Genomic DNA, 230,686 nt, shown 5'->3' with positions numbered 1-230,686 from the left:
TAAAGTTTCTCTTCCATACGATCTTGAACCGGTTAAAAGACCGGATAAGATCATATATCCGTCAGAAAAAAATAGCTCCAATTTAAAAGTATGCTTCCATTGTGTTGAAGAAGAATGGAATGACGCAAACTGATTCTTATCATTTTTTAATAAGATAAATGCGTTATCCTCCACAGGGATTTCCCAAAATGAATTTGTTATGAAACTCTTTACTTCACTAAATCCTTCAAAAAATAGGTTTAGTAAATCAAGCATATGAATACCTTGATCTAATAATATCCCTCCACCCGATATATCAACCTTACTTCTCCATTCGTCTTTGAAATTTAATCCTCCGGATTTACCATAAAGCCCACGTCCCCACATTAATTTTCCCATCCTGCCGCTTCTAATTATTCTTTTTGCTTCTATTACACTATTGTGAGCCCGATGATTAAAACCGAATTTTAATTTTAATCCGTTACAATTATTGAAACATTTTTGGATCATAAGAACATCATCTAGATTACGACCAGGAGGTTTTTCACAAAATATATGCTTTCCAGCAGATAAGCCTTCCATAACAGCTTTAGCCGTAATATTATTTGGTGTGGCTATGACTAAACAATCTAATTTCCTATTTAACAAATCATGATAATCCCTTGTCAGGAAATAATCACCTTTTAAATCTGAAAATTCTGCAAAAGGATCTGCTATAGCCTCTACAATTCCAATATTTAATTTTTCTATTAATTCTTTACGGAGTCGGCCTATTTTTCCAAAACCGATTATTCCAAATTTTAATTTTTCATTAATCAATATATTTTATCCTTAAGGTTCAGAATGAAATAAATACCTATCATCTATAATACATTACCTCAAGTAGGGAAAAACTTCTAAATTGTATTTTAGCTTTGATTTTCGTTCCCCAATTATTTTTGCTGGAACACCACCAACAATTGCCATTGGTGGGACGTCTTTTGTCACAACAGCATTGGAAGCAACTATAGCACCCCGTCCAATTTTGACACCTGGTAAAATTGTTGCTCTCGATGAAATCCAAACATAATCTTCAATTATTACATCTCCAGAAATTGTCTGATAGTAATCAGAATTAGGATCGTGTTCTAATGTAAATATCGCTGCTTCCCGTGCAATATCTACATTATTACCAATAATAATGCGACCAGTTCTTCCATCTAAAATGCAATATGAATTTATTATTGAATTATTACCAATTACTATTTGTGTCTTTTTGAATGATTGATTTAATATTTCTACATGTGTTAGTATATTAGTATTTTTTCCAAAAACTAAATAATATTTTAAAAAAAATAATCTAATTGAAGAAAATGGAAATTTTAAAACAATTCTGTTAAAAAAAAACCAACGTAATGCTTTAATGAATAATTTAATTTTTTTCATCTATAATGAAACATTTTGAAATTAGACTTAAGTATTCTAACAAAAAATTTGGAATACTTCATTGCTAAGTGAAAATAGCCAAAGGGCATGTTTATGTGCCTTTTATAAAATTTGTAATCTATTAATAGATTGTATCTAGATTTAATCATACTTAATTCGTGAAATGCATCTCTAAAACTTTCTATTGTATTTTTTGCAGTATATTCCCGATCATTCCATACTTTTAAATTTGGATAAACAACTATTGAGAATCCTTTTTCTTTTGCTCTAAGATAAAAATCGCAATCCCCATAGTAGTGGGGAAAATCATTTTCATCAAAATATCCAATTTGATTGAATACTTCTTTATGAATTAAAACTCCCATTCCGCCTGTCCAATCGACTTCAATTTCTTTCTCATACTCGCTTGAATCTATTTTATCTTTGCCAATCAAAGTAGTTTTACCTGTTGCTTTGTTTATTGTAGCCCCCATGTTAAAAATAACATTAGGTTTATCCTGATAATAGACTTTTGAAGCAATGATAATTTTATTATTACCTAGTTTAGTAATATTTTGTAATAAATTTTGAAAATAATCCGTTGTTGTTGTGCAATCATTATTCCAGAGGAGGACATAATCGACTTTCAATTCTGATAACGCAAATTTTACACCCAAATTTACACTTCCACTCCACCATAGATTACCATCACCGTGTTTAATAAATATTTCAGGGTAATTGGATGATATCCATTCAGAAGTTCCATCCAAAGAGCCATCATCAACTACTACGACTGTAATTTGCTTATTTAATTTATGATCAGAAATTTGTGTAGTAAGTTCAATTATTGCTTTTTTTGTAAAGAAAAGAGCATTGTGAACCGGCATAATAATAGAGATATTGGATTCAGTATTCAAATCACCGTTATCCTATTGTAGAGAGTCAATTAAATTATTAACGGCATCAATTTCCATTTGTAGTTTTGCTTCGGCTGCATATGATCCTAAATGAGGAGTAAGAACCACATTAGTTAACTCGGTTAGTTTTCCAGAATATGGCTCATTTTTAAAAACATCAATTGCGGCTCCAGCAATTTTGCCGTCTTTTAGATATTCATACAAAATTTCTTCGTCAACCACGCCGCCTCGCGATATATTTATTAAAAACGAATTGGGGTTCATTAAATCCAGCTCACCTTTGCCTATAACCGGCGATTTATCTGCATTGCCCGGAACGTGTAAGGTTACGATATCGGAAAATTTAAACAATGTATCCTTATCAACAATCGTGAGATTATTTTTTCCAGCCCATGCTTTGTCGGGGAATAAATCATATCCCATCAGTTCGGTACCAAATGCTCCGAACATTCCTGCCACCATTTTACCAATTCTGCCGAGTCCGATTATGCCGATTTTCTTTTTGAAAATTAAATTCCCAATCTCCTTTTTCCAGACATGATTCTTCAGATTTTTATCTGCGATGCTAATTTTTTTTAACAACGCAAAGGTCAATCCAATAGTTAACTCAGCAACAGGTCGTGTTGGACCATCCGGAGTGTTTCTGACAACTATTCCTTTTGATTTTGCGTATTCTATATCAACATTGTCCATACCAACCCCGACACGACTAATACACTTAAGTAAAGAGAGATTATCCAACACTTTTTTATTCAAAGGCTCAACTCCTGCTACAATACCGACACAATCCCGGGCAATTTCTATAACTTCTGTTTCTGTAAGCTTTCTTCCATGAGGATTTTGTATAATTTCATAATTATTTCTTTTAAGAATGTTTAATGGCTCATTGCCGCATTCTCCAAATGAGGAAGGAGAGACTAGTATTTTCATAAAAAGTTTCCTTCTATTTAAAGTTTAGTAAAAATTTATTTTCTTCTTTAATTTTTTCTGCAAGAAAAACCATATCATCTCCATAGGCTATAAATTTGTATCCATCATCAATTTTAGACTTCAGCAATTTATGATCAGAATGAACAATGTGAAAACCACCTGGTTTATTTGATTTTTTTACAAATTTAGTAACCTCTTCCATTAACTCTACTACATTAGGATTGTTAAAATCACCGGGGATCCCTATTGAACCTGATAAATCATAGGGACCAACAATAAATCCATCAACACCCTCAACTGATAAAATATCATTTAGATTTTCTACACCTTTAAAATGTTCGATCTGGACAATACATATGCTTTCTTCTTCCACCCACTTTTGATATCCCCCAAAATCCATACCATATGCTTGCGCACGGAATAAACCAACACCTCTTTTCCCAAATGGGGGGTATTTTATGTAACTAACAGCCCTCTCAGCATCTTCTTTGGTATTTACCATTGGTACAATAACTCCATGAGCTCCTGAATCCATAACACGTTTTATGAGTAACTCGTCATTTGCCCCAACACGAACCAACGGTATGCAATTACAAATATTTATTACTTGAATCATCTGAAGCGCATTATAATAATCAGTCGCAGTATGTTCCATGTCAATAACAAGCCATTCAAATCCTGATTTTGCCATCATTTCACAAATAGGAGTGTATCCAAAAGATAACCAGGAGCCTATTGTTAACTCTTTATTTAATAACTTTTGTTTTAACGATTTCATACTCTCTCTTTATTAAATGTTATTTTTTCTTTTAAAAAAATAATATTTTCCATTATAAGGCCCTCTCGGTATATGCGTGAAAATGACTTTATTCATAAGTTTTATACCGGCATCCTGATTTATAGAAATAATTTCAGCTTCTTCATTCCAAGCGCTAATGTTATCCATCTCTAAGACATTATTAAAAGCTTTTTGAAAATTATTAACATCTTTAGAAATACCACATGATTCCAAAAATAATCTACTTTTTTGCTCTTCCGAATAAGAAAATAAATCTAAAAAATTTTACTCTCGGAAAAGCCTCAAGTTTTCCACCCATACCGGCATTAAAAACTTCAACGCCTAAGTTATCGAAAAATATTTTTGCTTGCTCAAATCTTAAGAAAGTTTCTTCCATACGGGGTTGATGGTAAGCTCTTCCGGCTCCAAAATATCTTGGATCAAAGTGGTTTGGATCGTCATCTTGTGTTGAAGTTAAATTTCTTTTTGTTTCTTTCTTAACAGATGACTGCTGGCTGTATTCTAAATCAACACCGATAATATATATTGGTGAAAATCCTAAAAAAGATAAAATTTGCAAACCAACATTAGTTACACTTTTATTTATTCCGGCATATGGAAGGTTGTTCGAAAATTCCAGTTTATCAAGATAGAGCCAGAACATTTTTTCTGATTCGATAAATTTTTTCTTAAAATTCACATTATACGGATGCAAGTCGGGCAAAAAGATATACTGAAAATTCTGTATGTTTTCTTTAATCTCGTCTATTGAATCAAGAAGGACTCGGTCATCTATAGTTGTATAAAAAGACGGAAGCCAATCTAAACGTTCTTTTAAAAGAAATATCCGGTTAAAACCAATCGAATATTCATTTCTTAATAAATAGAGAGGTAATTTATTTAAACTTGGCCCGTTACCTATTAGAAAAGCCCTTTGTCCTTGATATTTATTCTTTAGCCCAAGCCATCGTGAATAATCTACACTTTTATCAGATAGTTTTCTTTTTCCTCTAACAATAACATTTCTAATCGCCCTATCTACGAAGGTTAATACTCCCTCTTCTTGAATGATATATTTAGATTTTTGCAAAATCTGCTGCATTGTAAAATTACTATTTCCTATGTTATATTAGCTTAACTTCTTTTCTTAAAAACATATTTATTTTCATAAGGTCCAAATGGAATATGTGTGAAAATTTTCTTTTTAATCATTCCTTGCGCAATAGTTTGATCAACTAAAAGATATTCACTTTCGTCATTCCAATCAGTTTCTTTAATAACTTCTGTTAAACTGGGCAATGCTTCTTGCAACGATTCGAAGTCTTCGTTGATTCCTAAGGACTCCAAAAATAAATTCAGCTTATCTTTATAATTATAGTTAAATAAAGAAGTAAATTCTTTGACCGGGAAACAAGTAAGAGCGCTATCATAACCCGCATTAATAATTTTCACACCATTTTGTTTTGAATAAATTGAAGCTATTTCAAATGCATTGAACATACTTGTTAAAGCTAATTTATCAGGTTGATGATAAGAGCGATTTGATCCAAAGTATCTTGGGTCAAAATGATTTGGATCATCATCATATTTTGCTTTTATAGCCGTCCCTTTTTTAGTTTCAACAGTTGAATGGATCTGGTAATTCATATCAACACCAATCAGAATAATCTCTTTGAAGCCCAGAAAAGTTAATATTTGTATAGCTGCGAATGAAACCGTCCCGCCAAGCACTATTTTAGGAAGTTCACTTAAAAAATTACCAAATCCAGGTTTTACCCAGAGGACATTTTCTCTTTTTTTAATAAATTTTTTGAAAATAGTCCCATCGGTATGAACGTCAGGGAAAAAAGAATAATCAACTAAAGCGGTAATTTCATTAATTTCATTTGCCATATCTTTTGCAACCACTGAATCTATCAAAACATAAAAATTTGGTTTCCAGCTAAGTCTTTCGAACATAATATTAAATCGGTTAAATGCGACTGTATATTCATTTTTGAGCAAATATAATGGAGTAATATTAAGACTTGGACCATTGCCTATTAAGAAGACTCTTTCACCTTTAAATTTATTTTTTAAGTTAATAATTTTTTTTTTATTTGAAATATCAAAGTATAATGCTCTTTTTATGATATTGATAATATTGCGATAGGCTTTATTAAAAAAATTCAAAAGACCATCTTCTTTAATGACAATAAGAATTTTATTTATAATGTTTTTCATTGACAATGTCTAGTTTTGCAAAATTTCTACTAGGATTTAAACTATATTTAGACACCTGCTAAAACTAATACCCCATGTACGATAGTATCATAATCTAATAAAATATTTTTGAACCCTGCTCTCTTTAATATGCTCATAATTTCTTGTTCAGATAAATTGGTAAATCCTCTATCTCTTGAAATTCTGGATTCATTACATGGTAGATGAACTAAAATTTTTCCATTATTATTCATAATTCTTTCAAATTCAATAAAATATTTTTTAATATATTTTTTCTTGACCCTCACTAAAGTGTCCATAGAAAAAATAAAATCAACAGACTTATTGGCTATTCCTTTTAATTCAAATCCTTTTGTTTCATAAAATATGTAATTTTTATTTTTGAGTCTTTTGTCTAATAAGGGAATAATGGACTTATCTAAATCAACAAGAATTGCTTCTCTTGAATGTGGCATAATATACTGAGACCATTTCCCATCCAAACAGCCCAATTCAAGAACAACTTTATCTTTTATATTTGGTAAGAGAAAATCATCTTTAATTTTTAAATAATTTCCGAAAGTATCCTCGTTTTTTTCTGGATTACCCCAGATGTAGGAATAGTCAAGCGAATTCCTTTTTAACGTTCGTTTAGTCCATTTTTTTTGGAACCAATGAGAGTTATACAATATTTTAAAAATCTTCAAGCAGATTATTCCTTTCACTAACTATGTAAAATAATTATTTTTGTCTATGAACTAATTGGTGTAAATAACATCATAATTGGATACCACTATATATATAATCGTCACAAAAGAGAATATATAAACATTAAAAATGCAATTGGATATTATACTTACAGTTACAATATTAAATAACAATAATATTCCAAAATATTTCTGTAACACATTTTTCTTCCAAAAATATTTCAAAAAGCTAAATAGAAAAGCGATCAAAGCGGTAAAGCCAAATATTCCGGTTAAAAATAATTTGGAGAAAAATTCGCTTTCAAAGGAGTTATTATTACCGCTAATTTGAAAAGCTAAATTGCTACCTTCTTTTGTTCCAACTCCTATGATAAAACTTTGGAGATTCATGAATCTAAGCTTCTCAGAAAAATAATTATATAAATTAAATCTAGTGGTTAATGTATCCGATCCTCCGATATATAAGTACCATCCAACTGAAATTGATTCCCAGTTTATATAAATTATTCCCAGAAAAATGATCATTCCTATAGCTAATACCCATTTAGATTTATTCCCGAATTTCAGATACAGAATTAAATCTGTTATTATTATTGCGATAAGACCAAACCTTGAAGTATTTAATATAGAAGAAATGAGCGTTAAAATTAAAAATAGAGCAACTATTTTTTTCTTATAAACAAGAAATAAAAACCAAAATATCAAATTATAAATTGGTAATTGTGTACCCCAATAATTCCACTGACCCAATAAACCAGAAAAAGGTAACGTAAAATATTGGCCAATAAATAAGTTTTTCGTAACAATTGAAAAGATTAGTCTAGATTCAATTTTTAGCCCTATATAAAGTTGATTGACCCAATCATTATCCCCGAAAATATAAACACCTTTATGAGACTCCCAAGATGAAAGAGCCAATTGAATTATAAATAGTGGAACAACAGCCAATAAAATATATTTTATTCCAATTTTTTTTTTCTCTATTGAATAAGTAGAAAAATACAAAAGGAGTGCAAGAGAAAATAAATAGCTTTTTATAATACTCAATGTCGCCAAAACCTGGCTTAATGAAAAAACAATTTGTAATGAATAAATTACTACTAGAACAATATTAAAAATTAAAAGTGGCCTGAGCCTGGTAAAAAAATAATTGTTATTAGATTTATAATTTAGAATGAATATAATCAAGAAAAAAACTAAACAGGTATAAGTAACAGCAAGGTTACCCAAAGTAGCATCTTCATTACCTATTAATTTTATATTCATCGCTTCCCAAAAAAATGGAATTACTATTAATAATATTGGGGGCAAAGTTTTTAATAATTTCATGGAGATTGGGGTGCTAAACGATTGTTTTAAAAGAAAATTTTAGAATTATGTAATACATCCAAACCAGAAGACTATAAATATGAGTTGATTTTCGTCTCGATGGAAGAAAAAGAGTCGGCAATATTTTGTAAACTACTTTTATAATTAGTAATTCCTTTTTGAATATATAGTTTGCGCTTCGATTCATTGTTGTAAAGTTCTTTTATTCCGTTTGCAATTGATTCGATTATGTAAGGATTTACCAAAACTCCGCAGTTATTTATTTGTTCTTTGATACCTGGTATATCGGAGCCAATTATAGGACAACCTAACCCCATGCATTCTATGAATGGAATACAAGGTTCGGGAATTAATTGCGGCATTATCATTGCCAATGCATTCTTGTAAAAAGTAAAAATCTCTTCCGCATTTAAATAACCGGTTATGATAATATTATCCTCCATACTTGAATCTCTTGCAATTCTTTTTAATCTATATTCGATATCGTATTTTTTTCTTATTGATTGACTAGATGCAGTAAATACCAATTGGATATCGATTCCTTTTCTTTGCAGATATTTAATCGCTTCAAATATTCTGATGTGGTTCTTGTGAGGCCAAAATTGTGCTGGGTAAAATAAAAACGGCTTTGTCACATTAAATTTTTTAAGAATCTTCTTCTGTTTTTTTTCGTCCACGGCTACATTGAGCTCATCAGGAACGTCATGTGGGATGACAATAATTTCGCCCTTGGGTTCGTAATAAAATTTTAAGTAATCACTCCCAATCTCAGAATCTATAAAAATCAGATCGGCATTTTTACATACAATTGATGAGACATCCTCTCTCGATTTCCATAGCCCATCTCCTGTAGTCTCAGGAAGCTCAGGGTTTAACCTATGACCTAGTGATTGAAAAGCTGCGGCGTATGGAATACTGCATCTTATTATTTCTTTATTCGGTGTCGGAAATATTCCAAATTTAATATGATATTTTTTTATTGCCAGCTCAAAGTCCGGCTGTATAGGCATATTCAATATGGAAAATGCTTTTTTTATATATTTATTTAAAAATATCGATCTATTAAATCTATTAAATCCATATACATCTAATTGTATATGTTGAATGTGAGAGTTAATTAATTCCATGTTTTCTTTATATACAAATGCGATAGCCCTCCCAACATACTCAGGCTTGTCAAAAGCTTTAACAAGCTTTACTGCATATTTAATTTTACTTACATCAAGGGCAACTGGGGGTAGGAAAATTCCGATCATATAAATTCTACTTTGAATTCCAAATTTTTCTTATTTTCTCTGAAATATATTCAATTTCATCTCTCTTCAAATTCGAGCTTGATGGAAGATACATTCCATTTTCTGACAAATAATTTGAGACAGGGAAATCTCCATTATTATAATCCTTATAATTCTGAAGACAAGGTTGTTTGTGCATAGGAAAGAAGAATTTACGTGTTTGAATTCCTGAATCTAGTAATTGTTCTATTAAATTATTACGAGCAAATCCAAATTTATCTTTATCTATTGTAATTGCATTCATCCAATAAATATTTTTACAACCTGGATTCTCCGGTTGAAATTGTATACCCTCAACATCGTGTAATAATTCTTGGTATAATTTATTATTGTTACGCCTCATGGTTATGTACTCGTCAATCTTTTCCATTTGGGCAACGCCAATAGCAGCTTGCATGTTTGATAATCTGTATTGAAATCCTATATCTTCATGGAAATATGTTCGTTCTCCGGAAAGAGGAAAACATAAATCTTTATAGTAACGTGATTTTTCGAAATACGTTTCGTTAGATGTAGTAACCATTCCTCCCTCACCAGTAGTTACAACTTTATTCGAGAAGAAACTAAATGCCGCTATATCGCCTAAATTCCCACACTTTTTCCCAAAATATTCCGCACCATGCGCTTCGGCAGCATCTTCAATTATCCGAAGATTATACTTATTTGCTATCTCTCTGATGGGATTCATATCACACGGATGACCATATATATGAACCACCATTATTGCTTTTGTCTTTCCTGAAATTTTATCTTCGATTTTTTGTGGATCGATATTCCATGTTTCAGGTTCGGCATCTACAAAAACAGGGATAGCTTCCAAATAAACGACCGGCAGAACACTGCAAATCATTGTAAAATCGGGAATAATAATTTCGTCACCAGTTGAAATCCCTAAAGCTTTTAACGCTAAATGTATTGCATTCGTACCGTTGGATACAGTTACGGCATAATTTACTTCACAGTATTTTGCAAAAATATTTTCAAATTGGTCAACAAATTTACCTCTGGAAGAAATCCAATTAGTATCAATGGCTTCATTAATATATTTTTTTTCGTTACCATTTAAAAATGGCTCACATACTGAAATATTTCGTTTCTCCATTAATTTCCTTAAAATTTAATTTTATCTAATTCTTGATTATAAGGCCCTTGTCTTATCTCTATCAATTCACTTCGATCAATATTCTTGAGACTATGCCCCCCATCCATGAAAAGGATGAGATCCCCTGCAGTAATAATATGTGAAATGATAAATTCTTGATGGTTATCATAAAATGAAACTTCCACTTTACCTTTTTTAACAATTAGACATTCCAATGTTCTGGAGATTATTCGATCATATTTAGGATGGTAATGTTTACTAACTACATGTCCAGCAGGGTTGTCAATAAAGGCTAGTTGCAACTCGTGATTACTATCAGTAATAAAACTTAATCCACTTTTACTAAAATCATTTCTTAAAATGATAGCTATAAGACAACTATCCGTACTGAATATTTTATCAGTTTCCATTTTAAATTAAATATATTTATTTGGATTTAATATTTTTTCTAACTCAATATTAATATTTTCGTCTTTTCTATCACAAACCCGACACTTCATTTCTTTATCGACATCCATTTTAAGGATATTCTCGCGAATGTTGGATGTCCATATCTCCCAAATATTTTGATTTTTAATATTTCCATAACTAATATGATTATATACTGAAGTGGCTACTTGAGGGCATGGGTAAACGTTACCAGCTTTGTCTATCGTGATATTAAACCTTTGTGCCCAACAAGTGTTAAAACTTTTATCATGATCAGAATAATCAAATTTTAGGACTATTATATTCTTTTTTTCATACTTTTTTAACATCTCAAGCACTTCAGATATTTCTTGGTTTGACAGGTATCCAATTGGTTGAGCCTGATTAGGCACTTGAGGTATTGAAAATCTCAAAACATCTGCATATGCTTCGAATGTATTTATAAACTCTTGTATATGTTCTTCTTTTGAATTTTCCTTAAACAATAAGTACCCTAAATTTATCCTTAACTTTGAATTCATAATCTCTTTTTCATGTTTTAATATTTTGATCTGCTTTTTAACATATTCAAAAACTTCTTCGCCTTTTTTCACACCATGTAATAAGTTATATATTTCACTATTTGCAGAATCGAGACTGAACGTAATAAAATTACCTTCAGTCATTCCAGAATTTAATAAACGACTAAGTTTTTGATCGAGTTTGAAACCCTTTGTATGAATTCCAAAATGTATATTTCTCTGCTTTAATAATTCAATTAGCTCATAAATATAGGGATAGCTAATAGGATCAGTAGTTATACCAGAAATATCTATTAAATTTGTTCGACCTTTTAAGTCATCTAATAACTTTGAATAATCTTCTATTGTAAGCAATCCTTCATTAGCTTTTTGCAATTTACCATAACAATATCTACAATGAATAAAACCGCAGTCAGGGCCCGGATGAAACTCTACTTGCATTGGATAATCAACATTTTTGACTAATCTATCAATCAGATCTGCTACATAATTGTACTTAAACATACTGTATTTCCTTTCGATTAATATCAGGCACCATAATTTGTCCCTGATAAAAAACTAAAATTACCTTAATGATTCGAATATATATTATTAATTACATTAAAAACAATACTAGTTTGTGTAAAATAAAATGAATTCTATTAAAATTGTTTTTAAATATCCCGAGGTAAAAGTGAGTAAAAAGATTAAAAGGACATAGTAACAATCATTTGAATAGTTGAAAAATATTGGATGCAATATTATAGGGTGTTACTTCTTTAGTTCCATAAAACTGAGAATTAATCATATTGTTCATAGTAAAAATTATTATACTAGCTATATTCGTGTTTCTGTTAGAAAAGTTAATAAATTGTATATTACTTGGTACTATTACAATGGCCAACAGGTTTATCCAATTCTGTCATAAGGATTTAATCGCCGAAGAATATTTCTAATACTAGCTTTTCTTCAATAAATTTATGGTTTCTATGTTAGCTTCTTCTAATTAGGTGTGGCAAAAAAATCTTTTTCTGTTTCATAAATTTTTTCTAGCCTTTTGAGGCTAAATATCTTAGTGTATTCCCGGTTTGGTAGAATACATAATTATATTTCTGAGAAAAGTTAAGTAACTATTTTTCATTTTCAGTTGCTGACAATTTTAGATTATCAATGTAAAAAACAGTTTTGTATTCAGCTGTACTACCAAAACCAAGCCATGTAAGGTCACTGAAATTCTTGTTCTGACATAATATATTTTTAAAAACTTTTTTATCATTACCAGGAAGAACAATAATTAAATCCCAATTACCTTGGAAAGATTTTCCTATGTTTGCGGACATTTCAATGTGGATCCATTTGGTCAAGGGAAGTGTCAAATTTTCATTATTGCCGAATTTAATAATTCCATCAGCAATTGAAATAGATGGGCCGGAAATATATGAAGAGTTTCGCCAATCTCTCCATTCACAAAACAGTTTTGAATTACTTACGATTTTAATATCATAAGATAAAGTTATTTTACCGTGAGTATAATGAGGTGAATAATAAAAATGTGGATCATAGGTATGTTGTAGCCCAAAGGCATCTACAATTTTAAGACTATTTTTCCCTTTGGCTGAAGTTTCATCTGTTACATAAATGCTATCCCCTTTGTTCTCAACCATGCAAATAGCATGATCAGGCAATCTTCCTAACGGTGTTGATTCAAAACCTTCATCAAGTTGAAGTAGTGGAGCTTGCTGTGGAACAGCAATAGAGTCGAATGGAATGTATTTTTTAATAGAGGCAAGTTTTGTCCAAGTAATATCGCCATAAACGCCAGCTATGTTAATATCAAATGGTAAGAATCCAATTTGTCGTATATTCTTTTCATCTTTGAATTTAAAATTATAATTACTTGGGTCAACAAATGATGGATCGTTTATTACAGAACCAGTGTCACGTCCCAGTGACTGCCATTCCTTAAAAGATAGACCTACAAAGTCAATTTTTCCATCTCTTGACCAATAGAGATTATTATTGAATTTAGAATTTAATGCTTTCCATGGTCCATCCATGATATTACCGTGAGCCGAATAAACAATATTATTTTCAAATGTAAATGATAGATGATTTTCAGGTAAAACACATAGCAGCTCTTGTTCTTTGCCGAAAGCAAATATATTATTCCGTATGATATTTTTTTCTCCATAGTGTTGAAAAAAACCTCCTGTTTTTGTATTGTAAACAAGGTTGTTTTCAACTATAATATTGCTACTTCCTTCATCTAAATAGATTCCGTATCCACCATAACTATATGAAAATACATCATGTATAACATTATTGCTAATTATTGTGCCATTCGATTCTCCAAGTGTATATATTCCACCCATATCGCTCAATACACCCCAACCTATATTATGAATATGATTAAAATTTATAATATTGTTTTTTGCTAAACTAATACCATAACCCCAAGTCCAACCTACAGAGATGCCACTATAATAGAAATTTCCAATATCGTTGTGAGTAACTTCGTTATTGCTACTCTGCCCAACCCAAATGCCAACAGCATTAGGAAAAATTTGACCGCCTGTTTGAATAATATTATTATTAACTACAATATTTCCTGTTTTTTCATTTTCTTTATCTGTTAGATATTCAGATCCTATACGTATTCCCCCAGCACCTAGATCATGCAAAATGCATTTGTCAACTACGCAATTTTTACAGCCATTACGGAACCAGATTCCATATTTTCCAATATGCTTTATTTCACAATTTTCAATTTTAATATCGACTGCACCATCGGCCATTATCATTGCATCTATAGAATGAGCAGCCTGGTTTGGCTCTAAACCATTTTCGGGTAAATTGTATTGACCATATTGAAATGTCAAACCTCTAAGAAAAATATTTTTTACCAACTTATTTTCGTTGATATTGCCCCTAAAAACGACAAACTGATCAGTGAAAGGTGCGGTGATTTGTGCATTATTTATATCTTCCCCTGGTAGAGGTTTATAAAACAAGTATCCATTAAAATCAAGGAACCATTCACCTGCACTATCTAGGGCCGGCATGTAATTTTCTAATTGATACCTAGTGCCATATCCCCATTTACAAAGATTTTTACTAATTGTATTTAAACTATTCTTTTGGAAATCTATTGATTCCAGATGCAATTTCGTAATTTCCCATTTATCGTACACAACCATTATGATATTTCTAATTTCCTTCATTGTTAAGTGATTCAGTAATTTTATTGCTTCAGGTGATACACTTATAGTTTGTCTAAACTTATAAATAGAATTACTGCTTTGTTTAATTGTGTCTTCGTTTACATTAAGCATAAAATAATACCCACTATTAGGAGAATGGGCTCTTTTAACTCTTTGTCCCTTGGTAAAGAGTTGTTCAAAATTCCATCCGCCTTCATGTACTACTGGAATCTGGGTTTTCCATAATCCATTTGATTCTTGCTTAAAATCTTTAATTATTCTTCCCCCATTAAAAATTGGTTCTTCTCCTGGATAGGCTGAATAAATAATATGAAAATCTCCTGGACCCGAATCTTCGGGATCAAAAAAGATTGAGTGACTAAGCTCATAAGTACCCCCTCGAATCCAAATATTTAAATCAGATGTTAATCTTTTAGAAATTAAAAGACGAACTTCTTTTTGAGCACGAAAAATAGTTGCAAAAGGTTTCTCTTTTGTACCTAAATTATTATCATTTCCTGTTGTTGATACATAAACACTCTGTGATTGAGCGAATAAACTCAGACTAATAAGAATAAATAAATTGGTAAAGACCCTGAAAGTATTAATTTTGAGTTTATGTTCAATTGTCTTCAAAATGTTTAGTAACAATTTCATGTTTACACTCCTTCAGCTTTAATTGTAACTAGCATACTTGAGTCCAAATTTTTGTTCTATTAATTTTTTTCAAGTTTTTAGTCCTAAAATAAAAAATAAGATTATAATATTTTTTAGTGTAGAGAAAAAGTAATGTTTCAAAAAAAATGGTCTAAAAGATATTAATTGTTGTCTTAAGATTTAATATACAATTTCATGTATCTGATTATTTCTATTATCAAAGAATCTCAGAAAATAAATTATTATAATCCATTTATTGCAAAAATGCACGACATAATTTAAAGTATTCTATTTGTTCCATATACCAGAAGCTTTATTATTTATGATTTTGAAGTACTGTATTGGCATCCAAATGCTGCCAATTAAAGGCGAAAAGGAAGAGGCTATTATTATTCCTGCTACACCAAATTTCAAATATTTTGCAAAAATTATGGCTATGGGGATAAATAAAATTGCTTCAAGTATTGCACTATAAAGGGAAAGTCGAATTTTGCCAACCCCATTTAAAAATGAAGTAAATATATTTCCAAAAGTGTTCATTATGAAAAAAATACAAACAATTAATGATAAATTGAAGGGGATTGTCACAATCTGGCCAATCCATATTTTGTAGAATGTTTGTGAGAATACAAGCATTATTAGTGCAACTATTGACAAAAGTATCCAAAATAATACTAATTTTTTCATTACAGATCGAATCCATTTAAAATCTTTTTTATGATGAGCATCAGTAAATGCTGACCAGAAAGGTGTTAATGCCATAGTAAAAATCATTGAAATCGTTGAAAAATATTTATATGCAATATTATATGGTGTTACTTCTTTAGGCCCATAGAGTTGGGAAATAATCATATTTGTTGATGTGAAAATTATTATACCTGCAATACCCATTATAAAAAACTGAATACCTAAATTAAATAGATTTCTTGCATAATGAAATTGTACATATTTAAAAGAGGGTGAGATCAATTTATATTTCTTCTTAAAAAAGAAACAACTCATGATGAATAAAACTATCACCGGAACAACACTTAATGTAGTACCTAATAATATTAAGGATCCTTCTGTTGTTTTTGTGATTAAATAGATGATAAACAAAGAAACAATATTGGCAATTAGACTACTTGCATTACTTAATGCTGGTTTTTGATGAGCATATAGTATTGGAGTGAACAACTGAATCACAAATTTTATACAAAAAAAAATAAATACAATAAACATTAAGGTAGTAAGTTCATGATTCATCTCTAGTGGTGTATTAAAAATCGTTACCCAGTTTATGAAAGGATTAACAATAACAAAAATTAACATTACAGGCATAATGATAATTAACATTATAGCGTACGTTGTACTTATATATATTTTAGCCAAATTCAAATCATTTTCAGCTAGTGCTTCTGCTAATCTATTTCTTAATCCATTTCCAAGCCCGATATCAAAAAAACTAAAAAACCCCAAGAATGAACTTATTGTAAGCCAAATTCCGTATTTCGTTGGATTAACATAATGAATGGTTAAGGGAACAAGTAAGAAACCTACTACCATGCTTACTCCTTTTATTAAGAAAGCAGCAATAATATTTTTTTTAGCTTCTAAACTACGTGAGTGTCCTTTTGTAAAGTAATTTCTTCCTTTTATAGTTATGACATTAATTAAATTAAACATTTTTATAAAATTATTTTATTGATAGAATCTTATTAATAAATTACTCACTATGAACCCAAAATATGTATCGTTATTTTTTATAATTACTTAGCAAAGTATTCTTTGAAATTTTCCAGTTTATTAAATATGCCAGATATTAGTTTGACTATCTCATTTTATTTACACTTTTGTTTAGACTTATTTTCGAGTAACGATTATCAAATGCTTAATATCCAATGCTGAAATTTAATTTTTATTCCAACGGTTAAAAAATGTATAATTATTTAGCCATATGAGAATTCCATTCTCTATTAAAGAACTACTCTTTTGTGGCTCTCATTACCCTCAGAACCATTCTATAATAGTAATTAGTGCTTTTCTCATATTCCTATTAAAATGTCATTATAGGAATCATAAAGTGATTTAATGTTTTTCAAATGAAAAGTCACTTGTATAGATAAAGCTATTTGTATAAGAATATATATTGAATTAATGTTTCACAATATTATAGATTAGGATTGTAAGTGATGTTAATACACTAATCACCGACATCCAGATGCTGAAGTAATCCCTGTCGTATAACCTCGGTTCACCTGGAACGAGGAGTATATCCCCTGCCTCAAGTTTAGGGACTTTGCCGTATTTAGATTTCAGATTAGACTCGTACACAACATCATTATAACTGAACAAGATCAAAGATTCCGTTGAATCCGGGGCTACCCTATAGATTCTTAGATCTTCCAGTCTTGCCGCATCAGACGGTCCTCCGGAAAATGAAAGAAGGTCACCCACAGTTGAGGAAATCGGGACTTTATATCTGCCGGGAAACCGGACCCAGCCCCAGACAGAGACACTAATGTTAATGGTTTCAGGGTTCGAGTAATCATAATATCCCCCATATATATTACCCCTATAAGCTAACGGATCGAGCCCTAATTCGTAATCTTTTACCTGCGCATGAATTGATATGATGCTTATAAGAAAGAATAAAAGAAACTTTGATGCGTAATTCATAATGCAGCCTTAAATTTTCTTTGTTACTATTTGCAATATACTATTTGGATTCATTTCTTTTTACTTCCGCTTCAAAATATTTGATCTTTACCCCAAAAGGTAGACAGTTTTTTAACCGGCTTTGAATACTTGAGTGCGATTAATAATTGATAATAGCTAATTGAGAATTTAGTAGTTAGTATTCAGCATTCAGCTTTCAGCACTCAGAAGTCAGCAAGTAAGATTGTGTAAGATAAAGGTAAAGTGAGTCGAAGAATCATTTAAGTGCTAAAATAATCTTATTTATATCGTTATATAAAATGGTAAAACTTCTAATTGAGGTAACGAGGTAGTCAGTCACTCAGCTACTCTGTCACTTACTTACTCATTCCCTCTGCCTTTTCCTCTACTTACTACAACTATCCCCTTTCCCCCTCTTGACAACGTGTTTCAACTTCACTACAGCCAAGTTAAGTTCTACCGATGTTTCGGTATCAGATATAAAGCTATGAATTAAAAATTCGAAATGATAAATTAAAAAATTATTGAAATTCAATTAAATGTTTAAGTTATTTGTTTGATTTGGAACTTATAGCCCCCAGAATTTTCTTTAGTTCTTCAGATTCTTTCAATAAGAAGTCCAATTCATTTTCGGTTTCTTTAATACTTATAATAATTCTAATCCAGTAGTTTGATTCTCTCATTTCTTTCAATGCAATTTTAATTTTATTTACGAAATCTGCTTTTGAACTTGCACCTTGAGCTTCCTCATAGTTCGCACCAGATGAAGTTGCTGATTTTATTAATTGATTCTTTATAATGTCATATTCTTTTGATTTCGGAAGCTGCCTGCAAAATTTAATTACTCTTACAGCAAAATCGAACAACCGCCTTCCTAATCCAATGTCCATACCATTATAGTAATTTTTAATTTGTACTTTATAATTAGTCCCTTTTACTCCCGCCTCTCTTCACAACGTGTTTTAACTTCACTACAGCAAAGTTGAACTCCACGGAAGTTTCAGTATTGGTTATCCGCAGATCGTCCTCAATGATTCCGGAGATTAGCTCACCGCTCTTTTTAATAAGTCCCTTTTTCTCTTTGCCTTCTTCTATTTCGGAGAGAATCTTTATGTTCCTCGAAAGTTCTCTTATCCTTGCGAACGTTTCGATAATTGCCAGAGTGGTATTAGTAGCTGTTTTGCTTCTCAGTATTGTAGCCAGCATATAGAGTCCTTTCTCTGTAAAAGCCGAAGGGAGAGACCTGGTTTTAGATAACTTTGCGGACGAAAATTTCGACCTCAAAAGATTGAGTTCATCCCGGGTTAATTCAACTATATATCCGTTAGGAAACTTATCCGGATTATTTTTAACCGCCTCATTAATTCTTTTAGTTTCGACGGCATAGATATCTGCAACATCGCTGTCGAGAAGGACATCAAGCCCGCGTATCTTCAAGAGCAGAGGAAGAATCTTCTCGGTTAAAATAGCTGAGTTCATCTCACGTACAGATATAGATCAGAATTATTGCATGGTTGAATGAGTGTATGGATGAATAGGAACATGATTGTATGGTTGTATGTTTGCATTAATTTTTAACCTTCTTCGCCTTTTGTTGATGCAACGGTATATGATGCGACTAACTCTCTAACGATATAATCGTCCTTCCATTCAGACTTATTCTGCAATTTCTCTACATATGCTTTATTCAGTCTAATCAGTTTGTTTTCAAGTGAATAATGATTTTTATCAAAATTATCGAACCATTCTGAATCTATGTCGCCTGCATTTAATAAAGTTATTATCTGAGAATAATTTTCACCTAATGATGCAAGAGCAATATTAATGAACTGAATGTTTTCTTTTAGAGATCTCCGGCAGTACCCTTCCGCAATATTTGAGGAGACAGAAAATATAGAATCTTCAATTTGAGCTTTCACTTTATACGGTAATTTTTTCAAGATTCTAATTTTATTTTTTACGATCTTATAAAGTTCGACTGCCTCCTGCCAGACCTCGAGTTCTCTAAAACCTCGATTTATATTTTTGTTCCTATTAAGAATTTCCCGATTCATTCGAAACTCTTCTATTATTCTTGTTCATACATTCATACATTTTTTTATTCATACAAATTTCCGTTAACACATTCATTCATACATCCCAGCAATCATACATCTATACTATTCATTTTATTAAATCCTTTCAATCCTTCAGGTTATTAATCGGATTTATTTTTTTTGCCTCATTAATTCTTTTTGTAGCCACTCCGTATAATTTGGCAACATCGCTGTCGAGAATTACCTTTTCTCCTCTTATCTCTAGGATCCGTTCTTGAATATTTTCAAATTTTATAATATCACTCATAAAACGCTGAAGCAATTGTGATGTTTAATTGTTGTGCTCATGATGATTTATGAATTTTGAATTCAAGGATGAGCCGAGAGTAAAGTACAAAGAGCATAGAGCAAAGAGATAATTGCAGTGAATGCATTTCATATTAATGATTTTTGAAAATTCGATAGCCTTCTGCAAAGAATATCAAGTTGTTCTAATAACAGATCCAATTCCTTTTGACTTATTAGTAATTTTCTGCTTAATAAAATTAAAATGTTTGCATTTTCAAAAGTAGATCTTCTAGCGATATTCAGGAACTGAATAAATTCTTTTTTTGAATTTGACCCTGAACCTTCCTGCCCTATTAAATAAATAATTACTTTTTCTCCAAGTCTCGTTTCAATCGACTGCTAATATATCTTTTGCCATATGTGGTTTTAAGATACTTTTCACGATGAAGCGCGTCATTCCTATCTCTGCAACCTTCAAAATAAATCAACTCAAATGGACGACGAAATCTGGTTGAATCAACCTTACCTGCATTATGTTCATTTAATCTATTTTTAAGATTTTCGCTAAATCCGGTGTAAAACTTACCATCTTTTTTGCTAATCAAAACATAAGTATAAAAAAATTCCATTATTCCCTCTTATTTCATAGGGCAAGCAATATTATTACTCATAGACATTGATGCACCCCTCAATTGCTCTGCAAATCTGTAAAGTTTTTTCTTTTCAAGATCATCGGCAATATTCAGAAGTTTATCAGCAATTTCGATTGCCTCTTGCCAGATAATCAAATCTTGAAATCTAAACTTTGCCAAGCGCACTATGCTCTATGCCATTACTTTGCCACACTCTTCCTATCCCCTTCATTCCAAGTCTTCTTCTAATTCTTTTTTTAGTGTTCTCCACAAATGAAATTTCCACACCTAAACTTTCCGCGGTTTCCTTATTGCTTCTCCCCTCCATCAATTCGAGAAAAACAAGAAGAGCATCATCATCTCCTTCCAGTAATTTCATGCATCTTGATTCAAGCTCCAGCGCATCCTGACTGTTTAAGATTTCTTCAAGACTTAGATTTCGATTCCGGTCAATAAATAACTCAACACTATCTTCCGGTTCTTCTTCGTCCTCCTCAATTTCAATAAACTTCTCTTCAAACTTAGCAAGATTGCTGACTTCGCTTTTTATTAATAGGCAGAAATATTTTCCGAAGTCGGGGTACTTTTGATAATCCCATTTTCTTTTTTCAACTAAGAGTTTAAGGATTATTGAATGCACAATATCGTCCGCCTGATATTTTAATTTCGTCCTCCCGGCTAAAAAGATGTGTAATAATTTATCAGCATGAGCAATCCATCTTTTATAAGTACCGTCATTTGCTTCAATAAGTCTCTCAAGATTTTGGGCTATTAAATTTAAATCGGCGATCAACCAAATCCCCCGATTCGGTTTAATATTAAATATCTTCTTTTCTAATAATACTATTTAAATTGAAGATTTTGCCACAGATCTTAGATGGAAAAATTCCTTTTCTAATTAGTATTTAAATAAAAACGGTTTTAATCAGTATGACAGTTCTTTTATTATACATAATACTTATTAATGATCCTCTCATCTGCAGGCTAATTTCGGTGCTATTTCCGGTTTACTTTCATATCCACTCTGCCCGCCTTTTAGTATTCATCCGGTCATCCAACAGTTCATCAGTCCAAAAGATCTCTCTAATCGTAACACCGCTTCATTTCCCCCGCTCTCCTCCGCTACCTGACCACTCACAACTAATAACTGATAACTGATAACTAATAACTGATAACTAAAATCTAATAACTAAAAACTGAGGTTCCTCATGGCAAAAGTAATAAGCAGAGTACTTGGTAAATTTTCGGGATCGCTCGGCGATATGAGTCTACGCAACCGCAAAGGAGTAAACTATATCGCGATGAAACCCGGATCATTTAACGCGCCTACAGATGAATATTCTATTTCGCGCCGTCTCAGATTTGCTCTAACGGTAAAATTTTCTTCCGTCATATATTCCGATTTACTTTTAAGAAGCATTTGGGAATCCGTTGCTCCTTCCAATATGTCGGTGACAAATTACATCACGCAGAATAATTACAAGATGACGGATCAAAACGGACTTACCGCCTTAAATCTTATAGTTCCGTTCGGCGGATTTCCGCTCACTACTAAATCTTTCTCAATTGCCGAGGGGATAGTTAGCGTAGTTACAAATCCATTAAATAACGCTACAAGATTTGACCCGGCGATTGAAAAGGGAATTAATTTATCATGTATTATCACTTTATCCTCACCGTCAGTTGAATCGCTTCCTAAAACTCTTTTTGTCCCTTGTGAATTTCCGGCTGTGGATCTTGACCTGGAACAGGAAATTACTTTCATTCATGATTTGACTAAACTTGAGAGTGAAATGCTTGAAAAGTATTCAGTTCGAAAAACATATTTAGCAATGGTTACAAAAGATCAATCCGATCAAGTGATTCACTATTCACAGACTGTTGCAATTTAATTTCGCGGGGGTGGTTCCAAAAGTTTCCGCGTATTTAACGCTCTATACGTAAAAATTCGTTAGATAGTTTTGGAGCTACCCTCTTTATTTTCCTTATACCGCTGTAATTCCACACGTATACCGCCCGGTTTCGCAATAATTCTCACTCTTTCTTTTTCCTTAACTTTACCTCTCGCTTTTTACTTCTAACCTCTCCACCATTTAAAGCTCCGCCACGTAAGTCACATATAATAGAAAAAGAAATACAGCGCTGCCGTTCTCGCAACATTTATTATAATTAAGCTAAACGAAATATATTACTCGATTGAAGTTGACAGATCTACTTAAAATACCTTTTTTACCTACCCTCACTTTCTAATAAAAGTATCCACTAGTTCTGTATTTACACAGATGAGATTATTTTTTCAGATTGTCTGAATCCCGGAAAAAATATAAGATTTATTTAGGGATAAGTAAAGAGGTTTGCACTTTCTAAAGAATAAATATGCAGAGTCGATTTTTTTTATTCATATTTAAGATAATTAACTCATTTTAATCCCACTTAAAAAATTATTCCATTATTTTAGAGGAGAGTTGTTATTTTTAAAAACGAGATTGAACAATGCTTACTTACAGAGTATAAAATGACATTAGAAGAAAAACGAATAAAGACACTTCACAAATTAGATTCGCTTCATAAACTGGGATCAATTCCAAAAATTATTTTTGATGTTTCTCAATTGATAAAATCCGATCCCGGCAATTCATATAAGCTTGCAAGTACAATCAGCAAAGATCAGGGTTTGACAACCAAAGTCCTTTCGATCGCCAATTCGCCTATGTACGGACTTCCTAGAAAAGTTTCTTCGCTGGAATTCGCGATAATGTTGATGGGGACCGAAGAGATCCACCAGATGGTTACAGCCATTTCATTATCGGATTCATTCAAGTTCCGTTCTACGGGCAGATTCAATTTCATGGAATACTGGAAGCATTCAATGTTAGTCGGCACCGCCTCCAAAGATATTGCCCGGCGGCTTGGATTTGGTGATCTATCGGGCGAAGCATTTCTAGCCGGCATGCTTCACGATATCGGCATGCAAATTATTGCGACTACTTTTCCGGACGAATTTGATTCTATATTAAAATCAGTCGGTTCCGATCTGATTTTTTTAAAGGCAGAAAGAGAGATACTCGGTTTAACACATCAGGAAATCGGGAAGTACTTGATACAAAAATGGAAACTGCCCGAGAATCTTGCCGATGTAATTGAATTTCATCATACGCCCTCTCAAAGCGAAAAGAACTCTGTCCTTGCTTCTATAGTTCATATGGCTGATTCGATGACTCAGGAATTCAAGATTGGACAAATGAATTGGGATAACGATATTACTTTTGATCTTGGAATAATTGAGATTCTCGGAATCGGTTCGGCTGAAAAAGCGGTCTCTTTTATTGCCGATTATAAAGATATCTTTGTTGACGCCGCAGCCACAATAAAATTATAATCAGTTTTGCGAAATGCCAGTCAACTCTTAAACTTTTCTATCTATAGTAAATAAGGCAAAATGATTTGATTGACACTTGAATGATTAGATTAAAGTTTGAATGATCTACCCACTTCTTTAGACCCAAAACAAAACCAGACTTCTGTTCTTACATGTAACCATTACCATATTATACTTTATACTTAAATCATCTATTTAAAAGATAACCGCTCTTTTAGCATTTTGAAAAATCGAGCACATTTTAAAAAAGTGTCTCAATTATTGCCACATGTCCAAAATTAGCCAACACTTATAAGTCTGGAATAGTAAAATATTGATTTAACGGAGGATTTTTCAGTAACCCAACGCAATGTCTTATTTATTCAAACTGAAAATTCTTACTAAATTGGTATTATCTGAATTTGTCCGATTAAAAATAAGAAGTTGAAAAGTTCTTTCTTTTATTTGGCACAATAGATGAAACAATTTTACCAACAACAAACTGGGAGGTTTTATGAAACGCTTAATGGCACTTTTTGCAATCGGTCTTCTTTTCTACGCATGCTCTGAGAATACCAATCTTGTTGATCCTCTAGATCAACACAACAGTACAATTTCACCCCGTCAATCAAAATCAAGTGTTGCATGGTTGACAAACCCTTCTTCCAAATCCAATAAATTTATCGGTCTTGACCAAGCTAACGGTTTGCAAGTTATTGATCTTACTACTGGCGGCGATGTTACAGCTAACTTTGTCAGCGCTGACGGACAGAAAACAATTTCCGCAACTCTACACGTTCCAGCTGGCGCATTAAAGAATAGACCTTCACTCCAATTCCATATGGTGGTTGATAATGACCAACTTACAATCCAGTTTCAGCCGCATCCGACAATTTTTGATATTCCTTTAACCATGGACCTAGAATACACAGGTGTTGATCTAACCGGAATAGACGCTCAAACAGTTTACTTTGCTTATTTGGATAATGATATGACAAGCTGGGTTATTCCAAATGAAAAGATTTTCGTAGACAAGAATACCGGCACACTAAGAATCACAGGCGGAGAGATTCCTCACTTCTCCGAATACGGATTTGTTAGAAGAACCGACGACAGTACTTCTAATCCTTAATAGTAGCAGTTAATAGAAAAGAGAGATAAAGAATTAATAAAAATCAACAAAAATATACCACAACAAAACAAAAGGAGTTAATATGAAACGGTTACTAGCACTTTTCGCAATTGGAATTCTTTTCTACGCATGCTCTGAGAATTCTAATTTAGTTGATCCTCAACAAAACAGTACAATTTCACCCCGTCAATCCAAATCAAGTGTTGCATGGTTGACAAATGCTTCTTCTAAATCCGGTAAATTTATCGGTCTTGACCAAGCAACCGGCGAACAAGTTATTGATCTTACGGTTGGCGGTGATGTTACGGCTAACTTTGTTAGCGAAGACGGCCTGAAAACAATTTCCGCTACACTTCATGTTCCGGCTGGCGCATTGGCAAATACTCCGTCACTTCATTTCTATATGACGGCTGATAACGATAAACTGAGCATCCAGTTTCTACCGCATCCGACAATTTTTGATATTCCTATAACCATGGACCTGGAATACACAGGTGTTGATTTAACCGGAATAGACGCTCAAACAGTTTACTTTGCTTATTTGGATAATGATATGACAAGCTGGGTTATTCCAAATGAAAAGATTTTCGTAGACAAGAATACCGGCACATTAAGAATTACAGGCGGAGAGATTCCTCACTTCTCCGAATACGGATTTGTTAGAAGAACCGACGACAGTACAGGTACACCATAGTTAATTATCATGGTTAATGTTTATGAGAAATAAGATTAATAATGAATTAATTAACAATGGGAGGTTAAAGTGATTACCGATAACAATTTTGCTTCAAATCTAAATACGCTTTTGACGAGGTTTCTGACAGCAGAAGAAGTATTGGAGTATCTAGAGAATATCGCTATGAAGTTTATTCCACCTGACTTCAGACGTTATCCAAAAGAAGATCTTCTTAATAAATTCTTTACTGACAGTGTCCTATCAAAAGATATCCGCCTTGTATCGGATACATTAATAACATTTGCCGGTTCTAAACTGGAGCAGGGGAAATATATCTCCTTCTTATTAGAGTTCAGTAAATTGGCATTGGTGCAGGGTGAGAATGATCTTTCGTACGATGTGACAATGCTCCTTATACAAAAGATTATTACAACAAATGAATACAAAAAAGAATTGGCTTCCGCATATTTGATGCTTGCGGAATTTTATCTGAATCAAGCCAATTGGGATCAAGCCACAAAAAATCTATATGATGCAAAAGAGATCTTTACAGTTATTGACGATAAATACGGTATGGCCCGCTCCGAATTCCTTCTCGGCTCGATGTATGTTGAGAAAGGAGATCTGGAATCAGGTCATTACAGATTGGCAAGCAGTCTTAAAATACTCGGCGAAGGCGGAGATAAACGCCTGGTTGCCATGATTGAAACAAATTTTGCAATCATCTATTCAATGAACAGAGATTACGAAAAAGCAATCCAATCTTACAATAAAGCATTAACAAAATTCGAAGAACTTAAAGACGAAAGAAGAAAAGCCGAAGTGCTTGTTAATATCGGAATGTCTTACAGAAAACTTGGCCAATCTTCTAATGCCATCGAGTTCTTTGAAAAGAGCCATGATATTGCTAAGAGATACTCCTACTTCCCGATTCTAAAATTATGTTATTTCAATAAAGCTGAATTATTATTCCAGATTGGGAAATTACACGAAGCTACAGAATATTCACAGAAGGCACTTGATCTTAGCTATCAATTGAATGATAAAGCTGCAATCGCCGACATACACAGAATTAACGGAACCATAGCCCGTTACCAGAAAAATTATATTCTGGCTGAAAGTTATCTCTTAACGAGTTTAAGGTTAAATGAAACTCTTAATGATGAGATCAACGCAGCAGAAACAAATTACGAACTCGGTCTTCTCTTCTCCGATATGGGCGATGTTCCAAAAGCGACAACTCATTTGATGAAGTCAGTAAAGTATTATCAGAGAAATAAAAACGTCAATTCGCTTCCGGTGAATTAATAAAGATAAAAAACGTAAATAAAATTAGATATTAATAGGAGTTTATATGAAAAAGTTAATAGCATCATTCGCAATAAGTATTATTTTCTTTGCTTGTACCGAGAATAATAATATTGTTGATCCATTGGATCAACACTCCGGAAGCTCATCCCAAACCATTCAACAATTACCAAAAAATGTTACTTGGTTGAGTATGCCTTCTACAAAAGGTGATATTTTTATAGGCAACGAACAGGCAGAAGGACAACAGAAAATTGATCTTAAAAAGGGCGGCACAGTCACTGCATCCTGGCATAAGCGGGGAGGAAAAGAAATCAATGCGGAATTGATTGTCCCCGTTGGTGCAAAAAAAGATCTTAATTCTCTTGATTTTTATATGCTGGTTGACAACGACAATCTCAGTATTAAATTCGAACCGCACCCGACTTTTTTTGATATTCCATTGACACTTAATCTTGAATTCAAAGGAATCGATCTGACTGGCATTGACCCGAAAGAGATTTGTTTTGCATACCTCGATGATCCTGCTACCGGATTTGTAATCACCAACGACCAGATTACAATTGATGTAAAAGATGTAAAAAAAGCAACTATCTCTATCTCTAACATACAAATCCCTCACTTCTCAGAATACGGATTTGTAAGAAGAACTGGTGATTAATAATAGCAGGCTTTTATGATAGAAATTTAGTCATCACTAATTTATTGAAAACATAATTAATATAATAAAAATACAGGAGTCCTTATGAAAAAGTTACTAGCACTATTCGCACTAGGTTTTCTTTTCTACGCATGTTCTGAGAATTCTAATTTAGTTGACCCACAACAAAACAGTACAATTTCACCAAAACAATCCAAATCAAGTGTTGCATGGTTGACAAACACTTCTTCCAAATCCGGTAAATTTATCGGTCTTGACCAAGCTAACGGCGAACAAGTTATTGATCTTACGGTTGGCGGCGATGTTACTGCTAACTTTGTTAGCGCTGATGGCCAGAAAACAATTTCCGCAACTCTTCATGTTCCAGCAGGTGCAGTAGCAAATAGACCTTCACTTCACTTTCAAATGGCGGTTGATAACGACAAACTGACAGTCGAGTTTCTGCCGCATCCGACAGTTTTTGATATTCCGTTAACAATGGACCTGGAATACACAGGTGTTGATTTAAGCGGAATTAACCCCAGCACAATTTACTTTGCTTATTTGGATAATGATATGACAAGCTGGGTAATCCCAAATGAAAAGATATACGTAAACAAGAGTACCGGCACACTCAGAATTACAGGCGGAGAGATTCCTCATTTCTCCGAATACGGATTTGTTAGAAAAACCGACGACAGTACAGGTACACCTTAATATTAGAAACAAATAAAAATGATAGTTATTGATACTTTTAAGTAGCTAAAAAATTAGAACAGATTTTAGTAATAGTTGATAAGTAAAATTGAAGCTAAACGGCGCAAGGCAAAGATGAGAACTTTGGCACTCGCCGCTTAGCTTTTTTATTTTATAATCGACTTGCCTAGCCGTACATGAATAACCGATACAAAACAGAGAGCGAGATAAGTTATTCCAGATTGACTATACCGGAAGTCCACTAGTAAATTTCCGCCGGAAGCATGCGGAAATAACACATCAAACATTAGAAGATTTACATGAATAGTTTTTACTAATTAATAATAAATTCTACTCTTCAGGGTGGTTGCAAAAAACAATATGATTTTCAATTTCAATTCTTTTGAGTACGCTTAGACAATCTTCTTTTTTCTGCGCGCACCGGTTGTAGTAGTTGCAAAAAGAAGAATTGTTCTCCTCATCAAGAACAATATTTTTACGCTCCAACAGATACTTCCCGGATTCGAGCAAAAATTTTGAGTACGGATGCCGCGGCGATACAAAGAATTTATCAGCTGGTGCAATTTCAACAATTCTGCCGCCGTACATAACGGCAATCCGGTCAACAAGGTTTTCAAGTAAATCCAGCTCATGCGTGATAATTATTGTAGTAAGTTTTCCATCCGAATTTAATCTGCCGATCAATTCCTTAAATTTATTTTTTGACGGAAAATCCTGCGCGGAAAATGGCTCATCCAGAATTAGAAGTTCGGGATCCGCTAATAGGATTCTTGCGAGACCGACTCTTTGCCTTTCGCCGCCGCTTAATTGATATCCCAGTTTAGTAAGCAGATTCTTATCAACTCCCGTTTCAGCTAGAATAGTTTCAAAACTTTTATCAGACGAGGTTCCGTCTTCGAGCGAATCATTAATCTTTCTAAAAGGATTGATAAGTTCTTCCGAGTTTTGAAATAAGATTTGCGCAGGCTTTGCTTCTCTTTTTATCGATGAATCATAATAATAGTTTATCCGGCCCGAACTGCATTTAAGGATTGAGGCAATAAGTTTAGCCAGAGTAGTCTTACCGCAGCCGCTCTCGCCCACTATTCCTAAGATTTCTCCTTTGTAAATATCGAGAGAGATATCCTCAACAATTTTAATTTTCTTTTTACCGGAGTGATCATCTACTGCATATGAAATATTTTCTATTTTTATAAGTTCATTCATCATAACATTCATAAAAAATTTACTTTAGTAAATTTATTTTTAGACGGTTTAGACTTTCATCATCATTATCATATTCTTCAATTCCGTCCGGTTTAAGAAGACCGATTTTGCCTCCCGTACTGAAAGCAAATTTCAAATCTTGAGTTACCACGAGAATTGATAGATCATTCAGTATTGAAATCTCCGCCAGTTTTTTACTCAAGAGTACGGATAATGGCTGATCGAGCGCGCTGTTCGGTTCATCAATAATTAATAATTTAGGTTTGGAAATTATTCCCCAAATAAGCGCAATTCTTTGCGCGATGCCGCCGCTCAGTTCGTACGGATAATAGTTTAATATGATTTCTTTCGGCGGAAGTAGAAAGTAATCGAGCAGTTCATCTAGAATGCCGCTTTCAAATTTCAACTGGTCAAAATAGTAACCGATCTTTTTAAGCGGATCGAAACAATTGACCGCATCTTGAAAAATAAAGCGTACCGAATTTTTTCTTAAAAATTGTAATTCTTCAGCCGAAGAATTTAATAGATCGCAACCGAGCAAATTAATTTTCCCTTCAACCCGGTAGAACTTCAGGTCAAGCAGATTTAATAAAGTATTCAGAAAGGTAGTCTTGCCGACTCCGTTATTACCGAGAAGTGTGTATATCGAATTCTCCTCGAGTTTGAAGTTCACATTTCTGAATAAAACTTTACTTGTACCGTTAAGCTTCAATTCAACAAAATCGATATTTGCTTCGATAATAATCTGGCTAGTTCCCAAAACTGTATGCTATGCTTTTATATATCATATTCTTATTTTATTGACATAAAAGTTAAGGCAAAAGTTATGGGATTGCAATTTTTGGAATGCCAATAACAAATGAGGGAAAAGAGATGAGACCGCACTTAAAAAGAAGCTTCGTTTTTGTCATAGCATTAATTTTTACCTTAAGCTGCACAGGCACAAAAGATAAAAACGCCGATAGAATTATAATCGGCTTGGAATCCGATGTGCAAACCTTAAACCCGCTCTTCGCAATGAGCGCCTCGGAATCGGACATAACCGAATTGATCTACCTCAGTATTGTGGGACATGGGTGGGACGATCAAACTGGTTTTGTAACCACCTCACCTGTACTGGCTAAATCGATCGAGTGGAATAATGATTCAACTTCGGTTTTAGTTACAATAAGAGACGACGCTAAATGGAGCGACGGAGTAAATGTGACCGCCGATGATGTAGTTTTTTCGTTTGATCTTTACTCCGACGCAAAAGTTCAAAGCCGGTTCTTCGGTACATTTAAACATTATTATACAAAACCAGATCTGAGCATTGATCTCGCGAAAACATTTCAAGTAATTAGCCCTTCGCAAATCAGAATTAATTTTACTGCCAGCGGCAGAGCTTCCTATTTCGATTTTGATCTTCCAATTATGCCGAAACATCTATTTGAAAAATTAGACCGGAGCGGACTTGCGACTTCCGATATGAGTTTCAAACCGGTTGGAAGCGGACCGTATAAACTGGAATCATGGGAGAAAAGTCAAAATTTGAAACTCGTTAAGAACGAAAATTCATTTCTATCCTCCGGCGATGAGATAAAAGAGATCGTTTTCAAAATCATTCCGGATTATAATTCCAGGATCAATCAACTTAAAAAAGGAGAAATTGATTTAACGGAAAATATAAGACCGGAGGATATTGAATCGCTAAGTTCTGAAAAAGATTTATCTATCGTTCCTAGAAAGGGACGCGAATATGATTACCTCGGTTTAAATAATATTGAACCCGCCCAGCAGAAAGGAAAAAAGATTGTGCCGAATAATCTATTTGGAAGTCCAAGTATCAGAAAAGCAATCGCATACGCACTTAACCGTCAGACAATAATTGACGAATATCTGATGGGACACGGCGAGCTGATGGTCGGTCCGATAGCGCCGATTTATAAATCCGACCTCGATCCAACTCTAAAACCGATGGAGTTCAATATCGATGAAGCTAAAAAAATCCTTAAGAGCGAGGGGTGGAATGACTCCGACGGTGATGGTATTCTTGATAAGAACGGCAGAAAATTTTCATTTACTATAAGTGTTCCATCGGGCAATCCATTGCGAACATTTACTTCGAATATTGTTCAGAATAATTTAAAGGCAGTCGGTATAGATGCAAAGATTGAGTTCTTAGAACCTGCGGTTATTTTTCCAAAAATGTTTAAAGGTGAATTAAATGCCTGGGTTGCGGGATGGGGCGTACCGATACCTCTTAACCTAAAACCGTACTGGTATTCGGATAAAAAAATTGCCGGCGCAAATGTATGTAATTTCCGCAATCCGGAAATTGATAAAATACTTGAGAAATTGGAGACAAAAATTACCGATACTGAACGGCACGAACTTTTAAAGAGATTCCAGAAAATTGTCAGTGATGAACAGCCTGTCGTATTTTTATTTTGGATAGATAATATGGTCGGGTTCAATAATAGGATTAAAAATATCCCGATTAATCCGTTAGGCGTTGTTCAGAAATGCTGGACATGGTCAATTAATAAATAAGTTATGAAGACGAACGGAATAAAATTTATAAAGAGGTTAGCTTCCTACATCTTTACATTATTCTTATTAGTCAGTTTAATTTTCATACTTCTTAGACTCGCGCCTGGAGATCCGACGTTAAAGTTTATCTCTCCGGTGATGAGCCCGTTGTTATCGCAAGAAGTAAAGCATTCGTTTGCCCTGGACCGTCCACTTACGGAACAATATTTTTATTTTCTGAAAAATATTTTAAGCGGTGATTTCGGAATTTCATATAATTACCGCATTCCTGTAACCGAAGTAATATCGGGACCGTTAACATTCACACTCATTTTCGCTTCTATCAGTTTTATTCTTCAAGTCTCTCTTTCTTTTTTATTGGCATTATTTATAAATAAAGTACGCGGAGGATTTCTTGACAGACTACTGAACCGTCTTAATTTTTTTATTTATTCGGTACCGACAATGATAATTGGATTATTACTTGTTTACATTTTCTCGATCAAGCTGAATATTCTCCCCTCATCGGATTTACATTCCATGGATTTTAGCGACATGAGTTTAATAGAAAAGATTTTCGATTATTTCGCACATTTAATTTTGCCTCTTATAACTCTTTCAATTCCGGGGATAGTTCTTTTTTATAGTTATTTAAGAAGCGGCATAGAGACTACTTACCAGAAAAATTACATACTCTTTTTACGCGCTAATGGAACCAATGAAAAAACAATTTTTAGAAAACATGTTATTCCAAATTCCATAGGACCGCTTATTTCAATATTAGGGACAGAGCTTGGAATACTTTTGAGCGGAGCGCTGATAACAGAAATGATCTTTAGTCTTCCCGGTATGGGAAGGTTAACCATCACAGCAATATTAACAAGAGATTATCCGCTTGTAGTCGGTTCTGTCTTCATTTCCGGAATTTTTGTTCTTCTAGCAAATTTTCTTGCCGATACTGTTAAGACAAAATTTGATAAAAGATTAAACTCGGAACTGGCATGATGAAGAAAATTCAAATTTGGCATTTTCTTCTATCGCTCACTCTATTGGTAATCATTATGAGGTTTTCGGAATTAACCGGCTCATTAAGATTATTTTACAGTTTTGTCATGCTAGCTTTTAATAAGACTAATATTGTCAATCAATTTACTTTTGAAATAGCCGACCAGTTTATTTCGGCAATCGGGATAATCCTTTTATTGGTTATTTTACTTTTATTAAAAGAAAGATTAGGTTTTTTCAAAACCAAGCTAAAGCCAAGCAATGCTATAGCAACAGCTATCTGTTTTATTTTTATTTTCGCTCCATTAATTGCTGTCTATAATCCGAATCTTCAATTCGACCTCTCAGTCGCAAAAAGTCTTTCTCCCCTTTCATCTAAAGTGCTGGTTCAAATTGATGAGAACAAAACATCAATAGATAATAAACTTACACGGTATTATAACCAGAGAATGAATTTGCTTCGCGACGTTGTTGATGATAAATATTTTTTATGCGACAGTATAAAATCTAACGGTAAGATTAAAATATTTCAGAAGACTAAAGAATTTGAATTGCAGAATGTATCCGGCAGTAAGATAGACGCCGGCACTATTATATTTTTATTTGGTACAGATGAGTACGGACGCGATCTGTTTTCAAGAATTATTTACGCAACACGGCTTTCTACTTTAATCGGTATTTCGGCAGTTATAGTTACACTTCTTATCGGCGGGCTGCTGGGATTTATCTCCGGGTATTTTTCCCGGAATGTTGATATTCTTCTCAATCGTTTTACAGAGATGCTTCTCGCATTCCCGACAATATTTTTAGTCATTCTATTTTTAGCTTATTTCGGTAATTCTCTTCTTAATGTAATTATCATACTCGGCATTTCCGGCTGGAAAACTTTGTTTAAAATCGTAAGAGGTGAAGTTATTTCTCTAAAGCACAAAAATTACATTATCACTTCTCAATTGTTAGGGATGAGTAAATTAAAACTCCTTAGAAAAGATTTTCTTCCTCTCCTCCTTCCTTCATTATTGGTAAACCTTGTATTTCAATTTGCCAATGTTGTCATTGCAGAATCTTCACTCAGTTATTTAGGATTAACCGGTAATCACTTTTATCCAACATGGGGCGCCATGATATTGGAAGGTCAGTATTATCTTAATCAAGCGTGGTGGATAGCCGCATTCCCTTCCTTCTTCCTTGTGATAACTTTGCTTAGCGTTTATAGTTTAGGAAAAGAATTACAGTTAAAAGTAAATCCTTTCATTACAGATTAATAAATAATTTTCTCGAATTTTAAAATCTTAAAGCCGGGACTTGACATCGAGACCCGACCTTTAAGAATAAGTTATCATAAACCATTATCATACTGAATCGCTTTCTCTTTTGATTTCTTAGAAGGCTTACCTAAATGATATGTAACTCCAAGATACATTATTTGTGAATCCCTGCTGTTTTTTGTGTTCTGCTTTAGCCAGGAAGTATCAAGATTCATCTCACGGTTTAATGATTTGAAAAGATCGGAGATAGTAAAGACCAAAGAAAGTTTATCGTCAAATAGATCCTGCCGCAATCCAAGATTGACTACAAAACTCGGTTTGTATTCTCCCTGTGGTGTTAACCTGGATGATCTATAATTGGAATTGAATTGGATCATTGTTGTTGATGAAAGATTTGCGTTACAGCTCATATTAGCGCTCCAAGTAACAGTGGATTTATTATTGCTGAATCCAAGATTGGAAGCGTCGATCTGTTCATAAAAAGCATTGCCGCTCAAATTTGCCGTTATGAAGTTTCCATAACCGCCGGAGAAAACAACTTCAAAGCCTGCCGATTGATCTGAAGATAAATTTTCGCGTGTGGTCAAGAGAGTTGTATCGTTCAATGCTTTTGTAACCGTTGTCATTCCGTTATAACAATTTCTATAAAAGAAGCTTGGTACAACAGTTAAAAAGTCAGATTGCCATTGAAATCCGAATTCCACAGAATGAATAAATTCCGGTTTAAGATTTGGATTTCCCGCTCTAATATTTCTCGGGTCCTGATATTCAGGGAACGGATTGAGATCATCACCTTCGGGCCTGTTTGCACGCTTGCTGTAATTCAATTGAAGTTGTATCAGATCGCTTAATTTGTAACTAAGATGAAGAGTTGGGTACACGTTGAAGTAATTATTTGTAAGAATGGTATTCGTTGAAACCAAATTAGCTTTAATGAAAGACTGCTCAGCACGTAAGCCGCCTAAAACACCAAACATGCCGAAAGAATTTGAATAAGTACCATATACTGCATGTATGTTTTCGTTATATACGAAATGATTCGTTCTATCATTGTCCGGAATAAATTTTTGTTTCAGCGGATCAAAAATTTCGCTCATGTAATCGAGATCAGTTTTACTCAACTCGCCGTTGTAACCGGCTTCAATTGTGGCATCGCGGTTAATCGGATTTGAATATTCAGCCAGAAGTTCGACTTTATTCTCATTCTGTGTCAACTTGGTGTTATCATATGTACTCGAAAGAAGTGGCGTACGATAAATGTTTGTGTAATGGTTATCTTCAACTTCCGGTGAAAATGAATCGGTGATTTCAAATCGAATTTTGTGATCATCGCCGGAAAAATTATGCTGGAAGTATGCCGTTACATCTCCTTCTTTTTCATATTCCGGGTCATATCTTAATCGGTCATAATCCGTGGTTACTATTTGGTTTTGATCTCTCAATACTCTTGATGAAATATCATTGCGTGAGAATCCTCTGTAAAAATAATTGCCTGTTATACCCATACTGTTCGCTTCGTCTGCGGTAATATCTAAACCTAGCATTCCTCCACGTGAAAGCGGACGTGAATACGAACTGCTCTGATCATTATAAAAACCGGATAAATTTTTACCGTCGTTAAATTCTGTTCTAATATCGGATGAATTTTGATTGCGGTCGTCGTGCCTTAAGCTCAAACTTCCAAAGTAATTTATTGTCCCCGGTTTAATATTGAACGTAGTATTTCCGTTATATCTATTTTGGTTACCAATACTCGCGGTAATATTTCCGTTTAGCCCGGTTCCGGTTTCTTTTTTCATTACGATGTTTATAATACCGCTCGTTCCATCGGGTTTATATTTTGCCGATGGATTTGTGATTACTTCAATTCTATCAATTGAGTTTGCAGGCATCTGCTGCAAAACATCAGCTCTCGTCTTTCCCATCAGCGGTGAATTTTTACCGTTTATCAGGATCAGAACATTTGTTGATCCGCGCAGGCTTACATTGTCGTCAATATCTACTTGAACGGAAGGAATATTCTGCAGAAGTTCACTTGCCGTCCCGGTTTTACTCATAACGTCCATTTGCACATTATAAATTTTACGATCGATGGAATTATTAAGCATAATTTTATTTGATGTAACCGTAATCTCATCAAGATTAACTTCGGCAGCTGAAAGAAAAATGTCTCCCCCGCTAATTTCTTTGATTTTAGAAGAGAATGAAACCGCTTTCAAATTTTTAGTACGATAGCCAACTGAACTTACTCTTATAAAATAATTTCCAAACGGTATATCGCTAATTTCAAATTTTCCTTTACTATCTGTCATGCCTCCTGTAACAGCTGTGTTGTCAGAGACTTTCATTAAACTAATGCTCGCAAATTCGATAGGCTGATGATTAGCGGAATCTAATACTGTTCCGGTCAAAGTTCCGGCGTTTTGAGCCATAATGTTTTTAGTTGTTAATAGAATGATTGCTAATAAGATGAAAAGCACTTTGTTCTTCATTTACATCTCCATAGATAGAAAAATTTTCAATCCATATATAAAGAGGAATTTTGAAGAAACTCTGAAGAGATTAGAAGAATTATAATTTGCGAGAAGAACTAATTAACAAGATTGAAATTCACTCTAACGATATGGAACGGTTTTTCAAATAAGTATTCTATTTTGATTTTGTAGAGGTCGCATATCTTCTTGGCAATTGCCAATCCTAACCCTAAAGAGCTTTGAGATTTCTCATCATATGAAAACCTTTTGAAGTAGTTCTCTGGATTTTGCTTCGGCTCTTTCCCATTATTCTTGATTGTCAAAAGAGAACCCGTCAATTCAATAATTAATTCTCCACCGGTTATGTTATGTTTGATTGCATTTGAGATCAAATTGCTTAGGAGTATGTCAATCAAATTCTCATTGAATTCCAATTCAAAACTTGATTGTGTATTGAGGTGAACAACAATTTCTTTTGAATTTGCTATATCAGAGTAATTCTCTGCAACTTTTTCAAGTTTTTCACATAAACGTATTTTACTAGAAGGGAAAAGTTCGGCAGTTTCAAGTCTAGCTAAAAGTATGAGGGAACGGTTAAGTTTGTCAAGCCTGTCTGTATTAGTAATGATAACTTGAAGATTTTCGGTAGTTTCATTATCCATAAATTCCTTTTGAAGCAGCATCTCAGTCTTCGCCTTAATCACTGCAACAGGAGTTTGTAACTCGTGCGCCAAATCTTCCGAGAATTCTTTTAATGATCGGTACTCCTTCAAAGCTTTTCCGGATAAGCCCATAAGGGATTTTTTTAATTCGTTAAACTCGTCAATATTTGAATCATCGAGAACAGGTGGTCTGTTTTTTTGCAGTGAGAATTTTTCTAGATTTTTAAGATTATTGTAAAACGGTTTAAATATTTTTCCTGCCGTGTATCTGTTGATTATTGTAAGTACGATTAGAAGTAGTATAAGAATTGCCGATAAAATTAGGAGTATAGCAGAGAATAGATCTTCCTTTTCTATTAAAGATGCGCGTACGGTTATCTTATAATTTTTATCATTTACTTCTTTATAGACAGTATATTGCCTGTATTCTTCGGTTTCCTTTTTACCTTGGAAATAAATAAGTGTATCCTTATAAGTAGAGCTAAGATGAAGATCGTTAGGAACTGATTCTATTTCAATTAATGGGGAATATTCAATTTTGATTCCCTGGCTCAATTTATACCGCACTTCTTTACTTGTATCCTTCAGCTGTTTATCTGCTCTATCCGCTATAATCCAATCAACCGAAAAATAAATAGCAAACAATCCAGCAATAAAAAGGATTGCCGTATTCATAATGTAGTAAATCGATATTTTATTAAGGAGTTTCATTTCAATGTAAATTTATATCCAATACCGTAAACCGATTTAAGATAATCTTCGGCATTATTTTCTTTTAACTTCTTCCTCAAATTTTTAACATGAGTGTAAACAAAATCGTAGTTATCAAACGCGTTCGCGTTTTCTCCCCATACATGCTCAACTATTGCTTCTTTATTCAATACTCTTTCTTTATTACTTATAAAAAATAAAAGGAGATCAAATTCCCGTCGCGTAAGTTCTACTTGCGTTTGATTGATCAGCAGTTCCCTCTTGTCGATGTCTATAGTCAGTTCGTTTATTTCAATTCTATTCCCGCCGTCGAATTGTTTTCGTCTGATCAGAGATTTAATCCTAGCATTCAACTCTGCAAGATGAAACGGCTTGGTAATATAATCATCCGCACCTGTGTTAAGCCCGTAAATCTTGTCGTCTAGAGATTCCTTTGCTGAAATTATTATAATTCCGCATTGCCGATTCACCTCTTTAATAATTTTTATTAGGTCGAGACCGTTTCCATCGGGCAGCATCAGATCAACCAGTGCGCAGTCATATTCATAAATATTTATAAGACTTAATGCTTCTTCGTATGTAAATGCGTTATCAATATTGTACTGTTCCTCTTTTAGATAAGAGGAGATTGTTTTGGCTAAATCCTTTTCATCTTCTATTAGAATAAGTTTCATAATGAAATATAAGGAATCAATTCTGAAGAAATTTTGGAGAGGACCGATTTATTTTTTAAGACATGATCTAATTCGAAAGGTATATTAGTTAAGAATTTAAGTGATATTTTCGATTACCAAAGATTATATCAACACATTCACTATCAAAAAGAAAGGATATTCAATTCGTTTGATCACTATGAGTAAGGATAATAAAATATTACTTCCGGCATATATGAATGCTTTGGAAAATTAATATTTTCAGAAAAGAAATGAATTTGAACTATTAACCGGAAAAAGAATAATATGTAAATGTTTTTCTATGTACCGTTCCGCTTAACAATCAAAAATTTATCGCCGTATCGGATTGGCATACTGAATTCATGAGTATTTAGGCTTTTTAATTCTTTCTGTAGATAATCCGGATAAATATGAATATCCACACTCTCAACTTTGCCTCTATTTATTCTGGATGGATTAATAGAATATTTCAGAGCTAGATCCCCGAAATCCTGACCTTTCTTCAGCGCTTCATACACCTCATTTGCCTGGACAATATTCTCACATAATATCTCTGAGAATGAGAGATAAAGCGGTTCTCCAATTTCAATTCTGATATTCTGCTGGATCCAAATACTGCGGGGATGATTATTAACCAACGGAGGCGCATATTTCCATTTTTTGAGTGACTCAATCAACTTCATATCCCATGAATGATCTCCACTGGATCTTAGCAATTTAACTTCAATAACTGAACCATTTTGATTGATCAACATCAATGCCGATATTCTAAAATTCGGTTTGTAAATTTCTTGCAGTACGGTAGGCAACGGATACTTTTCTAATAGTTCCAGCCTGGTAGAGTTAGTTTCATTTTGCGGTATCGAACTGCAGCTTATTGTAATGATTGAACAAAATAAGAAAACAATATTTTTCATTTTACACCTCTTTATAAAAGGTATTAAATAATATTGTCTCTGATTAATGATAGGGACAGACAGTAACCGGATAAAATATAACAAAATTCTATCTCAAGTACAGTCCCATTGGGATGTATCCAAGATCAATGAGGTTGTTAACGATAAATTATCAATTGGAGAGGTCAATTCATCTTCGGTCTAAATTATTTTATCAGAATCATTTTTTTAGCTTCTGTATATTCATTAACCTGAATTCTATAAAAATAAATTCCGCTCGGAATATTTTCCCCGTCAAAATCTACCGTATAACTGCCGGGCGATCTAAAGTCATTTACTAAAGTCGCAATTTTGTTTCCAAGCAGATCAAATACATTTAATGAAACTTTCCCTGAAGTAGAAATTTGATATTTTATTTTTGTACTTGGATTAAATGGATTAGGATAATTTTGCGAAATTGAATAGTTGGTAGGAATTTCTTTTTTGTTTAGATCATCCGAGACAGAAGTGATGCCGTCTCCCTTAAGACAACGTACGCTAAAAGCTGCTTCCTTACCATTTAAATAGAGAAGAATATTGCTATCACTATATCCCAACTCAAGAACATTAGTATAAGTTGAATTGTAATCAGTTGAACTCCAGAGCCAGATATAAACTCTCAAATGACTGAAGTAATATGATTGACCGTTAAAGCCGCGACTGCCTGAAAGCAGTGCCGAAAAACCGCTTGTATTAGTTCCGGCACCGATACCAATTCCTTGACCCTGACCGATTTCTTTTAATGAGTTGCCGTCATTATTAACCGCAGATCTCAATTCCGTTAATTCATCCAAAGTCGGTAAATGCCATCCGCCAGGACAAATGCCCTGTACTTTGTTTCCGCTTGATGTATACTTCATTGCTTCATTCCAAGAATATAACCCGCCATACTTCTCACAATTTGAAAGATCATCTTGATAACAATATTTTTCTATTACATTGTTGTTAGCCTGGCTTTGATTGCCGTTTATCATGTTACCAATATCTATATTTTCTTTCAACCAGCATTGATTCCCTACTTGTATTGTATTGTAAGTCTTACCAGCATATGTTATTGTGGGTGTGCCGGAACAAGGACTTTGTGCATAGTAAATTGTTGCCGAGACAAATAAGAAGAAAAACGAAAGTATTTTTTTCATTAAAATCCTATATAATCAAGGTCGCTCTTGAGTTCATATTGATTGGTCGATATGACCGAAATTGTTTTGGTAAAAATAATCGATAAGCGAGTCAATTTCAAGAGTTTTCAGTCCGATTAAGATCACATCATTATTGCACATAGACAAAGACCGGATGGTTTATCCTCTTAATAAATAATTTTTCATTTAAGAAATAAAATAATTTATTTTCAGTTCGATAATACATCGTCATATTCTATCCGAGGATTATTTGGTCAAAAATCTGAAAACACTTTTATTAGTTGAGGACGACGAACTACTTGCTATGACTGAGACTCGGTGGCTAAGTAAAGCGGGTTACAAAATCATCCACACCTCTACCGGTGAAAAAGCGATCGAATTTATTAATGCACAAAAAGACGAGATTGATCTTATCCTAATGGATATCAACCTTGGCAGTGGAATCGATGGAACCGAAGCCGCCCGTGAAATTTTACGCATGAATGATATTCCTCTACTATTTCTTTCTTCCCATACAGAAAAAGAAGTTGTTGAAAAAACCGAGAAGATAACATCGTATGGATACGTTGTAAAAGATTCAAAAGACGTTGTACTGTTAGCTTCCATTAATATGGCATTTAAACTTTTCAACGCGAATAAAGCGCTAAAAGCAAAAGAAGAAGATCTTTTGAAAAGCCAGACCAGATTGAAACGTGCCGAATTTATTTCGCAAGCTGGTAATTGGGAACTGCACTTAAAAAGCGGAACAGTCATCGCTTCCGAAGGTGCGTTAAGAGTCTATGGCTTTGGTAATCTGAAATTGAAAATATCTGATATTCAAAAATTGGTTCTGCCAGAATACCGGGAAGAGCTTAATACCGCTCTCCAAAATTTGATCGATCACGATGTGCAATACAATGTTAAATTTAAAATCAAGAAAGCAGACAGCGGTGAAATTGTTGACATCCATTCAACTGCTGAATATGATAAAAAAGAAAATGTTGTTTTCGGAGTTATAAAAGATATTACCCTTCATAAAATTGCGGAAGATGCCGTTAAATACGAACGCAACCTTTTAAGATTATTGATAGATAACATTCCCGACCAGATATTTTTCAAAGATTCTGGAAGCTTATACTTGCTTAATAATGCAGCGCACCTCCGCTCTATGGGCGCTCTCACACAATCAGAAGTAATTGGGAAAAATCCATTTGATTTCTTCCCAGAAGAATTAGCACAAGAATTTTGGAATGAAGAACTTGAGCTTCTTAAAACCGGAAAAGCAATTTATAACAAAGAAGAAGTAAGAGTAAACCAAGAAACATTAGAGAATGAATTCTACATTACAAATAAGATTCCGGTTTTAGGTCACGAAGGAAAAGTGAACGGAATTATAGGGATAAGCAGAAATATCACCAACATTAAAAAACATGAATTGGTTATTCAAGAAAATGAAGAGAAGTATAGACAGCTCTTTGAATCAGATTTGGATGCACTCTTTTTAATTGAAACCGAAACCGGAAAAATACTTGAAGCAAATAAAGCAGCATCTGCTCTTTACGGATATAGCCATGATGAATTGCTTATGCTTTCGGATATCGATCTTTCCGCTGAGCCTAGAAATACTAAAATGTTTAACGCCAGTAATGATTCAAAAAGACATTTAGAAATTCGAATAAATAAGAGAAAAGATGGTACCGCTTTTCCCGCCGAAATTGCCCGCAGTTCTTTTGATTTTGTGAACCGCAAAGTACATCTGGCCTCTGTTAGAGATATAACCGAGCGCAAAAAGGTTGAACAATTATTACTTGAAAGTGAACAGCGATGGAAATCAGCTATTGAAGGAAATAACCAAGGACTGTGGGATTGGAATTTGGTTTCAGACGAAGTTTATTACTCCCCTCTTTGGAAACAGATGCTTGGATATGAAGAGAAAGAAATTGAGAATAATTTAAATGCTTGGACTAATTTAGTTCATCCGGATGATCTACCTTATGTAATGAAGGAAGTAGAAAAACATGTCAGCGGTATTAGCCAAGTCTATATCTCTGAACATAGAGTAAAATGTAAGGACGGATCTTATAAATGGATCCTCGACCAAGGTAAAATCTTAAGCTATAACGAAAGCGGCAAACCGCTAAGAATGATCGGCACACACACGGATATATCAAACCGCAAAAAAACTGAAGAGCAATTATTCGAGATAAATGAAATATTCAGATTGTTCATTAAATATAATCCTCTCTATGTATTTATAAAAGATAGCGACATCAAACCGAATTATTTAAGCGACAATTATGAAAAAATGCTGAACCGTCCTTTGGATGAGATATTAGGAAAAACTATGGATGAGTTGTTCCCCTCCGAACTCTCTAAAAAAATGATAGAGGATGATAAACGAATTTTAAGCGAAGGAAATTATCGAGAGTTTATTGAAGAATTAGACGGTCGAACATATTCTTCAATTAAGTTTCCAATCTTTATTGATGGAGAACCAAAATATTTGGCTGGTTATACGATTGATATAACCGAACGCACAAAAATTGAAATGGAACTTGAGAATCAAAAAAGATTTTTTGAACAAATGTATCTGCAATCCGCCACAAGTACTCAGATATTAGATAAAGACGGCTGGTGCCTACGCATTAATCCTAAACTTACAGAACTATTCGGGGTTGAACCGGAACATATCGAAGGTCACATTTATAACATCTTTGAAGATGCCGAGATAAAAAGGAACGGGATTGATAAAATTTTGCGCAGAGTTTTTGATGAGCACAGAATTGAACAATGGGAAATCTATTTTGATATTGGTATAGCTGCAGATTCTCAAAATATAGAAGTGAAAGAAAGAAAAAAGAAATGGTATTCCAATACCGCAGCGCCGATAGTAGATGGTGAAGGGAATCTTCTCTACGTAGTTATTCAACATGAAGATATTACAAAACGTAAACTGGCAGAGGAACAATTAAAAGAATCTGAACAAATTTTTGCCGCAGCTTTTCATAACAGTTCGTCTTTGATTTCCCTCACAACTATGAAAGATGGAATTTATATCGATGTTAATGATACATTTTTAAAAATCTCGGGTTACTCGCGCGATGAAGTAATCGGCAATAGTTCCAAAAAATTAGGACTGTTTGAAAATCCTCAAGAACGAGACAGCATAACAGAAGAATTAATGAGAGACGGAAACATATCGGGGCGAGAATGTCGGTTCAGAATAAAATCCGGGAAAATCATAACAACAATCATTTCAAGTGCAATTATTAATATAAAAGGTGAAGCATGTTTACTTTCGACCGTAATTGATATATCGGAACGAAAAATGATGGAAGAAGGATTAAGAAAATTCAAGATGAGCATTGAGCGTTCTGAAGATGCAATATTTATCACCAATGAAAAAGGAGAAATTGAGTACGCCAACAGTTCATTCGAGAAAGTTTATGGTTTTAGTCCCAACGAAATAATTGGAAAAACACCAAGCATTTTAAAATCTGGACTTATACCACCAAGCGTTTATGAAGAATTCTGGTCGAGGTTATTATCAAACCAAGCGGTAATAGGAGAAATAAAGAACAAAAGAAAGGACGGGCGGGTAATAACGGTTGAGGGTTCGAATAATCCGATAATGAATGATAAGGGCGAGATCATTGGTTTTCTAGGAATTCACCGGGATATATCGGAGCGGAAACGCGATGAAGCAATACAAAAAGTTATTTACAACGTTACGGCAGCAGTTACAACTACAAAAAATGTTGAAGAGTTAATAAGTATCACCAGAGATCAATTAGGAACTCTGATGGATACAACTAATTTTTATATTGCTTTCTATGATGAAGCGACTGATATGCTTTGGACACCTTATGCTAAAGATGAGAAGGATGAGATAGCTACGTGGCCCGCAGAAAAATCTGTAACCGGTCTTGTTACGAAAAATAAGAGATCAATTATTGCGACCAGAGACGACGTATTAGCAATGGTCAAGGCTGGGCTCATAGAGATGATTGGGACTCCATCGGAAATATGGATCGGAGTTCCATTAAAGGTAGACGGGAAAGTAATAGGTGCAATTGTACTGCAAGATTATTATGACCCGAATGCATTCGACTCCAAAAGCATTGAAATTTTAGAATTTATTTCGGGACAGATTGGAATTTCTCTTCAACGAAAGCAAATTGAAAAGACTTTACAAGAGAAGCAGAACATTCTTTCCGAGGCACAGAGAATAGCACATATTGGGAGCTGGAATGCCGTTATAGAAAATGATAAGGTCTCCTGGTCAGATGAGACGTACAATGTTTTCGATGTTACTCCAGGGGTATTTGAACCATCTTTGAATTCAATATTAGAACTGATCCACCAAGATGATAGAAATCGTTTCAAAGAATCGATTGAAAAACAATTCAACGGAGAGAAGGAAAAAGGAGTTGAGTTCCGGGTCAAAGTTCGTGACAACTCAATGCGTTATTTAAGCCTTACCGGGGCACCTACTTTTGATGAAATAGGAGTTGTAAACGGAGCTATCGGTGCAGTTCAGGATATAACTGAACGAAAAGAATCCGAGGCACAGCTCCAAAGATATATGGAAGAACTTAAAGCCATCAGCGCAACTAAAGATAAATTCTTCTCGATTATTTCACATGACCTTAAAAATCCGTTTCATTCAATAAATAGTGCTCTAAAGATCATGATGAGTGAGCGTGAAAATATGCCTGAAGAAGAAAGAATAACATTCTTACAGGGGATTCTGAATACATCAAATAGAGCTTATCTTCTCCTTGAGAATTTATTGCTCTGGTCCAGAAATCAGATGGGTCAAATAGAATTTATGCCAGAGAAAATTCAGCTCTCCGAGATTATACTTGCTACAATCGGGTTAACTAAGAACAGTTCGTCTCTAAAGAATATTACACTTTGCCACAATGTAAGCGATGAGATATTTATCATAGCTGATAGGAATATGCTCGAAACTGTGCTTAGAAATTTATTGACCAATGCCATTAAATTTACAAATGAAAACGGTAAAATTGATATTTCAGCTAATGCGGTTGATAATCAATTTGTAGAAATCAGTATAGTTGATAATGGTATTGGCATTGAACCGGGAAACATTGAAAAACTTTTCAAAATTGATAAGCCATTTTCAACACAAGGGACGAAGAGCGAATCCGGTACCGGGTTGGGATTAATTCTCTGCAAAGATTTTATTGAAAGAAACGGCGGAAAAATTTGGGTTGAAAGTGAATTTGGAAAAGGAAGTAAATTTTCTTTTACCTTGCCAATCTTCACAGAAAATTAATTATTAATAAAACCGCCCCGAAATCACAAGGGCGGTTTTCAAAAGAGGAGTAAAATTTATAAACAATTTTACTTAAGAAGATTCATTTTTATTGTCTGAATATATTGTCCGGCTTGCATCCTTGCAAAGTAAACACCACTGGCAACTCTGCTGCCAAGTTCATTTGTACCATCCCATACTGCTTGAAAGGTACCATTATTAAATGATTCATGATCTACGATTGTTTTAATAACACTTCCTTTTATATCATAGATAGCCAAATGAACTTTATCATTCTGCGGAAGAGAAAATCGGAGAGTTGTACTAGGGTTAAACGGATTCGGATAGTTCTGGGATAATTGATAATTAGCAGGAATTTGCGATTCATGTGTAACAGAAGTTATTGCCCCATGCTCATTTCCGTGGCATTGTACGCAATTCATTTGTGTATTAACATCGTTAAAAAGAGCTGCGCCGTGACATGATTGGCACTGTGCAACTTTAGGATCGGTTACAAAAGTTGAAACAAATGTCTTAGCAAGTTTAGCATTTAAAAGTTCGGCAGTTTTTGCTGTAATATCGCCTGCAAGTCGCGCACATCTTTCTTTTCTTTCCGTATCACCAACTTTTTTCTTTGCAATTGTACACCATTGACTTACGGATGCATGGCACAGAACGCTACCGCTGACAGTTCCGACTAAAGCGTTATTATATTTTTTGTCCTGATATTTACCGTCAATTGCTGTTTGATTCGCTTTTTGAGTAGGCATTTCCGCAGCAGCAGCCCATCCCCAAATTTCATTTATCAATGCACCCGAATCAGCTTTTGATGTTACAAGACTGATTATTGCAGCAGCTCCATTGACAGCACCACATAATGTACCCCAACCATTTCCGCCGCCCCGTCCAAAAAGCATCACTTCCATCGGCATATTAGCCCATGGATCAGGCATTTTCTCTTTCAGCGCTTCCGTAAAAGCACCGAATACACCTGCGCAACAATCTTTATCAGAATAATATAAGTGATGCGCTTTTAGTCTTACATATTCCGGATCTAAAGCCAAATATGGCCAAGGCCATGTTGTTGCTTTATCATTTGCTAAAATTTTTCCGCCGGCTAAAATATCTAAGCCGGCAACTCCGATTACTGCACCAACAGCGTACTTTGACGAATTCGTCAAAAAATCTTTTCTTGTAATTTCATTTGCCATTTCTCTCTCCTTGATGTTGTTCGTTTATTTTTGAAGTTAGTATTTGAATGATTTGTTCTAAACGCATTTCATTTTGATTTACTTGATAGGCTTTTGTAAAATAGCTTAGAGATTGGTTAATATCGCAGTAGAGCCAGAGTATACCTAATTCAATAAATAATTCATATTGATTATATCTTTCAGCTTTCCCGCTTTCAATTTTAACTACAAGATCAGCACATGGGCAGTCTTCTTCTTCCGGTTTAGTATCAATAATGCAGTCAATATTTTCTTTGATCAAAGAAGTAAAAAGATCAAGAGCTTTGTCAATATTCTTGGTTTGCGTATAACAAATAATCAATCTCTTTTTTGCGCATAGGTTATTTGGGAATTTCTTGTAAGAATTTTCCAATTCTTGAAGTGCAAAAGAATAATTGCCGTTAAGAAAATGATAATTACCTAGCATTTCGCTCATACTTTTAGAAAGGCAAATTACTTGCCACGAATCACTTGGTAATAACCAATTATTGAGTTGATAAACGAAAGGTTTATAGTGTTCATAGAATTATGTGTTGCACTGGATGCAACACTTTCTCGTAAGGTATTATAATCAAATGATTTGAAGACTTAAAACATATTGTTGCAATGCAACACTTTAGTTATTGTTCGGGCCATCATTCTTAAGGTAACGCCAGAGAGTTGATCGATCTACACCAAGAATTTTTGCAACTGCAGTTTTATTCCATCTATTATCTTTTAAAAGTTGGATTAAGTCATCGTTGTCAATTTTACTGAGTGATCTCTTTGTTTTACCACCACAGTTAGTATCATTACTTTGTCTAACTGTCGGAGGCAAACAACAACGACAGATAGCATTTTCTTTTTTTGCCCTAATTACTCCGTACTCAATAATACTCTCAAGTTCGCGCACATTCCCCGGATATTCATAATTCATTATTGAGTCTAATGCCTCTTCTTCTATTTCGTGAATTTTTTTATTATAAATAATATTGTACTTTTTAATGAAGTGCTTTACTAAAAACAAAATATCATCTTTTCTTTCTCTCAATGGGGGAATTTCTACAGGTATTACATTTAGTCTAAAAAAAAGATCTTCTCTAAATTTCCCACTACTGATTGCATTTTTTATGTTGGAATTTGTTGCGGCAATAATTCTTACATCAACTTTCTTTGTAACGGATTCTCCCAATCTTTCAAATGTTCCTTCTTGAATGACTCTAAGCAATTGTGTCTGCATCTGAAGAGGCATTTCAGCTATTTCATCTAAAAAAATTGTCCCCTTATCGGCCAATTCAAATCTCCCAATTCGATCTTTTACAGCATCTGTGAAAGCACCTTTTACATGCCCGAATAATTCACTTGCCAGCATGTTGTGAGGAATAACAGCACAATTAACCTTTATGAATTTCTCATTCTTGCGGCGGCTGGTACTTTGAATTGCATTTGCAATCATTTCTTTGCCCGTTCCGGTTTCTCCTTGAATCAATACACTTACATCAGTATCCGCAATCTCATTAATCAGATTAAATATATCTATCATGCTTTTACTATGACCAACAATTCCATAAAAATTTGTAGTAGCAAGAAATTTTTCTATATCAATCAGTAAAGATGCGTCAAGAAATGAAACCACACCGCCTACCGGCTCATCTAAATTATTTTTTAGGACTGCAGCGTTCATCTTAAGAGGAATTGTTTTTCCATTAACACATGAAAATTTTGTCTCAAGATTAAATACGCTTTTTCCGGATTGTAAAGTTTTGGCTATAGGGCAGTCAGTGGAACAGAGTAACGTATTAAAAACAGTCTTACATGTTTTACCTATTACATTTTCTTTCTCAATTCCTAATATCCTTTCGGCAGCTCGATTGAAGAAATTAATTTTGAAATTTTTGTCAACGGTGAAAATTCCTTCAGCCAATGAATCTAATATTTCATTCTGAGTATTAGCTTCCATACTTTCCTTTATATTCAGACACTAATATCGATTGCTCTTAATTTGCTGCCTTAATTTACTAAATCTTATCATTTTTTCTACGAATAATTAATTTTTACATGAGGTCAATTAATGATTTTTCAGCAACATGTTATTTTTCCCTCTGGAAACAGGGAAGGACGGAATGTATCACATAATTATTATTTATAAAATAAAAAACCCTTGCAACTTATGTAGTTACAAGGGTTTGTATTGTGGGGGCTGATGGGTTCGAACCACCGACCCTCTGCTTGTAAGGGGGATGGATACTTTTCAAAAATATCTTTTACGAGCATTTTCGAATAACTACTATGGAAAGTACATAGGATTCTGGAGTCTAACATGTACCTTGTTAAACAACCAGAGAGATCACCCTACTATCAATTAATCTACCTGAGAGATGGAAAGTTATCTTCTAAATCAACAAAGTGTACAAAAAAAAAAGATGCTTTGAAATTCTTGAATAACTTCAAAGCAGATCCTGCAGAAGATATTCTAAGGGCTCCAATACTATTTTCTAAATTCAAAACTGAATACGAACAGTTTGTTCAGACTTCTTTTTCTAAAAGTTATCTGAGAAATGTTCGTTCATCACTTGCTCAATTCTTAAAGTATGCTGGTGATAAGCAGCTAGATGAAATTAGTTTACGTGTATTAGAAGCTTTCCTTCTCTTCATATTCAGCAGATCAAAGCACTCTGCATTTTTGTGTTATAGAAATCTAAGGGCTGCATTTAACAAAGCGATTGAATGGGATTACCTCGTTGATAATCCTTTCCGGAAATTTCGTTTTCCCAAACTACCAAAGGTTTACCCGGCTTTCATTTCTGATGTTGAGTTTGTAAAGATCCTAGAGAAGGTAAGAACAAATTTGTTGAAAGATGTATATGTAACTTTATTTCATACTGGCATGAGAGCTGGTGAATTAACAAATCTGAGATGGAATGATGTAGATCTTGAGAATAGAATAATCACGATTCGAAATACACTCGAGTTTTCAACTAAGGGAAAGAAAGACAGAATCATTCCGATAAACGATAAGTTGCTGGGGGTTCTACAGAAACATTTTCCAAAGATGATCAATTTGAATAAACCTCATTTTGTATTCGAAAGAATACCCGGCTTCAAACTTACGATCGATTACTTGAGCAAGCATTTCAAAAAAGCCGTACGCGCTGCAGAGATGAATGATCAGATCCACCTTCATACCTTGAGGCATTCTTTCGCAAGTAACTTAATTCAGAAAGGCGTTAGCTTGTATGTGATTAAGGAATTGCTGGGTCACGAGGATTTTAAAACAACACAAATATACAGTCACCTGCAGCATCAGAATCTAGCGGATGCTGTAAATTTATTAAATTAACTTAAGGAAGCTTATCCCCATTCTTTCGAAATCATTTATCAATAAATCTGGAGGAGTAATTATATGGACGAATTGATTCTAGTCGGTAAACGCAAAAGAGAATTTACACCCAGGATGAAGGAGATTATGAATCTATCCAGACCTGGTGTTAAAAACAAAGAGATAGCCGAACAGCTAGGTGTTTCGGTAAACAATATTAATGTAATGAAAACAAAAATTAACAAGAGATTGAGATTGCAGAAAGGACTTGCCAAATTGAAGTAGTAAACTGATAACGAAATTCAATAGTTCGATCTGATAGTTCATCGAATATGATCCGCCAATCAGTATAAGAAGAAACAATTATGTACATTACTTCCAACAAAATAATAGGGGTAGTTATGAAAAAGTATTTACTTTTAATTTTTCTTTCTGGATTACTGTCATTATCGTTCGCTCAACAACAACCCATATCAAAAGAAGAACCGAAAACAAAACTTGAAAAATTTATAAGTAAAGAAGGAAATCTAATAATCAAAGAAGTTCTAGAATCACAAACACTTAAAGGAAATTTGTCAACACAAATAACATTTAAAAGCATGAAAATTTCTCAACCAGGGCAAGAGACTAATACAATAAAAGGGATAAAAATTGGGATTGCAGAGCTTTCCAGGTCTCGTAGTGAAACGATCGCTTTTTTAGATATAGATGAAATAGAAAGTTTAATTAAAGCAGTTGATTATATAATTGAATCGGGTATAAAATTAAAAGCTGAAAAGAAATATATTGAAGTAATTTTCAAAACACGCGGAGATTTCGAACTTGGCATCTTCATAAAAGAAGATGGAGAGACAACGCTTTTCGCAAATATCAATAAATATCCTTATCCATCATACTATGCGGATCTAGAAGATATTAATCAAATCAAAACGATTCTTTCTTCTTTGTCAAAAACTTTATTATAAAAAGAAACAGTTATAGAATTATTCGGTTTATCTTGAAAAGATTGATTAAACGTAACTTCTACTTGTCACACCCTCAGCCTAAAGATTTTTCTTGAATGAAATCGTTCTTATTGCTATGTTGTGAGTGACAGAATTCCAAAAGCGGGCCCCTTCACGTAAGAAAGGATTTTTTATTTTAAATGATACATCAAAACAGAAATATAATATGTCTCGAGATCCCGGTATCCGTGAGGACCGGAAGGCTTCTTTTGGAGCCTTGTCAATCTCGAGACTTTTTTATTGACTAAATCCAAAAGGAGTAAGTATGGCAACTCAAAAATCTAAACCAGTCGCAGATCTATTCAGAATAAGATTTCAAAACAATGTTGGTGATAGCGATTCAGAAACTATCGAGAAAAAAGTTGAAGGGACTGTCTCTTCATTCGATTTAGCACATATCAATGAGTACCTAGGAAAAATTATCGACATTACACCGTTAAGACCAGGTAGTGGATGGACAATATTTGGATGCATTCATAAAGCACAATTTATTTTACAAATACTTGAGGAACATTTTTCTTTCGATCTGCATAAGGAACTAGAAGTCGAGGAAGATAATCATGAATTGTATGATGCGATTAACACACTCGATAGTGTTATTGATCAGTTGAATATTGCTAAGGAAGAATTACAAATGCATTTGAGCTATACTGAAGCAAAGGAAAATGAACCAGATTAGATTAATTTAATACACCCTCAGCAATGGTGATAATTGCTGAGGGTGAATATTTGAATCATTTAATAAACGGCGACTTAGATGGATTCTAAACAAGATATTTATGAATTCTTTTTTGGTATTCGAGAAGCAAACACAAAGCGTATCAAGGGCTATCGAAATACTACAATTGAACTGGAAAATAAAATTTTTGATTTAGTATTCGAAAAGCTTTACCTCCACTTGGTCTATTTTTTTAAAAATAATCCTTCATTAAAATGCGATTTTGATAATGAGACAATTGAAGAGGGTAGCTATAAATTCAGAATATATTTATCAATAAGAGATAGAATAATTTCCTTTATTGAATCGAAAATGCCACCACAAATTGAAAGCTCTACTATCTACACAATTAATTATTATTCGCTGAATCCAGAAAACGGCTTCGGTATACAAAAACAAAAACATGCTGAGATTAAACCTGCCAGTAAATCACTTTACAACAAATCAATTGATATCTATTTGATTGATGTTAAAGAATTACTAAATGAAATTGATTTAAAACATCTTTCCTTTATTGAAGATATCTCAAATCATTTGGATAGTGTTGCTAAGATGAAAAACATTCCAAAAGTAAATGAACATATAATAATTAAAAAAGCTCGTGATCTGTACAAGCAAAAAACGAAGAGTAAGAAAAAGAAGGACAATAAATATTCTAGAAGAGAAGCATTGATTGAAGCGAATGAAATTGAAGGGTATCTATTTAAGGAGATTGAAATTTCTACAATAAAACATCGTAAAGAAGAAAAACTATTGTACCTGGAGAGTAAAAAGTTTACAAAATCGTTAGAGGATAAATGGGATATTCGTTTTGAAGTTGAAGAGAAAAACAAGATGAAAGAAAGAAGCGATAAAAAGAAAGGGGGTACAAATAGGTTTTAATTTACTCTGAATTGCCATACAAGCAAATTGCCGACGTAATAAATGGTTGAATGTTAGAAGAAATAGTATAACAACCATTTGAATTATTTATCTCGGCGACACAATAAGATTTTGATTTACTTAATGGAAAGCCGTTCTCATGAATTCGCGGAGTCGCCGCCGCGAAGAATGAAGCGGCTTTCCCTTTATAAGGAGTTCCATCATGATCAACAAGGCAAATGTTGCGAAACCTCCAAAGCTCACAAAATCAGAAATGCTGTGGGCAAATCTATTCCAAACAAAACTCAAAAATTCAATTACAGTTGGAGGACTAATCACTCAATTACAATCCTATCCAGCTGATGTAAAGATTTATTTCAGCGGTTTGGATTACTCCCGAATGAAGCAACGCGGGGAATTCGTGCAGATGGAATTTGGACAGCAAGTATATCTGAACAAAAGACGCAAAATAGTTATCGAAGAGATCCGTGAGGGACAATCATGAAAAATATAACCGAACTTGGAGAACCATTAAGATCCGCAATAGTGATTTTGAATGACCTCCAAATACAGATTGCAGAAATGCCCAAGCCAGAGAACCGGAAAGAAGACCTCCTAAGAGAAATGGCCCACCTAAACGTTTGTGCAGCTACTAATGCCCTCCTTGGTGTGAACATGCTTCTAGTTAATCTGGATACCACTGATGAAGCAATCCTTCAGTTTGCAGTTGATTCGACGAAGGAAGTACTTAATAAACTTAAACAACAATCTTGAGGTACAAATGGCACGCGAGTTAAAAATGACCGATCAGAACAAAATTATTGTGTTTGATAAACTGACCGGCACCCGGCTGGAAATATACTACAGCACAATAACCTCTACCGATCGAATAAAGTATAAGAGTGAAATTCTAAATGTGTTGACAAAATCACACGACCTGGAAGAATCAATTAACCTTCAGCTTATATGGGCTGAGAAGAAAATTACTGGCTTCAGGAAAGGCGATTTTACTCTTGATGGGAAACAGATCTCATCGAACTCTGAAGATGTTGATTATTACCAAGGTTGGTTTGCTGTTCTGAAGGAAACCGCAACGGATATTCTATTGAGCATTATAGACACAATCCTTGGTGAGCCAAGCTATGTATTGAGGAGTGATCCATCCCCTTTTCTTTCAGAAAAGAGCTGATTCACTTTTACGGGAATCAATATCCGGAGACCTGGGAAGAGTGCCTTAAACGTCATGGTAATAATGAAAGTGAAGCCAAGGCAATTTGGAAAAGTTATGAAAGAAATTTCGATAAAGATTATAAACCCGATGCAAGATTATTATTTGCGTTCGAAATGTTGGAACTCCAGCAAGCTGGATTTCCCTTTGATAAAAACGATATCACACTAGAGCAATGGAAATACATTGCAGAGTTAAAATCAGCTATGAATGAATATACTTACAAACAATCACAAAAAAATTAGCATGAATGATTCTTCCCAAATAATGCTAAGCAACAAGAAAGCTGAAGGTGATCTGCTACGGCTTATTCAACGAATTGTTGAGCAAGCTATTAAGGAACAGTATACAATCAATTACGATAACGATAAATTGCTTTGCACCCTTTGCTCTGATTTTAAAAAATATCTAAATGATTTCGGCTACTCATCCAAATATCAATCATCCGTAAAAGCAACCCTCAACAAAGCTGAGTTTCTTTTTGGTCCCGAGAAAAAGATCCACGAAATAACATCCAAGGAAATTGAAGAATTCATTCAGTTTTGTAGACGTAAAGCACCGGCCGGTTATAAAGTTGATTTCAGAAATATAAGAACTCTTTTTTCAAAGGCGATAAGCTGGAACTTAATTAAGGAAAATCCATGTAAACTAGTGAAGCTACCCAAAGAGCAGCAGCAACGCCGTGAGTATCTAACCCTCAGCGAACTTCAAACCGTTCTAACATTCATTCGATTGCAAGTACTCAAAGATATTTATCTGTTCGCCTTCCAAACTGCATTGCGATTAAGTGAACTTCTAAATCTAAGATGGAGTGATGTTTCAATTAACGATGGAATTATCACGGTTGGGAGTGAGAGCTTCCGGACAAAATCAAGAAAAATTAGAACTATCCCTTTAAGCAGCGAAGCAATCGAAATACTAAAGAGAAGATTCCCCAAATACATTAATCCAGTGGATGATTTTGTTTTCACAAAGAAAGAAGGAAAACAATACTCGGCTAATTTTGTTAGTAAAAATTTTAAGCGTGCTCTCCGGAGTGCCGGTATATCAGAGAATGTATGCTTTCACAGTTTGCGTCATTCTTCCATAAGTCATGCTTTGAATAATGGAGCTCCCCTGTCAGCAGTAAAAGACTTTGCCGGGCATTCAAGTATTCAGACCACTCAGAATTATTTGCACACAAACATGGATGATCTGAGAAAGGTATCTCAAACATTCAATAAAGCATCTCAGACGTTAAGTATTGCCGTGGGTGATAAATGAATCGAGCAAGTGAAAGAAACAGCGTGGGATCTAGCTTACAACGCAAAATAGGATATAAATTTATTATAGCTGAGGGTAATCATGCCTGATGTTAGTTGGATAATAATTAAAGCAGATTTTACAGATAACCGTAAATTCATTTTACTCGAGTACGAGAATCCTAAACATCGTGATCTAGCAATAGCCGTATGGGTAAAACTTTTAACAATGGCAGCGCGTTTAAATGGATTCATTTGTTATGATGAGGACACACCTTACACACTTCAGAAGCTCTCAGTGTTGTTAAAAAGGAAACCAAAGCAGATAGAAATTGCATTAGATCTTCTAAAAAAATACAATTTGATTGAGGTAGATGAAAAGTTTTTAATAAAAATACACGGATGGGATAAACATCAGAACACTGAAGGCATTGAAAAGATTAGAGAAGCAGTACGCGAGCGTGTAAGAAAATGCAGATTAGGAAAGAAAAACAAAGAATTGGATGTTACTTGCGATGTTACTGTAACACCCGGTAACGCTCAAAATATATTAAAGACTAAAGAAAATAAAATAGAAGAAGAGATTAAAGAAAAAGAGAACAAAGAACTGCGGCTGTTTAACAAGAAAATGAAAATCTTATCTCAATGCAAAGATGAGATCTCTAGCAAAGATTACACCGAACTTAAAAAGCTTTTAGATAGAGGGAGCTTCAAAGAATTTGATAAGATGTATATGAAGCTGGCCGCAAAGATAGAGAACAAAAAAAAGAAATGATTTAGGAAACACTGATATGATTTCAATTCAACATAACATAAATGATGCGATCAAAGAGTTCAAGAGATTGCAGCAGAATACAATTAAGGCTGAGGTATCTGCAAACAAAAAGATTGCACAGCAGGCGCGAACTGAAATTGTTAAGAATGCGCGCGCTCGTTATAACATTAAGGCAAGTGATGCAAAGGACGGTGTTGAAGTAAAGCATGGATCCAGTAACAATCCAACTTCACGAATTGAATTCTCAACTAAACCAATTCCTTTATTTCAATTCGGGGCACGACAAACGAAACCTGGTGCATCGGTTATGATCATCAAAGGTAGACGTGCTGTCATTAGGAGATCATTCATTCCTACACTAAGCAGCACTTATGAGAATGTTTTTGTTCGTCAATCAATTGGTGGAAAACTTGTACCTCGTTTGCCGATTAGAAAACTTTACGGTCCTTCACCAGCAAAGATGATGTTCAATCATAATGCTATGACCTCAGCATTGGCATTCATTACCTCTAAGTGGGAAAATATTTATCTCCACGAACTTGAGTACTACAATGGGAAATAAAGGTTACATCCCTATAGAATTTCGGGTCCTTTGTCGACCTTTTCCACATACGGTTGCCACGGACGCCTCGAATTTGCACTCTGACCGGAGTCGGGAAAAACGAGTTTCCATTTCCACTAACATAATAATTTCAGATGAATGTAAACACAACACACTTAGCGAAAATACTTGGAATAACAAGGCAATATGTTAATCAGCTTGTTGCAAAGGAAGGGTTTCCAAAAGCCGCTCGTGGAAAGTACGAGCTTGAAAAAGCTGTTAAGTGGTATATAAATTTTATTAAAAGTGAAACTGTAGATAAATACAAAGAGAAACTTCAGAGATATGAGAATGATGATTCACAACAACGGCTCAGTAGTTATCGCGCTGATGGTGCTTTATTGGATCTGCTCGAACGCCAGGATAAACTCGTTCCAACTGATGAGGTGCTCAATACTTGGAAGAATGAAATCACAATTCTTAAACAAAAGCTGTTCAGCATTCCGAGCAAAGTTTCTCATAAATGTTTATCTGCTCAATCCAAAAATGAGATCAACGAAATACTTAATCAGTCTTTAAATGAAGCTTTAGAATATTATGCAAATGGATCAATCAACATACCCTCAGCCAGTACCGTTAGAAACAATTCAGAGAAATCTGTTTTGGCTGGTAAGCGAACTGAGAACATTCATCAGACCAAAGCCCCGGCAAAACGTAAGTGAGTGGGCTTTAAAGAATCGCTATCTCTCTCCGGAAGATTGTGAGAAACCCGGACCGTGGAAAGATGAAGGGTTTGAATATCTTAATGGATTTATGGATGCTTTTAATGATCCCCTAGTTCAGTATATCAGTGTAATGAAATCTGCTCAAACTGCATTCACACAAGGTGCATTAAATTTGATCGGTTACATTATTGATGTTCAACCTGGCCCGATCTTAGTCGCATATCCAACAGAAAGCGGTGTTAAAAAATTCTCAAAGAGGAAGTTATACCCGATGCTGAGGGATACAGCAACACTTCACCATAAAGTTTCTGATTCTCGAAAACGTGAAGGTGATAATGCAATTTTAGAGAAATCTTTCCCGGGTGGATTTATTTCCATGATCGGGACCAACTCACCAAATGCACTTTCATCTCAAAGCGTACAATACCTTTTCCTAGATGAACTTGATAGAATTCCTTTTGAAGCTGGATTCGAAGGCGATACGGTGAAAGTATTACAGAAACGTCAACAAGGTTTTTCTAATTTCAAATGCATTCAGATCTCAACGCCCACCTTCAAAGGTATCAGCAGAATTGAAGATGCATTTATCAACTCTGATCAGAGATATTATTTCGCTCCATGTCCACAATGTAATCACTTCCAGACATTACGTTTTGAAAACTTGAAGGGATGGCGAATAGAGAAAGGTGTTTATGAAATTGAAAAAACTTTCTATGAGTGTGAAAATTGCAAAGCGGAACTTCATGAACGTGATAAGTATTACATGGTCTCTCATGGTGAATGGAGAAAAACAAAACCAGAGATTATTTCTCATGCTGGTTTTTTTATGAATGAACTTTACTCATCACTCTCAACCTGGGAAAATGTTGTTAAACAATTCATCGATTCAAAAGAGAATCAACTCAAATTGAGAAGCTTTAAAAATCTTGTACTTGGTGAAGTTTGGGAAGATCAAACAACAAAGGACATGGATTCAAATTACTTAATGAAGCGTTGTGAGAATTATGGTCCGGAACTTCCGGAAGATGTTATAATATTAACGGCCGGTGTTGATGTTCAAGATGACCGCTTAGAAATGATCGTGAAAGGATGGGGCTTACACGAAGAGAGCTGGTTGATTGATTATAAAATACTTCGCGGAGATCCTTCAACAAGTAAACTTTGGAACGATTTAGATATTGCGTTGGGCAAAACTTACCAACATGCCTTTGGTGTTCCTCTGCTACTTGCAGCTGTATGTATCGATGCAATGGGACACTTCACGCAACAAGTTTACAATTTCACTAGTGCAGCTTCACGTAAGAACAGAAGAATCTATGCTGTATACGGTCGATCGGGTGATAATATGCCGATCATTAATTTCCATCCTTCGAAAACTAGAAAAGGTGATTCATTCGCTGTGGGTGTTGATACTGCAAAAGAATTAATTTTTTCGCGTTTATCGATTACTGAGTTTGGCCCGGGTTACATGCACTTCCCTTTTGAAATTGGAATTGATAAACAAACTGAAAAAGGTATTTCACTTGATAAAGAATATTTCGAACAATTGACGAGTGAAAAACTGGTCACTGTTTATGATAAAGGATTACCTAAAAGAACCTGGAAGAAATTACGTGCACGCAATGAAGCACTTGATATTGAAGTCTATTCGACAGCAGCTTTTTATACACTTCAATATGATGAGAATCTATTAATCAAAATACGCCATAGGATAAAAGAAATTGCTGAAGAGTCAAAAAATCCTACTCAGCCGGTTCAAAAAACTGATGAATCAATTGTTAGAAAAAAGAATTGGGCGAATGACTGGCGATGAATCATTTATCGTAACCCTCAGCATTTGAAGTGTAAGAAAGAATTGAAACATAAATCAGAGGTAAATCATGAACTCAAGTAATGTTGTAACTCTAATCATCGATGGCAAAAATAAAGCCGTCACTGCTGTGAAGGACGCAATTGGAAACCTTACAGAACTTGATAATGCTGCTAAAAAAAGCAATTCAAATATGGGTTCCATTTTTGACTCGGTCTCTTCTATAGCTGCTATCGCTGGTATTGGTTTAACAGCTGGTGCACTTTTTTCATTTGGAAAAGATGCTGTAATTGCATCTGCAAGGTTAGGTGTATTGCGTGATAATTTTAAGGGGACTACACAAGATATTGAATTGTTCCAAAGAGCTACAGCTGGAACAGTAACTGAAGCAAACCTACTCAAACTATCCAATCAAGCAACTGATCTCGGTTTAACAATGAAAGAGCAAGCTATTCTAATGAGTCTTGCAGAAGATGCTGCTGATAAATATGGCGGCGGTGTTGAAGAAAATTTTCAAAGAGTTCTTAAAGCATCTGAAGGTGGAACGAAAGGTTTGAAGGATCTCGGTATTCAGAAAGCCATATATGATGAAATAGTAAAAAGCTATTTAAATGATTATGGAGTTAAGAATTTAAATCAGCTTGATGCTGAAACTCAGAAGTGGCTTCAAGTCGAAGCAATGATTAAAGCAACTGGCGTTACACTAGATGACGTTGCAAAGAAATTGCCAGATGCAGCTGATAAAATTGAAGCTATAGGAGTAAAATGGGATAAATTTAAAAACAAATCCGGCGAAGTTCTTTTACCAGTTCTTGGATCTATAATCGGCACAATAATAGATCTAGATGACTGGGCTATAAAAGCAGGTAACGATTTGGACCGTATATTGGGAATCAAAGGATTTTTAGGAAATGGTGATCAGACTAAGCCGCAGGATAATACACAAAACCAAGCCGATTTAGAAAATGCATTAAGCTATCACACCTATGTTGATAAGAATGGAAAACTTATTCGTGACGAAATTAAGAAAGTTGCCAATTTTAGTGCAGATGAAATTGAGGCTCAATCTAAAAAAGTTCAAGATGCACTTGATAAAGTAAAAAAGAAAGCAGAGGATATTAAGAAAGCTTCAGATCTGATAACATTTGAAAATAGTTTGATTGGTTTAGATGATGTTGATCGCGAACTCATGCAGCTATTAAAGCAAGCAGAAGATTGGAAGAATCAAGGCATTGATATATCACTTGTTAATGAAACTACCCTCTTAAGAAGTGATGATCTTATAAGAAAAGCTTTGGCAGCAAAACTAAAGGCACGCGAGGATTCAGACGTTCAAGAACAGAGATTGCGTGATAAGGAATATGATGCTGAATTGGATCAGGCTAATCGGCTGGTTGATCTTTACATTGATAGTGAGGACAAAAAATATTGGGCCGCTAAAGCAAGAGTAGAAAAAGAAAAATCGGAAAGAGCTGAACAATTTAATTTGGTCGCTGAAATGTTTGGGAATATGGCTGGTGTAGCTCAAATGTTCTATGATCAGAGTGGGCAACAAAGCCAGGCCGCTTTTAATGCATATAAACTTTTCGCAATTGCACAGGGTACAACTGCTGGAATTTTAGCAACAATAGAAACTTTTGAATCGGTTACAAAATATTTCGGACCGGTAGCCGGTTATATTGCTGCCGCTGCCGCTGGTGCATTTGCACTTTCAAACATTAATAGAATTGCAAACATGAAACTTGGTGGTGGCGCTGCGGGTGGTGGTGGTGGTTATTCTTCTCCCTCAGCTGCTCAGAGTTATTCAAATTCCAGCTCAACAACAAATAACAATAGCAACATTAAAAACATACATATAACGATTCATTCTGTAGGTGGTTTTGGAAGCAGTACCGATAAGCTAGTTCGTGATGAATTAGCACCTGCAATTCAAAAAGCTATCAACGATGGAATAATTGATTTTAATTAGGAGTTATAAAATGCCACAAGAGGAAATAATAAATCTTCAGATCCCGGGTGATAAGATTAATGAATTTATCGCCTCTAAACTGTTAGAGTTAGAAGCACAATTGCTGCTTTCGAATTATCAACAAAAAATAATACTTGCTGAATTGAGAAAAGATGATCCAACTTTCGAAATAGAAAAATATTCTAAAGGTGTTGAGGATGAACTTAGAACATTGCGCCTAAAATTGAGTGCCAATTTTATTAAACAATATTCATAAACATTTCATTCGAACTGTTTTTAGTGGTTGATTCTTTTCTAACAGTAGATTAATTTCATGCCACCAAAAGCAGAAAGTTCAATAGAGGCAAAAGTTTAATTTGAAAATTGCCGTGTTGGTTTTATAGGGCTTGAACTCCCTTGCTTTTCCAATATGGCATTTTTCATTTTAAAGAATTCTTAGTACATAGGATTTTACATAGTAGAGATTGGAAATAATCAGAGGGCTATTCGAATTTATCAACTTCGCAAAAAGAATAAAGCTTCGAAATCTTTCAATTCCGAAGCTTTATTGTGGGGGCTGATGGGTTCGAACCACCGACCCTCTGCTTGTAAGGCAGATGCTCTGAACCAACTGAGCTAAGCCCCCATGGCATTAAAATTTACAAGAACAATAAATTTTGCGCACCAATTATAGAATATTTAATTGAGAGTTTCAACAATCAAAAAATATATTTTGAGCGGGCGACGGGACTCGAACCCGCGACAACCGGCTTGGGAAGCCGATACTCTACCAACTGAGTTACGCCCGCAATTATTTTAAGATTTTTCCTCTCACAATTCGAAAACAAAATTGAAAGCAACATACTATTGCAAAGGTAAAATTATAACCACAACAACACTTAATCAAGATTTATTTATTTTGCGAAGCACTTTTTTGGATTTTAAATGGCTAAACAGCAGAATAGAAAAGATAAAGTTTCAGAACTGATCATTTTGCTTATATTGTTAATAATAAGTTTCTTCCTATGGGATATGTATTTTATCTATCCGATCAAATTGTTTGTTGTTTTACTACATGAATTAAGTCATTCATTAGCAGCAATCCTAAGCGGCGGCAAGATTACGACTTTAGATATCGGTTTTGACTTAAGCGGCAAATGTGAAACTGTAGGCGGAAACACTATTATTATAGCATCATCCGGTTACATCGGAAGTTTGATCTGGGGTTTATTATTCTTCGTTTCGCCAAATAATAAAAAAATTGGGAAATGGCTGATCATTTCACTATCAACTATCATTTTTCTTCTTTCAATTACTTTTTCGGCCGACAGTATTTTTATATTGTTAGCTTTCATTTTATCCGGACTTTTAATTACAGCTGCATTCTTTCTTGGAATTCCAATAGTTACTATTATTGTTCGTTCTTTTGGGTTGATAAGCTGCGTTTATGTTTTATTCGACATCAAAGAAGATCTTCTTTCAAATTCTTCTGTAATTTCAGATGCATCAATTCTATCGAGTCTAATAAACGTGCAGGTGATATGGATTGGTCTCTCGTGGGCTTTAGTTTCAATTATCGGAATTTATTTTGCAATAAAATACAGCTACAGAAAAGTGTCAGATTGATTCCGGTTTTTCTTCATACTCATTTTTATCTTCTACCAAACTCAATACTCCAAGACCGATAACAAAAAAGATACAAATTGTTAGTATGGCAAATTTTTGCTGACCCGTAACATAGCTTACATAGCCAAAGACTAAGGGTCCTAAAATTGCGGAACTCTTTCCAAACAGTGAATAGAATCCGAAAAATTCGGTTTTTCTTTCGAATGGAGTTAATCTGGACATTAGACTTCGGCTTGTCGATTGAGTTGCCCCCATTACACTACCAGCAAGCAATCCAACAACATAAAAACTCATTCTAGAAGTTTTTTCCGCATCGTACTTAAGATATTCGCTTAAATGCTGAATCACAAAACCATGCTTGTCACTAGTGAAAAAAGCGAATAGTATTGTGAAAACCCAAATTACCAAAGAAACAACAAGAGCTTTTTTTTGTCCAAAAGAATCTGCAAAAAAACCGAATACAAGAGAGCCAAGAATTGCTGTTGTTTGGACTATTAGGAAAAATATAATTAATTCTTCGAGTGTAAAATGGAGCGTTGTACTTGCATAATTTCCGGAGAAATAGATAACTGTATTAACCCCTTCTATGTAAAAGAAAAATGCAAGCAAGAACAAGGATAAGTTTTTATAATTTTTTAAATGAGAAATTGTACCTAAGACTCGCGTTATTCCAATTCTGATAAAGGACTGATCTCTAGCAACTATTTTTCTGTTATCTTTTATAAAAATAAAAAGTGGTATGGCAAAGATAAAAAACACCAGTGCCGATAATGGAAATGTCTCTTTAATCATATTTGATTTGATGAATGGATAAACCAATGCGAGAGTTGTTAAAGAGCCTAAATAACCCATCGCGAATCCATAACCGCTTACTCGTCCAAAATTTTTAGGTGCAGTTATTTCCGGAAGGAATGAATCATAAAACACTAATCCGGCTTCGAAGCCTACATTTGCGATAATAAAAAGTAGAAGCCCAAGAAATACATCTCCACTATTTACGAAGTAAAGCAGCGAGGTTGAAATAATACAAGCGAGAGTAAAGAAAAGCAGAAATCTTTTTTTACCGGCAGAATAATCCGCGATAGCACCGAGCACCGGAGAGATTAACGCAGTAATCAGCATTGAAATGCTTGTTCCAATACTCCAATAAAAATCGCCGACAGCCCGCCCGCCAACAACTGTCTGTTTGAAATAGACCGCATAAAGAAATGTTACAACTACAATTGAATAAGAAGTGTTCGCAAAATCGAAGAGAGTCCAGATAAATACCCTGAACTTTTCGCCGGATCTATTCGTCATTGGATTTTTTTGGTAAGGATTCTTCAATAAGTCCTCTACCGCTTTTATTCAGTGTTCCCTCTTTTTTGAGGTCTGATAAAATTGCATCGAGAATACCATTAATAAATTTACCGCTGTTTGCAGTTGAATAATCTTTCGCAATATCAATTACTTCGTTAATCGAAACTTTGGGCGGTATCTCCTGAAAATAAAATAATTCGGCAATTCCAATTCTTAATAGTATCCGATCAATAAGAGCAATTCTCTCCATTTCCCAATTTTCAACTCTCGCACGAATTTGAATATCAAGTTCATTTCTATTGGCAACTACCCGGTTAATTAGTTGCTTGGCAAATGCAATATCACTTTCACTGTTCACATCTGAAAGAATTTCATTAGTCAGCAGTGTAAGTCCCTCACCGTTAAACTCATAAGCATAAAGAACTTGCAGAACTTTTTCCCTTATTTCTCTTCTATTCGATTTTTTCATCGTATCCGCATAATTTCAAAAATTTGATGCACAATCTACATGCTTAATTTCATAAAACAAAAGAGAAGTTAAGCACAAAATTTATGTGATTCCTCGTCTATAACTAATTAAGATGGTGGTGCAAAACAAATATCAACTAAACTGTCAATACAATAAATTTTTCATAACGATTAATTTTAATTCAATTCGACACTGGAATTCATTTTCAAAAAATTATATCGCAAATATCCAGAATAAAAGTAATGCTATACTTTCCCGCGTTCTATAATAAATAGTTTTATCAAACGATAAAGTATACCCGGAAGCAACTCCGACAACGTTCACATTAAAATATTTAGCAATCTGAGTGATTCTTGTCAAATGGAACCCATCTGAGACTATGAGAATTGGTTTTAGTTTTTGTGAAGTAAAATATTTTTTATACAAATATTTAATTTGTAAAGTTGTAGTTGATGATTCAGTTTCAAGCTTCAGATTTTTGTCCGGTACATTCAGGTTCCGCAAAAATTTATAGGCAGCTTGGGATTCGCTGATTTCACCGGGCGCGTTCCCACCGGTTAGAATAATTTGTTTTATTATACCTTTTTTATAAAGATCAAATGCTTTGCGTATTCTTCCTTCAAATATGGGGCTCGGTTTACCATGGCTCCACACGGCTGCACCCGGAATACATCCATATTCAAAGACTTCGTTTGCAATTTTTTTTTCGTCATAAGTACGAACATTCCAAACATAAAAAAGAGAAATTACCAATAGGATAAATATTACTACAATCATTCTTACAAATGTTCTTATTTCGAAAAGATTTTCTGAGCCGAAGATCAATCCCCAGACATATAGCAAAGAATAAAGCTCGAATAATTCACCAACAATAAATAAGAAACCAGAATAGACTTTCTTAACCGGGAAATTGAATAAATAACCGGACTGATTTAATAAATCGTGACTTGCTATCAAATAAATTAATCCCATAGAAAGTGTAATAAAGAATTGAAGTGCTATCAAGAATACTAATTTTTTCTTATCAAGTTTATCTTTTCGGAAATAATGGATAATAATTCCCACGAATAGAAGAAATGAAAATATCAGGTTAAGTATATTCCCAAAATAATCCACTCGGAATTCATTTAGTGGAATTCCATTTAGATGATATTTCAAGTAAAGGAGGATGAACAGATTCACAATTACTGTAACTAGAACCGAAATGAACAAACCGGTATTTTGAAAGCGTAGTTTCAATTCATATCCGAAAATCTATTGAGTGAATTATGGTTTTTAATTCATATTAAGAATGAAGATTGTTCATGATTCTGTGATTAATAAGAATATTTTAATCTCTTACTTATGAATCTGCCGAATCATAGCTGATCAAATATTAATTGAATTAGAACTTGTTGTTAATATGCATTCAAAGTGTACCAGTATAAAAAAAAACTTTACTTAGTTACTACTTTGTCTTTTATTTTTAACTGACTTCTCAAGAATAGATAAACCATTCCAATGCCTATTGAACCACCAATTGAATCGGCAAGCCAATCTAATAAATCGCAATCCCTTCCAGGTACGAATAATTGGTGAAGTTCATCAACTGCACCGTAAGATAAAATAAATATAAAAGTAAATAAGAACGCTTTAGATGATATCAGCTTTGATTTTTTTTGGAAAGAGAGCGCAAGTGTTAGCAAAAATGCCAATGCGCCATAAGCAACAAAATGTTCAATCTTATCCTGGTTATTAAATATTTGAGGCACAGCATCAACCGGAATAGTTGTCAATACAAAAAGTGTTATCCAATAAATAATCAACGGAAGATAAACGCAATAGAGTGTATTGGTACTGATATATTTATATAAAAGATTTGAGAATGAATTTGATTGCATTTGGAATTTCTTCAATTAAGTCCTCTGATGTATAACCGTACTCAGTCTTTTCTTCAAATAAAAGATCTGCGGCTAAACTGTGAATGTAAACTGCGCTAATTAGTGCTTCTTCTATTTCGTCTGACTGAGCAAGAAATCCGGCGATCATTCCGGTCAATACATCCCCGCTTCCAAATTTTGCCAGACCGGGATTACCAGTTGTGTTTATAAATGCTTCTCCTGCAGAATTGAAAATTATCGTTGGCGCGCCTTTCAATACTAAGTAACAGCCATTTTCAATCGAAAAGTTTTTACCATATTTCAGCAAATTATTTTCCAGATCATCCAAACCGATTCTAAGCATATCAGCAAATTCTTTATGATGCGGAGTAAGAATCTTCCCTTTTAAGTTCAGTTTAGAAAATTCTTCACCACCAATAGCATGAATAGCATCGGCGTCAATTACAATTTTTTTTGTTTTGTGGGTTTTAAGAATTTCAAGGACGGCATTTTTTGTCCCTTCTTCCCTACCTAGTCCGGGACCAAGCGCAATAACATTAGCCCAATTAATTTTTTCTTCGAGCTCATCAAGATTAGCATCGGATAAATATTCTTTTGCTTCGTCTTCATATGCAAGCACAATGGCACTATCGAGCATTTGCTGAGCAAGTGATTTAATTGATTTTGGAAATGCAAGTATAGAAGAGCCGGCACCACTTCTGAGAACAGCATTTGTTGTAAGAAAAGAAGCTCCCGGCAATTTACCGCTTCCGGCTATAACAAATACTTTTCCGGCAGAATACTTATTCTGATCTAATGCTTTATCAGGTAATCCATAATATGCATCTTCCGGTTCAATCAAGTAATCGGTAATAGTTAGTTTGTCGTAATATTCGTTTCCAATCCCGATAGTTCCCTTTTTGATTGTTCCACAATTAACATAACCATTACTATAGAACAGTCCCGTTTTATATTCAGAAAGAGTAACTGTTAGATCCGCAATAAAAATTATCTCACCTCCGGCATTCTCTAAATCCAACCCGGATGGGAGATCAACAGCAACCTTATAACTGTTCAATTGATTTAGCTTTTCAACTATTTCTCTGTAAGGTTCAGCTAAATCACCTCGACTCCCCGTTCCTAACATAGCATCAATAATTAAAGAACAATCATCAAATGAAGAAAGGTCTTTCACGCTCTCATAGACAGAAATTTTTGATGACGGGTATTCTGAAATCAAATTTTTTGTTATTCTGAAATTTGTGAGAGCGTCTCCTTTCAACTCTTCTTCAGCTCCAAGAGCAATAATTTTTACAGTGTAATCATTAATGATAAAATGACGAGCCAACGCAAATCCGTCTCCACCATTATTTCCCTTACCACATACTATTCCTACATTATTATTATCCACTGAACCGTTTGTATTCGAGATTATCTCTGCGTAAAGACTTCTCGCAGCATTTTCCATTAAGACAATACTCGGAATGCCGAGAGTATTAATTGCATAGCTATCGGCATCGCGTACTTGCTGTGAAGTATAAAGTGGTATCATATATTACTCTTTACATATTTACTATTGCAAAATAAGAAAGAATTGTGATAAATATTAGATTCAACATCTTCACACGGTGCCAATAATTTTACAATTTATAATTGTTTTAAAATCGATAAATTGCCATCCGAAATTAATTGATATGGTAAATGGTGAGAAAATGATTGACAAAAAGGAATTGAAGAAGCAATACAAACAAACTTTGCCGCCAATGGGCGTTTATCAAATAAGAAATTTGGTTAACGGCAAAATATTTATCGGAAGCAGTAAGAATTTACACGGAAAATCGAACAGTTTCAGATTCCAATTGAATGCCGGTTTGCATGTGAACACGCAACTTCAATCTGAATACACTCAGTTAGGTGAGGAAAATTTTGTATTTGAAGTGTTAGATCATGTTGAACCGAAGGAAGATCTTGCCCACGACTTTACAAATGATTTACTAACTCTTGAAGAATTATGGATCGAAAAACTTCAACCTTTCGGCGACAAAGGATACAATAAATTAAAGAATTGAATTGGACCTGGATTGTCTTCTAAAATAGAAATGGCAAATCATAAACAATCATAAAAATCCGCGTTCTATTTTTGATATTAATGAATCACCGAAGTAATAACATTCATCAACGTATCCGGCAGAATACCAAAAACAAGTATCAACAATGCAGTAATGATAACTGCTGTGAGGCTGTACGGTGAGATCTGTATCTTAAAATCTTCAATTGAGTCTTTGAAATACATGAAGACTACAACACGAATGTAGAAGTAAACGCTAATAACGCTAGATAACACGCCGATAATTGCTAACCAGGTTAAATTACTTTGAATAGCAGCGATGAAGACATAATATTTACCGAAGAAACCAGCAAGCGGCGGAATACCGGCAAGTGCGAACATGAATAACGCCATTGATGCTGCGAGTATTGGACTCTTAGCATTCAAACCGGCAAAAGAATTTAAATCAGTTTTTGAATCGTTCTCACCTTCAACAATTGAAATAATTGTGAAAGCACCGATATTCATAAACGTATACGCGGCTAAATAAAAAATTATTCCGGCTACACTAAATAAATTACCGGCAGCCAGTCCAATTGCCATGTACCCGGCATGAGCAATTGATGAGTAAGCAAGCATTCTTTTTAGATTAGTTTGAGAAATAGCAACAATACTGCCGAACAACATTGAAAGCGCTGAGATTGTTGCGAAGTAAGGACGGAAAACATTTGACGCACCGGAAAATACAGCTGAAAGCATTATCAAAAGGACACTGAACGCTGCTGCTTTACCAGTTGTAGACATTAATGAAGTAACGGAAGTGGCGGATCCTTGGTAAACATCCGGTACCCACATGTGGAACGGAACAGCCGCAATCTTAAAACTAAATCCGATCAAGAAGAAAACAAAACCGAGTATAAAGATTATATTCGAGGAATAAGTAGCAAAATTTTCAACCAAGTTTTGTATGCTGGTCGTTCCAGTTGCACCGTAAATTAAAGCAATTCCGTAAACAATAAATCCGGTCGCGAATGCACCGAGTAAAAAATATTTCATCGAAGCTTCATTAGCCGAAAGTTTCTTTCGATTGATTCCGGCGAGAACATAGAAACAGATCGACATCAATTCTAAACCCATGAAGATCATTAATATATCTCTTGCCCCGGACATAACCATCATACCGAGCACGGATGATTGAACCAAAATATAATACTCGCCGTAATACGTGCCGTATTTTTTCAAATAATCTATTGAAGAAAGAACAACTAATGCCGCACCGATATTAAAGATAAAATTGAAGATTGCCGGTTTACCACCGACTTCAATCATTCCGCCGAACAGAACAAAGTTCTGATTTATATTGAATACCGAATCAAAGGCAGCCGCAATAAAAAGAGCAATAGAAAGCCACGGAAGAATCTGTTCGCTTTTCTTTGTGGTAATCTCGATCAAAACAGAGAGAACAATTCCAACCGCAATTATCAATTGAGGCATCAATAAAAAATATTCGTAATTGTTTTGTGGCATATTTAAGTCATTTTTAATTTGTCCCGATTCCTTTTTCAAATAAAGAAGCGGGGTTATTCATAAATTTTTATTTCAGAATACTTCCGGTAAATATTCTGACTTGCTGAAGAATTGATTGTGTTGATACTTCAGTAAGTTTTAAGAATGTGCTGGGGTACACTCCAATCCATACAATAAAAATTAAAATCGGAACGATCACAAACATTTCGCGCAGATTCATATCGGTCAATTTATGTTTCAATTCTACATTTTTCACTTCGCCGAAAACAACGCGTTGATACATCCATAACATGTAAACTGCTGCAAAGATTACTCCGCTCGCTGCAAAAATTGTAAACCACCAGCTATTCAATACAGGTGATTTGAAGGAGCCGATCAATATTAAAAACTCTCCAATAAATCCGTTCAAGCCCGGTAAACCGATTGATGAAAGCATAGCTATCATTAGCACAGTAGAATACAATGGTACTAGTTTAGCAATGCCGCCATAGAACGCAATATCGCGTTTGTGAGTCCTTTCATATAAAACACCGACTAACAGGAATAACGCGCCGGTTGATAAGCCGTGGTTGACCATTTGGATCACAGCGCCTTGAACAGATTCGACAGTCATTGCAAAAATTCCGAGCACAACAAATCCAAGGTGAGATACTGAAGAATATGCAACTAATTTTTTCATATCAGTCTGAGCCATAGAAACAAGCGCGCCGTAAATAATCCCAATAACAGCAAGAACTGAAATTACCGGTGCAAATTGCACAGCCGATTGCGGGAAAAGAGGAAGACAAAATCTGATCAAACCGTAGGTTCCCATTTTCAGAAGAACACCAGCAAGTATAACCGAGCCGGCAGTCGGCGCCTCAACGTGAGCATCGGGCAGCCATGTGTGAAATGGAAAGATCGGAACTTTTATAGCAAAACTTAGAAAGAATGCACCGAACATCCACCCTTGAATATCATGTGGAATCGTTGGACCAACTTTATAAAGATCAAGTAAATTCGTTGTGAAATAACCGAGAGTATTAGAAGCATAAACTGCGAGCCATATGATGGCAACAAGCATAAGCAGGCTACCAAACATTGTAAAGATGAAAAATTTTACGGCAGCATAAATTCTTCTTTCACCGCCCCATATTCCAATGATGAAATACATCGGGATAAGCATCGCTTCCCAGAAGATGTAGAACAAGAAGATATCCAGTGAGATGAAAACGCCGAGCATTCCGATTTCAAGAAAAAGCATTGAGAATGTAAACATCTTAACATTTTTTTCAATTGCTTTCCAAGTTGAAAGAAGCGTGAGCGGAGTTAAAAAAGTTGTAAGAAAAACAAGTATAAGAGAAATTCCGTCTACGCCAACATGATAGCTGATGTTTAAACTCTTGATCCAAATTACTTTGTGAATGAACTGGAACTGCGGATTGGTATGATTGAAACCGAAGTAAACAACCAATGAAATTGCTAACGCAACCAATGAAACAGCTAAACCGAACCAACGGATTAATTCTTTCTGATCTTTCTTGAAAAAAAGAACAAGAATACTCCCGATGATTGGAGTTAGAAGCAAGTATGTTAAGAGTAAGTTTTGTTCCATATTTTTTTTGTTATTGTCATTCTGAGAACTCTGATTTATCGGAGGTCGAAGAATCTCACAACTAATAGTTTAGAGACTCTTCTCCCGACAAGTCGGGATCAGAGTGACAAGATTAACCACAAAAGAGTTAAAGCAATTCCCACCATCATAATAACGGCATAAGATTGCACAATACCTGTTTGAATTTTTCTAATAATACCGGACCCGGATTCAATTAAAGAAGCAATACCATTTACCATTCCGTCTATAATTTTAACATCAAAAAATTTCCACAAAAACTTTTCACTTCCTTTTTGGATCGGCTGAACAACTGCCGCTTCGTATGCCTCATCAACAAAATATTTGTTGAGCAGAAGATTGTATATCCCTTTGAATTTATTTGAAACATTTTCGGCAATCTGAGGATTCTTTCTATAAACATGAAGTGCAAAGTAGATGGCACTCAAAACTGCCGCAACAGAAACAGTCATCAATAAAATTTCTTCAAGATGGGTATGCGACCCAAATGTTGCCAGCTTTGCTTGAGCCGGTGCGTAAATCGGTTCAAGCCATCCTTCGAACAGATTGCCATGTTCTCCCGCGAATACTTTTGGAAGACCAATGTATCCGCCAACAACAGAAAAGAATGCAAGAATCATCAATGGAACAGTCATCCATGCGGAAGATTCGTGTGGATGAACGTGATGCTGATCGAATCTTTCTTTGCCATAGAATGTTAGAGAAACTAATCTGAACATGTAGAATGCTGTAAGCATAGCTGTGATTGCGCCGATAAGCCAAAATACAAAGCCGCCGTTCGCGTATGCGCTCCATAAGATTTCATCTTTACTAAAGAAACCGGATAAACCGGGCACTCCAGAAATTGCAAGTGTCGCGATAAAAAATGTGACATAAGTTTTCGGCATATATTTTTTTAAGCCGCCGTACCTCTGAATATTCTGTTCGTCATGCATTCCGTGGATAACAGAACCGGCGCCAAGGAATAGAAGCGCTTTGAAAAAAGCGTGTGTCATAACATGAAAAATGGAAGCGCTAAACGCTCCGACACCCGCAGCCAAAAACATATAGCCTAATTGGCTTACAGTTGAGTAAGCTAAAACTTTTTTAATATCATTCTGAACTAATCCTATCGTTGCCGCCATAACTGCTGTTAACAAACCAATCACAGCAACAATAGTCATAACCACTGGAGCCGAGGCGAAAATGATTGACGCTCGTGAAACCATATAAACACCGGCTGTCACCATTGTAGCGGCATGTATGAGCGCAGAAACAGGTGTTGGACCAGCCATTGCATCGGGCAGCCATACAAACAATGGTATCTGTGCCGATTTACCTGTTGCGCCGATAAATAAGAAGAGTGCAATCAAACCGAAAGTTGATTCCGCAATTGGGAATGATGCCGCTCTTGAAAAAACCTCTTTGAAATTGAGCGAATCAAAAGTCATATAGATCAAAAACATGCCGAGCAAAAAACCAAAGTCGCCTATTCTGTTAACAACAAATGCTTTTTTAGCTGCTTGAGAAGTTGTCCCCTTTTCAAATTTTCTATCATACCAAAAACCAATCAGAAGATAAGAACAAAGACCAACGCCTTCCCATCCAAGAAAAAGAACGACAAAGTTATCACCAAGAACTAGATTCATCATCGCGAAGATGAAAAGATTCATGTAGGAAAAAAATCTCCAGAATCCTTTGTCGCCATGCATGTAACCAATTGAATAAACGTGAATCAAGAATCCTACACCGGTAACAATTAGAGACATTGTGAGCGAAAGCTGATCAACGAGATATGCAAACTTAATATGTAACCCGCCAACATTTAACCAAGAAAATAATTCAACAGTATTTGATCTTTCTTCAGTGGGAAGTCCAAGCGTTTGAATAAATGCACCGAGAACAACAAGAAAAGAAATTCCGACAGCAGCGCTGCCGATAATTCCAATTATCTTTTCGTTCTTGATTTTTCTTCCGAACAATCCGTTGATGAGAAAACCAGCCAACGGCATTAGGGTTGTTAGGTATATTAAATTTATCATTACCATTTAAAAATATTTATCTCGTCAATGTTTACAGTCTTTTTATTTCTGAAGATGGCAATAATAATTGCCAGACCAACTGCGGCTTCCGCTGCAGCTACCGTCATCACAAAGAATACAAATACCTGGCCGATCGAATTTCCCAAGTAAGATGAAAAAGTTACGAGCGTTAAATTTGCAGAGTTTAGCATCAACTCTATACACATAAATACAACTATCGCATTTCTTCTTATAAGGACACCGGCAACACCAACACTGAACATAAATGCGCTGAGTATTAAATAGTATTCCATTGGTATTGATGACATATCTTTTACTCGAATTTTTTCTTTGCTAAAACTAACGCGCCGATTGTAGTTGCAAGAAGTAAAAATCCCGCGACTTCAAAAGGAATAATATAATTAGTATAAAGTTGCTGACCGATTGCCTGAATAGTTCCTGCTTTAACACTCGCGGCTTCATCCGGTGTTAAGGTTCTTGACGGATGTCCGAAAAAGATTAGATACGCGAGTTGTACAAATACGAATGCGCTTACAAGAATTGAAAAGAATTTTATTGCCCGTTTATCAACAAATAATTTGTGTTCTGTTTCGGTATTTAATAACATCAAAACAAAAAGGAATAGAACCATAATTGCTCCGGCATAAACAATCACCTGCACAACGGCAATGAACTGAGCATTGAGAAGTAGATACAATCCGGCGAGAGCAAAGAAGTTGAGAATTAAAAATACTGCGCTAATTACAGCGTGTTTTCTTGTTATCATTACTACAGAAGAAACCGCAGCAATCGTAGCCAGAACGATGAAAAGAATTATCTGAATATTCATGATTAAGGTGTATTCCTATAAATCATTCTTGGGAACGGGATTGCTTCGCGTAAATGATCCAATCCGCAAATCCAGCTTACAGTTCTTTCTAAACCAAGACCAAAACCGGCGTGCGGTACAGATCCGAATCTTCTTAAGTCCAAATACCATTCAAAGAAAGATTGCGGCAATTTATGTTCCTTAATTCTTTCCAACAGAAAATCCAAATTATCTTCTCGCTGGCTTCCACCGATAATTTCTCCGTAACCTTCAGGTGCAATTACATCAACAGCTAATGCAACCTTAGGGTTTTCAGGATCGCGTTTCATATAAAATGCTTTTACCTCAGATGGATACCGGTGAATCATAACAGGCCGATCAAATTCTTCACCTATCAATGTTTCGTCTGTTCCGCCAAGATCGTTGCCCCATTGAAAATCAACACCTTTCTTTTTCAATATCTCAACTGCATCTGTATAAGATATTCTTGGAAAAGGTCTCTTAACAGATTGCAGTTTAGTCAAATCGCGTTCAAGTTCTTTTAATTCTTCAGGCATATCGGTAAGAACTGATTGAACAATATATTCCAAGAATTCTTCTGCAAGATCCATATCGTCATCTAGATCATAAAAAGCCATTTCAGGCTCAACCATCCAGAACTCCGTCAAATGACGGCGGGTTTTCGATTTTTCTGCACGGAAAGTTGGACCGAAAGAATAAACTTTTCCAAGTGCCATTGCCCCGCTCTCTTCATAAAGTTGCCCGGATTGCGTTAGGTATGCCTTGCCAAGATCAAAATATTCCATTTCAAAAAGTGTTGAAGTACCTTCGCATGCATTCGGCGTTATAATCGGAGGATCGAAAAGGATAAATCCGCGCGAGTCAAAAAAATCTCTAATTGCTTTTACTACTCTTGCGCGAATTTTTAGAATTGCAACTTGCTTTTTAGAACGAACCCAGAGATGTCGATTATCAATTAAAAATTCGATTCCATGTTCTTTTGGAGTGATGGGATACTCACTTGCAACAGAAATAATTTTTACATCTGTGGCATCAAGCTCGTAACCGCCGACCGAACGGGGCTCAGTTTTTACCTTGCCGGTAACCTCAAATGAAGATTCTTGAGTTAGTTTATCTGCATTTTCGAATATTTCATCTGTAACATTTCCTTTGAAAACAACACACTGAACATAGCCGCTTCCGTCACGCATTATCAAAAATTTAATTTTACCGCTTGATCTCTTGTTATAGAGCCATCCTTTCAGTGTAACTTCTCTGCCAACATGGTCTTTCAGATCTTTAATGTAAACTTCAGGTTTCATAGATTTTTTGATTTTAAATTTTGATTGGCAAATATAATTAACGGCTTGTTACAAAAGCAAAAAATCTCTTAAGTATCGGTTTAGATAATTCTGCTTATTATTGCAATTCAAAAAAAGTTATCTCAATATTGAGATGAGAATACTCAAGAATGCTTAATATTTGAAGAAGAGAGTATGTCTTTGTAACCTTAGAGATATGGATAGAAATAATTTCCAATATTGATCTCAATTTTCTAGATTTTTATTCGACAATTAGATTATGGTGGGATGTCTATTCGAACAAATTCAAATTACAAATATTAATAACGTTATCTGATAAAGAGATTATTGCTCATGGAATTATTTATCGTACTTCCGTTTTCAAATAGTTTTAAGAGAATTCTATGAAGACTGATTGTAGAGTAATTTAAGGAATATGTTAGGATATCAAATAAGATGCATGAAAGATTAGTTAAAATAAATGAGTGCCTTTTAGACTTTGGAGTTGACGCCGGCCAAAACATAAAAAGCGTATTGGAGCTTTGCTTATTTGAGTTCAATGCTACCGCCGTCCTTTTTAATTCAATCAATAAAGGGAAATATTTTTCTATTAGTAATCTAGGAACTCAATTCGAGAATGAAGATTTACCGGGACTTTGGGACCAAATTTGCAGCGATTTTGAGAAAGAAGAAAAATCTTTTGTACAGATAATTCGGAATCTTCGCAAAACAAAATATGCTGTAAACAATCCAACTTTTAATCAGTATAATTTAAAAACATTAATTGGGTCACCTATTTTCTGGGAAGAAACAATAATAGGATCACTATGCATAGTCTTTCAGGAAGACAAAATATTAGCAGATGATGAAAAACAATTTCTAAGCAGCATCAGTACTGCAGTTGCAATCGAGGAGGAACGCCGTTCCTCTCAAGAAGTGATTCAAAATTCACTTCAGGAAAAAGAGATACTTCTTAAAGAACTTTTTCACAGAGTAAAAAATAATTTGCAGGTGATTTCTTCCCTGCTTTATCTCCAATCCATTGAGATTGAGGACGAAAAAATATTATCGTTGTTTCAAGACAGCACCAGCCGCGTCAGATCAATGTCGTTAGTTTATGAAAAATTATTCCAGTCAACCGATTTCACAAATCTTAATTTTGCAGATTATGTTAATAACTTGGTTAGTTATCTAATCGATACGTTTTCCACGAAAATTAAGATCACAAAAAAATTGGAAATAGATGATATTCTTTTACCGATTGACACTGTAATACCATGTGGTTTGATCATAAATGAATTAGTGACAAACTCTATCAAATATGCTTTCCCTGTTGATTTTACAAAAACTCCGGAGATCAGAATTTCTATTAAGTTGAATGAGAATAAATTCGTGCTTACAGTTGCTGATAACGGGATAGGGTTGAGTGACGATATCAGCTTTGAAACCGAACAAAAAACATTAGGACTAAAATTAATAAATATGCTTACATCGCAACTTTACGGAGAGATTAAGTTAGACAGAAATAATGGAACAGAATTTCAAATCACATTTGGTTAAAGAGTTGATATATAGGAATGATGACATTTTTTTTCAGAAAAGTTGATGACGCCGGATTCATTATTTGAGTAAAGATAGATTCGGTTAATTATAATGAGTTTCTAACAATATTTTTTTTGAAAAGACCTCTTCAAATAATCCTTTTCTTCTCTCGAGGTTCCACAATTCAATTTCTGCATTTTTTGTCTTATCAACATTCAATTCTAATATTACTTTCTGCCTCGTAACGGATAAATTGACATTTCGAATTACTTTAGAATGAGTCCGGTCTAAAGCATCCACCAAACGCAAAATTGCGGCAAGTTTTTTAATTACCATCTGAGTTTTTTCGGTCAGCTGGGAGAAATCATCATGACTTAATTTCGGATGACTTTTTCTATGATAACGTGATACATAAGCAATTATACTTATCTCCGTTTCATTAAATCCTAATAGATCACTATTCTTAATTATGTAATAGCTATGATGATGATGATTTGTGTGCGAAATGTGGTAGCCAATATCGTGAAGAATTGCTGCGGCATAAAGATATTCCCGGCAATCATCATCAAGTTCGTGCAGAGTTTTGAGCTGATCAAATACTTGAAGCGCGAGTTGTGCTACATGTTTGCAATGATCATGGTCATAATGGCAAGATTCTGATAAATGCTTTATGCTGTCATTTCTTATATCTGCAAAGCTTGGCTTAGTCTCAGTCGGATGTTCTTTCTGCAGTGTATCGATAATAATGCCTTCACGAAGAGCGTATGCCGAGATTGTCATTTTGTTCAATTCGAACAACTTAAAAATTTCATCAAGAATTATTATTCCTGCCGGAATTATATCGGCGCGTTTATCATCTAAGCCCGGTATCCTCCTTCTTTTTTCCTCGGTCTTCCTCTTCAAAATCTCATCACGGACTTGCGAAAATTCTGATTTAGTAAATTCATAATTGTTGAGAATATTATTCTGAGATCTTTTCCCTTTGACCAAAGCTTCAACCATTAATCCGGTTGCCATAATGGTCCCGGAAGAACCAACACAAAGATCGAAACCAATCCGCTTTGCTGTTTCAGCTACGTTAAACAATTCACCATGAACCCAATTGCGGCATTCTTTAATTGAACTGGAAGTAATTTCATAACCATTGAAAAATTTCTGAGCAAGACGCACTGCACCTAACTTTAGACTGACAGAAAAATGCGTCTTCCCTTTTTGACCTATTAAAAATTCTGTACTGCCTCCGCCAATATCAATCACCAAAGTTTTTTTATTGAAAACAGGAACAGATTTTAAAATTCCGAGATAAATCAAACGTGCTTCTTCATATCCGCTGATTACTTCTATTTCAACTCCAGTCTTTATAAATACATTTCTTATCAATTCATTTTTATTGAAAGATTCCCTTACCGCACTTGTAGCAACTGCTCTTAATGAAGCATTGTGAGAATCAGCGATTAACTTGAATCGTTTAAGTGCTTTTACTGCCCGCCCCATAGCTTCCGGAATAATTATTTTTATATCACCGGTGCTTCCTTCGCCAAGCCGTATTACTTCCCGTTCCCGATCAATTATTTCAAAGTTTCCGTCGGGTTTGGCGCGGACAACTATAAGATGGAAGGAGTTAGTGCCAACGTCGACTGCAGCTATATTATTAATATCTTTTCCCATCATCAGATTATTTCTTTTTCAAAATGAGTTCGAATAAATTGTATACATCTTCAACCGAAACATCATCAATCAATTCGGATTTACGAATAAAATATTTTTCATCACCAATCGGCGCCCAATTAAATGGATTTGTAGGACCAAAAATGGAAATTTGCGGAGTGGTTGTTGCGCCGGCAACGTGCATAACGCCTGTATCGTTTGTAATAAAATAATCACTTTTCGAAATTAACGCGGCAAGTTGAGGTATCGATTTATTCAGGTAATATCCGCATGAATCATCAAAATGTTTTTTCATATAACTAAGCTCTTCGGAATCTGCGCTACTGCCTGTGAAATAAAATTTGAGTTTATGATTCGACTGAATTAGCTTAATTAATTCAACATATTTTTTTAATGACCATCTATTTTGTTCTTTTCCTGCACCGACATGAAAACCGATTAATATGTTATGTTCTTCAGGTAAAAATGAATTCAGAAATTTATCAGATTCATTTCGATCAAAATCATCGAACGAAATGCTCGAATTATAATTTTTAGTTTTGATTCCAAACGGACGCACTAAGTCAAGAATAAAATCCGAGACATGAGCATCTGGGCATTTACTCCAGTCCATATCAATTTTGTAGTTAAATACGAACGCAAGATTATTTTTGTCACCATTTAAAGAATTTGGACCAATTTTTATTTTTGCTTTAGAAAAACCGGCAAGGATGCAGCTCGTTATAGAAACCGCAACAGTTACCGGTACCAATGCAAGATCATAATTATTGTGAAGAATATTTTTAACTTTTGAGATATAGGATGGGTTGATGAATTTCTTCCTATCATAAATAAAAAGTTCATCAATAAATTCATTCTTAACGACGGCATAATAATTTTCGGGACTGGCAATTAAGGTTAAATGAGAATCTGGAAAAGTTTCTTTGATTGCTCTGAAAAGAGAAACGCTAGCAAGCAAATCTCCAAATTGATTATGCTGACGAATAATCAAAATCCTTTGCGGATCACCAATTGATTTATTGGAAAGTTCAGGGACGGCTAAAAATTTTTCAAGTATCTGAGAGACAATTTTTCTAAAATGATCTTTTAAGGACATTAAGAATTTTCTTTTTGTTTATCCGACTTATCCGAATCAATGTCTTCAAAATGTGCATCAATTACATCTTCTTTTTCAATTTTATATTTGCCTTGCTTCTTCTGTTTAACCTCATTAGGATCTTTTTGAGGTTTATTCGATGATAGAAATCTTAGAACATTTCTCGCCGTGTTAAAAACGAGATAAAATATTGTAGCCCATAGAATTAGTCTCAGCAAACTCATCGTCTATCCTTTCGATTCGGGATTAAAGTATTCAATGAATCCCCTATCTTCTCTGAATACTTGAGCGTAGAGTTCTTCAAAATCTTCTTCACGGTTCACAAAATCTATTTCCGATGTATTCACGATTAAGAGCGGTGTGTTGTTATATTTAAAGAAAAAGTTATTGTACGCTTCCGATAGTTCCGTTAAATAAGCACGAGTTAGATTGCGTTCATACTTTCTCCCTCGAGTCTTAATGTTTTCTCCCAAACGGTCAATGCTCGATTGGAGAAAGATTACAAGATCCGGTTTTGGAATATCTCTTTCCAGAAGCGGGAAAATAGTTTCATAAAGTTTTAATTCTTCGCCGGTTAGATTAAGGTAAGCAAAGATTTTATCTTTCTGGAAGATGTAATCCGAAACCATATATTTTGTAAAAAGATCTTGCTGATTAAGCTGCTGCTGCTGTTTAAAACGATTAATCAGAAAAAACATCTGAGTTTGAAATGCATAACGTTTTCTATCATCATAAAATTTTTCAAGGAATGGGTTTTCCTCAAACTCTTCCATGATCAAGTTAGCGCTAAGTTTATCGGCTAGTTTTCTTGCAAGCGATGATTTACCGGCACCGATCACACCTTCAATTGCTATGTACCTGAGTTCGGCCAATTTGATTTATATATTAATTGCGAAATCTGATTTACGAATAATATGGTTCTCGATTGAAGAAAGATCTAACTCCATTATTTTTTTCTGCATACCCGGAAAGATGAAATCCGGTGCGATTTCTAATAATGGAATAATAACAAAATCACGTTTCAAAGATTCCGGATGCGGAATAACGAGCATATCTCCGGTATAAATTACGTCATTATAGAAAATAATATCAACATCAATTTCACGTTCTCCCCATTTTTCTAACGATTCAGTTCTACCGATATTTTTTTCCAAATGCTTTACAAACTGAAGCAGTTCAATAATATTAAAATCGGAACTAATTGCAATCACAGCATTTAGAAAATTCGGTTGATCAACAATTCCGTAAGGCGTGGTTTCATAAATTGAAGAACATTTAAGAACCTTACAAGAATCATTTTCATTTATTTTACGAACAGCACTATAAATGAATTCCAGTCTGTTCCCTTTATTAGAACCGAGTGCTAAGAAAATATTATTTACCATTTTCCTTTATCACTTCTGCTTCAACACAATCGAGTACACCACCTACAGGAACGCTATGTTTGCGAACCCGAACTGCAATTTTTTTAATATTCGGATATTTTTTTAATAACTCGTCTGCTATGGTTAATGAAAGTGTTTCAATCAAATAATATTTTTTTTCATGAACCAGTTGGTGAATAAATTTATAAACATCATGGTAATTGATAGTCAGTCTCAAGTCATCTTTTACAGCTGCATCTGAAAAATCAGTATATATATCAACATCGGCTTCGAACTTACCACCCATACTTTGTTCTTCCTGCAAAGCACCATGATATGCATAAAATGATGCGTTCTTTATACGAATTATATTTGTCATTTGATCACTAAAGTTTTTGTGTTGTAGTATTTTAAGAGCCCACGAAAGTTAGCAAATAATATTCCTATTAACACGAATGCACTTCCGGTCAGAGTTTGAAGTGAAAAATTTTCGTTTAATATAAGCCACCCTAGAATAACAGCAACAATTGGAGTTATAAATGAAGAAAGCGAAAGTATAACTATATTCATTCTTTTTAATAGCCAGTAGTATGTAGTAAAAGCAACCAGCGTTCCAAAAATAGCAAGATAAATAATTGATGATACTGCTGTAAAGTTAAAATCCCATGAAGAACGATTTTCAAAAAGTAATGCCGCAATTATTAAAATTAGTCCCGCAAAAAAGAGCGGAACCAGGTGCATTGATAATGGATTAAGATGCTGCCCGTATTTTTTTATAACAACTGCAATTGATGCCTGCATAGCGGCACTTATCAATACAGCCAATATTCCTAAAAACTGCTGGGATAGATCAAGCGATAAATTTTCGGAAAAAATTATTACTATGCCGCTGAATCCAATTATGACACCTAAGAACTGGTTAATTCCAATCTTCTCCTTTGAGAATGCAATTTTTGAAAAAATAATAATGCAAAACGGCATTACTGCAAATACAATTGAAGTAAGCCCCGAAGGAATAAATTGCTCTGCCCAGTAGACCAAAGAAAACGGAATTACAAACGAAAATAGAGATGTAATAGCATAAAGCTGTATCGAGCGGCGGTCAGTTTGAAGAGATATTTTACTATACCGCATAAATACAAATACAAAAAATGATGCAAGCGAAAATCTTAGTCCGGATGAAATCAACGGTGTTAGCGAATCCAAGCCGAGCCGTATTGCAAGCCAGGTTGAGCCCCAAATAAAACTTATTAAAACATATCCCGCAGCTATTTTAAATTTTTCCGAACCCAATTAAATTTCCCTCATTGCAATCACACCAAATGAACGACCGGATAATTTACCGTCTCTTCGATATGAGTGAAGTAATTCTTTCTCCTCAAAGGAACAAAACGGAGATATTTCAATATTTTTTTTTGGTATTCCGAAATTGTAAATCATATCTAGATTAGTTCGTGAAACGTCGAGAAATATTTTTCCGTTTTTCATACACGAATATTTTTTATCAAATTGCAAAGCAACATCTTCTCCAACTTCATAATTATTTTGAGATATTGAAGGACCTATGTACGTAAAAAGATATTCCGATTTTGAATTAAAGCTTTCCGACAAGAATTTCAATGTTTTTTGTAATATTTGTTTTTGCGTTCCTCGCCATCCGGAATGAATACCGGCAATTATTTTATTCATTCTATCGTAAACAAAAATAGGAACGCAATCTGCTGTTGATATTGCAAGTCCTATATTAGGTTTGGTCGTGATCATTGCATCGCTCTCACCAATTAGTCCAGGTTTTTCCACAACTGTAATTATATCGGAATGAATCTGTTTTTGAATTGCAATTTGTTCGGTCTTCAAACCTAATTTATTATAAAACGCTTCACGATTCTCATTAACAATATCTGAATTATCACCTACTGTAAGAGACAAATTAAAAGAGAACGGTAAATTGCGGTCCATGCCGTTTTTGGTACTTAAGCCAAAAATAATTTCCGGAAATTTTTGAAAAAGATGAGATTTAATTATTTGCATAGTGTAGCCGGTAGATCCGATCTCCTTCCACTTTGTAAAGCGGAAGGATAATTGGGAATATCAAATTGCTTTTAATGACTCATCTAAGTCCAACAAAATATCATCTGTGTTTTCAAGACCAATTGCCAGACGAACACCGCCAGCATCGATTCCGCGCTCCCTTAATTTATCCGGAGGAACAACAGAGTGTGTCATAGAAGCGGGATGCTCAATTAAAGTGCGTGTATGACCTAAGGATACCGCAAGTGTCATTGTATAAGCGTTATCGGCAACATAATCCATAAATCTGCCACCGACTTCTTTTGTTTCTGCCGGCGTATTTCCTTTTAAAACAAAATAGAGAAGACTTCCCGGTGCAAAATTTCCGTTGAAGTCAACCATCTGTTTTTTTGCAATTTCATAACCTTTGAAATTTGGAAGACCAGGATAATTTACGAATTCAACTTTTGGATGAGCATTAAGAAATTCCGCAATTCTCATGGCTGATTTAATCTGGTGTCTCTGTCTTAATGCAAGAGTCGGTAAGCCGTATGTCAGAATTGCCCACGCACTTTTTGTATTCAATACAGCTCCAAAATCTTTTCTATATAAAAGAAGTAAATCACGATACTTCTTCTTACCTATCACAACTCCACCCATATCAGTTCCAAATCCACCGATTCCTTTTGTGAGTGAGTGGACAACAAAATCAGCTCCTAATTCAATTGGTCTTTGACAAAAAGGAGTTGCAAAAGTATTGTCAACAACAATCTTTATCTGATCAATTTCATTTCTTGTCTTGTTGACCTCTTTGACAATCTCCGCAACCGCTCTTACATCAACTATTTGAATATTTGGATTAGCCGGCGTTTCAAAATAAATTACTTTTGTTTTCTCTGTTAAAGTATTTAGAATACTATTGTGAGTTGTCAAATCAATTGGTGAAACTTTGATATTGTACTTCGGATACCAGTTATTGAACAATGATATTGTGCAGCCGTATAAAGTATTATGAGTGATTATTTGATCACCGCTCTTGGTTAAACTTCCAAGCACTCCGGAAATTGCGCCCATTCCGCTTGCAAAGCTGACTGCCGTTTCTCCTTTTTCAACATAAGCTAAATTTTCTTCCAGCATATCTTTATTTGGTTCGCCAAGACGATCATAAATAAAAATTGGCGCTTTGTCTCCAAATTCTTCCGTATTAGCGAATTGCATAAAACCTTGCGCTCCACGCTCAACAGAATCAAGCCGGAACGTAGTTGATGATGAAATCGGTGCCGTTACATGATGAGAATAATCCCATTTATCGGAAACATCTTTACCATAAATTAAATGAGTATCCATCGAGTATTTAGAATCATCCTGAACATTTTTTTTCTTTTCAACTTTTTCGTCTAACATCTTAAACTCCTGATAAATTGCTAAACAAAATTACTGAAATTAAACGAGGGATTCTATTCTGACATAATTTAATAATCGGAAGGAAGTATTATCATTTTAAACTTCGAGTCGTCTAGTAAAATGATTTTTGCTAATCATTCCCCTATCGAAAACCTAAAATAGATCATCTCTCATGATGACGACCATGAAATGAATCAAATAACTGATGTTACGCAAGAAATGATTTTTTTTTGCCACTAAGGCACTAAGGCACCAAGTATAAATTTGATATTTATTCGTTTTTTGATATTTCTTTGTGCCTTAGTGTCTTTGTGGCTAAGGTTTTTAAAAGTATGCATGACATTAGTTAAATAATATAAAATTTTATCCAGCTCACAAGAGATTATTCTTGGCTAACCATTCATCATTATAAATTGTACTAAAATATTTGTAGCCGGAATCGCAAATAAGAGTAACAATATTTGCTTCGCGGTCAATTTCACGTGCAAGATGAACCGCGCCGTAAACGTTAGCACCGCTCGATCCTCCGGCAAGAATTCCCTCTTCGAATGCAATCTTCTTTGCCCATCCAAATGCTTTTTTATCTTCTACCTTCATCATATCATCCAAAATATCTAATTGCGCAGTATCTATCAGAAATTCATCTCCCATTCCTTCAACCAAATAATGTTCCGGTTTAATCATTTTTTTGTATTTGAACCAATCATAAAAAACAGATCCTACAGGATCAAGACCGATCAATTTAATATTTGGATTTTTTTCTTTAAGATATTTTCCGGCGCCGCATATTGTACCTCCGGTTCCAACCGCAGCAATAAAATAATCGATCTTCCCTTCCATCTGTTCCCAAATTTCAGGCCCGGTCGTCATGTAATGCGATTCGTTATTATCAAGATTGTTGTGTTGATCTATGTAATAAAGTGAAGGATCTTTTTTTGTGAGATTCAATGCATATTGATTGTAGGAATCGGGATGTTCGGGCGGAAGTGATGCATCTACTTTAACAACATCAACGCCAAGAACTTCCAGCATTTTAATTTTCTCTTTACTTGTTGTATTACGAATAACAATTTTCAGTTTGTAACCTTTTTGCCGGCATATAATTGCCAGACCCATTGCAGTATTACCAGAAGAGTTTTCAAGAATGGTATCACCGGGTTTGATCTTACCTTCCCTCTCAGCTTTTTCAATCATGTATTTTGCAATACGGTCTTTAATACTTCCGCCGGGATTCATGAATTCCATCTTTGCCCAAATTGTGGCTTTCAATCCTTTAGAGATATTTCCAAGTTTAACAATCGGTGTTCTGCCGATTGCATCAATAATACTTTCATAACGATTATTTCTCATTAGCATTCCATTAGTCGGTTAAAGAGTATCCTCTCAAAAATTCTTCTGCAGTCATTCGTTTACGTCCCTCGGGTTGAAGTTCAAGAATCTGCAGATAGCTGTTATTTGTTTTGACAAATATTTCTTTTTTAGATTCTAAAATTTTTATTGTATTCTGTGATTGGCTGTCATCAATCGACAATTTTTGTTTGAACTGATCTCTGATGGCTTCAAAACTATCACCAATTATTTTAGTTTTAAAAACCTTATAACTCTTTCCGTTCCTTTCAAAATAGGCGCCCGGATGAGGCGATAATCCCCGTACCAAATTATGAATTTCAATATCTCTTCTTGCCCAATCAATCTTACAAATTTCTTTTGTGATTTTTGGAGCCGGAGAAGCGATAGAATCATTTTGTTTTGAAGAAACAACTTTTCCATTTTCAATCAATTCAACAGTCTTAGAGACAACGTTTGCACCAATTATCATCATTTTATCATGAAGAGTACCGAAATCATCATCATCATCAATTTTGATTTTTTCTTGGATGATAACATTTCCTGTATCCACTTTATCTGCTAAGGAAAATGTTGTCACTCCCGTTTCGGTTTCTCCATTTATGATTGCCCACTGAATAGGTGCGGCCCCTCTGTATTTCGGCAATAAAGAGCCATGCAGATTGAACGATCCTTCTTTTGGAATCGAATAAACTTCTTTCGGTAGAATTTTAAATGCAACAACAATGATCAGATCCGGTTCAAGTTCTTTAAGGCGCTGGATAAATTTTTCATCTTTCAGAGAAATTGGAGTCAGAACTTCCAAATTATTTTCCGATGAAAAAATCTTAACCGATGTAGAGGAGATTTGTTTTCCTCTTCCGCGTTCTTTATCTGGTGCAGAAACAACAGCAGCAATTTTGTGTTTGGATTGAAGAAGTATTTTGAGCGAAGGAATCGCAAATTCTGGCGTTCCCATAAAAACAATTTTCATTTTTTAACTCCGCTCAATAGTTCCGGCAGGAATTCTTCGGTGTGAATTATCCTTCAGTGATCGGATATTCAATCTCAACTTCCCTATTCATAATGTTCGATAATTCAGCAGAAAGCTTTTGTTTTATATCTTCGGCAACGCGGTCCGGGATCATCTTCCCAATTAAGTGATCATACTCATGCAGAATTACGCGAGCCAGCATAGCATCTGCTTCCATTTCAACTTCTTTTTCATCCGTATCCATAAATTGGATTTTAATTTGGTCTGAACGAAGAACATTAGCATGTAAATTAGGAAGACTCAGGCACCCTTCTTCTTTAAAAGATTTTTCATCAGATTGAAGAAGTATTTTGGGGTTAATCATCACAATCGGTTTAAATTTTTCATAACCGTCTGCTCCATCGAGATCTAAAACAAATATAGATTCTCTATAACCCACTTGGTTTGCTGCAAGTCCAATTCCATTGGCATTGCGCATCGTATCAAACATGTTCTTAATTTTTCTGATAATGTCATCGGTGACTTCTTTTACCGGCTGGGCTTTCTGCCGTAAAATCTTATCACCATAAATTGATATTGGTACAATTGCCATATATTTTTCACGAAAATTATTGCGCTTCAGCTCTAACGACATCCGCGCTTAGATCATTAAATAAATTAACTTCTGTTGAATAGAACAACATTCTCACAAGCAATCGAAAGATAATTAACATTTGTTGAAGAATAAAGGAGACGAATAAAAAATAGAATGGTGTCCGCGGAATGAATCTTCCTATAACATTATAAATGATAGAACCGAGGGCACCAATTATTGCAACAATCAAAAATGTAATAAATACTTTGCTGAAATTATTACTTATGAACCGTATCGCATTTAAACATTCTTTGAATATCTCGTTTTTGTCTTTAACAGCAAGCGAAATTTTGGAATAATCAGAGACCATCGTAACTATCCCGATAAAAAATACAAGCAGAAGATAACGCAAAGCTTTTAGAATAAAGTCGGCATAAACGTTTTCGGAATTTTTAAACATAATGGAAATTAGATCGCCTGAGTAATCATTAATTTTAAATGCAGCGGCAAAGAAGAGAAGAGAAATTAGAAGTACTTTTGTAAATCGTAAAAAATATTTTACTCCGCCGTAGAAAAAATCAACCGTATGATTTTTATCCGGATTCTGAAAAATCGAAATCAAACCACCTAGGAAAAAAGTTTGAATTAGGGCGTAGATACCTACAACAAAATAGATACTTAATGGAAGGTGATTTAGCTGGATATTATAGAGATTTCTAAACTGAATATACCACATGTAATCAAAACTTAGCGCTAACCGGTCACTTGTTAATGAGGTACCTAAATTATCAATAAGAATATTATAGATTGGAACAGCAAGCACTAATGCTGCCATAGCATTAAATGCCCACATAATAATTACAAATTTATCGTTATGGAAAACTGATCTGATACCATGAAGCAATATTTGTTTTATGCTTATATTCATCCTATGCTTCCCAACAGTACAAGTGCATTTTGAATCCAAAAGAATAAACGGATTACGAGCGATAACGAAGCCCACACACGCGGCTCAACAGTAAATGAATTATTTGCGAAATTTATATCAAGTAAATTCTTTCTTTGAGGATCAATTTCTGCGGCAATAACTTTATTTTTCGTTCTAAATTTTAAAAGTTTCCATCGCTCTGTTCCATCCCATTTCTGGTACAATGTGTCCTTATCCGTATAGAGCGCAATATCATTTTTAAATGATCCATCGCCAAGACGTTCAGCCAATACTTCATATTCGTCTGATGAATTCTGCTTGATAGAAGTTATTTTATAATCGAAATATTTAGGAGATTTATAAAATTCATCGAAGAACCAACTCATATCTTCATTGCAGTTATTCTGGACAATCGAAATGAAATCTGCCGCATTCGGATGCTTGTATTTAAACTCATTGTAATATTCTTTCAAGATTGCCATCATCTTTTCATGACCAACATATCTTTCAAGAGTAAGAAGAACAAGTTCCGGTTTATTATAAGAATTTACAACGTAGGATAACCTTGTTGGAAGTTTGTAAGAAGTATCGGCAAGTGTACCGATAGATAAATTTTTGTAGTAGGAGTTTGCGCTTCTTGAACCTTCAGGCATTTGAATATCTACAAGAGTATAGATCAATGGTATGTCATTGAAAGAAAGAAAATTTAATCCAAAAACTGGAATGTAAGAAGCGAATTTAAAATTCTCTAAGATTTCCGGCTGATAATGATACATTATTTTTGTTGCTATATACGATGTGAAACCTTCATCTAGCCAGGCTTCATAAACTTCGTTGCTGGCAATTAGACCTTGGAAAAACTGATGAGAAAATTCATGTGTGACAAGATACTCCGGTCCGCCCGTTTCTTTAGGGGAAAATAATTCGGCACTAACGGTGAAAAGAGTTGGATACTCCATTCCTCCGGAGGCGGAAGTGCGCGGAACATCAACCAGAGTTACATTTTGATACGGATAAATTCCAATATTATCTTCAAAATAAGTAAGACAATTTTTTACGGTTTGAAAATATCGGTCAAAATATTTTTCACGCTCCGGCTGTACATATGCTTGAATTGTTACCTGAGTTCCATCTTTACGTTTGTATGTTTCATTCCGATGTAGAATTTTATCTGAAGCCAGCCAAACAAAATCATGAACACCCGATTGAACAAATTTAAATACTGAGGAGTTTATATCAGTAGATTTTTCAGTTTCAACACCGGTGGCGGCAACAATATAATTTTTCGGCACTTTTATTTTAACAGAGTAATCGCCGAAGTCTGAATAATAATTCAAGTAAGGATGATATTGGCTGCATACCCATCTCCCATTTTCAAAGACTCCGACTTTTGGAAACCACTGTGAGACAAAGAAAAAATTTCTTCCTGTAGCATAACCCATTCTTTTAACCGAACGGGGAATCTTCATTGAATAATCAAAAAATATATTTACGCTATCGCCCGGTAGAACCGGTTTGTCTAAAATTACTTTTGCAACAGTGCTGTCGTGTGGATTTTCTATTTCTGGTTGGAAATAAATCAATTCAGCTAATTTTCCATTCACCAAAAATGTCTTAACATTCGTTTGAGTTTGAGTTTCGGAATTGATTGGAAACGCTTTAGCAAAGAGTGTTTTATTGCTTTTATATCCGTTTGCATAAAAATGGAATTGTATTTCCGTTGTAGGTGAGTTTGTTTTGTTTATCCAAGTAATGTTCTCTTTAACAAAGATCTTTTTGGCGTTAGCATCGAATTCAACATCCAGATTATAATTTGCGCGTTTATCAACTTTAGCTAGCTCTGATTTGAGTATCCCGTCAGTATAATTGTTAATTGAGACCGAATTATTTGACTCTGTGGCGTTGGGTTCATTGTCCGCTAGATAAAGCAAGCCGGTAAATAAAATTAACAGTATAAATGCAGTAAGTTTTTTCATCACATAACCAAATTAAAGAGAAGTGATGTTTAATTCAATCAAAAGGTTTTAAAAATAATAATCCCGCCTAAGCGGGATTATTAATAACACTGAAAGCTTCAAACGGTTTACTTTATTTCAATCGTTTTTGGTTTCATTCTTTCATGTTTAGGAAGTTTCACATTGAGCACGCCGTTATCAAGCTTTGCATCAATTTTAGATTCGTCAATATTTTCAGAAATTTTGAATCTACGATAAAAGTTGCCTGTCTCTGTTTCCTTCAGAACATATTTACGGTTTATAACTTCGTCGAAAGTGATTCTTCCCATAATTATGAGGTGTCCCTCTTCAAGTTTAATTTTAACATCTTCCTTGGAAACCCCGGGCATCTGAGCCATTAGAAAATAATCTTCTGAAGTTTCGTAGATATCAATTAAAGGAGCTACCCAGGATTCAACTTCGAGAGCTTCATCCCAACTTCTTTTATTTTTTACTTCTACCATTTCTTTTTGTTCAGTCATACTGACCTCCGATTTATTTTTTTTATTACATGAATTTATTTTTTATCATCATCAACGACTTCATAAGATGCGTCTTCAACATTCTTTTCATCTTTTTTATCTGAAGTCGACTTCTGCTGCGGTTCACCTTGTGGCTGACCTTCAGATGGTTCTCCGCCTTGCGCTCCGGGTGTTGGACCTTGCTGAGCATATAACTTTTGCGAAATTTCATTCCATACTTTGGTCAATCCATCAGTTGCAGTTTTTATTCTATCCGTATCGTTTGATGCAATTGCTTCTTCAACTTTCTTTATTTCACTTTCAAGCTGGTTTTTCTGTTCCGATGTAATTTTGTCTTTCATCTCTTCGATTTGTTTCTTTGTTTGGAAGATCAGATTATCCGCTTGATTCTTTACTTCAACAGCTTCTTTCTTCTTTTTATCTTCCGCCGCATGTTCTTTTGCAGTCTGCCTCATCTTCTCAACTTCATCTTTAGATAGTCCGCTTGAAGAAGTGATTCTAATACTTTGTTCTTTGCTTGTGGCTTTATCTTTAGCCGCTACATGAAGAATTCCGTTAGCATCAATATCGAAAGTTACTTCAACTTGAGGAATACCACGTGGTGCCGGCGGAATTCCATCCAAATGAAATTTCCCTAAGGTTCTATTATCAACTGCCATCGGACGTTCACCCTGAAGAATATGGATTTCCACAGACGGCTGATTATCTGATGCTGTTGAAAATACTTCACTCTTCTTAGTCGGAATAGTCGTATTCGCTTCAATTAATTTTGTAAAGACGCCGCCAAGAGTTTCAATACCAAGTGAAAGAGGTGTAACATCGAGCAGAAGAACATCTTTAACATCACCTGCAAGAACACCACCCTGTATTGCTGCACCGATTGCTACTACTTCATCCGGGTTTACACCTTTATGCGGTTCTCTTCCAAAAAGACTTTTAACAAGTTCTTGAACTTTTGGGACTCTTGTTGAACCGCCCACTAAGATAACTTCATCAATCTGAGAAGTTGAAACGCCTGCATCTTTAATTGCACGTTCACATGGTCCAACTGTTCTCTGAATCAGATCATCAATCAGCTGCTCAAATTTTGCTCTTGAGAGATTAATATTTAAATGCTTTGGTCCATCTTGTGTAGCAGTAATAAACGGTAAATTAACATCCGTCTGAACTGATGACGAGAGTTCAATCTTTGCTTTTTCAGAAGCTTCCTTTAAACGCTGAAGAGCCATTGGATCTTTTCGCAGATCAATTCCTTCCTGTTTCTGAAATTCATCAGCGAGATAGTCAATTAATCTTTGATCAAAATCATCACCGCCAAGATGTGTATCTCCATTTGTTGATTTAACTTCAAATACACCTTCGCCTAACTGCAAAATCGAAATATCAAATGTTCCGCCGCCAAGATCATAAACTGCAACAAGTTCTTCCTTATGTTTTTTGTCTAATCCATATGCAAGAGCCGCTGCTGTCGGTTCATTTATAATTCTCTTCACTTTCAATCCGGCAATCTCACCGGCGTCTTTTGTTGCCTGGCGCTGTGCATCATTAAAATATGCCGGTACAGTAATTACAGCTTCAGTAACTTCCTGACCAAGATAATCCTCCGCGGTTTTTTTCATTTTTTGCAAAACCATTGCACTAATTTCCGGTGGCGAATATAATCTGTCGCCAATCTCAACTCTTGCGGATCCGTTATCACCAGCAACAACTTTGTATGGAACTTCCTTTGCTTCAACATCAACTTCTTCTCTTTTTCTTCCCATAAATCGTTTGATCGAAAAGATTGTGTTTTGTGGATTAGTAACAGCCTGACGTTTTCCCGGCTGCCCGATCAATCTTTCACCGGATTTTGTAAATGCAATAACAGATGGAGTCGTTCTTCCACCTTCCGAATTTGGAATTACTACCGGTTCGTTTCCTTCCATAACCGCAACGCACGAATTCGTTGTTCCAAGATCAATTCCTATAATTTTTCCCATTTCAGTATCCTTTAGATTTGATTTTTGAATGAGCTGAAGTGGTTACTTCAGCTCGATTAATTTCTCGTTTTTTACTCTTGCTTCCGTTTTTTTCAATTGTATTTGAAGCATGCCATTTTCAAACTTGGCATCAACCTTCTCGGAATCAACTTCTTCCGGAAGTGTGAAAGAGCGTTTAAATGAACCGAACATTCTTTCACTTCTATAAAAGTTCTTATCTTTTTGTTCAGATTCTTTTTTCTTTTCCCCTTCTATTGTTAAAATGTTATCTTGCAAAGTGATTTTGATATTTTCTTTTTTTACTCCGGGGATTTCTGCGGTTACACTAATATTGTTCTTATCCTCCGAAATATCGATTCTCGGGTAAAAAGTTTCATTCATGTTGAATCCAAAGCTTGAGAAATCATCAAAGTATCTTTGAATTCTGTCATGAATAGTTTCAAAATCTCGCATGGGTTCGAATTTAATAAGTGTCATTTTATCCTCCTTTAATTTTGATGATACTATTATACAATGTATGTGCCAAGAGCCATATGTTTCGTAATTATATATTTTTTAATGATTTAGAGGATCGCACACGATTTTTGAGCTATCGGAATTTTTGACAGAGATTCAAATATAATTTCTAGTGTGTCTTAACTTCTGACCGAAATTAAAATTTTTTTTCATGAAATTTATTTTTAGGAGATTACAATTTTGTTCAAGATCGAAGAGTTTGATATCAAGCTTGATACCGATTACATTGGTAGAAATTTTATTTACAGTGACGAGGTTGAATCTACGAATGCAATGTTATTAGCGAGTAAGGAATCAAACCAGAACGGAACAGTTCTTCTTGCAGAATTTCAAAGCAAAGGGCGCGGTAGAAAAGAAAGAGAATGGATTAGCAGCAGCGGGCAAAATCTTACATTCTCCATTTTGCTAAAAGGTGAATTCAAGGAGCAGAAAATTCATTTGATAAACTTAAGCGCTGCGATTGCAGTTGCTCAATCCATAGAAAATCTTTTTCAACTCAACGTTGAACTTAAATGGCCAAATGATGTTTTAATCCATAAGAAAAAAATTGCCGGAATTCTGCTCGAATCAATTTCTAAAGGAAATAAAATAAGCAGAATTGTTGTGGGAATTGGAATAAACGTGAATCAGCCGAACTTCCCGGGTCAGTTTGAAATTCCACCAACTTCCGTGAGAAAGGAATTTCATTCAATTGTAAGCAGAGAAAAATTACTTAGTGAAGTACTTAACAATTTTGAAGAAATGCTTGAAGTATCTAAACGATCCGGCAAAAAAGTTTTAACCGATTGGCGCAATCGTTGTAAAATGATTGGTGAAAAAATCAAAATTGTTGATGGCGACAAAACTAAAGTCGGCATTTTTGATGACATTGATGAAAATGGATTCTTAGTTCTTCGAATCGGCGACAAATTGGAAAAAATCCATTACGGCGATGTGAGTCTTAGATAGAAAGGAATTAATGCGAGTATATTTCGATAACGCCGCTACAACACCGGTCCATCCAAAAGTATTTGAAGCCATGAAGCCTTACCTGATGGGTGAGTTTGGAAATCCATCTTCAATTCATTCGTATGGCAGAACAGTAAGAGTAGCAATTGAAGATGCACGCGAGACTGTTGCTGACTTTATAAATGCGAATCCGAGTGAAATTTATTTTACCAGCGGAGGTACTGAGGCAAACAATTTTGCAATCTTCGGAATAACGAAAACAGAATTTGAGGAGAGCAAACGTAATAAAATTATTACCTCAAAGGTTGAACATCATTGTGTGCTCGATACTTTTCAAGAATTAGAGAGAAATGGTTTCAATGTTCATTGGCTGAATGTTGATTCTGAATCAAGAATTAATTTGTCTTCATTAACTGACAATATTGATAAAAACACTTCCTTAGTTTCATTGATGCACGTTAATAATGAAACCGGAATAATTAATCCAATAGAAGAGATTGCGGTTTCAATCAGATCAAAAAATATTTTCTTTCATACTGACGCTGTTCAAAGTTTTGGAAAAATCCCAATAGATGTAAAAAATCTGGGAGTAGATTCTCTCTGCGGTTCGGCTCATAAAATTAATGGTCCTAAAGGAACCGGTTTTGCATTTGTAAAAAGCGGAACACCCCTTTCGCCATTGTTGTTAGGCGGTTCACAAGAACGTAACCGGCGAGGTGGAACTGAGAATGTTGCCGGAATAGTTGGATTTACGCAAGCAATTAAAATCGCTAAAGATTCAATGCCTTCAAATTATGATCATGCAAAAAAACTTAAAGAAAAATTTATTGCCGGACTTGCAACAATCGATAATAACGGGATACTAATTAACAGCACTCCGCTTACATCCCCATTCATTTTAAGTATTACATTCAAATCTGAATTTTATAATAATGATTCCGAATCTTTGTTAATGTATCTTGATATTAACGGAGTTGCCGCATCAAACGGATCGGCTTGTACTAGCGGGACGATAAAAGCTTCTCATGTAATACTCGGGATGGGATATAATCCGGAAGATGCTGCCGGTACTTTAAGGTTATCTTTTAACTCGATGAATAAAGTAGAAGAAGTTGACTTTACACTTGATGTTTTAAGTAGACTAGTAAAAAAATTCAGAAAATAGATTTACACTCTCTAGATATTTTAATTATTCTTAACTCGTTGAATAGATTAGTTTTTGACATTACGATAAGTAATCTATCAACTGTGATAGTTTTTCCTTCATCTGTTTTCTGTTTACAATAAAATCTACAAATCCATTCTCAAGCTGAAATTCTGTCTTCTGAAAACCTTCGGGTAAATCTTTGCCTATCGTTTGCTTGATAACGCGTGGTCCGGCAAAACCAATTAATGCTTTCGGTTCTGCGACAATTATATCTCCGAGCATTGCATAACTGGCTGTAACTCCACCTGTAGTTGGATCGGTTAATATTGATATGTAAGGTAATTTTGCTTCAGCATTACGCGCCAGTCTTGAACTTGTTTTAGCCATTTGCATAAGTGAGAATGCACCTTCCATCATTCTTGCACCGCCGCTTTGACTTATTATTATCATAGGGATTTTTTCTTCATAGGCTGCGTCAATTGCACGCGCAATTTTTTCACCAACAACGGAACCCATGCTTCCGCCTATAAAATTAAAATCCATGCAGGCAAATGAAGTTTTTTTTCCGTCAATTTTGCCAACACCGGTTTTTACCGCATCATTCAATCCGCTTTTTTTAATTGTAGCAACAATCCTTTCAGAATATTTTTTTGTATCGGTGAATTCAAGCGGATCTCCGGATTTCATTTTTTTATCAAGCTCTTTAAAAGAACCTTTATCAAACAGAAGTGAGATGTATTGGTCACTTCCGATTCTAAAATGATAATTGCATTTTGGGCAACACCATAAATTTACTTCAAGCTGTTTTGTATGAATTATTTCTCCGCAATCTTCACATTTAGACCATTGACCGTCCGGTATATCTGTCTTTTTGCTATCGCGGGAAATATTTTCTTTTTTTCTTGTAAACCAACCCATTAAGATTTTCTCTTTTCAATGTTCACAAATAAAGTGATTGTTTGATTCGGATTTTGAGGATCGTTTGAGTAAAGAGTGACGGTACGAGTCAACTTTCCTTCACGGTTCGCAGTGTCTAATTCGATTCTAATAGTTCCGGATTCATCCGGTTTTAGTGATTTACTGCTTAACAAGGCGGCGGTACATCCGCATGATGTTTTTACATCATTAATTAAAAGTACACTTTTGCCTTCGTTCTTAAATCCTAATTTGACATTTACAATTTTTCCTTCTTCAACATTTCCGAAATCATAAGTTGATTTATTAAGAGTAAGTTTAGGATTTACACCATTTTTGGAGGCTAAGTTTTTATCAACCACTACTCCGGTAAATGAAAGTTTGTATTCCGGATTTACGGGATCATTAGAAGAGACATAAACAAATTTTTCTTGAGGTCCCAAACGGTTTTCGGAATTGAACTCAACCTTTACAAAAGTTTTTTCTCCCGGTTTCAGTTTCATTTTACCCGGTTTTGCCGCAGTACAGCCGCATGAGGCTCTAACTTGACTAATCACAAGCTCAGCTGTTCCGGTATTTTGAATTTCAAAATTGTGCGTAACCACTTCGGATTCAGTGATTGTGCCAAAATCGTGGCGATCTGTCTTTACACTGATTCTCGGAGCGACTATCTGTGCAAATAAGGTTGCTGTAAAACTTAAAAGGAAAAAAAAAGTAATTCTTTTCATTTCTTTGCCCTAACTATAAATTTCTTAAAATAATTTGGTTCGAGATAATCCTGATCAAAAGTTAATAAATCCTGACCATATAAATAAGCCCATTCACCAATTGCTTTTGCAGTTGGACCATCCGGTACATTTAATTTTGTAGATTTTCCAAAGTTTCCATAAACCATTTCATCCGAAGCGACCAGATTTTCTAAATTAATTTTCTCAATTAATTTAAGTTCTTCTAGTATTTCAACTTTAATTCCTTTTTTAAAATATCGAGCAAAATAAGCTTCTTCAATATTTGCACCGACGGCAATTGCAAATCTCGATTGATCCGGAAGATATTCTGCAATTTGGTGAGCGAATGCATCGAATGTTGGTACAGGTATAATAGGCAATGCTGCCCCAAATGCAATTCCTTTAGCAGCAGAAAGCCCAATTCTTAATCCGGTAAACGACCCGGGTCCCATCGAAACTGCAATTGATTTGATTTTATTTAGTTCAATATCAGAAATTTTTAGAACGGTATCGATCATACCAATTAATTTTTGTGAATGAACATGTTTTTCCAAATAGTTCAATTCAATAAATTTATTTATGTCCAGATATAAAGCTACACTGCACAGTGTACCAGAAGTCTCTAAAGCCAATATTGGAAATAATTCATTCATGCTTTAATATCGATATTTCTCTTTCAGTATTATTGTCAATCTTCAATTCGATCTCATAATTCTTCTTAGGCAAAATTTCAGTGAACATATCCGCCCACTCAATAAATACAATCGTTTCATTGTTCATGATGTAATCTTCAAATCCTATATCGTAAAGCTCTTCAATCTTCTTTACGCGGTAAAAATCAAAATGAATAATATCTTTTCCGTTGTGGTATTCGTTTACAATAGAGAAGCTTGGACTAGAAACATTTTCAATACCGAATTGACGGCAAACATTCTTAACAAAAAATGTTTTACCTGAACCAAGATCGCCATTTAAGAGAACAATTTCACCTGGAACAAGAAGTTTGGAAAATTCCTTTGCGATCTCTATTGTTTCACTTTCCGTTTTAATTTTTTTACTAAAAGGAAATTCCATCAAACCTTTGTCTCCAAAGTAACTACCGGAAGAAGCATTTCTTCCATAGAAATACCGCCGTGCTGAAAACTATCTTTGTAGTAACTCAAATATTTGTGATAGTCTGTTGGATAAACAAAATAAAAATCTTCTTTTGAAATAATATAACTAACTGTTAAACCGCGCTTAGGTAATTTATAATCAAGTGGATTTTTTATAAAGATTGCATGCTTATCATCAACTTTAAGATTGCGACCGAACTTAAACCGCAAATTAGGAGACGCTTCTTTATCGCCTAACACTTTTGCCCCGCGCAATGTTCGTATGCTGCCGTGATCGGTAGTCACAATTATTTTTGCATGAGGAATTGTCGCAATCGCCCGGAATGTGTTAAGTAATGATGAATGCTGAAACCAGCTATTTGTAAGAGACCGGTAAGCGGCTTCATCCGGTGCGATTTCTTTTAGAATCGCAGAATCGGATCGACCGTGCGCGATCATATCCAAGAAATTTACCACTACAGCCATAAAATGAGTTTTCTTATGTGAAAGGACATTTTGCTCAAATGAGCGACCGACATCGGGATCAATTATTTTTATGTACTTCAATTCATTCTTTAAAGAAATTTTTCTTCTGTTCAATAGATTTTGCAGCAGTTCTTTCTCATATTTATTCATACTATTTTCATCATCGTTCATCGTTCCCCAAAGATCAGGATAATTTTTTTCAATCTCTGAAGGGAATAATCCGGCAAATAATGAATTACGCGCGTAAGGTGTTGCAGTTGGAAGAATTGAATAATAATAATCTTTATGAATATTGAACAAATCCGTCAAATGTTTTTCCATCACCAACCATTGATCGAGACGTAAGCAATCAATCACGAAGAAAAAAACCGGTCCTTCTGTTTTTGATAATTGCGGAATTACATATTTATCAACAATCTGTGTAGTTAAGGTTGGAACATCCTCCCCGCCGACATTATCAATCCAATTTTTATATTTTTTTTCTACATATTTACTAAACTCTTGGTTGCATTCTTTCCGCTGTTCAACAAGAGTCTGACGAAGATCAACTTCCGGATGAGTATCAAGTTCCATATCCCAGTTGGTCAGTTTCAAATAGATGTCGATCCAATCATCATAATCCGGGTCGAGTAAAAGCCTGCGTGAGATTTCATTAAAATCGTGGAGATAATCTTTTGCAACGTACTCGCCGGAAATTTTTTTCTGCTCAAGAATTTTTTTGCAGACCATAAGAACTTGCGAAGGAAGGACCGGTTTTATCAAGTAATCACTTATCTTACTTCCGATTGCGTCATGCATCAACGATTCTTCTTCGCTTTTAGTAACCATTACAACCGGAATGTTTGGATTGATCTCTTTTATTTGAGCCAGTGTTTCGAGTCCGCCGATACCTGCCATCATTTCATCAAGAAAGATCAAATCGAATTGATTTTCTCTTACCTCGGAAATTGCGTCCTGACCATTTGTGACGGTGGAAACTTCATAACCTTTTTCATTAAGAAAAATAATGTGAGATCGAAGTAATTCAATCTCATCATCAACCCATAAAATTTTATTTTTTTTCATAGCTTATAAATTACCTTGGTGCAATTGTTATACGAACATCAACACCGGCCTCATTTGTAGTCGTGGGAGGAATTCTTGAAGCGCCTTCCGGTTCGATAGTCGTCCTTCTGTAGAAAATTGTAAGAGACACACTTTGGCTCATTACATATCTGATCTTCGGTTCAATTACCGTGTTCGTCTTTCCGTCCTGTGGAGTACCGCTCTCTATAAATTTCATCATGTCATAAATAATGCTTGAAGTTTTGCCGCTTGTATATGAAAAAGAAATTTCCAAATCGTTCTTTAAAGAGATTCCGAAGAGCGGAAGTTCGAACCCGGATTTGGTATAACTAGCTGAAATATTAATATCTCTCGAATAAGCTTCTGTAATATTCTGTGTTGATACACCAAGGCTGAAGGATGATTTTGTGGAGAACCGTACACTACCTTGAAAACTCCCACCGAAAAATTGATCGAAATTCATGCTGATTCCGACTAGAGGTGCAAATGCGTAATCTACTCTTTGCGTTTGCGTTTCTTGAACTCCATCAGGATTTATTCTCCATCCTTCACTATAATTAGATGTATAAACATGAGTTATTTGAACCCGTTTTGCAAAACTAAATATTGAATATTTCTCAAGACCGCTCCACGTAAAACTCCAGTTTGGACGGGGAATATATTTTGCGAATTTTCCAAGAATTGGAATTTTAGAAAGAACAGAAAAAGTCTCGAATCCGTTCAAGAAAGCATCCGAAAGATTTTGTCCCGGATTAGCGGCGGTCGGGTTGTAAAGTTCACTTACTTTTTTAATTCCATTACCTAGAAATGAAAATAGTAATGTTGGCGGTAAACTTAAAAATGATCTATCAAGTTGCCCCGTAGATAATAAATTTGTGATATTAATATTTCCGAGCGAATCGGTTTGTATCGTCGCAGTTTTATTGATATTCCAACCAACCGACCAGCTAAGATCCAATTGGGCGCCTTCCCAAAGTGGCCGAGATGTTTTAAAACTCAGATCATTTTTCTGTGTATAGGTATCCTGCAGATTTCCAAGCGGTGCACGCGTGCCTAAATCATTTGATAGACCAAGCATGAACATTCGTGAAGGTCCTTTGGAATTACTCTGAGCAACACCCCAGAAATTATTAAATCCCGTTCCCTCGCCTGCAATTCCTCCGCCTGTATAAGAGCTGGATTGCGAAAAGTTGACAGAAACATTATCATAATCCAACAGCAGCCATTTAACTCCAAGTTTCAAAAATTCTAAAGATTTCTGAATTGAATTTGGTCCCGTTACACTGTCCTGTTTTACTATATCAGTTGAATCCGTTTTTATATTTGTTGAATCTTTAGTAATTGGTTTCGATTCATCGACATGGGCCTGAACATTTTGTTGTGTTGATGATCTAGGTCTTCCTCTTCCACCTATTTTGCCGCTTTCAGCAGCAGGCAATGACGCAGGAATTGAACTTTCCTCTTTAAATAAAGGAGCAAAAATTGATTTTACGCGAACGGTGAATCCAAGTGCAATTCTATTTGTATAGCCAGCGCTTCTTCCCAAATCTTTCTGAGTAAAATTATTTTGCCATGCATAGTTGGCGGAATAACCGGCGCTAAGTGTTATAAACCGGTTCAAATCCCAAATTGACGGGAGTTTAGGATTCGATTTAAGATCTAGTGATTGTTTGTAATTAAAATCTTTTCCAAAAAGATTTCCGCCAAAGATATCTCGCCAAATTTCACTTTCCGACCTTTCAATATCAGTTCCGGTTGTTAACAGATATGCAAGAGTAGAAGATACATCAAAATTATAATTTAGAGATAGATTTAAGAATCCGCCTTCAGTCATGGCCCAATTAAAACCTGCGCCGCGTGTGGCTGTGAAGTCTCTTAAAATATTTGGCGCAGTAACAGTTTTCAAATTCCTACTTTGTGAGAATGACCATTTTCTATTGGCTGTAACCTGCGATGTAATTGACTGCGGTAAAAAATAAATTTTCATATCGCGGTAATCTGAAAAAAGACCAAACAAACTTCCGAGAATCGGAATATCGACCGGTTTGAAATAAAGGTCCCGGCTAAGGTTCACTGCATAACTTGCGCTTGCATTCCAAACCCAATTTTCATTTTGAACAACTGTTGGAGAACTGCCTGTAGATTTATTGTAATTAAATGAAAAACTTAGATTGTTAAATGTATCTCTTATGTACCAAAGCTCCGTTGGAATTTTGATTTTTATGTTGGCAAGATTCCAGCTCTCTGAAACACTTTGAGTTCGAGCATCCTCAACCAATGCGGCTACTTGTCTGTCAATTTCTACCGGATCAACATTTTTTTCTGTAAGTAGATTTCTCAATTGAGTTTGAGCTTCCGAAATTTTAATGTCGGTACCCGGAGTATACAACGGATTATTTTTTAATTCCGTTCTTGAGTAAGAAACTCTCAGATTACTACCCGGAAGGTTGACTGGTAAAAGTTTTAGAACATCAAGATCAGCTGCAATTCCCCATTGAGTATGATCTTCGCGGCTTCCAAACCGGTCCACAAGCGAATGAAAATACGGATCAGTCCGACTTATATTTCCACTTACATTTAGAAGGTCTGCAAATTTTAAGGAAGCATTGGCGCTGTATGCACCACCTTTTGTAGCATCTGCATCCAGTACACGAAGTTCATTTATCCAAACACTGCCGGAAACCGTTGCATTTGGTGTTCCTTTATCGCGTGGATTGATTATACCAATTGTAAAAAACGATATTCTAGTAAGCGTCGGTTCTCCCCTAACACCGTAAGTATGCCCCTTCTTACCAGGAACATCAACAGTATAAAGATTTTTTGAGGCTAATGAATCTCGCTTTTGTTTGATCGCCGTCAATTCTGAAAATACCATACTAACTTCATCCCAACCGTTATTCGCTGGATCCGAGTTATATCTTACCGGCTGTCGGTATTCATAATAATTAGTTGAATCGGAACCGAAACGAAGATAAACCTCCGATCCATAATTATTCGGTTTAGTAGAGTCGTAGTAAGAAACCGATCCAGGCATTTCGTTCTTATCCGAATGGATGAACAACTTCATCTCTTTATAATTGAATACGTCGAGCGGCTTGTATAAATAACGAACAACTTCCCTGCTATCCCCATCTTGAAGATTTGTTAGAATTAGGTTTAGGGCCTGTTCGTTTTTATAGATATCATAATTTGGTTGGGTTCTATCTTTTTCACGGAAAACTCCAGGAGGAGAAACATATTCCGGGTTATCTTCAATATTTATTGTTGAGACGGTAAGAACTGTATCGGCTGTAGTAACTTTATTCGGAACCAAAACTTTCTGCCATTGGTTGCCAACAAGATTCATTTCCGCAAAACGTAAATGCACAGGTGAAGTGGAGCCGGAAACCCAGACGCGAATAAATTCAACAACGGAAAAACTCGGACTTCCGAATGTTGCAACAAAATCTTTTAAAGGAATTCTATAAAGATACCAACCGGATGCAGCGTTGCCTCCTTGAACAAATTTATTTGCAATACGACTTGTATCAATTGGTATTTCATAACGGTAATAACTATCTGTACGGTCGAGAGTAAAATTTCTGTTTAAATCTTCGGAGTCAGGCAACCTTCCCTGATCAATAGCAACTGCATTCCCTTCATTGCCGTTTACATGAGAGTAATCCGGATTTTGTGTGAGCTGGAATGAATAGTCATCACCGCTTGGGTCTGGATTTGTAGCTGCATCATATCCGGGTTCATCAACATCTTTCAATCCATCTATACCGATATCTTCCCCTTGATCAACAAGATCGTTTGAATTTTTATCCTCGGTATCAAGTTTGTTGTTTGGTATTACATCTTCGCTAACTTGACCAAGATCGATATTTATTTTCAGATTATTAGGCGCTTCATTCGTCTTTAACCAGAACTCAATAAATTCAATATTTTCTTCAACCAAATTATTAGCAGTTGAAGAAAGTGTTCTCATAAAGCCGCCCCAGTTTTTATTTTTATCTTCCGTAATATGAGAATCCCAATTGTATGTTCCTTTTATGCTCGGATCGAAAACAAGATCGAGAGCCGTAATTAATGATGCATCGGGAGCGGCTGTTTTTCTATTTCCGTAAATATCTTTTATGGTTACGTCGGAAGGAGTTCTGTTGTACCAATAAGTTTTGGCTTTGTAATTCATTTGAACTGATTTTTCTAAATCTCCAATCAGTGGTAATTTGAGCGGAACACTTAGATCGTGCCATTGACCGTAGCCCATACCAAGAGGAATAATTCTCTTAGCACCTTCAAAATCATCCACATAGGCAATACTTCTTCCCCCATCGCTTGCAATTGTACTTTTCTTTGTATTCGGATCGGGATTGATATAAGCATATTCGGCATTTAAAGTCAGATTCGAAGGAGCGCTAGTGGAAATTACATTGTCTAAAGCTTTTGTGATAAACGGAAGATTGATATTTGTTTTAAAGTCCGCTCCGTAGATGGAATTATTCATTGGCTCTTCGCCAATTCTAACTTTATCGCTTAGAGTCTGCTGGTTCAAATTTAAGATAGAAAAACCGAGTGTAGTCTCCCTGTTGAATTCATACAGACCTCGGAATCCAAGCAATGTTTTTGATGCGAGTTGGAAAAGATCATTTTGTTCATAAGTAATTTTAAGATCTGCACCGGGTACAAGTGCTTTATCATCTCTAATAAGAATTTGCCCGAGATTATAATCAACTGTGTAATCAATACCTTCCTTCTCCGCACTTCCATTCAAAAGTACTTTCACGGAATTTTCTACAACATTAAACCCAATATTGTAACTCGAACTAACTGAAGCAGAATATTCACCAGCCATTACAAATTTATCCTTTGACCGGTCCTGCTTTGCAAAAGTTATCAAAGTATCATAAATGGATTGGTATTTTAAAGAATCAGGTAAAATTGCCGGAAAGTCTTTTCCAAACGGTTGAAGAACAGGGAAAACAACTTCGCCTGTACTCGGAAATATTGTACGGGTCGGGAAAAAATCGAATGCGCCATCGGGTTGTGTGCTTGTACCACTCTTATCGGTTTTATCAAGACCAAACGTTTCAAGAAGTTTAATACCATTATAATTATTCTGCAGTTCTTGCCCCTCAACACGGTAATTCATATCAAGCTTAAATCCTTCTTCTTTTACATCGCGACCCCCTACCGGATAAATATTTTTAAGCTGCAACTGCCACGCTTGTCTGAATTGCGGCTGAAGATTTGGCGGTTTGACAAGTTGAAGCACCAAGCGATTTACATTTGCACTTTGAAGATCATTTATAAATTCTCCGTAATATATATCATCATCTGCAGCAGTAGTTGGTCCTTCAAGACGGAAGGCAACTGCAATAGCATCCTGATCTTGTATTTGTGTTTTAAAAGTTATGAATCCGGTTTCAGCATGAAGAACGTAATCAACATCCGGCTGAAGCAAAATAAACCTTCTATCAATTTCTTTTATTCCTGGAACTGATTCTACTGTGCTGTCCCGATACGTAGAAGCATATGTCTTTTGCCCTGGTATTCTTCTTGGTAAATCTATAAATGCATTCCCTTTTCTTTCGTTAGGGTTTGCTAGTCCCGTTATTGTCTTCCAAACTTGAATATCTTTGACACGCAGGGAATCAACAACCCGCGGGATCGCATTTCCAAAATAGTTGTTAAAGATATTCAATTTGGGGTCGGTATATATTGTGTTAATGAAGAAGTGGTTAGGTGAATAATCGTATGCATGAATTTCAAACGTCTGGGCTTTAGCTCCTCCGCTTACAGATACTTCTTGAATTTCACTTTTCTTTTGAGAAGCGAGAGCGGTTAGACTAAAAGGACCTATCTTAAATTGAGCTTTAACGCCAAAGAGAGCTTCGCTGCCGCCTACCAATGGAGAAGTTTGCAATGAAACGTTCCCTGCCTCTATACTCTGAATTATTTCATCTTCGTAACCCGTGTATTTTAACTTGAGCTGATTCTCATATTGAAATTGCCGTTCTGTATTCCAATCCGCGCCGAGAGTTAGCTTGTCTCCGATAGTTCCTGCAAGATTTATAGCGACCGTCTGTTTGAAGTCGGGTTCATTGCGTGTATTGCCTAGCGCTGAAGTAGTTATACCTGTTGTAGTTTCATTTCTCCATGCACCGTGAATATCAACTTGACCATTGATCTTCAAATTTATTTTTGGAGGTCCAAAAATACTTAACAACGGGGTGCTTGGAAGCGGAATATCAATATTTGTTATGTCTGTAATAAATTGGGTTAGATCTTTCTTTTTATCTACCAGTTTATATTCATGAGCTTTTGCTTCCCATAATTCACGCGTTATTGCATCAAGACGGAGTTTGGTGTAAACATCAAGCGGCATCTGAAGCTGCGGTCGAATTGACTTTCCGCCCATCATCTCTTTGATTGTAACTTTTGTAGCCGCTGAATCTAAAGTGGAAATACGGGTTATAGTTCCTTGAGAAGGTTGTACAAAAAAACTGGATGGTTTTTTCTCTCTAAATGGAAGATAGGGGTAATCATCACGATGATAATGGAAATATTTAAGCCGGGCTGTTGAATCTTTGGACATTAAAATTATCCTGTTAAGAGAATCAAGTTTCGTTTTCGCCCGGATAGAATCTGCGATGGAAATTTTTGCTTTAACTGAATCTTTTTCTAAAATTTTTGCAGTATTTAATTTTGTATCGCCTTTCGGAATTGAATCGTTTGCCTTAATCGTTTTTAATCTGGTGGAATCCGGTAATGCTGGCTTTATTAAATTTTTAGTTGAATCAACACTCGAATTTAATTTGGTTTTTAATGTTGAGTCCGGAGAATTATTTAATTTCTTTGTAGAATCCGGCATAGCAACTGTTTTTAAATTTTGGGTTGAATCCGTGATAACTTTTGATTTTAAAGTCGAATCTGGTGAAATTTTTAATTTCCCAGTTGAGTCGGGTATGCCAAATGAAGAACCTCGAAAATCAAAATTATCTTGATTATCGGTTATAGAATTACCCGGCAATGAGCTAGAGTTATAAATTGGAGAAAAATGGTTGATGAAGTCATCAAACAGAAGCGGTTTGCTAATTAGGTTATCTGTATCTCTGAAACCAAAGAAAACAGAAACGGCAATAATAAAAAAGGGAACCAAAATAAGTTTGAATCCCAGATGTAAGTTATTTTTGAGTAGAGAAATAGTAGTCTCGCGAATAATTATTAATAGTAAAATACTTCTATATATAACCTCCTTCCTTTTCCGAGTCAAAATTTATTAAAAAATAATCAATTGGCAATCTTTTTTTTGGGTAAAATTTCCCCGCTTAAATTTAAGGTAATGTCCGTTTATAAAAATATTAGAGCCGACTGTGCCGCATAAAAAATTAATACTTGATTATATCTTCCATATGAGTTTTTTCTTCGAGGGTAGCTATAATATTACTCTCATGCACTATAACCGCACTTAGTTTATTTCCTAGAAAAACTCCAGTATCAATATACACAGTGTTAGAGTCTTCAACCAGTGTTATCTCGTGTTTAGTTGTATGCCCAACAATTTGCAACTTTCCAATATTCAACAATGAATCGCGCGTCCAGAGAATTCCACGGTCGCTGCGCAAATCATTTTTAATATACGAATCAACTATATCAAGATTATCACGGTAATTTGAAGGCAAGTATTTTTCATATTGAGCAGAAATTCCGGCATGTGAAATAAAACAATCTGGAAGATTGTAATAAAGCTGAGCCTGTCTTATCGCTTCCACATGTTGAAACATTTCTTTCTCTCGGTTTTCATAAGATTCCAGAGTTGATTCATTACCGTTAAAAAACCATGAACGCGCAAATACACTTTGAGGTTCTTTGAAAAAATGGTAAAACATATAATCGTGGTTGCCGGGAGTAAAAATAATATTATTCTCAAGAATGAAGTTGAAAACTTCGCAACTGTGATTCCCCCTATCCACCAAATCGCCGACAGTGTAAATTGGAATATTGGGGTAAGAAAAAATAATTTTTTGATAGAGTGATGCTAAAGTATAATAACAACCGTGGATATCACCTATAACTGCAATCATAAATTTTCTGTTTAAATGTGATAAGTTTTTTTGGCGAACTCAGAAAGCTCATCTCTAAATAACGGATGTGAAATATTGATCAAAGCACGGACTCTTTCCTGTATACTCTTTCCGAATAAGTAAGCAGTACCATATTCTGTTACAACATAGTGAACATCTCCGCGAGAAGTAACAACTCCGGCACCGGGTTTTAAAGTTGAAACAATTTTAGAAAATTTTAAATCTTTTGTAGCCGATGGTAACGCTATTATCGGCTTACCACCTTCCGAGTGCGCGGCGCCGCGGACAAAATCTACTTGACCGCCGATACCGCTGAAAAATTTTGTTCCTATAGAGTCCGAACAAACTTGTCCGGTTAGATCTATTTCTATTGCAGAATTAATTGCAACCATCTTATCATTCTTAGAGATTAAGAATGGATCATTAACGTACTCTTGCGGATGGAATTCAAAGACAGGATTGTTATCAATAAAATCGAAAGCGCGTTTTGTACCAAGAACAAAACCGGCAATTATTTTACCAAGATGCAGAGTTTTCTTTTCACCGTTGACAACCCCTTCTTCAACAAGTTTTATCAACCCATCAGAGAACATTTCGGTATGAACACCAAGATCATTTTTGTTATGTAGATATTTAAGAACTGCATCCGGTATTGCACCAATTCCCATTTGAAGAGTTGAACCATCTTCAATCATTTCAGCAACATGCTGACCAATTTTGTCATAAATCTCGAGCGTTTCGGGTGTCGCATCCGGATCAATTTGCGGAAGCTCGCTTAACGGCGCATCAACCTCTACAATGAAATCAATTTTGTTTACATGAATAAAACTATTTCCGAGCGCTCTCGGCATATTTTTATTTACTTGTGCAATTACGCATTTTGCTTTTTCTGCCGGAGTTTTAATATTACCGACATCAATTCCATAACTGCAGAAACCATGCTCATCCGGTGGAGAAACATGTATCAACGCTACATCCGCTTGTATTACCCCGCGTTTAAATAACATTGTAACTTCCGAGAGGAAGATAGGAATGAACTCAGCCCTTCCATCATTAACTGCAGAGCGTGAATTAGCTCCGATAAAAAATGCCTTATGCTTGAAATGTTTTTCCATTCCAGGTTTTGCATATGGGATATCACCAACAACAAGTATGTGATAAATTTCCACATCATTTAATTCATCTTTGCGCCTTACCATTGCATTGATCAATTCAAATGGAGCTGCACAGCCGGGTTGAATAATTAATTTATCTTTCGATTTAATTACTTTGACGGCTTCATCGGCGGATACAAGACGTGAATTATATCTCTTCACCCATGGTGCGTTACCCGGTTTAATTATCTTTATTTCTTCGAGTGTCATTTTAAAATCTCAATTAGTTGAAAATATGTGAAGACGCCTGTATTCGATATTAAACGCTTCAGCAATGTTTTCATTTGAACAAAACCCATTATAAGTACAAACACCTTTTGCCAATCCCGCATCGCCGAGTAATGCATTCGACAAACCGTGATCCGCAATTTCAAGAATATATTCCATCGAAGCATTTGTTAATCCATAACTTGCAGTTCGGGAAACGAGAGCAGGAATATTAGGAACGCAGTAATGAATTACATCATGTTGAACATAAACGGGGTCGGATACTGAAGTTGGTCTGCTTGTTTCAATACATCCGCCTTGATCAATCGATACATCAACAATTACAGCTCCTTTCTTCATCGTTTTAACCATCTCTTCAGTAATTAAGTGCGGTGCTTTTTCCGCTTTCATCTGAACAGCACCGATAAGGAGATCGGCAAATTTAGCTCCGCGTGCAAGAGTATATGGATTTGCGGCGACCGTTGTAATATTTTTCGAAATCTCATTACCGATCCGTCTTAGTCTTCTTAGATCTTTATCCAAGACAATAACATGCGCTCCTCTTGCAAAGGCAGCACGTGCCGCGTTAAAACCAACAACTCCGGCACCAAGGATCACAACTGCGGCAGGTGAAACTCCAGTTATGCCGCCCATAAGAATACCGCGGCTGTTTGGAACATCGCTTCCTAAAAATCTCTCTCCCACTTGTACTGCAAGTTGTCCCGCTATTTCACTCATTGATTGTAAGATCGGAAGGTGTTCATCTTTTTCGATCAATTCATAAGCGATTGCTGTAACTTTTTTCTTAAGAAGTTTTTCGATTATGTTTTTTTTGCCGACCGCCAAATGAAGAAATGAAAAAACCGTCTGTTCATCTTGAAGAAGGTCAACTTCGGCTTCCGAAAGAGGAGCAATTTTAACAATTGTTTCTGCTCGCTGATAAACTTCTTCGGCATTATAAACTATGTTAGCGCCAAGTTTTTGGAAACCCTCATCGGTGAAGTGACTCTCTTTGCCTGCACCAGCTTCAATAAAGACTGAATGACCGGCTTTAACAAGCGTATGAACTCCTGCCGGGGCTAACGCAATTCTCTTTTCGCCGCGAAAAGTCTCTTTCGGTATACCGATTCTCATAAAACTCACGATTTATTTTGAATGCAAAATAGTTATTATGGCAGCTAGATTCAATTTAGATTGACTGGAGTTATTGGCTTATTTCCACCCAATACTGCAATTACATTTTTTATACAAAGTTCTGCAATCGCGCTCCGCGCTTCAATTGTTGCACTTCCGATATGAGGTAACAGAAAGACATTTTCTAATTTGAAAAGTTCCGGATTAACATTCGGTTCGCCTTCATAGACATCGAAACCGGCTGCGAAGATTTTTTTCTTTTTTAACATCTCGATCAAATATCTTTCTTCAATAATCTCGCCTCTTGAAGTGTTTACCAGGATTGCGGTTTTCTTCATCAGTTTCAGATTGGTCTTATTCAGAATATGGAAAGTTTCTTTTAATGAAGGAAGATGAACACTGATTATGTCCGATGATTTTAAAAGAAAATTGAGCGAAACTCTATTTGCCGATAATTCATTTTCAAATTTTTCGTTTCTACTTCTGTTGAAATAAATAATTTTCGTTCCAAATCCTTGTAACCGTTTTGCGGTTGCAAAACCGATTCCTCCCGCGCCAATAATTCCTACAGTTTTACCTTTTAATTCAATTCCTAAAAGAAGATGAGGTTTGTACCCGGTAAATTTTCCGGAACGCATTAACATTTCCCCATCACGCAATCTCCGTGCGCAAGCCAGTACAAGAGCAACCGCAATATCTGCTGTTGAATCTGTTAAAATATTAGGAGTATTAGTAACTATAATTCCTTTGGAGTTTGCATATTCAACATCAATATTGTTATAACCGACCGCATAATTCGATATCACTTTGCATTTATTCATACTATCAATTACTTCTTTATCAATTCTATCTGTTACGTGACAGATCAACGCATCAACATCTTTGACTCTTTTGATAAGTTCTTCTTTTGGTATAGGATGATCTTCCTTGTAAATTTTTACATGCAACTCTTTCTTTTTCAAGTTGAGTTCCGCATTACCAACCATTTTTCTTGTAATGAAAATTCTCTTCATAAAAATAATTCCAAAGTTTAACCGAATAAAAGTTTTACAATGAATAAAGCCCCGAGAATTCCGGCGATGTCTGCAAGAATTCCAACTGCAACCGCGTGCCGAGTTCGTTTTATACTTACTGAACCAAAGTAGAGTGCAAGCACATAAAAAGTTGTTTCGGTACTTCCCATAATTGTCGAAACAAGAATTCCAATAAATGAATCCGGTCCGTGAATCGTCATTATTTCAGACATAATACCGAGCGAACCGCTTCCGGAAAGAGGACGCATCAGAGCCATCGGTATTGCTTCCGGTGGAAAGCCGATCAAATTTGTAGCCGGAGATATAATGATCATCAAAAATTCCATAGCGCCGCCCGCTCTGAAAATTCCCATTGCAACAAGCATGGCAACCAAGTAAGGAATTATTCTCAAAGCCACGTTGAAACCCTCTTTCGCTCCATCCACAAAGACTTCGTAAATTTTTATTTTTTTAAATACACCAAAAAGTACAAATGAAATTATGATGAGCGGAATTGCGAGAGTTGAAATAATTTGAATGAGAGCTTTTAATCCTTCTGCGTTGATAAATCCCAAACTAGAAAATAATTTTGTTAGCAAACCTGTTGCTGCAAGAAGTGCAATTATAAAAGCGATTACGAAAAGCGCTATAAAAAATTTCCACTTGGATTTAAGGTAGTTCATCGAGTCTGAAAAGCTCATCGGAAATTTTTCTAAAATCTTTGCGGATAGGACTCCGACAATCGTTGCGCATGATGCACCGAAAATTGATGTACCGATAATGATTGTTGGATCGCTGCTGCCGGCGGCGGCTCTTACTGCAATTGCAGTTGCCGGTATCAAAGTTAAACCTGCGGTGTTAATCGCGAGAAAAGTACACATTGCATTTGTAGCGGTTCCTTTTTCAGGATTTAATTTTTCCAATTCATCCATTGCTTTGAGTCCGAATGGAGTGGCGGCATTTCCTAAACCAAGCATGTTTGCCGATATGTTCATAATCATCGCACCCATTGCGGGATGATCGTGCGGAACATCCGGAAATAAAAATTTGGTGATTGGCTTTACTGATCTTGCGATAATAGAAATTAGTCCGGATTGCTCGGCTATTTTCATAATTCCAAGCCACAGCGCCATAATTCCAACTAAGCCAATTGCAATGTTAACTGCTTTGCCGGCATAATCGATTGCGGCATCAGTAACCTCTTTCATCTTTGCGAAAGAAATTTTTTCTAGAATTAACCCGCCATTGAATGAATTTATTCCTGCTTTATTTTTCAAAAAAAGTTTTCCACCCAAATCATTTTCTTTACCGGAAACTTTTGCCATCTCTTGCCAAATCGCCGGTGATTTATCATCCACAATCATGTAAACTGCATAACTTTTATCTTTTTCATTGTAGACAAGTTTTACTTTCTGATCTATTTCCTCATTTTGGTATGAGCCGTAAAATTTTCCAATAGTATTGGAAGAAATTTTCAGAGATGCATCAAAAGGTTTAGTACGACCTGTAGAAGTGGAATCGAATGAAACTGTCACATCAATAGGTTCACCGTTCCGGTATCTATTATTTGATTGATTTACAACATCGAGTGTAAGCGCAGTTCCTATACCTAGGAACAGTAATCCTAGCCAGATGTAATTTAGCATGCAATGTTTCTCTGATGTGTGATTGATTCATCTGCAAATTAAAAATTATCATCGTAAAAGACAGATTTTATTTAATTTACACTTGAGAAAATAGAATGGAGAATAAAGATGAAAATCGGCTTGGTTCAGTATTCCCCTCTCTGGGAAAATGTTGAAGAAAATATTTTGAAAATCGAAGATCTTTTAAAGGGATCCAAAACAAAATTTGATATGCTCATTTTTCCGGAAATGACTTTAACCGGTTTTACAATGAAATCCGAAAAGTTTGCCGAAGAAATTGACGGGACCGGAACTAAATATTTTATTCACCTTGCCGAGAGAATTAAGACTGATCTTTTTGCCGGAATCATTGAACGTGACGACAAAAATATTTACAACTCACTAACTCATTTCGATTCATTTGGCCTTATCAAAGCGCGATACAGAAAAATACATCCTTTTAGTAATGCACAAGAAGATAAATGGTATTCAGCAGGGGAAGAAACTGTCGTAACAAAAATTGATCAGATCAAAATTGGCTTGAGTGTCTGTTACGATTTACGATTTCCGGAATTATACCGTCTCTATTCAAAAGAACAAGTTGATATATTAATCAACATTGCAAACTGGCCAATACCTCGGATTGAACATTGGAAAACATTACTCAAAGCCCGCGCAATTGAAAATCAATGTTTTATGATTGGCGTAAATCGAGTTGGTGATGATCCGGGTAATAAATACAACGGCTGCAGCGCAGTTTTCGATCCGATGGGGAATGAAATTGTTATGGTCGAAAACTCAGAAAAAATTATTGAAACGGAAATTGATCTTCAAATGATCGCCGAAACAAGAAATAAATTGCCGTTCTTGAGAGATCAAAAGTTAATTTAGATTTATAAACAGAAGCATCTTTTTTTCATCATTCGAAATACTAAACCAAATTTCACCTAAGTGATAAACCCGCCACTTATTATCATTTTCCGATTGAACTTTTTTCGTGCAAATTTTTGTTATGTAGAAAATAAGAAAGGATAACCATCATGAAAAAAATCGGAGTACTCGGTTCAGGTGTTGTTGGTCAGGCACTGGCAAACGGATTTTTGAAATATGGATACCAAGTAAAAATCGGTACAAGCAATACAGGTAAATTATCAGAATGGAAATCGAAAGCCGGCGCGAATGCAAGCGTTGGAAGTTTTGCCGATGCTGCTTCATTTGGAGAGTTAATTGTTTTAGCTGTGAAAGGAACCGCTGCACTAAAAGCAATTGAATTGGCAAATCCGTCTTCCCTTTCAGGTAAAACTGTAATTGATACAACAAACCCGATTGCCGATGCACCGCCGCAAAACGGTGTATTAAAATTCTTTACCAATCTTGATGAATCTCTAATGGAGAAAATTCAAAATGCTTATCCGACGATTAATTTCGTGAAATCGTTCAGTTGTGTTGGAAATGCATTCATGGTAGATCCGAAATTTCCCGGCGGAAAACCTACTATGTTTATCTGCGGTAATAATGAAAAAGCAAAAGACGAAGTGAAGGAAATTCTAAATCAATTTGGTTGGGAATTGGAAGATATGGGTAAAGCCGAATCAGCAAGAGCAATTGAACCATTGTGCATGTTATGGTGCATACCCGGAATTCAGAGCGGTCAATGGATGCACGCATTTAAACTTTTAAAAATGTAATTGTATAAAATCATAAATCCGTTTTTTGCGTAATTAACCGGATGCCTTGACGGTATGTTAAATAATACCAGATCCACTCGGCTAAAACTTTGTAGCGGTTGCGGAAACCGATCAAATATAGAATGTGAACAAATACCCATGCAATCCAGGCAACAAATCCAGATGCTTTGAATTTTCCAATTTGCATAACCGCTTTAGCGCGCCCTATTGTCGCAAGACTTCCCTTATCGAAATATTTGAATGGTTTTCTTTTTTCTTCGGGAATGTTGTGAAAAATTATTTTTGCCACAAACTTTCCTTGCTGTATTGCGACCGGTGCAATTCCTTGTAATGGCATTTTATCTTTAAGAATCAATGCGGCATCCCCGATTACAAATATTTCCGGATGATCTTTAACGCTGCAATCATTTTCGACAATCACTCTTCCCGCATGATCTAAATTTGTTTTCAAAGTTTTTATTATCCTCGGTATCACATTTCCCGCAGCCCAGATTACGTTTGGTGTTTCTATAAATTCTCCGCCGAGATTTACACCATGCTCATTAATATCTGAAACTTTTGTATTTAACATGACAGTTACACCAAGTGATTCAAGTTCAGTTTTTGCTTTTTCGCTTAGATAAGGATCATAACTTGAAAGGATTCTGCTCTGTGCTTCAACTAAAATTATTTTTGTTTTTGATGAATCAATACTTCGGAAATCTTTAAGCATAGTTTTCTTCGAAATTTCGGCAATGGCTCCGGCAAGTTCAACTCCGGTTGGTCCGCCTCCAACAATTACAAATGTTAAATATTTCTGAATTTCTGTTTCTAAGTGTGCACGCTCTGCCTTCTCGAATGAAAGTAAAATCTTTTCACGGATAAAGAGAGCATCAGAAATTGCTTTTAAACCGGGTGCATATTTTTCCCATTCATCTTTTCCAAAATATGAATGACGCGAACCGACTGCAACAATCAAATAATCATATTCGAACTGATCATCATGTAAAAAAACTTTTTTCTGTTCCGTATCTATATTTATTACTTCGCTCATAATTACGTGCACATTTTTTTGATTGTTCAGAATTGCGCGTATCGGCGCAGCAATGTCTCCCGGAGAAAGAGCTGCAGTGGCAACTTGATAAAGAAGCGGCTGGAATAAATAATGGTTTGTTTTGTCAATCAATGTTATTTCAACATCTGCATGCTTAAGAGACTTGGCCGCCGTTAGTCCGCCAAATCCTCCACCGATTATAACTACCTTCTTCATAAACTCAACTTTCAAATTTATTTAATTGCATGCCGCATAAAAAATAATTGAATAAACCCCTTGTGTGAATTAGAATGTAAACCGTTAAAACGGTTCTAATATTGTGCTTTGTGTTTCTAACCCCGCGATTAATCGCGGGGTTAATCACTGAAACAATGTTTTTTTAACTGTTTCAACAGTATATAAAACTAGATTCTTTAATTCACACAACCCGTTTGAATAAATAAATAGTACTAAGCGAAACTGTAAACAATAATTGAAATTACACAGAGATGGTATAAATTCGTCTAGTATCTCTTACCGGAGTATAACCCGCCCGATTTTGTAATTTTTATATCTTGAAGTTCCGAAGCTTTGATTCGAATCTCGAAATGAAAACCGCTGTAAAGCCCAAGCGGATTCCATGTAAAATTCATTTCCCAGCAGTGAAGATCGCGGTAGATCGTTATTTGAGGAGCAGAAATTTCTTTACGGTCAAAATCATAACTGCCGCGCAAAGTGAATTTCCAATTCTTTGTTAAACTGAATCCCAGATCGGCATTCAAATTCGAAGATGAAAAAGATTGATCGGGAGTAGGTTTGGAAAAATTATAATTGTAACTCAAACTTAAATTCCATGGTATTGATAGATCCGGAGATTGGCTGTCATCATATAATGCAGAATAATCTTTTTTATTGAAGACGCTATTTTCTTCTTTAACAGTTTGATTCTGCTCTATATTTTCTTCTTTACCTTTAACTTTTTCTCCGGTAATACTTGTTGAGACGGAAAAATTGAAATTGGTTAACCGGAACAATCCTTTTTTGTTTGAAGCAAGGAACTGATTGACCTTCTGACCGGCTTTAAAATCATAAAATGTATATGATGATGAACCGGAGAAACTTAATAGATCACCGATTTGAGTTCTGTATCCCAAATTAAAATCGGAAAGTCTCAAACTATCTGCCGCAAAATTATACCCGACGCTTGCGTTCAGATTGAGAAGTTGAATCTTTTTCTGCTCTTTGGTTGTATCGTTAGGACTTTTAGCCATCTTAATTTCAAAAACATTACCGAGAGAAAAATTCAAAGCCTGGCTCTGTCCTGAAGAAACTCCACCGAAAATTTCTCTCCCGAATTTATCATACCTGATAACTTTGCCGTCCGGCAATGTGTACGAATCGTAGTATCCCCATTTATCATCTGAAAAATTTGGGGTGTAAATATAAGATACTGAAGGCATAAGTGTATGTCTGAACGATTCAATCCCTAAAAGATTTGGATTCATAATTCCATAAAGTTTGGTAGAAGCAGAAACACTCATATTAAATGTGCGCACAAAATTTAATTCATTGATATTAGATTCCACCAATGTGTCTCTGGTGGATTTGATTCCGGTTTGAGGATTTGTAACCTCAATGGTTTTATACTCTTGCTTCAAGCGCTTGTTATACCATTTTTCGGTGTAGTTAAAGCTCGGTGAAAAATTAAAATAGCCGATCTTTGGAGACGCGCTTAATGCGATATTATGTTGAAACCCCGCATGAATATCCAAATGATGGTCAACTGTTCTCCGGTTATTAGTGAATTGACCGGAATAACTGTAACCGATCAACTCATACCATTTCTGATCAAGCGTGGATTCAAGATTTTCTCGTTTAAAAGGATAAGTCATTGATTTGGAAAAATTAATATTCGGCAGTGATTCGTTTAAATTCCCGGTAGAAATATTCTGTGTTCTGCTGTAATTGATTGACATACTCGCACCGGATTCATCCCACACTTTACTGAATGTTGCATTTGAAGTTATATCTTGTGATAAGAGATCGTTATAGTTGATACTATTATTTGTCAAATAGCTGGATGAAATAAATTGCAAATTAATATCGAGGCGCATAGTTGGATTAATCTGTTGGTTATGATAAAATGATAGATTCCAATCTTTCTGCCTGCTTTCTATAGAATTAGTTGGATCCACACGAACCACATTTGAATAACCTGCATTGAATGAACCGGAAAAATCATATCGTTTAGCATAACGATATCTTGAGCGGGTGCCCCAACCTCCTTTGAAATAATAATCTCCGTTGAGAGCTAAATCCATATAATCGCTTATCGCAAAGAAGTATCCGAAGTTGCTGAAATATTGCCCCCGATCGTTCGCTTGTCCGTATGTTGGAATTATTAAACCCGATCTCCTTCCGGTCTCATTTGGAAAAACTGCAAAGGGCAGCGGGATTGGAAATGGAACTCCGCCTATGTACATAAAAATCCAGCGTGCAATAATTTTATCTTTCTGTATGACTTTCATTTCACTTGCAGAAAAATATGTATGAGGTGTATCGTTGTCGCAAGTTGTAAATGTTCCGTTCTTTATGAAAAAAGTATTCTGATTAACCTTCTTTACATCCTCGCCCGCGTAATTCTGTCCTTTGTTTTTATTTTTAGCGAGAGCTATAAATCCGCGTTGGCTTTTGAAATTATATCTGATACTTTCACCCTCGTACTTATCAGTTCCTTCAGCAAGCTGCGGAGCTTCTTTGAGTTTTACCTTTGCTGTATCGGATTTGTCCTCAATACCAAATGCTTCAAGGTCGTTCGTTTTGTAATCAACAAATATCTTTCCGCTCTTCAATTCAGTTGTTTTATATTTCAGATCTGCGGAACCATAGAGATACATTTTCTTTTGAGGAATATCGAAAATGAGCGAATCGGATGAGCTGGAAAATACAACTGCATCAACATCATATTTTTTTTGAGATTTGGCTGTATCGGATTGTGAAAGAGAATCTTTTACAGTCGTTAAAAGAGAATCAGTTTTTTTAAATGTGAGAGTATCTTTTTGCTGTGCAAACAGAGAGGTGCAGATCAAAAATAATATTAATGTGGATAGATACTTCATCAATTGGTTTAATTCTTTTTCTATTCACTACAAAATTATGATTTATAAAACACAAGTGCAGATGCACCTTTTATTCCTGCTTCATTCTTCAATTTAGCCGGTTTCACAGTTATTCTATCACGGAATGATTTCATCACTCTTTCTTTTAGAGTAGCTTCAACAGCATCAAACAATAATGTGCCAAATCCGGCAATACCGCCGCCTATAATTATCGTAGCAATATCCAATGTATGAACCGCTGATGCCAGAGCATAACCGAGTTTTGTTCCCGTATCAACAACAACCGATTTCGAAAATTCATCGCCTTGCTCAACAGCCGATTGAATTAATTTCGGAGTAAGTAAATCCAGATTCCCGTTAGTCAAATTAGAAAGGATAGAATCATTCCTCTCAAGAAGTTTAATTCTAGTCCGTTCGATAAGATAATCCTTCCCAATGTATGCTTCTATGCAGCCGATTGATCCGCATTTGCATTTCGCACCCGAACTATCAATTGTTATATGACCAAGTTCCCCACCGATTCCGGTATCGCCGCGGTAAATTTTTCTATCTATTATAATTCCTCCGCCAACTCCGGTGCCTAACGTTATCATAATAAAATTTTTATAATATTTTCCAGCACCGTAAATCAATTCTCCAATTGCCGCAGCATTGGCATCGTTTTCCACATAAACATCAAGATCAAATTCTTTTTTAATGATATTGCCAAGGTGGACTTTTCCCCAGCCATGAAAGTTTGGCGGATTTTCAACAGTTCCTTTTTTCAATTTAACGGCGCCTGGTGCCCCAATTCCAATTCCTAAAATATTATTCTGAGTTCCTTTTATAACTTCTTCAATTTCTTTTTTCATTTGTTTGATAACGACTTCCGGACCTTTTGATGAGTGGCTCTCTGCGGAAACTTTTTTAATTATCTTTCCGTTCACATCAACCAAACCGACTTTGATTGTTGTTCCCCCTAGATCAACGCCTACTGCAAATTTTTTCTTAGCCATTTATTTCACTAATTGAATGATTTATCAACAATTGTAATTTCATCGGGATATTCTAATTTACCGAAAGGAGTGCCTAAAACCGGTTTGGCAACCATCTTTAAGTTTGATGTTGAACCGTGCGCCCCGCCTATCTGCAAAAGGAAAAGAAGAATATCATCCAAACTTTTTTCTTTGAATGATTTCGCGATGTCAAATTCAATTTTAAAAGGGATCATAACGAATTCCCCCTTACCCGGGACGAAAACCGGTTCGGCAATATTTCCTTGAACTATTTCTTTTTCGTTTAAATACAGTTTCCACGGGAACGACGAGATGCTTAGATCTGTTCTATCAAAACCTCCGTTGCCGTCATTCGGGTTTTGCGCTTCAATGTTCAGTAAAAATGTGAGCGGAAGATTCCCCTTCATCAATCCGGCGGTAAGTTTCAACAATTCAAGAGAATTAAAATCCTTTAGTGATTTTTTATCTGCAATCGTTATTCCGATAATCTTGTAATCCGTAGCAGAATAAATTTTATACTTCAAACGGGATACATTGGATATAGTTTTATAAACACTGCAATTGGTAATAATAGAAATTAACAAGAGAGCGTAAAGAATTCGCATAAGAACTTTATGCTTCAACATCATTCATCCAGCTTGAAAAATTTTTTGCGTTCTTAATTGATTCCTCAATTTTAAGGATAATCATTTCCGCAACTCTTAATGCTTTCAATCCGTCTTTACCGCTTACCACCGGAGTACCGCCTTTAATAATTACATCAACAAAAAGTTCCAGTTCAAGTTTGAGTGCATTCACTTCTTTAAATTTCGGCTGTTCGTAAGCCACAATTTTCTTTTTATCGCCGACTCCGATCTCACCGAATGTTTTGAAGAATCCTTTTGGTTTTTGATCCGGCGGCAATAAACGAAATACTTCCGAAACTCCGGTTGTAAAGTCAAGAGAGATATAAGTATCGCGCTGAAACATTCTCATTTTTCTCATTTTCTTTTGAGAAATTCGGCTTGCAGTGACGTTTGCAATTGCCCCGTTTTCAAATTCGATGCGTGCATTTGCTATATCAAGAGTATCTGAAACAACAGGCACACCGCTGGCGCTTACACTTTTTACTTCGCTCTTAATTAGACTTAGAATAATATCAATATCATGTATCATAAGATCTAAAACCACGGCTACATCAGTTCCTCTCGGGTTAAATTGCGCAAGCCGATCAGTTTGAACGAACAAAGGATTTAACTTATATTTTTCGAGAGAGATCAAAGCGGGATTAAATCTTTCAATATGACCGACTTGAAATGTTAATTTTTTTTCATCAGCAATTTTGATAAGCTCTTCAGCTTCCCAGATCTGTGTTGTAATCGGTTTTTCCACAAACACATGTTTATTCTTCGCAAATGATTGCTTTACCAAATCATAATGTGCGCTTGTAGTTGCAACAATATCAACGGCATCAACTTCGGCAAGAAGTTTTTCCAGATCATCAAATGCTTTTACTTTTAATTCGTTGCCCACTTGCTTGGCGCGTTCATAATCTTGATCATAGATTCCAATTAACTCGCAATTTTCAACTTCCTTAAAAAGTTTTGTGTGAATTTTACCCAGATGCCCGGTTCCTACAACACCAACTTTAACTTTCTTCATAACGCTCCGGTTTTTATTTTTTTGTAACCAATAATCTTTTCGTATCCGCCTTTCTCAATAGATGCATAGTAGAGAAAAATATTATACTCATTTTCCGTTTCATAAAAATTACCTTCAAGAATTTCCCAATCAATATTTTCAACTACTCCGTTCACAATCTGTCCGGTTACATATTGATATTCATACACTCCGCGTTTCAACTCGACCGAAATGTTCATCATTCCGTTGTCATCATACATTTCATATTCGGGGAGAACTTTCCAATTGTTAAAAGAACCGACAAGAAAAATTGATGATTTTATTTGCTCGGGCGGACGCATCCTAAAAATAACCTTCAGATAATCGGCATTCACATTTTTAAAATCCATTAGGTAAGTGGCGCCGTTAAAATCTCTTCTCCCTTTTGTGAACAAATTTGAAGTTTCGATATCGCCGAAACGGGCATAGACCGGCGGTGCGTTGTATTTTCCTACGTCACGGATATCGGTCATTCGATATTCATTGCCCGGTTTAACATTACGCGCAATAAATGTAAATTTGTTCGAGCCGTTCCATTCGTAAAAACGGTCCGCTGTATAAGAACTTCTATCAATTACTATTGGATAATTATATTTTCGGTTGGTAATAATTTCAACTCTGGTAACATTGGATGCATAGAGCGAATCTGGCAATACAAAATTTGTTTTTATTGCAAGAACTCTTCCGGACGAGGCAATTTCATTCATATCGCCTTGCAATCCTTCTTTGGCAACCTGAACATTAATTTTGATCTCGGGATACACGACAAAAAATTTACCGGAAGCATAAATGAGATTTCTATTTTGAGAATCAACAATAAAAAACATCCAGTTGCCGGAGAATGGAAATGTTACATTGCTGTTAGGGAATGATCCGTTATAATGATAACGCGCTCCGCGGACACTATTAGGCAATTCTTCAAACCATAATATTGTTTCGGAGTTATACATTTGGTTCGATAGAAACGGGTTGTTATAGGGATTCCAGCCGGCATCGCAAAATTTGAAAATGATATTAAAGTTCGGCATATAGTCCGATCGTACATCGAAATCAATAGTTATCGAACTTTGAGATTTATCTGAATAATCAATTACCGGAAATTCGATTTGATCATTCGAAGAATAAACACGAAGACTTTTAATTTCCGGTCCGCCTGCATAACTAATCGACAATGAGATCAAGTAGAACAGGAAGAAATTAAAAATCAAATTTCTTAGCGGATTCAAAAAATCTCTACGCACTTAATTGAATTGTAAGGGACGTACACTTGAAAAGTTTTCTCTTCCCGGTTCGATTCAATCAGCAATCCGTCATCAAAGGATTGAACGAGTTTACCGGTCTTAAAGACTATTTCGTAGAATGTCGGATGTTCCCCTTTCTCTTTACCATAAACCACACCGTAATTTTCAAACATGGTTATGTTGAGCATCTTACCAACGAATTGATTCCAATCCAATTTCATAATTCACCTTGGAATTTTTAAAAAATTTTGTTCTGATAATTTTCAAATGCAGTCAAAAAGTAGTTAAAAACGAAGTCTTTTCCAATTAGATGTATGGGGCAAAAAAGAAGTGTATTTAAAGAGAGCAAGATTATGATCACGAGCAAGACTAAGAGCATGAAGTTTAGATTATTTCATGCTCTTAATAATAATTATAATCTCATACTATTTTTGGTCAACAATAATATCGCCGCCGGTCGTTTCGAGTTTCAGCATACCGCCGCCGCCGTTGAATTCAGCATCAACTTCACTTCTTCTTACACGTTCCGATTTTGAATTAGTAAAGTTATTAGAGATTTCACCTCCGCTCGTTTCCAGATGCGCTTTGGCTGCAAAATTTGAAGGGAGTTTAACATGAATCGAACCGCCGGATGTAGAAGCATCAATTCCTTTATTTGATCCAGTGTAATTAATCGTAATATCTCCGCCGGAAGTTTCTGCATAAAGTTTTCCGTCTGTCAAATCAATATTAATATCGCCGCCGGATGTTTCAGCATTAAGATCTCCGATAGTTTCTTTGCATTTAATATCACCGCCGGAAGTTGATAATACCGAATTACCTTTATGAGTATTTAATGTTATGTCACCGCCGGATGTTTCGGCTTTCAATTTACCGTTTGTATTTGTTAATGTAATATCACCTCCGGAAGTATCTAATCTGAATTCACCGACTAGATTTTTCACGCTGATATCGCCGCCGGAAGTTTCAATGTGCGGATTATAATTCTTCGGAGTCATTATTTCGATACGGACGCTTATGTTATTGCCGAACCAGTTGAACATGGAGCCTCTCTTTTTGGCAATAACTTTTACAGCATCGTCTTCCTGATAAATATCAAATTGCATCTTACTTTCGGCGCGGCTGTTGCCGAATATCTTAACATAAACTTCCTGTTTATCCCAGCTTTCAACTTTTACGTCTGCCCCGCTTGCATTAACATACACACCCTGCCAATCTTTCATCGGGAAAGATTTTTCTCTGATCAGTCTAAGATTATCCGCAATAGAAAGTGAAGCAAAAAGCATGACTAATAAAATCACAACCGGAATCTTCCTTAGCCAATTGAATTGAACATGACCATTCATGATTACCTCCAAATAGATTTGATTTACTGATTGTTTAGACTCGCACAGTTCCAATTTAGTTACATCTGATATCAAAATATTTTTTCTTATAAGAAAAATCAATTTGTAGTATATTTCCCCAAACGAATGAGGCATTTTTGATAAGATATTTTATTGTTTTTCTAGGCGCCGGGATCGGCGGAGGATTCCGTTACTGGCTCTCGGCCTTTGTACAGAAACAATTTCCACCATATTTTCCTTGGGGAACACTAACCGTTAATTTGATTGGAAGTTTTATTCTCGGTATGATGATCTTTGGGCTTGATGAAAAGGAATTGATTAGCCCTTCATTAAAATTGTTTATCGGTATCGGGTTCTGCGGCGGATTTACAACTTTCTCTTCCTTTTCATTGGAAACTTTTAATTTGATTCGCGATGCGGAATTTCTTTTTGCTGGATTAAATATATTGGCAAATGTTCTACTAACTATTCTTGGAATTTATTTTGCTTATTTAATCACAAGGTGATTTATGAAAATTGAAGGTGAAGCAAAACTGCTCAGAATTTTTTTAGGGGAAGCCGATAAAATTTCCCATTTACCGGTTTATGAAAAAATTGTAACCGAAGCACGTAAGCAGAATCTTGCCGGTGCAACTGTTTATAAAGGTATAATGGGTTTCGGCGGGAATAGCAGAATTCACAGTGCAAAAATTTTACGCCTCTCAGAAGATCTGCCGCTCGTTATTGAAATTGTTGACGAACAGAAGAAAATTGAAGAGTTTATTCCCTCTGTGGAAAGAATTTTTGAAGAAGCAAATTGCGGCGGACTTATCACAATGGAAAAAGCAGAAATAATAATTTATAAATCAACTAAAAAATAAACGACTATTATAAAAGATTGTGATTCACAATATAGTAGCATTTTCATTCCGTGCTCGACGCTGAATCTAATAATTCAGCTTTGTGATGAATTCCTAATCTCAAATAAATTGATTTATGCGAAATAAATTTCTTTTACTCTTTCTAATAATAGTTTTATTCAACTCCGCTCTTCTTTCACAGAACCAGTACGACCTTCCTCAATTCAACGATGAATCATTCCGTTTTATTAAGCAGCCGTTAAAATGGGAAGAAAATGACTGGTTGAAACTCGGACTATTCAGCGCTAGTACTTTTTTATTGATGCAAGCCGATAAGCCGGTACAAGACGCTGTTTTGAAAGATCGAAGTTATAACAACAGTTTTCCAATCAAAGCAGGAAGACTTTGGGGTGATGTTTATCCAACTGCATTTTTTGCGGGTGCTTTTGCTCTTCACGGACTGATTGCGAATGACCAATCCTCAAAAAAAATAAGTTATGAAATTGTGCAGACTACGCTTTACGCCGGTGCAATTACTACTTTTCTAAAATTTGCTATCGGTAGAGCAAGACCATTTACTGATAGAGGTTCGGGAACATTACGACCATTCACAATTTTCGATGACGATTTTCATTCCATGCCCTCCGGACATGCAACACTTGCGTTTTCTCTTTCGACAGTTCTATCAAAAAATGCAAAGTCGGATTTTTTAAAAGTAATTGCTTACCTGCCGGCAGTGCTGACTGCGTTTTCCCGTATTTATCAAAACGATCATTGGACCTCCGATGTTTTTCTCGGCGCTGCAATCGGTTATTTTGTTGGTGATTGGGTTACCCGCCAGCACGAAGAGAACGATTCTCCGGTTCAAACTGCTTCAATCTTTCCGTTAATAATCAGAATTAAATTGTAAAAACATGAAACGTGAAAGGTGAAAGATGAAAGATGAAAGATGAAAAGTAAAACTAAGAGTTCTCCGTTTCTTGTTTTCCGTCTCATGCTTTACTCCAGTTGAATGCAAATATTTTTTCATTTAAGTTACAAACGTAACAATGGTGCACCCGCAATGGGGAAACAATTTTTAAATAGTTTTTCCTTTCCCAATACGAAAATTCTTGATCGTGACATTCCACATATAACAGAACCAAATATTTGAATCCTTGGATGATTCTTAATATACGCTCTACAATTAAGGTGAATTCAGGTTTGCTAGGGAATTACTATGAAATATTAATTCTAGCTAACTAAGAATTAGATTAACAAAGTGCTTACATTTATAGTGTGACAAAACAATAGTCGTGAATAAATAGATTCTTCACAGAAAGTGAGATTCAAAATGTTTGAAAAGATAATACGAACCATTCTGTTCTTAATTTTATCTATTACTTTTTTTTCGCTCGTAAGCAGTGCGGTATTAGAAGCTCAGCAGATGAAAAGCGGCGTAAGATTTCTTTATTTAATAAGGCACGGAGATTACACACCTCAGGATGATAATCTGCCCGATTCTGTAAATGTTCTTACACCTCTTGGAATAGCCCAGGCGCGGCTAGTCTCGGCACGGTTGAAAGGAATGAATATACATTTCAACTTGCTTATAAGCAGTACGATGACACGCGCAAGACAAACCGCTGAAGTAATCAACGAAGATTTCCCGGAATTAAAATTGGAACCATCCGATCTTGTAAGAGAATGCACTCCCCCGTCTTGGAGAAAAGACGTTATGGCGGGAGTAGACACAACAAAAAGACTGGAGTGCGTTAACAATCTTGAAGCGGCTTTTCAAAAATATTTTATTCCATCACCCAATGGTAAAGACCGGAATGACATAATTGTTTGCCATGGAAATGTAATCCGTTATTTAGTTACAAAAGTACTAAGAGTGGATACGCAGTCATGGCTCCAGATGAGTATTACAAACTGCAGTTTAACAATTATTAGAGTTTTGCCGGACGGAACAATGAAGTTGGATGCATTCAGTGATTACGGACATATTCCGGAAAATTTAAGAACCTACACGGGAGGAAAGAATAAACCGAAGGAACTCTTATTAGAATCCGGAAAATAAAATTTAGAATGTATCCCGTTTTAAAAATCGAAATAAAAAAGAAAGTGCAAGAATAATATGCTGAAGAGAAAAAATTTTTTATTTCTTCTGACACTCCTACTCTATTCGGCTGTTTACGGTCAAAACAATTTCCTTCTCAATTTTGAAAAGAAGACTCCTAAAGATTCGATTGGATATTTTCAGATAAATAACGATACTTTATTTCAAAGTAGTCAAAGAATTAATATGCTTCTTTTGAACAAAAGAGCATTGGCTAAATACCGGGTCGAAATCGGATACAGCAAAACCGTATTAGAAAAAACAAGTTCATTCGGCGAAAGTAAACACGGAGTTGCTGCAGTTAACGGCAGTTTTTTTGACATCGACAAAGGAGGAAGCGTTACTTATTTAGAAACAAATGATACTGTTATAAGTAAAACGAGATCATCCAAATTCAAATGGGCTAAACCGAATAAGTTAATTAACGGCGCATTGATAATAACTAAGGAGAATAATATTATCGTAGAGCCCGCCAAACCCGACCGCGATTACGAAGAATCGAAAAAGGAAAAAGGTGTTTTGGTAGCCGGTCCCCTGCTACTGTTAAATTCAAAAAAAATAAAGCTCCCGGAGATGAAATTTGTAACGAGCCGGCATCCTAGAACACTCTTCTGCACAACCGGTAATTCATATCTCTTTATTACAATTGACGGCAGAAGTAAAGAAGCCGAAGGAATGAGTTTGACAGATGTTCAAAAATATTTAATGAATTTAGGAATTGTTGACGCAATTAATCTTGACGGCGGCGGATCCACAACTATGTGGATTAATAATAAAGGCGTGGTCAATAAGCCAAGTGATGCAACAGGTGAAAGACCGGTAGCAAATGTTTTGTTAATAGAAAAATCAAAAAAATAGAATAATTGCCTATGTAAGTACTTTCACTTCGTTCATTATTAACTCCCATTAGGCAATCCACCTCATCTTTCTTACTAACTTTCAAAAAAAACATTTTTAGATAAGTCCGAATTGCATATTTTAGCCGCCGAAGTTAAAAATTAAATAGAACTTTTCGGTTCCATCAAAAGGTGAATAGATGAGCAAAATACTTTTCAAGAAACAACTTTCTAATGATGTATATATGATGCGTCTTCACGCGCCGTTAATTGCAGAAGAAAGAGCGGCCGGACAATTCATCATTTTACAAATAAACGAAGATTACGGTGAAAGAATACCGCTTACTATTGCAGATGCGGATACTAAAGAAGGATCGATCACAATTATCTTTCAGGTAGTTGGTAAAACCACACTTCAACTTTCAGAAAAAAATGTTGGAGATGAAATACCTGCCTTAGTAGGACCTCTGGGCAAACCGACACACATAGAAAATTTTGGTACAGTCGTTTGTGTCGGCGGCGGAATCGGTGTAGCACCGCTTCATCCGATTGCTCAGGCATTGAAGAATGCCGGCAATCATGTTATTACAATTATAGGCGCACGCAATAAAGAATTGATTATTCTTGAAGAAGAGATGAAAGCGATTGCTGATGAATTTATTCTCTGCACGGATGACGGAAGTTACGGACGCAAAGGACTTGTAACTGAACCGCTGAAAGAAATTTGTGAACGCTCTCCTAAACCGAACATGGTTATTGCAATAGGTCCTCCGATAATGATGAAATTCTGTTCATTAACTACCAAACCGTATGAAGTATTCACACAAGTTTCTTTAAATACAATAATGGTAGACGGAACCGGAATGTGCGGCGGATGCCGAGTTAATGTTGGCAAAGAAGTAAAATTTGTCTGCGTTGATGGTCCCGAATTTGACGGACACAAAGTTGATTTCGATAATATGATGTCGAGATTGAATTCATACAAAGAACTTGAAAGAGAGGCGCACAGTTGTTTTCTCGAACAAGAAATTAAGAATAAGGAGGCGCTTCAATGAGTCACATCACGCCTGAACAATTATCCGAAGATGCAAAAAAATTAATAGTGGAATATTTATCAAAGATAGATGAGCTTAAAACCAAAGACCGGATGAAAATTCCTGCTCAGGAAATGCCTGCCCAGGATCCCGAAGTTCGTTCTCATAATTTAGATGAAGTAGCATTAGGATTCACAATTGAGCAAGCGCGTATCGAAGCAATGCGATGTCTCCAATGTGTAAAGAAAAATTGTGTTGAAGATTGTCCGGTAAAAATTGATATACCGCGATTCATAGATCATCTAGCACATGGCGATATGGATAGTGCAGTCGGAGTAATAAAAGAAGCTTCTCTCCTTCCGGCAATTTGCGGAAGAGTTTGTCCGCAGGAAACTCAATGTCAATCCAATTGTACTGTAGGCAAAGCGTTGAAAGATGTTGATAAATCAGTTGCTATTGGACGGCTAGAAAGATTTGTTGCTGATTGGGAACGCGCAACTGGTAAAATTGCAATACCGGAAATTAAATCTGATACGGGTAAAAAAGTCGCTGTTGTTGGAAGCGGTCCTGCCGGTTTAGTTGTTGCTGCTGATTGTAGACGCGAAGGTCATCAAGTAACAATTTTCGAAGCGTTTCATAAACTCGGCGGTGTATTACGTTATGGAATTCCGGAATTCAGATTACCAAATGATATTATTGATAAAGAAATTGAAGTTCTTAAAGCAATGGGAGTTGAGTTTCAAACAAATTTTGTAGTTGGAAGAACCCGCAAACTAACAGACTTGATGGATAAGGACGGTTATCACGCAGTATTTGTTGGCACCGGTGCCGGTCTTCCAATGTTCATGGGAATTGAAGGAGAAAATTTAGTTGGAGTTTTTGCCGCTAATGAATATTTAACACGCGCCAATTTAATGCGAGCATTTGAAAAAGGGAAAGCTGACACACCAATCTATCCTTCCAAAAAAGTTGCAGTACTCGGAGGCGGAAACGTTGCTATGGATTCTGCACGTATGGCAAAACGCCTTGGCGCAGAAAAGGTTTATGTAGTTTACAGAAGAACCGAAGTTGAAATGCCAGCTCGTAAAGAAGAAGTTGATCATGCAAAAGAAGAAGGAATTGAATTTCTCTTTTTACAAAATGCTAAAAGAGTTATCGGCAATGAAAAAGGAAGAGTCAAGGAACTTGAATGTGTCCGTTACGAACTTGGCGAGCCGGATGCATCGGGAAGACGCCGCCCTGTTTTAATTCCTAACAGTGAATTTATTCTTGATGTTGATACAGTAATCGTCGCGATCGGAAACGGAAGTAACCCGTTGATAAGTCAAACTACCCCACAATTAAATGTAAATAAGTGGGGAAATATTTTAGTTGACGAGACTCAAAAAACTTCCGTAGATAGAATTTTTGCCGGAGGTGATATTGTACTTGGCGCTGCGACTGTTATTCTTGCAATGGGTGAAGGAAGGCGCGCCGCAGCTGCGATAAATAAAATGTTATCCGATGAAATTGGGAAAGAAAGAACAACTGTAAATTAAATTTCAGTAGAGACGTTTTTCGGAACGTCTCTACAATATCAATGCCTTTAATTCTTCTAACTTATATTCTGCTTTCTTAGATTTTTCTATTATCCCTTTCAATCTTACTTGATATGTTTTAAATACCTTTGTCTTCTCTTCCAAACATTCTTCTAGAGTTTTTTCCGGATCGCTTTCGCAGTTCATTAATTTTAAACTGGCAAAAGTGAAAATCCAATCGATAAAATCTTCAAAATTTTCTTTGCTGTAATACCAAATCCCCTCATGCTCATTCACCCCGAGATAATTTCGGACAAGATCATTATCCAGAAGAGATAACAATCCTTCTTTCTTTTCTTTGATCAGAGGATTAGTTGCTTCACTTACGATTTGTTTTTTCTCTTTTTGAGTGAATATTTCGAGCATCTCATCAAAACTATTTTGAAAAATGTTCAGTAAATTGATCTCGTGATAAATTTCATACTCGCCGCGTCCCATCTTTTGCAAAATTCTTTTTACAGGTGAATCTAAGAGCAGTACATTTACATAATTTTGTTTGTTGATCGATCCTTGATCTGGGAATAGATCTTTCATATTAGAGACTATTAGCCACAACATGTAGATAATTGAATTATCATGATAATTAGTGTCGCGGGAAACTTGCACCGCACGGTGAATCTCTTTATAAATTGAATTTTTATTGTGATCGAACTGATCATCAAGTAAGCGGTTTAATTTACGGACAGCGACAATCTCGGCTTCAAATTTTTCGATGATCGTTTCCAAATCATAATCAAGATTGAAATAATGCTTAATAGTTGAAAGCAGATGGAAATATTTTTCATCAATAAAACTTATCCGGTCTTCTTTCCTTGCTTTTTCATCTTCAAGAACACATGTTTTAATAAATCCTTCAATCGCCTCTTCGTCAAACATTCTTTCGAATGCATAATGGACTGGTTCGAGTTTCATCTCTTCGAATGCATATTGCATATCCGGAACACCATTATTCCCGAGTTTCCATGCCAACTTTTCCCATTCACCGGATTCATCGTATACTTCGCGCCAATCGAGATAGATTAGCAGTTTGAATGCGCCTAGTTCAATATAAAATCCATTCTGCCCAATATCATTTCCGGTTTTGATATATTGCAGATTAGAAATGTGCTCACGGAAAATGTAAAAATGTTTTGGCGACGGATTAATTTTCAATACTTCCGAAATAGTTTTCGTTTCAATTCCTTGACCGCCGTAGTTGTTCATCAGCTTGCGCGATGAAGAAAATATTTTTCCGGAAGCAAATTCATATTTATTGTTGTAGAAAATAAGTGCGCGTTCACCCCGCTCACTGTTTGTGTATGCAAAAACATTTTCATTGATGCCGCCGTAATTATCAATAAAATCGAATAGCCAAAAATTTGCAACCTGGCTGAATAAGTAACGCCTATTCATCAATGGAAATATTTCGCGTTGATGTCGATCTACCAGCCATTGATTCGGAACTTCATGATAATATGCGCGCTGATATTCCATTCCATATTTCTCTGTAAATCCTTCAATCTGTCCATGGGCAAACATCGGTAAGCCTGGTAATGTTACCATCAAAGCGCATACGCCAAAATATTTATCATCTGTTCCAAATTGTTTTATCGAAGTTTCTTCATCCGGATTACTCATAAAATTTACGTATCGTTTTAAGATTTCCGGTTCGAACTCGAGAGTATTGGAAATTAGATCTCGGTACTTTGAATTTTCCTCTTTCATCATCATATGCATGAAAGCGCTGTTATAAACGCGGTGCATTCCAAGAGTGCGGACAAAGTAACCTTCCATGAGCCAGAATGCTTCTGCAAGTAAAAGAGTATCAGGCATTTCAATATTAATCCGGTCAACAACCTCACGCCAGAATTCTTCCGGAAAAGTTTTATCAAATTCATCCCTCGTCATTGCATAATCTGAACGCGATGGAATATCGCCGCCTCGTCCGGGTTCCGGATACCACAACCGTGCGAAATGTTTTTTCGCTAATGTCATTGCAGCATCAAATCGGATAATTGAAAATTTGCGAGCGACATCTAATATTTTTTGTATCACCGCTTCACGAACATCTTTGCGGATCATGTTGAGCTGAGCTGTATCATTCCACGGCATGTTCGTTCCATCATTGCCGTGATAAATATATCTTACATCTCCATTGCGGATATCAATCCTCTGAAATACAACTGCCGCATCCCGCTTCTCCCAATACCCGTCTTCAATTCTTAATTGAACAGTCGGATCGTCGGAAAGATCTGGTCCGTTAAAACTATAACTTGGGAACGGAGGATATGAAGATTGAATATAATATTCGGGATGTTCAATCACCCATTTTGAAAATATTCCAGTATGGTTGGGAACCATATCGCTTGCAAGACGAATACCGCGGGAGCGTGCACGCTCATTTAAATTATTGTATGCGAATTCGCCGCCGAGATCGTTAGCAATTTGATAATCGTATAATGAATATGCCGACGATACAGCATCAATATTCCCCATGATATGTTTTATTTTTTTTGATGCGCTGCTTCGTTCCCAAATTCCAATTAACCAGAGACCGTTAAAGTTCCATCGTGCAAGTTGATCAAGTTCTTCATCTGGAATCTGATCCAAAGTTCTTATCTGCCGCTGATATTTTTTTGAAAGCTGGTCTAACCATACATAACTGTTCTTTGCAATAACAACTACTCTCGGCATCCAGTTAGTATCCTGTGTAAAATTTTCATGCTCGCTATAATCTTTTGTGCTGTCAAGTGCGTACTTATAACCGGATTTGCCAAGAGTTAAAAAATCCGCATCAAGTCCGCCTTTATATTGAGGAACAACTGTAGGTGCCCCGCCCGGTCCGCCGAATTGTAAAGAGTAATCTTCTTTAATTAAATCTTTACTGCTCAAAATTCTTTTTAAGAATTTTTCATCTAGCAGAATTCCAAATTTTTCGCGGATGAAATCGAGCTGAGCTTCAATATTATCTGGGTTATTTATTATCGGAGTTTTGAAGAGAGTGAATATATCTTGATTCTCGGGTCCAAACTTTTTTTCATTCTTGAAAAAAAGATCGAGCGAGTTAATTACTTTTTTATAGAGCTCTTTTTCCGACAGATAATTTTCGTCAAAGAGTTCAATCAGTTTTTTATTTGCCGGATTGAAATTAGCAACAAAGAGAAGGATCATCTCTTCAAGTGTAATTTCGGCATTTGAACGATCGGCAGTAATTGAATTTAGATAATCGAACGAACTGATTTGACCTTTATAAATATCAATCGACGGAAATTGAGAGACAAAATCGAATAAGACTTTGCGCGTTTTCTCTTCGCCTAAATTTTCATTGAGATGATTGAGTGCTTTTTTGAAAACTCCGGGATTGACTTTCACTTCATACAATCGGAAAAGGTAATGATAAATCTCATCCATCAAACCGGCGGCATTTACATGACCGGCTGCAACATGATCTTTCACTTCCCTTTTCGAATTTAATTTCTGGACGAATAACCTAACAGCATGAAAATCAGCAAGAATTACATTCCCGTTTATCGAAAATAGTTCATCGCTAAAATTGTATTTATTCCTCACTTCTTTAGAAATGTGAAATTCGAATTTGGGAAAAGATTCCAGTATAAATAATTTTTCGTTACCGAGAATGATTTTTGTTTGGATCATTTTGACCAGATTGTTTTCATTTTCATTCTTAATATAAACAATTGGGAAGTATCATTAAACTATGAATGTTATTTCAAGAAGAATGAGGTATAGCATTTACTTGATTGTTGTGCTGTCTAAAATAGAATTTAGTTTTGTCTTTAAAATTCCTTGAGAAGCTCAAGCATTTGACGATCCAATTTGTGTCCTTTATAATTTTCATATTCAACATCTGCTCGCCCGCTGTTAAGAACACCAAAATCACCTTTTAGATTCCACATAGCGTAACCCCATCCAGCATCTTTCCAAAGCGAGAGTATATCTCTCATCCAACTAAGTGTAACATTGTGAGGAGTTTTATTGTAACAACCCCATTCTCCCACATGAACAGAAACTCCCTTATCAACTAACGGCTGCCAAGAGTCAATCAATTTTACTTTCAGTGCATCTTTATCCCAGAGCTTTCCATCGTCTCCTTTGATTGGCCAAGTTGGAAAGTTAAAAGTTTCAAATTCTTCTTTGGGCACCCAGGTGGCTGTATAATGACTCACACTCATCGGATCGTAACCTCGAGTGCTTTGGACTAATCCTAGATCCGCGATACCAAACAGCGGTGTTCGACCGATATCTTTTCCATCCACTACTATTAAACGTTCAGGGTCTTCTTCGCGAATAGCTTCAACAATAGCTTTTACAATTTCTACGTAACGAGTTTCATCTTTCATTTTGGGAGGTTCATTAATTAAATCAAAACTTAATTGAGTACTGGGGATTCCATTATAACGACGGGCAAATACTTTCCAATGATAAATTACAGCGTTCAATGCTTTCTGCATATTCTCAGGAGTGTCGTTGAATAGATCCATTTGCTCAAGATTCCGGCCATTAATGCAATAGCCAGGCACACGATGCATATTAAGATTAACGTGAATCTTGTATTGTCTGCCTAGCTCTACAGCTTCATCAATATCTTTGAAAGCGTCCTCGTTTATATTGAACCAATCTTCTTTAGATGCCCAATTCCAATATGACATTGGAATTCGAACAAAGTCTAAGCCCCAGTCGGCAATTATTTCAAAATCTTCTTCATTAAATTTTCTACTACTTAATCCACCAGCTTTTTCAGTAAGATTAAAACCACGGTAGCGTGGAAATTTTACAACTGATTTTTTCGGTACAGCTAAAGTTGAAGTATTTAATCCTACTCCGGCTATAGAAAGTGAAGAAATAGCTCCGCAAGCTTTAATGAAATCACGTCTTTTCATTTCGTAAAATCCTTTTATTTAGATGAATACAAATTAAAATTTTATGATTCTATTTTACTTTTTTACTCAATCTGTTTATACAATTAATCAATGCTCTTGAAGTGTGATAATTACCTTTCCAAATTGTTCCTTTGGGATAAAATTTATTATCGGGGACTTTATCAATTCCACCCCAATACCAGCCTCCGTATTCATTATCAATAAGATATTTCTTTATGTAATCCCACTGAAGACAGAATTTTTCAAAATAATTTAATGGATCATTAGGAAATAGCTCGGACATCATTAAAAAAGAATTAAGAGCTTCGGCTTGTGCCCACCATTCCTTTGTTTCCTTTATAATGGATATCTCTTTTTGCCCGGCGAAATAGTAACCGCCATCATAAAGTCCTCCAAATTTTTTATCCCATCCGTTTATAAAAGAATGGTCTACCATTTTTTTAGCAATCCTTAATGTTGTGGTGTCATTTTGAATTCCCAATGTGTTCGAAGCTTCTAGCAGCAAATAAGCAGTTTCAATATCATGCCCGAATGAAACATGATCGAACTCATAATTTTTTTGTCTATCTGATGAACTTGAGTCTCTGTATGAAACCGGAGTTAAATCCCGTTTGAAAAATAATTGAAGGTACCCTTTTTTCGTAACCATTCTATCTCTAATTAGATGAAGCAGTGAACTCAAGCGATCTCCTAATAATTTATTAGGCCACACACCATATAGTTCAGTAAAACATTCCAGGAGATGAATTGAACTGTTCTGATCTTTCGGAGGAGTGCCTCGATATCCTTCGTAAAATGGCATTCCCTCTTCAGATAAGAATTGAAAATAGCCGCCGTAATTAGGATCAAAGCTATGCTTATCAATCCAGTTAAAAACTTCTATAGCTAATTTTAATGCTGCTGTATCTTTTGTTGCTTTGAAGTATGCGGCTAATCCGTAAACAGCAAAAGCATTTCCATAAACTTGTTTTATAATTTGCCCGTTTTCTTTATATGGCTCCCCTCTTTGATTAACTAAATTATAGAATCCTCCATGCTCTTTATCCCACATAACATTTCTAAGAAACTTAAGACCATGAGAAGCAACTTGAAATAATTTTATGCTGTCTTTATTAAAGAGAGTAACAGTTGAAACAGTCCAGACATGACGGGCTTGAGTCACAATCATTTTATCCTGTCTACCTTGCAGCTGCCATTTATAGTTTATATCGCTATAAAATCCTCCGTAAATTGTATCTATTGATAAAGGATACCACAATTCAAAATCTTGGTTAAGTAAATTTTTCATTTCTTTTAAGAGAATGCCATTGTCAAACTCTAATTTCTTCCAATTATATTGATTTCCATTGTTGATTTCTTTTGTGCTGAATACAAACAACATCACAAACAAAATTGAAATTAGAATAACGAGACTTTTAATATTCATTTCAATCTCATGAACGTTTTTATTTAACTGTATTATCCAAAGGCAATTTTAGATCTTTATATAATTGTTGTCTTGCTGATTTATCTTTAGTTAAAATCTCACGAGCATATTTAGCAACTTGTTCTGCATTAACTCGTGGGACAACAATCACCCCATCTGCATCGGCTACAACAACATCGCCAGGACAAACCAAAACTCCACCGATTACAACTGGCCGGTTAACTGATTCCAATTCATTTCGACCCGGCCGAATTCCTCTTCCTTTTTTCCGTAAATATAAAGGTACTCCTTCAATAGCTATTTCATCCGTATCTCTTGAACTAGCATCTGTAACCACACCAACCGCACCAAGACTTTTCCAATATAAAATGTTATAAGAACCGATAGACCCTATGTCTTTATCTTCAACATCATCTATTACTACTACAGAACCTGGTTTGATTATTTTCGCATAAGCTTCATGAGAATAAGAGTTATAAAAATTACCTTCCCAGTCTTGAAATTTTTCTCCCGGTTTAGGCCGATCCGGTTTTTGTGTAGGAACATATCTTGCAGTGATTGCAATTCCTCTGAATTGATGAGACAAATTCTTTTGATCGATCCAATCTGCATGAATTGCCGGATCTACTAATCCGGTACCAGGCAATCCTACCATATCCATTCCGTCGGAAACATCGGCGACACGTAATCCTTCAAATAATTTTAATATAGTTGGATTTTCTACATCAGAGTAAACTGTTGTTTCTATAAAATTTATTCCTTTCATTATATCGGTGGTAGTTTTTTCTTGCGGTTTTATATTAGCAGATAAACAAATTAAAATGCATAAGACAAGCTTAATTGGATTTTTCATAGCAGTGCTCCTTATGAAATAGACTTACTAATTATTTATATTTTTATCTGAAGGATTCGATTCTAAATTGAAATGTAGTTTTGCGCAATATTTTCCTTTTTGATATTCCATTGCATAAAAAGAAGCATTTATTGCACCAAGAGGTCTGAGAGCCAAGCCAAATGTATTGCCGTCAATCATACGTTGAAGTACCGGCTTTGAAATAGTAATCAGATTTTTACCATTACGGTTTTCATTTACATCAACATCAATAATCATTTGTGAATTTATTACTCTGTTCATTTTCACTCGTTGACAAAAATTATTATATGTAACTTCGGTTTGATCCCAGTTTTGATTTCCACCAAATATCTCCGAAATACGCACCATTCCGAAATCTTTTTTATAATCAGGCGAACGTTGCAAAGAGTATGTAGTTAATTCCAATAATCCGGAACCATTAACTTTCTTTCCAATAAACTCTTTCAGATCCCACCTCATAATAATTAGTTGAGTACCGCCGACTGAGAGCAGTTCGACATTTTCATTTTTCGCATACCAATTATTAAAATTCATATCAGGATATTCAATATCTACGATTGCATCTTGTGATACAGGAGTATGTTGTGCAAATGATTGCAGATCCGGTATCGAAGGATGATACGGCACTTGACAACCTTGGTCAGGTCCGATAGCATTTACATTCACGATATCAACTTTGAAGTAGTCAATATCCACACGATATTTTTCAAGCCCCCAATCCATTAGAGCGAGTTGCCCAAAAACAGTATCACCGGGCACAGCATTAAAATTTTTTGTGGTCATACTGATCGTGTGCCAATTAGTTGTATCCGGAATATCAAACTCCATAAGGTGAGAGTGAAAATCTGTAGTTCGTTGAGTATTAAGATGAAGATTAACTCGTTTAGGTGCGTCACTTACACGAATTTTCCCTTCAACACGCAACTCATAATTTGGTTTATTTAATAAATGCAAGTCCATATTGGCCGAAACACAGTGTTTAATCAGTGCCCACCAAATTCCACAGCTATCTTTTGTAGCATCAACCATAATTGAAGCATAACCGTTATGCTGTTGGAAATCCATAATAGCATTTCCATCACCGGTAAAAAACGTCCAACCGTTAATACCTTTTCTATCATAATCTAATCGTTCACTATTAAATTGATCGAGAAATTGAGCGGAAGTATTTTCGACTAACAAAATAATCATGAGAAATATTAGTGTTCTCTGAAAAGTGTTGAGGCTCTTATTCATTAGTATATTTTTTTTTGCTAACAATTAAACATTATTGTTTTTTTTGCAGCGGTTCAAAAATAAATTGCATACCGCGAGTATAACCTTCCGGTTTTGACCCTGCGTGGTAGGTATTTTCAAGAATTCGAAATTGATATCTAAATTTTTCATACTTATGAATTTGCAGTGTTTCATTAAAAAGTTTTACACCGTTAATTAAAAATTCTTTTTCACCAACAGTCATATATAAAGAAACCGGTAAATCTGTATTGGCGGAATGAAATTGTTCCTCAAATTTGAAAAGCCAATTATTATCCAAAATACTGCAGGGCTTATAGCGATATATGCATTGAAGAGTTCAGGACGTGCGAACATTGCAAACAATGTAAAAAGCCCTCCTAAAGAGCATCCGCTTAATGCTCTAAATTTTGGATTGACTCTATAATTTTTCTCCATGAAAGGAATAAACTCATTTTCAATAACGCTTAAAAAATCTAGAGCTCCACCCGATTCACCGACTTTAGTAACATCGGTTGGCGTGTAATCATGAGCTCTTAATTTTTCGTAATCCAGATTTTTCCCTTTATACGAAAAACCGACAAGGAAGCATTCATTGATTATCTTATCATAGAATTGATCGCTATAAATCATCGCGTATAGCGGGAAATCATAGAAACCATCACAGAAATAAATTACTGGATAAGTTTTTAGTGTATCTTTATAATAACTATAAGGTAAATTAATAATCAGTTCATATTCTTTATTAGTGATCTTGGAAGTTATCTCCCCTATTGATGCGCTTAATATGCAACGAGTAGTTTCTTTGTTGGGAATCTGGCTATAAGTGTTCATCGAAGCAAACCAAAACAACGAAGCAACAGAAAAAATTTTTGATGCTTTCAATAAGTTTGAACCAAGTATTTCAAGAATATTTGTTCCATTGAATTTATTATTGCACATACACATACCTCCGCCAATAGATCATCATTAAAACTACTATACAGTAACTTGTATTTTTTATGAGTCAATGATTATTAAAAAAATCATTAATTTGATTTTATTTGTTAAATAAGGAATCTGCAGCCATTGCCAATATCATAAAATCCGTTGCACCGCCGCCCATTACATATTCAGTTTGCTGCCAGAAATAGGGCCAGACTTTTAATTCCGGAAAGTCCGGACGAATTAATGCTGTTCCGCTTCCTACACCGCCGGGAATGTAACTCCATTCATCTCTGTTCGTTCCATAAGCAATAATTAATGAATTAACTCCTACACCGGAAGCGAATGAAGCAGTATTTTCACCGGGATGACATCCAAGTATAAAGTTCATTGCACTAAAGAGATATTCTGAAGAAAATATTTCTGGAAATCCCAGATATAAAAATAAATTCTTAACACCGAACGATTGAATTCCCCATCCCGCTCCCCATATATATGGTTTATATGGAACACCATAAGGATTTTCTTTTTGTTGTTCTGTTATCTTATCGAAAGCATTCTTAACAGCAATTTCTACCCTATCAGTAAAATTTTTATCATTTATTTTTCTTACAACTCTTCCAAGTACTTCACTGTATTGTTCAACGTTATTACAAATGATGTCCAAATTTTCTTTGAGTATCTTTTCATATTCCCTACCTGATGTAGTGAGATAAAGTTCTGCAACAGTATTAATCTTATCTCTTATTTTAATCGAACTATTATTTTTATAAAGTTCTTCAGAAATGTCCAAACATTTTTCTGCAAGTTCGGGATTGAAATTTTTTAATACTCTATTAGCTGCTGCCAAAACTTGTGCAACTTCCAGTTCTCTACTAGGATTTTCTTCAGTGAATACTAAACGGTCGTCTTGAGGCAAGGATTGTTTCAATATAGGATCTTTTTCATTTTTATTATAAACAAGATTATCGGTAATTGTTGAAGCATCTCCAAGGTGAACATATTGTTCGAGTGATGATTCTTGAATTCCTCTATATAATCTTCCCATTGATTCATAAGCTCCTACTATACTTAAAACACCGTGTTCAATCTGTTGTAAGAGATCTGGTTTGCCATCCGGATTATGAATCTTGACTAATCTGGAATTTTCATCAATATAGGTTTCATCATAATCATTTTTAAAATATTCATAAGCTTGGGAAAGACGATAAACAGTTTCTGCTTGAGATTCGATTCTAAGATCGTAATCACCAGCATCATGCCATCCGCCTATGTTTAATCCGGGTACGTGTTCTCCGGATTGATATTTAGTTAATGTAGAACCTTTCTGAAAATAACCGTCAAAATGATTATGATTAATCGGAGCCATCAAAGCATCATCCATATGACACAGTCCGTGCCATGTTTTATATCTATCTTTAATTTTCATATGGCACATTTGTACGGGAAGAAAATATTCCAATGTTGGCTGCCATACATTTCTTGCAAAAATATTTTTTTTGATTTCAAATTCATTCGATTCAACATTGCCGTATTTTAATTTATAAATTCCTTGTTCTGTTACATTAGTGAAATCGAAACGCAAATATTTGTATCGTAAAAAACTTCCCCATGCAATTGGATGAAGATCTTCTTTTATTACCTTCTGGGAGTTCTCGTTTATTTTGATAAGCTGAACCGGTTCGAATTCTTCTGTCAATTTATCAAGTTCAATAACAGCAAATTTTATTTGCTTAGGATGATAACCAATCTGTGATACTTGAATTACCGGTTTATATCTCCAATCTGGATTTACTTTTGGAGAGATTATCCATTCGACCGCATTTTTATCAACACCTTGAGGAATTGTTGAACGCAGCACAAACCACCCATTGTTATGCAAACCTCTTCCGTCAATTAACTGAAGATCGCTTTTATTACTTATAAATATTATTTCTCTTCCTTCAACACCTGGTGATACCACTAACTCTTTTCCAACAGCCATTGGTACTATTTGTAAATTTCCATCAGCATCTTTCATCATCGGTCCATTTGCTTGCCGAGGGAATATTCCAGATTCATCATCCATCAAAAAATGTTCTCCAAAATAGTGACCGGGGAATAATTCCAAATTAAATCCGACTTTGTTTGCCCAATTAGCCGGCAAAGGTTTTTCAAGATCTACAATTACTTTAATATTATTTCCTTCAACCAAAGTTTTAATTGTGTATTTAATTTTTAGATCGGGGTAATTAATTGGATTAAACCCTTTTCTGTCTTTGCTGGAATCCGGGTACCATAAACTGACTTCAATAACTTCATTTTGCCTGTCAATTTTTCTTTGACCGACTTTCGGAACCGGAGCCCATTGCCCGGGAGTAGGTTCTAAACGTATATCACCATTGGCCGCTACACGTATTCCATGTTGAATAATTGTTAATCCACCTTGATGGCCTTCGGGATAAAAATCATCAAACAACATTACATTGAGTCCCGGCATTTCGTAATAACCGTTCTCATTTATATGTAAGCTCGAATTCATACGTTTCGGTTGACTGAATGAAATTGAACAAAAAATGATTAAGAAAAGAAGGACTAGTGGATAGCAGAATTTACTAGACATGAATTACCTCGCTCAAAGACTGTTCATTACTATAAATAAATTATAAATGAGTGAACTTCGGGAACATGTTTCATAATTATTAATCAAGGTTTATTATCTGAATCAATATGAACGATAAAAATTTTTCAATTACTATTTTTTGACTTCGGACAATAAATCATAGAGAATAATAGACTAAAATAATAATGCCGTGCTGGCATAAATAACAAGATGCACGGCATCTAATGGAGGCACCATTAAGGAAATATCATTTCTTTTTATGTTTATTCAGAATTGTCAGATTTTTTTCAATCAATTCATTTCTTGTCTTAACACATTCAGAGCTTATAAATCTATCTTCAGGTGTATTAGTTACGTAATCAAGAAGTTTATCTATGGTAGAAACGGCAACGTGCATTCTTGTATCGGAAGATGCATAATAAATTAAAACTTCACCGTTAGGTTTTTTAACCCATCCATTGCTGAAAGTAACATTGGATACATCGCCTACCCTTTCATCACCTTCGGGCGCAATAAAATATCCGGCCGGCTTATGTATAATATTCATTGGGTATTGCTGGTCTGCGAGCATCAGATATAAAACATATCTCAATCCTGCTGCTGTATTTCTAACTCCGTGAGCTAAATGCAACCATCCTTTTTCTGTTTTGATGGGGGCTGGACCCAATCCATTTTTAACTTCGTAAATTGTATGATAAACCTTACGATCGATAATTATTTCTTTTTTTACTTCCGGGTGTTCCATGCTATCTGTTAATCCCCATCCAATTCCGCCGCCGCTTCCAGTTTCAATGAATCCATCCTGGGGTCTTGTGTACAATCCATATTTTCCATTTATAAATTCCTGATGAAGAACAACGTTTCTCTGCTGACCTGTATATGAGATTAGATCAGGTAATCTTTCCCATTCCACAAGATCTTTCGTTCGTGCAATTCCGCATGAAGCAACTGCCGCAGAAGTATCGTCAGGTCTGCTGTCATCGTGTCGTTCAGTACAGAATAATCCATAAATCCATCCGTCTTCATGTTCCACAAGACGCATATCGTACACGTTTGAATCCGGTCTTTCTGTTTGGGGCATTTTAACAGGATAATCCCAGAATTTGAAATTATCAATTCCGTTTAGAGATTCGGCAATAGCAAAGAAAGACTTTCTGTCAACTCCCTCAACTCTCACAGCTAAAACTATCTTGCCTTTAAAAATCATTGCCCCTGAATTGAAAGTACAATTGATTCCTTGCCTTTCCATTAGATAAGGATTACTTATATAATTCAAATCATAACGCCAAAAAAGAGGTGTATGTTCTGAAGTAAGTATAGGATATTTGTAACGGTTATATACACCATTACTTTTTTCAATTTTTATATTTTTCCTTTTGATTAATTTTTCGTGCTCAAGCAACAATTGATTTAATTTTTCATTGAATTGTTTTTCATTCATCTTCTTTAACTCCAATAATTTCATGAATTATTAACGTCAGTAATCGTTACACCATTTTCATCTTTCTCACCGAAAGCTGTTTCAAGTTTATCCCACCAATTGAATTTTAGAAATACCGAAGTAACAACCATAATACCGAGCGTTATCCATAATGGAGTAAATTCCCGCAAGACTAAGTATACAGGAAAAGACATCAATGTAATTTGCCATACAATTCCGACCAAAACATTAACCATATCTCTTTTGAAATCTTTGTTAGGAACAAAGTTCGGATTTTGTTTCAATACTTTTTCCTGGATTGGTTTCCAGAATCCCCATGGTCGAACATGTTTATAAAAATTGATAAGTGTTTCATCGTTTTCCGGAGGCGTTAAGAACGTAGCAATCAAACTGCCAATAATTGAGATCAATAAAATTACTGGGAAAGAATTCATACCGAGATTACTTGCTAATGGCCAATCTCTTAAGAAATTAATCAGATGCAAACTATCTAGTAGTGGAATTAAAAGTGAAGATGCAATCCCGAATACCATTCCCCAGAAATAACCGTGACCATTAAACCTCCACCAATACCATTTAAGTACATTGGAAGCAGTATACCCGCCCCACAATGCACCGGTAATCCAGAGAACAACGTTATTTATAGACTCGACCACAAATCCCACTGCTACTCCAATAACAACAATAGCAATTGAGCTGATGTAACTCATAGTAACATATTTCTTCGGTTCATCATTTGGATTAATGAATCTTTTATAAATATCATTTACTATATAAGCAGGCGCAGCGTTTACTGTTGCAGCAAAATTGCTCATGAATGCGGCAAGAAGTCCCGCCATTAAGAATCCAAGTAATCCAACTGGAATATACTTAGCCATCACTTCAGGCAATATTGTTTCAAAATCGGGAGATGTAATTGAGCTTTTATAAAGTTCATCGAAATTTGTTAATGCAAGAACTGTTAAACCGGCAATCATGAAGTAACGTGCGGGATTAAGAACAACACTAACAAGAGAACTCATTTTTGCGGCTTCTTTGGAATTGCGGGTTGAAAGAACCCTTTGCATATCATAATTAGGAGCCGGTCCGGCAGCAGCAACAAATATTCCTTTAAATAGTACCATACCAAAAAATAAACCGAACATAGAATACCCATCCGTTTTGATCCAATCGCCAAATGCTCTTACTTTTGTTGATGTAGCAGCATTTACAGTCGACCAGTCAAGGTTTAGATCCCAACCAAAAAAAATATTTTTCCACCCTGCGGGTAAAACTGAATTAATCATTTCAGGCGAGACATGGTAAATTGCTATAATTCCGATTGCGATTGAAGATAGAGTTAGAATTGCGTATTGGATTACTTCTGTGATTACTACGCTAAACATTCCACCCTTTACTACATAAATGGTAGTTATTCCCATCAGAATTAGGGCATAAAGATTAGCATTAATTTGTGGATAGTTTAAAAGCGTCTCGGGATTTGTAACAAGAGGCGGAAGAAAAGCTGTAGCAAATTTTCCTATCCCCTTAAATCCATATGAAAGAAATCCAATAACACCTATCAGAGCAAAAGCTACAACCACAATATGGGAAAGATTAGCACCTTTTCCTGTTCCAAAACGTGTTTTTATCCACTCTGCACCGGTCATTACATTTGATCTTCTCAGCCAGGCTGATAGATAAACCATTAAGAAAACTTGATTGAAAACAGGCCATAACCAAGGCAGCCACATACTTTTCATACCATAAACAGCAAGCCAATACACTAATAACATTGTTCCGGCTATGTCAAACATTCCGGAAGCATTGGAAATACCTAGCAACCACCAGGGTAAGGTATTACCACCAAGAAAGTAGTTTTTAATATTCTTAGAAGCTCTTTTTGAAATTAAGAAACCGATTAGAATATTAATTAATATGAAGAGGACAATAATTAAGATATCAATTAAACGTAATTGCATAAAATCTCTTCTAAATTTTATAGATAAACCAGTGAAATAAGTAACCCTTAGAAATGTCACAAATAATGCCAGTAAAAAGCACTTCTCTTTTTATTAATTGAGAGAATTCTTTTCAAATAATTACTTTATCGATTATCATATTGATAAACGATTATGAAATTAATAAATGAATATTGAGAGTGTTTTACTCAAATTTAACTTTTGAACATTTAGAGAGGCACTAAATATTAAGTACAATATTTGCAGAATATTTAACACCAGATTTATGTAATTAGTGTTAAAATTTTTTGATATATGTTTAAATGGATAGACTATTAACATATCTTTTTCTTTTTGTTTTATTAATTCTGCTTACATCTTCAATTAAATACACCCTTGCTCAGAACAATGAAGTTCAGATCGGACTTAAAAAATCACTACTCAGAATTCAAGTTGTTTCACCAACTACAGTCAGAATAACTCAAACGAAGAATAAATCATTCTCTACAAGAAAAAGTCTGTCGGTTCTTGATATCAGACAGGCTCCTAAAGAGAAGAATAAGCTTTTAATAAAAATTAGGAGGAAGCAATTTTGAATAAATTTTTGAATAACATAAAAGTCATATTTGCTATTCTAATATGCAGCCTCTTAATGATGAACCATATTGCTGTTGCCTCAGTAGTATCTTACACAAAAGATTCTGATGGGATTACTTGTAAATTAGATAAAGGGATAATGAAAATTAAAGTTTGCGAAGAAGATGTTGTCGAAGTTAAATATACTGCTCTAGAAGTTTTCTCTTCAAGAACTTCTCTTGTATTGAATAACAAATGGGAAACTCAACCAAAATTTTCTGTTAAGGAAAATTCAAATGAAATTGTTGTTTCCACGGGCAGGCTAAAAATAAAAGTGAACATGTCAACCGGTTCAATTACATACACGGATTTGAAAGATGTTGTTATTCTTGCCGAAGACACTTCGGGCGGGAAAATGATGACGGCCGCTACCATTGCAGGTATTAATACATACAACTGCGAAACCAAATTCCAATCTCCCGCTGATGAAGCCCTGTTTGGTCTGGGCTGTCATCCAGAAGATTCCTTGGCGATGAATTATAAAGGCCGCAACCAAGATTTAGCAATTAAATATATGACCGGAGCGATTCCAGTGCTCTTATCAACCAAAGGTTACGGATTAATGTGGGATAATTATTCAGCATCAAATTTTTACGGTGCAGAAGAAGCTAATACTAAATATAAATACGTATCTGAAAGCGGAACTATGATTGATTACTATTTTTTTTACGGGCCTGAATTCGATCATATTATTAAACTTTATCGCCAAGCTACCGGTCAGGCTCCGATGTTTCCGAAATGGGCTTTTGGACTTTTTCAATCGCAAGATAGATATAAGAGTCAATCAGAAGTATTATCCGTAAAAGACAATTACCGTAACAATAATATTCCTGTTGATTGCATTGTTCAAGATTGGTTTTACTGGGAACCTGATGTTATCGGTTCGCATATTCTATATCCGGAAAGATATCCCAACCCAAAGGAAATGGTTGACGAATTACACCAGGCAAACATTCACGCAATGATTTCCATCTGGCCTGTCTTTGCTAAAGGAACAATAAATTTTGATGAATTAAAAAACAACGGCGGCATGACGGATATATTATGGGATAATGTAATGACTCATACTTTAGATAGTTATTATGATGCCCATGATTCCAAAGCAAGAGATATTTATTGGAGGCAAGCCAACGATGCTTTAATAACTCGATACGGCTGGGACGCATGGTGGGTTGATCAATGCGAACCTGATAATGGTGGATTACTGGATGCGCGAAGACAATCAAATTTTGCAATCGGCAGAGGTATTGATTACTTCAACACTTATTCACTGATGCATACAACTGGTTTATATGAACATTGGAGAAAAGACATACCAGGTAAACGTGCTTTCTTACTTGTTCGTCAAGCGTTCGCAGGACAACAAAGGAATGCAGCAACTTTATGGTCGTCTGATATAACTTGCACATTCAAAGCATATAAAATCCAAGTTCCGCAGGGAATCAATGCATGCGCTTCAGGCATTCCGTATTGGACATCGGATATTGGGGGATATCATTTTAATTGGACACCTCCTGATTGGTCAATCCCTGCCAACAGAGAATTGTTTACAAGGTGGTTTCAGTTTGGTACCTTCAGCCCGATATTCAGAATACACGGAAAAGGTGAAAGAGCATTGTTCTCAAATAATTGGGACACAAATACAAAAGCTATTTTATTAAAGTATGATAATTTGCGTTACCGTCTTATGCCATACATTTATTCCCTTTCATGGAAAATTACTAATGAAGGTTATACAATAATGCGTGCACTCGCATTTGATTTTAGAACAGATACTGCCATAAATAATATTCCGGATCAGTATATGTTTGGACCTGCATTTCTGGTAAATCCAGTTACTGAACGGGCATCTACTGAAAATACAAGAAAAGTCTATCTCCCAATATCAACAGGATGGTTTGATTTTTGGACGGGGAAAACACTTTCTGGTGGACAGAATATTAATGCCGCTGCACCAATTGAAACAATCCCGCTTTACATTAAAGCCGGTTCAATTATTCCAATGGGACCATTTTTACAATATGCAACTGAGAAACCTGCTGATTCGATTGAACTGAGAATCTATCCCGGGGCAAATGGAAATTTTATTCTTTATGAGGACGAGAACGACAATTACAAATATGAAAAAGGAATTTATTCAATCATTCCTATTAAATGGATTGACTCAATAAAACAATTAACAATTGGCAACCGAAAAGGAGGCTATCCTGGAATGGTACAAGAACGGATATTCAATATCGTACTCGTAAAAGAAGACCATGGGATTGGTATAGACTCGAGTACCGGAGTAGATAAGACGGTAAAGTATAAAGGTAAAAAAATAAAAATTAATTTTTAGGAAAAGGATGAATAAAATATAATTGAGAACTATAATTCTCATTTTCTTTTTGCTGACTACTTACATGTTTGCTCAAAGAGTAAATTTTTCTATCAAATTAAAAGGGCAATCACAGCCAATCAGTCCTTACATATATGGTACGAATCAAATTTTGAATTCTGATTATAATTATACTGCAGTACAGCAAGGCGGTAATAGAATGACCGGATACAATTGGGAAAATAATGTATCAAATGCCGGGATGATTGGCAGCATTCAAGCGATAATTATCTAACCTGGTCGCCATATTCCGCATGTAATTAAACGAGTTCCCCAGTCCCAGCCGTAATGAAATTGCGCTTTACGTGAATACACGGCAAGCATGGTATCCGATTGGTCGTTATTAGGAAATGCCTGAAGCCGGAACGGTGCATTTTTCCATTTAGGAAGGTTTTCATCAAATACATTTTTAAAATGGATTTCCAGTTCATTGTTCTTTTCTTTCAATTGATTTTTTCAATCGACTTTCCATTCTCTGAACATGTTATTAGCTGAAAGAATTTTAGTTTTGTTCAGATAAACTTCCGCATAAGTATCCAATCCTTTAAAGACGAGTTCAATATTTTTTCTTTTCAAGATTTCTTGCTGAACATCAAAAGTAGTTTGATAAGTCCAATCTTTTTCCCCAATCCACTGAAGTTTTTGTTCATTCAATCCAAAATATGGATCCTCAATTAACTTATTATCTATCAAATCGGTATGAATGCATCCCGGGATTGTCGCCGGATACCAATTGTTATCATTGGATTGACGAAAGCGCCATCCGTCTTTAATTTCCAACTGGGAAAATGATTTGCTTTCTTCTGATCCGGCGAGCAAAACACTCGATAAGAAAAGACATAGTAATACAGAAAATATTATTCTTTCCATTATAATCACCTGGGAATGATTAAGATTAGGATTAAATATATTCATGATTTAAAATGGGAATGACTAATAAAAACTTCTATGCGATTTATTCTTATTCAGCAATTATTAAACTTATTGGATCTTCGCCATCTGGATTTTATTTCTTAATTTTTCCATTTGTGCAGCATGCGTTGAAATAATTTCTAACGTTGAAAGATCAGTATCGTAAATTGAATTAAGTCCTTGCGACTCTTGTGGCGGATCACCTGTATATGGATCGCCTTCTCGCCATTTATCATCTAAATTCCTACCTCGTCCAACTCCTCCCCATCCCCAAAAATTAGTTCCGGCAATTGGAGCTCCGGCAGCAGCGCTATCATAAATAACTGCAAAAACATTTTTATAATATTTATCGCGAGCTGTTGTTGGAGTACCGGGCTTACTTGCTTCATAGTCTCTTGGAATTCCAAATTCTTCCATTGTTATTGGTTTGTTTAATTGACGCGCATACTTAAGATGCTTGTTTATATATTCGATAGCATTTTTTTCTGTACTTGGATAAGTCTCATCAATATTAGAAGCATCAAACCATCCCCAGTTCTTAGGCCAAATATGCATCGTAGCATAATCAATATATTTACTCTCGTGTGATTTCAAAAATATTTCTTCGGATTGTAAGCTTCCTGCAAGACCTTCATTTCCGGTTGTTACAAGATGATTAGGGTCAAGTGAATGAATATACTGAGCAGTTTCATCAATCCATTTATAATAAATCTCGGCAGATTTTATTATTGATAAATCTCTTCCCGGCCTTGGTTCATTAGCTAGCTGCCATGCCATTATAGTCGGATTATCTCTATAAGCAATACCATTAAATTTATTCACTCTTGTAATTATCATTCTTAAATAATTTCTGAAACATTCTTTGGCTTTGTCATTTAGATAAAATTCGGCCGAGTAATCCATAAATTTTCCGTATCCAACATTCGGATCGTCAGGATCCGGCACTTTACCATCGCCGAACCACGCATTGTATTGAGCCATTCCACCGGTCCACTGCCAATAATTATTCAAGAAAAGGACAGCTTTCATATCACGTTTATGCATTTCAAAAAGAAGAAAATCTAAGCCCTCAAGTAATTCTTCATCGTAATTATTTGGTGATATTTGTATTGCCGGTTTTATCGAACGACCCATTAGAGATTCTTCTGAGGCTGCACAAACGCGCAGATTCATTATCCCGGTGGATTGTAAATTATTGAGTTCTCTAATAAGTCTCTCTCTATTTCCAGTTTTACCAGGTGATCCGAGATAACAACCGTACCACAAATTAGTACCAACAAAAAAATAAGGTTTACCATTTAGAATAAAATGAGTGTCATTTACATTTATAAAACCAGTACTTTCATTTACAACAACACCAGAACATCCGGACATGATGAATAGAAAAACAATGAATGAGAGTGCCAATATTTTTTTCATAAATATTCCGAGGAAAACTTTGATTTCAGAATTGCAAAATACTTTATACAATTAATATTAATTGATACTATTTTATCAAAACAAATTTCTTCGTATCTGTAAATGAATCGGAATGCAGTCTATAGAAATAAACACCGCTTGCTAATCCGCTTCCATCAAATTTCACTTCATATGTGCCCGGTTGTTTTATTTCATTAACAAGGGTTGCAACTTCACGTCCGAGCATATCGTACACTTTTAAAGAAACATGCTGTAGAGATTCGCCGCGGCTAGTCTCTAAATATGGAACAGCAAATGTTATTGTTGTTGTCGGATTAAATGGATTTGGATAGTTCTGTTGTAAAGAAAAATTTTGCGGCAATGATGCAATGGTTTCTACCGCTGTTACTAAGCTCGTAGGTACTGCAAGGTAATCGACATGCATCCAGCCCCACGACATTTGCATTTGGATAGTGTTAATTCCTTGTACAAGATTAACAGTTAATTTTTTTTCCAACCATACATTCATACTACCGTCAAACACTAATTCAGTGACACGTTTTCCGTTTACATTTATATACTGGCTTTTCGGTGTGTTATAAGCTAGACGATAACCGAATGCAATTTCATAACTACCTGCAGCGGGCACATTTTTGAGTTGCCAAGTGATTTTGACAGTGGAATCATTTGTAGCAAAATTTACATAAGCACCGTTGCTAGCTGTCCGGTCACTAACAATCGTCCAACCTGGTCCTGGGATAGCAACTGCCTCTGCTTCAAGTTTAGTAAATGGAGGAATACCAATTTTGATATTCACTATAGTTGATGCCCTTTTGTGATTCTGATTGTCGGTTGCTACGGCCGTTAATTTATAATCTCCCTGCTTAATATTTTTCCAAGTTATTGAGAAAGGGCTGGAAGTAACTACACCAATTTTTAAAGTATCATTTGCAAAGAATTCCACTGAAACTACAGTTCCATCTTTATCCGATGCTTCGGCGACAATATTCACTTCAGCACCCTCCATGAATTGAGTATTGTTAGCAGGATTAGTGATATTGACGGTGGGCCAATCACCACCGATACCATTAACATCAACATCGGACTTGTAGCTATCCCACATAGATTGCATGTTCGCCAGCATATCTGTTGTAGAAGAAAAATTAGGATCCGACCAAGACCAAGCAAGCGCGCCGGCATAATTACCTGCGTAGAGATTTCTATATAGAATGTCTTTTGGAACTCCATTATTAATCTGACAAGCAAACTCACCTATAACAACAGGTTTATCTAATGCCCAATGACTTGCGGAATAAACAAACGGTGAAACATTAATTCCATTTTGAGTATAATAATGTACTGAGTAAAAATCGAGGGTACCTTTAGAATTGCCACCCGCGGCGATTAACCTACTATCCGAATAATAATTATAATTTGCTGCCGTTAGTTTTTGGAAATGTGCTACAATTTCAGCTGCCGTTAGTTTAAAACCATATTTTTTATAAATGAAATCTTCCATATTTTTTTTATCAGCTTGACTCATCGTCTCAATATTTAATTCTGTTTGAGGTGATCTTTTTGCAAGAATGTCTGTAAGTGAAGCAAAAGTTTGTGCACCGCTAGTAACTTTTGCAGTTGGATCAATTTCATGAATAGCTCCCGCACACAAATTAACTACTCTTTGAATTGCTGACATCGGAACATGATAATTTGTGGACCAGCCAAGTTCATTGCTCAATCCTTCCGGCTCGTTAAAAATTTCCCATGTAAGAATTGCGGGATGGCCTTTAAGCGCTTCCACCATCGGTTTTAAACAGTTTTTAATATACGCGTTTGTGTAAGTCGTATCAGTTAGGAGTAATGTATTTCTATTAATAACTGTTGGGCTTTTGGTTTTATTAAGCATATCATGAGACCAGAGACAAAGATTAATTCCAATTTCTCTTTCCCATGCAAGGTCTAATACTCTTTTAATATCAGTAATCGTTGAGTCACCAGGTCCGATTACAAGATTAGTTGAATTAAAAACAGGATTAGTTGTTCCGTCCGTATGCAGCCACCAGCGCATTGCATTAGCACCATGATCATGCATTTGAAGCATCCAATCAGCAATATTATTAGCAATATTTTTACTATTGCTAGTATTAATATCAGAAGCAAAAGTAACCCATGCTAAATTTGAGCCGCTTAAAAATAACTTTTGACCGTTATAGTCAATTCTATTTTGCTGAGCTTGGACTAAAACAGAACAAGTTATAACAAGTAGAGAGATAAAAATTATTTTCCGCATGATATTCATAAAGAATTAGAATTGTTTTTTTTAATTAACCTACTAATCACTCATAAATAGTGCCATTTGAAAAGAGACATTGGTTCATTCAATAACAAGTTAATATATGCGGATAGTGTAATAAAAACATTGATCTGGATTTATAATTCTAATAAAATTTTATCATTATAATAATTGAACATCTTGGAATAATCCGCGGTACTTTCATTTATCTTCCAAAAAAATTTTTCTGAATGTGGGAGTAGTTGTACGATAAAACGATATATAATTTGGATTCATGCTAATGTGTAAACGGAATAAATTTTTTTAATACTTTATCCTCCTACAATTCACCGAACAAGAAAAAGAAAATTTTATTTATCATTCAGCTTATGTATAGCTTTGTATCGAACAAGTGCTTCTAAGAAATAGTAATCGGCGAAGATTGACGGTACATCAATATTACTGTTAATGGGAAGAAACTGCACTGAATGATCCAACAAACAATTTGTGCTAAGATCATTAATAAAATAAGGAGACTGGCAAAGAGCCATCAGCATCGATTCGGCTACAGACTGAAAATGATTCTTCAAACTATCATCCTCAATGTATTTAATCATTTCGAAAAGAGCAGAAGCAACAATGCATGTTGCAGAAACATCACGGTAATTAATGTTGGATTGGAAGTCCCAGGCGGAAACATGATCGTGTGGCAGATTATTAACAAAATAATTCGCGAGACGAATTGCTGTATCCAAGAATTGTTTTTCTTTAGTATAACGGTACATTACTACCATTCCGTATGTTGCCCATGCATGCCCGCGCGACCATGTAGTCTCATCTCCCGCACCTTGTAATGTTCCCTTATTGATAATTTTACCAGAATATTTATCGTAACGGACAATATGATATGTACTTCCATCAGCACGTATAAAATCGCGACAAGTTTTTAATGCATGACTGCGTGCGTACTCAACAAAATCTTTTGAACCGCCGTTTTCTGAAGCCCAGAATAGAAGATCAAGATTCATCATTATGTCCACTATTACCGGGAAAGAATTTTCAGTCTTGTGCAAATCCCAATTGGAGCTGAAGCATCCGACAACAGGGCTGTATCGTTGGGATAAAGTATTAGCCGCCGTTAAAAGAATATTTTTATATTTATCATTATATCTACTATCTCCCAAACGTAATCCGTTACCAAAGGAACACATAAATCTAAATCCAAGATCGTGCGTCTCGGTATTATTTTTCTCCTTCTCGATTGATGATGTCCATTGCAGCGCCCACTTTTTGAATTTTGGATCTTTACTTAATTCATAAGCGTACCACAGACAGCCGGGATAAAAACCGCTTGTCCATTCATCAGACGGTTTAAGTATCCATCTTAATTGTTTTGTACCATACGTTGGGAATAGTTCTGTATCATTAACTTCTTTAACACTGTTTTCCAGATGAATTAGAGAAACTTTGATCGCGCGGTTAACAAGGCTGTCAAGTTTGCTATCTCCTGCGGAGACTTTTTGCGGAGAAATAATCATGAGAAAAAATATAATTACGACAACTGATGAGAACGATTTAAGAGCAATACCTGCATTAAAAAATTTTGAGTAATTCATAGAATTAATTCTCTTTTAATACAAAACTATTTTTATCAATCTTTGCCCAGATATTTTTAAGATCAAAAAATCATGAATTTTAATTTCATCTTCCCACCGTTATTTGAAGATAGTTAGCAAAATTTTTAGGGGAATATCATTTACAAATATTTTACTTTTTTCGGGACTATTTTATCAGAATCATCTTTTTGGTCTGAATATTTTCTCCGACTCTAAGCGTGTATAAATAAACACCGGAGGATAATGTAAAGTGCAGAGTATCGAATGTAGAATTATAAAATCCAGGTATTTGATATTCATCAACTAAAGTTGCTACTTCTCTTCCTAAAACATCTAATACTTTTAATGATACATGACTGCCTGTTGAAAGCCGATAACCGATTACAGTTTCCGGATTAAATGGATTTGGATAATTTTGATCCAGATGAAGTTCGGTTGGAATTTTTTCAAAATCTTTTTTTACATCAACAATTAAAGAGCCATTGTTAAAGTAACCGGCAACAAAAACCAGTGGTGCGTTCCAGTTAATACAAATTTCGTTGGAAGAATAACTTCCTTCATTATCTATATAACACAATGCTGATGGCGTTAAACTTGTTGTATATGCTCTAAGAGAATCATCATCCCGCCCTTTATCCGGACCGCCAGCCATTAAACCTGGTACGGGTTCCACAATGCCATCTGATCCTGATGGTCGATGATGAGGATGCATCACTCTTTTCTCCCCGATGCCGGTGATGTAAGAAATATCATTCGCATTAGCACCGAGAATGTAATTGAATTGACTTAGCGCAGCATCATAATAATCTGCAGATTTGTAAAGCTCGTAACCAGCAATTAAAAGAATTGCTCTGTTCAGTACATCTGAGTTACTCCCCCAATAATATTCACTTGATTGGAGAGTAACATTGAAGCCGTCATTCTTACTTCTTGTTACTAAAGTATTGCAATAATTTTGTAACGCTACTTTATGTTCCGCTAATACAGTTTGATCTTTCTGAGTTGAAGATCCAAACACATATGTAAGCTGCGCCATAGGCGCCATTGATGGCCACGCCATACTTCCAGTAAACAATCCATTCCTCTTATAATTGCTTAAATAGAATGAATGATATTTAGATTCTCCAGCAGAAATAAATAATTCTGCAGATGCCCATAACCTTTCATCTGTATCATTTGCATCGCCATATTCACCTGTAATTGTTCCTGCAGGATTTCTAAATCCACCTGCTGGAAAAATTGAGGGATGAGATTCAAGATAATCCCATGCTTTTTTTGCAGCCGCTAAACATTTTTCTGAATAGGGCTGATCATATTTTTTGAATACTCTGTATGCTCTTGCCATCATAGCCGCAAAATCTGCAGTAGCAGTACTCGCAATCTGATAAATGTATCTTGTTGTATTATCGAATTGCGGCATTATAAAACCTTCAAAGGTTTCATGCGTTACCTTTGTGAAGACCGCACCGTTTGGTCTTTGCATCTTAAAAAGCCAATTCAATTCATAGCGGCATTCATCTAAAATGTCTGGAGTTGTATTTCCTGATTCAGGAATATTTAGATCATCATAAAAAAATCTCTCAGGAAACATTTCATAAGCCATTAAAAGAGTTCCTACTGTAATCCCAGCATTTACAACGTACTTGCCATAATCACCTGCATCATGCCATCCGCCCGTTACGTTTGAGTGACCGGTAGTATCCGCACTAATATGAAATTCTCCATCACCTGAATAAAAAGGAAGTCGTACGGAATGACATGATGTATGTTGATAAACACCTGCATGTTGACTTAATAGTGGAGAACCGCATCTTTGATAGTAAAATCCTTTTAAAGATTTTTTGTAGACAGAATTATAAACCGTGTCCGCGATAAAAAACATCGATGATCTATTTCCTGATTTATCCGTTACATAATAATATCCTGCTTGATTAACGGCAGAGAAATTCCCTTTATATATAGTCATCCCCGTTGAAGGATCGTTCATTCTGCTAATTTCTACTTTGTCCTTCAATATTAATTTATTTGCTGCGTCTTTAACAAAAAAACTATCCGTAAACGTTCTGAAGTAAACAATCTTTGTTGAGTTGAGCAGGTAACCTGCTTTATTCAAATAAATATTTGATGCGTTTAACGAGATGCTGCAAAGCAAAAAGACGATCAAAAAATTTCTTTTTTTATTAAGCATATATTTCCTCGCTGTTATTTAATTTATATCGGTTTGCAGTGGAGATAATTATACTTTCATACAAAATGATAGTTATAAATAAATTTATTGCACAAACTTTTATTTTCTGAAGCGAACGGGATTAGAAAAACTTTTCCCTCTCTGACTAATTTTTTCTGCAGCTCAAATTTATCTTGTTGGATAACCGTTCCTAAACCTACTCCACTTGAAAGTTGGTTTAATTGACCGACTTTCTCGTCAAGAGTCATCAAAGCAAGAACCGAATCAACTTTTTGTTCAATAGTTTTTTGTTGTGCTGTGATGATGGATGCGAGAATTAGAGAATCACAAATAATTTTCATTATTGCTCCACAGAAGTAAATTATGCTTGCAAAGGTGTTTTTAATAATTCTTATTAAGGAAATATATCTATACTATTTTGTTGACTAAATATTACGATCCCATAATTACTTCAACTATATTTTCCGTACCGGCAGTTGCTAAAGGAATTACATTTCCAAATATCTCTTCACCGTTAACAACTAATTTTTTAATTCCTTTAGATATACTCTGGGGATTGGAAATCTTAATTTTGAAATTAGCACCGCGGAATTTTCTGTTGATCTCAAAACCACTCCAATCTTTCGGGATGCATGGATCAACCTTTAAACCGTTGTATTGCGGTTGAATTCCGAGAATGTATTGAGAAATTGTATAGAAAGTCCATGATGCAGTTCCGCTGAGCCATGAGTTCTTTGCTTCACCCGGTTTGAATGCATCTTTGCCTGCGATCATCTGTGCATAAACGTAAGGTTCGGTTTTATGTAAATCGCTTATCTCTTCAAGATAAGAAGGACAAATCTTTTTATAGTATTCGAAAGCTCTATCGCCGTTGTCCACCATTGTTTCCGCTATTATGATCCATGGATTATTATGACAGAAAATTCCGGCATTCTCTTTATATCCGGCAGGATATGTAGAAATCTCTCCCATGTTTATGTGATAATAAGTGAATGCAGGATTGTTCAATACAATTCCGTATTTACAATCAAGATACTTTTTTACTGATTCTAATGTTTGCTTAGCTTTCCCGTCCTCAAGACCAATACCTGCCATTATACAATAACCTTGCGACTCGATAAATATTTTTCCTTCCTCGTTTTCTTTGCTTCCGATCTTCTTGCCATAATAATCGTAAGCGCGCAAGAACCATTCACCATCCCAGCCGTGAGCTTTAACAGCCTCTACCATTGCATCAACATGTTTTTGATACTCAACAGCTTCATCATTCTTATTTAACTGTTTGCAGAGATTCACAAACTCTTGTCCGTATGCTACGAATAAACCAGCAATCATTATTGATTCTGCAACGCCGCCGGTTTTATTTTCAGTCGTCTGGAAGGATTCATCGGGATTAGTCGAAAAGCAGTTGAGGTTTAGGCAGTCGTTCCAATCCGCTCTGCCGATAAGCGGAAGTTTATGCGGTCCTAGATTATTCACAACATGGTAGAATGATCTTTTCAAATGTTCAAACAATGATTTTGCTTTCGAAGGATCGCTGTCAAACGGAACTTGCTCTTTAAGAATTGAAAAGTCTCCGGTTTCTTTTATATAAGACGTCGTTGAGAGGATTAGCCACATCGGATCGTCATTGAAATTTCCTCCGACAGCATGATTTCCTTTTTTAGTGAGCGGCTGATATTGATGATAAGCTCCGCCATCTTCAAATTGTGTTGCGGCAATATCAAGAATTCTTTCCCTTGCCTTTTCCGGAATTTGATGAACGAATCCAATTAGGTCCTGGTTGGAATCTCTAAAACCCATTCCGCGTCCGATGCCAGATTCAAAATATGAAGCGCTGCGTGACATATTGAAGGTAACCATGCACTGATATTGATTCCAAATATTAACGATGTGGTCGAGTTTTTTATGATGACTCTTAACATTAAAAATGGAAAGAAGAGTTTCCCAATAATTCTTTAATTCATTAAATGACTCTTCAACTTTCTGAGGAGTTGAAAACTTCTCAATCATCGAAAGAGCTTTTTCTTTATTGATTACTCCTTTCGATTCCCATTTTTTATCATCATCATTCTCTATATAGCCGAGAAGAAAAATAAATTCTTTCGATTCACCCGGTTTCAAATTAACTTTTAGAAAATGAGATGCAATTGGCGACCAACCATGTGCAACGGATTTGCGGGCTTTACCTTCAAACACCGCATCGGGCCGATCGAATCCGTTATATAAACCGAGAAATGATTCGCGGTCTGTATCAAAGCCGTTTATTTTCTGGTTGACGGAATAGAATGCGAAATGATTTCTTCTTTCTTTGTATTCCGTTTTGTGATAAATAACAGAATCTTTTATCTCAACTTCTCCAGTAGAAAAATTTCTTTGGAAGTTTGTCTGGTCGTCCAGTGCATTCCAAAGGCAAAATTCTACAAATGAAAACAACTTCAATGATTTTTTGTTACGACCTTTATTGGTGAGTTTAACTTTTTGTACTTCACAATTTGTTTTTACAGGAACAAAAAATTGTACTTCCGCTTCAACGGATTTCCTACTCCCTTTGATAATCGTATAGCCCATTCCATGCCGGCATGAATAATCTTGAAGCTCCGCTTTTACAGGTTTCCATCCAGGTGACCAAACTTCACCGCCATCGTTGATATAAAAATATTTCCCGCCATCATCAATTGGAACATTATTGTAACGGTATCTAGTGATTCTACGCAGCAATGCATCTTTATAAAAAGAATAACCTCCGGCAGTATTTGAGATCAAAGAAAAGAAACTATCGCTTCCCAAATAGTTGATCCATGGGTAAGGTGTTCTAACATTTGTTATGACATATTCTTTGCTTTTGTCATCAAAATAACCGTATTTCATTTTGTCCTCATAAATTTATTTCATAAGAAAAAGTAATTCTATTTCAGTTTGCCTAATAATTTTCTTTTCTATTATCATGAGCGCTGGATCTAAGATTAGGTTTAGAAATAAAGTTATACTTAAAAGTCGATAGGTTTTGGTTTGTCGCAAGATAATGTACATGGTATTATCGCCTGCAGGTACAAATGGATAAATTGAGATATACAATGTTTTTTCCATCGTTAATGATCTCAAAAAAAATAATCGTTTTTGAAGCATGCCAATCAATTCGAATATTCTGAAGTCAAACTTCAGCATCTTTCAGAATTGAGTTACCGGATTATTTCAATCCAAGTTCTTTACACATCCTATAAAAATTAGATGGCGCCAAACCAAGTCTTTCAGCAGCAAAGGAATCCGAACTGGAAATACTTCTAACATACTTGATGTATTTGATTCTGAAAATTCTTTCCATTTCTTTTAATGATATTACTTGCCCTTGGTGAATTTCTTCAAAATTGGTTTCTTCTTTCATAATAATATGGTTTCTCAAAATCATCGGATTGCTTACATCAGCTGCAGTTATTTTACCGCTGCTGTTTAATATCAATCTTTGAACAACATTTCTTAATTCACGTACATTACCCGGCCACTTATAATTGAGTAAAATTTCTTTAGCTTGATTTTCAACTTCAGGAATCTCAAAACCAAGGTCTTGGCTGAAATATTTTAGATAATGATCGAAGAGAAGTAAAATATCATCACCTCTCTGCTTGAGTGGTACTATGTCTATTGGTATAACATTTAATCTATAATACAAATCTTCTCTGAATCTATTTGAATTTACTTCATTAGCTAAATTCTTGTTTGTTGCAGTAATTATTCTAACATTGACTGAAATTTTTTCAGTTCTTCCAATCTTTTCAATCTCACCCTCTTGAAGGACTCTTAGCAATTTCACTTGAGCAGAATGAGGAAGTTCCGATACTTCATCGAGAAAAAGAGTTCCATTATTGGCTATTTCAAAAAGTCCCAACTTATGTGCGCTCGCTCCTGTGAAAGCACCTTTCTCATAACCAAAGAGTTCGCTCTCGATTAATTCTCCCGGTATACTTCCGCAATTAATCGGGACGAAATTTTCATATTTCCTTTTGCTCTTCAAATAAATATTCCAGGCAACAAGCTCTTTTCCAGTACCGGAAGCACCACTTATCAATATATTTGCATCGCTCTTGGCATATTTTTCAATATTTTCCTTGAGCTGTTGCATCGGTCTTGATTCGCCGATAATTTTTTTTGATTCAAGCAGTGATTCTATATTCTGTTTTAATTTTTTATCCGATCTTAATTTTTGCTTTTCTAATTTTTTCTTCTCAAAAGCATTGAAAATGCTTAGTATAAAATCCGTAGGTTGATATATATATTCCTCAATGTTTCCGGGATATTTTGTACAATACCAAAACGCACCAGATCTTAAGAGACTATTTGCAAAATCGTAATTTGTAATATTGATCGTCATCTTAGTGATTACAATTATTTGAATAAAAGGATCGTAGTCTTTTATTTTTACTATCAATTCTTCACCGCGCAATCCTCCCGATATCTGATAATCCAGAATTACAACATCGTATTTATCTGGACTCGCCTGAATTAATTCGATTGCCGCCCTGCCATTTGAAACAACATCTACTATTTTAATTCGGGTTTCGTAATAATTGACAGTATTTTTTACTCTTCTTACATCAAAATCTTCATCTTCAACAAGAAGAATATTTATTTGATCGCTTCTAGTCATTAAAATCCTTTAGTTCTTTATTGTGATATTAAATATGCAGCCTGCACCCGATAAATTTTCCGCATCTAAGATCCAGCCGCATTTTTCAACAGCCATTTGATAGGCTATGTAACATCCATAACCGGAATTTGCGCCATATATTTTTTTTGTAGACTGATTTTCTAAAAATATTCTTTTAATGCCGTTGTCACCTACTTCAAGCAAATCAGGTTGAATACCCACTCCGTCATCTTCAATTGATATATGAGAAATGTTTTGTTCCCGGTCATATTTAGTAGCAATCTTTATTGTGACTGAATGTTTGCTGCCGTGATCAATACTATTTTGGATTAGAGGTTCAAGTATTTCCCACACTATGTATTCATTAACTTTAACAATCGGAAGAGTCTCATCCAAATCCAACTTAAAGTCAAACATTTCATTCTTACTTGTAATTCTTAAAAATACATATTGAACAATAAATTTGATTACTCCATTTATATTGGTGTTAAACATTGGATTTATAATAGTATTGATTTCCTGGTCATACCATTTCATATCATAAATAATTCTAGAGATAAAGTTAGAATAAGTAATAACCCGTTTTTGGATATCATCCACATTTTTATTCCCAATATTTCTAATATCTTCTTTTATAAAACCTATAATTTTCTCAGCCTTGTGATGAGTATGATAAATTCTTTTTGTAAATAACGATTCCTTCTCTAACCTAATCTGCTTCTTTATATTTTCTTCGTGTTCATCAAAGAATTTTTTCTGAGCTTCATTCCGTTCTTTAACAGCTCTTGAAGAGATATAAAAGATTGCAATCAATCCAAGTAAGATCAGAGACGAATAGATCATTGCGACTTTATTAAAGTTTGCACTGACTTCTTTTGTTAGAAAAGAAAAGTCGGGAATAATTTTCATATACATCACTCCCAAATATTCCCCATCGGGTACAAATGGTACCAATATATTAAACGTCTGCTGATTTTCGAGCTCGCTATAAATCGTCTCAGATTTTTTTATTTTACCTTTAAGTGACAGGAATAGAGAGATACCTTCTCTATGTTCTTTACTGTCAATAGGAAATGCCGGTAATGTATTAGTTAAATAAGAATATAATTTATGCCCGCTGTCAATAACATAAAGTTCGTGGTTTTTTACAAGGATTAAACAAATATCTTCTACACTTTTCTGCATCAGTTGTTGTTTAAAAATTACATTAAATGAATAAATCATTTTTCTTTCATCAAAATCACGAACAGTTTTATCTATAAATAAATTTTCAAATAATAATTCCAAACTTGTAGAAGTCACGATTGCTAATCTTTCGGTAGAATATTTCTGATACCAGGATTGTGTTTGTACTAGGAAATCATTTAAGGAGGATTTTTGAACAAATGCTAAGATGATTTGGAATATTATTAAAACAATTAAGAAAATAGTGATATGTCGTATCTCAAATCGGTATTTCGATATTTTGCCCTTGATGTTTCGTATTAACATCTTGATTACCGGTTAAATGAATCAGAACTCTTCAAACATCTTTTTCTCAATTTGTATAGCATCTGTAGATTTTTGTAAAGCCTCATCTACAGAGATTTTATTTTTAATTGCCAGATCAAAATAGTAAGACATTATTTTGGAATATTTTGTGTATTCTTCATCCGCCGGACGATGCACACCTATTTTTAACATTTTTTTAATTTCTGAAATTTCGGGATACATTGAAGTATAATAATCACTCTCATAAAATTTATTAACTACTGGATAATAACTACTTTCTTTGTAAAATACTTCCTGTGATTCATCGCTTAGAAGAAATTTAACAAAATCCGCTACTTCTTTTTTCTTATTTGAATATTTAGAGATCATTAAGTCCCAGCCACCGAACACTGATGTCGGTACTCCTTTTTCAAAATATTGAGGAGGAGCTTTTTTTAAATTGCTTTCTTTCAAAATATCAAAAGGGGTTTCTTTAAAATCTTTATCAAAAGTAGGCCATCCAAACATAAAGAGACCGTTATTTTTTATAAAGTATTCATAACAAGTAACTTCTGTAAATTCAGTAACTTCAGGTGGAGATATTTTATATTTGTTAACCAAATCTACCAGCAGTTGTAATGATTTTTTAGCTGCAGGTGATTTAAGATTGAACCCGTATTCTTTAAAATAGTTTGGTTTCATACTAAGAATCAGTTCCATATAACAGCATATGAGACCTTCATAATCAGCGGCGGGGAAAAGATAAAAAGGATTATTCAAGTTAAGTTTCTTATTTAGTTTAATAAAGTCTTCCCATGTAACAGAGTTTTTTATTTTTTTGATTATCTCTTCACCGTTTTTCAGTTTTTTTATTATATCCTCCCTATAATATAAAACACCTTGCACCAGATTCAGCGGTACAGCTACTAATTTGCCGTTGGAATAACATGATTCTAAAGCACATGGCAGAATCCTTTTTTTTTCATCCTCAGAAAAATACTGTCCTAATGGTTCACACCATTTTGCAAACCTTTGTACCCATATCAAATCAACTGCTAATAAATCAATTCCATCTCCTGTTCCTCTCAAAGATCTTGCAAGAACTTCTTTTCTTTCATTTGTACTGAAATCGAAATTTGGAAAATCAATTGGAATTACTTTTACTTTTCCTTCATTTAGCTTATTGTATTTTTCAATCAGTAATTTATGAGCGAATGTAAATCTATCCGCAAAATATATTTTTGTTATTTCATTGCTAGAACCATAATTCTGAACGAATGAAATTGCCACATAAACAATTATCAAAAGGACAAGAAGAGTTGATCCCCATTTTTGTTTAATATGAATCATATAAATTTATTCTCTTATTTAAAAAATTCATTTCTTGGAAGATAGAATTAAAGACTCGCTATATATCTATCACCGAACTCCATCCCTCACTTATAAAATCAAAATTATAAAACGTCCCGCTGGTTTATCAAGAAAAGCCTTGTGTTTTCAATGCCTCAAGTTTGAATATAGCATATTAAAATAAAAAAACGGCAGGAAAGTATATTACTCCCCTGCCTTATTCATTCTGGGAAAACAGAATTTACTTAAGCAACATCATCTTCTTAGTTTGCATGAAATCTCCTGCAGAAATTCTGTAAATATATACACCACTTGCAAATTTCATTGCATTGAAATTCACTTCATAGGATCCAACGCCTTGTTGCATATTAACCAAAGTAGCTACTTCTCTGCCGAGAATATCAAAGATCTTCAAAGTAACTTTTGATTCTTTAGGAATCTGATATCGAATCGTAGTGGATGGATTGAATGGATTCGGATAATTCTGCTGAAGAGCAAAACCTGTAGGAATCTCGTCGAGTTTTTTTACACTCGTTGTTAGATCTTGAATCAGTTGAATATAGTCAACATTTACTCCTGATCCAGTTAAGGCAACTTTATTAGTTCCTTTAACTAATGTAAATGTATTGGATAATTTTACTAGTCCCGTCGAATCTGCTTTGCCATCTAAACTAAAGTCGGAGATAACAGTACTACCCCCTACTTTAATTTGCATTGTTTTAGCAGATCCTCCATTTTGGTAGAATACTTGCAGTCTATACTTTCCTGCATCTGGGGCTGTAACATTCCATTCAATAGTACCATTTGTTCCTAAATCAACTGATTTCAATCCGCTTGGTGTCCATTTAGCGCCTTCTAGCACTAAAGAAGCGATGTCTGAAGCCGTTACATCAGAAGCTCTTAATGATTTTACAATAGTAGTGGTTCCCGGCTGAAGAACATTAAAACCAGCGTACATATTATCACACCAAGAAGCTTTGATTTGAACTTTATTTGAACCAGCTTTTAAATGAAGCGGTAAACTAGCTGATTCTTTTAACTCGGATTCTTTAACTAACCACCAACCCCAAGCATTTGGCGGAAAATCTAAATGAACACTAGAAGCATCGACACCAAATACATATTGACCCCAACCGCGTGTATCGTGAATTTCGAAATCATTTACAAAGAAATTAACACCGTTTGTACGATTGTTAAGATGTGTCCATACATTAAGATCGTATTGCCCCTCAGTAGCTAAATCAAATGTCCATTCAACATAACCGTTGGACAATCTATAATAAGCAAAACCGCTGGCAACTTTAACAGCTGCAGTGCCAGATACTGTACCGACTTCCGCTTCCTGCTTCTCAACTGTATTTAAGACTACTACACTACCGGCCATATTTTCAATATCAGAAATGTCTTTTGCTTTAATTAATTGCCATGCAGTTTTTTTAGCGGGGAACCAATTAAGATCACCCAGCGGCATACTATTGGTACCTGCTGTGAGGAGTGAAGGAGTTGTATATGTAAAGTTCTCAGGTAATGGCCAACTTGGTGTGGTTGGATCAGTCTCTAGTTTCCAGAAATATGGAGTAGCTGGTGTAACACCGGCACGCAGATCTTTGATATTACGATACATGTTGGCAATAATGTCGTAAGGATATGTTTGAATATCTGGCATTGTTGCAAGCCAAGTTGTATCTTTAACTACCATGTGTTCGTACTTTGCTAAGAAGTCCAATTTAGTAACAGGACCTACAAACGGCTGCGCTCTGATGGAATCTGCATAGTAAAGAGCAAACGCTGGATCACGCCATGAGGCTACATTTGCAAACACAACTCTGCGAGCTTCTTCAGTTCCATATTTGGAAGGCAGTGCACCAATGCTGAACATACCTGATGTTGTTGCCCGCGGATCACGGCCGGGATTTCTTACTAAATCATAATCGCCGAAACCTTCTCCATGCCAGAAACCGTTTATGATAAGATTATTAGCGAAATAAGCGTACTTCCACCAATTTCCAGTATTCACAGATCGGCCTACATTAACAAGTGTATTATGGTTGAAGCGAACATAATTGGCAGCGCCACCTTCAATCTGTAGTGCAGTCATGCCAACATTAAAGAATGTACAATTTTCTACTACAACAGAATCTTGATCGGCCCAAATTGAAATACCGCGGCCTTCCCATTGTTGTGTACTCGGTTGACCGATAAGATTACGGAATTTACAATTAGTAAAAAAGATATCATTATTCTTGGCAGTAAAAGCAATCAATGCAAAGTTAGTGCGTTCCAAAATGATATTATCGAAAATAAAACGGGAGTTGCTTGCATCGATCTGAATTGGTTGATAATAAGTTTGAACACCATTATTATCGGCACCTACTATGTAGAGGTTTTTTAATGTAATATCACCGCCTCCGGTTATCATACGACCGTTAACGGTACCATCTGTTCGGGCAACCATTTGGAGAACAGCTGGATTATCATAGAGTGTTGGTCCCGGAGGTTCTCCGACAATTCTTAGTGCCCAGCCATTGTTTGTGATTGTTTCTGTGAGCCAATAGAAACCGCCTCTCTGCAGTTTATAAACACGTCCAGCAGGCCGGTCTAAATCATTGGCGATAGCATCCCTAAGGGCATCTGTTTTTACGGTACCATCTGCTTGTGCCCACGTTACGAGGAGTGTATCTCCCTGCTGTGCTTTAAGTTGCTGTGCCGAGAAGACGAAGATTACTGCAATGAGAGTTAAAAAAATGATTCCATACTTAGACTTCATAGGTAATCCTCCAATCGTTTGTTTGTGTTTGTTTTGTTAATTAGAAACAGTATAAACTTTACAATTTATATCTCACACCTACGTCCATCGTAAAACCGTAATACTCGATGTAGGTAGGACTAACTAATGCTTCCCCTCTAAAATTCTGGTCTGCTCTGTTATTTAAGTTTGTGAAGTTTGCAAATACTTGAATTCCGAAATCCAGCTTCTGTTGAAGTGTAAAATCCCAGCGTGCATAAGTGCCGGAGAAGTTATCCAGTGCTGGAGACCTATCAATATATGTAACCTTGTTTGTCTGATAGAGATAAGACAATCGTGCTGAAAATCCCATATAATCGTAACCAATTGTAACATTTAGAATATGCGCCGGCTGATCTGGCATACGAGCTACTCTCGAACTATCGATTAAAATATTAGCACGACGAGGCGGACGGCTGCCAGGTATGATTGCACCTTGACCGTTAAAGAATAGTTCTTTTTCGATTTCTGAAAATATTCGAGTGTAATTGATATTCAAAACTAATCCGTTAAAGACTGAAGGCAGGTACCAGAAATGTGTCTGCCAATCGAATTCAACCCCCTTGTAAGTAGCAGGTGTTGGATTGTTGATGTATGTATCAACTTGAGGAGCGGCATTCTTTAACCAATTATCAGGAATATTCAAACCGGGAAGAACCGGAACTCCTGGATTGAGGTAATAAGTTGTTTGAAAAATTAAGTCATCTATTTTTTTGTAGAAACCTGAAACGCTGAATAGACCAATAGTGTTCTCAAAAACGGAAATGGCAACATCGTAGTTTGCAGATTTTGCTGGTTTTAAAGTTGAGTTAGCTGCGCGAATATAATTCTGGTATGAATTAATCGATGTAATGGGTGCGTATTGAATGTAGTCCGGACGGGTAAGTGTTTCAGTTCTTGCAAGACGTACTTTCAACCAATCTGTTGGGTTAATAATTAGATGAATCATCGGTAGCCAGAATTCATTATTGCGTTCTATAGTAAGTCTTTGAAGATCTGCTGGTGGTCCTTGAATATTATTAAGCGTTACTTCTCTGAATCTTTGACCATTATATATGGAGTAATCTTTTTCCCAACGAACTCCACCAATGACTGTTGCATATTTTGTTACATTAAATTCACTCATAAAGTAACCGGCCTGATAACGCTCGACACCGTCATAATCGCGACCGATGGATCCGATAGCGTAGTTTCGATTTTCACCGGTTGCAAATAGTGCATCCATTAACTTATTCATCTTCGCTTCATCGACTGCAAATCCCAGCGGATAATCACCCTTCATAAAATCGGAACGGCTATAATTACTCAAGAAGCTGGAGATTGGAAAAACACCATAACGCCTTGCAATTAATGAGTCACTCTTCCAGTTAAATTCATCGGGATAATTTTGAGATAGATATTTTAGTGTAGAAGTTAGAATTGTATTGACTGCTGTCCCACCTCCATACTGCAATCCGTTTCGACCGTTTTGCTCTTGATCATTCAGTCTATTTAACCAACGAAGTTTGCCACCGGTTTTAAGATATCCATTAATCTGATCTGTTAATCGGAAAGGCACTTGAACATTTAATTGTACCGCAGATTCATTCTCATCAAGTCTTGTATCATAAACATATAAATCTGCAATTCCTGTACTGTTAGTATCAATCGTTGCCAAATTGGGAACCATAGTCGGGGGAGTATCAGGATCAATTTGTGTAGTAAGATATGCTGCGTTTTCCTGAGAGAAAGTCCATGTACGTTCACCTGGATTTTTTGATCGCGACGCTGTTCTCGATATATTTGCGTCATATTTAATCCAATCGAAATCCTGTTCCATTCCAATTGCACCAGTAAAAATTGATGTTGTACCACCGCGTTGTTCAAGATCATAATAATGTCTGTTGTTTAAAATGTCGCCTCGGTTAATGCGATAAAGACCATCCCACTTTAGCCGATTATAAAATGAGTTAGCTGTGACTTTTCCATAAGGGATACGATAATCCAGTAAGAAACTTGCACCGGTGCGTCCTCTTTTTACTTTTTCTTCTCTAAGATTTAAGCTCGAAAGTAAAATTTGAGTAATGCCTGTTAATGCTTGAGTTGACTGACGGTAGTTGCCTTGAAATTTATCTGCGCTTCTATCATAATCATCAATGTTAACACTTGCAATAAGACCAAGGTCTCCCTCAAAAAATCTGTTGCTTATATTACCGTTGAAATTATAATTGCCATAATATTTCTGAAGTTGATTGTAACCGCCCTGTAAAGAAACGTTAAGTTCCATTTTATCTGGCGCTTCTTTTAATTTGAGGTCTACTGTACCTCCTAGAGCATCGGCATCCATATCAGGTGTATTCGCTTTTTTGACGGTGATTCCATCCAGTATGTTTGATGAGATGAGTGATAAATCAACACTGCGATCGTCTCCACCGGTAGCGGGTAGCCGTACACCATTAACAGTAACAGTATTGTACTTAGGGGAAAGACCCCGAATTTCTACCTTAGTAGCTTCACCTCCTGATCGTTCAATTGAAACACCAGGTAAACGACCAATTGACTCGGCAGCATTCACATCCGGTAATTCTTTAATACGGGCTGCAGATACTACGTTGGAAATTGTATTAGAAGAAAGTTGCTGATTGATTGCTGATAGCTGTCCTTGCGCCTGTGCGGTTACAACAATCGTCTGACCTACCAGCGACTCGGGTTCTAATTCAAAGTTTCGTTCCAAGATTTGATCTTCCCTGAGATCTATAGAAACTGTTAGCTTCTTATAGCCGATATAAGAAATCACGAGTTCTTGTTTACCTGTAGGTACATTTCGAATAAAAAATTTTCCATTAATGTCGGCTGATTCGCCAATGTTTGTACCACTAATTACAAGACTAGCACCTATAAGAGCCTCTTTTGTTGGTTTATCTAATACACGACCTCTAATAGCCCCGGTATCGGCAGCCATGAGAGTTTGAAATGAAATAAAAATAAGAATGGTGAAAGCAATTAGCACTTTGCTTATAAATTGGTAAAAATTTTTTATCATATGCTTTCTCCTATTTTTTGATACCCCCAATCCACACTTGATTATTAATAGAGAAATTATTGCACATTTATAGGAAATGACTTCAACGCTAATTTATACGACTTTTTCAGTATTGTGGATTTATACTTTGCCTCTCTAGTACATCATTTTAAATAAATAAATTTTCCCTCTGATGAAGTTTTTTAGAAATTCTTTTTTTTGGATTTATAGAGAATAAATTAATATTGAGAAAGGGCACAAATAGTGCCAGAACTTTGGATGATTTAAATTATGATTTAATTATTTATGATGTGTATTATATATTATCCTACATAGAATCTTTTTATCGTAATGATAAATTTTATCAATAAGATAAATTTTCATTTATATATAATTTTCTTTCGCAAGATCATATTTATGGGCTTTAAAAAATTTTTATTAGTGCTGATAGTAAGATTCGATTAATGCTCTTGATGCAATAATTTTGGACAATTATTCACAGAGCAAAATAGGCTGCAGATTGTTATCCAAGTAAAAAAATAAAATTGATTATTTATTAATTCTTCCTTGCATCGCTTCCTTAAAAAATTCTCCACTTTCTGTTAATTTATAAGTTCTCCAAGACTCAAACATTTTAGGGTACCATTGAGGATCAAATACCCATGCAATCCAACTAATACCTTTATTTTCGAGATAATTTATAATTGATTTGCCGTATTCACCGTTATCATTTAATCCTTCTTTACCAAGTGTAAAACCAATTTCAGTTGCAATTATTGGATACCTGTTCGATGCGAAACCAAAATTTTCTTCCCACTTTGGTTCATAAGGAACAGTTCTTTTATGGGGATAGGGATGTGAAACATAACCAATTCCTTCAGCTTCAATCGGTTCTATTAATAACGGAGTGAGATCATAAGCCCAATCTAAACCAGCGACAAGAGGAATTTTTTCTTTATCATATGCACGAATTAAGCTAATCATATCTTCGTTTATTTTTTTCAATTCACTCCATGACATTCTCCCTAGCTCGCCGTTATAAAGCGTTGGTTCATTATATAATTCATAAAACGCAACTGTATTATTCCCTTTGAAATGCCTGGCGATTGTTAACCAAAATTCAAAAGTTTCTTTTAGTGTTGTATAATACATGGGATCTTGGAACAACTCCATTTTTAAATTACCTATAGAATGCCAATCAATTATTATGTACATATCAAGTTCAGTACACCATTCAACAGCTTGATCTAATAGTTCTAGATACTTCTCCGGTGTACGTTCGCGCCAGGCAATCGGATGAACCGGTATACGAACTATCATAGTCCCAAGTTTTTTTACTTCTATAAAGTGATTTTTATTCCAATGACCTTGATGTTCAATTTTATCCGGATCGGAAATAGAAAGACCTCGGAATAAAATTGTACTGTCCTTCCCATCAACAAATCGATTTCCCTTCACATGAATGAGAGAAAGTTTTTTTGCATTTGGACTGTTAAGCGGTTTTCCGATATTCTGATCGTTCCACCATTCATGATATTTCTTCTCTTTTTTTTCTTGCTGAGCATTAATACATGGGAAAATAGATGTAATTGTAAATATCATAATAAAAAGTAGTATCATTTTTTTCATCACTCCTCCAAACATTATGCACCCGATTTGTTTTTTTTCGTTCTATTTATTTTATCTAGATTCAATTCAAGTATTGTTACGGTATTTCTCCTTTTAAAATTTTAGCTTTTCAAGAAAATTGGATTTCATTTAATTGATTACAGAATAATGGAGAAATAATTTTTCCTGAGTTACTTGTACAAAAACCGAATCAATTTTCCCAATTATCAGTTCTAAATGATGATGCAGGTAAACCTTCTTTGTTAAATAACGAAGCATCAACATAATTACTCCAGCCATATCTTACTGCAACAGGAGCTTTCATACCTGGAGAAGAAACAATTAAATTCTTCCCCACTATTTTTAACTCTGCTTCTTTGAATATTTTATCTTCTTCTGCAATTAGAAAATTCTTTTGGCTTTCTTTTTCTTTCAGAATAAATCCTTTACCAATATGATCGAAAGTTAAAATAATTTTATCCTTCTTCACTTTCATTGATTTATAGATTGGACCTGAATAAACGACTCTCTTGTTATAATCTTTAGCGAGAGCCCATAATGCTAACCTTTCACCAACATTTTCTTTGTCGGGAGGATGGATCGTGTTGGGACTGCCGATGTCGAGAGTTACAACCATTCCTGTTTTCGGTACTGATAATGTAACGAGTTGCGCCTCTCTTAATTTTTGTGATTGGGAACCACTATCATAAATCCATGGTGCTATCTGAACATAATAAAATGGAAAGCTTCTTTCCTTCCAATCGTTACGCCAATTTCTAATCATAGTAGGAAAAATAATTTTGTACAATTCCGGATTCGCTACATTCGATTCACCCTGATACCAGATAACTCCTTTAATTTTGTAAGGAATAAGAGGCGAAATCATACCGTTATAAAGTACTGTGGGAGTAGAAGGACCAATGCTTAATGAAAGTTTCGGACGTGACAAATACTCATCTTCTTTTGTGCCAAAAACATAAAAATTATCAGCTATATATTGAGCAACCGGAAGATATTTCCACTCACCAGATAGAGAAATATTTTCTCGCTCTTCTTTTAAAGACAATTTCATTTTTTCTTTCGGTCCCCATATTCCTCCACCACCCTGATTATCAAGAACTCTTACAGCAATCGTAATCAATGTGTCTTTTACAATTTCTGCAGGTACATTATAAACTCTCTCTGTCTGCCAGAATCCGTCTTCTTCATAAGACCCAACTTTCACACCGTTGACAAATGTAATGTCCATATCGTCAACTTTGCCGATCTCAAGTATTAGATCTTTGTTAAGCCAGTTTTTAGAAATATTAATTTGTTTCCTGAACCATATTACTCCGTCAAAATCACCAACTTCGGTACTCTCCCACTGAGTTGGTAAATTCATTGTGTTCCATTTACTATCATCATAATTAGATATTGAGCAAACTGAATCTCCAAAGTCCAATTCCTTCCATTTTTGTTGCGGATTTTTTTTAGAGATATCAATTATCGGATGATTTCTAATCCATCGATTAAGTTTGACAATTTCAGGTTTGCCGTCATCTAATTTTTTAATGATGTCTTTGAATTGTTCAATTTCTGCGAGATATTTTTCTCCTGTCCACGCTTCAGCGGGAGTACCACCCCAGCTTGAATGGATTAATCCAATTGGAATTTTTAATTCTTGCATTAATTTTCTTCCTAAGAAAAAAGCCGTAGCACTGAAACCTTCAGCAGTTGCATGAGTACATTCTGACCAGATCCCAGAACATTTTTGTTCAGGTCTTTCAGAATAAGCACGAACAACTGTAAAAAATCTAAGATTAGGATAGTCTGCGTCTCTTATTGATTGTGCTGAGAATGAAATAGTGTCAGATGGCGGCCATCCTCTTAATGGCATTTCCATATTTGATTGACCAGAACAAAGCCAAACTTCTCCTATCAAAACATTTGAGAAATTTATTGTTGAATCGCCGATTTGAAGATCAATTTTATATGGTCCCCCAGCTTTCGGAGTTTTTATTTTGACGAACCAAGTACTATCATCTTTAACAATTGTCTTAGCAGCTCTGCCCCAACTTGCATCGAAGGATATTCGTAATCCGGGAGTAGCTTTTCCCCAAAATGGGACATCTGATTTCTGCTGCAAAACCATATTATTGGAGAAGAGAGAGGGTATTTCTAAAAAAATCTTCTTTTCACTGCCATAGCTTATATTAATTAACGAAACCATAGATAGGAGAAGTAAGAATACTTTCATTTCTGAATTCCTTTCTTTGAATTTTATTTTCCTTTGTAAGACACTGATACTCTTCCTATTTGAACCGCATCTCCAAAAACTATTTTGATATATCTATAGTTCTCCGGCAATTCTCCACTTGTGTATCTTGCACACGTAAAAAATTTGTACTCATTTTTTTCAGGTATGAAGATTTTTTTTTTCATAATAATTGGAGAATAATTATCATTATTATCTGAACAACTTAATTCAAGATTACCTTCCTCTCCGGTCATATAAAATTCTACATTTACAGAATTAATACTACCGGGAATTTTATAAATTATATAATTGCCTCTCTTTCCGCTCAAGCGGTTTCTATCTTCTTTTGCTTGAACAATCTGTTTATATGTTATGAATTCAAATTCTCCATCTTTCAAAAATATTTTATTATCGTTTTCCATTTCATCAATCAGCATTTTGTAATTGACTTTTATGGGTCCCACCTCATTAGACCAATCTGATTCACCCGACTCATTTTTTGCTTTTATCCGATATGTATAATTATTACCAATCACGACTGAAGTATCGGAGAATTGCGGTTTATAAGGCCATACCGCATCGGTAATATTATCTGTAAGGATTTTCCAATTAGATTCTTTTTCTTCCTTTCTCTCAATTATATACGTTGACGCGCCCGTTGAACCTTGCCACGAGATTTCAAATGGTTTTAATATTGGTAGAAGTATTGGTGCTTCGGGGATAGGCATAGGTGGAATTGGCTCGTTGTTAATTGCATATGCTTTTTCTCTCATTAGTTGCATTACATTTTGTTCATCGAATAATTTGCCGCTCCCAAATCCAGGCCAGCGATAAGCTGTTCCTCCATTATCGCTTGAGTGATAATAAAATCCACCATCTCTATTATGAAATCGCAAACTCCAAAGCATAATGCCGGAAACACTATCTTTTATTACAGTATCAAGAACCGCAGCAATATCTTTCGTTGGCTGAAATCCGAATTCGCCAACATAATACGGTTTTTTCCCTTTTGTATTTTGTTTATTCTCTTTAATATACTTTGCGGCTACATCTCCGGGTGAATAATAATGTGTAGATACAACATCAATGTTAGTATCTTTTATTTCTTCCTCTGCTACAATGTTAACATGTGTATTTTGGATGACAAGATGATTTCTATCAATAGTTTTAATATACTTTGCTATTTCCGCACACCAAGAATAAGGACATTGCAATTCATTACCGGTTTCCCAGCCCAATAATGCTTTATCTTCTTTATAAAGAATGCCGGTATAAGTGTTTTTTCTGTTGATTATGAAATCAATGGTCTTTTTAAAATCGGAAATTAGAAGTGAATCAGTCCAGAATTCCTTTTTATCTTTTCCTCTAAATGCTGCATATTCTTTTGGACCTCCCCACCACCACCAATTATCGACCAACGGAATGATGACTCTAATCCCTTCTTCATTTGCAATCTTCATCACTAAGTCTAATGCTTTAAATGCATCTTCATCAAATTTACCTGGCCCTAAGACATGACGGATTATATTCGAAGACTCCCCTTCTTTGCGGACTGAAAGTACATAACTCCTTGTAGCCTTACCGCCAGTTTGTTTAATCGCTTTTAATGCATCTCTTATTTCAAATTCATTCGGAAGTCGCCACGGATTTGCTGCATCGAATTTCATATAGTCTTCGATGTAATGAAGATTGGGAATATTATAAGAAATGAATCTAAAATTTTTTTCTCCGTCTTTTAATTGATCTTTTTCAGCTGTGATGAAATTACTAAATCCCGCCGCGCAGTGAGTAAATAAAAGCGTAATTAAAAGAAACAAAAGGATTTTAATTATTCTAATCAGTTTCATAACGGCTTGAACATTTTATTTGGTTAATTTTTCTATAAATATTTTTTATAGAGTTTATTAAATCAACAAAAATAATGCCTTTGCAAGATTGTCTTGGTTGTCTAAATCCCGTTCATCCAAGTCCTCCTTTTTTATCAATTCAATAATTCTTTATTATTTTGTTAAAATGGTAGGCGCAAATCAATCGAATATTAGTTCGAAAATAATTTTTTTATTTGAGCACAATTTTTGAAAGTAATAATAAGTAGAAAAACAGATTAGGTGAAAAGATGGATATTGCTTTAGTAGACTCGAAAAAAGATATTGTCCAAAAATTGCACAAAATGCTTACGACGGATTTATTAGAAAAATTTTACCCTTTGACATTGGATAATAAATTCGGCGGTTTCTTAAACAATTTATCTTATGATTGGAAATTTATAGATCCTCAGGATAAAATGATTGTAACTCAGGCGCGCCATACATGGACACCTTCGAAAGCTGCTCTCTTTTTCACTGAAGACCCAAGGTATTTGGAAGCTGCGTGGCATGGTTACAAATTTCTTAAAGATATTATTTGGGATAAGGAATACGGAGGATTTTACACAATGCGTTCTCCGGATGGAGATATTTCGGATTACAGAGGATATTTTGAAGAAAAACGTACTTATGGAATAGCATTCGGCATCTATGCACTTGCGGCATTCTATGAGCTCACAAAAGAAAAGGAAGTTTTAGATTTTGCAATTAAAGCGTTTGATTGGATAGAAAATCATGCTTATGATCGGAATGATGGCGGATATTTTCAATTCCTGACACGTGAAGGTAAACCTTTTGGTCTAGAAGACATTAAAAACACTAAAGCATCGGATGCAAATGAAGCTTACTACAAAGACCAAAATTGTTCCATTCATCTGCTGGAAGCATATACAGAATTATATAAAATCTGGCCGGATGAAAAACTACGGATTAAATTGCACAGATTACTTTTATTAATACGTGATACAATTACAACCGAAAAAGGTTATATGAATTTATTTTTCAAACATAATTGGGCTCCCGTTTCATATAGAGATTCCAGTGATGAAGAAAGAAAGAAAAATTATGGGTTAGACCATGTTTCATTCGGCCATGATTATGAAACCGCATTTTTATTACTGGAAGCTTCTTATGCTTTAAAAATCAAAGATGATGAAAGGACTTTATCAGTTGCTAAAAAGATGTTAGATCATGCATTAGAAAATGGGTGGGATAATAATTTAGGAGGATTTTATGATGGCGGATATTACTTCAAAGATTCTGATAAATGCACAATAATAAATGACAAGAAAAACTGGTGGTCTCAAGCAGAAGGACTAAACTCTTTACTGCTTTTCTCACAAATCTTTCCAGTAGAGAAAAAATATTATAATAATTTCTTAAAGCAAATCGAATATGTTGAAAACTATTGTATTGATCATGAATACGGCGGCTGGTTTGAAGGGGGATTAGATAAAGAACCGCAATTAAAATATGGTCCCAAGGGACATATTTGGAAAGCATGTTATCATGAGGGAAGATCTCTTATGAATTGCATCAAAATCTTAAGTGATGAAAATTATTCTTTGGTTAAGAAAAATGAAAATTTTAGAACTCTCAAAGAAGAAACCGAGGAGTTTTTAAATCACTGGAGAAGTATAGGTAAAACTCTATAGTCTATAAATAATTTCGATTCCATATTAATAAATCATTTCAATATCAGGTAATGAATTTTAGGGTGATGCATTCAGTGTGATAGGTTTAACCGATGCCGATAAAAATGAAAAACTAAATATGCAGCATAAGAAGAATGCATAAAATATTTTTTTTCATATTCACCTCAGACTCTCTATTAAATTATTTATTTAAATAGCTCTTTCTAAAATTCAATACAAAATTATTTTGTAAAGCATTGAACTCTAAAGTTTGTTTAAACGAATCATTAAAACATCATGGCTTTGTAAACTAACATTTAATATCTCACTTGTTGTCCCAAGATTCTTTTTCGCCCATAAATCATAAAGGCTATATTTTGAATTACTGAAATCAGTATCTTTTTTTGAAAGTGTATCAATAACTTTTTCTTTTCCCCAATCAAAGAGAACTTTTTGAGGCCTTGAGTTTCGATTTAATATACACATTGCCCATTGATCTTTAACAAGCGGCTTAAACCAAATTTCAACACCCTCCTTGGAAGAATATTTAAATCCTTGAATCCCAAGAGAGTCTTGATCTACTGATATTACATCTCTATTAATCAATATTTCTTTTGTTTCTTGTTTCATATTTTTTAAATCATTACCGGCAATCAAAGGTGCTGCTAACATGCACCACATTGAAAAATGCGCTCTGTCTTCATTCGTACTCATTCCATTACCGACTTCAAGCATGTCAGGATCGTTCCAATGTCCCGGACCGGCATATTCTCTCAAACCATCTTGCATATCTAGGATATATGTAACACCCCAGGATACCCAGCTTCCGTGATCATTTTTACAATCAAAACATGCATTTATATCTCCCGTTGTTCTCCAAAGATGACCGACATTTTTACCCCACTTCCATGGTTTATTATTTCCCCACTCACACAAGCTAAAAACCACTGGTCTTCCGGCATTGAACAAAGCATCACGCATTGTTTGATAAGCTCCTTCAGCATTTAATCCATCCGTATTACACCAATCATATTTTAAATAATCAATCCCCCATTGCGCATAAGTAATTGCGTCTTGATATTCATATCCCCGGCTTCCAGGTTTTCCGCCGCAAGTTTGGTTGCCTGCATCAGAGTAAATTCCAATCTTTAATCCTTTTGAATGAATATAATCAGCAAGAGCTTTCATTCCGGATGGAAACTTATTCTTGTCTGGATGAATAAATCCAAGACTATCCCTCTTACCATGCCAGCAGTCATCTATATTGATATATTGATATCCGGCGTCTTTCATTCCTGAAGAAACCATCGCATCTACAACATCACGTATAATCTGTTCGTTAACATCACACCCGAATTTGTTCCAGCTATTCCAGCCCATAGGCGGTGTTAATGCAAGTTTGTCAAATTTTTGTCCAGAGATTATTCCAGGAAGAGAAATAAGAAAAAGCATTGACGTTAACTGTATTCTTTTACAAAGCATTCCATTTTTAATGTTTTGCATTTTTCTTCTCCTTATGATAACAGTTTATTCAATTTGATTTTTTATAAAATTTATACAGAAGAACAAATCACTTTTTAATTCCGGCAAGTTCCTCAATATCTTTATTTTCAAGAATTGGTTTGGAATAACCAAGTTTAACTGATTTGAGCATCGCAGTTCCAAGGTCTTCCAGCTTGCAGCCGTGGTTTGGAAGAATAAATTTCATCAAGGGGTAGAAATTTCCAACTACTTTGTATAATGATTTTAAATTTTTCTGTCCTTCAACTGCCTTCATAAATCCGGGTCTGAATAGATAAACAGCTTTAAACGGTAATTTCTTTAAGTGGTTCTCTGTTTTCCCTTTCACTCTTGCCCACATTAAACGTCCTCTTTCTGTACTATCAGTTCCTTCGCCGGATACATAACAGAAAGTCATTTCAGCATTTACTTTAGATAAAGTTGCGGCTGCCTGCATTGTAAGATCAAATGTTAGCCGTGTATAATCTTTTTCATTCATACCGACCGAAGAAACACCGAGACAAAAGAAACATGCATTGTAGCCTACTAAATCTTTTTCAATTGCTGAAAAGTTGAAAAAATCGTTATGAATTATCTCTTTCAACTTTTCATTTTTGATGCCGCATGATCTTCTCCCAATTACTAAGATCGATTCAACATCCGGATCTGAGATTGCCTGAAGAAGAACACCTTCCCCTACCATTCCGCTTGCGCCAAAAATTATTGTTTTGATCGTCATAATTCCCTTATTCTATTTTATAATAGTTGTTAGCTTTTAGCAATTAGCCGTTAGAAAATAATAAAAAAATTATTTATGTGGATGGGCAATATTTTTAAGAGAATTAAAATACTTATAAGAAGAGTTTTGGATATATTTTCAAAATAAGAGACAATTTAATTTCTCAATAAAAGTTGTTACGTGTTAGCGAAGGAAATTAGGGAAAAGAAATGTTTATACTCCTCTGACGGCAAATAGCTAATGGCTAATTGCTAACAGTTAAAAGCTACTTTTGATTCTAATCGCTCATTAAACTATTTTTGACACAAAACTAAAGCAAGCTATGTCGATCACTCCTTTGATGGCACAATATGGAAGGATCAAAGAGAACTATCCGGATACAATTTTGCTTTTCCGAATGGGAGATTTCTTTGAAACATTTGAGGAAGATGCAAAAATCGCATCAAAAGTGCTCGGTATAACACTAACTAAACGAGCTAACGGCGGAGCCGGCGACGTTCCTCTTGCAGGATTCCCGCATCATGCGATTGATACATACTTGCCTAAACTAGTTAGGGCAGGCTATAGAGTTGCCGTCTGCGAGCAGATGGAAAATCCTAAATTTGCAAAAGGTATTGTAAAGCGTGATGTAGTTGAGATTGTAACTCCGGGTGTCGCGATATCCGATAAACTTCTTGATCACAAAAAAAATAATTACCTCCTATCAGTTTATATCGAAAATGAAATTGCGGGAATTGCATTCTGCGATATTTCAACGGGAGAGTTCTCAACATTCGAGGTTATAAGTTCCGAAGCATCACAGCAACTCAGCTCAATAAATCCTTCCGAAATCTTGATTCCCAAAAGACTTAAGCAGGAACTCGAACCTTTGATTCATAAAGCAGTTCCATTGGCTAGAATAACAAAGATTGACGACTGGATTTTCAATTACGAATATTCTTCCGAACTTTTGATGAATCATTTCAACACAAAGACATTAAAAGGATTTGGAATTGAAACATTAAACGCCGGAATATGTGCTGCCGGTGCTGCGTTGAACTACTTACGCGAAACACAGAAAGCAAATCTAACTCACATAAATAAAATTTCGCGTCATAATCCATCCGATTACATGATCCTTGATTATTCGACCAAGCGTAACCTTGAAATTATGTTTACGATGCAGGAAGGCGAGCGTGAAGGTTCGTTGATATCAATTCTTGATAAGACTGCAACTTCTATGGGCGGACGGATGCTGAAGAAATGGATCTCTGCACCGCTGAGAAAATTGGAACCGATATTAAAGAGGCAAGAATCTATTGCCGAACTTCTTCAAAATAAAACTCTTAGAAAAAATTTACAGAATGAATTAAAAGAGATCGGCGATCTTGAGCGGCTGACATCAAAAATTTGTACGGGAAGAGTTAATCCGCGCGAACTTCTTCATTTAAAAACATCGCTTAAAAAAATTCCTCTTATCAAACAACTATTAGATCAGACTTCCGTGGAAACGCTTGTTGCAATTAATCAGCGTTTAAATTCTTTGGATCAGATTGTTGAAAAAATCGAATTAGCAATTGCAGATGATCCGCCGCTTTCTGTTTCCGATGGCGGAGTTATTAGGGACGGATACAGTCCGGAACTTGACGAACTGCGCGGACTATCTACAAATGCGAAAGATTGGATTACAAATCTGCAGAAAACCGAACGTGAAAGGACAAAAATTTCTTCTCTGAAAGTAAGTTACAATAAGGTTTTTGGATATTACATCGATATCAGCAACGCTAACAAAGATAAAGTGCCGGAAAATTATATTCGTAAACAGACCCTGGTAAATAGCGAAAGATTTATCACTCCCGAATTAAAAGAGTATGAAGATAAAATTCTAAATGCGGCAGAGAATATTGGTAATCTTGAATACCAGCTTTTCGATCAAGTTAGAATTGCCTCCGCTTCCGAGACAGAAGCAATCCAGGAGAACGCGCGCTTGATTGCCATGCTCGATTGTTACCAATCATTTTCGGAATGCGCAGACGATTATAAATATGTTTGTCCACAGCTTGATGAATCTGATCAGCTCGAAATTATTGACGGAAGGCATCCAGTTGTTGAAAGAATTCTTCCACCGGGAGAAAAATTTACTCCGAACAACTGCAAACTATCTTCATCCGATGAGCAGATAATATTACTTACCGGACCGAACATGGCGGGTAAATCTGTTTACTTACGCCAAGTTGGATTAATTGTCTTGATGGCACAGATCGGTTCGTTCGTTCCGGCTTCATCTGCAAAGATCGGTTTGATTGATAGAATTTATACACGAGTCGGTGCAAGCGATAATATTTCTGCGGGAGAATCAACTTTTCTTGTTGAGATGCAGGAAGCCGCAAATATTTTGAACAACGCAACCAGCAAGAGTTTAATACTGCTGGATGAACTCGGGCGCGGCACAAGCACGTTTGACGGAATCTCAATTGCTTGGGCAATTACGGAATACTTACATGAAAATCCGAAACTTGCAGCAAAGACTTTATTCGCTACTCACTATCACGAGCTGAATGAGATGGCAACGTTATTCCCCCGCATAAAAAATTTCAAAGTTGAGGTACGTGAGTACGGTGATAAAGTAATTTTCTTACACAAAGTTTCTTCGGGCGGAGCCGATCATAGTTACGGAATTCAAGTTGGACAAATGGCCGGCTTGCCGCTATTCGTAACTAACCGCGCGAAAGAAATTCTTGCTAATTTGGAAAGTAAAGAACTTACTCCTTATGAAATGAAGAAAGCAAAACTTGCAAAGCTAAAAGGTGCTGATGATTTTCAGATCAGTTTATTCGAGATGAAAGATGAAGAATTACGCAAACATATTTCCGATATTTCGATCAACAGTTTAACTCCGCTTGAGGCGTTAAACAAACTTAGCGAACTAAAGAAAAAGATTGATGATGAAAAGAAATAAAAAATATCAAGAACAGGATTACAAGAAAGGGCAAGAAAAGTCATTTCGTTTTTATGATAATGGTCTTGCTCTTATTCTTACTCTCCTTTTGGTTTCATGCGGTAAAAATTATTCTCCAGAACAAAAAATATATATTGATCAAATAGAGAAATTCCGCACAGCAAAAAACGATGAAATGAAAAACGAACCTAATTCCCCTTTTAACAGGAAAGGAAAAATTGAATTTCATGATTTGAAATATTTTGACGTTGATCCTTCATTTGTTTTTACTAGCAAACTTTCTGCGAATAACCCGAAGGATACTGTTACCATCTATGGAACAAAGGGTGAGCCGCGCAAAGCTGTTCGTTACGGTTATATTGATATCAGTTACGAGAACCAACCGTTTAGAATAAATGTTTATCAAGGAAGTACAAGTGCTGGTGATACTTATTATTCAATTTGGTTTACAGATAAGACAACAAATAAAGAGACTTACGGCGTAGGTCGTTATATAGATTTTGAAAAAGTTGATGATCCAAATCATGTTTACACAATCGATTTCAACTTGGCGTATAATCCATACTGCGCATATAATCCAAATTTCTCTTGCGCAATTCCAACAAAAGAAGATTTCATCCCGATTGCAATTAATGCGGGCGAGAAAAAATTTCACGATTAATATTAGGAGTTAACATTGGTAATCATACTCGAAAGAAATGCAACAGAACTTCAGATAGAAAACATAGTTAAACATCTTGAAGGTTTCGGATTTCAGATTCACAGATCGAATGGTGCTGAACGAACTATCATTGGCGCAATCGGGGTAAAACCAAATTTCGACACGCGTAACATTAGCATACTTGACGGCGTTGACGAAGTTTACCGTGTTACTACTCCATATAAATTAGCCGGCAGAAGTTTTCAAGAACACGATACGATTATAAAAATCAAAGATGTTGAACTTGGCGGTAATAAGATTGCGATGATAGCCGGTCCATGTTCGGTTGAAAGTGAAGATCAAATTTTCAGATTAGCTAAAGTCGTTGCTAAATCCGGTGCAAAATTTTTACGCGGCGGCGCATTTAAACCTCGCACATCTCCCTATTCATTTCAAGGAATGGGAGAAGAAGGACTAAAATTGATGCGAGCAGCAGCAGATGAAAACAAATTGTTAGTTGTAACTGAAGTAATGCAGATGGATCAAATCGAATTAATTGATAAATATACGGATGTATTCCAGCTCGGCGCGCGTAATATGCAGAACTTTTCTCTTCTCAAAGAATTAGGAAAAGTTACCAAACCCGTAATGGTGAAGCGCGGCATAGCGGCTACAATTGAAGAATGGCTCATGTCCGCGGAATATATTCTTAACGGCGGTAATAAGAACGTTTTCTTTTGTGAACGAGGCATAAGAACATTTGAGAATTACACACGCAATACATTTGATCTTTCAGCAATTCCGGTTGTTCACAAAAAAAGCCACTTACCGATTATCGCCGACCCGTCGCATGCAACAGGGTTGCGCGATCAGGTTCCGCCGATGGCTCGTGCTGCAGTTGCAGCAGGAGCTGATGGAATAATGATCGAGATTCATGATGATCCGGAAAATGCTCTCTCTGATGGACCGCAAGCTTTGTTGCCGGAGACTTATCTTAAACTAATGGAAGAGCTTCGTTTAATTGCAATTGCAATCGGCAGGACTCTGTAATTGAAAGTCGGGAAGATTGCTATAATAGGTTTGGGATTGATCGGCGGTTCAATTGCAAAATCAATTAGAAGTTTTTCTTCCGACCATAAGATCAGTGCTTTTGATAATCCGGATATTCTCGAGACAGCATTTCAGCAAAAAGTTATCGACCAAAAATTATCTTCATTTGAAGACGCTCTTGATGCGGATCTGATATTTATATGTCTCCCGGTTGATTTGTCAATTACTGTTTTCGAAAAACTAGCCGGCAGAATTAGATCCGGTCAGATTCTTACAGATGTTTGCGGAGTGAAATCCGTCTTCCAAGAAATTTGGGATTCCAAAGAGAGAAACGGATTTTACATCGGCGGACATCCGATGACGGGAAAAGAGAACAGCGGTTTTGAGAATTCCAATCCCCTTTTATTTGAAAACTGTGTTTACATCTTAAATGAAGCAGCGGCGGATTTGCCGGTAATTGATTCATTCACGGAAATAATTCATAAACTTGGCGCGAAGATTACTTTTCTCAACCCGAAGGTGCACGATATAATTGTTGCTTCGGTCAGTCATCTCCCCCAGTTGGTTTCGGTTTCGTTGATCAACTCTGCAAATTTCAAAGAGAGTGCAATAAACTTTTTCGATTTCGCCGCCGGCGGATTTAGAGATATGACTCGGATTGCTTCCAGCGAATTTAGAATCTGGGAACCGATCATTAAACAAAACAAGAAAAATATTATTCAGGCGGTTGATAATTTTATTTTGGATCTGGAACAGATTAAAAAATCTGTAGCAAAAGAAGATTACAAAAAGCTTGCGGAAAAATTTGAGAGTGCGAGAATTAAGCGTGATGAAATTCCAAAATCGAATAAAGGATTCATCAACCAGATCTATGATCTATTCGTATTTGTGAAGGATGAACCGGGAGTTATAAGTAAAATTTCCACAGCGCTTTTTGAAAATAAGATTAACATCAAGAACATAGAACTTCTGAAAATACGGGAAGGGTCCGGCGGTACATTCAGGGTTGCATTTGAAAGCGAAAGTGATGCTGAGAAAGCAAAAGATGTAGTTGAAAAGTTAGGTTTTTCAACTAAACTTTAAAAAAAGCGCATAACAACTGTGCAGTATTAATATACTTCATCATGAGTTCCGAGAGTTATTAATAGAATTGTCTGAACATTATTATCATCTTCAAGAGTAAAAATAATTCTACAATCATATCCGCAAGAACAAGCATAACATCCTAATAGCTCACCAGAAAGTTTATGTGTTTTTAGCCTAACATCATATATATCTATTTCTAAAAGCCGTATAGAAGAATCAATTTGCTCTTGTAAAAGAGGAATTTTTCCAACAATCTTTTTGTATGCTTTCTTAAAATGAGGTGATAAAACTAACTTATTCAATTGTTGTCTGGTTCGGATAGTGAATTATGAAGTTTATCTATAATTTGTTTCGAATCTGAAGGAGTCAGTTTACCTGTATTATAAAGATTTTTAGATTCTCTTACTTCTGCTGCTATCTCTTTTCTTCTTTCTTCTATAGTTTGTTTTTTAAGTATTTCTATCAACATCTCTTTATCGGCGAGCGATAACTGTCTGGCGCTGTCTAGTGCCTGATCCAAGTTTATCATTTTTAGTCCTTTCTTTAACCGAAGTAAATATAACTTTTTATCGTAAAAAATGTTACGTCAAAGAAATTGAACTTCTAAATATCTGGGAAGGGTCCGGCGGTACATTCAGGGTTGCATTTGAAAGCAAGGCTGATACCGACAATGCAAGAAAACTAATTGAACAATTCGGCTTCTTAACAAAAATCTAAAAACCTACAAACCGCCTCGGCACTTCTCTCTCCATCAATTGCGGCAGAAACAATTCCGCCGGCGTAACCGGCTCCCTCACCGCAAGGGAATAATCCTTTAACTTCGACATGCATAAGTGTTTCATTATCGCGCGGAATTCTTATTGGCGAGCTTGTACGTGTCTCAGCAGCAAGTATCTGCGCTTCTTCGGTGAAATATCCTTTCATTTTTTTATCAAAGATGATTAAACTTTTCCTTAATCCATCTGAAATTTTCTTCGGTAGAATTTCATGAATCGGCGAGCTGATTGTCCCGGGAATATATGATGAATCCGGAAGTGTCTGAGACAATTCTCGATTTACGAAATCAGTAATTCTTTGTGCCGGTGCTCGTTGAGTTTTACCACCGGCATCGAATGCAATTCGTTCAATCTCTTTTTGAAATTCCAATCCGGCAAATACATTATACGTTTTATAATCAGTCCAATCTCTTTCATCAACAGAAACTACTAATCCGGAATTTGCAAATGGAGAATCGCGTCTTGAAACACTCATTCCGTTTAGGACAAGCTCATTCGGTCCTGTTGAAGCCGGAATTATTATTCCTCCCGGACACATACAAAAAGAATAAACGCCTCGGTTATCTACTTGACATGTTAAATTGTAATTTGACGCCGGTAAGTTTTGATTCCGCTCAGTTGTATGATACTGAATTTCATCAATCAATTTTTGTGGATGTTCAATACGAACTCCAACTGCAAATGGTTTTGCTTCAATTTTTATATTGTGACGATCCAACAGATAATAAATATCACGCGCGGAATGCCCGGTTGCTACTATCAAGGAATCACCGATGAATTCATCCTCACCATTAACAATAACACCTTTAATTTTTCTCTCTTCTTTAATCAAATCTGTTACTCGAGATTCAAAATGAATTTCACCGCCGCAATCTAGAATTGTTTTCCTTATTGCACTAACAACCTGCGGTAGTATGTTTGATCCGATATGAGGATGTGCATCAATCAAGATTTCTATTGGTGAACCGTGCTGAACCAATATATTTAAAATCCGGTTTACATCCCCGCGTTTGGTAGAACGTGTATAAAGTTTTCCATCGCTATAAGTACCGGCACCTCCTTCACCAAAACAATAATTTGAATCCGGGTTCACTTTACCAAATTGCTGAATTTCTCTCAGATCTCTTCTGCGTGTCTGTACATCTTTCCCACGTTCAAATATGATAGGTTTAATTCCCAACTCGATCAAACGTAAAGCAGCAAACATTCCAGCGGGACCCATTCCAACAATTAAAACTTGCTTACCGTTTTTGATATGTGAAAAATTAATTGGAGAAAATAGTTCAGTTGGTTCTTCGTTTATATAAACAATTGCTTTTGTTCTATAAATAGGATTCTTGCTGCGTGCATCAACAGAGCGGCGTATAATTTGAACAGCGGTAATCTCTTCGATATTAAGTTTGAGCTTTTGAGCTGCGAGATTTTTTTGATAAGAATAATCGTTTATAAAACCGGGTGGAATTACTAATTCAATTTCTTTTTTCATGTTGTCCTCTGTTTTGAGGAAAAAGCTCTATAATTGATAATTGCGAATTGAGAATGGAAAATTATTTTTCTTTCAGTTTCTTAATAAATTGTTTAAATGAATCCTTGATTTAATAATCTTCTTAAACATTGAGTAAACATAATTTAACTATTCTTGTTCCGATCCGAAAACTTTTTTGAAGAATTGGATTTCCATATTGACAATTTTTTTCAAATATTCTCATAGAATTAGCAATTCTAAATTGACAATTCTCAATTAATAAGTTGATTTAATTACTCCGCCGTCTACAGCAATCGTCTGCCCGTTTATATATCCGGCTTGTTCCGAAGCGAGATAAACAATGAGTGATGCAACTTCTTCCGGACTTGCCAAGCGCTTCATCGGGACATCATTAGACATTGATTCTAAAATTTTCTCCGGTGTTGTATTTGCGATTTTTGCGCGGCTCTCAGCTAATTCATGCAGACGGGATGTAAGTGTATACCCGGGTGCAACATTATTAACAGTAATATTGTATTTGCCAACTTGATTGCTTAAAGTTTTTGCGAAACCGGTTACAGCACTTCTTAGAGAATTGGAAAGGATTAAATTATCAACCGGTTGTTTTACAGAGAGCGAAGTGATATTTATTATTCGCCCGGAATTTTTTGCTTTCATACCGGGAAGAACAAGACGGGTAAAACGAATCGTACTCATCAAAACTTGTTCAAATGCATTTTCCCAGCTTTCATCATAGAGGTCCTCGAAAAATCCAGGTACAGGTCCTCCGCAATTATTTACAAGTATATCAATGTCACCTAAATTCTTTCTTACAACACCGACAGTATCTTCAATATCTTGCGGTTCGTTAATATCACAAAGATCCCATAACGGCTCAACGCCATAAGATGATTTAATTTCGAGTGCAGTTTTTAAAAGATTTTCTTTGTTGTGAGAACAGATTGCTACTTTGCATCCTTCTTTAATGAATAACTCAGCAGTCTTTCTGCCGATACCACTGCTTGATGCAGTAACTAAAACTGTTTTTCCTTTTATCTGTAAATCCATCTCCAACCCGCTAAATTATTGTTAGATGCAATTTAAGATTTTTTACAGTTGGAATAAAATTTTTTGATTCTTGTTAAGGCAGGAAGAAATTATAGAAATAATTTTAAAGCCGAGAGAACAAACCCGCAGATTACTCTGCGGGCAAATAGTCTAATTAATGCGCACTTGCGGCTAGTTTAACAGCGAGTTCACCATTTACAATTTCTTCAGTATCAAGGGCTATGACTAACTCTTCATTGGTCGGAATTCTGAGTACACTTACTTTTGAGTCAGCTGTAGAAATTTTGCATTCCCCTTTTACATTTTTGTTTGCTTCTTCATCAAGTTTAATTCCGAGAAATTCTAAATTGGAGCATGAATTTTGTCGAACCATAATTGAGTTCTCGCCAATTCCACCGGTGAAAACAACAGCATCAAGTCCTCCCATTGCTGCCGCGTAAGCGCCAATATATTTTTTGATTCTATAAGTGAAAACATCGAAGGCATATTTTGCTTTTTTATTCCCCTCTCCAACAGCTTCTTCAATCTCACGCATGTCGCTGCTTTCACCGCTAATTCCAATTAATCCACTATGCTTATTAAGAAGAGTGTTGGCCTCAGAAAGTGAAAGTCCTTCTTTAGCCATGATGTAAAGAATTACAGAAGGATCCATATCGCCGCTTCTGGTTCCCATGATCAAGCCTTCAAGAGGAGTAAAACCCATAGTAGTATCAACCGATCTTCCACCGTCTACAGCAGCCATCGAACAACCATTACCAAGATGTGCAGTAATTATTTTCAATTCCTCAATTGGTTTACCCAGCATTTTTGCCGCACGTTCGGAAACAAAACGATGAGATGTACCGTGAAATCCATAACGGCGTATTTTATATTTTTTATATAGTTCATAAGGAATACCATACAAGTAAGCTTGCGGCGGCATCTTAATATGAAATGATGTATCGAAAACTCCGACTTGAGGAGTATTCGGCAGATGACTCTTTGCTGCTTGAATACCTTTAATGTTAGGCGGATTATGAAGCGGTGCAAGTTCTATATTATCTTTTAGAGCTTTCATGACAAGATCGGTAATCAAAACTGATCCGGAGAAAGTCTCGCCGCCGTGCACAACGCGGTGACCGACCGCGTCAATTTCATTTTTATCTTTAATGACTCCATGATTTGGTGAAAGTAGTACTGCGACCACATATTCAATAGCGATTGTATGATCAAGTATTTCACCAACAATTTTAATCTTATCTTTTTCATGCGGCTGATGTGTTAAGATGGCGCTCGTCATACCAATACGTTCAACCATCCCTTTTGCCAATGTAATTTTTGCCGTTGTATCTATAAACTGATATTTGATTGACGAACTTCCGCAATTAAGAACCAAAACTTTCATTTCTTCCTCAGAATAATTAGTTGATTATTTTTCCGTCTGCATCATATTTAAAAAATCCTTCGCCGGTTTTCTTGCCTAGTTTTCTTTCCCTTACAAGTTTGCGAAGAATTGGACAAGGACGATAGCGGGGTTCTCCTAAAGTAGTCCATAAAGTTTCCATCCACGCCAGAACTTCATCAAGTCCCATCGAGTCAGCCATTTCAAGTGGACCTGTATTAAAGTTGTAGCCAAGCCGCATTGCAGTATCAATATCTTTTGCGCTTGCAAGCCCTTCAAGAAGAATATGCATCGCTTCATTGAGAAGAGGAACTATCGCACGCGTTGTTACAAATCCGGGATATTCATAAACTTCAACAGCGGTTTTACCGATGCGTGCTGCAAATTTTTTGCTAACTTCAACTGTTTTATCGGATGTATCTAACGCACGTACTAATTCAACTAACGGAACTTTTGGTACCGGATTTAAGAAATGCATTCCGATAATTTTGTCGCGGCGTTTTGTTACTTCGGCAATTTTGGTCAAACTAAGAGTGGAGGTGTTTGAGACAAAAATTGTTTCGGGTTTTGCAATCGCATCAAGTTCTTTAAATATTTTTTTCTTTAGATCATAATTCTCATCAACAGCTTCAATAACCAGATCGCATTCCGGAATTTCGTTCATGTCGATTGTCCATTTGATTCTGCTAAGAACAGATTTTAATTCACTCTGAGTCATTGCCCAGCGGGCAATCTCTCGTTCCATCGAAACTTTCAGACTTTCCTTTGCTTTCGCAATCTGCTCTTCATCCCGTTCTACTAGAAGAACATCAAGCCCGGCATTAGCAATTGTTTGAGCAATTCCTTGTCCCATCACTCCGGCGCCTATAATGGCTACATAATCGATTCTTCCTGTCCCCTCGATTTTGGATGATTCACCGAGCAAATCTTCTAATTTCAATTTTTCTTCTGCCATTCTTTTTTCTCTGTTTTTTTATTAAGTGCTAAATTTTACATGTAAAGATACCTAAAAACCAAAATAGAAACTTTAATGCGCAACAATTATACCAGAGAATAACTTTGAAAAGAGGTAAGAATGAGACGGGTAAATTAATTTTTATCAAAAATAAAAATTATCCAAGCAACAATGAGAATAACCAGGCGACGTTAAATTTTAAATAATCCCTCTACGGAACCGAATTAGTGCATAGGAATTAATCAAGAATGCAATGGCAAGAAGAATCAAAACGTTCTCGGCAATTCCAGAAAAGTTTGAATGACGCCATAATACTTGTAGAAATCCTTCCATTGACCAGTAAGTTAAAGTCCCTTTGGAGATAACTTGCATCCAGTCCGGTAAAAAAGAAGTTGGAAACCAAGAACCGCCAAGAGCAGACATCACTAAAATAAGAAGTGTTGAAATTCCGTTGGCTTGGCTATAGGTAGTACTGATTGATGTAATCAGCATTCCGAATGAAACGGCAGCCGCAGCCGATGCAATAATCAATATTAATAAGTTTCCAAAATTTGCAAATATTTCCACACCAAAAAGTGCCCATGAAAAGATGAACATTACTAGCAATTGAATTACGCCAAGAATAATTGCGTAGATATATTTACTCCAAAGTATATGCGCACGAGTAACCGGCATACAGAGCAGACGCTTAAGGGTTCCTTCATTTTTTTCTTCAAAGATTGAAGTTGCGGCTCCAGTCAGCGAAAAGAGAAGGAACATCATTGCCCAGCCGCCTACAGAACGGGTTAAACCCGGATTTGTTATTTTTTTACCAACAAGCTGCTCGCTATCAAATTTGATTACATTTGACATGAAATTTACTTCACTGCTTGTATCTTTTGAACTCGAGAATAAAGAAGCCGAATCAATTTGAGTCCATTTCTTCATAAACGAATCCGGTGATTCACCGTAAAATTGATGCACTACATTGCTAATTCCTTTCATGAAACGCGAGGTACTGTCTTTACCAAGATATGAGATTGATCTTCTTTGAAGAAGTATCGGTATCATTTTAGGAATAGCCGTAAAAATTAACTGCTGCATATTTCCTTGAATGATATTGGATTCGATTTCATTTTTGGGATCGTAATAGAATTTAAATTTAATTGCAGTTGAAGTATCCGTGAAGAAATCTTTTGGCATTACAACAGCGGCGGATATTTTTCCTGTACGCACCCACTCTTTTGCTGTTTCTTCATCAAATTTGATCGAGTCTTTTCCGTTTTCAGCAACATAAGTTTTTACCGGCAAGAGTGCTTTGGAAGAATCCAATTTTGTCTCGAACAGTTTTGCAACAATTGAATTGCTTTCATTTACCAATATCAAACTTGCCTTACCGCGTGTTCCTCCATCACCGCCGAAAATATTTCCAAAAATTATTATCAATACCATCGGAACAAGGAAGGTTAGAATTACTGCACGTTTATCGTTTAAAAATCTTGCGGCATCTTTTTGAACTAATCGGATTATCGTTCTCAATCTCTCAAACTCCTTCCGGTTAAATTTAGAAACACGTCTTCAAGAGTAGCGCGGCTGATCTGGATAAAATCGTTCGGTATTCCTATTTCTTCCAGCTTACCAAAAATTTTTGAATTTTTCTCATATCCATCTTTCGGCATCAATTCAAAGTAAAAATCGAATTCATTTACCAGTCCCATCTCGCGGAGTGCCGAAAGTTTGTTTTGCGTTAGAGCAGTTTTTTGAATTTTTATTGTGTCTTTCCTATTGAGAAGGTTGATCAATTCAACCAATGTTCCAATTGCAATAATATTTCCGTGATCAATTATTGCAAGGCGTGAGCAGAGCCGTTCCGCTTCTTCCATGTAATGTGTTGTATAAACTATTGTTTTACCGGATTTATTTAACTCACTGAGCATATCAAAGATTGCATTTCTGGATTGAGGATCTACGCCAACAGTCGGTTCATCGCATAACACAATTTCCGGATCGTGAAGTAAACTTGCAGCAAGATTCAGTCTGCGCTTCATCCCGCCGGAAAATTCCTTTACCTGATCTTTCTTTCTATCTTTTAGCTGAACCAGGTCAAGTACATATTCAATTTTGCTCTCAAGTTTTTTTGAAGTAATACCGTACAATTCGCCGAATATTTTCAAGTTTTTATATGCGCTTAGTTCAAGATAAAGCGAGACTTCTTGCGGAACGTATCCAATCTTTTTACGCAACTGAATATTTTGTGAAGAGATTTTTTCTTCACCGATATAAACTTGCCCGCTATCTGCTTCAAGATAACCGATGATAATATTCATCAAAGTAGATTTGCCGGCACCATTCGGTCCAAGAAGTCCAAAAAACTCACCTTTCGGAATAGTTAGACTAACGTTGTTAAGGGCATTGATGTTTTCAAAGTTTTTTATGATATGATTGATTTTAAGCATATTTAATCAACTATTTTTATTTTGGCTTAAAGATAATTGCTTATGTTAATAGATCAAACAAAAATTAATATTGATGCGCTCTAAAGAAATTCTGCAAAAATTTTTTGGTTATACCGAGTTTAAACCGGCTCAAGAAGAAATAATTAGTACAATTCTAAATGGTGAAAGCGTACTTACTATTCTTCCTACCGGCGGCGGTAAATCACTATGTTATCAAATTCCCGCACTTATGTCCCCCGGTTTTTCAATTGTTATTTCTCCTCTAATTGCTTTGATGAAAGATCAAGTGGATTCGATCAACAAAATTGAGACTGTTGCGGCATTCATTAACAGTTCATTAGACTCACATGAGATAGAGAAAGTTTTGCAAAGTTTGGCAAACGGGAAAATAAAGATCTTATATGTTTCGCCTGAAAAAATTTCTAATAGATATTTTGCCGAGCGATTAAAATCGCTTAGACCTTCCAATCTATTTGTCGATGAAGCACATTGTATCAGCGAGTGGGGACACAATTTTAGACCAAGCTATAGGAAGATTAAAGAGTTTGTAGAATTTATCGGACTAAATAATGTTTCTTCTTTCACGGCAACTGCAACCGAAGATGTAAGGAAAGATATTATTGATCAACTTGGATTGAAGAATCCCAAAGTTTTTGTACGCGGATTTGAAAGAGAAAATTTTCATTTAAATGTTATTCACACTCAACACAAAAAAGAAAAAGTTGCAGAGTTGTTGAAAGGAAGAAAAGAACCAGCAATAATCTACACCGCAACTAGGAAATCTGCCGAGGAAGTCAGTGAATTCTTAAGGAGCAACCGGATTGATTGTACGTACTATCATGCGGGACTTGCTGCTGAACTCCGCAGAATGATTCAAGATGATTTTTTATCCGGCAGGGTTAAAGTGATTGCTGCAACGAATGCATTCGGAATGGGAATAGACAAAAGCGACATTCGTACTATTTTCCACTATAACATGCCCGGCACAATAGAAAATTATTATCAAGAAATAGGGAGAGCGGGACGGGACGGGAAAGATGCATCGATTTATTTATTATATGATGAACGCGACAAATTAATTCAGGAATATTTTATTGCAAGTTCGAGTCCATCCCGCCAGCAGATTGAAGATGTGTATCAATTGATTTGCAATTCCGGTAAGGTTGCCGTTGGAAACATTCCGGATAAGGAAATCCCGCTAGATAAGAATTTTCTTTCTCTGCTTGCGGTAAAAAAAATAAACCATGCACTAACTAACGCTTCTATCAAAATTCTAGAAGAGTCAGGTTACATACGCCACAGATCGGATTTTGAGAATAAACATTACGGACAATTTCTTCTTGAGCCGAACCGTCTTAACCAATTTGCCAAGAGTTTTACCGATGCGGAATTAAAAGATCTGATTCTTCTTCTCGCACGTGAATATGGAAGTAAAATTTTTAATACGAAAACACAAATTGGGGTTGACAAATTATCTCGACTTCTGGAGATTTCCGAGGATTCAATCATTGATCTTCTGCAAACATTGGGCAGAGCCGGGATTTTTTCTTATGATATTCCGTCACTATTCCCTTCTGTTAAATTGATTACACCCCGAATTGAAGCGAAGTATATTCAGCTCAATCTTGAAAAAGCCAGAATGCTTACCGAACATGCTAAGTCAAAACTTGATAAGATGGTTCGTTATGCCTTTACGGATCAATGCCGATTTAATTACATTCTTGAATATTTTGGTCAGTTCGATACAAATTACAAATGCGGTAAATGTGATGTTTGTACCGGTTCCATTCAAGCTTCAGCAACAACTCTGGAATATTTGGAAGAGATAATTCTGCAGACAATTCACGAGTCAAAAAAACCGATTAAAAAGAAGAACTTAATTCAGATTCTTACCGGTAAAACTGATTTAGCTTCATTGAAAAAGTTTACGACTTTCAACACATGCACACATTTTAGAAAAGATGAAATAGAAATTTCAATTTCTAAACTTGTTAATTCTAAATTGATTCACAGTATAAATGATGTTTTATCCCTCACGGATATAGGCATAAGTAATTTTTTAATACCTGAAGAAGAAGTCGCCTCCAATGCGGGAGTTGGTGAATATGAAGAAGAACTCAAACTATTTAATCTCCTTAGGCAGATAAGAAAAGAAGCAGCAGATAAATTTGGTCAGAATGCCAACCTAATTTGTTCCGATGATATTTTGCGAGAAGTTGTCAGACTTAAACCAAGTACACATTCCGGCTTGCTAAATGTTGAAGGATTTAGCCAGCGTATGTTTAACAAAATTGGTGATGATTTTTTAAATGTCCTTAAAATATTCGGTGACTCTAAAAACTTGACTGATATGATGAAGCAAAAAAAGCTTCCAGAAAATATATTAAAAGTTCTTGAACTCGTTCAGAAAAAATATTCATTAGCCGATATTGCCTCACTAACAAAACTACCGGAGTCTATTGTTTCAACTCAGATTGAGACCTTAATAGAAATGCAGCCTAATCTGGAAGTTGACTTTCTTTTTGACAAGAACGAATTGAAAGAGATAAATAAAATTATTAGTGAAGGCACAACTGATTTAAAATTATTAAGGGAGGCGTTCAGCAATAAAATCAGTTATGCAAAATTGAGAATTGCTGTTGCAAAACGAAGGGTTAATTAATTGTATTATTCTTTTTTAGATCGTTTAAGTAATCGTTTGCTTTCTTAAAAAAGTCAGCCCATTTTACTTTATCATCGGAATATTTTTCGAGTTCCGCCTCAAAATCTTTTTTAGTTATTTTATATTTATTAAAAATCGATTCTTTATGAATGCGCAATGAATCGGCATTGGCGGAATATGTCTCGGCTGCAATTATGTTCTCCACATAAACTTTCACTAAAACTTCTTCCGGAATCTTCTCACTGCTGCAAGCGAAAGCTAAGATGAAAAGCGAAAGAAATATTAATGCCAAATTATTTTTTCTTGCTGGCTTCAAATAAAATTTTCTTTTCACGGTCAGATAATTTTTGGTATCCGCTCTGGCTAATCTTATCAAGTATTTTATCAATTTCCTCTTGAGAAACGGTCTCGTCTTCTTTCCGGCTATCATTTATATCATAAAACTTTGCATCTTCAACATCGGCCTGTTTAAACGGATTTTTCCGGAAAGCTTTTTGGAAACCGCCTGCAGAAAAGTTATTACTAGATTTTTTAAAAGAGCTAAAAATATTTTTTTTACTAAATTCATTTTTGCGGTTAATTAGAATTAGAATGACACCGGTTATAGCGCCACCGATATGAGCTAAATGTGCTACTACGCTTTGATTTCCAACCGACATGAATTCTATAACAACCAAAATCGCCATTAAATATTTTGTCTTTATCGGAATCAAAAAGTATATGAACACATAGCGGTCCGGGAAGTACATGGCAAATGCAATCATAACTCCAAAAACAGCTCCGGAAGCCCCAATTGTTGGTCCTGTCACTTCAGATAGCATTGGGGGAAGTATTATTTGAAATAGGCCCGCACCTAATCCGCATGCTAAATAAAAAATTAAGAACTTTTTGGAACCCATTATATGTTCAATTTCCATTCCGAACATCCAGAGCATAAACATATTAAAAAATATGTGGGTAAGATTAGCATGCATAAATTGATATGTTATCAATTGCCACGGATAAAAATTCGCTGGTATCGCACCCATTATTCGTCCAAAATTATCTAAAATTGGTACCATACCATTACTTAATTGGATTAAACCAAAATACTTAGTGATAATATCTCCATAAGTCACTGGTTGTCCTGCGGAGAAATAACCGTATACAAACATTTGTGAAATTATTTGTATGAAATAAACCACACCATTCGTAATTAATAAATATTTCAATACAGGCGGAAAGAAGCTGAAGCCGCTCATTCCGGATGGTCGGTAATAATCTCTTGAATCTAATCCCATTTATATTCCAATTAAATTTATAATCATTTTTTTCAGTTGCGGAAACATACGCAATTATGAATAGAATAAGAGCAAGATTATGATTAAGATAAAGAACAAGAATATATCTTTCTCTTAAAAACATCTAACAAAATCCAACATTTGTCCTTGCGAGCGAAGCGAAGCAAACTATAGTTAGCTTTTTGTCTAAATTAAGATTGCTTCGTTATTTTCCCGAAAGGGATCCCTTAGGGACATTCCTCGCAATGACCATCAAGAAATAATATTTCAGAAGTCTATCTAATTATTTATCATCATTTAATGCTTCAACGCCGGGTAAAATTTTTCCCTCAAGAAATTCTAAGGAAGCACCGCCTCCTGTTGAAACGTGAGAAACTTTATCATCAAGTCCGGCTTTTTTAATTGCAGCAGCAGAATCACCGCCGCCAATAATTGTTATAGACCCATTTTTGGTTGCTTCTGCTAAAGCTCCGGCAATCTCATCAGTCCCATTCGCAAAATTATCAAATTCAAAAACTCCCATCGGTCCATTCCAAATAATTGTCTTGCTGGAAAGAATTATTTTTTTGAATTCTTCAATTGTCTTCGGTCCAATATCTAAACCCATTTTGTCTGATGGAATTTTATCCGCATCAACTACAGTTGAAAGAGATTCATTCTTAAATTCAGCGGCAACTAAATTATCTTTTGGTAACAATACTTTTGCTTTGGAAGTTTTAAATTTTTCCAGCATCTGTTTAGCAAGATCAACTTTTTCTGCTTCAAGAAGAGAAGATCCAATTTCATATCCCAATGCTTTATAAAAAGTATAAGCCATTCCGCCGCCGATTAAAAGATTATCCACTTTCGGAAGTAGATTATCTATTACATCAATCTTACCGGAGATTTTAGACCCGCCGAGAATTGCAGTGAATGGACGAACCGGATTTGCAATAGCTTCTCCAAGATAGTCTAACTCTTTCTGCATCAAATATCCCGCAGCGCAAATTTTAATATACTTGGTTACACCCTCGGTGGATGCATGCGCACGGTGTGCACTGCCAAAAGCATCATTAATATAAACATCACCAAGTTCGGCAAGCTGTTGGGCAAATTCAGGAACATTTTTTTCTTCTTCAGGATGAAATCGTAAATTTTCCAGAAGCAATACTTGACCGTCTTGCAGCGAATTAACAATTGCTTTTACCTGATCGCCAATACAATCAGGCGCAAATTTCACATCCATATCGAGCAATTCACCAAGACGAACAGCCACCGGTTTCAAACTATATTTTGGATTCGGACCTCCCTTTGGTCTTCCAAGATGGCTCATCAAAATACAACGTCCGCCGTCACCAATGATTTTTTTGATAGTCGGCAAAGCAGATGTAATTCTAATATCATCGGTAATTTTCAAATTCTCATCGAGCGGGACATTAAAATCGACCCGGACAAGAACACGCTTTCCTTTCAAACCAACTTTGTCAATACTCATTTTTTTCATTTTAATCCTCCACTGCAAATACAAAATTCCTAAAAAAAAGACGCAGCCAAAACATTATGGTCTGCGTCTTGGCTAAAATGCTTAATGCAATTATTTAATCATTTTTAATAATAGATCAACTACACGGCATGAATAACCCCATTCGTTATCATACCATGAAACAACTTTAAAAAATCTTTTCTCGCCTTTCAAATTGTTACCTACGGTCGCTAATGAATCATAGATGGAAGATCTTTCATCATGAACAAAATCTGTTGAAACAACTTCCTCATTACAATAACCGAGAATTCCTTTTAAATAAGTTTCAGAAGCTTTTTTCATAAGCTTATCAATTTCTTCAATTGATGTATCTTTTTCTGAACGGAAAGTCAGATCAACAACAGATACATCGGCTGTTGGAACACGGAACGACATACCGGTAAGTTTGCCTTTTGTTTGAGGTAAAACTTCGCCAACGGCTTTTGCTGCGCCTGTGCTTGATGGGATAATATTAATTGCGGCAGCACGGCCCCCTCTCCAATCTTTTTTCGATGGTCCGTCAACAGTCTTTTGAGTTGCAGTATAAGAATGAATCGTAGTCATCAAACCACTTTCGATACCGATCCCTTCTTTCAAAAGAACATAAACGACCGGGGCTAAACAATTTGTTGTGCAGGAAGCATTGGAAACAATAGTATGCTTTGCTGCATCATATTCATTATCGTTGACACCCATAACCAATGTTTTAACATCGCCTTTACCGGGGGCTGAAATTAATACTCTTTTTGCACCTGCAGCAATGTGTCCCTTTGCTTTTTCTGAATCTGTGAATAATCCCGTAGATTCAATTACGATATCAACACCCAGATCTTTCCACGGTAATTGTGACGGATCTTTCTGCGCCATAACGCATTTGATCTTATTACCATTTACAACTAGAACATCGTCTGCTTCAACAGCGGTAGAACTTTTTTCACTTCCGATTGTTCCTTTAAATTTTCCATGAACAGAATCGTATTTCAACTGATAAGCAAAATATTTCGCATCCGTACTTACATCAACAACAGCAACCACATCGACATCCTTTCCGAGATGACCCTTATCTGCCAATACGTTGATAATTTGTCTTCCGATTCTTCCAAATCCATTAATACCGATTTTTACAGCCATTTTAGTACTCCTTCAATACATTAGAATAAATTCGGGTGTAAATATAGTTAAACGAGTTTGAAGTTTCAATTTAAGAATAGGAGATAAATAATTTTAAGATAATGATTGTTGATTTGATTTGAAAAATTTATCTTGAGTATGTGACTAAGAAAACTATTAGCAAAAAACAATCACAATTATTTTGAGAGTAAAAATGGAATCGCCAAAGTTTTTGTCATCCGTTCCAATTTTTTCCGAACTTCCTGATGAAGCTCTCGATAAGATCGAGAAGACAGGCTCTCGTAAAAATTTCAAAAAAAATGAAGTAATTTTGATGGAAGAAGAATCCGGCACAGCCCTTTTTGTAATTGTTACAGGAAAAGTTAAAGTTGCCAGATCGAGTAATGACGGCCGTGAAGTAATTCTTACAATCCTTACTGAAAGCGATTTCTTCGGTGAGATGGCAATACTGGACGGATTAACACGTTCGGCTACAGTAGTTGCGACAGAAGACACTGAACTTTTTATGTTACAGAGAAACGATTTTATGAATCTGCTTCACGAACATCCCGAGATTTCAATTGTACTACTGCAGGAACTCACAAGAAGATTGCGTGCGGCAGATATGAAAATTAAAGCACTTTCATTGAAAGACGCTGAAGGTAAAGTTGCCTCTGTCCTACTTCAATTGGCCGATGAAGTCGGAAAGATTAAACAAGGTAAAGTTGAAATCGATAAGCTTCCTTTGCAACAAGATTTAGCAAATATGGCAGGAACATCAAGAGAGACAATTTCTAGAACTTTACATTCCTTTGCTAAAAAAGGATTGATCGAATTGGAAGGTTCAAAATTGAGAATCCTGGATTATGAAAAATTCAAAGGAATGTTTATCTAAACGATGTCTCTTAAAATAGATCTTCACACACACACAAACTATTCGGATGGTATTTTTACACCGGCGGAGTTAGTACAAAAAGCTCATAAGTGCGGTCTTGATATTATTAGTATTACCGATCATGACAGTATAAACGGAATAAAAGAAGCTGTTGAATGCGCAAAAGATTTAGGAATTGAAATTATTCCCGGTATGGAAATCAGCACTGATGTTGATGAAAAAGAAGTTCATCTTCTTGCTTATTTTATTGACATTGAAAATGAGGAACTTCTAAAATATCTTAGTTTCTTTAGAGATGAACGGATGCACCGCGCGAAAAGAATGGTGCAAAAATTAAAGGGCCTTGGTTTGAAAATCACAATGGATGATGTTATTGACCACGCACAAAATTGTGCCATCGGGAGACCGCATATAGCATATACAATGATTGAGCTTGGCTTGATTAAAAACTATAATGAAGCATTCGAAAAATATATCGGAGATTATGGCCCTGCATTTGAGAGGAAAATTCACGTATCTTCGCAGAGTGCTCTTAAACTAATTAGCGATGCAGGCGGATTATCGTTCATAGCGCATCCCGGATATATGAAAGAAAATCTTTTACTGAATTTGATTAAAGCGGGAATTGATGGAATTGAATGTACACATCCGAGTCATAGTGAAAACCAAGTACAATTTTACCGCGGAATAGTGAATCAATATTGTTTGTTGGAATCGGGCGGTTCGGATTTTCACGGCGGTAAGAAATTAGATGAAGAAACTCTTGGTAAATTTACGCTCGGTCAAAACCAGTTTGAAGCAATGAAAAAAATGATTCAAAAACACAACGCATAAATTATCTCACCAAAGACAGAGACGCATGAAATAATTTTCTACTTTTTGTTCAATTTGAAAAGAGTAAATTTGCTGTGCGTCTTTAAACAAACATTTTTTAAAAAATCATTAGAGGAATTCATGCGGACAATTAAAATCTGCTTGATTGTCATTGTATTCAGCAATTCTATTTTTGCTCAAGCTGTAGGACAATGGAAAATTTATTCTGATATGAAAAGTATTAACGACGCGGTGGTTACTTCATCCGGAGTATGGGCTGCAACTCAAGGTGCTGCTTTCAAATTCAATTCTGCCGACAGTAGCTTTTCGGTCTTAACTAAAGCCGATGGATTGAACAGTCAGGCACTTACTGCAATCGCTGTTGATAATAAAGATAGAATTTGGATTGGCTCGCAAGAGGGATATATCAATATACTTGATACGAAAGACAATTCACTCCAAAAAATAATTGATATTTCTAATTCCAATAAAACTCTAAAACAGATCAATGGAATTCTCGTCAAAGGTGATTCTGTTTACGTATCATTCGATTTCGGTTTAGCAATTATCGACGCCAAAACAATCTCTTTTATTGATTCATTTTTAAAACTGGGTAATTTCCCAGCAGAATCGAAAGTGATAAGTACTTATAAATCAACTTTGGTTTATGCCGTAACTCAATACGGAGTTGCGATACAAAAAGCGGGTGCTCAAAATCTTTCTGTTCCGGAATCATGGGATACATATTATCTCTCATCGTTTTTACCAAGTTTCCCATCTCCTTCAGCTAGCCGAGTTCTTGAATTTAACGGACAGATTTTACTTGCAACTTCACGTGGAGTATTTCAATTAATTAATAAATCATGGCAACCTAGTGCGTTTCAAGAAAGTAACGTAAGTGATATGGTAGTCTCTGGCAATTCGCTTTTCGTTATTACACCGCATGAACTGTATAAATACTCTGCCGGACAATCAACTTTACTTTATCAGAACAGTGCTGCAACATTTAATACTATTAAAGTTGCCGCGGATCAAACAATTTACATTTCATCTACACAAGGACTAATTGAGATTAAAAACAGTAAAGTACGCACATTATATCCTAATGGTCCGGCTGGCAATTTATTTGTGAATCTTTCTGTCGATCCAAGCGGAAATTTGTGGGTTGCAACGGGAAAGAATAATACCGGAAAAGGATTTTTCAAATTTGACGGTAGTGTTTGGAAGGTTTTTGATAGAACTAACTATCCAATACTTCCTTCAAACGATTACTATAATGTTTATGCGGCACCCGATTCTTCAATATATTTGTGCAATTGGGGTAATGGTTTAGCAATACTGAAGAATGAAAAAATAGATACGATTACCACTTACAACAGTACATTAGTCGGATATTATAAGAACCCTCTTTATCTAGCTGTACCAGATTGCAAAACAGATTCAAAAGGAAACTTATGGATTCTAAACACTCAATCAGCATCGCAAAAACCGTTAAGTGTTTTAACAAAGCAGAATAACTGGATTAACTTTTCATTTTCAAATCCGCAACTGACCCAAGGCGATAATGTAGAGAAACTAGTAATTGATCAATATGATACCAAATGGTTTACAGTAACGGTTACTGGTAGCAGATTTGGCTTATATTATTTTAACGAGAATAAAACACTTGATGATCTAACCAATGACACTCAAGGATTTTTAAATTCGGCAAATGGTTTATTGAGCGATCTAATTACCGCGCTTGCTATAGATCAGCGAGGTTATTTGTGGGTAGGAACAAATGTTGGATTAAATGTAATCATAGATCCTTCTAAACCAAAAGTAACAAGCAATCTTGGATTGGCATTGCGCAATCAAACTGTAACATGTATTGCTATCGATCCTCTAGATCAAAAATGGATTGGGACAACTCAAGGTGTTTTCGTCTTATCTTCTGATGGGATTCAACTTCTCCATCAATACGATTCAAATAATTCACCTTTACCAAATGATGAAATAAAGAGTATTGCTTTCGACGCAAAAAATGGAATTGCTTACATAGGAACAGATTTTGGTTTGGCAGCTCTTCAGACATCATCAATTCAACCTTTACAAAGTTTTAGTGAGATATTTGTTTACCCAAATCCGTTCATTCTTAATGATGGTACAACTTCTCTTACAATAGATGGACTTATCGGAAACAGCAGCATCAAAATATTTTCAATCAGCGGTAAATTAATTAATGAATTTGATTCTCCCGGCGGAAAGATTGCATTTTGGGATGGGAAAGATCTGAACGGTAATCCGGTTCCTACAGGAATTTATATAATTGCTGCTTATGATCAGGAAGCAAATAATGTAAAGACTTCCAAAGTTGCCGTAGTTAGGAAATAGATTACATGACTCAGCAAACCGCATTAGGATATTCGGAATAAGATGATTGATATAAAAAATCTTTCAATTCAATTTACAGGACTAAATTTATTTGAGGATGTTAATCTCAGAATAAGTAAGCACGATAAAATTGCTCTTGTCGGTTCAAATGGAACCGGCAAATCAACTCTATTAAAACTACTTTATGGAATTGAAAGACCGGAGACGGGTGAAATCTTCAGACAAAAAGGAATCCGAATCGGGTATCTTCAACAAGATTTAATATCATCAAAGGGGCAAACATTATTTGCGGAAGTTAAATCCTCCCTGCCAGATCTTAAATCTTTGGATGAACGTGAAAAAGAAATATTAGAGGGACTTAACACTCCCACCCTCTTGGATGAAGACCGGGAAGAATTAGTTGAAGAGCTCGGCGAAATTCATCACAAGAAAGATGAAATTGATTTTTACTCTGCAGATTCTAAGATTGAAAAAGTACTAGCCGGACTCGGATTTAAGAATAAAGATTTCGCAAGAAGCACCGCTGAGTTTTCCGGCGGGTGGCAGATGCGTATTCAGCTTGCGCAGATTCTTCTGGCAGAAAATGATTTGATTCTTCTTGATGAACCTACTAACCATCTTGATCTTGATACACTAACCTGGCTTGAAGAATTTTTACAAAACTTTAAAGGTTCGTTAGTAATTGTTTCCCATGATAGACATTTTGTGGACAGCGTTACGAACAAAACGCTGGAAGTTTTTGATAAACAGATCGGCTTTTTCCCGGGGAATTATAGCTCCTATCTGAAATTCAAAGACGAACGCGACATTCAACTCCGAGCACAACAAAAAACTCAAGAAAAAAAAATTAAAGAGACGGAAAAATTTATTGAACGATTCCGTTATAAATCTACCAAATCAAAACAAGTTCAAAGCAGAATTAAACAGCTCGAAAAACTAGATTCAATTTCGATTGCTGAAGAAGAGAAAAGAATTGAATTAAGATTTCCGGAACCGCCCAGAAGCGGTGTGGTTCCGGTTGAATTGAAAAATGTTTCCAAATCTTACGCAGAATTAGATGTTTTAAAAAATGTAGACCTATTGATTGAACGTGGAGATAAGATTGCTATTGTTGGACCCAACGGTGCCGGAAAGACAACACTGGCAAAAATCATTGGTGGAAAATTAGAACCATCCAGCGGTGAAATTAATTACGGTCACAACACGATGGTATCTTACTACGAGCAGGAAGTTGCTGACGCATTGAACCCCGAGGATGATCTAATAGATACTCTTGAAGAAATGAATAATGATTTGAGTGTTGGGCACATAAGATCAATTTTAGGTTCATTTCTATTTTCTGGTGATGATGTCTTCAAAAAAGTAAAAGTGCTCTCCGGAGGTGAGAAGAGCCGGGTTGCTCTTGCGCGACTTCTCCTCACGCAAAGTAATCTAATAATTCTCGATGAACCGACAAATCACCTCGATTTTTCTTCAAAAGAAATTTTGAAGCGGGCGCTTGTGGAATTTTCCGGCACTCTTATTATAGTTTCGCACGATATTGATTTTCTCGAATCGATTACTACTAAAGTTTTGGAAATACGCGATCAGCATGTAAAAGTAAATGTAGGCGGGATTGACTATTATCTACAAAAGAAGAAAGAAGAAGAACAGATTGAGATTAACAATAAAACTTCCGAACAAAAGAATACCCGGAAAGACCAAAAAAGGCAAGAAGCAGAAATTCGTCAACAAAAATTTGTTCTAACGAAAGATTTAAAAACAGAGCTTAAACGTTGCGAGAAAGAAATTCAGAAATTGGAAGAATTGAAAATTAAATTGGAATCTGAGCTCATCGATCCGAATATTTTCAGCAATCCTCAACTTGCTAAAGAAAAAAATTTATCGTACGAAAAAACAAAGTCTGGACTGGAGATTCAGTACAACCATTGGACTGAAGTAACGGATCAACTTGAACAGATTGATAAACAATTCGGATTATAAATTCATTAATAAATTATTTTAAGAATTCTTCCGCTAAAGCAACACCGCCGTAAAGAGCCGCATCATCGCCAAGTTTCGTTTCAAAAATTTTTACAATTTTTCCCGCGTCAGTCAGAACAGATTCCTTAAACGCTTTTTCAATCTTTGGCACCATGAATTCGTGCATAGCTTCTATAACACCGCCGCCAAGTACGATGGTATCAATATTAAGTAATGTTGTTATGCTTCCCAGTACGGTTCCTATAGTTACTGCAGCTTTACTTACACATTTTGTTGCCAATGGATCTTCTTTTTTCAATGCATCGGCAAGCGCTTTACTCTTCAATTGTTTTTTAGGCGATTTATATTCTTTCAGAATACTCTTCTTCCCTTTATTCAAGCCTCTTATTATTTCACGCACTATAGCTGTCCTGCTTGCGGTCATTTCAAAAGTTGTCCGGTTTGAAAATGTAGAGAACTCACCTTTAGGCTCGACAATTATATGCCCAATCTCGCCGGCAAAAAATGATGAACCACGGTATAATTTGCCATCGAAAAAGAATGCGCCTCCGATACCGGTACCAACAAAAACGACAAGCATATTTTTTACATCGGCACCTAATTCAAATTTTTTTATTCCAAGACCAGCAAGGTTAACATCGTTTTCGATCAATACCGGGATATTAATTTCTCTGGACAGAGCTTCTTTTATATTAAAATCTTTAATGCCAAGATTCGGTGCATTTCCAATTAATCCGCTGAAAGGATTTACAGTCCCGGGAACTCCAAGACAAAGAGCTTTTACATCATGCTCATTTAATTTATTCTCTTCCAATATTTTTTTTACCGAGTTGGCAATTGACTTAACCAAAAATTCGTTTCCTTTTTCGATATTCGTAGGAATTTTCAAGCGCGATACAATTTCATTATTTACGTTTATTAAGGCGGATAATATTTTTGTCCCGCCAAAATCAACAGAAATGATGTTTTGATCTCCCATGCTTTCTCCGATTTTACAGATTTATATTGTACTCTATCTTAATATTGTAAGAAAAAATTTATAAATTCATGTTGTAATTGAAATAAGTATTGTTGAAGAGTAACAATTAGAGGTCTCTGATAAATTATTCTTTAGCATCAGTCATCCAAACGGAAGTGGGAATCCAATGTAATTTTAAGAGATTCCCGTTTACACGAGAATGACAATTTGAATATTTCAGATCTCTCAATTAATATTTTTTCACTTGCAAGATAGCAATTTCTAATTATCAAGGAAGATAGAATGTATATAAATTTTTATGATATCCCGGCGCATCAAAATCTTTTTCTCGATTATTTGCACGAATTTGAAAACGTTGAACGGTTTTATGGGAAAAATTTTAGAGCTGTTGATCAGTATCTTCCACTCTTTGAGAAATTAGCTGAAAGAGAAAGACCGCATCGTGAATTAGTTCATGATATAATTAAATCGCAGTACCATGCTCAGACGCCGTCAAAAAAGACCTTACAAAATATTGAACTGCTTACTTCGAAAAAGACCATTGCGGTTGTTACAGGGCAGCAGCTTGGTATTTTTGGCGGTCCTCTTTACACAATTTACAAATCAATTACAGCAATCAAACTTTGCAGTTACCTTAAAGAAATTTATGATGATTATAATTTCGTACCGATTTTCTGGCTCGAGGGTGACGATCATGATTACGATGAAGCAAGAAATTTTTCGCTTCTTAATAATGAAAACCAAATAGTCAATTTAAAATATGACGACGGTCAACTTGAAGAAGTAAACAGAGGCGCAATTGGATTATTGAAGTTCAATCAGAATTTAGAAAATGTTTTCACAGAATTAAATGCCGGATTACGCCAGACGGAATTCAAAGCTCCTCTTCTTGAGTTACTAAATTCTATTTACCAACCTGATAAAACTTTTCTCGAATCATTCCGTGAATTGATGATAAAACTTTTTGATGACTACGGCTTAATAGTCTTTAATCCTATAGACCATGCAGTCAAAAAAATTCTTTCACCGCTCTTCGCTAAAGAGATTTGTGAATTCGGGAATCATACCGGCTTGCTGGTTGAACGAAGCGCTGAACTTGAAGAAGTTTATCATGCACAGGTAAAAGTAAAACCGATCAATTTATTTTATGTTGAAGAGAAGGAACGCCTATCGATCGAACCGACCGATACGGGTGAATATAGATTGAAAGGTAAACGTAAAAAATTTACTCAAGAAGAATTACTTTTACAGCTTGAGGCTTCTCCTGAAAAATTCAGTCCTAATGTATTACTTAGACCAATATGCCAGGATTTTCTTTTTCCCACTGCCTTTTATGTCGGAGGACCTGGCGAGATAAGTTACTTTGCACAAGTTTCTCCGCTGTATAAGATTTATGATCTCGAAGAACCGTTTATCTACCCGCGTTCATCTGCAACAATAGTAGAAAAAGGCGTTCAGACTATCCTAGAAAAAAACAATTTACAATACGTTGATATTTTCACAGAAGAAGAAGCTCTAATTCAAAAAATTGTTGCAGCATCTTCAGAAATAAATCTGGAAACTCTTTTCCAAAATTCTTTCGATGAAATAAATAGTTCGATGAATCAGCTTCAGCACATTTTGCCTTTGATAGATAAAACTCTTGGCGATTTGACGCAAAAATCGAAACAGCGGATTGACGAGACATTAAATTATTTGAAAGCGAAAGCGCTGGAATCCGAGAAAAGAAAATACGATTCAACAATACGGCAGGTAAGCAAAGTCCGGAATGTTCTTTTCCCTAACAGTAATCTTCAAGAGCGTGAATTGAACTGGATCTATTTTGCAAATAAATACGGAATAGATATTATCGAGTGGATCTTCAATGAACTTGCAATCAACAAGTTCGAACATCAAATATTAGAAATGTAATTTTGAGTGGAACGATTATGGAGGAAAGAATTTAGATTATTGATGACGAAGTTTATTTATCTGAGCCACAAATTGCGGGTTTGAAACTGCAACTGCTTCAAAATCATTTACATTTCCGCCATTCTTCATTAGCATACTCATCACTCCAAAAACCATTGCAATTCTATGATCACCATAACTTTCAAACGTTACATTTTTATCAGAAACTTTGCCGCCTAATTCAAAACCGTCTTCGAATTCCGAAATTGTTAATCCCGCTTTCGCAAAATTTTGACAGAGAGATTTGATCCTATCTGATTCTTTAACACGTAGTTCCTTTGCACCGGATATTCTAAAATTACCTTCGGCATGAACACCGGCTACAGAAAGAATTGGTATCTCATCAATTATGTTGGAAATTATTGCTTCAGTTATCGAAATATTTTTCAAATTACTAGATTTAACCCGGAGATCACCAACCATCTCCCCTTTTATTTCGCTCAAATTTCCTACTTTAATGCTGCCGCCCATTTGTTTTAGTACCTCAATAACACCGGTCCGAGTCTCGTTGAGTGACACATTTTTAATCATGATCTCAGAATTTCTAGTGAGTAAAGCCAGAACGATAAAAAATGATGCGCTTGAAATATCGGATGGGACAGTTATTTCAAATGGTTGAGGATAATTTTTTTTTGAAACAAATATTTTTGTTCCATCAGAATCTTTTTCTGTTTTCAAACCGAGAAGTTTTTCTGTGTGATTTCTGGTTGAAACCAGTTCAGTAATTATCGATTCTTCATCAATATGGATTGCGCATAAGATCATCGCACTTTTGACCTGTGCGCTTGCGACCTGCAGTTTGTAGTTAACTGCCTTAATATTAGAAGACGGACTGATATGAATCGGCATTACACCATCTTCACCGATGGAAATATCCGCTCCCATCATTCTTAGTGGTTCAACAATCCTTTTCATTGGTCTTTTGGAAAGAGAGTCATCTCCGGTAATAACCGATTTAAAATTCTGAGCCGATAATATTCCGCTGATTAAACGGGCAGTAGTTCCGGAATTTCCGGCATATAAATTACTTTCCGGTTTTGAAAATCCTTTAAAACCTTTTCCTGCTACTTTTATTGAATCATTTACAAACTCAAATTTAGAACCTAGTTTTTCAAAACAACTCATTGTGGAACGGACATCTTCAGAATCGGAACAATTACGAATTATAGATGCACCTTTTGTCATAGCTGCAAACATTACTGCCCGATGTGAAATTGATTTATCACCACGAAGCTCTAATTCGCCTCGGATACTTTCTATCTTTTCAAATTTTTGGATCATTTTTCGCACCACCGATCAATTAGAGCATCAAGTTCGTTTTTTTCAAGTTCGCTCTTTTCATACATATTTTTTATTACCCGCTGACGTTGTGCTTCATACAAAGTTACAGCCGCGGCAACCGATACATTCAAACTCTGGATCATTCCTCTCATCGGTATATAAAAAGTTTCATCTGCAAATTTTTCAGCTTCAGAAGAAACACCGCGTTTCTCATTCCCAAATACAAGCGCAATTTTTTGAGTCAGATCAATGTCATAAATATTCAAGGCATTTTTATTAAGCATGCTTGCATAAACTTTGAATCCTTGCGCCCGCAATTGGTCATAGCAATTCTTTGTGTCATTATATTTTTGAACATCGATCCATTTATTGGCAGATGATGAGGAAGTTTTACTTATGCGTGGGAACGATTCAAAAGTGTATAGCAAATTTATTTTCGGAACGCCGACGGCATCGCAAGTTCTAAATATTGCGCTGACGTTGTGCGGGTCATGAATGTTTTCCATTACTACCTGTAGAGAAAATTGTCTTGCAGCAGCAGTAGAAATAATTTTTTGGAGCCGTTCGTCTGTCTTAAATTTTCTCATCACTTATCAAAAATAATTTTGTAGACAGTTAAAGGATGTTCTTTGCGGGCGCGGTCAATAATCATTTTTTTATCGGATGGACTTTGCAAATAAAATTTCAGCAATTCCACGATTTTGTCAATTACTTCATCTTCGGTATGAGCCCAGCTTTCGCATCCTTTGATTGAAGGCACTTCGGCTGTAAATCCGTCATCAGTTTGTATTACATGTAGGTTTAGAACCAAAATATTTTCCTTTTCATTCCGAATTATACAATAATGGAAAAATAGAAATGCCGAAACACCTTCTGTACTATATAACAAAATTTAAATGCTAACGGCTTATTACTAAAAGCTATTTTTAATATCCCCCGGCGGCTACAGCTTCTCCCTTAACAATCTTAACACTTGCACTCGCCCCTATTCTATCAGCTCCGCTGGCAATCATTAATTTGGCATCTTCAGTGGTTCTAATTCCACCGCTTGCTTTAACACCGACGGTCGAGCCAACTACATATCTCATCAGAGCAACATCACCGGCAGTTGCGCCGCCTTTGCTAAATCCGGTGGAGGTTTTTACAAAATCTGCTTTTGCCTCTTTGGCTAAAATGCATGCTTTAATTTTTTCTTCGTCTGTTAGAATCGATGATTCAATAATAACTTTACATATTGCGCCGAATTTTTTGGCTGCAAGAACAACTTGATTTATATCATTGAAGACATAATCATTTTCGCCTTGTTTCAGTCTGCCAATGTTGATTACCATATCAATTTCTTGCGCACCGTTTTTAAGCGCCTGCTCTGCTTCAAAGCGTTTAGTTTCGGTTGTTGTAGCTCCCAAGGGAAATCCTATTACCGTACATACCTTCACCTTAGAACCGCTCAATAAATCTTTACACATCGGGACAAAAGACGGATTTATACAGACGGAAGCAAAACTATATGTGCGTGCTTCTTCACAAAGAGTTTTAATTTCTTTTGGGGTTGCGTCCGGTTTGAGTAAAGTATGGTCAATCATCCGCGCAACATCTTTATCAATATGTTCACCAACTCCAATGCTTGCGGCAATTCTTTCTGCACCGTTGGTAATAATATTCTTAACGGCGGTTCGCTGATCAACGACATTACGTTCCCATCCGGCACATGTTCCGCCGGTACAATAAAAGTCCTGTAATGATTTTTCCATTAGGACTTGCGATACGACTTTTTCGATTATTCCTGAGCTCATTATTTAGTCTAATTTTTGTTTAGTAATTTTTATATATGCAAGAAAAGTATTTTGAAGCAGCATTGCAATTGTCATTGGTCCAACACCTCCTGGTACTGGAGTAATGAACGATGCTTTCTTAAATACGTTTTCATAATCAACATCACCGACAATTTTATAACCTTTGGGCAATGATGGATCTTCAACCCGGTTGATTCCGACATCAATTACAGCAACACCTTCTTTTACCATATCGGCAGTTATAAAATTTGCTTTTCCAATTGCGGCAATTAAAATATCCGCACTTTTGGTATAAATAGAAAGATCTTTTGCGGCTGAATGACAAATTGTTACAACAGCGTTCGCGCCCTCTTTTTTCTGAAGCAGCATATTTGCAACAGGTTTGCCTACGATGTTACTTCTTCCTACAACAACAACATGTTTGCCGCTTGTTTCAATATTGTAACGCTTTATCAATTCAACAATCCCATTTGGTGTACAAGGGTAAAAAGTGTTTTTGCCAATCACTAAATTACCGACACTTATTGGATGAAAACCATCAACATCTTTACTGGGAGAAATTCTCTCAATCACTTTATTTTCATTGATGTGCTTAGGCAGAGGAAGCTGCACAAGTATACCGTCGTAATCATCGTCTGAATTATAATTATCGATCATCTCTCGAAGTTGTTGCTCTGAAGTTTCAACCGGGAGAATTTCGACTTTGGAAAGCATCCCAATTTCACTACATGCTTTACCTTTTGATTTAACATAAGATTGAGACGCGGGATTATCACCAACCATGATTGTCACTAATCCGGGAACGCGGATATTCAACGACTTCAGCCATTCGATTTTGCTCTTCAGTTCTTCACGAATCTCAGCTGCTATTTTCTTACCATCAATTATTACTGCCATACTATTTCATAATACCGTTTTAAATATTGTAAGGTCATTTCGAGCGAAGTCGAGAAATGGACTTATAGATTCTAATCACACTTCGTCTTCGCTCAGTGTGACAACAAAATTACTTTTAAGAAAGTCCCATCTCCGAGTTCACTTTCCTTTCAAATTCCGGCATAAAAATTCTTTCTATCTCTATCGTCTTCCCGGTTGTTGAATCAACTTTAAGAAACAATCCGGTTAAATGAACATTATCGGTAGCGGTTTGATATTTCTGCGGTGTTTGATAAAGAAACCGGTTTATTGCCGCATCTGTCTTCATGCCAATTACCGAATCATATGGACCGGTCATACCGCAATCGGTTATAAATCCGGTACCATTTGGAAAAATTCTTTCATCCGATGTCTGAACATGTGTGTGCGTACCGATTACCGCAGAAACTTTTCCATCAAGAAAATATGCTAGAGCAATTTTTTCTGCCGTAGCTTCGGCATGAATATCAACAATGATAACTTTTGTTTCCTGTTTAAGTTTGGACAGAACAAATTCAGCACCGCGAAATGGACAATCAATCGGTGTCATATAAGAACGTCCTTGCAAATTCAGAACTGCAACTTTTCCCATTCCGCTGTCAAAAATATAATATCCGTTTCCGTGTGTCCCTTTTGGATAATTAAACGGACGAAGAGCACGCGGATCTTTCTTCAAATAATCTTGGGATTGAGGTTTATCCCACGTATGGTTGCCGCCGGTGATAACATTAACACCAAGATCAAACAGAAATTTTGCTTCCTTTTCGGTACATCCTTTGCCATCGGCAGCATTTTCGCCATTCACAATAACTACATCTGCATTGTATTTTTTTATCAAACTTGGCAGGTAGAGCTGAACAATATTAAGCCCGGGCTGACCAATGATATCGCCAATGAAGAGTATATTGATTGTCATCTATTTCTTTCTTTTGGTGTGCAATATATCTAAAAAGGAGGGAATACGAAAAGAGGGCTCATGATACTTTTCTTTTTGATTAGCTGTAGTCATTGCATAATTAATTACTGTATAACCTAATAAATGATTCGTACTCTTCCGTAAATGTTTTCTTTTGGTGATGCTCTTTTTGATTTTTGATATAATTATAAACTTTCTCTAATTGCGATTCGCTTACTGAAAAAACCCCGTAACCTGTTTGCCATGCAAATTGGTGTTGGATTATTCCTTCTTGGTTTATCCAATGTGAAGATGATCCTTTTATTTGTTTAATTATTTCAGCAATAGATTTGTTAGGGTTTTGTAAAAACAATAAATGAATATGGTCAGGCATTCCGTTGATAATTCTTACAGGGCAATCTAATTCTCTTAATTGATCTGATATATATTGATAAATGATTTTCTCTTTCTCTTCCGGGATTAGCGGTTCTCTCTCTTTTGTGGAAAAGACAACATGCAGCCATATTTTATAAAATGAATGTGACATTATTTTGATAAACCATTGAAATGGTTTTTATTTAATTCCCTTTCAATTGCCTATTTGGTTTTTCTTGTTTTAATATTATTCAGAATTTCTATTTTCTACTCTTCGATTTTTTGATATCACTTTTAGGTAATACGGCTTTTACTCTTTTTCTTCCCGAAATTGTTGGAGTTTTTTCTTTGGCTGCAGATTGTTTTTCTTTTTTCGAAACCGGGAACGCCAGCTTGGCAAGTTGTTCCATTGTTTTGTTCAACTGGATTCTTGCAGGTGACGGAAATGCTGAATTTAATTCTTCACTTGTAACTGAATCTCCTTCCTCGATTACCGGTTTATATGAATCAAAGCTAAAAGAAATTGTGTCTTCCGGTTCGTAATAAACAATTTTGAATAGCGGTTTACGCAGATCTAAATCGTATTGTGTTAAAGTTTTTCTTACATCGGGCCAAATCCAGGACTTCTTATATTCAAGCTGAATGTATTCCGTTCGATAAAGATAAAATTCCTTAACTATTGGACGGAGTTTTAAATACGCAAAAACTGACCGTGTAGGCGTTGAGTTACTTTGATCAGGTACAGTAAACTCGATTGCTTCTAATTGTTCAACGTAAATTTCCGTGGAATAAGTTTTTGTAGCCGAGAGATCATTCTGTAAAGTTGTAATTAATTCAACTCCGAATTTACTTTGCAGCTCGGAAATAATATTCGCTTTCAAGTTAGCAATTCCGGCTTCAAGAGAAGAACCGATCTTCGTTAAAACTTCTTGAGAAAGTTTATTGGAAATTGTAGAAGTAATGGATTCCTGAATACTTATGGTAAAATTTGCTCTCTTCCCTTTTTTGTTTTCCAGCTTGTATTTTGCATTCACTGGCCAGTCCATTTGTTTAATTACGGGACCGTTTTTTGCGATATTTTCTTTTCTTTCTACTACCAGTATGTGATGCCTGAATGCTGCGTATTTATTTTGGCCGAATTTTGTCCAGCCCTCTTTATCAGAAAGAGAACTATCTTGAGGTGTTTGAATCCATGAGCGCGGCATAAATTAATTCCTCAATTCTTAATCAAGATGAAATTATTTGTTCGATGAAAGATCTTCATCACCCGTTAAAGTTATACTACCAACCGGTAAACGTAATCCGAAAAACCAGTACCAGGCATCTACTCCAAGGTTCCGGCCAAATCCTAATTGTAAATAATCCAATGCTGTAGTTGCCATTATACCTAAAGCAATTTCGGGAGTGCTGTCAAGATTGAAATCGGGTGCGGCAATATTTATCCCAACTCCAACATTCCAGAATTTATTATAAATATATGATCTTCTTGTACCCCACTTGAATAATAAACTGTAAGACGGCGCTGCCTGAAATTGTTTTGTCAATTTTGTAGCTGAGTTATTGATAGCGTCTAGAAAGACTACTCCAGCTGAAAGTTGTGAATGCAAACCGATCTGGTACATAGTACATGATCGTCGTTCAAGTTCAATAGTAATTGGTGTTTGATTTTCGTCGGATTTATTCTCAACAGTAGCTTTAAAATGAATCTCATCACCGGCTGAACGTTGACCGGTATTGCGTAAATCAATTTCGGTAGCATCCGGAATATCTTCCATCAACATGAATTTTACCTTATCGGTGAATTCAAGGTTGACTTGAGTCTGCTTTGCGACGGATGCAGCATTCCAATTTTGAAGCTCCGAAATATTAATGCCGATACTGTCTTGAAGAAACGTACCGAAGTTTGCTAAACATATTTTGGAATCTTTGATAACCTTATCAACTGTTTCTTTTAGCACAGCTTGAATCTTACCTTTCTGTTGTTCGAGGCTATTAAATTGATCTGAGAGGAGTTTTCCATGGGTCTGAATAGTCTTGAGAATTCCTATAGCACCGGTGAAATACATCAGTCCGCTGCCGACCGGGTCGGAGGAGTTTGATATTTCACGGGTTAATTTGGTAAGATTTTTAACATCTGTTGCGAAAGCATTCGCACTATTGAGCATTGGCTTCATTAAAGTAATTAAACGATTATCTTTTGTGTTCACATCATAAATTTTCTTGAGACTATCGCTAAAGCAATTGTAACCGGATTCAAGTTTATCTTTCAAATCACTCAAAAGCGTTTTGACTCTATCAAATGAAGTGATTCCTTTTTTGTTATAATCTTCGGCTTCTTTGGAGGCATTTTGAAATTCTTGCTGTAACTTCTCAGGTGCAGGCATTGCAAACCTCGGAATTTCAGTAAAGACACCGTCACTGTACGTATCAAATTGCGGTAAGTGAATTGGTGTAGTCTTTCCATTTTGGTCTCTTAAAAAACCGCCCAGCCGGAAGTAAACCCTTTTTTCCTTCAGTGACTTATCAATTTCGTCAGTTAGGTCGTTAATATGTTGTCTAACGATATCAAAGATTTGTTCATATTGTTTTTTAGGATCTTCATCGTTACCCAGAATTTCGTTTGCCATCTGTCTCAATTTTTTATCTTGGCTGATATAACTTTCCAATTCACCCATACTAGTTGAGAATAAATCAATATTCTCTCTTCGTGTTTTGTAATCGCTCGATGTGTCTCCCATAAGATCAAGAATTTTATTCTGAATTTTTAGGATGCCGATAATAAACTTTAGCTTGCCGAGTTCTGATTCTACATCCAGCTTTACGGATTTACCCATTTGATCTCTTAGCGCAATTTTATCAATACTAATTTTCAATGTGCTGTTGATATCAACTATAGGGAAGGCTGATTTTCTAAAGTCGATATCGAAAACCTTACCTTGCCGGTCTGTTTCCTGAAATGTCAAAATCTGGGCATTAGCCCGAATTTGAACAATTAGTAAAAAGCAAATTAAACTAAGTAAATAAAAGAATTTATCGCTTCTCATAATTTACCTGCAGCTAAAAAGCCCATGTCCACCGACAAGAAATCAATCTCATCTTCCCTATGTAAAATCTTGCAGACTTTATTATCTAAAGTGACAAAGAAAACCATCACCTTATTAAGATCTTCCTTCGAGATATCCGCAGATCCTGCTTTGAGTTCTTTAATTTCTTTCTGAAGAATATTTCTGTCCGTTACCCACCCGACTTTTCGTGCAAATCCATTCACAACTGGTTTTGCTCTTTTATCAACGAGCTGTACAACCTTTTGCGAAAGTTCATCGTTACCAAGTACAATCGCCACAATAACATCTTCATCATAAATTAAATGGCTGAATAATTTTTTTGCTAATACATCGTCATTTGCTGGGAAAATAATTGTGTGGTCAAGTTGCATGATATTTTCTCCTATTTAGTATTCTCAAAATCTAAAATAATTGCTAACTCTTGTTTTCATCTTCCGGCTTAGGTGCATCCGGCGTTAGCTTTCCTTCCCGTTCTTCACCTTTTGTTACGAACATAGTTTTGAATAATTCAGAAAGTTTATTTGTCGCCTGATCGGTGAACATTCCAACCAGAGTACTAATCGCGGCTATACCGTACAAATTTGCGTCAATGCTAGAAGCGCTGCTGGAAAATAATCCCGCACGTACGACAAGGTAAAAAATCATGGAAACCATTCCGCCAAGTATCGGTCTGCCAAAGTACCAAAGACTCCATGAACGGAATAACCTTCTTTGTCCACGAAAATCCATAAGTGATGATAATCCGTGTGTCGCTCCGCCAAGAATACCAAACAATAAACTTAGGATCAGCAATTTTATACCCAATTCACTGCTCTCAATTTTACTGCTTACCACTTTTGTTACCGTAACTTGTTTTGATGAATCGGTTATAACTTTCTTAGTCAATGAATCCGGAACTGCAACAGCTACATTTGTCGAGTCTTTTGGTACATTACTTACAGATGTATTCTTTATAGGTTCTGTAGGCCAGATCGCTATTGCAATTACAATAGCAGCTATCCCTGTAACAATATTCCATCCGGTTAGTAATCTGTGAAATATAGGTCGCATTGCGCCAATCTCCTCAGTTACAAATTTTGAATCGTCCGCCTCTTTCAATTTCAGATTATCGGGAGGTATTTGTTGATCGTCTGCCATGGCTTGTTCTCCTTACAATTTTTATAATTTGTTTTTGTTCAGAAATCAATATGATGATCAGTAATCATTTTTTTTAGAATTCAATTATCATTTTTCAATTCTCATTAAACATTCACCGCTGTGCTGTTTGCTATTATTGGTAGTTTATCAAGCATCCAATTCTCTGCGGTAATTTGATCTTTGAAACATTGCGTTCTATAAATGGTGCGTTGGAGAATTGGATTTGTATGATACTTGAGCCATTGGTGGCGGATATCAACGTATGATGTAATCCATTTTTTTTCATCACCGCCTTTTGCGGGAGGAAACTCGCCGAATCTTTTTCTCAATGCTTGCGGAATGCTTCCAGAATGAATATAACTGTCATAAATAACCAACAGGCTTAGGGGTAACTCAAATCCATTCTTGGTGAAGAATTCAAATGCGGGGTTGTAATAAGCTAAATCGAAAAATTCGTCCTGCGTTTCCTTCATAATTGGATCTTCATTTGCAGATGTTCGAAGCAGGTCTTTAAAAGTTTTGTTATCTGTTAGCGACTGTTTGCCTATTTTGTCGATGTACGAAGAGAATTTTTCTGCATAGAGACCATTGTTACGAATATAAAGCTCAATAAGTTTTGCAAGATTTCCTTGCTCGGTTGTTTGACTTCGTCCGTAAGTGATCTGTCTTGTTCCGTTTTTGCCATCGGCAAGTATTGTAATTTGATTGTATTTACCGGCCGGAGTTCCTGTTTCAAAAACGTTAATAACTCTTTCGATTAATCGCTTGATTGAATCAGTAATCATTTTACCTCCATTCACGATATAATTTTAATAACTTTTTTTTTGCAGAAAAGGATCGTAAAAGGAAATTATTTAATAGCCGAATGGAATAAATACTCAGAAGTTAAAAGTTGTACTATATACCTTTAGAGGTTCAAGAATGATGAAAATTGAACAGAAGATTATCACTTAGCCGGATTAACCTCGAAAGGTTGAATTGAACTTAATTAAAAAATAATTACACGTCAATAAAATTGTAGAGTTTAAACGGCGGAGATCCAAACTATTCTGTCAAATAATATTCATTCCAACAAATCATTTTTGATTAAATTTTGAACGTGAAAAAAGATCAAATAATGAAAGAAGCCAAATTAACAGAAATTCCTTTTGAAGAAGCCGAATATTGTGTTTTCGATTTTGAAACTACCGGTATGTCCGGAAGGCAGGATAAAGTAATCGAAATCGGTGTGGTAAAAATTCTGAATGGAAAAATTGCCGATACTTTTTCTTCATTTATAAATCCCGGCAGACCAATACCGTATTTCATTACGAAACTTACCGGGATAACAAATGCCGATGTAGAGGATGCGCCTTTTTTTGATGAAGTTTATTATCGGATGAAGGAATTTATAGGAGACTCGGTTTTAATAGCACACAATCTAAGTTTCGATCATTCATTTTTGAGACACGAGTGTGAAAATGCCGAATTGGAATTCCTAACCAACGAAGCGGTCTGTACAGTCCGTTTGGCTCGTAAATTATATCCGCAGTTCCCCAGTAAATCGCTGGGGCATCTTACTAAGTCGCTCAAGATCCGTCACAGAAATGTTCATCGAGGATTGGGCGATTCAATGGCTACCGCAAAAATTTTATTAAAAATGTTTCCTACACTCCGGGAAGAACATAATATAGATACAGTGAGTGATCTGGTTAATTTTCAAAATTTGCCGACTTCAACAAAACCATTTCGCATAATCAAGAAAAAATTATTGGACGACTTTTCAAAGATTCCAGATCAACCGGGAGTATATTTTTATAAGAATACAAAAAATGAAATAATTTATATCGGCAAGGCAAAATCGTTAAAGGACCGGTTGAATAATTATTTTTCCAACAACGCGATTCGAAAAGCAAAAGATATTGTAAGAAAAGCTTCGGGACTTGAATTCCATACGACGAACAGCGAATTGACGGCTTTAATAGCAGAAGCGGAATTGATCAAGACCCATAACCCGAAGCAAAATAAAATGCTGAAGAAATATCCTCGAAGTTATTTCTTAAAATTAGCTTTGACACATTATTTCCCTTCGGTAGAAGTTACATCAAACTTTGATTTTGACGGTAATGACTATTACGGTCCTTATCCTAACCGGGACACAGCTAACATTTTAAAAGAAATTGTAAATAAGACTTTTCAAATTCGAGAATGTTCTCTTAAAGAATTTAATAAAGGTAGAAGGTGTTACCTTGCAGACATCGAACGATGCCTGGCTCCATGTGTTGAGAAGAATATTGACGAACAGTATAAAAATGAACTCAAAAATATTAATGAATTTTTATGCGGTAATAATCAATCTGCCGTAGGCCGGCTTCTAACAAGAATGAAAGAACTTAGTGCTTTGCAAAAATTTGAAGAAGCTGCTCAGGTTAGAGATGTTGTACAATCTATTCTGAATCAAATCAACAAAGCTTCGATCCTTGCAGAACCAATCAATAAGGCTAACGTTCTTATAGAAGTTAGTGGTCCAATAAAAAATGATTACATGTTGCTTGTAGATGGAAGAGTAATTTTCAAAGAATATTTTGTTGGTTCAAAAGACCATTTCGATAATATTTTGGAAGATTACTTCACCGGTACTATTAATACAGACAAAGCCATTTATGATAAAGATTTAGAGAAATTACGAATCGGCTTAAGCTGGTTAGTAAAAAACCGGGGAAAAATAAAAGTTCATTATCTAAATAAATATAAATCGGCAGAAGATTTATCTGTTAATTTTATTTTGTCAAAATAGTTGTTATGACCTGCCGGATTATTTTCAAGAAGCCATTACTAGTTTAAGATAAAGTGAAGAATAATATATCTTACTAAAAATGCAGCAACAAGGATCAGGACCAAATAGATTAAAATACTCTTTATTGATTTCTGAGTTATTGCCACAGTAGTGCGAGTTCCCCGCCATCCGCATTCTTTACATCGATACAACTTGACAAACGAAGTTAGCTGCACAATCTGTTCATACAGATTTCGTGATCGGGAGCGATGTAAAGTCCCGGTCTTTTTACATTCGGGGCATTTACCAAACTGCGGATTTCTGTGAAAAAATACTTTTGATAAAGTCATATTAAATCCATTTCCAACAGAAATTGCCTGAAGAAGAAAAATGATTGCTATCTAAGAAGCAATTGATATTTCTTTTTATCATTAAGAATATTATAAGAAGCTAAAAATTGTTTATCATCCTTAAGAGACTCACTAATTCTACCCTGCCTTCCTTCGGTTCTTGCTGAAAGCTCCTGTCTAATTTCGAACAAAACATCGTCTTTATATTTATCAAGTTCATTAGTATGGCTCAGATCAACTTGGGTTTTAATTTTAGCGAGCTGTTCTAAAAATTTTTGATCTATATTTTCTTCCGCACCCGAAATCTCCAACTGGTCAATTAGCTTTTCGGATTTCGAGACAAATTCAAATTTTTGGCTTTTCAAATATTTTGTGAATTCAAGTAATAAAGTTTCGGGTTTTATTATTTTCCAATTTGTATTGGGGTTAGTATTAAAAAAATTTGTGGCAAATTTGAAAAACATTCCCTCCGCTAGAAGTGTTTGGACGAGCCGGGAGTTTGAATTATTTTTTACAATGGAATCTGGCATAATTCCACCGCCTGAAAGAACAATTCTTTTTCCATCAGTTTTGAATTCTGTTTGTTTTATTAATGAGTTCTGTTCGAACACTTTATTTTTATCAGAGTAATTGACCCTTTGGATCGATCTGCCGGTAGGCGTGTAATAACGTGCGGTTGTAATTTTTAAAGATGTATTATATGATAGTGGCAAAACGGTTTGAACTAATCCTTTACCAAAAGAATTTGTTCCCACAATTACAGCCCGGTCGTGATCTTGAATTGCGCCGGCAACAATTTCAGAAGCCGAAGCAGTACCCTCATCAATCAGAACAACCATTTTGGTATCGCTGGAAATCGGTTCTTCCGTGGCAAAATAATTTTTACTATTAAGACTATCTCTTCCTTTAACCGAAACAATCAATTCCCCTTTCTTCAAAAATTTTTCAGACACATCAATTGCCGCATCGAGTAAACCGCCAGGATTACCTCTCAGATCCAAAACAACAGACTCAATTTCTTTTTGGGATTTCAAATCAAGATAAGCTTTTTTTACTTCCTCGCCCGCAGTTCTAGAAAATCCACTCAGTTTTATATATGCATTATTGCTCCCTTCAGGAATAAACCCGTAGTAGCTAACATTCTTAACTTCAATTTCTTCGCGCATCAAATTAAAGACAATTGGTTCATTCACAGTTTCCCGTTTAACAACAATTTTAACAGGACTTCCCGGGTCGCCTTTTAAAAGATCGCTCAAGTTTTCAATATTTTCTCTTGTAACTGGAGTATCATTTATCTTCATAATGATGTCGCCGATTCTCATTCCCTGGCGCTGCGCCGAAAATCCTTCAATCAAATCAACTACAGTAACATTATCATTTCTAATTCCTATAGAAGCTCCTATGCCGCCGTACTTCCCTTTTGTAATTATATCAATATCTTTCTGCTGATTTTCATCTATAAAATTTGTGTATGGATCCAGAGATGTAAGCATTCCGTTAATTCCGGCAAGCATAAATTCTTCCGGATTCAGATGATCTACATAATTGAGAGTAACTTCTTTGTATACACGCCCAAAAACATCAATGCTTTTATTCATCTCGAGATAAATATCATTATCCCTTGTTATAAAACCGGAGAACAAAATTACTGCAAACGCAGAAAGAAAAATGATTTTCCAAATTTTCATACTAACCCTTTCTTATTTCTCTAATATTTTCACTTCACGAATTATTTTCTCGTGAATTTCCGGAATTGAAAGCTGCCCGCTTATTATCCGAAATCTTTTTTCCTTTTCGGCGAGATAGAGATAACCTTTTCTCACCCGTTCGTAAAAATCCATTTTAGAAAGTTCAATTCTGTCCAGTTCTATATGTTTTACTTTCGATTTTCTTTTAAGCACTTCTTCAATCGGTATATCCAGAAAGAATGTTATATCCGGAACAGCTTTGCCGATGACAAATTGCTGAAGCTTTTCAACAAATTCCAGAGAAATTTTTCTACCAAAAGCTTGATAGGCAATTGATGAATCATGAAATCGGTCCGAAATTACAAATACATTTTCTTTTAATGCCGGAAGAATAACTTGATTAACCAGCTGAGAACGGCTTGCCGAAAATAAAACCAGTTCTGTCTCAACGGACATTTCGGAATTTTTTTTATCAAGAAGAATATCCCGGATTTTTTCTGAAATAGGTGTTCCGCCCGGTTCACGAATAATTTTTACATTCTTCTCGTTATCCAGTAGATATTTTTCAAGCAGTTGAACCTGTGTTGATTTACCGCAAAAGTCTAGACCTTCAAATGTTATGAACATAATTAGTATTGTTTAATGATGTATTCTAGTTTATTAGGTATTGTACTTACGTGTGTTGTGAACTGCGGTAATTCAATGATTGGCTCTATCGTTCCTTTTTCTTCGCGAAGTGCTGACCAGTAATCAACATAGGCTTTAATACTGTCATTTGTTAATCTGCCTAGTTTGTTAATTCCGCCGCGGATAACCACATTTATTTTACCTGGGAAAAGTATCAAGTCCTTTGACGGCGGAACATTTCGAGTTTCGACAACAATATTTTCAAAAGTTTTATCAACAATTTTTTGGACTTCCAATTCGATAGTGCAAATTTTGGTGGAAACGGTTATACCATCCGGGGCTTCAATTTTGAGATCGAATTTTACATTTTCTGAAACATCCGGAATTTTTTTGTACTCTGTTTTTATTGAATCGGTATTGCGCAACAGATTTGCCGGCCCGCTTATTTCAACCGTTTCCGGCACAATTTTTATTTTTGAAGATGGACCATAGCCGGGTTTAAAATCCAGTTTAAAATTCTTGATCAGCTTAACTGTTTTCGAACCCACTTTTTCGATATCATACTCGATCTGAGAAGGTGTGATTTCCAAAACTTGAAATGAAGAAGTAAGCCAGGCATTCGCTTCAATTAAATCATTCAAATCATTTTTACGGTGACCAATTCTTCTATGTGCGGAAATATCGAAATCAACTTCCGGTCCCAAAATTAATTTTGCCAATTCCCACCCTTTTCCTTTTACTTGAATATAAACTTCGGAAACGGAGGAATTACCTAAGGAATAATTTTTCGGCAAATCAGTAATGTTAATAGGAACTTTAATTGTAGTTACGAATACATTTGACAGAGACACATAAACCCAGAGTCCAATCGAGAAAAATGAAATTACCGATATTGTGATGATCTTTTTCTTCATACCGAAATATAAAAAAACTCCCGTGATTAAACGATTCGAAGTTTCTAAAGATAATCTGATTAAAATTTAGGGATTGCAGCTGTGTCTAAAGATACGATTGCGTTTCTCCGCCGTTCAATCTTATATTACCATTGGCAATACAAAACATAACTGCGTATAATATTTCAACAATGGCGGCCGCTTACCCGTCTTTTAATGGGAAATTTATGTCGAATAATACAGATAAGTCATCCAATCGCACTTCTTTAATTAAAGTTGATTTAATTTCTTTATTTAATGATTCATCTGCGTTTATAAAAGCTCCTTTAAATTGGACAAGGAAAACACGGACGACAATTTTCATTTTCTTTATTTTTTTCTTTATCTCAATGTTTTTTATTGATAATAATCTTAGAGTGTGGATACAATCAGCACGGAATCCTTTTTTTGATTCTGTCTTTTCATTTTTTCATAGATATGGAAAAGCTCAACCTGTATTAATATTGTTTCTGGTCTTCTACATTGGTGGACTTCTATTTCAAAAAGAAAAGATTCGTTCAACGGGATACAAATTTTTGCAATTATTCATCTATTCCGGATTAATTGTAACTATACTAAAATCTTTTTTAGGAAGATGGCGCCCTTTTAACGGAGTTGGGCAACTTTATTTTACTCCTTTTGTTTTGGGTCCAAATGAAAGACTCTCGCTGCCATCGGGAGATGTGGCTATTGCGTTTGTGATCTCGTCTGTATTTGCTTCTTTGTATGATAATATACTCTGGAAAAGTTTCTGGTATTTCATTGCGGTGATGACAGCAATAGGAAGAATTTACCATGATCAGCATTGGTTATCGGATACTCTGTTATCAGCGTTTATTGTTGTTAGTATAGGGGTATGGCAGAATCATCTTACTCAGCTAAAATCATCAGCAAAAGAAATTAGTTGAAAATTCTTTTCGTTTTTCTTTGTACGAATTCTTGAACGGAATATAAAATTATATTGCCTTGGATCTGACCTTTATTAAAAAAACAAAACTCCACATAAATGGAGTTTTATATTATGATATCAGATTCAAAATTATTTGAGTTGCTTAAAATACTCTCTCAATTCATCTCTGCTCGCGCGGGAAATTTGTCTTCCCTTGATAGGAAAATTTTCAAAACTACGGGCAAGATGCCGTAGTTCGTGAACATTCAGTTGTAGGAGGTCTTCGGAAGTTGGAACTTCTTTTGGAGATGAAATTTCTGTGCCGGATGAAATCTCATTCATCGCTTCTGTGCGTAGTACTTCTAACCTCGAAAGCGTCTCCAGTTTTTTAGTTTGATCTTTTGGCTTTCGTTCTTTTTTGATTTTAACAACTTCATCCTTACTCTCTTCCAACACATCAAAAAGATTTTCATTAAGTAGATCTTCTTTCAATTCAACTTTTTCTTCGACAACTTCTTCTACGGTTTTAGATTCTGCAACTCTTACTTTCTTTTGTGGCTGTTTAGTTTCCGGCTCAACGGAAAAAGAAGAAAAATAAATTATATCTTCAAGTTGATCATCTGGGCGGGGAATAACATGGGCGGATACTAATTGACCTACACGTTGAGCCGCGGCAGCACCGGCATCAACAGCCGATTTTACAGCGGCAACTTCACCAATGATTTTTACTGTAACTAAAGCGGCAGTAATTTTTTCTTTACTGACTAACTTCACATTTGCGGCTTTAACCATTGCATCGGCGGCTTCAATCGCACCGATTAAGCCCTTGGTTTCAATAAGACCTAACGCTAATTGCATTTATTATTTTACTGCGCGTTTTGGCAGAATCAATTCAACATCTGTATGGGGACGTGGAATGACATGAACTGAAACTAATTCTCCAACTCTTTGTGCTGCCGCAGCGCCGGCATCTGTAGCAGCTTTTACTGCTCCAACATCACCGCGGACCATTACAGTTACGTAACCGCCACCGATTGTTTCTTTTCCAATCAATTCTACTTTTGCAGCTTTTACCATTGCATCGGCAGCTTCAATTGCGCCGACTAATCCTTTAGTTTCAATCATTCCAAGTGCGTCTAATGTCATGAATTTGCTCCCAATTAAATTTTATCACTGATTCAAAATAATTTATATCATTAAAAATGTCAATTTATTATGGCATTAATTGATGAAGTTTTTCATTTTTTTATACTATTCAAATAGTCTTCCAACATAACCGCTGCCGCATTTTTATCTAATAGCGATTTATCACGCCGCTTCTTTTTCGAACTCACAGATTCTATTATACGGTCGCGTGCAATAGAAGATGAATATCTTTCATCTACTAATTCTATTGGAAGAGTGATCCGCTTTTCCAGCTCTTCTTTGAATTTAAGAACTGCTTTTGAACTTGTTGATTCACTTCCGCTTTCTTTTAACGGATAACCTAAAATAATTTTAACAACTTTGTATTCTAAGATTACTTTTGAAAGTTCATTCCAGAATTTTTTATCATTTGGAACAGTTACTAAAGGGTAACCGAAAATATTCATCGGATCTGTTATTGCAAACCCAATCCTCTTTTCGCCAAAATCGATTGCGAGTATCCTCTGTTCGTCCAAAAAGTTTTCCATTAAATTATTTATTGATTATCAGCGTCAAACCGTTCGACAGAATAAATCCCACGGTTCTTCTTCAAACGCTCTATTAATTTGTTGAGATGATCTAAATCTTTTACAAAGACCGTAATCGTACCTTTGAAAAGAGAATCGCCGGTTGTAATGTTCACAGATTTAATATTCGTATTCTGATAAGTAGTAATACTGTTTGAAATGTCTTTAAGAATTCCGGGAACGTCATCTCCGCGAATTGAAAGTCCGGCGACAAAAAACGCTCCATTTTCTTTAGGCCAAGTAACCGGCACTAAACGGTCCGGATTTGTCTTAACCATGTTAATCAAGTTCTTGCAATCTTTCCGGTGGATTTTAATTCCTTCACCGATAGTTATATAGCCGATTACCGGATCTCCGGGAACCGGATTACAGCACTTAGCATAAGAGTAAGCAAATCCTTTATGATCTCCTTCAACAACAACTTCCCCCGCATTTCCTCTAGCTATATCAATAAATTTTTCGAATTGAACTTCCGGAGTTGCTTTCTCCTCCGTCTCAATTTTAGGATTTAGTATTTCATCCAAGTTTATTTTGTCTTGAGCAATGGCTTTAAAAAATTGTCTGTTGTTATCATATTTAAGTTTGCGGACAAGCTTTAATAAATCATCCGGCGTGAAAGAGAGTTTCAGCTTTTTAATTTTATGATTCCAAATCTCTTTACCGGCATCAAGAACTTGTTCTTCTTCCTTATTTAAATATTTCCGGATATTATTTTTTGCTTTGTGAGTCTGGACAAACTGCAGCCAGCTTTTATTCGGATGTTGATTTTTAGATGTGATGATTTCTACCTGATCGCCGCTGTGAATTACAGTATCGAGCGGAACAATTTTCCCATTCACTTTTGCACCGATACATTTGTAACCGACATTACTATGGATTTCAAAAGCAAAATCCACCGGTGTTGAATTTAACGGCAGCCGTCGCAATTCACCCTTTGGAGTGAATATGTAAATCTCATCTTGATATAAATTGAGTTTAAAACTGGCAAGAATTTCTTTTGTAGCTTCATCTTTTGATGAATGTTCGAAAACATCGCGTATCCAGTTAACCCACTCTTCAAGATCTTTATCATTGGCAACAGAATTCTCTTTGTATTTCCAATGTGCGGCAACACCTTTCTCTGCAATTTCATGCATCTTCCGTGTACGTATCTGTACTTCTATCAGTTTCCCATCAGGCCCAATTACCGTTGTGTGAATTGATTGATAATTATTTTTTTTAGGAATTGATATAAAATCTTTGAAGCGGTCCGGGATCGGTTTGTAAAGCTGATTTATTATTCCAAGCACATAATAGCATTCATTCGCATCGTTGCTCTCAAGTATAATACGTATAGCGAGTAAATCATAAATATCTTCAAATGGTCTGTTCTGAATTATCATTTTGCGATAAACGCTGTAAAGATGTTTTGGTCTCCCTCCAATTTCATATTTCATGTGGTGTTCGGTTAACTTCTCAACAATCGGTTTGGAGAATCTATTTATAAAGATCTCTCTTTCCTTGCGCGTGCTTTTAATTTTTTTAGCGATGTCTTCATACGCTTCTTTGTTCAGATACTTGAACGCAAGATCTTCAAGTTCCCACTTCAAGATTCCTAATCCAAAACGGTGTGCGAACGGTGCATAAATTTCTAAAGTCTCTTTAGCAATTCTTCTCTGCTTCTGCGGATGAACAAATTCAAGAGTACGCATATTATGAAGACGATCTGCAAATTTTACAAGTATTACTCGTACATCTTTTACCATCGAGAGAAGAAGTTTGCGGTAATTTTCTGCTTGTGTAATTTCCTGTCCTTTGAAAAC

The 230,686-nt window shown here is 35.5% G+C and carries 195 protein-coding genes, 2 tRNA genes and 1 pseudogene (2 of these 198 only partly in view); 56 read left to right on the top strand and 142 right to left on the bottom strand.

The features are described 5' to 3' along the window. The 24 genes from NTX65_03470 to NTX65_03355 all read right to left on the bottom strand — a co-directional run. On the bottom strand, positions 1-798 hold the 5' portion of the coding sequence (locus NTX65_03470; GenBank protein ID MCX6168373.1) for a Gfo/Idh/MocA family oxidoreductase. The gene continues 258 nt to the left of window position 1, outside the view; the window shows 798 of its 1,056 coding nt (coding positions 1-798); it begins with the start codon at positions 796-798; its stop codon lies off the left edge, out of view. A gap of 54 nt (positions 799-852) precedes the next feature. Next, positions 853-1,404: an acyltransferase gene (locus tag NTX65_03465; GenBank protein MCX6168372.1), complete on the bottom strand. Its 552-nt coding sequence runs from the start codon at positions 1,402-1,404 to the stop codon at positions 853-855. Next, the gene (locus NTX65_03460) at positions 1,401-2,300 is read right to left on the bottom strand and encodes a glycosyltransferase family 2 protein (GenBank protein MCX6168371.1); all 900 of its coding nucleotides are present in this window, start codon (positions 2,298-2,300) and stop codon (positions 1,401-1,403) included. The genes NTX65_03465 and NTX65_03460 overlap by 4 nt, the downstream gene beginning before the upstream one ends. Before the next feature lie 12 nt (positions 2,301-2,312). Further along, positions 2,313-3,230, bottom strand: coding sequence for a phosphoglycerate dehydrogenase (locus NTX65_03455; GenBank protein MCX6168370.1), 918 nt, complete (start codon positions 3,228-3,230; stop codon positions 2,313-2,315). A 13-nt stretch (positions 3,231-3,243) separates the two neighbouring features. Further along, positions 3,244-4,008 (bottom strand): aldolase/citrate lyase family protein, encoded by a 765-nt coding sequence (locus tag NTX65_03450; GenBank protein MCX6168369.1) that lies wholly within the window; start codon positions 4,006-4,008, stop codon positions 3,244-3,246. A gap of 12 nt (positions 4,009-4,020) precedes the next feature. Further along, positions 4,021-4,242, bottom strand: coding sequence for a hypothetical protein (locus NTX65_03445; GenBank protein ID MCX6168368.1), 222 nt, complete (start codon positions 4,240-4,242; stop codon positions 4,021-4,023). A gap of 7 nt (positions 4,243-4,249) precedes the next feature. Next, positions 4,250-5,110, bottom strand: coding sequence for a DUF115 domain-containing protein (locus NTX65_03440; GenBank protein ID MCX6168367.1), 861 nt, complete (start codon positions 5,108-5,110; stop codon positions 4,250-4,252). Between the two features lie 32 nt (positions 5,111-5,142). Next, positions 5,143-6,231 (bottom strand): DUF115 domain-containing protein, encoded by a 1,089-nt coding sequence (locus NTX65_03435; GenBank protein MCX6168366.1) that lies wholly within the window; start codon positions 6,229-6,231, stop codon positions 5,143-5,145. Between the two features lie 47 nt (positions 6,232-6,278). After that, positions 6,279-6,917, bottom strand: coding sequence for a methyltransferase domain-containing protein (locus tag NTX65_03430; protein ID MCX6168365.1), 639 nt, complete (start codon positions 6,915-6,917; stop codon positions 6,279-6,281). Between the two features lie 51 nt (positions 6,918-6,968). Continuing rightward, positions 6,969-8,246, bottom strand: a complete 1,278-nt coding sequence (locus NTX65_03425) for a hypothetical protein (protein ID MCX6168364.1) — start codon at positions 8,244-8,246, stop codon at positions 6,969-6,971. 71 nt (positions 8,247-8,317) lie between these two features. After that, entirely contained in the window at positions 8,318-9,502 is a 1,185-nt protein-coding gene (locus NTX65_03420) for a glycosyltransferase (protein MCX6168363.1), read from the bottom strand. 7 nt (positions 9,503-9,509) lie between these two features. Then, entirely contained in the window at positions 9,510-10,643 is a 1,134-nt protein-coding gene (locus NTX65_03415; GenBank protein ID MCX6168362.1) for a DegT/DnrJ/EryC1/StrS family aminotransferase, read from the bottom strand. 8 nt (positions 10,644-10,651) lie between these two features. Further along, positions 10,652-11,053, bottom strand: a complete 402-nt coding sequence (locus NTX65_03410; GenBank protein MCX6168361.1) for a hypothetical protein — start codon at positions 11,051-11,053, stop codon at positions 10,652-10,654. Between the two features lie 6 nt (positions 11,054-11,059). After that, complete coding sequence (locus tag NTX65_03405) at positions 11,060-12,097, bottom strand: radical SAM protein (protein ID MCX6168360.1); 1,038 nt, start codon at positions 12,095-12,097, stop codon at positions 11,060-11,062. A 605-nt stretch (positions 12,098-12,702) separates the two neighbouring features. Further along, positions 12,703-15,429 (bottom strand): right-handed parallel beta-helix repeat-containing protein, encoded by a 2,727-nt coding sequence (locus tag NTX65_03400; GenBank protein MCX6168359.1) that lies wholly within the window; start codon positions 15,427-15,429, stop codon positions 12,703-12,705. A gap of 288 nt (positions 15,430-15,717) precedes the next feature. Beyond that, on the bottom strand, positions 15,718-17,094 hold the full coding sequence (locus tag NTX65_03395; GenBank protein MCX6168358.1) for an MATE family efflux transporter: 1,377 nt from the start codon (positions 17,092-17,094) through the stop codon (positions 15,718-15,720). Positions 17,095-17,562: 468 nt separating this feature from the next. Beyond that, positions 17,563-18,087, bottom strand: a complete 525-nt coding sequence (locus NTX65_03390) for an SLBB domain-containing protein (protein ID MCX6168357.1) — start codon at positions 18,085-18,087, stop codon at positions 17,563-17,565. Positions 18,088-18,635: 548 nt separating this feature from the next. Continuing rightward, positions 18,636-18,953, bottom strand: a complete 318-nt coding sequence (locus NTX65_03385) for a four helix bundle protein (GenBank protein ID MCX6168356.1) — start codon at positions 18,951-18,953, stop codon at positions 18,636-18,638. A gap of 58 nt (positions 18,954-19,011) precedes the next feature. Next, positions 19,012-19,566, bottom strand: coding sequence for an ORF6N domain-containing protein (locus NTX65_03380; GenBank protein MCX6168355.1), 555 nt, complete (start codon positions 19,564-19,566; stop codon positions 19,012-19,014). Between the two features lie 95 nt (positions 19,567-19,661). Continuing rightward, complete coding sequence (locus NTX65_03375; GenBank protein MCX6168354.1) at positions 19,662-20,141, bottom strand: four helix bundle protein; 480 nt, start codon at positions 20,139-20,141, stop codon at positions 19,662-19,664. Positions 20,142-20,268: 127 nt separating this feature from the next. Further along, positions 20,269-20,430, bottom strand: a complete 162-nt coding sequence (locus NTX65_03370) for an ORF6N domain-containing protein (GenBank protein ID MCX6168353.1) — start codon at positions 20,428-20,430, stop codon at positions 20,269-20,271. A 346-nt stretch (positions 20,431-20,776) separates the two neighbouring features. After that, positions 20,777-21,040, bottom strand: a complete 264-nt coding sequence (locus tag NTX65_03365) for a GIY-YIG nuclease family protein (protein MCX6168352.1) — start codon at positions 21,038-21,040, stop codon at positions 20,777-20,779. Between the two features lie 9 nt (positions 21,041-21,049). Beyond that, complete coding sequence (locus tag NTX65_03360) at positions 21,050-21,223, bottom strand: four helix bundle protein (GenBank protein ID MCX6168351.1); 174 nt, start codon at positions 21,221-21,223, stop codon at positions 21,050-21,052. Beyond that, positions 21,210-21,836, bottom strand: coding sequence for a hypothetical protein (locus tag NTX65_03355; GenBank protein ID MCX6168350.1), 627 nt, complete (start codon positions 21,834-21,836; stop codon positions 21,210-21,212). The genes NTX65_03360 and NTX65_03355 overlap by 14 nt, the downstream gene beginning before the upstream one ends. 415 nt (positions 21,837-22,251) lie before the next feature. On the opposite strand from NTX65_03355, the gene NTX65_03350 reads away from it, so the two are divergent. The 7 genes from NTX65_03350 to NTX65_03320 all read left to right on the top strand — a co-directional run bounded on the left by NTX65_03350 (position 22,252) and on the right by NTX65_03320 (position 28,874). Beyond that, the gene (locus NTX65_03350; GenBank protein MCX6168349.1) at positions 22,252-22,935 is read left to right on the top strand and encodes a hypothetical protein; all 684 of its coding nucleotides are present in this window, start codon (positions 22,252-22,254) and stop codon (positions 22,933-22,935) included. Between the two features lie 623 nt (positions 22,936-23,558). Next, entirely contained in the window at positions 23,559-24,422 is an 864-nt protein-coding gene (locus NTX65_03345; protein ID MCX6168348.1) for an HDOD domain-containing protein, read from the top strand. 493 nt (positions 24,423-24,915) lie between these two features. Further along, a complete protein-coding gene (locus NTX65_03340) occupies positions 24,916-25,533 on the top strand; it encodes a hypothetical protein (protein MCX6168347.1) in 618 nt (205 codons plus the stop codon). 82 nt (positions 25,534-25,615) lie between these two features. Then, positions 25,616-26,227, top strand: coding sequence for a hypothetical protein (locus tag NTX65_03335; protein MCX6168346.1), 612 nt, complete (start codon positions 25,616-25,618; stop codon positions 26,225-26,227). Between the two features lie 69 nt (positions 26,228-26,296). Beyond that, positions 26,297-27,517, top strand: a complete 1,221-nt coding sequence (locus NTX65_03330) for a tetratricopeptide repeat protein (GenBank protein ID MCX6168345.1) — start codon at positions 26,297-26,299, stop codon at positions 27,515-27,517. 46 nt (positions 27,518-27,563) lie between these two features. Then, entirely contained in the window at positions 27,564-28,178 is a 615-nt protein-coding gene (locus NTX65_03325; GenBank protein MCX6168344.1) for a hypothetical protein, read from the top strand. 84 nt (positions 28,179-28,262) lie between these two features. Next, on the top strand, positions 28,263-28,874 hold the full coding sequence (locus NTX65_03320; protein ID MCX6168343.1) for a hypothetical protein: 612 nt from the start codon (positions 28,263-28,265) through the stop codon (positions 28,872-28,874). A gap of 330 nt (positions 28,875-29,204) precedes the next feature. Here NTX65_03320 and NTX65_03315 read toward each other — a convergent pair whose 3' ends face one another. After that, a complete protein-coding gene (locus NTX65_03315; GenBank protein MCX6168342.1) occupies positions 29,205-30,083 on the bottom strand; it encodes an ATP-binding cassette domain-containing protein in 879 nt (292 codons plus the stop codon). A 16-nt stretch (positions 30,084-30,099) separates the two neighbouring features. After that, positions 30,100-30,840 (bottom strand): ATP-binding cassette domain-containing protein, encoded by a 741-nt coding sequence (locus NTX65_03310; GenBank protein MCX6168341.1) that lies wholly within the window; start codon positions 30,838-30,840, stop codon positions 30,100-30,102. Positions 30,841-30,953: 113 nt separating this feature from the next. Here NTX65_03310 and NTX65_03305 point away from each other — a divergent pair, with 113 nt between their 5' ends. Genes NTX65_03305 through NTX65_03295 form a run of 3 tightly spaced genes read left to right on the top strand, consistent with a single transcriptional unit; the run spans position 30,954 to position 34,861 of the window. Then, the gene (locus tag NTX65_03305) at positions 30,954-32,612 is read left to right on the top strand and encodes an ABC transporter substrate-binding protein (GenBank protein ID MCX6168340.1); all 1,659 of its coding nucleotides are present in this window, start codon (positions 30,954-30,956) and stop codon (positions 32,610-32,612) included. A gap of 3 nt (positions 32,613-32,615) precedes the next feature. Then, positions 32,616-33,596, top strand: a complete 981-nt coding sequence (locus NTX65_03300) for an ABC transporter permease (GenBank protein ID MCX6168339.1) — start codon at positions 32,616-32,618, stop codon at positions 33,594-33,596. After that, on the top strand, positions 33,593-34,861 hold the full coding sequence (locus NTX65_03295) for an ABC transporter permease (protein MCX6168338.1): 1,269 nt from the start codon (positions 33,593-33,595) through the stop codon (positions 34,859-34,861). Before NTX65_03300 ends, NTX65_03295 begins: the two co-directional genes overlap by 4 nt. Positions 34,862-34,935: 74 nt before the next feature. Here the strand turns inward: NTX65_03295 and NTX65_03290 are convergent, their stop codons facing one another. From NTX65_03290 to NTX65_03270, 5 genes are all read right to left on the bottom strand, one after another. After that, complete coding sequence (locus NTX65_03290) at positions 34,936-37,356, bottom strand: TonB-dependent receptor (GenBank protein MCX6168337.1); 2,421 nt, start codon at positions 37,354-37,356, stop codon at positions 34,936-34,938. 98 nt (positions 37,357-37,454) lie between these two features. Beyond that, on the bottom strand, positions 37,455-38,675 hold the full coding sequence (locus NTX65_03285; protein MCX6168336.1) for a HAMP domain-containing sensor histidine kinase: 1,221 nt from the start codon (positions 38,673-38,675) through the stop codon (positions 37,455-37,457). 32 nt (positions 38,676-38,707) lie between these two features. Beyond that, complete coding sequence (locus tag NTX65_03280; protein MCX6168335.1) at positions 38,708-39,385, bottom strand: response regulator transcription factor; 678 nt, start codon at positions 39,383-39,385, stop codon at positions 38,708-38,710. Positions 39,386-39,684: 299 nt separating this feature from the next. Next, on the bottom strand, positions 39,685-40,302 hold the full coding sequence (locus NTX65_03275) for a TonB family protein (GenBank protein MCX6168334.1): 618 nt from the start codon (positions 40,300-40,302) through the stop codon (positions 39,685-39,687). Between the two features lie 185 nt (positions 40,303-40,487). After that, on the bottom strand, positions 40,488-41,459 hold the full coding sequence (locus tag NTX65_03270; protein ID MCX6168333.1) for a T9SS type A sorting domain-containing protein: 972 nt from the start codon (positions 41,457-41,459) through the stop codon (positions 40,488-40,490). Between the two features lie 250 nt (positions 41,460-41,709). Here NTX65_03270 and NTX65_03265 point away from each other — a divergent pair, with 250 nt between their 5' ends. Continuing rightward, positions 41,710-46,740 (top strand): PAS domain S-box protein, encoded by a 5,031-nt coding sequence (locus tag NTX65_03265; protein ID MCX6168332.1) that lies wholly within the window; start codon positions 41,710-41,712, stop codon positions 46,738-46,740. A gap of 68 nt (positions 46,741-46,808) precedes the next feature. Here the strand turns inward: NTX65_03265 and NTX65_03260 are convergent, their stop codons facing one another. The 3 genes from NTX65_03260 to NTX65_03250 form a co-directional block, all read right to left on the bottom strand. Beyond that, a complete protein-coding gene (locus NTX65_03260; protein MCX6168331.1) occupies positions 46,809-47,930 on the bottom strand; it encodes a C-GCAxxG-C-C family protein in 1,122 nt (373 codons plus the stop codon). Then, positions 47,920-48,375 (bottom strand): tetratricopeptide repeat protein, encoded by a 456-nt coding sequence (locus NTX65_03255; GenBank protein ID MCX6168330.1) that lies wholly within the window; start codon positions 48,373-48,375, stop codon positions 47,920-47,922. Before NTX65_03255 ends, NTX65_03260 begins: the two co-directional genes overlap by 11 nt. A 189-nt stretch (positions 48,376-48,564) precedes the next feature. Further along, positions 48,565-49,887: a sigma 54-interacting transcriptional regulator gene (locus tag NTX65_03250; GenBank protein ID MCX6168329.1), complete on the bottom strand. Its 1,323-nt coding sequence runs from the start codon at positions 49,885-49,887 to the stop codon at positions 48,565-48,567. A 360-nt stretch (positions 49,888-50,247) separates the two neighbouring features. Between NTX65_03250 and NTX65_03245 the strand changes: the two genes are divergently transcribed. The 15 genes from NTX65_03245 (at position 50,248) to NTX65_03175 (ending at position 62,374) form a co-directional block, all read left to right on the top strand. Beyond that, positions 50,248-51,267, top strand: a complete 1,020-nt coding sequence (locus NTX65_03245) for a tyrosine-type recombinase/integrase (GenBank protein ID MCX6168328.1) — start codon at positions 50,248-50,250, stop codon at positions 51,265-51,267. 63 nt (positions 51,268-51,330) lie between these two features. After that, on the top strand, positions 51,331-51,531 hold the full coding sequence (locus tag NTX65_03240) for a LuxR C-terminal-related transcriptional regulator (GenBank protein ID MCX6168327.1): 201 nt from the start codon (positions 51,331-51,333) through the stop codon (positions 51,529-51,531). A 116-nt stretch (positions 51,532-51,647) separates the two neighbouring features. Next, positions 51,648-52,211 carry a hypothetical protein gene (locus NTX65_03235; GenBank protein MCX6168326.1) on the top strand — a complete coding sequence of 188 codons (564 nt, stop codon included), beginning with the start codon at positions 51,648-51,650 and terminating at the stop codon, positions 52,209-52,211. 304 nt (positions 52,212-52,515) lie between these two features. Then, positions 52,516-52,929, top strand: coding sequence for a hypothetical protein (locus NTX65_03230; GenBank protein ID MCX6168325.1), 414 nt, complete (start codon positions 52,516-52,518; stop codon positions 52,927-52,929). A 78-nt stretch (positions 52,930-53,007) separates the two neighbouring features. Further along, positions 53,008-53,850, top strand: coding sequence for a hypothetical protein (locus NTX65_03225; protein MCX6168324.1), 843 nt, complete (start codon positions 53,008-53,010; stop codon positions 53,848-53,850). A 202-nt stretch (positions 53,851-54,052) separates the two neighbouring features. After that, entirely contained in the window at positions 54,053-54,334 is a 282-nt protein-coding gene (locus tag NTX65_03220) for a hypothetical protein (GenBank protein MCX6168323.1), read from the top strand. Further along, a complete protein-coding gene (locus NTX65_03215; protein MCX6168322.1) occupies positions 54,331-54,603 on the top strand; it encodes a hypothetical protein in 273 nt (90 codons plus the stop codon). The genes NTX65_03220 and NTX65_03215 overlap by 4 nt, the downstream gene beginning before the upstream one ends. Before the next feature lie 7 nt (positions 54,604-54,610). Further along, on the top strand, positions 54,611-55,018 hold the full coding sequence (locus NTX65_03210) for a hypothetical protein (protein MCX6168321.1): 408 nt from the start codon (positions 54,611-54,613) through the stop codon (positions 55,016-55,018). A 249-nt stretch (positions 55,019-55,267) separates the two neighbouring features. Further along, positions 55,268-56,320: a tyrosine-type recombinase/integrase gene (locus NTX65_03205; protein ID MCX6168320.1), complete on the top strand. Its 1,053-nt coding sequence runs from the start codon at positions 55,268-55,270 to the stop codon at positions 56,318-56,320. 81 nt (positions 56,321-56,401) lie between these two features. Continuing rightward, positions 56,402-57,073 carry a phage replisome organizer N-terminal domain-containing protein gene (locus NTX65_03200; GenBank protein MCX6168319.1) on the top strand — a complete coding sequence of 224 codons (672 nt, stop codon included), beginning with the start codon at positions 56,402-56,404 and terminating at the stop codon, positions 57,071-57,073. 16 nt (positions 57,074-57,089) lie between these two features. Then, positions 57,090-57,635, top strand: a complete 546-nt coding sequence (locus NTX65_03195) for a phage tail protein (protein MCX6168318.1) — start codon at positions 57,090-57,092, stop codon at positions 57,633-57,635. A 134-nt stretch (positions 57,636-57,769) separates the two neighbouring features. After that, positions 57,770-58,336 (top strand): hypothetical protein, encoded by a 567-nt coding sequence (locus NTX65_03190; protein ID MCX6168317.1) that lies wholly within the window; start codon positions 57,770-57,772, stop codon positions 58,334-58,336. Continuing rightward, a complete protein-coding gene (locus NTX65_03185) occupies positions 58,218-60,152 on the top strand; it encodes a phage terminase large subunit family protein (protein ID MCX6168316.1) in 1,935 nt (644 codons plus the stop codon). Before NTX65_03190 ends, NTX65_03185 begins: the two co-directional genes overlap by 119 nt. 67 nt (positions 60,153-60,219) lie before the next feature. Next, positions 60,220-62,118: a hypothetical protein gene (locus NTX65_03180; protein ID MCX6168315.1), complete on the top strand. Its 1,899-nt coding sequence runs from the start codon at positions 60,220-60,222 to the stop codon at positions 62,116-62,118. 10 nt (positions 62,119-62,128) lie between these two features. Next, positions 62,129-62,374, top strand: coding sequence for a hypothetical protein (locus tag NTX65_03175; GenBank protein ID MCX6168314.1), 246 nt, complete (start codon positions 62,129-62,131; stop codon positions 62,372-62,374). A 294-nt stretch (positions 62,375-62,668) separates the two neighbouring features. On the opposite strand, the gene NTX65_03170 is transcribed toward NTX65_03175, so the two are convergent. Both NTX65_03170 and NTX65_03165 read right to left on the bottom strand, forming a co-directional pair. Then, positions 62,669-62,743: transfer RNA gene (locus NTX65_03170), tRNA-Val, on the bottom strand. 90 nt (positions 62,744-62,833) lie between these two features. Further along, positions 62,834-62,906, bottom strand: a tRNA-Gly gene (locus NTX65_03165). 136 nt (positions 62,907-63,042) lie between these two features. On the opposite strand from NTX65_03165, the gene NTX65_03160 reads away from it, so the two are divergent. Beyond that, positions 63,043-63,723, top strand: coding sequence for a M50 family metallopeptidase (locus tag NTX65_03160; GenBank protein MCX6168313.1), 681 nt, complete (start codon positions 63,043-63,045; stop codon positions 63,721-63,723). Here the strand turns inward: NTX65_03160 and NTX65_03155 are convergent. From NTX65_03155 to NTX65_03135, 5 genes are all read right to left on the bottom strand, one after another. Beyond that, on the bottom strand, positions 63,715-65,049 hold the full coding sequence (locus NTX65_03155; protein ID MCX6168312.1) for an MFS transporter: 1,335 nt from the start codon (positions 65,047-65,049) through the stop codon (positions 63,715-63,717). The two genes, NTX65_03160 and NTX65_03155, sit on opposite strands and share 9 nt — an antisense overlap. Continuing rightward, positions 65,012-65,491: a transcription antitermination factor NusB gene (gene nusB / locus NTX65_03150; GenBank protein ID MCX6168311.1), complete on the bottom strand. Its 480-nt coding sequence runs from the start codon at positions 65,489-65,491 to the stop codon at positions 65,012-65,014. Before nusB ends, NTX65_03155 begins: the two co-directional genes overlap by 38 nt. Before the next feature lie 213 nt (positions 65,492-65,704). Further along, the gene (locus tag NTX65_03145) at positions 65,705-66,730 is read right to left on the bottom strand and encodes a YdcF family protein (GenBank protein MCX6168310.1); all 1,026 of its coding nucleotides are present in this window, start codon (positions 66,728-66,730) and stop codon (positions 65,705-65,707) included. A gap of 197 nt (positions 66,731-66,927) precedes the next feature. Beyond that, positions 66,928-67,371 carry a VanZ family protein gene (locus tag NTX65_03140; GenBank protein MCX6168309.1) on the bottom strand — a complete coding sequence of 148 codons (444 nt, stop codon included), beginning with the start codon at positions 67,369-67,371 and terminating at the stop codon, positions 66,928-66,930. After that, complete coding sequence (locus NTX65_03135) at positions 67,337-68,902, bottom strand: NAD(P)H-hydrate dehydratase (GenBank protein MCX6168308.1); 1,566 nt, start codon at positions 68,900-68,902, stop codon at positions 67,337-67,339. The genes NTX65_03140 and NTX65_03135 overlap by 35 nt, the downstream gene beginning before the upstream one ends. Before the next feature lie 160 nt (positions 68,903-69,062). Here NTX65_03135 and NTX65_03130 point away from each other — a divergent pair, with 160 nt between their 5' ends. Then, the gene (locus NTX65_03130) at positions 69,063-69,419 is read left to right on the top strand and encodes a GIY-YIG nuclease family protein (GenBank protein ID MCX6168307.1); all 357 of its coding nucleotides are present in this window, start codon (positions 69,063-69,065) and stop codon (positions 69,417-69,419) included. 77 nt (positions 69,420-69,496) lie between these two features. On the opposite strand, the gene NTX65_03125 is transcribed toward NTX65_03130, so the two are convergent. The 6 genes from NTX65_03125 to asnS all read right to left on the bottom strand — a co-directional run bounded on the left by NTX65_03125 (position 69,497) and on the right by asnS (position 76,687). Further along, positions 69,497-70,924, bottom strand: a complete 1,428-nt coding sequence (locus NTX65_03125; GenBank protein ID MCX6168306.1) for an NADH-quinone oxidoreductase subunit N — start codon at positions 70,922-70,924, stop codon at positions 69,497-69,499. A gap of 67 nt (positions 70,925-70,991) precedes the next feature. Next, positions 70,992-72,518, bottom strand: a complete 1,527-nt coding sequence (locus NTX65_03120; protein MCX6168305.1) for an NADH-quinone oxidoreductase subunit M — start codon at positions 72,516-72,518, stop codon at positions 70,992-70,994. Positions 72,519-72,616: 98 nt separating this feature from the next. Next, positions 72,617-74,557: an NADH-quinone oxidoreductase subunit L gene (gene nuoL / locus NTX65_03115; GenBank protein ID MCX6168304.1), complete on the bottom strand. Its 1,941-nt coding sequence runs from the start codon at positions 74,555-74,557 to the stop codon at positions 72,617-72,619. Beyond that, positions 74,557-74,856 (bottom strand): NADH-quinone oxidoreductase subunit NuoK, encoded by a 300-nt coding sequence (nuoK, locus tag NTX65_03110; GenBank protein MCX6168303.1) that lies wholly within the window; start codon positions 74,854-74,856, stop codon positions 74,557-74,559. The genes nuoL and nuoK overlap by 1 nt, the downstream gene beginning before the upstream one ends. 14 nt (positions 74,857-74,870) lie before the next feature. Then, positions 74,871-75,386 (bottom strand): NADH-quinone oxidoreductase subunit J, encoded by a 516-nt coding sequence (locus NTX65_03105; protein ID MCX6168302.1) that lies wholly within the window; start codon positions 75,384-75,386, stop codon positions 74,871-74,873. A gap of 2 nt (positions 75,387-75,388) precedes the next feature. Next, positions 75,389-76,687: an asparagine--tRNA ligase gene (asnS, locus tag NTX65_03100; GenBank protein ID MCX6168301.1), complete on the bottom strand. Its 1,299-nt coding sequence runs from the start codon at positions 76,685-76,687 to the stop codon at positions 75,389-75,391. Positions 76,688-77,122: 435 nt separating this feature from the next. Between asnS and NTX65_03095 the strand changes: the two genes are divergently transcribed. Continuing rightward, entirely contained in the window at positions 77,123-78,226 is a 1,104-nt protein-coding gene (locus tag NTX65_03095; GenBank protein MCX6168300.1) for an ATP-binding protein, read from the top strand. Between the two features lie 84 nt (positions 78,227-78,310). Here the strand turns inward: NTX65_03095 and NTX65_03090 are convergent, their stop codons facing one another. The 17 genes from NTX65_03090 to NTX65_03010 form a co-directional block, all read right to left on the bottom strand. Next, the gene (locus tag NTX65_03090; protein ID MCX6168299.1) at positions 78,311-79,879 is read right to left on the bottom strand and encodes a Ppx/GppA phosphatase family protein; all 1,569 of its coding nucleotides are present in this window, start codon (positions 79,877-79,879) and stop codon (positions 78,311-78,313) included. A 4-nt stretch (positions 79,880-79,883) separates the two neighbouring features. Continuing rightward, complete coding sequence (locus NTX65_03085) at positions 79,884-80,972, bottom strand: glycosyltransferase family 9 protein (protein MCX6168298.1); 1,089 nt, start codon at positions 80,970-80,972, stop codon at positions 79,884-79,886. After that, positions 80,972-81,196 (bottom strand): hypothetical protein, encoded by a 225-nt coding sequence (locus NTX65_03080; protein MCX6168297.1) that lies wholly within the window; start codon positions 81,194-81,196, stop codon positions 80,972-80,974. Before NTX65_03080 ends, NTX65_03085 begins: the two co-directional genes overlap by 1 nt. Positions 81,197-81,199: 3 nt before the next feature. Then, positions 81,200-81,844: a deoxynucleoside kinase gene (locus tag NTX65_03075; GenBank protein ID MCX6168296.1), complete on the bottom strand. Its 645-nt coding sequence runs from the start codon at positions 81,842-81,844 to the stop codon at positions 81,200-81,202. A 6-nt stretch (positions 81,845-81,850) separates the two neighbouring features. Beyond that, entirely contained in the window at positions 81,851-82,357 is a 507-nt protein-coding gene (gene folK, locus NTX65_03070) for a 2-amino-4-hydroxy-6-hydroxymethyldihydropteridine diphosphokinase (GenBank protein MCX6168295.1), read from the bottom strand. Further along, positions 82,347-82,715, bottom strand: a complete 369-nt coding sequence (gene folB / locus NTX65_03065) for a dihydroneopterin aldolase (protein MCX6168294.1) — start codon at positions 82,713-82,715, stop codon at positions 82,347-82,349. The genes folK and folB overlap by 11 nt, the downstream gene beginning before the upstream one ends. Then, positions 82,712-83,629 carry an EamA family transporter gene (locus NTX65_03060; GenBank protein ID MCX6168293.1) on the bottom strand — a complete coding sequence of 306 codons (918 nt, stop codon included), beginning with the start codon at positions 83,627-83,629 and terminating at the stop codon, positions 82,712-82,714. The genes folB and NTX65_03060 overlap by 4 nt, the downstream gene beginning before the upstream one ends. Beyond that, positions 83,630-84,367: a peptidoglycan editing factor PgeF gene (pgeF, locus tag NTX65_03055; GenBank protein MCX6168292.1), complete on the bottom strand. Its 738-nt coding sequence runs from the start codon at positions 84,365-84,367 to the stop codon at positions 83,630-83,632. It lies immediately after the preceding gene. Positions 84,368-84,427: 60 nt separating this feature from the next. Continuing rightward, on the bottom strand, positions 84,428-85,750 hold the full coding sequence (locus tag NTX65_03050; GenBank protein MCX6168291.1) for an aminotransferase class I/II-fold pyridoxal phosphate-dependent enzyme: 1,323 nt from the start codon (positions 85,748-85,750) through the stop codon (positions 84,428-84,430). A 372-nt stretch (positions 85,751-86,122) separates the two neighbouring features. Further along, complete coding sequence (locus NTX65_03045; GenBank protein ID MCX6168290.1) at positions 86,123-87,100, bottom strand: cysteine synthase family protein; 978 nt, start codon at positions 87,098-87,100, stop codon at positions 86,123-86,125. Between the two features lie 10 nt (positions 87,101-87,110). Beyond that, on the bottom strand, positions 87,111-88,070 hold the full coding sequence (gene fmt / locus NTX65_03040; GenBank protein MCX6168289.1) for a methionyl-tRNA formyltransferase: 960 nt from the start codon (positions 88,068-88,070) through the stop codon (positions 87,111-87,113). A 46-nt stretch (positions 88,071-88,116) separates the two neighbouring features. After that, positions 88,117-88,662 carry a peptide deformylase gene (gene def, locus NTX65_03035; protein ID MCX6168288.1) on the bottom strand — a complete coding sequence of 182 codons (546 nt, stop codon included), beginning with the start codon at positions 88,660-88,662 and terminating at the stop codon, positions 88,117-88,119. A 16-nt stretch (positions 88,663-88,678) separates the two neighbouring features. Beyond that, positions 88,679-89,572: a hypothetical protein gene (locus tag NTX65_03030; protein ID MCX6168287.1), complete on the bottom strand. Its 894-nt coding sequence runs from the start codon at positions 89,570-89,572 to the stop codon at positions 88,679-88,681. Next, the gene (locus tag NTX65_03025; protein ID MCX6168286.1) at positions 89,569-91,548 is read right to left on the bottom strand and encodes a M1 family metallopeptidase; all 1,980 of its coding nucleotides are present in this window, start codon (positions 91,546-91,548) and stop codon (positions 89,569-89,571) included. The genes NTX65_03030 and NTX65_03025 overlap by 4 nt, the downstream gene beginning before the upstream one ends. A 107-nt stretch (positions 91,549-91,655) precedes the next feature. Beyond that, positions 91,656-92,048 (bottom strand): Hsp20/alpha crystallin family protein, encoded by a 393-nt coding sequence (locus NTX65_03020; protein ID MCX6168285.1) that lies wholly within the window; start codon positions 92,046-92,048, stop codon positions 91,656-91,658. Between the two features lie 35 nt (positions 92,049-92,083). After that, entirely contained in the window at positions 92,084-94,027 is a 1,944-nt protein-coding gene (dnaK, locus tag NTX65_03015) for a molecular chaperone DnaK (protein ID MCX6168284.1), read from the bottom strand. A 42-nt stretch (positions 94,028-94,069) separates the two neighbouring features. Next, a complete protein-coding gene (locus NTX65_03010) occupies positions 94,070-94,504 on the bottom strand; it encodes an Hsp20/alpha crystallin family protein (protein MCX6168283.1) in 435 nt (144 codons plus the stop codon). A gap of 219 nt (positions 94,505-94,723) precedes the next feature. Here NTX65_03010 and NTX65_03005 point away from each other — a divergent pair, with 219 nt between their 5' ends. Together NTX65_03005 and NTX65_03000 are read left to right on the top strand one after the other, a co-directional pair. Continuing rightward, positions 94,724-95,491, top strand: coding sequence for a biotin--[acetyl-CoA-carboxylase] ligase (locus NTX65_03005; protein MCX6168282.1), 768 nt, complete (start codon positions 94,724-94,726; stop codon positions 95,489-95,491). 10 nt (positions 95,492-95,501) lie between these two features. Then, a complete protein-coding gene (locus NTX65_03000) occupies positions 95,502-96,656 on the top strand; it encodes a cysteine desulfurase family protein (protein MCX6168281.1) in 1,155 nt (384 codons plus the stop codon). Between the two features lie 60 nt (positions 96,657-96,716). Here the strand turns inward: NTX65_03000 and accD are convergent, their stop codons facing one another. From accD to NTX65_02945, 11 genes are all read right to left on the bottom strand, one after another. Then, entirely contained in the window at positions 96,717-97,556 is an 840-nt protein-coding gene (gene accD / locus NTX65_02995; GenBank protein ID MCX6168280.1) for an acetyl-CoA carboxylase, carboxyltransferase subunit beta, read from the bottom strand. Next, positions 97,556-98,281, bottom strand: coding sequence for a DUF1573 domain-containing protein (locus NTX65_02990; GenBank protein MCX6168279.1), 726 nt, complete (start codon positions 98,279-98,281; stop codon positions 97,556-97,558). The genes accD and NTX65_02990 overlap by 1 nt, the downstream gene beginning before the upstream one ends. Continuing rightward, positions 98,278-98,934, bottom strand: a complete 657-nt coding sequence (gene tsaB / locus NTX65_02985; protein ID MCX6168278.1) for a tRNA (adenosine(37)-N6)-threonylcarbamoyltransferase complex dimerization subunit type 1 TsaB — start codon at positions 98,932-98,934, stop codon at positions 98,278-98,280. Before tsaB ends, NTX65_02990 begins: the two co-directional genes overlap by 4 nt. Beyond that, on the bottom strand, positions 98,927-99,355 hold the full coding sequence (tsaE, locus tag NTX65_02980) for a tRNA (adenosine(37)-N6)-threonylcarbamoyltransferase complex ATPase subunit type 1 TsaE (GenBank protein ID MCX6168277.1): 429 nt from the start codon (positions 99,353-99,355) through the stop codon (positions 98,927-98,929). The genes tsaB and tsaE overlap by 8 nt, the downstream gene beginning before the upstream one ends. After that, positions 99,355-100,926 carry a bifunctional response regulator/alkaline phosphatase family protein gene (locus NTX65_02975; GenBank protein MCX6168276.1) on the bottom strand — a complete coding sequence of 524 codons (1,572 nt, stop codon included), beginning with the start codon at positions 100,924-100,926 and terminating at the stop codon, positions 99,355-99,357. The genes tsaE and NTX65_02975 overlap by 1 nt, the downstream gene beginning before the upstream one ends. Positions 100,927-100,936: 10 nt before the next feature. After that, complete coding sequence (gene sprA, locus NTX65_02970; protein ID MCX6168275.1) at positions 100,937-108,070, bottom strand: cell surface protein SprA; 7,134 nt, start codon at positions 108,068-108,070, stop codon at positions 100,937-100,939. Between the two features lie 229 nt (positions 108,071-108,299). Beyond that, complete coding sequence (locus NTX65_02965; GenBank protein ID MCX6168274.1) at positions 108,300-108,995, bottom strand: metallophosphoesterase; 696 nt, start codon at positions 108,993-108,995, stop codon at positions 108,300-108,302. A gap of 11 nt (positions 108,996-109,006) precedes the next feature. Next, positions 109,007-110,359, bottom strand: coding sequence for a 4-hydroxybutyrate CoA-transferase (locus NTX65_02960; GenBank protein ID MCX6168273.1), 1,353 nt, complete (start codon positions 110,357-110,359; stop codon positions 109,007-109,009). A 9-nt stretch (positions 110,360-110,368) separates the two neighbouring features. Beyond that, positions 110,369-111,490 (bottom strand): alanine dehydrogenase, encoded by a 1,122-nt coding sequence (locus NTX65_02955; protein MCX6168272.1) that lies wholly within the window; start codon positions 111,488-111,490, stop codon positions 110,369-110,371. A gap of 50 nt (positions 111,491-111,540) precedes the next feature. Next, positions 111,541-112,503 (bottom strand): D-glycerate dehydrogenase, encoded by a 963-nt coding sequence (locus NTX65_02950; protein ID MCX6168271.1) that lies wholly within the window; start codon positions 112,501-112,503, stop codon positions 111,541-111,543. A gap of 17 nt (positions 112,504-112,520) precedes the next feature. Next, positions 112,521-114,149, bottom strand: coding sequence for a nucleoside recognition protein (locus NTX65_02945; protein ID MCX6168270.1), 1,629 nt, complete (start codon positions 114,147-114,149; stop codon positions 112,521-112,523). 108 nt (positions 114,150-114,257) lie between these two features. Between NTX65_02945 and NTX65_02940 the strand changes: the two genes are divergently transcribed. Then, positions 114,258-115,019 carry a hypothetical protein gene (locus NTX65_02940; protein ID MCX6168269.1) on the top strand — a complete coding sequence of 254 codons (762 nt, stop codon included), beginning with the start codon at positions 114,258-114,260 and terminating at the stop codon, positions 115,017-115,019. A 149-nt stretch (positions 115,020-115,168) separates the two neighbouring features. Next, positions 115,169-115,816: an NAD(P)-binding domain-containing protein gene (locus NTX65_02935; GenBank protein MCX6168268.1), complete on the top strand. Its 648-nt coding sequence runs from the start codon at positions 115,169-115,171 to the stop codon at positions 115,814-115,816. 10 nt (positions 115,817-115,826) lie between these two features. Here the strand turns inward: NTX65_02935 and NTX65_02930 are convergent, their stop codons facing one another. From NTX65_02930 to NTX65_02895, 8 genes are all read right to left on the bottom strand, one after another. After that, complete coding sequence (locus tag NTX65_02930; GenBank protein ID MCX6168267.1) at positions 115,827-117,065, bottom strand: NAD(P)/FAD-dependent oxidoreductase; 1,239 nt, start codon at positions 117,063-117,065, stop codon at positions 115,827-115,829. A 287-nt stretch (positions 117,066-117,352) separates the two neighbouring features. Next, positions 117,353-119,947: a putative LPS assembly protein LptD gene (locus NTX65_02925; protein MCX6168266.1), complete on the bottom strand. Its 2,595-nt coding sequence runs from the start codon at positions 119,945-119,947 to the stop codon at positions 117,353-117,355. Between the two features lie 35 nt (positions 119,948-119,982). Beyond that, complete coding sequence (locus NTX65_02920) at positions 119,983-120,942, bottom strand: ROK family protein (GenBank protein ID MCX6168265.1); 960 nt, start codon at positions 120,940-120,942, stop codon at positions 119,983-119,985. 8 nt (positions 120,943-120,950) lie between these two features. Further along, positions 120,951-121,568, bottom strand: a complete 618-nt coding sequence (locus NTX65_02915) for a hypothetical protein (GenBank protein MCX6168264.1) — start codon at positions 121,566-121,568, stop codon at positions 120,951-120,953. Beyond that, the gene (locus NTX65_02910; protein ID MCX6168263.1) at positions 121,555-122,583 is read right to left on the bottom strand and encodes a Gfo/Idh/MocA family oxidoreductase; all 1,029 of its coding nucleotides are present in this window, start codon (positions 122,581-122,583) and stop codon (positions 121,555-121,557) included. Before NTX65_02910 ends, NTX65_02915 begins: the two co-directional genes overlap by 14 nt. Then, positions 122,580-123,827: a DUF5103 domain-containing protein gene (locus NTX65_02905; protein ID MCX6168262.1), complete on the bottom strand. Its 1,248-nt coding sequence runs from the start codon at positions 123,825-123,827 to the stop codon at positions 122,580-122,582. Before NTX65_02905 ends, NTX65_02910 begins: the two co-directional genes overlap by 4 nt. After that, positions 123,824-124,063 carry a hypothetical protein gene (locus NTX65_02900; GenBank protein MCX6168261.1) on the bottom strand — a complete coding sequence of 80 codons (240 nt, stop codon included), beginning with the start codon at positions 124,061-124,063 and terminating at the stop codon, positions 123,824-123,826. The genes NTX65_02905 and NTX65_02900 overlap by 4 nt, the downstream gene beginning before the upstream one ends. 204 nt (positions 124,064-124,267) lie before the next feature. Further along, the gene (locus tag NTX65_02895) at positions 124,268-125,188 is read right to left on the bottom strand and encodes a DUF4097 family beta strand repeat-containing protein (GenBank protein ID MCX6168260.1); all 921 of its coding nucleotides are present in this window, start codon (positions 125,186-125,188) and stop codon (positions 124,268-124,270) included. 137 nt (positions 125,189-125,325) lie between these two features. Between NTX65_02895 and crcB the strand changes: the two genes are divergently transcribed. From crcB to gltA, 7 genes are all read left to right on the top strand, one after another. After that, complete coding sequence (gene crcB, locus NTX65_02890) at positions 125,326-125,694, top strand: fluoride efflux transporter CrcB (protein ID MCX6168259.1); 369 nt, start codon at positions 125,326-125,328, stop codon at positions 125,692-125,694. Positions 125,695-125,697: 3 nt separating this feature from the next. Continuing rightward, the gene (locus NTX65_02885; protein MCX6168258.1) at positions 125,698-126,048 is read left to right on the top strand and encodes a DUF190 domain-containing protein; all 351 of its coding nucleotides are present in this window, start codon (positions 125,698-125,700) and stop codon (positions 126,046-126,048) included. Positions 126,049-126,163: 115 nt separating this feature from the next. Then, positions 126,164-126,937 (top strand): phosphatase PAP2 family protein, encoded by a 774-nt coding sequence (locus NTX65_02880; GenBank protein ID MCX6168257.1) that lies wholly within the window; start codon positions 126,164-126,166, stop codon positions 126,935-126,937. A 423-nt stretch (positions 126,938-127,360) separates the two neighbouring features. Next, complete coding sequence (locus tag NTX65_02875; protein ID MCX6168256.1) at positions 127,361-128,089, top strand: histidine phosphatase family protein; 729 nt, start codon at positions 127,361-127,363, stop codon at positions 128,087-128,089. A 57-nt stretch (positions 128,090-128,146) separates the two neighbouring features. Then, positions 128,147-128,986: a phosphodiester glycosidase family protein gene (locus tag NTX65_02870; protein MCX6168255.1), complete on the top strand. Its 840-nt coding sequence runs from the start codon at positions 128,147-128,149 to the stop codon at positions 128,984-128,986. Positions 128,987-129,164: 178 nt separating this feature from the next. Continuing rightward, positions 129,165-130,019, top strand: coding sequence for a sulfide/dihydroorotate dehydrogenase-like FAD/NAD-binding protein (locus NTX65_02865; GenBank protein MCX6168254.1), 855 nt, complete (start codon positions 129,165-129,167; stop codon positions 130,017-130,019). Continuing rightward, positions 130,016-131,536 (top strand): NADPH-dependent glutamate synthase, encoded by a 1,521-nt coding sequence (gene gltA, locus NTX65_02860; protein ID MCX6168253.1) that lies wholly within the window; start codon positions 130,016-130,018, stop codon positions 131,534-131,536. Before NTX65_02865 ends, gltA begins: the two co-directional genes overlap by 4 nt. A gap of 30 nt (positions 131,537-131,566) precedes the next feature. Here gltA and NTX65_02855 read toward each other — a convergent pair whose 3' ends face one another. From NTX65_02855 to NTX65_02815, 9 genes are all read right to left on the bottom strand, one after another. Beyond that, on the bottom strand, positions 131,567-135,211 hold the full coding sequence (locus tag NTX65_02855; protein ID MCX6168252.1) for an alpha-amylase family glycosyl hydrolase: 3,645 nt from the start codon (positions 135,209-135,211) through the stop codon (positions 131,567-131,569). Positions 135,212-135,351: 140 nt separating this feature from the next. After that, the gene (locus NTX65_02850) at positions 135,352-136,455 is read right to left on the bottom strand and encodes a cellulase family glycosylhydrolase (GenBank protein ID MCX6168251.1); all 1,104 of its coding nucleotides are present in this window, start codon (positions 136,453-136,455) and stop codon (positions 135,352-135,354) included. 49 nt (positions 136,456-136,504) lie between these two features. Further along, complete coding sequence (locus NTX65_02845) at positions 136,505-137,881, bottom strand: AGE family epimerase/isomerase (GenBank protein MCX6168250.1); 1,377 nt, start codon at positions 137,879-137,881, stop codon at positions 136,505-136,507. 19 nt (positions 137,882-137,900) lie between these two features. Then, positions 137,901-138,647, bottom strand: a complete 747-nt coding sequence (locus NTX65_02840; GenBank protein MCX6168249.1) for an RraA family protein — start codon at positions 138,645-138,647, stop codon at positions 137,901-137,903. Between the two features lie 114 nt (positions 138,648-138,761). Beyond that, a complete protein-coding gene (locus tag NTX65_02835; GenBank protein MCX6168248.1) occupies positions 138,762-139,946 on the bottom strand; it encodes a hypothetical protein in 1,185 nt (394 codons plus the stop codon). A gap of 264 nt (positions 139,947-140,210) precedes the next feature. Next, positions 140,211-140,930 carry an alpha/beta hydrolase-fold protein gene (locus NTX65_02830; GenBank protein MCX6168247.1) on the bottom strand — a complete coding sequence of 240 codons (720 nt, stop codon included), beginning with the start codon at positions 140,928-140,930 and terminating at the stop codon, positions 140,211-140,213. A 97-nt stretch (positions 140,931-141,027) separates the two neighbouring features. Further along, on the bottom strand, positions 141,028-143,433 hold the full coding sequence (locus NTX65_02825; protein MCX6168246.1) for a glycoside hydrolase family 9 protein: 2,406 nt from the start codon (positions 143,431-143,433) through the stop codon (positions 141,028-141,030). 328 nt (positions 143,434-143,761) lie between these two features. After that, positions 143,762-144,955: a glycosidase gene (locus tag NTX65_02820; protein MCX6168245.1), complete on the bottom strand. Its 1,194-nt coding sequence runs from the start codon at positions 144,953-144,955 to the stop codon at positions 143,762-143,764. 20 nt (positions 144,956-144,975) lie between these two features. Continuing rightward, complete coding sequence (locus tag NTX65_02815) at positions 144,976-146,916, bottom strand: Na+:solute symporter (GenBank protein ID MCX6168244.1); 1,941 nt, start codon at positions 146,914-146,916, stop codon at positions 144,976-144,978. 302 nt (positions 146,917-147,218) lie between these two features. Here NTX65_02815 and NTX65_02810 point away from each other — a divergent pair, with 302 nt between their 5' ends. The 3 genes from NTX65_02810 to NTX65_02800 are packed head-to-tail and all read left to right on the top strand — an operon-like array spanning position 147,219 to position 150,143. Beyond that, positions 147,219-147,491 (top strand): hypothetical protein, encoded by a 273-nt coding sequence (locus NTX65_02810; protein MCX6168243.1) that lies wholly within the window; start codon positions 147,219-147,221, stop codon positions 147,489-147,491. Between the two features lie 56 nt (positions 147,492-147,547). After that, positions 147,548-149,869, top strand: a complete 2,322-nt coding sequence (locus tag NTX65_02805; GenBank protein MCX6168242.1) for a DUF5110 domain-containing protein — start codon at positions 147,548-147,550, stop codon at positions 149,867-149,869. A 22-nt stretch (positions 149,870-149,891) separates the two neighbouring features. Then, positions 149,892-150,143: a hypothetical protein gene (locus tag NTX65_02800; GenBank protein ID MCX6168241.1), complete on the top strand. Its 252-nt coding sequence runs from the start codon at positions 149,892-149,894 to the stop codon at positions 150,141-150,143. Here NTX65_02800 and NTX65_02795 read toward each other — a convergent pair. The 16 genes from NTX65_02795 to NTX65_02720 all read right to left on the bottom strand — a co-directional run bounded on the left by NTX65_02795 (position 150,140) and on the right by NTX65_02720 (position 177,239). Beyond that, entirely contained in the window at positions 150,140-150,355 is a 216-nt protein-coding gene (locus NTX65_02795) for a hypothetical protein (protein ID MCX6168240.1), read from the bottom strand. The two genes, NTX65_02800 and NTX65_02795, sit on opposite strands and share 4 nt — an antisense overlap. A 9-nt stretch (positions 150,356-150,364) precedes the next feature. After that, complete coding sequence (locus tag NTX65_02790) at positions 150,365-150,778, bottom strand: hypothetical protein (protein ID MCX6168239.1); 414 nt, start codon at positions 150,776-150,778, stop codon at positions 150,365-150,367. 111 nt (positions 150,779-150,889) lie between these two features. After that, positions 150,890-152,239, bottom strand: a complete 1,350-nt coding sequence (locus NTX65_02785; GenBank protein MCX6168238.1) for a cellulase family glycosylhydrolase — start codon at positions 152,237-152,239, stop codon at positions 150,890-150,892. A gap of 67 nt (positions 152,240-152,306) precedes the next feature. Beyond that, entirely contained in the window at positions 152,307-154,508 is a 2,202-nt protein-coding gene (locus NTX65_02780; GenBank protein MCX6168237.1) for an Ig-like domain-containing protein, read from the bottom strand. A gap of 353 nt (positions 154,509-154,861) precedes the next feature. Then, positions 154,862-156,106: a glycoside hydrolase family 88 protein gene (locus NTX65_02775; protein ID MCX6168236.1), complete on the bottom strand. Its 1,245-nt coding sequence runs from the start codon at positions 156,104-156,106 to the stop codon at positions 154,862-154,864. Positions 156,107-156,272: 166 nt separating this feature from the next. Further along, a complete protein-coding gene (locus NTX65_02770; protein MCX6168235.1) occupies positions 156,273-158,294 on the bottom strand; it encodes a glycoside hydrolase family 9 protein in 2,022 nt (673 codons plus the stop codon). 56 nt (positions 158,295-158,350) lie between these two features. Next, a complete protein-coding gene (locus tag NTX65_02765) occupies positions 158,351-158,635 on the bottom strand; it encodes a hypothetical protein (protein MCX6168234.1) in 285 nt (94 codons plus the stop codon). Positions 158,636-158,726: 91 nt separating this feature from the next. Beyond that, a complete protein-coding gene (locus tag NTX65_02760) occupies positions 158,727-161,165 on the bottom strand; it encodes a glycosyl transferase (GenBank protein MCX6168233.1) in 2,439 nt (812 codons plus the stop codon). Positions 161,166-161,484: 319 nt separating this feature from the next. Further along, positions 161,485-162,939, bottom strand: coding sequence for a sigma-54 dependent transcriptional regulator (locus NTX65_02755; protein MCX6168232.1), 1,455 nt, complete (start codon positions 162,937-162,939; stop codon positions 161,485-161,487). 9 nt (positions 162,940-162,948) lie between these two features. Beyond that, the gene (locus NTX65_02750) at positions 162,949-164,430 is read right to left on the bottom strand and encodes an ATP-binding protein (protein ID MCX6168231.1); all 1,482 of its coding nucleotides are present in this window, start codon (positions 164,428-164,430) and stop codon (positions 162,949-162,951) included. Between the two features lie 21 nt (positions 164,431-164,451). After that, complete coding sequence (locus NTX65_02745) at positions 164,452-165,759, bottom strand: extracellular solute-binding protein (GenBank protein ID MCX6168230.1); 1,308 nt, start codon at positions 165,757-165,759, stop codon at positions 164,452-164,454. A 241-nt stretch (positions 165,760-166,000) separates the two neighbouring features. Further along, positions 166,001-168,526 carry a T9SS type A sorting domain-containing protein gene (locus NTX65_02740; protein MCX6168229.1) on the bottom strand — a complete coding sequence of 842 codons (2,526 nt, stop codon included), beginning with the start codon at positions 168,524-168,526 and terminating at the stop codon, positions 166,001-166,003. A gap of 58 nt (positions 168,527-168,584) precedes the next feature. Beyond that, positions 168,585-171,566, bottom strand: a complete 2,982-nt coding sequence (locus NTX65_02735) for a carboxypeptidase-like regulatory domain-containing protein (protein ID MCX6168228.1) — start codon at positions 171,564-171,566, stop codon at positions 168,585-168,587. Between the two features lie 528 nt (positions 171,567-172,094). After that, positions 172,095-173,174: a cellulase family glycosylhydrolase gene (locus NTX65_02730; GenBank protein ID MCX6168227.1), complete on the bottom strand. Its 1,080-nt coding sequence runs from the start codon at positions 173,172-173,174 to the stop codon at positions 172,095-172,097. 190 nt (positions 173,175-173,364) lie between these two features. Beyond that, complete coding sequence (locus tag NTX65_02725; protein ID MCX6168226.1) at positions 173,365-175,392, bottom strand: beta galactosidase jelly roll domain-containing protein; 2,028 nt, start codon at positions 175,390-175,392, stop codon at positions 173,365-173,367. 23 nt (positions 175,393-175,415) lie between these two features. Continuing rightward, entirely contained in the window at positions 175,416-177,239 is a 1,824-nt protein-coding gene (locus tag NTX65_02720) for a cellulase family glycosylhydrolase (GenBank protein ID MCX6168225.1), read from the bottom strand. A gap of 269 nt (positions 177,240-177,508) precedes the next feature. On the opposite strand from NTX65_02720, the gene NTX65_02715 reads away from it, so the two are divergent. Next, positions 177,509-178,912, top strand: coding sequence for an AGE family epimerase/isomerase (locus tag NTX65_02715; GenBank protein MCX6168224.1), 1,404 nt, complete (start codon positions 177,509-177,511; stop codon positions 178,910-178,912). 243 nt (positions 178,913-179,155) lie between these two features. On the opposite strand, the gene NTX65_02710 is transcribed toward NTX65_02715, so the two are convergent. Further along, positions 179,156-180,394, bottom strand: coding sequence for a glycoside hydrolase family 27 protein (locus tag NTX65_02710; GenBank protein MCX6168223.1), 1,239 nt, complete (start codon positions 180,392-180,394; stop codon positions 179,156-179,158). Between the two features lie 67 nt (positions 180,395-180,461). Beyond that, positions 180,462-181,130 (bottom strand): epimerase, encoded by a 669-nt coding sequence (locus NTX65_02705; GenBank protein MCX6168222.1) that lies wholly within the window; start codon positions 181,128-181,130, stop codon positions 180,462-180,464. 322 nt (positions 181,131-181,452) lie between these two features. Here NTX65_02705 and mutS point away from each other — a divergent pair, with 322 nt between their 5' ends. Genes mutS through NTX65_02685 form a run of 4 tightly spaced genes read left to right on the top strand, consistent with a single transcriptional unit; the run spans position 181,453 to position 186,841 of the window. Next, on the top strand, positions 181,453-184,068 hold the full coding sequence (gene mutS, locus NTX65_02700) for a DNA mismatch repair protein MutS (protein ID MCX6168221.1): 2,616 nt from the start codon (positions 181,453-181,455) through the stop codon (positions 184,066-184,068). Next, positions 184,055-184,729, top strand: a complete 675-nt coding sequence (locus NTX65_02695) for a DUF1684 domain-containing protein (GenBank protein ID MCX6168220.1) — start codon at positions 184,055-184,057, stop codon at positions 184,727-184,729. The genes mutS and NTX65_02695 overlap by 14 nt, the downstream gene beginning before the upstream one ends. Before the next feature lie 15 nt (positions 184,730-184,744). Beyond that, entirely contained in the window at positions 184,745-185,758 is a 1,014-nt protein-coding gene (aroF, locus tag NTX65_02690) for a 3-deoxy-7-phosphoheptulonate synthase (protein ID MCX6168219.1), read from the top strand. Further along, positions 185,759-186,841 carry a prephenate dehydrogenase/arogenate dehydrogenase family protein gene (locus NTX65_02685; protein ID MCX6168218.1) on the top strand — a complete coding sequence of 361 codons (1,083 nt, stop codon included), beginning with the start codon at positions 185,759-185,761 and terminating at the stop codon, positions 186,839-186,841. A gap of 26 nt (positions 186,842-186,867) precedes the next feature. Here the strand turns inward: NTX65_02685 and NTX65_02680 are convergent, their stop codons facing one another. From NTX65_02680 to NTX65_02645, 8 genes are all read right to left on the bottom strand, one after another. Continuing rightward, positions 186,868-187,146 carry a type II toxin-antitoxin system mRNA interferase toxin, RelE/StbE family gene (locus NTX65_02680; GenBank protein MCX6168217.1) on the bottom strand — a complete coding sequence of 93 codons (279 nt, stop codon included), beginning with the start codon at positions 187,144-187,146 and terminating at the stop codon, positions 186,868-186,870. Continuing rightward, a complete protein-coding gene (locus NTX65_02675) occupies positions 187,143-187,373 on the bottom strand; it encodes a hypothetical protein (protein MCX6168216.1) in 231 nt (76 codons plus the stop codon). Before NTX65_02675 ends, NTX65_02680 begins: the two co-directional genes overlap by 4 nt. Before the next feature lie 173 nt (positions 187,374-187,546). After that, positions 187,547-189,106, bottom strand: coding sequence for an FAD-binding protein (locus NTX65_02670; protein ID MCX6168215.1), 1,560 nt, complete (start codon positions 189,104-189,106; stop codon positions 187,547-187,549). 255 nt (positions 189,107-189,361) lie between these two features. After that, positions 189,362-190,153, bottom strand: a complete 792-nt coding sequence (locus tag NTX65_02665) for an SDR family oxidoreductase (GenBank protein ID MCX6168214.1) — start codon at positions 190,151-190,153, stop codon at positions 189,362-189,364. A 154-nt stretch (positions 190,154-190,307) separates the two neighbouring features. Beyond that, a complete protein-coding gene (locus NTX65_02660; protein MCX6168213.1) occupies positions 190,308-191,537 on the bottom strand; it encodes an acetate kinase in 1,230 nt (409 codons plus the stop codon). 16 nt (positions 191,538-191,553) lie between these two features. Beyond that, positions 191,554-192,489, bottom strand: coding sequence for a 3-hydroxyacyl-CoA dehydrogenase NAD-binding domain-containing protein (locus NTX65_02655; protein ID MCX6168212.1), 936 nt, complete (start codon positions 192,487-192,489; stop codon positions 191,554-191,556). Between the two features lie 198 nt (positions 192,490-192,687). Beyond that, on the bottom strand, positions 192,688-194,007 hold the full coding sequence (locus NTX65_02650; protein MCX6168211.1) for an ABC transporter permease: 1,320 nt from the start codon (positions 194,005-194,007) through the stop codon (positions 192,688-192,690). After that, the gene (locus NTX65_02645) at positions 194,004-194,924 is read right to left on the bottom strand and encodes an ABC transporter ATP-binding protein (protein ID MCX6168210.1); all 921 of its coding nucleotides are present in this window, start codon (positions 194,922-194,924) and stop codon (positions 194,004-194,006) included. The genes NTX65_02650 and NTX65_02645 overlap by 4 nt, the downstream gene beginning before the upstream one ends. A gap of 73 nt (positions 194,925-194,997) precedes the next feature. Between NTX65_02645 and NTX65_02640 the strand changes: the two genes are divergently transcribed. Further along, positions 194,998-197,586, top strand: a complete 2,589-nt coding sequence (locus NTX65_02640) for a RecQ family ATP-dependent DNA helicase (protein ID MCX6168209.1) — start codon at positions 194,998-195,000, stop codon at positions 197,584-197,586. On the opposite strand, the gene NTX65_02635 is transcribed toward NTX65_02640, so the two are convergent. The 4 genes from NTX65_02635 to gap form a co-directional block, all read right to left on the bottom strand. Next, positions 197,579-197,878 carry a DUF4296 domain-containing protein gene (locus NTX65_02635; protein MCX6168208.1) on the bottom strand — a complete coding sequence of 100 codons (300 nt, stop codon included), beginning with the start codon at positions 197,876-197,878 and terminating at the stop codon, positions 197,579-197,581. The two genes, NTX65_02640 and NTX65_02635, sit on opposite strands and share 8 nt — an antisense overlap. Before the next feature lies 1 nt (position 197,879). Then, positions 197,880-198,866, bottom strand: coding sequence for a rhomboid family intramembrane serine protease (locus tag NTX65_02630; GenBank protein MCX6168207.1), 987 nt, complete (start codon positions 198,864-198,866; stop codon positions 197,880-197,882). Between the two features lie 283 nt (positions 198,867-199,149). Further along, the gene (locus NTX65_02625) at positions 199,150-200,349 is read right to left on the bottom strand and encodes a phosphoglycerate kinase (GenBank protein ID MCX6168206.1); all 1,200 of its coding nucleotides are present in this window, start codon (positions 200,347-200,349) and stop codon (positions 199,150-199,152) included. Between the two features lie 90 nt (positions 200,350-200,439). Continuing rightward, positions 200,440-201,498, bottom strand: a complete 1,059-nt coding sequence (gap, locus tag NTX65_02620) for a type I glyceraldehyde-3-phosphate dehydrogenase (GenBank protein ID MCX6168205.1) — start codon at positions 201,496-201,498, stop codon at positions 200,440-200,442. 193 nt (positions 201,499-201,691) lie between these two features. Between gap and NTX65_02615 the strand changes: the two genes are divergently transcribed. From NTX65_02615 to NTX65_02600, 4 genes are all read left to right on the top strand, one after another. After that, positions 201,692-202,372: a Crp/Fnr family transcriptional regulator gene (locus NTX65_02615; GenBank protein MCX6168204.1), complete on the top strand. Its 681-nt coding sequence runs from the start codon at positions 201,692-201,694 to the stop codon at positions 202,370-202,372. Between the two features lie 3 nt (positions 202,373-202,375). Then, positions 202,376-203,206 (top strand): PHP domain-containing protein, encoded by an 831-nt coding sequence (locus NTX65_02610; GenBank protein MCX6168203.1) that lies wholly within the window; start codon positions 202,376-202,378, stop codon positions 203,204-203,206. A gap of 120 nt (positions 203,207-203,326) precedes the next feature. Continuing rightward, a complete protein-coding gene (locus tag NTX65_02605; GenBank protein ID MCX6168202.1) occupies positions 203,327-205,558 on the top strand; it encodes a T9SS type A sorting domain-containing protein in 2,232 nt (743 codons plus the stop codon). Between the two features lie 42 nt (positions 205,559-205,600). After that, the gene (locus NTX65_02600; protein MCX6168201.1) at positions 205,601-207,541 is read left to right on the top strand and encodes an ABC-F family ATP-binding cassette domain-containing protein; all 1,941 of its coding nucleotides are present in this window, start codon (positions 205,601-205,603) and stop codon (positions 207,539-207,541) included. Positions 207,542-207,554: 13 nt separating this feature from the next. Here NTX65_02600 and NTX65_02595 read toward each other — a convergent pair whose 3' ends face one another. Continuing rightward, on the bottom strand, positions 207,555-208,520 hold the full coding sequence (locus NTX65_02595; GenBank protein ID MCX6168200.1) for an ROK family protein: 966 nt from the start codon (positions 208,518-208,520) through the stop codon (positions 207,555-207,557). 282 nt (positions 208,521-208,802) lie between these two features. On the opposite strand from NTX65_02595, the gene bshC reads away from it, so the two are divergent. Then, the gene (gene bshC, locus NTX65_02590) at positions 208,803-210,431 is read left to right on the top strand and encodes a bacillithiol biosynthesis cysteine-adding enzyme BshC (GenBank protein ID MCX6168199.1); all 1,629 of its coding nucleotides are present in this window, start codon (positions 208,803-208,805) and stop codon (positions 210,429-210,431) included. Positions 210,432-210,467: 36 nt separating this feature from the next. Here the strand turns inward: bshC and aroA are convergent, their stop codons facing one another. From aroA to NTX65_02530, 12 genes are all read right to left on the bottom strand, one after another. Continuing rightward, positions 210,468-211,751, bottom strand: coding sequence for a 3-phosphoshikimate 1-carboxyvinyltransferase (aroA, locus tag NTX65_02585; GenBank protein MCX6168198.1), 1,284 nt, complete (start codon positions 211,749-211,751; stop codon positions 210,468-210,470). Next, positions 211,748-212,338 carry an RNA methyltransferase gene (locus tag NTX65_02580; GenBank protein MCX6168197.1) on the bottom strand — a complete coding sequence of 197 codons (591 nt, stop codon included), beginning with the start codon at positions 212,336-212,338 and terminating at the stop codon, positions 211,748-211,750. The genes aroA and NTX65_02580 overlap by 4 nt, the downstream gene beginning before the upstream one ends. Further along, a complete protein-coding gene (locus tag NTX65_02575; protein ID MCX6168196.1) occupies positions 212,338-212,562 on the bottom strand; it encodes a hypothetical protein in 225 nt (74 codons plus the stop codon). Before NTX65_02575 ends, NTX65_02580 begins: the two co-directional genes overlap by 1 nt. 115 nt (positions 212,563-212,677) lie before the next feature. Continuing rightward, positions 212,678-213,544, bottom strand: coding sequence for a deoxyribose-phosphate aldolase (deoC, locus tag NTX65_02570; protein MCX6168195.1), 867 nt, complete (start codon positions 213,542-213,544; stop codon positions 212,678-212,680). Positions 213,545-213,547: 3 nt separating this feature from the next. Then, positions 213,548-214,441, bottom strand: coding sequence for a bifunctional methylenetetrahydrofolate dehydrogenase/methenyltetrahydrofolate cyclohydrolase FolD (gene folD / locus NTX65_02565; protein MCX6168194.1), 894 nt, complete (start codon positions 214,439-214,441; stop codon positions 213,548-213,550). 115 nt (positions 214,442-214,556) lie between these two features. Next, positions 214,557-215,375, bottom strand: a complete 819-nt coding sequence (locus tag NTX65_02560; protein MCX6168193.1) for a TIGR00282 family metallophosphoesterase — start codon at positions 215,373-215,375, stop codon at positions 214,557-214,559. 100 nt (positions 215,376-215,475) lie between these two features. Continuing rightward, a complete protein-coding gene (gene tnpA / locus NTX65_02555) occupies positions 215,476-215,901 on the bottom strand; it encodes an IS200/IS605 family transposase (GenBank protein MCX6168192.1) in 426 nt (141 codons plus the stop codon). Between the two features lie 88 nt (positions 215,902-215,989). Continuing rightward, a complete protein-coding gene (locus NTX65_02550) occupies positions 215,990-216,934 on the bottom strand; it encodes a hypothetical protein (GenBank protein MCX6168191.1) in 945 nt (314 codons plus the stop codon). A 33-nt stretch (positions 216,935-216,967) separates the two neighbouring features. Then, positions 216,968-218,773 (bottom strand): hypothetical protein, encoded by a 1,806-nt coding sequence (locus tag NTX65_02545; protein MCX6168190.1) that lies wholly within the window; start codon positions 218,771-218,773, stop codon positions 216,968-216,970. Further along, a complete protein-coding gene (locus NTX65_02540; GenBank protein MCX6168189.1) occupies positions 218,770-219,165 on the bottom strand; it encodes a hypothetical protein in 396 nt (131 codons plus the stop codon). Before NTX65_02540 ends, NTX65_02545 begins: the two co-directional genes overlap by 4 nt. A 43-nt stretch (positions 219,166-219,208) precedes the next feature. Next, positions 219,209-219,931, bottom strand: coding sequence for a hypothetical protein (locus NTX65_02535; protein ID MCX6168188.1), 723 nt, complete (start codon positions 219,929-219,931; stop codon positions 219,209-219,211). Positions 219,932-220,035: 104 nt separating this feature from the next. Further along, positions 220,036-220,716, bottom strand: a complete 681-nt coding sequence (locus NTX65_02530) for a chitosanase (GenBank protein ID MCX6168187.1) — start codon at positions 220,714-220,716, stop codon at positions 220,036-220,038. 332 nt (positions 220,717-221,048) lie between these two features. Here NTX65_02530 and NTX65_02525 point away from each other — a divergent pair, with 332 nt between their 5' ends. Then, a complete protein-coding gene (locus tag NTX65_02525) occupies positions 221,049-222,707 on the top strand; it encodes an exonuclease domain-containing protein (protein ID MCX6168186.1) in 1,659 nt (552 codons plus the stop codon). Between the two features lie 376 nt (positions 222,708-223,083). On the opposite strand, the gene NTX65_02520 is transcribed toward NTX65_02525, so the two are convergent. Genes NTX65_02520 through NTX65_02510 form a run of 3 tightly spaced genes read right to left on the bottom strand, consistent with a single transcriptional unit; the run spans position 223,084 to position 226,265 of the window. Further along, positions 223,084-224,724 (bottom strand): S41 family peptidase, encoded by a 1,641-nt coding sequence (locus NTX65_02520; GenBank protein ID MCX6168185.1) that lies wholly within the window; start codon positions 224,722-224,724, stop codon positions 223,084-223,086. Positions 224,725-224,736: 12 nt separating this feature from the next. Continuing rightward, positions 224,737-225,351, bottom strand: a complete 615-nt coding sequence (gene tmk / locus NTX65_02515) for a dTMP kinase (GenBank protein MCX6168184.1) — start codon at positions 225,349-225,351, stop codon at positions 224,737-224,739. A gap of 2 nt (positions 225,352-225,353) precedes the next feature. Next, a complete protein-coding gene (locus NTX65_02510; GenBank protein ID MCX6168183.1) occupies positions 225,354-226,265 on the bottom strand; it encodes a CdaR family protein in 912 nt (303 codons plus the stop codon). 206 nt (positions 226,266-226,471) lie between these two features. Here NTX65_02510 and NTX65_02505 point away from each other — a divergent pair, with 206 nt between their 5' ends. Continuing rightward, the gene (locus tag NTX65_02505; protein MCX6168182.1) at positions 226,472-227,191 is read left to right on the top strand and encodes a phosphatase PAP2 family protein; all 720 of its coding nucleotides are present in this window, start codon (positions 226,472-226,474) and stop codon (positions 227,189-227,191) included. 578 nt (positions 227,192-227,769) lie between these two features. Here NTX65_02505 and NTX65_02500 read toward each other — a convergent pair. From NTX65_02500 to NTX65_02485, 4 genes and pseudogenes are all read right to left on the bottom strand, one after another. Next, positions 227,770-228,030: pseudogene (locus NTX65_02500) on the bottom strand (BMC domain-containing protein). A 3-nt stretch (positions 228,031-228,033) separates the two neighbouring features. Beyond that, complete coding sequence (gene eutM / locus NTX65_02495; protein ID MCX6168181.1) at positions 228,034-228,318, bottom strand: ethanolamine utilization microcompartment protein EutM; 285 nt, start codon at positions 228,316-228,318, stop codon at positions 228,034-228,036. Between the two features lie 92 nt (positions 228,319-228,410). Next, positions 228,411-228,833: a Holliday junction resolvase RuvX gene (gene ruvX / locus NTX65_02490; protein MCX6168180.1), complete on the bottom strand. Its 423-nt coding sequence runs from the start codon at positions 228,831-228,833 to the stop codon at positions 228,411-228,413. 20 nt (positions 228,834-228,853) lie between these two features. After that, positions 228,854-230,686, bottom strand: partial view of a bifunctional (p)ppGpp synthetase/guanosine-3',5'-bis(diphosphate) 3'-pyrophosphohydrolase gene (locus tag NTX65_02485; GenBank protein ID MCX6168179.1) — the 3' portion only. The gene runs 345 nt beyond the window's last position; the window shows 1,833 of its 2,178 coding nt (coding positions 346-2,178); the start codon falls outside the window, past its right edge; it ends in the stop codon at positions 228,854-228,856.

Source organism: Ignavibacteriales bacterium (assembly GCA_026390795.1).
Taxonomy (GTDB): Bacteria; Bacteroidota; Ignavibacteria; order Ignavibacteriales; family Melioribacteraceae; genus Fen-1258.
This window is presented reverse-complemented; position numbering and strand designations above follow the sequence as displayed.

Bases quoted from the DNA above. Each gene is read 5' to 3' on its own strand.
- NTX65_03465 (MCX6168372.1), bottom strand. From the start codon at position 1,404: ATGAAAAAAATTAAATTATTCATTAAAGCATTACGTTGGTTTTTTTTT.
- NTX65_03455 (MCX6168370.1), bottom strand. From the start codon at position 3,230: ATGAAAATACTAGTCTCTCCTTCCTCATTTGGAGAATGCGGCAATGAG.
- NTX65_03450 (MCX6168369.1), bottom strand. From the start codon at position 4,008: ATGAAATCGTTAAAACAAAAGTTATTAAATAAAGAGTTAACAATAGGC.
- NTX65_03440 (MCX6168367.1), bottom strand. From the start codon at position 5,110: ATGCAGCAGATTTTGCAAAAATCTAAATATATCATTCAAGAAGAGGGA.
- NTX65_03435 (MCX6168366.1), bottom strand. From the start codon at position 6,231: ATGAAAAACATTATAAATAAAATTCTTATTGTCATTAAAGAAGATGGT.
- NTX65_03425 (MCX6168364.1), bottom strand. From the start codon at position 8,246: ATGAAATTATTAAAAACTTTGCCCCCAATATTATTAATAGTAATTCCA.
- NTX65_03420 (MCX6168363.1), bottom strand. From the start codon at position 9,502: ATGATCGGAATTTTCCTACCCCCAGTTGCCCTTGATGTAAGTAAAATT.
- NTX65_03415 (MCX6168362.1), bottom strand. From the start codon at position 10,643: ATGGAGAAACGAAATATTTCAGTATGTGAGCCATTTTTAAATGGTAAC.
- NTX65_03410 (MCX6168361.1), bottom strand. From the start codon at position 11,053: ATGGAAACTGATAAAATATTCAGTACGGATAGTTGTCTTATAGCTATC.
- NTX65_03405 (MCX6168360.1), bottom strand. From the start codon at position 12,097: ATGTTTAAGTACAATTATGTAGCAGATCTGATTGATAGATTAGTCAAA.
- NTX65_03400 (MCX6168359.1), bottom strand. From the start codon at position 15,429: ATGAAATTGTTACTAAACATTTTGAAGACAATTGAACATAAACTCAAA.
- NTX65_03395 (MCX6168358.1), bottom strand. From the start codon at position 17,094: ATGTTTAATTTAATTAATGTCATAACTATAAAAGGAAGAAATTACTTT.
- NTX65_03390 (MCX6168357.1), bottom strand. From the start codon at position 18,087: ATGAATTACGCATCAAAGTTTCTTTTATTCTTTCTTATAAGCATCATA.
- NTX65_03380 (MCX6168355.1), bottom strand. From the start codon at position 19,566: ATGAACTCAGCTATTTTAACCGAGAAGATTCTTCCTCTGCTCTTGAAG.
- NTX65_03375 (MCX6168354.1), bottom strand. From the start codon at position 20,141: ATGAATCGGGAAATTCTTAATAGGAACAAAAATATAAATCGAGGTTTT.
- NTX65_03370 (MCX6168353.1), bottom strand. From the start codon at position 20,430: ATGAGTGATATTATAAAATTTGAAAATATTCAAGAACGGATCCTAGAG.
- NTX65_03365 (MCX6168352.1), bottom strand. From the start codon at position 21,040: ATGGAATTTTTTTATACTTATGTTTTGATTAGCAAAAAAGATGGTAAG.
- NTX65_03350 (MCX6168349.1), top strand. From the start codon at position 22,252: ATGGCAAAAGTAATAAGCAGAGTACTTGGTAAATTTTCGGGATCGCTC.
- NTX65_03345 (MCX6168348.1), top strand. From the start codon at position 23,559: ATGACATTAGAAGAAAAACGAATAAAGACACTTCACAAATTAGATTCG.
- NTX65_03340 (MCX6168347.1), top strand. From the start codon at position 24,916: ATGAAACGCTTAATGGCACTTTTTGCAATCGGTCTTCTTTTCTACGCA.
- NTX65_03335 (MCX6168346.1), top strand. From the start codon at position 25,616: ATGAAACGGTTACTAGCACTTTTCGCAATTGGAATTCTTTTCTACGCA.
- NTX65_03325 (MCX6168344.1), top strand. From the start codon at position 27,564: ATGAAAAAGTTAATAGCATCATTCGCAATAAGTATTATTTTCTTTGCT.
- NTX65_03320 (MCX6168343.1), top strand. From the start codon at position 28,263: ATGAAAAAGTTACTAGCACTATTCGCACTAGGTTTTCTTTTCTACGCA.
- NTX65_03315 (MCX6168342.1), bottom strand. From the start codon at position 30,083: ATGATGAATGAACTTATAAAAATAGAAAATATTTCATATGCAGTAGAT.
- NTX65_03305 (MCX6168340.1), top strand. From the start codon at position 30,954: ATGAGACCGCACTTAAAAAGAAGCTTCGTTTTTGTCATAGCATTAATT.
- NTX65_03300 (MCX6168339.1), top strand. From the start codon at position 32,616: ATGAAGACGAACGGAATAAAATTTATAAAGAGGTTAGCTTCCTACATC.
- NTX65_03295 (MCX6168338.1), top strand. From the start codon at position 33,593: ATGATGAAGAAAATTCAAATTTGGCATTTTCTTCTATCGCTCACTCTA.
- NTX65_03290 (MCX6168337.1), bottom strand. From the start codon at position 37,356: ATGAAGAACAAAGTGCTTTTCATCTTATTAGCAATCATTCTATTAACA.
- NTX65_03285 (MCX6168336.1), bottom strand. From the start codon at position 38,675: ATGAATACGGCAATCCTTTTTATTGCTGGATTGTTTGCTATTTATTTT.
- NTX65_03280 (MCX6168335.1), bottom strand. From the start codon at position 39,385: ATGAAACTTATTCTAATAGAAGATGAAAAGGATTTAGCCAAAACAATC.
- NTX65_03275 (MCX6168334.1), bottom strand. From the start codon at position 40,302: ATGAAAAATATTGTTTTCTTATTTTGTTCAATCATTACAATAAGCTGC.
- NTX65_03270 (MCX6168333.1), bottom strand. From the start codon at position 41,459: ATGAAAAAAATACTTTCGTTTTTCTTCTTATTTGTCTCGGCAACAATT.
- NTX65_03260 (MCX6168331.1), bottom strand. From the start codon at position 47,930: ATGGCAAATGAAATTACAAGAAAAGATTTTTTGACGAATTCGTCAAAG.
- NTX65_03255 (MCX6168330.1), bottom strand. From the start codon at position 48,375: ATGCTAGGTAATTATCATTTTCTTAACGGCAATTATTCTTTTGCACTT.
- NTX65_03250 (MCX6168329.1), bottom strand. From the start codon at position 49,887: ATGGAAGCTAATACTCAGAATGAAATATTAGATTCATTGGCTGAAGGA.
- NTX65_03245 (MCX6168328.1), top strand. From the start codon at position 50,248: ATGTACCTTGTTAAACAACCAGAGAGATCACCCTACTATCAATTAATC.
- NTX65_03240 (MCX6168327.1), top strand. From the start codon at position 51,331: ATGGACGAATTGATTCTAGTCGGTAAACGCAAAAGAGAATTTACACCC.
- NTX65_03235 (MCX6168326.1), top strand. From the start codon at position 51,648: ATGAAAAAGTATTTACTTTTAATTTTTCTTTCTGGATTACTGTCATTA.
- NTX65_03230 (MCX6168325.1), top strand. From the start codon at position 52,516: ATGGCAACTCAAAAATCTAAACCAGTCGCAGATCTATTCAGAATAAGA.
- NTX65_03225 (MCX6168324.1), top strand. From the start codon at position 53,008: ATGGATTCTAAACAAGATATTTATGAATTCTTTTTTGGTATTCGAGAA.
- NTX65_03220 (MCX6168323.1), top strand. From the start codon at position 54,053: ATGATCAACAAGGCAAATGTTGCGAAACCTCCAAAGCTCACAAAATCA.
- NTX65_03215 (MCX6168322.1), top strand. From the start codon at position 54,331: ATGAAAAATATAACCGAACTTGGAGAACCATTAAGATCCGCAATAGTG.
- NTX65_03210 (MCX6168321.1), top strand. From the start codon at position 54,611: ATGGCACGCGAGTTAAAAATGACCGATCAGAACAAAATTATTGTGTTT.
- NTX65_03205 (MCX6168320.1), top strand. From the start codon at position 55,268: ATGAATATACTTACAAACAATCACAAAAAAATTAGCATGAATGATTCT.
- NTX65_03200 (MCX6168319.1), top strand. From the start codon at position 56,402: ATGCCTGATGTTAGTTGGATAATAATTAAAGCAGATTTTACAGATAAC.
- NTX65_03195 (MCX6168318.1), top strand. From the start codon at position 57,090: ATGATTTCAATTCAACATAACATAAATGATGCGATCAAAGAGTTCAAG.
- NTX65_03190 (MCX6168317.1), top strand. From the start codon at position 57,770: ATGAATGTAAACACAACACACTTAGCGAAAATACTTGGAATAACAAGG.
- NTX65_03185 (MCX6168316.1), top strand. From the start codon at position 58,218: ATGGATCAATCAACATACCCTCAGCCAGTACCGTTAGAAACAATTCAG.
- NTX65_03180 (MCX6168315.1), top strand. From the start codon at position 60,220: ATGAACTCAAGTAATGTTGTAACTCTAATCATCGATGGCAAAAATAAA.
- NTX65_03175 (MCX6168314.1), top strand. From the start codon at position 62,129: ATGCCACAAGAGGAAATAATAAATCTTCAGATCCCGGGTGATAAGATT.
- NTX65_03160 (MCX6168313.1), top strand. From the start codon at position 63,043: ATGGCTAAACAGCAGAATAGAAAAGATAAAGTTTCAGAACTGATCATT.
- nusB (MCX6168311.1), bottom strand. From the start codon at position 65,491: ATGAAAAAATCGAATAGAAGAGAAATAAGGGAAAAAGTTCTGCAAGTT.
- NTX65_03140 (MCX6168309.1), bottom strand. From the start codon at position 67,371: ATGCAATCAAATTCATTCTCAAATCTTTTATATAAATATATCAGTACC.
- NTX65_03135 (MCX6168308.1), bottom strand. From the start codon at position 68,902: ATGATACCACTTTATACTTCACAGCAAGTACGCGATGCCGATAGCTAT.
- NTX65_03130 (MCX6168307.1), top strand. From the start codon at position 69,063: ATGATTGACAAAAAGGAATTGAAGAAGCAATACAAACAAACTTTGCCG.
- NTX65_03125 (MCX6168306.1), bottom strand. From the start codon at position 70,924: ATGCCACAAAACAATTACGAATATTTTTTATTGATGCCTCAATTGATA.
- NTX65_03120 (MCX6168305.1), bottom strand. From the start codon at position 72,518: ATGGAACAAAACTTACTCTTAACATACTTGCTTCTAACTCCAATCATC.
- nuoL (MCX6168304.1), bottom strand. From the start codon at position 74,557: ATGATAAATTTAATATACCTAACAACCCTAATGCCGTTGGCTGGTTTT.
- NTX65_03105 (MCX6168302.1), bottom strand. From the start codon at position 75,386: ATGAATATTCAGATAATTCTTTTCATCGTTCTGGCTACGATTGCTGCG.
- asnS (MCX6168301.1), bottom strand. From the start codon at position 76,687: ATGAAACCTGAAGTTTACATTAAAGATCTGAAAGACCATGTTGGCAGA.
- NTX65_03095 (MCX6168300.1), top strand. From the start codon at position 77,123: ATGCATGAAAGATTAGTTAAAATAAATGAGTGCCTTTTAGACTTTGGA.
- NTX65_03090 (MCX6168299.1), bottom strand. From the start codon at position 79,879: ATGATGGGAAAAGATATTAATAATATAGCTGCAGTCGACGTTGGCACT.
- NTX65_03085 (MCX6168298.1), bottom strand. From the start codon at position 80,972: ATGTCCTTAAAAGATCATTTTAGAAAAATTGTCTCTCAGATACTTGAA.
- NTX65_03080 (MCX6168297.1), bottom strand. From the start codon at position 81,196: ATGAGTTTGCTGAGACTAATTCTATGGGCTACAATATTTTATCTCGTT.
- folK (MCX6168295.1), bottom strand. From the start codon at position 82,357: ATGGTAAATAATATTTTCTTAGCACTCGGTTCTAATAAAGGGAACAGA.
- folB (MCX6168294.1), bottom strand. From the start codon at position 82,715: ATGACAAATATAATTCGTATAAAGAACGCATCATTTTATGCATATCAT.
- pgeF (MCX6168292.1), bottom strand. From the start codon at position 84,367: ATGCAAATAATTAAATCTCATCTTTTTCAAAAATTTCCGGAAATTATT.
- NTX65_03050 (MCX6168291.1), bottom strand. From the start codon at position 85,750: ATGTTAGACGAAAAAGTTGAAAAGAAAAAAAATGTTCAGGATGATTCT.
- NTX65_03045 (MCX6168290.1), bottom strand. From the start codon at position 87,100: ATGAGAAATAATCGTTATGAAAGTATTATTGATGCAATCGGCAGAACA.
- fmt (MCX6168289.1), bottom strand. From the start codon at position 88,070: ATGAAAATTGTTTTTATGGGAACGCCAGAATTTGCGATTCCTTCGCTC.
- def (MCX6168288.1), bottom strand. From the start codon at position 88,662: ATGGCAATTGTACCAATATCAATTTATGGTGATAAGATTTTACGGCAG.
- NTX65_03030 (MCX6168287.1), bottom strand. From the start codon at position 89,572: ATGAATATAAGCATAAAACAAATATTGCTTCATGGTATCAGATCAGTT.
- NTX65_03025 (MCX6168286.1), bottom strand. From the start codon at position 91,548: ATGAAAAAACTTACTGCATTTATACTGTTAATTTTATTTACCGGCTTG.
- NTX65_03020 (MCX6168285.1), bottom strand. From the start codon at position 92,048: ATGACTGAACAAAAAGAAATGGTAGAAGTAAAAAATAAAAGAAGTTGG.
- dnaK (MCX6168284.1), bottom strand. From the start codon at position 94,027: ATGGGAAAAATTATAGGAATTGATCTTGGAACAACGAATTCGTGCGTT.
- NTX65_03010 (MCX6168283.1), bottom strand. From the start codon at position 94,504: ATGACACTTATTAAATTCGAACCCATGCGAGATTTTGAAACTATTCAT.
- NTX65_03000 (MCX6168281.1), top strand. From the start codon at position 95,502: ATGCGAGTATATTTCGATAACGCCGCTACAACACCGGTCCATCCAAAA.
- accD (MCX6168280.1), bottom strand. From the start codon at position 97,556: ATGGGTTGGTTTACAAGAAAAAAAGAAAATATTTCCCGCGATAGCAAA.
- NTX65_02990 (MCX6168279.1), bottom strand. From the start codon at position 98,281: ATGAAAAGAATTACTTTTTTTTTCCTTTTAAGTTTTACAGCAACCTTA.
- tsaB (MCX6168278.1), bottom strand. From the start codon at position 98,934: ATGAATGAATTATTTCCAATATTGGCTTTAGAGACTTCTGGTACACTG.
- tsaE (MCX6168277.1), bottom strand. From the start codon at position 99,355: ATGGAATTTCCTTTTAGTAAAAAAATTAAAACGGAAAGTGAAACAATA.
- NTX65_02975 (MCX6168276.1), bottom strand. From the start codon at position 100,926: ATGAAAAAAAATAAAATTTTATGGGTTGATGATGAGATTGAATTACTT.
- NTX65_02965 (MCX6168274.1), bottom strand. From the start codon at position 108,995: ATGATTGCAGTTATAGGTGATATCCACGGTTGTTATTATACTTTAGCA.
- NTX65_02960 (MCX6168273.1), bottom strand. From the start codon at position 110,359: ATGACACTCGAAGAAATAAAGATAATTAAACCGGGTAACGCACCATGG.
- NTX65_02955 (MCX6168272.1), bottom strand. From the start codon at position 111,490: ATGAGAATCGGTATACCGAAAGAGACTTTTCGCGGCGAAAAGAGAATT.
- NTX65_02950 (MCX6168271.1), bottom strand. From the start codon at position 112,503: ATGAAGAGAATTTTCATTACAAGAAAAATGGTTGGTAATGCGGAACTC.
- NTX65_02945 (MCX6168270.1), bottom strand. From the start codon at position 114,149: ATGCTAAATTACATCTGGCTAGGATTACTGTTCCTAGGTATAGGAACT.
- NTX65_02940 (MCX6168269.1), top strand. From the start codon at position 114,258: ATGAAAATCGGCTTGGTTCAGTATTCCCCTCTCTGGGAAAATGTTGAA.
- NTX65_02935 (MCX6168268.1), top strand. From the start codon at position 115,169: ATGAAAAAAATCGGAGTACTCGGTTCAGGTGTTGTTGGTCAGGCACTG.
- NTX65_02930 (MCX6168267.1), bottom strand. From the start codon at position 117,065: ATGAAGAAGGTAGTTATAATCGGTGGAGGATTTGGCGGACTAACGGCG.
- NTX65_02925 (MCX6168266.1), bottom strand. From the start codon at position 119,947: ATGAAGTATCTATCCACATTAATATTATTTTTGATCTGCACCTCTCTG.
- NTX65_02920 (MCX6168265.1), bottom strand. From the start codon at position 120,942: ATGGCTAAGAAAAAATTTGCAGTAGGCGTTGATCTAGGGGGAACAACA.
- NTX65_02915 (MCX6168264.1), bottom strand. From the start codon at position 121,568: ATGTTGAAGCATAAAGTTCTTATGCGAATTCTTTACGCTCTCTTGTTA.
- NTX65_02910 (MCX6168263.1), bottom strand. From the start codon at position 122,583: ATGAAGAAAGTTAAAGTTGGTGTTGTAGGAACCGGGCATCTGGGTAAA.
- NTX65_02900 (MCX6168261.1), bottom strand. From the start codon at position 124,063: ATGAAATTGGATTGGAATCAATTCGTTGGTAAGATGCTCAACATAACC.
- NTX65_02895 (MCX6168260.1), bottom strand. From the start codon at position 125,188: ATGAATGGTCATGTTCAATTCAATTGGCTAAGGAAGATTCCGGTTGTG.
- NTX65_02885 (MCX6168258.1), top strand. From the start codon at position 125,698: ATGAAAATTGAAGGTGAAGCAAAACTGCTCAGAATTTTTTTAGGGGAA.
- NTX65_02880 (MCX6168257.1), top strand. From the start codon at position 126,164: ATGCGAAATAAATTTCTTTTACTCTTTCTAATAATAGTTTTATTCAAC.
- NTX65_02875 (MCX6168256.1), top strand. From the start codon at position 127,361: ATGTTTGAAAAGATAATACGAACCATTCTGTTCTTAATTTTATCTATT.
- NTX65_02870 (MCX6168255.1), top strand. From the start codon at position 128,147: ATGCTGAAGAGAAAAAATTTTTTATTTCTTCTGACACTCCTACTCTAT.
- NTX65_02865 (MCX6168254.1), top strand. From the start codon at position 129,165: ATGAGCAAAATACTTTTCAAGAAACAACTTTCTAATGATGTATATATG.
- gltA (MCX6168253.1), top strand. From the start codon at position 130,016: ATGAGTCACATCACGCCTGAACAATTATCCGAAGATGCAAAAAAATTA.
- NTX65_02855 (MCX6168252.1), bottom strand. From the start codon at position 135,211: ATGATCCAAACAAAAATCATTCTCGGTAACGAAAAATTATTTATACTG.
- NTX65_02850 (MCX6168251.1), bottom strand. From the start codon at position 136,455: ATGAAAAGACGTGATTTCATTAAAGCTTGCGGAGCTATTTCTTCACTT.
- NTX65_02845 (MCX6168250.1), bottom strand. From the start codon at position 137,881: ATGAATATTAAAAGTCTCGTTATTCTAATTTCAATTTTGTTTGTGATG.
- NTX65_02840 (MCX6168249.1), bottom strand. From the start codon at position 138,647: ATGAAAGGAATAAATTTTATAGAAACAACAGTTTACTCTGATGTAGAA.
- NTX65_02835 (MCX6168248.1), bottom strand. From the start codon at position 139,946: ATGATTATTTTGTTAGTCGAAAATACTTCCGCTCAATTTCTCGATCAA.
- NTX65_02830 (MCX6168247.1), bottom strand. From the start codon at position 140,930: ATGTGCAATAATAAATTCAATGGAACAAATATTCTTGAAATACTTGGT.
- NTX65_02825 (MCX6168246.1), bottom strand. From the start codon at position 143,433: ATGAATTCGAGCTTACATATAAATGAGAACGGTTATTACGAAATGCCG.
- NTX65_02820 (MCX6168245.1), bottom strand. From the start codon at position 144,955: ATGAATGAAAAACAATTCAATGAAAAATTAAATCAATTGTTGCTTGAG.
- NTX65_02815 (MCX6168244.1), bottom strand. From the start codon at position 146,916: ATGCAATTACGTTTAATTGATATCTTAATTATTGTCCTCTTCATATTA.
- NTX65_02810 (MCX6168243.1), top strand. From the start codon at position 147,219: ATGGATAGACTATTAACATATCTTTTTCTTTTTGTTTTATTAATTCTG.
- NTX65_02805 (MCX6168242.1), top strand. From the start codon at position 147,548: ATGATGAACCATATTGCTGTTGCCTCAGTAGTATCTTACACAAAAGAT.
- NTX65_02790 (MCX6168239.1), bottom strand. From the start codon at position 150,778: ATGGAAAGAATAATATTTTCTGTATTACTATGTCTTTTCTTATCGAGT.
- NTX65_02785 (MCX6168238.1), bottom strand. From the start codon at position 152,239: ATGAAAAAAATATTGGCACTCTCATTCATTGTTTTTCTATTCATCATG.
- NTX65_02780 (MCX6168237.1), bottom strand. From the start codon at position 154,508: ATGCGGAAAATAATTTTTATCTCTCTACTTGTTATAACTTGTTCTGTT.
- NTX65_02775 (MCX6168236.1), bottom strand. From the start codon at position 156,106: ATGAATTACTCAAAATTTTTTAATGCAGGTATTGCTCTTAAATCGTTC.
- NTX65_02770 (MCX6168235.1), bottom strand. From the start codon at position 158,294: ATGCTTAATAAAAAAAGAAATTTTTTGATCGTCTTTTTGCTTTGCAGC.
- NTX65_02765 (MCX6168234.1), bottom strand. From the start codon at position 158,635: ATGAAAATTATTTGTGATTCTCTAATTCTCGCATCCATCATCACAGCA.
- NTX65_02760 (MCX6168233.1), bottom strand. From the start codon at position 161,165: ATGAAATACGGTTATTTTGATGACAAAAGCAAAGAATATGTCATAACA.
- NTX65_02755 (MCX6168232.1), bottom strand. From the start codon at position 162,939: ATGACTAGAAGCGATCAAATAAATATTCTTCTTGTTGAAGATGAAGAT.
- NTX65_02750 (MCX6168231.1), bottom strand. From the start codon at position 164,430: ATGTTAATACGAAACATCAAGGGCAAAATATCGAAATACCGATTTGAG.
- NTX65_02745 (MCX6168230.1), bottom strand. From the start codon at position 165,759: ATGATTCATATTAAACAAAAATGGGGATCAACTCTTCTTGTCCTTTTG.
- NTX65_02740 (MCX6168229.1), bottom strand. From the start codon at position 168,526: ATGAAGTCTAAGTATGGAATCATTTTTTTAACTCTCATTGCAGTAATC.
- NTX65_02735 (MCX6168228.1), bottom strand. From the start codon at position 171,566: ATGATAAAAAATTTTTACCAATTTATAAGCAAAGTGCTAATTGCTTTC.
- NTX65_02730 (MCX6168227.1), bottom strand. From the start codon at position 173,174: ATGAAAAAAATGATACTACTTTTTATTATGATATTTACAATTACATCT.
- NTX65_02725 (MCX6168226.1), bottom strand. From the start codon at position 175,392: ATGAAAGTATTCTTACTTCTCCTATCTATGGTTTCGTTAATTAATATA.
- NTX65_02720 (MCX6168225.1), bottom strand. From the start codon at position 177,239: ATGAAACTGATTAGAATAATTAAAATCCTTTTGTTTCTTTTAATTACG.
- NTX65_02715 (MCX6168224.1), top strand. From the start codon at position 177,509: ATGGATATTGCTTTAGTAGACTCGAAAAAAGATATTGTCCAAAAATTG.
- NTX65_02710 (MCX6168223.1), bottom strand. From the start codon at position 180,394: ATGCAAAACATTAAAAATGGAATGCTTTGTAAAAGAATACAGTTAACG.
- NTX65_02705 (MCX6168222.1), bottom strand. From the start codon at position 181,130: ATGACGATCAAAACAATAATTTTTGGCGCAAGCGGAATGGTAGGGGAA.
- mutS (MCX6168221.1), top strand. From the start codon at position 181,453: ATGTCGATCACTCCTTTGATGGCACAATATGGAAGGATCAAAGAGAAC.
- NTX65_02695 (MCX6168220.1), top strand. From the start codon at position 184,055: ATGAAAAGAAATAAAAAATATCAAGAACAGGATTACAAGAAAGGGCAA.
- NTX65_02675 (MCX6168216.1), bottom strand. From the start codon at position 187,373: ATGATAAACTTGGATCAGGCACTAGACAGCGCCAGACAGTTATCGCTC.
- NTX65_02670 (MCX6168215.1), bottom strand. From the start codon at position 189,106: ATGAAAAAAGAAATTGAATTAGTAATTCCACCCGGTTTTATAAACGAT.
- NTX65_02665 (MCX6168214.1), bottom strand. From the start codon at position 190,153: ATGGATTTACAGATAAAAGGAAAAACAGTTTTAGTTACTGCATCAAGC.
- NTX65_02660 (MCX6168213.1), bottom strand. From the start codon at position 191,537: ATGAAAGTTTTGGTTCTTAATTGCGGAAGTTCGTCAATCAAATATCAG.
- NTX65_02655 (MCX6168212.1), bottom strand. From the start codon at position 192,489: ATGGCAGAAGAAAAATTGAAATTAGAAGATTTGCTCGGTGAATCATCC.
- NTX65_02645 (MCX6168210.1), bottom strand. From the start codon at position 194,924: ATGCTTAAAATCAATCATATCATAAAAAACTTTGAAAACATCAATGCC.
- NTX65_02640 (MCX6168209.1), top strand. From the start codon at position 194,998: ATGCGCTCTAAAGAAATTCTGCAAAAATTTTTTGGTTATACCGAGTTT.
- NTX65_02630 (MCX6168207.1), bottom strand. From the start codon at position 198,866: ATGGGATTAGATTCAAGAGATTATTACCGACCATCCGGAATGAGCGGC.
- NTX65_02625 (MCX6168206.1), bottom strand. From the start codon at position 200,349: ATGAAAAAAATGAGTATTGACAAAGTTGGTTTGAAAGGAAAGCGTGTT.
- gap (MCX6168205.1), bottom strand. From the start codon at position 201,498: ATGGCTGTAAAAATCGGTATTAATGGATTTGGAAGAATCGGAAGACAA.
- NTX65_02615 (MCX6168204.1), top strand. From the start codon at position 201,692: ATGGAATCGCCAAAGTTTTTGTCATCCGTTCCAATTTTTTCCGAACTT.
- NTX65_02610 (MCX6168203.1), top strand. From the start codon at position 202,376: ATGTCTCTTAAAATAGATCTTCACACACACACAAACTATTCGGATGGT.
- NTX65_02605 (MCX6168202.1), top strand. From the start codon at position 203,327: ATGCGGACAATTAAAATCTGCTTGATTGTCATTGTATTCAGCAATTCT.
- NTX65_02600 (MCX6168201.1), top strand. From the start codon at position 205,601: ATGATTGATATAAAAAATCTTTCAATTCAATTTACAGGACTAAATTTA.
- NTX65_02595 (MCX6168200.1), bottom strand. From the start codon at position 208,520: ATGGGAGATCAAAACATCATTTCTGTTGATTTTGGCGGGACAAAAATA.
- bshC (MCX6168199.1), top strand. From the start codon at position 208,803: ATGTATATAAATTTTTATGATATCCCGGCGCATCAAAATCTTTTTCTC.
- aroA (MCX6168198.1), bottom strand. From the start codon at position 211,751: ATGATCCAAAAATTTGAAAAGATAGAAAGTATCCGAGGCGAATTAGAG.
- NTX65_02580 (MCX6168197.1), bottom strand. From the start codon at position 212,338: ATGAGAAAATTTAAGACAGACGAACGGCTCCAAAAAATTATTTCTACT.
- deoC (MCX6168195.1), bottom strand. From the start codon at position 213,544: ATGAGCTCAGGAATAATCGAAAAAGTCGTATCGCAAGTCCTAATGGAA.
- folD (MCX6168194.1), bottom strand. From the start codon at position 214,441: ATGGCAGTAATAATTGATGGTAAGAAAATAGCAGCTGAGATTCGTGAA.
- NTX65_02560 (MCX6168193.1), bottom strand. From the start codon at position 215,375: ATGACAATCAATATACTCTTCATTGGCGATATCATTGGTCAGCCCGGG.
- tnpA (MCX6168192.1), bottom strand. From the start codon at position 215,901: ATGTCACATTCATTTTATAAAATATGGCTGCATGTTGTCTTTTCCACA.
- NTX65_02550 (MCX6168191.1), bottom strand. From the start codon at position 216,934: ATGCCGCGCTCATGGATTCAAACACCTCAAGATAGTTCTCTTTCTGAT.
- NTX65_02545 (MCX6168190.1), bottom strand. From the start codon at position 218,773: ATGAGAAGCGATAAATTCTTTTATTTACTTAGTTTAATTTGCTTTTTA.
- NTX65_02540 (MCX6168189.1), bottom strand. From the start codon at position 219,165: ATGCAACTTGACCACACAATTATTTTCCCAGCAAATGACGATGTATTA.
- NTX65_02535 (MCX6168188.1), bottom strand. From the start codon at position 219,931: ATGGCAGACGATCAACAAATACCTCCCGATAATCTGAAATTGAAAGAG.
- NTX65_02530 (MCX6168187.1), bottom strand. From the start codon at position 220,716: ATGATTACTGATTCAATCAAGCGATTAATCGAAAGAGTTATTAACGTT.
- NTX65_02525 (MCX6168186.1), top strand. From the start codon at position 221,049: ATGAAAGAAGCCAAATTAACAGAAATTCCTTTTGAAGAAGCCGAATAT.
- NTX65_02520 (MCX6168185.1), bottom strand. From the start codon at position 224,724: ATGAAAATTTGGAAAATCATTTTTCTTTCTGCGTTTGCAGTAATTTTG.
- tmk (MCX6168184.1), bottom strand. From the start codon at position 225,351: ATGTTCATAACATTTGAAGGTCTAGACTTTTGCGGTAAATCAACACAG.
- NTX65_02510 (MCX6168183.1), bottom strand. From the start codon at position 226,265: ATGAAGAAAAAGATCATCACAATATCGGTAATTTCATTTTTCTCGATT.
- NTX65_02505 (MCX6168182.1), top strand. From the start codon at position 226,472: ATGTCGAATAATACAGATAAGTCATCCAATCGCACTTCTTTAATTAAA.
- eutM (MCX6168181.1), bottom strand. From the start codon at position 228,318: ATGACATTAGACGCACTTGGAATGATTGAAACTAAAGGATTAGTCGGC.